Origin of the sequence: Streptomyces sp. NPDC051909 (assembly GCF_040681095.1) — a bacterium.
Lineage (GTDB): Bacteria > Actinomycetota > Actinomycetes > Streptomycetales > Streptomycetaceae > Streptomyces.
In genome coordinates, this window is record NZ_JBFAYA010000001.1 from 275,679 (window position 1) to 501,320 (window position 225,642).

At 71.6% G+C, this 225,642-nt stretch carries 218 protein-coding genes, 3 pseudogenes and 1 riboswitch (1 of these 222 cut by a window edge); of the genes and pseudogenes, 137 read left to right on the forward strand and 84 right to left on the reverse strand.

The window, feature by feature from the left end:
- The first annotated feature begins 71 nt into the window (after positions 1-71).
- The 3 genes from rplL to AB0M18_RS01450 all read left to right on the forward strand — a co-directional run bounded on the left by rplL (position 72) and on the right by AB0M18_RS01450 (position 8,515).
- Positions 72-455: a 50S ribosomal protein L7/L12 gene (rplL, locus tag AB0M18_RS01440; protein ID WP_365754543.1), complete on the forward strand. Its 384-nt coding sequence runs from the start codon at positions 72-74 to the stop codon at positions 453-455.
- Between the two features lie 569 nt (positions 456-1,024).
- Positions 1,025-4,507: a DNA-directed RNA polymerase subunit beta gene (gene rpoB / locus AB0M18_RS01445; protein ID WP_365754545.1), complete on the forward strand. Its 3,483-nt coding sequence runs from the start codon at positions 1,025-1,027 to the stop codon at positions 4,505-4,507.
- A 108-nt stretch (positions 4,508-4,615) separates the two neighbouring features.
- Positions 4,616-8,515, forward strand: a complete 3,900-nt coding sequence (locus AB0M18_RS01450) for a DNA-directed RNA polymerase subunit beta' (protein ID WP_365754547.1) — start codon at positions 4,616-4,618, stop codon at positions 8,513-8,515.
- Positions 8,516-8,571: 56 nt separating this feature from the next.
- Here AB0M18_RS01450 and AB0M18_RS01455 read toward each other — a convergent pair whose 3' ends face one another.
- From AB0M18_RS01455 to AB0M18_RS01520, 14 genes are all read right to left on the reverse strand, one after another.
- Positions 8,572-8,835 carry a hypothetical protein gene (locus AB0M18_RS01455; protein WP_265863996.1) on the reverse strand — a complete coding sequence of 88 codons (264 nt, stop codon included), beginning with the start codon at positions 8,833-8,835 and terminating at the stop codon, positions 8,572-8,574.
- The gene (locus tag AB0M18_RS01460) at positions 8,822-9,058 is read right to left on the reverse strand and encodes a hypothetical protein (RefSeq protein ID WP_365754549.1); all 237 of its coding nucleotides are present in this window, start codon (positions 9,056-9,058) and stop codon (positions 8,822-8,824) included. The genes AB0M18_RS01455 and AB0M18_RS01460 overlap by 14 nt, the downstream gene beginning before the upstream one ends.
- 30 nt (positions 9,059-9,088) lie before the next feature.
- The gene (locus AB0M18_RS01465) at positions 9,089-10,000 is read right to left on the reverse strand and encodes a peptidoglycan-binding protein (RefSeq protein ID WP_365754551.1); all 912 of its coding nucleotides are present in this window, start codon (positions 9,998-10,000) and stop codon (positions 9,089-9,091) included.
- An 89-nt stretch (positions 10,001-10,089) separates the two neighbouring features.
- Positions 10,090-10,500: an ATP-binding protein gene (locus AB0M18_RS01470; protein ID WP_365754553.1), complete on the reverse strand. Its 411-nt coding sequence runs from the start codon at positions 10,498-10,500 to the stop codon at positions 10,090-10,092.
- 44 nt (positions 10,501-10,544) lie between these two features.
- On the reverse strand, positions 10,545-11,117 hold the full coding sequence (locus AB0M18_RS01475; protein ID WP_365754554.1) for a hypothetical protein: 573 nt from the start codon (positions 11,115-11,117) through the stop codon (positions 10,545-10,547).
- Complete coding sequence (locus AB0M18_RS01480) at positions 11,117-12,262, reverse strand: hypothetical protein (RefSeq protein WP_365754556.1); 1,146 nt, start codon at positions 12,260-12,262, stop codon at positions 11,117-11,119. The genes AB0M18_RS01475 and AB0M18_RS01480 overlap by 1 nt, the downstream gene beginning before the upstream one ends.
- Before the next feature lie 10 nt (positions 12,263-12,272).
- Complete coding sequence (locus AB0M18_RS01485) at positions 12,273-13,412, reverse strand: hypothetical protein (RefSeq protein ID WP_365754558.1); 1,140 nt, start codon at positions 13,410-13,412, stop codon at positions 12,273-12,275.
- 31 nt (positions 13,413-13,443) lie between these two features.
- Entirely contained in the window at positions 13,444-14,631 is a 1,188-nt protein-coding gene (locus AB0M18_RS01490; RefSeq protein ID WP_365754560.1) for a hypothetical protein, read from the reverse strand.
- A 54-nt stretch (positions 14,632-14,685) separates the two neighbouring features.
- Positions 14,686-15,888, reverse strand: coding sequence for a hypothetical protein (locus AB0M18_RS01495; RefSeq protein WP_365754561.1), 1,203 nt, complete (start codon positions 15,886-15,888; stop codon positions 14,686-14,688).
- A gap of 47 nt (positions 15,889-15,935) precedes the next feature.
- Positions 15,936-16,862, reverse strand: coding sequence for a phage tail protein (locus AB0M18_RS01500; RefSeq protein WP_365754563.1), 927 nt, complete (start codon positions 16,860-16,862; stop codon positions 15,936-15,938).
- 39 nt (positions 16,863-16,901) lie between these two features.
- Positions 16,902-18,155 (reverse strand): tape-measure protein, encoded by a 1,254-nt coding sequence (locus tag AB0M18_RS01505; RefSeq protein ID WP_365754564.1) that lies wholly within the window; start codon positions 18,153-18,155, stop codon positions 16,902-16,904.
- Complete coding sequence (locus tag AB0M18_RS01510; protein ID WP_365754566.1) at positions 18,152-19,354, reverse strand: phage tail protein; 1,203 nt, start codon at positions 19,352-19,354, stop codon at positions 18,152-18,154. Before AB0M18_RS01510 ends, AB0M18_RS01505 begins: the two co-directional genes overlap by 4 nt.
- 29 nt (positions 19,355-19,383) lie before the next feature.
- The gene (locus tag AB0M18_RS01515; RefSeq protein ID WP_365754567.1) at positions 19,384-20,481 is read right to left on the reverse strand and encodes a hypothetical protein; all 1,098 of its coding nucleotides are present in this window, start codon (positions 20,479-20,481) and stop codon (positions 19,384-19,386) included.
- 101 nt (positions 20,482-20,582) lie between these two features.
- Positions 20,583-20,795, reverse strand: coding sequence for a hypothetical protein (locus tag AB0M18_RS01520; RefSeq protein WP_365754568.1), 213 nt, complete (start codon positions 20,793-20,795; stop codon positions 20,583-20,585).
- 305 nt (positions 20,796-21,100) lie between these two features.
- On the opposite strand from AB0M18_RS01520, the gene AB0M18_RS01525 reads away from it, so the two are divergent.
- Positions 21,101-21,886, forward strand: coding sequence for a hypothetical protein (locus AB0M18_RS01525; protein WP_365754569.1), 786 nt, complete (start codon positions 21,101-21,103; stop codon positions 21,884-21,886).
- Between the two features lie 45 nt (positions 21,887-21,931).
- On the opposite strand, the gene AB0M18_RS01530 is transcribed toward AB0M18_RS01525, so the two are convergent.
- The 4 genes from AB0M18_RS01530 to AB0M18_RS01545 all read right to left on the reverse strand — a co-directional run bounded on the left by AB0M18_RS01530 (position 21,932) and on the right by AB0M18_RS01545 (position 23,903).
- The gene (locus AB0M18_RS01530) at positions 21,932-22,231 is read right to left on the reverse strand and encodes a hypothetical protein (RefSeq protein WP_365754570.1); all 300 of its coding nucleotides are present in this window, start codon (positions 22,229-22,231) and stop codon (positions 21,932-21,934) included.
- A gap of 113 nt (positions 22,232-22,344) precedes the next feature.
- Positions 22,345-22,635, reverse strand: a complete 291-nt coding sequence (locus AB0M18_RS01535) for a hypothetical protein (RefSeq protein WP_361575176.1) — start codon at positions 22,633-22,635, stop codon at positions 22,345-22,347.
- Between the two features lie 94 nt (positions 22,636-22,729).
- Positions 22,730-23,338, reverse strand: coding sequence for a phage tail protein (locus tag AB0M18_RS01540; RefSeq protein ID WP_365754572.1), 609 nt, complete (start codon positions 23,336-23,338; stop codon positions 22,730-22,732).
- A gap of 154 nt (positions 23,339-23,492) precedes the next feature.
- Positions 23,493-23,903, reverse strand: a complete 411-nt coding sequence (locus AB0M18_RS01545; RefSeq protein WP_365754573.1) for a hypothetical protein — start codon at positions 23,901-23,903, stop codon at positions 23,493-23,495.
- Between the two features lie 328 nt (positions 23,904-24,231).
- Here AB0M18_RS01545 and AB0M18_RS01550 point away from each other — a divergent pair, with 328 nt between their 5' ends.
- Positions 24,232-25,077, forward strand: coding sequence for a hypothetical protein (locus tag AB0M18_RS01550; protein ID WP_365754575.1), 846 nt, complete (start codon positions 24,232-24,234; stop codon positions 25,075-25,077).
- A gap of 99 nt (positions 25,078-25,176) precedes the next feature.
- Here the strand turns inward: AB0M18_RS01550 and AB0M18_RS01555 are convergent, their stop codons facing one another.
- Genes AB0M18_RS01555 through AB0M18_RS01565 form a run of 3 tightly spaced genes read right to left on the reverse strand, consistent with a single transcriptional unit; the run spans position 25,177 to position 26,508 of the window.
- Positions 25,177-25,392: a hypothetical protein gene (locus tag AB0M18_RS01555; protein ID WP_265864017.1), complete on the reverse strand. Its 216-nt coding sequence runs from the start codon at positions 25,390-25,392 to the stop codon at positions 25,177-25,179.
- Positions 25,386-26,141 carry a hypothetical protein gene (locus AB0M18_RS01560; protein WP_365754576.1) on the reverse strand — a complete coding sequence of 252 codons (756 nt, stop codon included), beginning with the start codon at positions 26,139-26,141 and terminating at the stop codon, positions 25,386-25,388. Before AB0M18_RS01560 ends, AB0M18_RS01555 begins: the two co-directional genes overlap by 7 nt.
- A complete protein-coding gene (locus tag AB0M18_RS01565) occupies positions 26,134-26,508 on the reverse strand; it encodes a WhiB family transcriptional regulator (protein WP_365754578.1) in 375 nt (124 codons plus the stop codon). The genes AB0M18_RS01560 and AB0M18_RS01565 overlap by 8 nt, the downstream gene beginning before the upstream one ends.
- Before the next feature lie 244 nt (positions 26,509-26,752).
- Between AB0M18_RS01565 and AB0M18_RS01570 the strand changes: the two genes are divergently transcribed.
- The 6 genes from AB0M18_RS01570 to nshR all read left to right on the forward strand — a co-directional run bounded on the left by AB0M18_RS01570 (position 26,753) and on the right by nshR (position 32,824).
- On the forward strand, positions 26,753-27,202 hold the full coding sequence (locus AB0M18_RS01570) for a helix-turn-helix transcriptional regulator (protein ID WP_365754580.1): 450 nt from the start codon (positions 26,753-26,755) through the stop codon (positions 27,200-27,202).
- Between the two features lie 323 nt (positions 27,203-27,525).
- Complete coding sequence (gene rpsL / locus AB0M18_RS01575; protein ID WP_003948652.1) at positions 27,526-27,897, forward strand: 30S ribosomal protein S12; 372 nt, start codon at positions 27,526-27,528, stop codon at positions 27,895-27,897.
- 2 nt (positions 27,898-27,899) lie between these two features.
- Positions 27,900-28,370, forward strand: coding sequence for a 30S ribosomal protein S7 (rpsG, locus tag AB0M18_RS01580; RefSeq protein WP_128985143.1), 471 nt, complete (start codon positions 27,900-27,902; stop codon positions 28,368-28,370).
- A gap of 39 nt (positions 28,371-28,409) precedes the next feature.
- On the forward strand, positions 28,410-30,536 hold the full coding sequence (gene fusA / locus AB0M18_RS01585) for an elongation factor G (protein ID WP_365754581.1): 2,127 nt from the start codon (positions 28,410-28,412) through the stop codon (positions 30,534-30,536).
- Between the two features lie 162 nt (positions 30,537-30,698).
- A complete protein-coding gene (gene tuf / locus AB0M18_RS01590) occupies positions 30,699-31,892 on the forward strand; it encodes an elongation factor Tu (protein ID WP_365754583.1) in 1,194 nt (397 codons plus the stop codon).
- Between the two features lie 128 nt (positions 31,893-32,020).
- Positions 32,021-32,824 (forward strand): NshR/TsnR family 23S rRNA methyltransferase, encoded by an 804-nt coding sequence (nshR, locus tag AB0M18_RS01595; protein ID WP_365754585.1) that lies wholly within the window; start codon positions 32,021-32,023, stop codon positions 32,822-32,824.
- A gap of 115 nt (positions 32,825-32,939) precedes the next feature.
- On the opposite strand, the gene AB0M18_RS01600 is transcribed toward nshR, so the two are convergent.
- Both AB0M18_RS01600 and AB0M18_RS01605 read right to left on the reverse strand, forming a co-directional pair.
- A complete protein-coding gene (locus AB0M18_RS01600; RefSeq protein WP_365755022.1) occupies positions 32,940-34,922 on the reverse strand; it encodes a PIG-L family deacetylase in 1,983 nt (660 codons plus the stop codon).
- A 142-nt stretch (positions 34,923-35,064) separates the two neighbouring features.
- Positions 35,065-35,835, reverse strand: a pseudogene (locus tag AB0M18_RS01605) (RNA repair domain-containing protein); the annotation flags it as partial.
- Positions 35,836-35,965: 130 nt separating this feature from the next.
- On the opposite strand from AB0M18_RS01605, the gene AB0M18_RS01610 reads away from it, so the two are divergent.
- Both AB0M18_RS01610 and AB0M18_RS01615 read left to right on the forward strand, forming a co-directional pair.
- A complete protein-coding gene (locus AB0M18_RS01610; protein ID WP_365754587.1) occupies positions 35,966-37,153 on the forward strand; it encodes a hypothetical protein in 1,188 nt (395 codons plus the stop codon).
- Positions 37,154-37,165: 12 nt separating this feature from the next.
- Positions 37,166-38,119 (forward strand): hypothetical protein, encoded by a 954-nt coding sequence (locus tag AB0M18_RS01615; protein ID WP_365754589.1) that lies wholly within the window; start codon positions 37,166-37,168, stop codon positions 38,117-38,119.
- An 18-nt stretch (positions 38,120-38,137) separates the two neighbouring features.
- On the opposite strand, the gene AB0M18_RS01620 is transcribed toward AB0M18_RS01615, so the two are convergent.
- The 5 genes from AB0M18_RS01620 to AB0M18_RS01640 form a co-directional block, all read right to left on the reverse strand.
- On the reverse strand, positions 38,138-38,851 hold the full coding sequence (locus AB0M18_RS01620) for a toxin glutamine deamidase domain-containing protein (protein ID WP_365754591.1): 714 nt from the start codon (positions 38,849-38,851) through the stop codon (positions 38,138-38,140).
- 8 nt (positions 38,852-38,859) lie between these two features.
- A complete protein-coding gene (locus AB0M18_RS01625) occupies positions 38,860-39,930 on the reverse strand; it encodes an ADP-ribosylglycohydrolase family protein (protein WP_365755024.1) in 1,071 nt (356 codons plus the stop codon).
- 453 nt (positions 39,931-40,383) lie between these two features.
- A complete protein-coding gene (locus tag AB0M18_RS01630; RefSeq protein WP_365754592.1) occupies positions 40,384-42,567 on the reverse strand; it encodes a putative T7SS-secreted protein in 2,184 nt (727 codons plus the stop codon).
- Positions 42,567-43,262, reverse strand: a complete 696-nt coding sequence (locus tag AB0M18_RS01635; RefSeq protein WP_365754594.1) for a hypothetical protein — start codon at positions 43,260-43,262, stop codon at positions 42,567-42,569. The genes AB0M18_RS01630 and AB0M18_RS01635 overlap by 1 nt, the downstream gene beginning before the upstream one ends.
- Positions 43,259-43,795: a hypothetical protein gene (locus AB0M18_RS01640; protein ID WP_365754595.1), complete on the reverse strand. Its 537-nt coding sequence runs from the start codon at positions 43,793-43,795 to the stop codon at positions 43,259-43,261. Before AB0M18_RS01640 ends, AB0M18_RS01635 begins: the two co-directional genes overlap by 4 nt.
- 444 nt (positions 43,796-44,239) lie before the next feature.
- Between AB0M18_RS01640 and rpsJ the strand changes: the two genes are divergently transcribed.
- From rpsJ to truA, 31 genes are all read left to right on the forward strand, one after another.
- Positions 44,240-44,548, forward strand: coding sequence for a 30S ribosomal protein S10 (gene rpsJ, locus AB0M18_RS01645; protein WP_003948644.1), 309 nt, complete (start codon positions 44,240-44,242; stop codon positions 44,546-44,548).
- Positions 44,549-44,561: 13 nt separating this feature from the next.
- Positions 44,562-45,206 carry a 50S ribosomal protein L3 gene (gene rplC / locus AB0M18_RS01650; protein WP_265864042.1) on the forward strand — a complete coding sequence of 215 codons (645 nt, stop codon included), beginning with the start codon at positions 44,562-44,564 and terminating at the stop codon, positions 45,204-45,206.
- A 4-nt stretch (positions 45,207-45,210) separates the two neighbouring features.
- A complete protein-coding gene (rplD, locus tag AB0M18_RS01655) occupies positions 45,211-45,861 on the forward strand; it encodes a 50S ribosomal protein L4 (protein ID WP_365754597.1) in 651 nt (216 codons plus the stop codon).
- Positions 45,861-46,184 (forward strand): 50S ribosomal protein L23, encoded by a 324-nt coding sequence (gene rplW / locus AB0M18_RS01660; RefSeq protein WP_265864044.1) that lies wholly within the window; start codon positions 45,861-45,863, stop codon positions 46,182-46,184. The genes rplD and rplW overlap by 1 nt, the downstream gene beginning before the upstream one ends.
- Positions 46,185-46,223: 39 nt before the next feature.
- Complete coding sequence (gene rplB, locus AB0M18_RS01665) at positions 46,224-47,060, forward strand: 50S ribosomal protein L2 (protein ID WP_030494254.1); 837 nt, start codon at positions 46,224-46,226, stop codon at positions 47,058-47,060.
- Between the two features lie 12 nt (positions 47,061-47,072).
- Positions 47,073-47,354: a 30S ribosomal protein S19 gene (gene rpsS, locus AB0M18_RS01670; protein WP_265864046.1), complete on the forward strand. Its 282-nt coding sequence runs from the start codon at positions 47,073-47,075 to the stop codon at positions 47,352-47,354.
- 44 nt (positions 47,355-47,398) lie between these two features.
- Complete coding sequence (gene rplV / locus AB0M18_RS01675) at positions 47,399-47,746, forward strand: 50S ribosomal protein L22 (RefSeq protein WP_030359020.1); 348 nt, start codon at positions 47,399-47,401, stop codon at positions 47,744-47,746.
- Positions 47,746-48,579 carry a 30S ribosomal protein S3 gene (gene rpsC / locus AB0M18_RS01680; protein ID WP_362523674.1) on the forward strand — a complete coding sequence of 278 codons (834 nt, stop codon included), beginning with the start codon at positions 47,746-47,748 and terminating at the stop codon, positions 48,577-48,579. Before rplV ends, rpsC begins: the two co-directional genes overlap by 1 nt.
- Before the next feature lie 5 nt (positions 48,580-48,584).
- Positions 48,585-49,004 (forward strand): 50S ribosomal protein L16, encoded by a 420-nt coding sequence (gene rplP / locus AB0M18_RS01685; RefSeq protein WP_030494257.1) that lies wholly within the window; start codon positions 48,585-48,587, stop codon positions 49,002-49,004.
- Positions 49,004-49,228 (forward strand): 50S ribosomal protein L29, encoded by a 225-nt coding sequence (gene rpmC / locus AB0M18_RS01690; RefSeq protein WP_128985131.1) that lies wholly within the window; start codon positions 49,004-49,006, stop codon positions 49,226-49,228. Before rplP ends, rpmC begins: the two co-directional genes overlap by 1 nt.
- The gene (rpsQ, locus tag AB0M18_RS01695) at positions 49,228-49,503 is read left to right on the forward strand and encodes a 30S ribosomal protein S17 (protein ID WP_265864048.1); all 276 of its coding nucleotides are present in this window, start codon (positions 49,228-49,230) and stop codon (positions 49,501-49,503) included. Before rpmC ends, rpsQ begins: the two co-directional genes overlap by 1 nt.
- A gap of 103 nt (positions 49,504-49,606) precedes the next feature.
- On the forward strand, positions 49,607-49,975 hold the full coding sequence (rplN, locus tag AB0M18_RS01700; RefSeq protein WP_003956455.1) for a 50S ribosomal protein L14: 369 nt from the start codon (positions 49,607-49,609) through the stop codon (positions 49,973-49,975).
- A 2-nt stretch (positions 49,976-49,977) separates the two neighbouring features.
- Complete coding sequence (gene rplX, locus AB0M18_RS01705; protein WP_030494259.1) at positions 49,978-50,289, forward strand: 50S ribosomal protein L24; 312 nt, start codon at positions 49,978-49,980, stop codon at positions 50,287-50,289.
- Positions 50,286-50,843, forward strand: coding sequence for a 50S ribosomal protein L5 (gene rplE / locus AB0M18_RS01710; RefSeq protein WP_265864084.1), 558 nt, complete (start codon positions 50,286-50,288; stop codon positions 50,841-50,843). Before rplX ends, rplE begins: the two co-directional genes overlap by 4 nt.
- Before the next feature lie 5 nt (positions 50,844-50,848).
- Entirely contained in the window at positions 50,849-51,034 is a 186-nt protein-coding gene (locus AB0M18_RS01715) for a type Z 30S ribosomal protein S14 (protein ID WP_003956452.1), read from the forward strand.
- A gap of 222 nt (positions 51,035-51,256) precedes the next feature.
- Positions 51,257-51,655 carry a 30S ribosomal protein S8 gene (gene rpsH / locus AB0M18_RS01720; protein ID WP_041130779.1) on the forward strand — a complete coding sequence of 133 codons (399 nt, stop codon included), beginning with the start codon at positions 51,257-51,259 and terminating at the stop codon, positions 51,653-51,655.
- 20 nt (positions 51,656-51,675) lie between these two features.
- Positions 51,676-52,215, forward strand: a complete 540-nt coding sequence (gene rplF / locus AB0M18_RS01725) for a 50S ribosomal protein L6 (protein WP_030201556.1) — start codon at positions 51,676-51,678, stop codon at positions 52,213-52,215.
- 3 nt (positions 52,216-52,218) lie between these two features.
- A complete protein-coding gene (gene rplR, locus AB0M18_RS01730) occupies positions 52,219-52,602 on the forward strand; it encodes a 50S ribosomal protein L18 (RefSeq protein WP_365754600.1) in 384 nt (127 codons plus the stop codon).
- 45 nt (positions 52,603-52,647) lie between these two features.
- Positions 52,648-53,253, forward strand: a complete 606-nt coding sequence (rpsE, locus tag AB0M18_RS01735; RefSeq protein ID WP_005313527.1) for a 30S ribosomal protein S5 — start codon at positions 52,648-52,650, stop codon at positions 53,251-53,253.
- The gene (gene rpmD / locus AB0M18_RS01740) at positions 53,253-53,435 is read left to right on the forward strand and encodes a 50S ribosomal protein L30 (RefSeq protein ID WP_005313525.1); all 183 of its coding nucleotides are present in this window, start codon (positions 53,253-53,255) and stop codon (positions 53,433-53,435) included. The genes rpsE and rpmD overlap by 1 nt, the downstream gene beginning before the upstream one ends.
- Before the next feature lies 1 nt (position 53,436).
- The gene (gene rplO / locus AB0M18_RS01745) at positions 53,437-53,892 is read left to right on the forward strand and encodes a 50S ribosomal protein L15 (protein WP_365754602.1); all 456 of its coding nucleotides are present in this window, start codon (positions 53,437-53,439) and stop codon (positions 53,890-53,892) included.
- A 167-nt stretch (positions 53,893-54,059) separates the two neighbouring features.
- A complete protein-coding gene (gene secY / locus AB0M18_RS01750; protein ID WP_265864052.1) occupies positions 54,060-55,379 on the forward strand; it encodes a preprotein translocase subunit SecY in 1,320 nt (439 codons plus the stop codon).
- Positions 55,379-56,026, forward strand: a complete 648-nt coding sequence (locus tag AB0M18_RS01755; protein WP_365754605.1) for an adenylate kinase — start codon at positions 55,379-55,381, stop codon at positions 56,024-56,026. The genes secY and AB0M18_RS01755 overlap by 1 nt, the downstream gene beginning before the upstream one ends.
- Before the next feature lie 100 nt (positions 56,027-56,126).
- A complete protein-coding gene (gene map / locus AB0M18_RS01760) occupies positions 56,127-56,978 on the forward strand; it encodes a type I methionyl aminopeptidase (protein WP_365754606.1) in 852 nt (283 codons plus the stop codon).
- Positions 56,979-57,356: 378 nt separating this feature from the next.
- Entirely contained in the window at positions 57,357-57,578 is a 222-nt protein-coding gene (infA, locus tag AB0M18_RS01765; protein ID WP_003956442.1) for a translation initiation factor IF-1, read from the forward strand.
- 63 nt (positions 57,579-57,641) lie between these two features.
- Positions 57,642-57,755, forward strand: coding sequence for a 50S ribosomal protein L36 (gene rpmJ, locus AB0M18_RS01770; protein ID WP_003956441.1), 114 nt, complete (start codon positions 57,642-57,644; stop codon positions 57,753-57,755).
- Between the two features lie 205 nt (positions 57,756-57,960).
- Positions 57,961-58,341: a 30S ribosomal protein S13 gene (gene rpsM / locus AB0M18_RS01775; RefSeq protein WP_015035595.1), complete on the forward strand. Its 381-nt coding sequence runs from the start codon at positions 57,961-57,963 to the stop codon at positions 58,339-58,341.
- A 66-nt stretch (positions 58,342-58,407) separates the two neighbouring features.
- Positions 58,408-58,812: a 30S ribosomal protein S11 gene (gene rpsK / locus AB0M18_RS01780; protein WP_003956432.1), complete on the forward strand. Its 405-nt coding sequence runs from the start codon at positions 58,408-58,410 to the stop codon at positions 58,810-58,812.
- Positions 58,813-58,941: 129 nt separating this feature from the next.
- Positions 58,942-59,964, forward strand: coding sequence for a DNA-directed RNA polymerase subunit alpha (locus AB0M18_RS01785; RefSeq protein WP_265864056.1), 1,023 nt, complete (start codon positions 58,942-58,944; stop codon positions 59,962-59,964).
- Between the two features lie 135 nt (positions 59,965-60,099).
- A complete protein-coding gene (gene rplQ / locus AB0M18_RS01790; protein WP_265864057.1) occupies positions 60,100-60,570 on the forward strand; it encodes a 50S ribosomal protein L17 in 471 nt (156 codons plus the stop codon).
- An 80-nt stretch (positions 60,571-60,650) separates the two neighbouring features.
- Positions 60,651-61,538 (forward strand): tRNA pseudouridine(38-40) synthase TruA, encoded by an 888-nt coding sequence (gene truA / locus AB0M18_RS01795; protein WP_365754608.1) that lies wholly within the window; start codon positions 60,651-60,653, stop codon positions 61,536-61,538.
- Between the two features lie 3 nt (positions 61,539-61,541).
- On the opposite strand, the gene AB0M18_RS01800 is transcribed toward truA, so the two are convergent.
- On the reverse strand, positions 61,542-62,558 hold the full coding sequence (locus AB0M18_RS01800) for a hypothetical protein (RefSeq protein ID WP_365754610.1): 1,017 nt from the start codon (positions 62,556-62,558) through the stop codon (positions 61,542-61,544).
- A 56-nt stretch (positions 62,559-62,614) separates the two neighbouring features.
- Between AB0M18_RS01800 and AB0M18_RS01805 the strand changes: the two genes are divergently transcribed.
- The 4 genes from AB0M18_RS01805 to glmM all read left to right on the forward strand — a co-directional run bounded on the left by AB0M18_RS01805 (position 62,615) and on the right by glmM (position 67,285).
- Positions 62,615-64,237 (forward strand): ATP-binding cassette domain-containing protein, encoded by a 1,623-nt coding sequence (locus tag AB0M18_RS01805; protein ID WP_365754612.1) that lies wholly within the window; start codon positions 62,615-62,617, stop codon positions 64,235-64,237.
- A gap of 463 nt (positions 64,238-64,700) precedes the next feature.
- A complete protein-coding gene (rplM, locus tag AB0M18_RS01810) occupies positions 64,701-65,144 on the forward strand; it encodes a 50S ribosomal protein L13 (RefSeq protein WP_365337593.1) in 444 nt (147 codons plus the stop codon).
- Between the two features lie 44 nt (positions 65,145-65,188).
- Entirely contained in the window at positions 65,189-65,701 is a 513-nt protein-coding gene (gene rpsI / locus AB0M18_RS01815; RefSeq protein WP_265867485.1) for a 30S ribosomal protein S9, read from the forward strand.
- Positions 65,702-65,926: 225 nt separating this feature from the next.
- Complete coding sequence (gene glmM, locus AB0M18_RS01820; RefSeq protein ID WP_365754614.1) at positions 65,927-67,285, forward strand: phosphoglucosamine mutase; 1,359 nt, start codon at positions 65,927-65,929, stop codon at positions 67,283-67,285.
- A gap of 75 nt (positions 67,286-67,360) precedes the next feature.
- Here glmM and AB0M18_RS01825 read toward each other — a convergent pair whose 3' ends face one another.
- The 4 genes from AB0M18_RS01825 to AB0M18_RS01840 all read right to left on the reverse strand — a co-directional run bounded on the left by AB0M18_RS01825 (position 67,361) and on the right by AB0M18_RS01840 (position 76,534).
- Positions 67,361-68,326, reverse strand: coding sequence for a DUF389 domain-containing protein (locus tag AB0M18_RS01825; RefSeq protein WP_365754616.1), 966 nt, complete (start codon positions 68,324-68,326; stop codon positions 67,361-67,363).
- A gap of 18 nt (positions 68,327-68,344) precedes the next feature.
- Entirely contained in the window at positions 68,345-69,337 is a 993-nt protein-coding gene (gene coaA / locus AB0M18_RS01830; RefSeq protein WP_365755026.1) for a type I pantothenate kinase, read from the reverse strand.
- 134 nt (positions 69,338-69,471) lie between these two features.
- Positions 69,472-69,750, reverse strand: coding sequence for a hypothetical protein (locus AB0M18_RS01835; RefSeq protein WP_365754618.1), 279 nt, complete (start codon positions 69,748-69,750; stop codon positions 69,472-69,474).
- A gap of 535 nt (positions 69,751-70,285) precedes the next feature.
- Entirely contained in the window at positions 70,286-76,534 is a 6,249-nt protein-coding gene (locus AB0M18_RS01840; protein ID WP_365754619.1) for a DNRLRE domain-containing protein, read from the reverse strand.
- A gap of 208 nt (positions 76,535-76,742) precedes the next feature.
- Between AB0M18_RS01840 and AB0M18_RS01845 the strand changes: the two genes are divergently transcribed.
- Positions 76,743-77,495, forward strand: a complete 753-nt coding sequence (locus AB0M18_RS01845; RefSeq protein ID WP_365754621.1) for a hypothetical protein — start codon at positions 76,743-76,745, stop codon at positions 77,493-77,495.
- A 71-nt stretch (positions 77,496-77,566) separates the two neighbouring features.
- On the opposite strand, the gene AB0M18_RS01850 is transcribed toward AB0M18_RS01845, so the two are convergent.
- Together AB0M18_RS01850 and AB0M18_RS01855 are read right to left on the reverse strand one after the other, a co-directional pair.
- Complete coding sequence (locus AB0M18_RS01850) at positions 77,567-77,764, reverse strand: DUF397 domain-containing protein (RefSeq protein ID WP_365754623.1); 198 nt, start codon at positions 77,762-77,764, stop codon at positions 77,567-77,569.
- The gene (locus tag AB0M18_RS01855) at positions 77,694-78,494 is read right to left on the reverse strand and encodes a helix-turn-helix transcriptional regulator (RefSeq protein WP_365754624.1); all 801 of its coding nucleotides are present in this window, start codon (positions 78,492-78,494) and stop codon (positions 77,694-77,696) included. The genes AB0M18_RS01850 and AB0M18_RS01855 overlap by 71 nt, the downstream gene beginning before the upstream one ends.
- 207 nt (positions 78,495-78,701) lie before the next feature.
- Here AB0M18_RS01855 and AB0M18_RS01860 point away from each other — a divergent pair, with 207 nt between their 5' ends.
- The 8 genes from AB0M18_RS01860 to AB0M18_RS01895 all read left to right on the forward strand — a co-directional run bounded on the left by AB0M18_RS01860 (position 78,702) and on the right by AB0M18_RS01895 (position 86,264).
- Positions 78,702-79,001 carry a hypothetical protein gene (locus AB0M18_RS01860; RefSeq protein ID WP_365754626.1) on the forward strand — a complete coding sequence of 100 codons (300 nt, stop codon included), beginning with the start codon at positions 78,702-78,704 and terminating at the stop codon, positions 78,999-79,001.
- A 137-nt stretch (positions 79,002-79,138) separates the two neighbouring features.
- Positions 79,139-80,986: a glutamine--fructose-6-phosphate transaminase (isomerizing) gene (gene glmS, locus AB0M18_RS01865; protein ID WP_365754628.1), complete on the forward strand. Its 1,848-nt coding sequence runs from the start codon at positions 79,139-79,141 to the stop codon at positions 80,984-80,986.
- Positions 80,987-81,002: 16 nt separating this feature from the next.
- On the forward strand, positions 81,003-81,371 hold the full coding sequence (locus AB0M18_RS01870) for a holo-ACP synthase (protein ID WP_365754630.1): 369 nt from the start codon (positions 81,003-81,005) through the stop codon (positions 81,369-81,371).
- A gap of 4 nt (positions 81,372-81,375) precedes the next feature.
- Positions 81,376-82,833, forward strand: coding sequence for an NAD(P)H-hydrate dehydratase (locus AB0M18_RS01875; RefSeq protein WP_365754632.1), 1,458 nt, complete (start codon positions 81,376-81,378; stop codon positions 82,831-82,833).
- 91 nt (positions 82,834-82,924) lie between these two features.
- A complete protein-coding gene (alr, locus tag AB0M18_RS01880) occupies positions 82,925-84,073 on the forward strand; it encodes an alanine racemase (RefSeq protein WP_365754634.1) in 1,149 nt (382 codons plus the stop codon).
- Positions 84,074-84,086: 13 nt separating this feature from the next.
- Complete coding sequence (locus tag AB0M18_RS01885; RefSeq protein ID WP_365754636.1) at positions 84,087-85,226, forward strand: alpha/beta hydrolase; 1,140 nt, start codon at positions 84,087-84,089, stop codon at positions 85,224-85,226.
- Positions 85,227-85,438: 212 nt separating this feature from the next.
- Positions 85,439-85,975: a tRNA (adenosine(37)-N6)-threonylcarbamoyltransferase complex ATPase subunit type 1 TsaE gene (gene tsaE / locus AB0M18_RS01890; protein ID WP_365754638.1), complete on the forward strand. Its 537-nt coding sequence runs from the start codon at positions 85,439-85,441 to the stop codon at positions 85,973-85,975.
- Positions 85,976-86,099: 124 nt separating this feature from the next.
- Positions 86,100-86,264 carry a hypothetical protein gene (locus AB0M18_RS01895; protein WP_365754640.1) on the forward strand — a complete coding sequence of 55 codons (165 nt, stop codon included), beginning with the start codon at positions 86,100-86,102 and terminating at the stop codon, positions 86,262-86,264.
- 51 nt (positions 86,265-86,315) lie between these two features.
- Here the strand turns inward: AB0M18_RS01895 and AB0M18_RS01900 are convergent, their stop codons facing one another.
- A complete protein-coding gene (locus tag AB0M18_RS01900) occupies positions 86,316-86,885 on the reverse strand; it encodes a hypothetical protein (protein ID WP_365754641.1) in 570 nt (189 codons plus the stop codon).
- A 118-nt stretch (positions 86,886-87,003) separates the two neighbouring features.
- Between AB0M18_RS01900 and tsaB the strand changes: the two genes are divergently transcribed.
- The 8 genes from tsaB to AB0M18_RS01940 all read left to right on the forward strand — a co-directional run bounded on the left by tsaB (position 87,004) and on the right by AB0M18_RS01940 (position 91,365).
- Entirely contained in the window at positions 87,004-87,663 is a 660-nt protein-coding gene (tsaB, locus tag AB0M18_RS01905) for a tRNA (adenosine(37)-N6)-threonylcarbamoyltransferase complex dimerization subunit type 1 TsaB (protein WP_365754643.1), read from the forward strand.
- Between the two features lie 20 nt (positions 87,664-87,683).
- Positions 87,684-88,175 carry a ribosomal protein S18-alanine N-acetyltransferase gene (gene rimI / locus AB0M18_RS01910; protein ID WP_365755027.1) on the forward strand — a complete coding sequence of 164 codons (492 nt, stop codon included), beginning with the start codon at positions 87,684-87,686 and terminating at the stop codon, positions 88,173-88,175.
- On the forward strand, positions 88,165-89,268 hold the full coding sequence (tsaD, locus tag AB0M18_RS01915) for a tRNA (adenosine(37)-N6)-threonylcarbamoyltransferase complex transferase subunit TsaD (RefSeq protein WP_365754645.1): 1,104 nt from the start codon (positions 88,165-88,167) through the stop codon (positions 89,266-89,268). Before rimI ends, tsaD begins: the two co-directional genes overlap by 11 nt.
- Positions 89,269-89,282: 14 nt before the next feature.
- Positions 89,283-89,525, forward strand: a complete 243-nt coding sequence (locus tag AB0M18_RS01920) for a hypothetical protein (protein WP_365755028.1) — start codon at positions 89,283-89,285, stop codon at positions 89,523-89,525.
- A 46-nt stretch (positions 89,526-89,571) separates the two neighbouring features.
- On the forward strand, positions 89,572-90,426 hold the full coding sequence (locus AB0M18_RS01925) for a polysaccharide deacetylase family protein (protein WP_365754647.1): 855 nt from the start codon (positions 89,572-89,574) through the stop codon (positions 90,424-90,426).
- Positions 90,427-90,517: 91 nt separating this feature from the next.
- Positions 90,518-90,874, forward strand: coding sequence for a DUF6247 family protein (locus AB0M18_RS01930; RefSeq protein ID WP_365754649.1), 357 nt, complete (start codon positions 90,518-90,520; stop codon positions 90,872-90,874).
- Positions 90,867-91,139, forward strand: a complete 273-nt coding sequence (locus tag AB0M18_RS01935; protein ID WP_365754651.1) for a hypothetical protein — start codon at positions 90,867-90,869, stop codon at positions 91,137-91,139. The genes AB0M18_RS01930 and AB0M18_RS01935 overlap by 8 nt, the downstream gene beginning before the upstream one ends.
- Before the next feature lie 85 nt (positions 91,140-91,224).
- A complete protein-coding gene (locus AB0M18_RS01940) occupies positions 91,225-91,365 on the forward strand; it encodes a hypothetical protein (protein ID WP_365754652.1) in 141 nt (46 codons plus the stop codon).
- Here AB0M18_RS01940 and AB0M18_RS01945 read toward each other — a convergent pair.
- A complete protein-coding gene (locus AB0M18_RS01945) occupies positions 91,353-92,840 on the reverse strand; it encodes a hypothetical protein (protein WP_365754654.1) in 1,488 nt (495 codons plus the stop codon). The genes AB0M18_RS01940 and AB0M18_RS01945 overlap by 13 nt on opposite strands.
- 39 nt (positions 92,841-92,879) lie before the next feature.
- Between AB0M18_RS01945 and AB0M18_RS01950 the strand changes: the two genes are divergently transcribed.
- A complete protein-coding gene (locus AB0M18_RS01950) occupies positions 92,880-93,506 on the forward strand; it encodes a hypothetical protein (protein WP_365754656.1) in 627 nt (208 codons plus the stop codon).
- Between the two features lie 15 nt (positions 93,507-93,521).
- Here the strand turns inward: AB0M18_RS01950 and AB0M18_RS01955 are convergent, their stop codons facing one another.
- Complete coding sequence (locus AB0M18_RS01955) at positions 93,522-94,697, reverse strand: class I SAM-dependent methyltransferase (protein WP_365754658.1); 1,176 nt, start codon at positions 94,695-94,697, stop codon at positions 93,522-93,524.
- A 133-nt stretch (positions 94,698-94,830) separates the two neighbouring features.
- Between AB0M18_RS01955 and AB0M18_RS01960 the strand changes: the two genes are divergently transcribed.
- From AB0M18_RS01960 to groL, 4 genes are all read left to right on the forward strand, one after another.
- Positions 94,831-95,757, forward strand: a complete 927-nt coding sequence (locus tag AB0M18_RS01960) for a polysaccharide deacetylase family protein (protein WP_365754659.1) — start codon at positions 94,831-94,833, stop codon at positions 95,755-95,757.
- Positions 95,754-95,939: a hypothetical protein gene (locus tag AB0M18_RS01965; protein WP_365754661.1), complete on the forward strand. Its 186-nt coding sequence runs from the start codon at positions 95,754-95,756 to the stop codon at positions 95,937-95,939. The genes AB0M18_RS01960 and AB0M18_RS01965 overlap by 4 nt, the downstream gene beginning before the upstream one ends.
- A gap of 174 nt (positions 95,940-96,113) precedes the next feature.
- Positions 96,114-96,422, forward strand: coding sequence for a co-chaperone GroES (gene groES / locus AB0M18_RS01970; RefSeq protein WP_004955293.1), 309 nt, complete (start codon positions 96,114-96,116; stop codon positions 96,420-96,422).
- Between the two features lie 119 nt (positions 96,423-96,541).
- Positions 96,542-98,170: a chaperonin GroEL gene (gene groL, locus AB0M18_RS01975; RefSeq protein ID WP_265867515.1), complete on the forward strand. Its 1,629-nt coding sequence runs from the start codon at positions 96,542-96,544 to the stop codon at positions 98,168-98,170.
- A gap of 77 nt (positions 98,171-98,247) precedes the next feature.
- On the opposite strand, the gene AB0M18_RS01980 is transcribed toward groL, so the two are convergent.
- The 6 genes from AB0M18_RS01980 to AB0M18_RS02005 all read right to left on the reverse strand — a co-directional run bounded on the left by AB0M18_RS01980 (position 98,248) and on the right by AB0M18_RS02005 (position 104,308).
- Positions 98,248-98,946, reverse strand: a complete 699-nt coding sequence (locus AB0M18_RS01980; protein WP_365754663.1) for an ester cyclase — start codon at positions 98,944-98,946, stop codon at positions 98,248-98,250.
- A gap of 59 nt (positions 98,947-99,005) precedes the next feature.
- A complete protein-coding gene (locus AB0M18_RS01985; protein ID WP_365754665.1) occupies positions 99,006-100,025 on the reverse strand; it encodes a hydroxyacid dehydrogenase in 1,020 nt (339 codons plus the stop codon).
- Between the two features lie 17 nt (positions 100,026-100,042).
- A complete protein-coding gene (locus AB0M18_RS01990; RefSeq protein WP_365754666.1) occupies positions 100,043-100,894 on the reverse strand; it encodes a carbohydrate ABC transporter permease in 852 nt (283 codons plus the stop codon).
- Positions 100,891-101,778: a sugar ABC transporter permease gene (locus AB0M18_RS01995; RefSeq protein ID WP_365754668.1), complete on the reverse strand. Its 888-nt coding sequence runs from the start codon at positions 101,776-101,778 to the stop codon at positions 100,891-100,893. Before AB0M18_RS01995 ends, AB0M18_RS01990 begins: the two co-directional genes overlap by 4 nt.
- 4 nt (positions 101,779-101,782) lie before the next feature.
- A complete protein-coding gene (locus AB0M18_RS02000; protein ID WP_365754670.1) occupies positions 101,783-103,102 on the reverse strand; it encodes a sugar ABC transporter substrate-binding protein in 1,320 nt (439 codons plus the stop codon).
- A gap of 99 nt (positions 103,103-103,201) precedes the next feature.
- Entirely contained in the window at positions 103,202-104,308 is a 1,107-nt protein-coding gene (locus AB0M18_RS02005) for a substrate-binding domain-containing protein (RefSeq protein ID WP_365754672.1), read from the reverse strand.
- A 219-nt stretch (positions 104,309-104,527) separates the two neighbouring features.
- Here AB0M18_RS02005 and AB0M18_RS02010 point away from each other — a divergent pair.
- Positions 104,528-105,169: pseudogene (locus AB0M18_RS02010) on the forward strand (DUF2264 domain-containing protein); the annotation flags it as partial.
- A 251-nt stretch (positions 105,170-105,420) separates the two neighbouring features.
- Here AB0M18_RS02010 and AB0M18_RS02015 read toward each other — a convergent pair.
- Together AB0M18_RS02015 and AB0M18_RS02020 are read right to left on the reverse strand one after the other, a co-directional pair.
- The gene (locus AB0M18_RS02015) at positions 105,421-106,194 is read right to left on the reverse strand and encodes an SDR family oxidoreductase (protein ID WP_365754674.1); all 774 of its coding nucleotides are present in this window, start codon (positions 106,192-106,194) and stop codon (positions 105,421-105,423) included.
- A gap of 87 nt (positions 106,195-106,281) precedes the next feature.
- Positions 106,282-106,959: an MOSC domain-containing protein gene (locus tag AB0M18_RS02020; RefSeq protein ID WP_365754676.1), complete on the reverse strand. Its 678-nt coding sequence runs from the start codon at positions 106,957-106,959 to the stop codon at positions 106,282-106,284.
- Between the two features lie 88 nt (positions 106,960-107,047).
- On the opposite strand from AB0M18_RS02020, the gene AB0M18_RS02025 reads away from it, so the two are divergent.
- Positions 107,048-107,980 (forward strand): LysR family transcriptional regulator, encoded by a 933-nt coding sequence (locus AB0M18_RS02025; RefSeq protein ID WP_365754678.1) that lies wholly within the window; start codon positions 107,048-107,050, stop codon positions 107,978-107,980.
- A gap of 528 nt (positions 107,981-108,508) precedes the next feature.
- On the opposite strand, the gene AB0M18_RS02030 is transcribed toward AB0M18_RS02025, so the two are convergent.
- Positions 108,509-108,877 carry a WhiB family transcriptional regulator gene (locus AB0M18_RS02030; protein WP_365754680.1) on the reverse strand — a complete coding sequence of 123 codons (369 nt, stop codon included), beginning with the start codon at positions 108,875-108,877 and terminating at the stop codon, positions 108,509-108,511.
- A 471-nt stretch (positions 108,878-109,348) separates the two neighbouring features.
- Here AB0M18_RS02030 and AB0M18_RS02035 point away from each other — a divergent pair, with 471 nt between their 5' ends.
- From AB0M18_RS02035 to AB0M18_RS02050, 4 genes are all read left to right on the forward strand, one after another.
- Complete coding sequence (locus tag AB0M18_RS02035) at positions 109,349-109,960, forward strand: response regulator transcription factor (protein ID WP_003948568.1); 612 nt, start codon at positions 109,349-109,351, stop codon at positions 109,958-109,960.
- Positions 109,961-110,221: 261 nt separating this feature from the next.
- Positions 110,222-110,824, forward strand: coding sequence for a sigma-70 family RNA polymerase sigma factor (locus AB0M18_RS02040; RefSeq protein WP_365754681.1), 603 nt, complete (start codon positions 110,222-110,224; stop codon positions 110,822-110,824).
- Positions 110,825-110,963: 139 nt separating this feature from the next.
- Positions 110,964-112,463 carry an IMP dehydrogenase gene (gene guaB, locus AB0M18_RS02045; protein ID WP_365754683.1) on the forward strand — a complete coding sequence of 500 codons (1,500 nt, stop codon included), beginning with the start codon at positions 110,964-110,966 and terminating at the stop codon, positions 112,461-112,463.
- 142 nt (positions 112,464-112,605) lie between these two features.
- Positions 112,606-113,730 carry a GuaB3 family IMP dehydrogenase-related protein gene (locus AB0M18_RS02050; protein ID WP_265867533.1) on the forward strand — a complete coding sequence of 375 codons (1,125 nt, stop codon included), beginning with the start codon at positions 112,606-112,608 and terminating at the stop codon, positions 113,728-113,730.
- A 69-nt stretch (positions 113,731-113,799) separates the two neighbouring features.
- Here AB0M18_RS02050 and AB0M18_RS02055 read toward each other — a convergent pair whose 3' ends face one another.
- Positions 113,800-115,053, reverse strand: a complete 1,254-nt coding sequence (locus tag AB0M18_RS02055; protein ID WP_365754685.1) for a nucleotide sugar dehydrogenase — start codon at positions 115,051-115,053, stop codon at positions 113,800-113,802.
- Positions 115,054-115,326: 273 nt separating this feature from the next.
- On the opposite strand from AB0M18_RS02055, the gene AB0M18_RS02060 reads away from it, so the two are divergent.
- From AB0M18_RS02060 to AB0M18_RS02085, 6 genes are all read left to right on the forward strand, one after another.
- Positions 115,327-117,033, forward strand: a complete 1,707-nt coding sequence (locus AB0M18_RS02060) for a glycerol-3-phosphate dehydrogenase/oxidase (RefSeq protein WP_365754687.1) — start codon at positions 115,327-115,329, stop codon at positions 117,031-117,033.
- A 164-nt stretch (positions 117,034-117,197) separates the two neighbouring features.
- Positions 117,198-119,654, forward strand: a complete 2,457-nt coding sequence (locus tag AB0M18_RS02065; protein ID WP_365754689.1) for a protein kinase — start codon at positions 117,198-117,200, stop codon at positions 119,652-119,654.
- Positions 119,655-119,734: 80 nt separating this feature from the next.
- Entirely contained in the window at positions 119,735-122,641 is a 2,907-nt protein-coding gene (locus tag AB0M18_RS02070; RefSeq protein WP_365754690.1) for a protein kinase, read from the forward strand.
- Between the two features lie 126 nt (positions 122,642-122,767).
- Positions 122,768-124,513: a serine/threonine-protein kinase gene (locus AB0M18_RS02075; RefSeq protein WP_365754692.1), complete on the forward strand. Its 1,746-nt coding sequence runs from the start codon at positions 122,768-122,770 to the stop codon at positions 124,511-124,513.
- A gap of 156 nt (positions 124,514-124,669) precedes the next feature.
- Entirely contained in the window at positions 124,670-126,325 is a 1,656-nt protein-coding gene (locus tag AB0M18_RS02080; protein WP_365754694.1) for a succinic semialdehyde dehydrogenase, read from the forward strand.
- A gap of 41 nt (positions 126,326-126,366) precedes the next feature.
- Positions 126,367-128,178 (forward strand): GMC family oxidoreductase, encoded by a 1,812-nt coding sequence (locus tag AB0M18_RS02085; RefSeq protein WP_365754696.1) that lies wholly within the window; start codon positions 126,367-126,369, stop codon positions 128,176-128,178.
- A gap of 677 nt (positions 128,179-128,855) precedes the next feature.
- Here the strand turns inward: AB0M18_RS02085 and AB0M18_RS02090 are convergent.
- A complete protein-coding gene (locus AB0M18_RS02090; RefSeq protein ID WP_365754697.1) occupies positions 128,856-129,206 on the reverse strand; it encodes a chorismate mutase in 351 nt (116 codons plus the stop codon).
- A 366-nt stretch (positions 129,207-129,572) separates the two neighbouring features.
- Here AB0M18_RS02090 and guaA point away from each other — a divergent pair, with 366 nt between their 5' ends.
- From guaA to AB0M18_RS02110, 4 genes are all read left to right on the forward strand, one after another.
- The gene (gene guaA / locus AB0M18_RS02095; RefSeq protein WP_365754699.1) at positions 129,573-131,174 is read left to right on the forward strand and encodes a glutamine-hydrolyzing GMP synthase; all 1,602 of its coding nucleotides are present in this window, start codon (positions 129,573-129,575) and stop codon (positions 131,172-131,174) included.
- 145 nt (positions 131,175-131,319) lie between these two features.
- Positions 131,320-132,126, forward strand: coding sequence for a class II aldolase/adducin family protein (locus AB0M18_RS02100; protein WP_365754701.1), 807 nt, complete (start codon positions 131,320-131,322; stop codon positions 132,124-132,126).
- A 137-nt stretch (positions 132,127-132,263) separates the two neighbouring features.
- Positions 132,264-133,505, forward strand: coding sequence for a hypothetical protein (locus AB0M18_RS02105; RefSeq protein ID WP_365754702.1), 1,242 nt, complete (start codon positions 132,264-132,266; stop codon positions 133,503-133,505).
- 134 nt (positions 133,506-133,639) lie between these two features.
- Positions 133,640-134,194: a DoxX family protein gene (locus AB0M18_RS02110; protein ID WP_365754704.1), complete on the forward strand. Its 555-nt coding sequence runs from the start codon at positions 133,640-133,642 to the stop codon at positions 134,192-134,194.
- Between the two features lie 156 nt (positions 134,195-134,350).
- Here the strand turns inward: AB0M18_RS02110 and AB0M18_RS02115 are convergent, their stop codons facing one another.
- Positions 134,351-135,832 carry a PspC domain-containing protein gene (locus tag AB0M18_RS02115; protein WP_365755030.1) on the reverse strand — a complete coding sequence of 494 codons (1,482 nt, stop codon included), beginning with the start codon at positions 135,830-135,832 and terminating at the stop codon, positions 134,351-134,353.
- 168 nt (positions 135,833-136,000) lie between these two features.
- Between AB0M18_RS02115 and AB0M18_RS02120 the strand changes: the two genes are divergently transcribed.
- Together AB0M18_RS02120 and AB0M18_RS02125 are read left to right on the forward strand one after the other, a co-directional pair.
- Complete coding sequence (locus tag AB0M18_RS02120) at positions 136,001-137,269, forward strand: PspC domain-containing protein (RefSeq protein ID WP_365754706.1); 1,269 nt, start codon at positions 136,001-136,003, stop codon at positions 137,267-137,269.
- Positions 137,266-137,976: a response regulator transcription factor gene (locus AB0M18_RS02125; RefSeq protein WP_365754708.1), complete on the forward strand. Its 711-nt coding sequence runs from the start codon at positions 137,266-137,268 to the stop codon at positions 137,974-137,976. The genes AB0M18_RS02120 and AB0M18_RS02125 overlap by 4 nt, the downstream gene beginning before the upstream one ends.
- A gap of 25 nt (positions 137,977-138,001) precedes the next feature.
- On the opposite strand, the gene AB0M18_RS02130 is transcribed toward AB0M18_RS02125, so the two are convergent.
- Positions 138,002-139,087 carry an NlpC/P60 family protein gene (locus AB0M18_RS02130; RefSeq protein WP_365754710.1) on the reverse strand — a complete coding sequence of 362 codons (1,086 nt, stop codon included), beginning with the start codon at positions 139,085-139,087 and terminating at the stop codon, positions 138,002-138,004.
- Positions 139,088-139,429: 342 nt separating this feature from the next.
- Here AB0M18_RS02130 and AB0M18_RS02135 point away from each other — a divergent pair, with 342 nt between their 5' ends.
- Positions 139,430-139,783 (forward strand): hypothetical protein, encoded by a 354-nt coding sequence (locus AB0M18_RS02135; protein WP_365754712.1) that lies wholly within the window; start codon positions 139,430-139,432, stop codon positions 139,781-139,783.
- Between the two features lie 47 nt (positions 139,784-139,830).
- Here AB0M18_RS02135 and AB0M18_RS02140 read toward each other — a convergent pair whose 3' ends face one another.
- Positions 139,831-141,018: an NlpC/P60 family protein gene (locus AB0M18_RS02140; protein ID WP_365754714.1), complete on the reverse strand. Its 1,188-nt coding sequence runs from the start codon at positions 141,016-141,018 to the stop codon at positions 139,831-139,833.
- 305 nt (positions 141,019-141,323) lie between these two features.
- On the opposite strand from AB0M18_RS02140, the gene pcrA reads away from it, so the two are divergent.
- Entirely contained in the window at positions 141,324-143,774 is a 2,451-nt protein-coding gene (pcrA, locus tag AB0M18_RS02145; protein WP_365754715.1) for a DNA helicase PcrA, read from the forward strand.
- 80 nt (positions 143,775-143,854) lie between these two features.
- On the opposite strand, the gene AB0M18_RS02150 is transcribed toward pcrA, so the two are convergent.
- Positions 143,855-145,429 (reverse strand): M23 family metallopeptidase, encoded by a 1,575-nt coding sequence (locus AB0M18_RS02150; RefSeq protein ID WP_365754717.1) that lies wholly within the window; start codon positions 145,427-145,429, stop codon positions 143,855-143,857.
- Between the two features lie 247 nt (positions 145,430-145,676).
- Positions 145,677-146,498 (reverse strand): alpha/beta fold hydrolase, encoded by an 822-nt coding sequence (locus tag AB0M18_RS02155; RefSeq protein WP_365754718.1) that lies wholly within the window; start codon positions 146,496-146,498, stop codon positions 145,677-145,679.
- A 225-nt stretch (positions 146,499-146,723) separates the two neighbouring features.
- Between AB0M18_RS02155 and AB0M18_RS02160 the strand changes: the two genes are divergently transcribed.
- Positions 146,724-147,131, forward strand: a complete 408-nt coding sequence (locus AB0M18_RS02160) for a cobalamin B12-binding domain-containing protein (protein WP_265867557.1) — start codon at positions 146,724-146,726, stop codon at positions 147,129-147,131.
- 136 nt (positions 147,132-147,267) lie between these two features.
- Here the strand turns inward: AB0M18_RS02160 and AB0M18_RS02165 are convergent, their stop codons facing one another.
- Together AB0M18_RS02165 and AB0M18_RS02170 are read right to left on the reverse strand one after the other, a co-directional pair.
- Entirely contained in the window at positions 147,268-148,857 is a 1,590-nt protein-coding gene (locus tag AB0M18_RS02165; protein ID WP_365754720.1) for a DUF5691 domain-containing protein, read from the reverse strand.
- A gap of 51 nt (positions 148,858-148,908) precedes the next feature.
- The gene (locus tag AB0M18_RS02170; protein WP_365754722.1) at positions 148,909-150,282 is read right to left on the reverse strand and encodes an SWIM zinc finger family protein; all 1,374 of its coding nucleotides are present in this window, start codon (positions 150,280-150,282) and stop codon (positions 148,909-148,911) included.
- A 139-nt stretch (positions 150,283-150,421) separates the two neighbouring features.
- Between AB0M18_RS02170 and AB0M18_RS02175 the strand changes: the two genes are divergently transcribed.
- From AB0M18_RS02175 to sucD, 5 genes are all read left to right on the forward strand, one after another.
- Positions 150,422-151,585, forward strand: a complete 1,164-nt coding sequence (locus tag AB0M18_RS02175; RefSeq protein ID WP_365754724.1) for an AAA family ATPase — start codon at positions 150,422-150,424, stop codon at positions 151,583-151,585.
- Positions 151,582-154,137 (forward strand): DUF5682 family protein, encoded by a 2,556-nt coding sequence (locus AB0M18_RS02180; protein ID WP_365754725.1) that lies wholly within the window; start codon positions 151,582-151,584, stop codon positions 154,135-154,137. The genes AB0M18_RS02175 and AB0M18_RS02180 overlap by 4 nt, the downstream gene beginning before the upstream one ends.
- Before the next feature lie 52 nt (positions 154,138-154,189).
- Positions 154,190-155,335 (forward strand): VWA domain-containing protein, encoded by a 1,146-nt coding sequence (locus AB0M18_RS02185; protein WP_365754727.1) that lies wholly within the window; start codon positions 154,190-154,192, stop codon positions 155,333-155,335.
- 470 nt (positions 155,336-155,805) lie between these two features.
- Positions 155,806-156,984 (forward strand): ADP-forming succinate--CoA ligase subunit beta, encoded by a 1,179-nt coding sequence (sucC, locus tag AB0M18_RS02190; protein WP_365754729.1) that lies wholly within the window; start codon positions 155,806-155,808, stop codon positions 156,982-156,984.
- 19 nt (positions 156,985-157,003) lie between these two features.
- Positions 157,004-157,888, forward strand: a complete 885-nt coding sequence (sucD, locus tag AB0M18_RS02195; protein ID WP_365754731.1) for a succinate--CoA ligase subunit alpha — start codon at positions 157,004-157,006, stop codon at positions 157,886-157,888.
- Between the two features lie 113 nt (positions 157,889-158,001).
- Here the strand turns inward: sucD and AB0M18_RS02200 are convergent, their stop codons facing one another.
- On the reverse strand, positions 158,002-159,324 hold the full coding sequence (locus AB0M18_RS02200) for a helix-turn-helix domain-containing protein (RefSeq protein WP_365754732.1): 1,323 nt from the start codon (positions 159,322-159,324) through the stop codon (positions 158,002-158,004).
- Positions 159,325-159,435: 111 nt separating this feature from the next.
- Between AB0M18_RS02200 and AB0M18_RS02205 the strand changes: the two genes are divergently transcribed.
- The gene (locus tag AB0M18_RS02205; RefSeq protein WP_365754734.1) at positions 159,436-160,971 is read left to right on the forward strand and encodes a DUF6350 family protein; all 1,536 of its coding nucleotides are present in this window, start codon (positions 159,436-159,438) and stop codon (positions 160,969-160,971) included.
- Here the strand turns inward: AB0M18_RS02205 and AB0M18_RS02210 are convergent, their stop codons facing one another.
- The gene (locus AB0M18_RS02210; RefSeq protein ID WP_365754736.1) at positions 160,972-161,670 is read right to left on the reverse strand and encodes a hypothetical protein; all 699 of its coding nucleotides are present in this window, start codon (positions 161,668-161,670) and stop codon (positions 160,972-160,974) included. It lies immediately after the preceding gene.
- A gap of 241 nt (positions 161,671-161,911) precedes the next feature.
- Between AB0M18_RS02210 and purN the strand changes: the two genes are divergently transcribed.
- The 3 genes from purN to AB0M18_RS02225 all read left to right on the forward strand — a co-directional run bounded on the left by purN (position 161,912) and on the right by AB0M18_RS02225 (position 165,663).
- Positions 161,912-162,541 carry a phosphoribosylglycinamide formyltransferase gene (purN, locus tag AB0M18_RS02215; RefSeq protein ID WP_365754738.1) on the forward strand — a complete coding sequence of 210 codons (630 nt, stop codon included), beginning with the start codon at positions 161,912-161,914 and terminating at the stop codon, positions 162,539-162,541.
- Positions 162,525-164,090: a bifunctional phosphoribosylaminoimidazolecarboxamide formyltransferase/IMP cyclohydrolase gene (gene purH, locus AB0M18_RS02220; protein WP_365754740.1), complete on the forward strand. Its 1,566-nt coding sequence runs from the start codon at positions 162,525-162,527 to the stop codon at positions 164,088-164,090. Before purN ends, purH begins: the two co-directional genes overlap by 17 nt.
- Before the next feature lie 133 nt (positions 164,091-164,223).
- Positions 164,224-165,663, forward strand: coding sequence for a DUF2079 domain-containing protein (locus tag AB0M18_RS02225; protein WP_365754742.1), 1,440 nt, complete (start codon positions 164,224-164,226; stop codon positions 165,661-165,663).
- A gap of 106 nt (positions 165,664-165,769) precedes the next feature.
- Here the strand turns inward: AB0M18_RS02225 and AB0M18_RS02230 are convergent, their stop codons facing one another.
- The gene (locus AB0M18_RS02230) at positions 165,770-166,381 is read right to left on the reverse strand and encodes a hypothetical protein (protein ID WP_365754743.1); all 612 of its coding nucleotides are present in this window, start codon (positions 166,379-166,381) and stop codon (positions 165,770-165,772) included.
- 239 nt (positions 166,382-166,620) lie between these two features.
- On the opposite strand from AB0M18_RS02230, the gene AB0M18_RS02235 reads away from it, so the two are divergent.
- From AB0M18_RS02235 to AB0M18_RS02255, 5 genes are all read left to right on the forward strand, one after another.
- Complete coding sequence (locus AB0M18_RS02235) at positions 166,621-167,481, forward strand: bifunctional methylenetetrahydrofolate dehydrogenase/methenyltetrahydrofolate cyclohydrolase (protein ID WP_365754745.1); 861 nt, start codon at positions 166,621-166,623, stop codon at positions 167,479-167,481.
- The gene (locus AB0M18_RS02240) at positions 167,382-167,978 is read left to right on the forward strand and encodes a DUF3017 domain-containing protein (RefSeq protein WP_365755031.1); all 597 of its coding nucleotides are present in this window, start codon (positions 167,382-167,384) and stop codon (positions 167,976-167,978) included. Before AB0M18_RS02235 ends, AB0M18_RS02240 begins: the two co-directional genes overlap by 100 nt.
- Positions 167,979-168,306: 328 nt before the next feature.
- The gene (locus tag AB0M18_RS02245) at positions 168,307-169,296 is read left to right on the forward strand and encodes a malate dehydrogenase (protein ID WP_365754747.1); all 990 of its coding nucleotides are present in this window, start codon (positions 168,307-168,309) and stop codon (positions 169,294-169,296) included.
- A gap of 110 nt (positions 169,297-169,406) precedes the next feature.
- Positions 169,407-169,652 carry a helix-turn-helix transcriptional regulator gene (locus AB0M18_RS02250; protein ID WP_265867579.1) on the forward strand — a complete coding sequence of 82 codons (246 nt, stop codon included), beginning with the start codon at positions 169,407-169,409 and terminating at the stop codon, positions 169,650-169,652.
- Positions 169,652-170,155, forward strand: coding sequence for a hypothetical protein (locus AB0M18_RS02255; protein WP_365754748.1), 504 nt, complete (start codon positions 169,652-169,654; stop codon positions 170,153-170,155). Before AB0M18_RS02250 ends, AB0M18_RS02255 begins: the two co-directional genes overlap by 1 nt.
- Positions 170,156-170,195: 40 nt before the next feature.
- Here the strand turns inward: AB0M18_RS02255 and AB0M18_RS02260 are convergent, their stop codons facing one another.
- Positions 170,196-170,933, reverse strand: a complete 738-nt coding sequence (locus AB0M18_RS02260; RefSeq protein ID WP_365754750.1) for an isocitrate lyase/phosphoenolpyruvate mutase family protein — start codon at positions 170,931-170,933, stop codon at positions 170,196-170,198.
- On the reverse strand, positions 170,930-171,454 hold the full coding sequence (locus tag AB0M18_RS02265; protein ID WP_365754752.1) for a carboxymuconolactone decarboxylase family protein: 525 nt from the start codon (positions 171,452-171,454) through the stop codon (positions 170,930-170,932). Before AB0M18_RS02265 ends, AB0M18_RS02260 begins: the two co-directional genes overlap by 4 nt.
- Positions 171,455-171,501: 47 nt before the next feature.
- Between AB0M18_RS02265 and AB0M18_RS02270 the strand changes: the two genes are divergently transcribed.
- On the forward strand, positions 171,502-172,977 hold the full coding sequence (locus AB0M18_RS02270) for a PLP-dependent aminotransferase family protein (RefSeq protein WP_365754754.1): 1,476 nt from the start codon (positions 171,502-171,504) through the stop codon (positions 172,975-172,977).
- Positions 172,978-172,984: 7 nt separating this feature from the next.
- Here the strand turns inward: AB0M18_RS02270 and AB0M18_RS02275 are convergent, their stop codons facing one another.
- Entirely contained in the window at positions 172,985-173,791 is an 807-nt protein-coding gene (locus tag AB0M18_RS02275; RefSeq protein ID WP_365754755.1) for a dienelactone hydrolase family protein, read from the reverse strand.
- A 130-nt stretch (positions 173,792-173,921) separates the two neighbouring features.
- Here AB0M18_RS02275 and AB0M18_RS02280 point away from each other — a divergent pair, with 130 nt between their 5' ends.
- Positions 173,922-174,944 carry a helix-turn-helix domain-containing protein gene (locus tag AB0M18_RS02280; RefSeq protein ID WP_365754757.1) on the forward strand — a complete coding sequence of 341 codons (1,023 nt, stop codon included), beginning with the start codon at positions 173,922-173,924 and terminating at the stop codon, positions 174,942-174,944.
- A gap of 104 nt (positions 174,945-175,048) precedes the next feature.
- On the opposite strand, the gene AB0M18_RS02285 is transcribed toward AB0M18_RS02280, so the two are convergent.
- A complete protein-coding gene (locus AB0M18_RS02285) occupies positions 175,049-175,882 on the reverse strand; it encodes a hypothetical protein (protein WP_365755032.1) in 834 nt (277 codons plus the stop codon).
- Between the two features lie 133 nt (positions 175,883-176,015).
- Here AB0M18_RS02285 and AB0M18_RS02290 point away from each other — a divergent pair, with 133 nt between their 5' ends.
- Positions 176,016-176,321: a hypothetical protein gene (locus tag AB0M18_RS02290; protein ID WP_365754759.1), complete on the forward strand. Its 306-nt coding sequence runs from the start codon at positions 176,016-176,018 to the stop codon at positions 176,319-176,321.
- A gap of 6 nt (positions 176,322-176,327) precedes the next feature.
- Positions 176,328-177,512, forward strand: coding sequence for a glutathionylspermidine synthase family protein (locus tag AB0M18_RS02295; RefSeq protein ID WP_365754760.1), 1,185 nt, complete (start codon positions 176,328-176,330; stop codon positions 177,510-177,512).
- A 65-nt stretch (positions 177,513-177,577) separates the two neighbouring features.
- Here the strand turns inward: AB0M18_RS02295 and rocD are convergent, their stop codons facing one another.
- Positions 177,578-178,792 carry an ornithine--oxo-acid transaminase gene (gene rocD / locus AB0M18_RS02300; RefSeq protein WP_365754761.1) on the reverse strand — a complete coding sequence of 405 codons (1,215 nt, stop codon included), beginning with the start codon at positions 178,790-178,792 and terminating at the stop codon, positions 177,578-177,580.
- 108 nt (positions 178,793-178,900) lie between these two features.
- Positions 178,901-178,991: riboswitch (ZMP/ZTP riboswitch) on the forward strand.
- Between the two features lie 73 nt (positions 178,992-179,064).
- On the opposite strand from rocD, the gene glyA reads away from it, so the two are divergent.
- The 3 genes from glyA (at position 179,065) to AB0M18_RS02315 (ending at position 182,189) form a co-directional block, all read left to right on the forward strand.
- Complete coding sequence (gene glyA, locus AB0M18_RS02305) at positions 179,065-180,354, forward strand: serine hydroxymethyltransferase (RefSeq protein ID WP_365754763.1); 1,290 nt, start codon at positions 179,065-179,067, stop codon at positions 180,352-180,354.
- A 112-nt stretch (positions 180,355-180,466) separates the two neighbouring features.
- Positions 180,467-181,480 (forward strand): tryptophan--tRNA ligase, encoded by a 1,014-nt coding sequence (trpS, locus tag AB0M18_RS02310; RefSeq protein WP_365754764.1) that lies wholly within the window; start codon positions 180,467-180,469, stop codon positions 181,478-181,480.
- Positions 181,481-181,598: 118 nt separating this feature from the next.
- Positions 181,599-182,189 carry a 2'-5' RNA ligase family protein gene (locus AB0M18_RS02315; RefSeq protein ID WP_365754766.1) on the forward strand — a complete coding sequence of 197 codons (591 nt, stop codon included), beginning with the start codon at positions 181,599-181,601 and terminating at the stop codon, positions 182,187-182,189.
- A gap of 15 nt (positions 182,190-182,204) precedes the next feature.
- Here AB0M18_RS02315 and AB0M18_RS02320 read toward each other — a convergent pair whose 3' ends face one another.
- Complete coding sequence (locus AB0M18_RS02320; RefSeq protein ID WP_365755033.1) at positions 182,205-182,960, reverse strand: decaprenylphospho-beta-D-erythro-pentofuranosid-2-ulose 2-reductase; 756 nt, start codon at positions 182,958-182,960, stop codon at positions 182,205-182,207.
- Between the two features lie 96 nt (positions 182,961-183,056).
- Positions 183,057-184,445: an FAD-binding oxidoreductase gene (locus AB0M18_RS02325; protein WP_365754767.1), complete on the reverse strand. Its 1,389-nt coding sequence runs from the start codon at positions 184,443-184,445 to the stop codon at positions 183,057-183,059.
- A gap of 385 nt (positions 184,446-184,830) precedes the next feature.
- Between AB0M18_RS02325 and AB0M18_RS02330 the strand changes: the two genes are divergently transcribed.
- From AB0M18_RS02330 to AB0M18_RS02345, 4 genes are all read left to right on the forward strand, one after another.
- Positions 184,831-185,265: a phosphatase PAP2 family protein gene (locus AB0M18_RS02330; protein ID WP_365754769.1), complete on the forward strand. Its 435-nt coding sequence runs from the start codon at positions 184,831-184,833 to the stop codon at positions 185,263-185,265.
- Positions 185,266-185,440: 175 nt separating this feature from the next.
- Positions 185,441-186,478: a decaprenyl-phosphate phosphoribosyltransferase gene (locus AB0M18_RS02335; RefSeq protein WP_365755034.1), complete on the forward strand. Its 1,038-nt coding sequence runs from the start codon at positions 185,441-185,443 to the stop codon at positions 186,476-186,478.
- Between the two features lie 11 nt (positions 186,479-186,489).
- Positions 186,490-186,948 carry a GtrA family protein gene (locus AB0M18_RS02340; protein ID WP_365754771.1) on the forward strand — a complete coding sequence of 153 codons (459 nt, stop codon included), beginning with the start codon at positions 186,490-186,492 and terminating at the stop codon, positions 186,946-186,948.
- Positions 186,936-187,955 carry a YihY/virulence factor BrkB family protein gene (locus AB0M18_RS02345; protein ID WP_365754773.1) on the forward strand — a complete coding sequence of 340 codons (1,020 nt, stop codon included), beginning with the start codon at positions 186,936-186,938 and terminating at the stop codon, positions 187,953-187,955. The genes AB0M18_RS02340 and AB0M18_RS02345 overlap by 13 nt, the downstream gene beginning before the upstream one ends.
- Here AB0M18_RS02345 and AB0M18_RS02350 read toward each other — a convergent pair.
- Positions 187,918-189,138: pseudogene (locus AB0M18_RS02350) on the reverse strand (D-alanyl-D-alanine carboxypeptidase); the annotation flags it as partial. The gene AB0M18_RS02345 and the pseudogene AB0M18_RS02350 overlap by 38 nt on opposite strands.
- Before the next feature lie 297 nt (positions 189,139-189,435).
- Here AB0M18_RS02350 and AB0M18_RS02355 point away from each other — a divergent pair.
- The gene (locus tag AB0M18_RS02355; RefSeq protein ID WP_365754775.1) at positions 189,436-189,753 is read left to right on the forward strand and encodes a recombinase family protein; all 318 of its coding nucleotides are present in this window, start codon (positions 189,436-189,438) and stop codon (positions 189,751-189,753) included.
- Between the two features lie 86 nt (positions 189,754-189,839).
- On the opposite strand, the gene AB0M18_RS02360 is transcribed toward AB0M18_RS02355, so the two are convergent.
- Positions 189,840-190,310 carry an NUDIX domain-containing protein gene (locus AB0M18_RS02360; protein WP_365754777.1) on the reverse strand — a complete coding sequence of 157 codons (471 nt, stop codon included), beginning with the start codon at positions 190,308-190,310 and terminating at the stop codon, positions 189,840-189,842.
- A 4-nt stretch (positions 190,311-190,314) separates the two neighbouring features.
- A complete protein-coding gene (locus AB0M18_RS02365) occupies positions 190,315-191,055 on the reverse strand; it encodes an XRE family transcriptional regulator (protein WP_365754779.1) in 741 nt (246 codons plus the stop codon).
- 358 nt (positions 191,056-191,413) lie between these two features.
- Here AB0M18_RS02365 and AB0M18_RS02370 point away from each other — a divergent pair, with 358 nt between their 5' ends.
- Both AB0M18_RS02370 and AB0M18_RS02375 read left to right on the forward strand, forming a co-directional pair.
- Positions 191,414-191,545 carry a hypothetical protein gene (locus AB0M18_RS02370; RefSeq protein ID WP_362535615.1) on the forward strand — a complete coding sequence of 44 codons (132 nt, stop codon included), beginning with the start codon at positions 191,414-191,416 and terminating at the stop codon, positions 191,543-191,545.
- 5 nt (positions 191,546-191,550) lie between these two features.
- Positions 191,551-192,732 (forward strand): methyltransferase domain-containing protein, encoded by a 1,182-nt coding sequence (locus AB0M18_RS02375; protein WP_365754781.1) that lies wholly within the window; start codon positions 191,551-191,553, stop codon positions 192,730-192,732.
- A 52-nt stretch (positions 192,733-192,784) separates the two neighbouring features.
- Here the strand turns inward: AB0M18_RS02375 and AB0M18_RS02380 are convergent, their stop codons facing one another.
- Positions 192,785-193,024 carry a hypothetical protein gene (locus AB0M18_RS02380; RefSeq protein ID WP_365754783.1) on the reverse strand — a complete coding sequence of 80 codons (240 nt, stop codon included), beginning with the start codon at positions 193,022-193,024 and terminating at the stop codon, positions 192,785-192,787.
- A 125-nt stretch (positions 193,025-193,149) separates the two neighbouring features.
- On the opposite strand from AB0M18_RS02380, the gene AB0M18_RS02385 reads away from it, so the two are divergent.
- Together AB0M18_RS02385 and AB0M18_RS02390 are read left to right on the forward strand one after the other, a co-directional pair.
- Complete coding sequence (locus AB0M18_RS02385) at positions 193,150-194,418, forward strand: metallophosphoesterase (protein ID WP_365755035.1); 1,269 nt, start codon at positions 193,150-193,152, stop codon at positions 194,416-194,418.
- Positions 194,419-194,600: 182 nt separating this feature from the next.
- Positions 194,601-196,160, forward strand: coding sequence for an ABC transporter substrate-binding protein (locus AB0M18_RS02390; RefSeq protein WP_365754785.1), 1,560 nt, complete (start codon positions 194,601-194,603; stop codon positions 196,158-196,160).
- Positions 196,161-196,236: 76 nt separating this feature from the next.
- Here the strand turns inward: AB0M18_RS02390 and AB0M18_RS02395 are convergent, their stop codons facing one another.
- From AB0M18_RS02395 to AB0M18_RS02405, 3 genes are read right to left on the reverse strand one after another with little or no spacing between them, the layout of a single operon-like run.
- The gene (locus AB0M18_RS02395; protein ID WP_365755036.1) at positions 196,237-197,010 is read right to left on the reverse strand and encodes a TetR family transcriptional regulator; all 774 of its coding nucleotides are present in this window, start codon (positions 197,008-197,010) and stop codon (positions 196,237-196,239) included.
- A gap of 22 nt (positions 197,011-197,032) precedes the next feature.
- Positions 197,033-197,461, reverse strand: a complete 429-nt coding sequence (locus AB0M18_RS02400; RefSeq protein WP_365754787.1) for a DCC1-like thiol-disulfide oxidoreductase family protein — start codon at positions 197,459-197,461, stop codon at positions 197,033-197,035.
- Between the two features lie 28 nt (positions 197,462-197,489).
- Positions 197,490-197,945, reverse strand: coding sequence for a hypothetical protein (locus AB0M18_RS02405; RefSeq protein WP_365754789.1), 456 nt, complete (start codon positions 197,943-197,945; stop codon positions 197,490-197,492).
- Between the two features lie 145 nt (positions 197,946-198,090).
- Here AB0M18_RS02405 and AB0M18_RS02410 point away from each other — a divergent pair, with 145 nt between their 5' ends.
- Positions 198,091-198,849: an alpha/beta hydrolase gene (locus AB0M18_RS02410; RefSeq protein WP_365754791.1), complete on the forward strand. Its 759-nt coding sequence runs from the start codon at positions 198,091-198,093 to the stop codon at positions 198,847-198,849.
- Here the strand turns inward: AB0M18_RS02410 and AB0M18_RS02415 are convergent.
- Positions 198,827-200,140 carry an MFS transporter gene (locus AB0M18_RS02415; RefSeq protein WP_365754793.1) on the reverse strand — a complete coding sequence of 438 codons (1,314 nt, stop codon included), beginning with the start codon at positions 200,138-200,140 and terminating at the stop codon, positions 198,827-198,829. The two genes, AB0M18_RS02410 and AB0M18_RS02415, sit on opposite strands and share 23 nt — an antisense overlap.
- A 98-nt stretch (positions 200,141-200,238) precedes the next feature.
- Between AB0M18_RS02415 and AB0M18_RS02420 the strand changes: the two genes are divergently transcribed.
- A complete protein-coding gene (locus AB0M18_RS02420; RefSeq protein ID WP_365754795.1) occupies positions 200,239-200,808 on the forward strand; it encodes a MarR family transcriptional regulator in 570 nt (189 codons plus the stop codon).
- 93 nt (positions 200,809-200,901) lie between these two features.
- Here AB0M18_RS02420 and AB0M18_RS02425 read toward each other — a convergent pair whose 3' ends face one another.
- From AB0M18_RS02425 to AB0M18_RS02450, 6 genes are all read right to left on the reverse strand, one after another.
- Complete coding sequence (locus tag AB0M18_RS02425; protein WP_365754797.1) at positions 200,902-201,438, reverse strand: hypothetical protein; 537 nt, start codon at positions 201,436-201,438, stop codon at positions 200,902-200,904.
- Positions 201,439-201,587: 149 nt separating this feature from the next.
- Entirely contained in the window at positions 201,588-202,346 is a 759-nt protein-coding gene (locus tag AB0M18_RS02430) for a succinate dehydrogenase iron-sulfur subunit (RefSeq protein ID WP_365754799.1), read from the reverse strand.
- The gene (sdhA, locus tag AB0M18_RS02435; RefSeq protein ID WP_365754800.1) at positions 202,346-204,100 is read right to left on the reverse strand and encodes a succinate dehydrogenase flavoprotein subunit; all 1,755 of its coding nucleotides are present in this window, start codon (positions 204,098-204,100) and stop codon (positions 202,346-202,348) included. Before sdhA ends, AB0M18_RS02430 begins: the two co-directional genes overlap by 1 nt.
- Before the next feature lie 24 nt (positions 204,101-204,124).
- Complete coding sequence (locus AB0M18_RS02440; RefSeq protein ID WP_365754802.1) at positions 204,125-204,601, reverse strand: succinate dehydrogenase hydrophobic membrane anchor subunit; 477 nt, start codon at positions 204,599-204,601, stop codon at positions 204,125-204,127.
- 8 nt (positions 204,602-204,609) lie between these two features.
- Entirely contained in the window at positions 204,610-204,990 is a 381-nt protein-coding gene (gene sdhC / locus AB0M18_RS02445) for a succinate dehydrogenase, cytochrome b556 subunit (RefSeq protein ID WP_128982417.1), read from the reverse strand.
- Between the two features lie 192 nt (positions 204,991-205,182).
- Positions 205,183-205,644, reverse strand: coding sequence for a 2-oxo-4-hydroxy-4-carboxy-5-ureidoimidazoline decarboxylase (locus AB0M18_RS02450; protein WP_365755037.1), 462 nt, complete (start codon positions 205,642-205,644; stop codon positions 205,183-205,185).
- 287 nt (positions 205,645-205,931) lie between these two features.
- On the opposite strand from AB0M18_RS02450, the gene AB0M18_RS02455 reads away from it, so the two are divergent.
- From AB0M18_RS02455 to AB0M18_RS02465, 3 genes are all read left to right on the forward strand, one after another.
- On the forward strand, positions 205,932-207,551 hold the full coding sequence (locus tag AB0M18_RS02455) for a glycoside hydrolase family 20 protein (protein ID WP_365754804.1): 1,620 nt from the start codon (positions 205,932-205,934) through the stop codon (positions 207,549-207,551).
- A gap of 146 nt (positions 207,552-207,697) precedes the next feature.
- A complete protein-coding gene (locus AB0M18_RS02460) occupies positions 207,698-208,330 on the forward strand; it encodes a DUF4328 domain-containing protein (RefSeq protein WP_365754806.1) in 633 nt (210 codons plus the stop codon).
- A gap of 65 nt (positions 208,331-208,395) precedes the next feature.
- Complete coding sequence (locus AB0M18_RS02465) at positions 208,396-208,911, forward strand: hypothetical protein (protein ID WP_365754808.1); 516 nt, start codon at positions 208,396-208,398, stop codon at positions 208,909-208,911.
- 50 nt (positions 208,912-208,961) lie between these two features.
- Here the strand turns inward: AB0M18_RS02465 and AB0M18_RS02470 are convergent, their stop codons facing one another.
- Entirely contained in the window at positions 208,962-209,723 is a 762-nt protein-coding gene (locus AB0M18_RS02470) for a Clp protease N-terminal domain-containing protein (protein WP_365754810.1), read from the reverse strand.
- 434 nt (positions 209,724-210,157) lie between these two features.
- On the opposite strand from AB0M18_RS02470, the gene AB0M18_RS02475 reads away from it, so the two are divergent.
- Together AB0M18_RS02475 and AB0M18_RS02480 are read left to right on the forward strand one after the other, a co-directional pair.
- Positions 210,158-210,823: an RNA polymerase sigma factor gene (locus AB0M18_RS02475; RefSeq protein WP_365755039.1), complete on the forward strand. Its 666-nt coding sequence runs from the start codon at positions 210,158-210,160 to the stop codon at positions 210,821-210,823.
- A complete protein-coding gene (locus AB0M18_RS02480) occupies positions 210,823-211,956 on the forward strand; it encodes a hypothetical protein (RefSeq protein ID WP_365754812.1) in 1,134 nt (377 codons plus the stop codon). Before AB0M18_RS02475 ends, AB0M18_RS02480 begins: the two co-directional genes overlap by 1 nt.
- A gap of 171 nt (positions 211,957-212,127) precedes the next feature.
- On the opposite strand, the gene AB0M18_RS02485 is transcribed toward AB0M18_RS02480, so the two are convergent.
- The gene (locus AB0M18_RS02485; RefSeq protein ID WP_365754814.1) at positions 212,128-213,009 is read right to left on the reverse strand and encodes a L,D-transpeptidase family protein; all 882 of its coding nucleotides are present in this window, start codon (positions 213,007-213,009) and stop codon (positions 212,128-212,130) included.
- A gap of 191 nt (positions 213,010-213,200) precedes the next feature.
- Between AB0M18_RS02485 and AB0M18_RS02490 the strand changes: the two genes are divergently transcribed.
- The 3 genes from AB0M18_RS02490 to AB0M18_RS02500 all read left to right on the forward strand — a co-directional run bounded on the left by AB0M18_RS02490 (position 213,201) and on the right by AB0M18_RS02500 (position 216,397).
- Positions 213,201-214,781, forward strand: coding sequence for a methylmalonyl-CoA mutase family protein (locus AB0M18_RS02490; RefSeq protein ID WP_365754816.1), 1,581 nt, complete (start codon positions 213,201-213,203; stop codon positions 214,779-214,781).
- A 78-nt stretch (positions 214,782-214,859) separates the two neighbouring features.
- Positions 214,860-215,513: a leucine efflux protein LeuE gene (leuE, locus tag AB0M18_RS02495; RefSeq protein WP_365754818.1), complete on the forward strand. Its 654-nt coding sequence runs from the start codon at positions 214,860-214,862 to the stop codon at positions 215,511-215,513.
- Between the two features lie 62 nt (positions 215,514-215,575).
- On the forward strand, positions 215,576-216,397 hold the full coding sequence (locus AB0M18_RS02500; RefSeq protein ID WP_365754820.1) for a MerR family transcriptional regulator: 822 nt from the start codon (positions 215,576-215,578) through the stop codon (positions 216,395-216,397).
- Positions 216,398-216,410: 13 nt separating this feature from the next.
- On the opposite strand, the gene AB0M18_RS02505 is transcribed toward AB0M18_RS02500, so the two are convergent.
- Complete coding sequence (locus AB0M18_RS02505; protein WP_365754822.1) at positions 216,411-217,751, reverse strand: alpha-2,8-polysialyltransferase family protein; 1,341 nt, start codon at positions 217,749-217,751, stop codon at positions 216,411-216,413.
- The gene (locus AB0M18_RS02510; RefSeq protein ID WP_365754824.1) at positions 217,748-218,764 is read right to left on the reverse strand and encodes a glycosyltransferase family 2 protein; all 1,017 of its coding nucleotides are present in this window, start codon (positions 218,762-218,764) and stop codon (positions 217,748-217,750) included. The genes AB0M18_RS02505 and AB0M18_RS02510 overlap by 4 nt, the downstream gene beginning before the upstream one ends.
- Before the next feature lie 199 nt (positions 218,765-218,963).
- On the opposite strand from AB0M18_RS02510, the gene AB0M18_RS02515 reads away from it, so the two are divergent.
- The 6 genes from AB0M18_RS02515 to AB0M18_RS02540 all read left to right on the forward strand — a co-directional run.
- A complete protein-coding gene (locus AB0M18_RS02515) occupies positions 218,964-220,283 on the forward strand; it encodes a DUF6716 putative glycosyltransferase (RefSeq protein ID WP_365754825.1) in 1,320 nt (439 codons plus the stop codon).
- Positions 220,283-221,482 carry an acylneuraminate cytidylyltransferase gene (locus tag AB0M18_RS02520; RefSeq protein ID WP_365754827.1) on the forward strand — a complete coding sequence of 400 codons (1,200 nt, stop codon included), beginning with the start codon at positions 220,283-220,285 and terminating at the stop codon, positions 221,480-221,482. Before AB0M18_RS02515 ends, AB0M18_RS02520 begins: the two co-directional genes overlap by 1 nt.
- A 12-nt stretch (positions 221,483-221,494) precedes the next feature.
- Positions 221,495-222,391 (forward strand): N-acetylneuraminate synthase family protein, encoded by an 897-nt coding sequence (locus AB0M18_RS02525; protein ID WP_365754830.1) that lies wholly within the window; start codon positions 221,495-221,497, stop codon positions 222,389-222,391.
- Positions 222,388-223,563, forward strand: a complete 1,176-nt coding sequence (locus tag AB0M18_RS02530; protein WP_365754832.1) for a hypothetical protein — start codon at positions 222,388-222,390, stop codon at positions 223,561-223,563. Before AB0M18_RS02525 ends, AB0M18_RS02530 begins: the two co-directional genes overlap by 4 nt.
- Positions 223,564-223,679: 116 nt before the next feature.
- The gene (locus AB0M18_RS02535) at positions 223,680-224,912 is read left to right on the forward strand and encodes an amidohydrolase (RefSeq protein ID WP_365754834.1); all 1,233 of its coding nucleotides are present in this window, start codon (positions 223,680-223,682) and stop codon (positions 224,910-224,912) included.
- 302 nt (positions 224,913-225,214) lie between these two features.
- On the forward strand, positions 225,215-225,642 hold the 5' portion of the coding sequence (locus tag AB0M18_RS02540; protein ID WP_365754836.1) for a BMP family ABC transporter substrate-binding protein. The gene runs 628 nt beyond the window's last position; 428 of the gene's 1,056 nt are visible here — the first part of the coding sequence; the start codon lies at positions 225,215-225,217; its stop codon lies beyond the right edge, outside the window.

Consider the following 225,642-nt stretch of genomic DNA (forward strand, 5'->3'; position numbering starts at 1 on the left):
AGCGGGCCGACAGTACGCCCGCCTCACATGAACATCCGGCACCTGCCGAATTAGTGGAAGGATCGCCCATCATGGCGAAGCTCACCCAGGACGAGCTGCTTGCCCAGTTCGAGGAGATGACCCTCATCGAGCTCTCCGAGTTCGTGAAGGCCTTCGAGGAGAAGTTCGACGTCACCGCCGCCGCGGCCGTCGCCGTCGCGGGCCCGGCCGTGGGTGGCCCGGCCGCCCCGGTCGAGGAGGAGAAGGACGAGTTCGACGTCATCCTCACCGGCGCCGGCGACAAGAAGATCCAGGTCATCAAGGTCGTGCGTGAGCTGACCTCCCTGGGTCTGAAGGAGGCCAAGGACCTCGTCGACGGCACCCCGAAGCCGGTCCTCGAGAAGGTCAACAAGGAGGCCGCTGACAAGGCCGCCGAGGCCCTCAAGGGCGCCGGTGCCGCTGTCGAGGTCAAGTAACACCTCGTCGCGTCAGCGCCACGCGCCGGCAGGCGCATATGAATGCAGCTGTTGAGCGTGTAACGCTCGCAGCGTGAAGGGCGATCATCCATCTGGGTGGTCGCCCTTCGGCGTTCCCTGAGACGGCGTGGCGGCGGTCGTACGGGCCCGCGGAAGCGGAGTAAGGTGATCTTCGCCGTGCGCCGCGCAGAGGCGGGGGCCTTGACGAACAGCACGGACCGCGCAATTCTCAGGACGCGTCGTCACATCGATCCGATTCCGAGGCATGGATCGACGACCGAACGGGCAGTATCGAGGTGCGCCGCACGGCGCGAGGTATCGCGGAGTTGAGAGCAACGAGGGTCGCGAAGAACTCGCCCTGGACATCAGTGGGCCAAGTGGCTACACTGACCCTTTGCGCTGCCTGTTAGCTGCCCCCTGCCCGTCACCAGGGGCATACCCTCGCAACCGCTTCGCTGGTCGACCCACTCTGACCTGGTCTTTTGGCCAATCGGGTAATCGTCTTCCAAGGAGCTCCGCTAGGGACCGGTACGCGCGCAGTGAGTCCGAGCCCTCGGAAGGACCCCCTCTTGGCCGCCTCGCGCAACGCCTCGACCAATATGAACACCGGTGCCAGCACCGCCCCGCTGCGCATCTCCTTTGCAAAGATCAAGGAGCCCCTCGAGGTTCCGAACCTCCTCGCGCTCCAGACCGAGAGCTTCGACTGGCTGCTCGGCAACGCCGCGTGGAAGGCTCGCGTCGAGGCCGCCCTCGAGTCGGGCTACGACGTCCCCACGAAGTCCGGTCTGGAGGAGATCTTCGAGGAGATCTCCCCGATCGAGGACTTCTCCGGGTCGATGTCGCTGACCTTCCGCGACCACCGCTTCGAGCCGCCGAAGAACTCGATCGACGAGTGCAAGGACCGTGACTTCACCTACGGTGCCCCGCTCTTCGTGACCGCCGAGTTCACGAACAACGAGACCGGCGAGATCAAGTCCCAGACGGTCTTCATGGGCGACTTCCCGCTCATGACCAACAAGGGCACCTTCGTCATCAACGGCACCGAGCGTGTCGTCGTGTCGCAGCTCGTGCGTTCTCCCGGTGTCTACTTCGACTCCTCCATCGACAAGACGTCCGACAAGGACATCTTCTCCGCCAAGATCATCCCGTCCCGGGGTGCCTGGCTGGAGATGGAGATCGACAAGCGCGACATGGTCGGCGTGCGTATCGACCGCAAGCGCAAGCAGTCCGTGACCGTCCTCCTGAAGGCCCTCGGCTGGAGCACCGAGCAGATCCTGCAGGAGTTCGGCGAGTACGAGTCCATGCGCGCCACCCTGGAGAAGGACCACACCCAGGGCCAGGACGACGCGCTGCTCGACATCTACCGCAAGCTCCGTCCGGGCGAGCCGCCGACGCGCGAGGCCGCCCAGACGCTGCTCGAGAACCTGTACTTCAACCCGAAGCGCTACGACCTCGCGAAGGTCGGCCGCTACAAGGTCAACAAGAAGCTCGGCGCCGACGAGCCGCTGGACGCGGGTGTCCTCACCACCGACGACATCATCGCGACCATCAAGTACCTGGTGCAGCTGCACGCCGGCGAGACCGAGACGGTCGGCGCCAACGGCAACTCGATCGTCGTCGAGCCCGACGACATCGACCACTTCGGCAACCGGCGTCTGCGCAACGTCGGCGAGCTCATCCAGAACCAGGTCCGCACGGGTCTGGCCCGTATGGAGCGCGTCGTCCGCGAGCGCATGACCACCCAGGACGTCGAGGCGATCACGCCGCAGACCCTGATCAACATCCGGCCGGTCGTCGCCTCCATCAAGGAGTTCTTCGGCACCAGCCAGCTGTCGCAGTTCATGGACCAGAACAACCCGCTGTCCGGGCTGACGCACAAGCGTCGTCTGTCCGCGCTCGGCCCGGGTGGTCTGTCCCGTGAGCGGGCCGGCTTCGAGGTCCGAGACGTGCACCCGTCCCACTACGGACGCATGTGCCCGATCGAGACCCCCGAAGGCCCGAACATCGGTCTGATCGGTTCGCTCGCCTCGTACGGCCGGATCAACCCCTTCGGCTTCATCGAGACGCCGTACCGCAAGGTCGTCGACGGCCGGGTCACCGACGAGGTCGACTACGTCACCGCCGACGAGGAGGACCGGTTCGTCATCGCCCAGGCGAACGCGACCCTGAACGAGGAGCTCCGCTTCACCGAGCCCCGCGTCCTGGTCCGCAAGCGTGGCGGCGAGGTCGACTACGTCCAGCCGTCCGAGGTCGACTACATGGACGTCTCGCCGCGCCAGATGGTGTCGGTCGCGACCGCCATGATCCCCTTCCTCGAGCACGACGACGCCAACCGTGCCCTCATGGGCGCGAACATGATGCGTCAGGCCGTTCCGCTGATTAAGTCGGAGGCCCCGCTCGTCGGCACCGGCATGGAGTACCGCTGCGCCACCGACGCCGGCGACGTGCTCAAGGCCGAGAAGGACGGTGTCGTCCAGGAGCTGTCCGCGGACTACATCACCGTGGCCAACGACGACGGCACGTACATCACGTACCGCCTGCACAAGTTCTCCCGCTCGAACCAGGGCACCTCTGTGAACCAGAAGGTCGTCGTGGACGAGGGCGACCGCGTGATCGAGGGCCAGGTCCTCGCCGACGGCCCCGCCACCGAGAACGGTGAGATGGCGCTCGGCAAGAACCTGCTCGTGGCGTTCATGCCGTGGGAGGGTCACAACTACGAGGACGCGATCATCCTGTCGCAGCGCCTCGTGCAGGACGACGTCCTCTCCTCGATCCACATCGAGGAGCACGAGGTCGACGCCCGTGACACCAAGCTCGGCCCCGAGGAGATCACCCGGGACATCCCGAACGTCTCCGAGGAGGTCCTGGCCGACCTCGACGAGCGCGGCATCATCCGCATCGGTGCCGAGGTCACGGCCGGCGACATCCTGGTCGGCAAGGTCACCCCGAAGGGTGAGACCGAGCTGACCCCGGAGGAGCGCCTGCTCCGCGCGATCTTCGGTGAGAAGGCGCGCGAGGTCCGCGACACCTCCCTGAAGGTGCCGCACGGCGAGACCGGCAAGATCATCGGTGTCCGTGTCTTCGACCGCGAGGAGGGCGACGAGCTTCCCCCGGGCGTGAACCAGCTGGTCCGCGTCTACGTCGCCCAGAAGCGCAAGATCACCGACGGTGACAAGCTCGCCGGCCGTCACGGCAACAAGGGTGTCATCTCCAAGATCCTCCCGATCGAGGACATGCCCTTCCTCGAGGACGGCACCCCGGTCGACATCATCCTCAACCCGCTCGGCGTCCCGTCCCGAATGAACCCGGGACAGGTCCTGGAGATCCACCTCGGCTGGCTCGCCAGCCGCGGCTGGGACGTCTCCGGCCTCGCCGACGAGTGGGCGCAGCGCCTGCAGGCCATCGGCGCCGACCAGGTCGCCGCCGGCACCAACGTCGCCACCCCGGTCTTCGACGGTGCGCGTGAGGACGAGCTCGCGGGTCTGCTCCAGCACACCATCCCGAACCGCGACGGCGAGCGCATGGTGCTCCCGTCCGGCAAGGCGCGCCTGTTCGACGGCCGCTCCGGCGAGCCGTTCCCGGACCCGATCTCCGTCGGGTACATGTACATCCTCAAGCTCCACCACCTGGTCGACGACAAGCTGCACGCCCGGTCGACCGGCCCGTACTCGATGATCACCCAGCAGCCGCTGGGTGGTAAGGCCCAGTTCGGTGGTCAGCGCTTCGGTGAGATGGAGGTGTGGGCGCTGGAGGCATACGGCGCCGCGTACGCCCTCCAGGAGCTGCTGACGATCAAGTCCGACGACGTGACCGGCCGCGTGAAGGTCTACGAGGCCATCGTCAAGGGCGAGAACATCCCTGAGCCCGGCATCCCCGAGTCCTTCAAGGTGCTCATCAAGGAGATGCAGTCCCTGTGCCTCAACGTGGAGGTGCTGTCCTCGGACGGCATGTCCATCGAGATGCGCGACACCGACGAGGACGTCTTCCGCGCTGCGGAGGAGCTCGGCATCGACCTGTCCCGGCGCGAGCCGAGCAGCGTCGAAGAGGTCTGACGGGAGTCCGGTACGGGGGCTCGGTGCGAACCACTGAGCCCCCGGCCGGCCCCAGGACCCCCGAATCAGACCCACAGCCTTAACAACCCTGAGAGGGATTGACGCATAGTGCTCGACGTCAACTTCTTCGACGAGCTCCGGATCGGTCTGGCCACCGCTGACGACATCCGCCAGTGGAGCCACGGCGAGGTCAAGAAGCCGGAGACCATCAACTACCGCACCCTGAAGCCCGAGAAGGACGGACTCTTCTGCGAGAAGATCTTCGGTCCGACCCGGGACTGGGAGTGCTACTGCGGCAAGTACAAGCGTGTCCGCTTCAAGGGCATCATCTGTGAGCGGTGTGGCGTCGAGGTCACCCGCGCCAAGGTGCGCCGTGAGCGGATGGGCCACATCGAGCTGGCCGCTCCCGTCACCCACATCTGGTACTTCAAGGGCGTTCCGTCGCGCCTTGGCTACCTGCTCGACCTCGCCCCGAAGGACCTGGAGAAGGTCATCTACTTCGCGGCGTACATGATCACGTTCGTCGACGAGGAGCGCCGCACCCGCGACCTGCCCTCCCTGGAGGCGCACGTCTCCGTGGAGCGTCAGCAGATCGAGAACCGCCGCGACTCCGACCTGGAGAACCGCGCCAAGAAGCTCGAGTCCGACCTGGCCGAGCTCGAGGCCGAGGGCGCCAAGGCCGACGTGCGCCGCAAGGTGCGCGAGGGCGCCGAGCGCGAGATGAAGCAGCTCCGCGACCGCGCGCAGCGCGAGATCGACCGCCTCGACGAGGTGTGGAACCGCTTCAAGAACCTCAAGGTCCAGGACCTGGAGGGCGACGAGCTCCTCTACCGCGAGCTGCGTGACCGCTTCGGCACGTACTTCGACGGCTCGATGGGTGCCGCGGCGCTGCAGAAGCGCCTGGAGTCCTTCGACCTGGAGGAGGAGGCCGAGCGCCTCCGCGAGATCATCCGTACCGGCAAGGGCCAGAAGAAGACCCGTGCGCTCAAGCGCCTCAAGGTCGTCTCCGCGTTCCTGCAGACCAGCAACAAGCCCAACGGCATGGTGCTCGACTGCGTGCCGGTCATCCCGCCGGACCTGCGTCCGATGGTGCAGCTCGACGGTGGCCGCTTCGCGACCTCCGACCTGAACGACCTGTACCGCCGTGTGATCAACCGCAACAACCGTCTGAAGCGTCTGCTCGACCTCGGTGCCCCCGAGATCATCGTGAACAACGAGAAGCGGATGCTCCAGGAGGCGGTCGACGCCCTCTTCGACAACGGCCGTCGTGGTCGCCCGGTGACGGGCCCCGGCAACCGTCCGCTGAAGTCCCTCAGCGACATGCTGAAGGGTAAGCAGGGTCGTTTCCGTCAGAACCTGCTCGGCAAGCGTGTCGACTACTCGGCGCGTTCCGTCATCGTCGTCGGCCCGCAGCTCAAGCTGCACCAGTGCGGTCTGCCGAAGGCCATGGCGCTGGAGCTCTTCAAGCCGTTCGTGATGAAGCGCCTGGTCGACCTGAACCACGCGCAGAACATCAAGTCGGCGAAGCGGATGGTCGAGCGCGGCCGCACGGTCGTGTACGACGTCCTCGAAGAGGTCATCGCCGAGCACCCGGTTCTGCTGAACCGTGCGCCCACGCTGCACCGCCTCGGCATCCAGGCCTTCGAGCCGCAGCTGGTCGAGGGCAAGGCCATCCAGATCCACCCGCTCGTCTGCACCGCGTTCAACGCGGACTTCGACGGTGACCAGATGGCCGTCCACCTGCCGCTCTCCGCGGAGGCGCAGGCCGAGGCCCGCATCCTGATGCTGTCCTCGAACAACATCCTCAAGCCGGCCGACGGCCGCCCGGTGACGATGCCGACCCAGGACATGGTCCTCGGTCTGTTCTTCCTCACCACCGACGGCGAGCTGCGTGACACCAAGGGCGAGGGCCGCGCGTTCGGCTCCACGGCCGAGGCGATCATGGCGTTCGACGCCGGCGAGCTGGCGCTGCAGTCCCCGATCGACATCCGCTTCCCGATCGGCACCGTTCCGCCGCGCGGCTGGGTTCCCCCGGTCGCGGAGGAGGGCGAGCCGGAGTGGCAGCAGGGTGACTCGTTCCGCGTGCGGACGACCCTGGGCCGCGCGCTCTTCAACGAGCTGCTGCCCGAGGACTACCCGTTCGTCGACTACTCCGTCGGCAAGAAGCAGCTCTCCGAGATCGTCAACGACCTCGCCGAGCGCTACCCCAAGGTCATCGTGGCGGCGACGCTCGACAACCTGAAGGCGGCGGGCTTCTACTGGGCGACCCGTTCCGGTGTCACCGTGGCCATCTCCGACGTCGTCGTCCCGGCGGCGAAGAAGGAGATCGTCGCGGGCTACGAGGCGCAGGACGAGAAGGTCCAGAAGCAGTACGAGCGCGGTCTGATCACCAAGGAAGAGCGCACTCAGGAGCTCATCGCGATCTGGACCAAGGCGACCAACGAGGTTGCCGAGGCCATGAACGAGAACTTCCCCAAGACGAACCCCATCTTCATGATGGTTGACTCGGGTGCCCGAGGAAACATGATGCAGATGCGGCAGATCGCCGGTATGCGTGGTCTGGTGTCGAACGCCAAGAACGAGACGATCCCGCGTCCCATCAAGGCGTCCTTCCGTGAGGGCCTCACCGTTCTCGAGTACTTCATCTCGACCCACGGTGCCCGTAAGGGTCTCGCCGACACCGCCCTGCGTACCGCCGACTCGGGTTACCTGACCCGTCGTCTGGTGGACGTCTCGCAGGACGTCATCATCCGCGAGGAGGACTGTGGCACCGAGCGCGGTCTGAAGCTGCGGATCGCGGCCAAGGACGAGGCCGGCGTGCTGCGGAAGGCCGACGACGTCGAGACCTCCGTGTACGCGCGGATGCTCGCCGAGGACGTCGTCGTGGACGGCAAGGTCATCGCGCCGGCCAACGTCGACCTGGGTGACGTGCTCATCGACGCCCTCGTCAAGGCGGGCGTCGAGGAGGTCAAGACCCGCTCGGTCCTGACCTGTGAGTCCGCCGTCGGCACCTGTGCCTTCTGCTACGGCCGCTCGCTGGCCACCGGCAAGCTGGTCGACATCGGTGAGGCGGTCGGCATCATCGCCGCCCAGTCCATCGGTGAGCCCGGTACCCAGCTGACGATGCGTACCTTCCACACCGGTGGTGTGGCCGGTGACGACATCACCCAGGGTCTGCCGCGTGTCGTCGAGCTCTTCGAGGCGCGTCAGCCCAAGGGTGTCGCCCCGATCTCCGAGGCGGCCGGTCGCGTCCGCATCGAGGAGACCGAGAAGACCAAGAAGATCGTCGTCACCCCGGACGACGGCACCGACGAGACGGCGTTCCCGATCTCGAAGCGTGCCCGTCTGCTGGTGGGCGAGGGCGACCACGTCGAGGTGGGCCAGAAGCTCACCGTGGGTGCCACCAACCCGCACGACGTGCTGCGCATCCTCGGCCAGCGCGCCGTCCAGGTCCACCTGGTCGGCGAGGTCCAGAAGGTCTACAACTCGCAGGGCGTGTCGATCCACGACAAGCACATCGAGATCATCATCCGGCAGATGCTGCGCCGCGTGACGATCATCGAGTCCGGCGACGCGGAGCTGCTGCCGGGCGAGCTCGTCGAGCGCTCGAAGTTCGAGACCGAGAACCGTCGTGTGGTGCAGGAAGGCGGCCACCCGGCCTCCGGCCGTCCGCAGCTGATGGGTATCACCAAGGCCTCGCTGGCGACGGAGTCCTGGCTGTCGGCCGCCTCCTTCCAGGAGACGACCCGAGTCCTGACGGATGCGGCGATCAACGCCAAGTCCGACAGCCTCATCGGCCTCAAGGAGAACGTCATCATCGGTAAGCTCATCCCGGCCGGTACGGGTCTGTCCCGCTACCGCAACATCCGGGTCGAGCCGACCGAGGAGGCCAAGGCCGCGATGTACTCGGCCGTCGGCTACGACGACATCGACTACTCGCCGTTCGGCACGGGCTCCGGCCAGGCCGTTCCGCTGGAGGACTACGACTACGGTCCGTACAACCAGTAAGTAGTGCGAACCGGAGGGCGGCACCCCGATCAGGGGGTGCCGCCCTCCGGCGTTTCTCACCTGGCGGTGAGTTCCCACGCGGCGACGGCCACGGTCGCCACGGCCGCGAGGGCGCCGATGCTGGCGAGCGGCCAGCGGGACCGCTCCAGGGCGTCGAGCCGGGCCTCGTGGTCGGCGAGCTGCTTGTCGGTCTGGTCGCTGCGCTGCACAAGCAGGGCGAGCGAGCCGTCGACCCGCGCGAAGCCGGCCTCCAGGGTGCCGCGCAGCCGCTCCAGTTCCAGGGCGACGGCGACCGGGTCGTTCGGATCAGACTCGGTCATCGGCCGCCGCCTCCTGGGTGGTGCGCAGCCAGGAGGGCAGCAGGTGCTGTACGGCGGGCACGGCCATGACCCGGCTGAGCGCCCCGGCGACGGCGAGCGCCCCGGCGACCCAGGGCAGCGTCTCGGGCAGGCCGGCCGCGTCGACGATCGCCGGCAGGACGACGGCGATGCCGACCGCGGTCTGCAGCACGGTGCGGGCCGTGCGCTTGGCGGCTTCGGACATGGGTGGTTCTCCTTGCGTGGGGGTGGGGGGTTACGCGGTGTACGGGACCTTGAGCGCGTTCCAGGAGGTGGCGCCCGGCCAGCCGTCGGCGTCGGAACCGGAGAAGCCGAGCTTGCGCTGCCAGGCGGCGTAGGACTGGCGGTCGGCCTCGGACCAGCGGGGGCTGGGGCCGATCTTGTAGCGGCCGCACCCTTCGGCGACGAGCCGGCGGCCCATCGCGGTGACGACGGGGGAGCTCGGGGTGGTCTTGAAGAAGGCGGTGCCCGGGAAGGGCTGGTAGCGCGGTGCGGCCGGCTTCGCCGGGGCGGTCGGCCGGGCCGCCGGGGCCTTGCCGAGGCGTCCCTGGACCCGGTCGCGCATGCCCGGCATGCCGAAGCCGCGCGGGTCGTTCTTCCAGTCGGACCACTCGGAGTGGCCGATGACGGACTTGGCGCCCCAGCCGTGCGCGCGGCAGAGCGCCGCCGACACCCGCTCGATGGCGTCGAGCTGTGCCGCGGGCCACGGGTCGCTGCCGTTGCCGAGGTTGACGCACTCGAAGCCGTAGAAGCGGGAGTTGCCGTCGACGGCGCCCGCGCTGCCCTGGTGCTCGCGCGGCACCGGCGGGCGTGCCCCGTACGTCTCGCTGATCACGGCCTGGAGCACGGACGGGTCGCCGCCGCCGGCGTGGTTGGCGCGGCCGGAGCCGACCAGGTGCACGCTGCCGTCCTTGGCGATGACGCCGTGGCACAGCGGGCCGGGCAGGCCCGCGTAGCCGTCGTAGCAGAGGGAGACGCTGTTCGCGGTGCCGCTGGAGACGGTGTGGTGGATCATCACGCCGACCACCGGGCCCCAGGTGCCGGCCTGGTTGCGGTTGTGGTTGCGCCAGCCGTCGTGCTCGACGACGGTGACGCCTTCGGCGCGGAGCGCGGCGACGAACCGGTCCGCGGAGAGGGGGGCTGCCATCTGTGACCTCCGGGCATGGAAAAACCCCGGCCGGGTCTCTTCGGCACGGGGTGTACAGGGCGTACGGGGCGTACGGGGCGGGAGTGGACTTACGGGGCGGGGGCCGACTCCGGTGCGGGTGCCGGCTCCGGGGCGGGGGCCCAGGTGGCGCACAGCGCGGCGTACGCGAGCCGGCGGGCCTCGAAGTCGGCGAGGGCGGCGGCCACCGCCCGTTGCACGGCGGTCGCGTCGGGGACGACCGGGAGGCCGTCCCGGCCCGCCACCGTGATCAGGCCGGAGCCGCGCAGGACGACGTCGCCCGCGCCGCTCCCGCCGCTCACGGAGAACTGCGCGGAGACGTACACCGACGGGTACTGGCCGGTGACGGGGTCCCGCTCCAGGGTGCCGCCGATGGTGTTGTCGGAGACGCGGACGGCGATGGTGTGCCCGTTCTCGGTGACGGTGGCACGGCCCGCGTAGTCGATGGCCACGCCCCAGGGCTGGGTGGGGTCGATGTTCATGCTGTGTGCTCCTCGGTCAGGTCCGGGCGGTCAGGTCCGGGCGGTCAGGTCTGGGTGCCGTAGATGAGGACGGGCTGGGCGTAGACCGTGCCGCCGCTGGCGAGCGCCTCGATCTCGATCCTGATCGTGCTGCCGAACTTCGTCTTCATGTCGACCGGCAGCAGGCCGGTGTAGTCGTAGGTCGAGCCGGCGGTGACGGTCGGCCCGAACTGGACGCCTTCGACCATGACCCGGATCTGGCCGGTGGCGCCGGTGGAGAACGCCGTGTGGACGGACAGACGCAGCTTCGGCTGCCAGAGCGGGTTGTACGAGCGGGCGATGGTGGTGAAGGTGGCGCTGGTGGTGGACGGCCACTTGGCGGGGTCGGTCGGCACCGGCGGCATCAGGTGCAGCCAGGGCCGGGCGAGCCCGCCGGTCAGGATGTCGTCCGCGAAGATCTCGTGGTCGTAGCCGTCGAAGATGCGGAACAGCGGCTTGGTGACGGTGACGCCGCCGGTCGGCGCGGTGGGCTTGATCTCGCTGACGGCGGGGCGGGTGTTGACGGCCGTGGACAGGGCCTTGAGCCGGCGTTCCATGTGGTTGAGCCGGTCGATGATGTCCTCGGGCAGCTTGGGCATCAGGCCTCCTCAAGGTAGAGCTCGGCGGTGTCGGGGCGGCCGCGCTCCGGGGGAGTGACCTTGACGCCGATGATGCGGTAGCGGGAGTCGAGGCCCTGCGAGAACCACTCGTCCGTGATGCGGATGCGGGCCATGCGTCCCAGGAGCGCGGGCGGGACGATCCCGCCGAGGTGGATGCTGATCGCGGGGATCACGACCGTGCCGCGGGCCTCGTCGAGTTCCCGCGTGGCCAGCGAGTCGAGCGTGAGGGTGTCGGTGACCTCGTTGTGGTCCGAGGACAGGTCGATCAGCGGCCAGCCGTCGGCGAGCAGGTCGCTCGCGTACTGCTGGGCGGAGGAGATCGGCCGTGACTCCTCGCCGGCGTTGGAGTTGACCGAGGCGCCGCGGGCCACGGCGCTGGTGCCGCCGCGGGTGGCGTCGTACGGGAAGGAGTACGACAGGATCGAGCCGGGCCGGTCGAAGACCAGGTCGGCCGCGCCGTTGACGATCCTGGGCGCGCCGAGCCGGAGCTGCCGGACCCGCCGCCCGTCGTTCGGGTCGCGGTAGACCAGGATCTGGTGCTCGAAGCCCTTCTCCAGAGCGGCGAGCTGATCGAGTGCCTCCAGGTAGACGGTCTCGTCGCCCTTGCGCCAGGACGCGGTCCGCAAGGGGGTGTCCTTGGGGGACTGCTCGGTGCCGAAGCTGATCCCGAGGCGGCGCGGCTCCCTGCCCTCCTCCGGGGGGAGGGTGGGGTCGTCCTGGAGGTCGAGCTCGGCCCACAGCCGGCGCGCGATGTCCAGCTGGTCGGTCGGGGTGGTGAACGAGATGTCGGTACGGATGCGGCGCCGGCTCGCGTACGAGTCGAAGGTCGCGGCCTGCACGCCGAGGGTCAGCACCCCGCGGCCGCTGGACTGCAGCGTCGTGGTCCACACGATGCCGCCCCACCACAGGTCGCCGCCGCGCTCCAGATAGACCGCGGTGCGGCCCTCGCGGACCTTCTTGACCCGGTCGGCGATCTCCTTGTTGGGGATCGGGATGGTGCCGGAGAGCGAGCCGGCCTTGCCGATGTAGTCGTCGATGGAGACGTCCCGCAGGGGCAGGATGTCGAGCGTCTGGTCGGTGAGCAGATCGCAGAAGATGGCCCGGTAGGGCGTGTCGAGACTCATACGGCGGCCCTCACTGGACGTAGGTGGCGGTGATGCGGATGCTGCGCCCCGCGGTCAGGACACCGTTGGGAGACCAGGTGCGCAGGGTGACCTCGCCGCTCGTCTGGACCATGGCGCTGCCGTGGCCGTAGCCGTCGCCGGCCGAGGCCTCGAAGTTGATCGTGGGGCGCCATCCGGCGGGCAGGGTGCACAGGAGCTCGTCGTTGATGTTGCCGGCGGCGGTGGCCGTGACGTCGGCGCCCGTGCGGCCGACGTTGATGTTGAAGGTGACGATCCCGTGGGTCCGGCGGGCGGAGAAGTACCCCACGGACCAGTTGGCCATCGCCTGGACCCCGGTGGTGGTGGTCTCCACCTTCACAGGAGGCTGGTAGTCGACCCAGGCGGTGCCGTTCCAGCGCTGGAGGACCCCGGAGTTGTCCCGGTACTGGCCGGTGTAGCTGCCGGTGGAGAGGGATCCGCTGGGGGCGATGCCGCCGATGTCCTTGGGGTAGGGGATCCATTCGGCGCCGTCCCAGCGCTGGAGCTGGCGCGCGTTGTTGGCGTCCTGGTACTGGCCCGGGTACGAGCCGGGCACCGTGGCGTTGTTGTAGACCGGCAGGATGCCGCCGACGCCGACGGTCGTGGTGCGCAGGTCGGTGAGGATCTGGGCGTCCGTCCACGGGATGCCGCCGGTGCCGGCGGAGACCCCGGCGGGCACCCGGACGTGGAACAGCGTCAGCGAGGTGCCCGGCACGGTGGGCGCCACCGGCACGCCCTTCGGCTCCCCCTGGATGATCTCGACGGCGGCCTCGCTGCGGGTCTGGCCGTCGAACTCGGCGTCGTACACGCGCAGGACGACCGCGTCGATGCGCGGGTTGAACGGGTCGCCGTCGCCGAAGGTGAGCGGCAGGTCCGCGTCCAGGCTGACGGGGTACGCGCCCTGGGCGGTCGGGCCCTGGACGACGGCGCGGCCGTAGGACAGGTTCGCGGTCATCGGACCGATGGGGGTCAGGGAGTAGCCGCTCACCCGGTACGTGCCGTTCGGCGAGCCCGGCAGGATGCCGGAGCGCGAGCCGACCGGGTCGACGGGGGTGGTGGCGCCGAGGGCGGTGAGGCGGGTGGTCACCCGGGTCTGGCCGGTGGGCTGCAGCCAGCCGCTGCGCAAGGCCATGATGTCTCCTCTCAGAGGGGTGGGCGGCCGGTCAGTACTGCGGGTCGACGCGGATGAACACGTTGTCGAACCCGGCCTTGACGCCTGCGGTGTTGGCGACGATCCGGTAGTAGGCGGTGAGCGTGTAGTTCAGGCCCGGGGTCAGGCCCGACAGGCGTCGCGCGCTGGCGGTGGAGACCTGGTTGTCGCTCGCGCAGATCGCCGCGACCTCGTCGTTGGGCTCCTGGATCACGGTGGTGCCCTGGGTGAGCCTCAGCGCCAGGTACGCGTAGAGGTCGTTGCGCGACTTGATCCGGGCGCCGAAGGAGAGGAGGACCTGCTTCGACGCCGGGGCGGTGAAGGTGACGGAGAGCGGGGTCGCGGGACCCGCGGTGAGGAGGTTGACGTACGTGCTCGACGTGGTGTCGCCGTAGTCGGAGGTGTCGTTGTAGTACGGCCCGGGCAGGACGGCCGGCTTCCAGGCCGTGCCGTCCCAGCGCTGGAGCGAGCCGCCGGCCGTGTCCCGGTACTGGCCGGTGTAGCTGCCCGGCACGTTGCCGGCGCTGGTGGGGACGATGCCGCCGAGCGCCTCCGGGTAGGAGACCCACGCGCCGCCGTCCCAGCGCTGGAGCTGGTTGTTGGCGGTGTCCTGGTACTGGCCCGGGTAGCCGCCCGGCAGGACCTGGCCCTCCACGGGCAGGATGCCGCCGATCGCGACGACCGGGGTGCGCAGGTCCTTGAGGGCGCTGCCCCACGGGATGCCGCCGGTGCCGGCGCTGGCGTTCGCCGGGACGGTGACTTCGTACAGCGGGAGGCAGCGCGCCGGGACGGCCGGGCGGTCCGGGCTGCCCGGGGTGCCCTGGATGATCTCGACGTTCGCCTCGTGGCGGAGCTGGCCGTCGTACAGGCTGTCGTAGATCCTGATGACGATCAGGTCGATGCGGGGCTGGTCGGTGCCCGCGGCGAAGGTGAGCACCTCGGGGGTGGTGAGGGCCACCGGGTAGACGCCCTGGGAGATGTCGCCCTGGACGACGGCGCGGCCCTCGTGGACGGTCACCGACATGGCGGCGGTGCCCTCGGTCCAGAAGCCGGCCATGCGGTGGAGGCCTTCGTAGGCGCCGGGCAGGATGCCGGAGCGGACCTGGACGGGGTTGACGGGGGTGGTCGCGCCGATCTGGTTGAGGCGGGTGTCCTCGCGGGTCTGGCCGGTCTCGGCGACCCAGCTGCTGCGCAGGTTCACGGGGTTCTCCGTTCGGTGGTACGGGAGGGGCGGGTCAGGAGGTGGGCCGGCGGGTCAGGCCTTGATCCACTCGGCGTGCAGCGTGCAGCTGTAGCCCGAGCCGCCGAGCGTCTTCACGGCGGCGGTGTGCGACTGGTAGCCCTGGAGCTGGACGGTGGTGCCGGCGGTGAGCCGGATCAGGCCCTGGCCGCCGACGGTGATGGCGCCGTTGCCGGCCGGGCCGAGCCAGGTCAGCCGGGGCTGACCGGAGCCGCTGGTGATGATGCGGGCGCCGCGCATACCGGTCTGGGCGTCGTTCTGCCAGGTGACATGGCCGCCGAGGCGCCACCAGCCGGTGCGCGGGACGGTGTAGGTGTTGGTGCCGTTCCAGCCGGTGGCGTCGTCGATCTCGACGGTCGGCAGGGTGATCACGGTCCAGGTGTTGGGTGACACGCTCTGCTGCTGGGTGGACAGGTACTGGGTGGCGCCGAACAGGATCTTCGCCGTGCCCTCGGTGTACTGCCAGGCCGCGCCGTCCCAGCGCTGGAGGCCCGCGGAGCTGTCCCGGTACTGGCCGGCGTAGCCGCCGCCGGCCGTCCCGCTGGGGGTGATGCCGCCGAGCGCCTTCGGGTACGAGACCCAGGTGGTGCCGTCCCAGCGCTGCAACGTGCTGCCGGCGTCGCGGTACTGGCCGACGTACGCGCCCTTGAAGCCGCTGGTGGGCAGGATGCCGCCGAGCGCGACCACCGGCCAGTGCTGGGTGGTCACCTTGGTGTCGGTCCCGGTCCAGGTGATGCCGCCGGTGCCGGCGGAGGTGCCCTTCTTCACCATGACGGTGTAGAGCGGCAGGGTGCTGCCGTCGGGGCTCGTCGGCGCGACCGGAACGGCCGCGGGCACGCCCTTGACCAGGCGGATCGCGGCCTCGGTGACACCGGTCTTGTCGTACTGGTCGTCCAGGACGACCAGTTCGATCAGGTCGATCCGGTCGTACTGCGCGTTGCCGTCCTCGAAGGTCAGGGTCTCGGGCGTGACGGCGGCGACCAGATAGGCGCCCTGGTTGGTGTCCTTGCCCTGGACGATCGCGCGGCCGGTGCCGATGGTGCACTGCATCGGCCCGGCCTCGGTGAGCACGAAGCCGCCCGGCAGGATGCCCGGGCGGGAGCGCAGCGGGGTCTCCTCCGCGCTCTGGCCACTGGGCGTGAGCAGGGCGGCGAGCGTGAGACGGGTGTCCTCGCGGGTCTGGCCCGTGGACTGGAGCCAGGCGGCCCGTACGGTCATGGTTCTTGCCTCTCGGTGGGAGGGAAGGGGGAACGGGGGCTACGGCGTCACCACTCGGCGCTGCGCCAGTGGACGGTCATCACGGCCTCCGGGGCCGCCGAGTCGGGGCGGAAGGACAGCTCGCTGCGGCCGGGTTCGAGCGTGAACAGCTCCTCCGGGCTGGAGTCGGCCATCGCGGTGTGCCGGCGGGAGGCCGTGTTGTTGAGCGTCACCGTGCCGTTGGCGGTGTCCACGGTCAGCTGGTCGCCCGCGGTCAGGTCGATCGCGTACCGCAGCCGGCGCCGGCTGGTCCGGTCGGTGATGCTCGGCATCGAGCACGGGCCGCGGAAGACGATCACCGGGTGGGTGGCCGCCGAGCCGGTGTTCTCGGCGACGGCGTCACCGGTGGACGTGGCCTGCCCCCAGTCGAGCGGCCAGGCCAGCGGCCAGGTCAGCCCGCTCTCGGGCTGCGGGGCGCCGGTGGAGACGGACTGCTCGTTCACGGCGTAGCGGCGCGGGTCGGAGGCCAGCCACTGGATGGACATGCGCGAGCTGCCCTGGGTGGCGAAGCCCTGGTCGGCCGGGACGACCCGCTGGGCGATCCGGGCGCGTACGGCGAGGAGTTCGCCGTGCAGGCGGACGGTGAGCCAGCGCTCCTCGTCGAGCAGCGCGAGGGACTGGCGCAGGGCGCGCAGCGCCTCGGGCACGCCGTTGTACTCCGGCGTCAGCACGATGGTGCCGCCGACCTTGCGCGGCTTGGCGTAGCGGGAGCCCGGCCAGGCGCCGTGCGAGGTGGGCCGCTCGGCGTCGGAGGAGTCGTACTCGGGCAGGTCCTCCCAGCCCTGGAGGCCGGTGCGGTCGACGGCGAAGGGCGTACCGGGCCCGATGAGCAGCCCGGCCCACTGGATCTGCCCGTCCTGGGTGATCAGTGAGCCGGGCGCGAGGTCGGCGGTGAAGGTGTTGCTGCCCGAGTATGCGGTTGTGGTCTCGGCCATGGGGCCGTCACCTCACTTCTGAGTGGGTGTCAGGGGTTGTCAGCAGTGGGCGCCGGCGAGGAAGAGCAGGTCCTCGGCGGTGGCCCGCGGACCGGCACCCGGGGCCTCGTGGAAGTCCCGGATCCGGTGCGGCGGCCGGGGCGCCTCGGTGACCGCCGGGACCCGGCGGGCCTCCAGGACGGTGAGCGGGTCGATGCGCGGCGCGGAGTCGGCGCCGGGGAAGACGACACCGCCCTCGGCGAGCATCGGGATCTTGTCGATGTCGACGCCGAACTTCTTGTCGGTCAGCGGGACCTTGAAGCTCAGCTTGTCGAGGCCGTCGATGATCCAGTTGGCGAAGGCGATGAGCCCGTTGATCGGTCCCTTGACGACGCCGAGCACGGCGGTCAGGGCGCCCTTGACGAGGTCGCCCATGCCGCGCAGGGCCTTGGCGACGGCGTCCTTGGCATGCCGGAAGAAGCCGGGGATCTTGTCGGTGACGAAGGTCAGGATCGGCTTGACCGCGTTCTTGATCGCGCCCATGGTGCGGGAGGCGATCCCGCGCATGGCGCCGGCGGCGGAGGAGACGGCGCTGCCGATCCTCCTGATGCCGTCGATCGCGGAGCCGATGCCCTTGAGCGCGGCCTTGAACAGGGCGAGGTACGCCTTGAAGTAGGTCCCGACGGCCGTGCCGATCAGCTTGACGACCGGCTGGAGGAAGGTCCAGACGGACTGGAAGCCCTTCAGTACGGCCTGGAAGACCTGCTTCATGATCCTCTGGCCGGTCTCGGTCTGCATCGCGTACTCGATGAGCCAGGCGGCGACCGGCACGAGGATGCCGACGAGGAAGCCGATCGGGTTGGCGCGCATGGCGAGGTTGATGCCGGTCATGGCGACGGAGGCGACGGTCATCAGCGTGCCGTATGTGTCCATCAGCTTGGTGATGGTGTCGGTGATCGGGATCAGCGGCGCGAGGATCGCCAGGATCCCGCCGACCGCGGGCCCGAACCTCCCCGCCGCCGTACGGGCCTTGCCGGCGGCGGCGCCGAGCTTCCTGACACCGGCGTCGGCCTTGGACCGCTGGATCTTCCGGACGCTGCCGGCGGCGGAGGAGGCGGTGGAGCCGAGGGCGCGGACGGAGGTGCCGGCGGTACGGAGGGCGGTGGCGAGCCCGCCGATGCCGCCGGCCGCCCGCTGGACGTCGCCCTTGAGCCGCTTGAGCGTGCCGGCGGCACCGTCCGCGCCCCGCCCCAGCGAGCTCATCACCGGGGTGACACGCCCGAACGCCGGCATGCGGATCGCGGCGGCACTCATCCGCGTGCCTTCGCCAGGTACATCAGCGCGTCGGCCGTGGACTGCGGGTCGCTGTTACGGGCCGCGTGGTAGTGCTCGATGTGCAGCCCCGCGCCCGTGCCCCGGCCGCCCTGCGCCTGCGCCGACATCCGGGCCCGGCGGGCGGTGAGGGCGAGCAGCCGGTCCAGCTTGGACAGCGGCAGGACGGCCTCGGCCTCGCCGGCCTCGGCGAGGATCGCCGGGACACCGCCGGAGCGGGGCATGACGACACCACCGGTGGCGAGCATCGGGATGGTCGGGATGTTCACGCCGAAGGTCTTGCCGCCGACGATGGGCACCCAGCCGGGGACGCTGACCTTGACGCCGTTGACGGCGCTGATCATCCGGTTGATGAGGCCGATGACGGCGTTGATCGGGCCGGACACACCGGACTTGATGCCCTCGAAGGCGCGGGACGCGATGTCCTTGAGGCCGTTCCAGATGGAGGACATCTTGTCCTTGACGGCCCGGAAGGCGTTCGGGATCGCGGTCTTGATCCAGTTGACCACCGGGGTGATGACGGCCTTGATGCCGTTCCAGACGGTCCGGATCACCGTCTTGATCGCGTTCATGACCGTGGTGATGACCGTCTTCCAGATCTTCACGTAGGTCTTGATGACGGTGGCGACCGCCTTGACGACGGTGGAGACGGCCTTCTTGATGCCGTTCCACACCGTCTTGATCAGCTGGCCGGCCTTCTTCATGATCGGGCCGACGGCCTTCATGACCGAGCTGATCACGGTCTTGATGGCGTCGAAGGCTTTCTTCAGGATCTTCTGCATCGTCTTCGACTGCAGAGCCATGTCGACGATCTTCTCGATCAGCGGCATGAAGAGTTCGATGAGCCGGGCGAGGAAGTTGCCCTTCATCGACTTGTTGAGCCTGTCCTGACCCTTGGACGCCTTGCCGGCGCCGGACTCGTACCTGCCGAGCTTCTTTCCGGCGGACTCGGCGGTCCTGCCGGCCTTCGACATGGCCTTCTCGGCGTTGTCCGAGGCCGTCTTGAGGTTCTTGAGCTGGGTGTTGGAACCCTGGGCGTTGGTCTTGAGCGTCTTGAGCTGCCCGGACGCGGACTTGCCGGCGTCGCCGACCTTCTTGACCGAGGTGCCGGCGCCGGATGCCTGGGTCTTGAGGCCGCGCAGACCGTCGGACGCGTTCTTGAGGGACTTGACGAGGGACATGGGTTACCTCCTTTCGGGGTGGGGTGGGGTCAGGCGGAGCTCGGCGTGCCGAGCTCCTGGTCGAGGGACTGGACCGTGCCTCTGAGCTCCTGGAACTTCGTGCGCAGCGTGCCGGTGGCCGTGGCGAGTTCGCCCATCTTCGTGGCCAGGCCGTCGATCTTGTTCGCCTTGGGAAGGTTCTTCGGATCGAAGCCGTCCATGGCGGTGTTGAGCTTGCCGGTGGCCTTGGCGACCTTCTCGACCTCCCGGGGCTTGAGGCCGGCCATGGCGTCCTTGATCTTCTGGATGCCCTTGGCGATCGGGGCCATGTTCGTGTGATCGACGCCCGTGAGGGCCTCGGCGACCCGCTTGATGCCCTCTCCCGCCTTCTTGGCCGCGCGCTCGCTCGGCAGCTTGCGGAACGAAGAGAAGAACGAGGGCGCCCGGTTGTTGAACGTCAGCAGCTCCGCGTTCAGCTTTTCGAGCTGCTCGCGCAAGGGGCCGACCCTCGCGATGTCCGGGCTGCTCGGAAGATCGGCCAGGCTGGTGCCGCCGTTGGCAACCCGGCGCTCGCGGGCCTCGACGTCAAGGCGGTTCTGCGGCCTGACGTCGCCGTTCTCGTTGAATGCCAGGATGCGACGCTGGTCGCGGGGGAGGTGACGGTCACGGATGTTGACGAGCTGCTGGAGCGTGCGCTGGATGTCGCTGAACCTGCCCGCCAGATAGATGCCGACGACGCCGAGCACCGCGGCCGCCAGGACACCGACGAAGTTCGAGCCCCAGTACTTGAGGGCCGTCATCAGGCTCTCGCCCTCGTACAGCTTCTCGACGCCGGCGGCGATGCCGTCGAAACCGCCGGCTTCGAGGTACTCCGTCACCGGGTTCTTCACGAGCTCCTTGTGCATCTCGTTGAACCGGTTGACGAAGTCGAACGGCAGCATGGCGTCCGTGGCGATCTTCGGATGCCCGTCGATGAGGGCCTTCTTGAGCTCGGAGACCGTCGAGTCCAGCGGCTTGGGGTTCTTCTTGTCCTCCTCCTCGGCCGTGTAGTCCCCCGGGTACTGCACCTTGATGGGCAAGGTGTTGTCGAGGAGTGCTTGCCTGAGGGAGGCGATGTCGTTGGCGACATCGTCGATCGACTTTCCCATGGATTGCTCCGCTTCCGGCCGGTGACGGCCAAGCGCCGAAAAGCCCCTGCCGGGTGGGAACTTCGGCAGGGGCTCGTGCGTGGGGGCGCGCGTACGGGCGGCTAGGCGTCGTCGGCCCGGCGGGAGCCGCGGCGCGTGGTCGCGAGCGCGTCGTTCCAGCCGGCCGCGTAGGCGACGGCCTCGCGCCGGTCGACCTCCGCGCACAGCGTGCCGAGCAGCGCTCTCTTGTCGAGCGCGACGGGTCCGTTCAGGAGCTGGGCGAGGCGGTCCTGGAGCGGGATGTGCGGTCGCGATGCCTCGGCCTGCTGAGTCATGGACGCCTGCCTTCCGTTGCTTGCCCGTGCGTGCGTGGCGGCGCCGCGGAGTGAGGCGGGGGCACCACGTTTTCGAACTACTGTGCGAACAGATTGTGGAACACCTGTTCGAGGTTTGTCGAGCCGTAAACCCCTGACGGCGTGTCTTCTCGTCAGGTCGTCCCAGGGGTTGGTCCTTGATCGGGTCTGGTGTTCGACCGGGTACTCTGGAGGGCGCGCTTCCCAGACCTGACACAGTCGGGGAGCGCCGGGGCGCGAGGGGCGCGCGGGGGAACCCCAGGGGGTTTGGAAGGCAGTGCAGACGCATGGACACGGAGCCGGGCGCTAACCGGCGGGAGCGGGTCGTCGACTGGCTCGAGTCCCATCCGGACCTGCCCCATCTCTTCGCGCGGCTCGCCGAGCTCGTCCATGTCGCCGGCTACGCCCCCGAGGACCTCGTCGTGCTGCCCCGCGGCGAGGTGGACCGCCGCGAGACCGCCGCCTTCACCGCCGGCTGGGCCGAGGCCGTCTCCGACGAACTCCCGCGCATCCGGCGGGAGTACGAGAAGCGGGTGGCCGACGCGTACGCCCAGGGGCAGGGCGACGCGCGGGGCATCCGCCGGCCCCAGCGCCGTACCGACGCGCACGCGCAGGACGGGGCCGGAGCCCGGGTGATCCCGCTGCCCTTCGCCCGGCTGCTCGAACCGCCGGCCGTGGTCGTCCAGGCCGAGGAGCGGGTGCGCCGGGAGCGCGAGCTGTTCGAACAGCGGCCCGGGCCGGAGGAGCCGCGGGAGCCGGGGCCGGAGCTCGCACCCGTACCGGAGCCGGATCCGGATTCCGACACCGACCCCGAGCCAGGTCCCGGCCCCGGGCTCGACCCCGGGCCCGGGCCCGAGGCGGACCAGAGCCGCACCCGCAGGAACGCGCAGCCCGTGCGCAAGGTCGTCCGGGGCAAGGGCGGGCGTCCCATCGTGCCGCCGCTCGACAACGTGCCCGCGCAGGACGCGCGCTCGGGCGCGCGGGGGCGCCGGCTCTCCGAGCGGGCCAGGGCCCTGGAGGAGGAGCTGGCCGCCGAGCGAGCACAGGAAGCGCCCCCGGAGCCCGCTCCCTGACGGGAACGGGCTCCGGGGGCCGTGGGGGGTGGCACAGGGCCGGCGTCAGCCGAAGAAGCGGGCGAGCGCGAGCGGGGAGACCGCCTCGTCGGCACTCCCCTCCGTCGCGGAACCGCCCGGCTCCTCGGCGTCCTCGTCCTTGACGCCCGGACGCGGCACCGGCTTCGGGAACTCGGGCTGATCGTCGTCCTCGCCGATGTTGACGCACTGGAACATCCAGTTGGCGACGGCCAGATGGTCCACCGCCGCGGCGAGCAGATGGTCGGAGAGGGACCACTCCGCCGCCTCCCCGTGCAGCTCGCGCTGCACGGCGGCGTCCTGCGGAAGGTTCTTGACCAGCAGCATCAGGCGCCGGCTCGACAGCTCGCCGCGGTGCCAGTCGAGCAGATCGGTGCCGTAGTAGCGGAGCAGGTCCGCCTCAAGGGCCTCGGCGTGTTCGTCGACGAACTCGACGAGGCTCAGTCTTCCCCCAGGCCGAGCCCGGTCTCCTTGCCGTAGGCCTCGAGGATCGCGGCGACGTCCTGCATCGTGATGTCGTGCTCCTCGAAGCGGGCGTACTGCTCCGCACCCATCAGGAGTTCGAGCAGGCCGTCCACGTCGTTGTCGTCGAGCTTGCGCAGGGCCTTGGCGGTCTTGCGGGACAGCTCGGTCGGGAGCGTGTAGGACTCACCGTCCAGCTCGAAGGACCAGGTGCGGCCGTGGGCCTCCAGTCGCTGGGCGCGAGCGGCGTTGACGTCGAAACGGGCCATGGTGTGCGTACTCCTTGTTCGCGTGGTGCGCGGGGATGAAGAGGAGGAAGGGTGGGGCGGGACGGCGGTGTGCCGTCCCGCCCCGGGGGGTGGATCAGGCCGCGTAGCTGGAGTCCTTCATGTGGAAGGTGGCCAGCGGCTGGCCGGCGCCGTTCGACATGGCCGTGAAGGTGATGCCCAGGGTGGACGCCGCCTTGCGGGCCAGCTTGATGTCGTCGGTGGCGGTCACCTGGCCGCGCGGGATGATGAAGCGGTACGTGACCGCGACGTTGCCGGTGGCGCCGGCCTTGGCGTCGGTGAACTCCAGGCCGAGGGCGCGCACGTCCGCGAACGGACGCTCGGAGATCTCGTACTTGTAGGAGTCCGCCGGCGTGCCGTCCGCCTCGACCTTGCCGCCGCCCATGAAGAGCTTCAGGGTGTCCTCGTTGAACTGGAGCAGGGAGAACTTCAGCGAGAGGTCACGGGCCGAGTAGATGTAGTGCACCGGGGAGACCGACTGCCACGAGTCGATGGGCTCCAGCTTGTCCTTCTTCGAGAAGGTCACGCCGTCACCGGTCGTGAAGCCGAGGTTGGTCCAGCCGGTGCCCCAGTCGGTGTCGGACGGCTCGGCGGCGCCGAAGACCGGCGGGGTGGCGCCGACGGCGCCGATGTAGAGCTTGCCGGTGCCGGCGACGCGGATCTCGGCGGAGTTGTTTCCTGCCATGGTGGGTTTCTCCTTGGTGAGAGGGGTGGGGGCGCCGCCCCGGAGTCGGAGCCCGGGGGTTCCGGTTCCGGGTACGGCGAAGGCCCCGCCGGACGGTCCGGCGAGGCCTGGTCTGTGGGGTGCGCGCGGTGGGCGCGGGCGACCGTGGTGACCCTTACGGGTTGACGGTCAGGGAGACCTGGATGACGACCAGGTAGCGGTTGGCGCCGCGGTAGAGGTAGTCGGGCATCCAGCGCGGCCCGTCCATCTCCTCCACGTCCTGGACGAGGCTGCTGCCGAGCGGCTTGCCGATCTTGTCGAGCAGCGCCTTGCGGGCGGCGTTGGCGAGGAGGTGCGCCGCGGGCTTCGTCGCCGCGTACACCTCGAACTCGACCAGCGGCTTGTCCAGGTGCAGATCGCCGATCCAGGCGCCGCCGCGGCGGTTCACCAGGACGGCGCTCTGCGTGCCGTCGAAGCCGGCGGGGGCCTGGGCGGCGACCGTGACGCCGGCCAGCGCCGGGTCGGCCTTGAGGACGTCGACGACCAGCTTCTCGACGTCCGGGAACGCACTCGGGGGAGTGGTCATGACGGTGCTCCTCAGGAGACGGGGGCGTGGTGGCGGGTGGTGCGGGTGGTACGGGGGCCGCCCGGGGCGCTCGACGCGGGGAAGGGGCGGGGGGCGCGGAGCACGCCCGGACGGCGGACGGCGGAGCTGCGGCCCGTCTCGCGGGCACAGCTCCGCCGCTGCACCAACTGTGACAGACGAGCGTGCGCGCACGCAACTAGTTCGGTGATCGATTTCCGGGCCGGTCGGTGGAAGGTTCGGCACACCCGTCCTGACCTGGGAGAACGCTCTTCCGGGCCGGGCCGCCGCCCGATAGGTTGGGCTCCCCGAACCCGAGGAGGAGCCGCCCGTGTCCGCCGCCCCCGCCGCCCGTCCCCGTCTCCTCTACGTCACCGACCTCGCCTATCCGGCCCAGGGACGCCGCTACTGCGACGAGGACATCGCCCTCACCGCCCGGCTGCGCGAGCGCTTCGACCTCGCCCTCTGCCACCCGCGCGACGCCGCCGCCCTCATGGAGCCGTTCGACGCCGTCGTCGTCCGCAACAGCGGCCCCGTCCTGCACTACCAGGAGGCGTACGACGCCTTCCGCGCCCGGGCCCGCGCGCTCGGGACCCGCGTCTACAACCCGCTGCACGGCCGCGGCGACATGGCCGGCAAGCAGTACCTGCTCGACCTCACCGCCGCCGGATTCCCCGTCATCCCCACCGTCGACCGCCCCGCCGACCTCGACCGGCTCCCCGCGGCGGCGCGGTACGCCGTCAAGCCCAAGGCCGGCGCCGACTCCATAGGCCTGCGCTTCCTCCCGTACGAGGAACTCGCCGGTCTCGACTACGCCGAGGGCGCCGGGCTGCTCGTCCAGCCCCGGATCGACTTCCGCTACGAGGTGTCCTTCTACTTCGTCGACGACCGCTTCCAGTACGCCCTCCACGCCCCCGACCCGGAGCGGCGCTGGGTCCTGGAGCCGTACGAGCCCGCCGCCGCCGACCTCGACTTCGCGCGCCGCTTCATCGCCTGGAACACCCTCGACCACGGCATCCAGCGCGTCGACGCCTGCCGCGCCCCCGACGGCGCCCTGCTCCTGGTCGAGCTGGAGGACCTCAACCCGTACCTCTCCCTCGACCGGGTGCCGGAGGACGTCCGGGACCGCTTCGTCGACGCCATGGCCGACTCGCTCGACGCGTTCCTGAAGGCATGACCGAGGCATGACCGAGGCATGACCGAGGCAGACCGAGGCATGACGAAGGGCCCCGTGTCTCGGGTGAGACACGGGGCCCGTTTCGTAGTCGTACGGGGATCAGGCGGTACGGGGCTTCCGCCGTGCGGCGCGCTCCGCCGCGAAGACGTCCTCCAGGCGGAACAGCTGCGCACGGCCCGCCTTGCCGGCCGCCCGCAGATGGCCGAGCTGGACCCACTTGCGGATGGTCGCCGGGGCGACGCCCGCCTCCTCGGCGGCGAGCGGGCCCGGGATCAGGGCGGGCAGCGGGAGGGACAGCGCGGTCGCGCTCAGCATGAGGTCTCCTTCGTGTCGTCCATCGCCGCCCGGATCTCCTCCGGGCGCGCCCCGGACTCGTCCGCGAGCTCCGCCCACTCCGCCTCCGGCCACAGGTGCCGGTAGGCCGGGTCGTCCTGGCAGCCGCAGGCCGGGTCCGTGCACACACAGGCCGGGTTCACGCACAGCACCGCGCGCCGGTCCGGGAAGGCCCGCAGCGACACCGAGTCGCACCAGGGGCAGCGGCCCGACACCCGGACCACCGTCTCCGCCTCGCCCAGGGTGCGGGCGCAGCGGCGGGCCATCCGGCGCACCTCGTCCCGTACGTGCCGGGCGAGCACGGCGTGGCCGGCGATCTCGTCGAGCAGGCCCACGACGCGGCGCAGCCGCTCCACGACGCCGGCCCGGCGCGGGCGCGGCAGCGCGAGCCGGGCGCAGACGGCCTCCTCCAGCTCCACCACGCCGTCGGTGATGTCGCGGATCGCGTCGGAGATGTGCAGCCGGATCGGCGCGGCGCCGTGGCCGGGGACGGCCAGGCCGTGCCGCTGTTCGAGGAGCAGCGCCTCGCGCCGCTCGGTGCGGATCAGCTCGTCGCGCCCGGCGTGGGGCGCGCGCGGCGCGCTGCCGGACGGGGACCGGCGGCCGGGCGCGAGCTCCTCGGCGAGCTCGGGGAACTGGCGTACGAGTGAGGCGGCCCAGAGCACGATGTCGCGCAGCACGCGCTCGTCCGCCGCGGTCGCCGCGTTCCCCGCGGGCGACTGCTCAGCCACGGGTGCCCCCGGCGGCGGAACCGGCGAGCGCGGGGACGAGCGCGGGAGCGACTGCGGGCGCGAGGGTCGCGGCGGCCGCGTCGAGGGCGGCGGCCTCAAGGGCGGCCGGCGACTCGGCGCCGGCGCCCCGGCGGGCGCGGCGCGGCTTCACCGGGCGTCCGTTGCGCCACAGCCGGCCCGCGCAGACGCCGTCGAACCAGCTCTCGGCGGGCGCGACCGCGGCCTCGCACTCCCGGCTGACGGGGCAGACGGCGCAGGCGCGCAGGGCCGGGGCCGCCTCCTTGCCGCGCCGGGAGAAGACGACGGACGGGGAGAGGCCGGCGCACGCGGCGGCGGCCTGCCATGGGGTGGTGTCGGGCTGGTGCAAGGGTGGTCTCCACGTTCCGGGCCCCGCTGCCCCTGGGGCCTGTGGGGCCCTTGGGACTCGTGAGGCCGACGAGTGCGGCGCTCAGCAACATAGACATGTTGCGTGCGAGCTCGCAACTACCTGTGTGGAGATCCCTTTACCGTTTCGACACGGTTGCGCGCCCGAAAGCACGTAATTCCGTGCGCGCAAGCACGCTACAGTGAGGGGCCCGAAGGGTGGGGGAGTAAAAGGGAGAGCGGTACACATGAGCACTCAAGGGCTCGACGAGTTCGCGGGCTGGGTCGAGGGTCTGATGCGGGCGCGCGGCTACGACATCGACAGCCCCCGCGGCGGCGGGAAGTCCCGGATCGCGGACGAGGCGGGCGTCCACCGCGCAGCCGTGACCCGGCTGCTGCAGCGCCAGAGCATGCCCGACCTGGAGACCATGCGCAGGATCGCCCCGCTCCTCGGGGTCTCCGTCCGCGACATGCTCATCCGGTCCGGCCGCGTGACCCCGGAGGAGCTGCCGCTCGCCGCGGACCTGCTGCCGCCGGGCGACTGGCAGCCGACCATGGAGGACTTCGCGCGCTGGCTCGGCGTCCCGGACGAGCGGATGGACGTCTTCGTCAAGGTCGTCCACCAGTTCCTGGAGCCCGAGCCCGAGACCGGCGAGCCCCGCCCGGCGGGCGAACCCCGCCGCGCCGCCCAGGACTAGGGCCCGCCCGGGACCGGGACCTGCCCGCACTCCCATACCCGGCGCCGCCCGCGTCGGGCGCACCCGCGCCCGGCGGGCGGCTCCGTGCGTGGGCATTTGTTTTGACCGGAGTCCATGCGATAGGTACGCTCAAGCCTTGTGCCTGGGGTGTGCCCGGAGTCGTGTGCGTGTCCTCAACCGCACCGGATCCGAGACCGGCCACCGCAATCAGCGCCCCTTTCCGCCCCCCGGCGGAGGTCCGCGCGATTCGACACACCCGACCGCGTGGGTCGGCGACGTTCCAGGTTAGTTGTACCGAACGGCACACAGAAACCGGAGAAGTAGTGCCTACGATCCAGCAGCTGGTCCGTAAGGGCCGGCAGGACAAGGTCGAGAAGAACAAGACGCCCGCACTCGAGGGTTCCCCTCAGCGCCGCGGCGTCTGCACGCGTGTGTTCACGACCACCCCGAAGAAGCCGAACTCGGCCCTCCGTAAGGTCGCGCGTGTGCGTCTGACCAGCGGCATCGAGGTCACGGCCTACATTCCGGGTGAGGGACACAACCTGCAGGAGCACTCCATCGTGCTCGTGCGTGGTGGCCGTGTGAAGGACCTGCCGGGTGTTCGTTACAAGATCATCCGCGGCTCCCTTGACACCCAGGGTGTCAAGAACCGCAAGCAGGCTCGCAGCCGCTACGGCGCCAAGAAGGAGAAGTAAGAATGCCTCGTAAGGGCCCCGCCCCGAAGCGCCCGGTCATCATCGACCCGGTCTACAACTCTCCTCTTGTCACCTCGCTGATCAACAAGATCCTGCTGGACGGCAAGCGTTCCACCGCCGAGCGCATCGTCTACGGCGCCATGGAGGGCCTCCGCGAGAAGACCGGTGCTGACCCGGTCGTCACGCTGAAGCGCGCTCTCGAGAACGTCAAGCCGTCCCTCGAGGTCAAGTCCCGCCGTGTCGGTGGCGCCACCTACCAGGTGCCGATCGAGGTCAAGCCCGGTCGCGCGTCCACCCTGGCGCTGCGCTGGCTGGTCGGCTACTCCCGCGCCCGTCGCGAGAAGACCATGACCGAGCGCCTCATGAACGAGCTCCTCGACGCCTCGAACGGCCTCGGTGCTTCGGTCAAGAAGCGCGAGGACACGCACAAGATGGCCGAGTCCAACAAGGCCTTCGCGCACTACCGCTGGTAGTCGCAACCCACATCGAGACCGAGAGAAGACTGAAGCCTTATGGCTACCACTTCGCTTGACCTGGCCAAGGTGCGCAACATCGGCATCATGGCCCACATCGACGCGGGCAAGACGACCACCACCGAGCGGATCCTGTTCTACACCGGTGTCTCGTACAAGATCGGTGAGGTCCACGACGGCGCTGCCACGATGGACTGGATGGAGCAGGAGCAGGAGCGCGGCATCACCATCACGTCCGCCGCGACGACCTGCCACTGGCCGCTCGAGGACGTCGATCACACGATCAACATCATCGACACGCCGGGTCACGTCGACTTCACCGTCGAGGTGGAGCGTTCGCTGCGCGTGCTCGACGGTGCTGTGACGGTGTTCGACGGCGTGGCCGGCGTCGAGCCGCAGTCCGAGACCGTCTGGCGTCAGGCGGACCGCTACGGCGTTCCGCGTATCTGCTTCGTCAACAAGCTCGACCGCACCGGCGCCGAGTTCTTCCGCTGCGTCAGCATGATCGAGGAGCGCCTCGGCGCCGTCCCGATCGTGATGCAGCTCCCGATCGGTGCCGAGGCCGACTTCCAGGGCGTCGTCGACCTCGTCCGCATGAAGGCTCTTGTCTGGTCCGCCGAGGCCACCAAGGGTGAGATGTACGACGTCGTCGACATCCCCGACACCCACACCGAGCTCGCCGAGGAGTACCGCGGCAAGCTGGTCGAGGTCGTCGCGGAGAACGACGAGGAGATGATGGAGCTCTTCCTCGAGGGCACCGAGCCCACCGAGGAGCAGCTGTACGCGGCCATCCGCCGCATCACCCTCGCCTCCGGCAACCCGGACAACACCACGGTCACCCCGGTGTTCTGTGGCACCGCGTTCAAGAACAAGGGCGTCCAGCCCCTGCTCGACGCGGTCGTGCGCTACCTCCCCTCCCCGCTCGACATCGAGGCCATCGAGGGCCACGCGGTCGGCGACCCGGAGGAGGTCGTGAAGCGCAAGCCGTCCGACGACGAGCCGCTGTCGGCCCTCGCGTTCAAGATCATGAGCGACCCGCACCTGGGCAAGCTCACCTTCGTCCGCGTGTACTCCGGCCGCCTCGACTCCGGTTCCTCTGTCCTCAACTCCGTTAAGGGCAAGAAGGAGCGCATCGGCAAGATCTACCGCATGCACGCGAACAAGCGTGAGGAGATCGCGTCGGTGGGCGCCGGCGACATCATCGCCGTGATGGGTCTCAAGCAGACCACCACCGGTGAGACGCTCTGTGACGACAAGAACCCGGTCATCCTGGAGTCCATGGACTTCCCGGCCCCGGTCATCCAGGTCGCCATCGAGCCGAAGTCCAAGGGCGACCAGGAGAAGCTGGGTGTCGCCATCCAGCGTCTCGCGGAGGAGGACCCCTCCTTCCAGGTCCACTCGGACGAGGAGACCGGCCAGACCATCATCGGTGGTATGGGCGAGCTGCACCTCGAGGTGCTGGTCGACCGTATGCGCCGTGAGTTCAAGGTCGAGGCCAACGTCGGCAAGCCGCAGGTGGCCTACCGCGAGACGATCCGCAAGGCCGTCGAGCGCGTGGACTACACGCACAAGAAGCAGACCGGTGGTACGGGTCAGTTCGCCAAGGTCCAGATCGGCATCGAGCCGATCGAGGGCGGCGAGGCCTCGTACGAGTTCGTGAACAAGGTCACCGGTGGCCGTATCCCGCGCGAGTACATCCCCTCGGTGGACGCGGGTGCGCAGGAGGCCATGCAGTTCGGCATCCTCGCCGGCTACGAGATGACCGGCGTCCGTGTGATCCTGCACGACGGTGCCTACCACGAGGTCGACTCCTCCGAGCTCGCCTTCAAGATCGCCGGCTCGCAGGCCTTCAAGGAGGCCGCGCGCAAGGCTTCGCCCGTGCTCCTCGAGCCGATGATGGCCGTCGAGGTCACCACGCCCGAGGACTACATGGGTGAGGTCGTCGGCGACATCAACTCCCGCCGTGGCCAGATCCAGGCCATGGAGGAGCGTCACGGTGCCCGCATCGTGAAGGGCCTCGTGCCCCTGTCGGAGATGTTCGGCTACGTCGGCGACCTCCGCAGCAAGACCTCGGGTCGCGCAAGCTACTCGATGCAGTTCGACTCCTACGCCGAGGTTCCGCGGAACGTCGCCGAGGAGATCATCGCGAAGGCCAAGGGCGAGTAACGCACCGCGTTTAACGCAGCGCGTTCACACGCCTTAGGCTTGACACCGACCACCGGGGGTCGGACCCGACAAGGGAACGACCCCCGGCGGACGGCACCCCAGCAAAGATCACCCTGGCGCCGATGAGTAAGGCGTACAGAACCACTCCACAGGAGGACCCCAGTGGCGAAGGCGAAGTTCGAGCGGACTAAGCCGCACGTCAACATCGGCACCATCGGTCACATCGACCACGGTAAGACGACCCTCACGGCCGCCATTACCAAGGTGCTGCACGACGCGTACCCGGACCTGAACGAGGCCTCGGCCTTCGACCAGATCGACAAGGCTCCCGAGGAGCGCCAGCGCGGTATCACGATCTCGATCGCGCACGTCGAGTACCAGACCGAGTCGCGTCACTACGCCCACGTCGACTGCCCGGGTCACGCGGACTACATCAAGAACATGATCACCGGTGCCGCGCAGATGGACGGCGCCATCCTCGTGGTCGCCGCCACCGACGGCCCGATGCCGCAGACCAAGGAGCACGTGCTCCTGGCCCGCCAGGTCGGCGTTCCGTACATCGTCGTCGCCCTGAACAAGGCCGACATGGTGGACGACGAGGAGATCCTGGAGCTCGTCGAGCTCGAGGTCCGTGAGCTCCTCACCGAGTACGAGTTCCCGGGCGACGACCTGCCGGTCGTCCGCGTCTCGGCGCTCAAGGCGCTCGAGGGCGACAAGGAGTGGGGCGAGAAGCTCCTCGGCCTCATGAAGGCCGTGGACGAGTCCATCCCGCAGCCCGAGCGTGACGTCGACAAGCCGTTCCTGATGCCGATCGAGGACGTCTTCACGATCACCGGTCGTGGCACCGTCGTCACCGGTCGTATCGAGCGTGGTGTCCTCAAGGTCAACGAGACCGTCGACATCATCGGCATCAAGACCGAGAAGACCACCACCACGGTCACCGGCATCGAGATGTTCCGCAAGCTGCTCGACGAGGGCCAGGCCGGTGAGAACGTCGGTCTGCTCCTCCGTGGCATCAAGCGCGAGGACGTCGAGCGCGGCCAGGTCATCATCAAGCCCGGTTCGGTCACGCCGCACACCGAGTTCGAGGCCCAGGCCTACATCCTGTCGAAGGACGAGGGTGGCCGTCACACCCCGTTCTTCAACAACTACCGCCCGCAGTTCTACTTCCGTACCACGGACGTGACCGGCGTCGTGACCCTCCCCGAGGGCACCGAGATGGTCATGCCGGGCGACAACACCTCCATGAGCGTCGCGCTGATCCAGCCCGTCGCCATGGAGGAGGGCCTCAAGTTCGCCATCCGTGAGGGTGGCCGGACCGTCGGCGCCGGCCAGGTCGTCAAGATCACCAAGTAAGTCCACTTGGCAGATCCGGGCTGACCCGGTCGCCCTGACACAGGGCACCTAGCACGAAGCGAAGGGCCCGTACGACGTACGTCGTACGGGCCCTTCGTCGTGTCGCTCCGTCCTGTAACGTCTTCGCCGTGGCAAGTCTCGACATCATCGAAGAACGTTCCGATCCCGCGGTCCAGCGGATCATCGATGTCACCAAGCACTCGAGGTCCGTCGTCAAGACGGTGCTGATCGAGGACATCGAACCCCTTCTGCAGAGCATCCGCGCCGGAGTCGAGTTCACCGAGGTCTACGGCCTGGACACCGCGCCGCCGCCGGCCGAGCTCCTCGAAGCGTGCGAGAAGCGCGGCATCCGGGTCCGGCTGCTCGCCTCGGCGCTCGCCAACCAGGTGTTCAAGGCCGAGAAGAAGCCCAAGCTCTTCGGCATCGCCAAGGTGCCGCGGCCCAGCCGCTTCAAGGACCTGGCGGACCGGACCGGCGACGTCATCCTGCTCGACGGCGTGAAGATCGTCGGCAACATCGGCGCCATCGTCCGCACCGCCTTCGCGCTCGGCGCCGCCGGCATCGTGCTCGTCGACAGCGACCTGCCGACCATCGCCGACCGGCGCCTGATCCGGGCCAGCCGGGGATACGTGTTCTCCCTGCCGATCGTCCTCGCCTCCCGCGACGAGGCGCTGAACCACCTGCGGGAGAGCGGCCTGCGCCCGATGGTCTTCGAGGCCGACGGAGACCACTCGGTCGGCGACCTCGGTGCCATCGACGAGCGGATCGTCCTGATGTTCGGCAGCGAGAAGACGGGGCCGTCCGGGGCGCTCTCGGACCTCGCCGCCGAGTCGGTGTCGATCCCCATGAACCCCGCCGCGGAGTCGCTCAACGTCTCCGTCTCGGCCGGCATCGCGCTGCACGCGCGCGCCCGCCGCAACCTCGGCGCCTGATCGACCGCCCCGACCCCGGGCCGCGTCAGGCCGTGTCAGGCCGTGTCAGGCCGCGTCAGGCCGTGTCTTGGGCCCGCCTCCGTTCCGGGGGGCGGGCCCCAAAGCTTTCCGGGCGTCAGGGCCTGTCGTACGGCCGCCAGGCCCACGGGCGGGCGTCCGCTCCGAGGCCGACCACCGTGCCGGGGCCGTGCAGGACGGGCGCGGCGCCGGCCGGGGCGGTGCCGCGGTCCCGGACCGCGAGGCGGCCGTCGCGCAGCAGCTGGACCCGGCCGCGCGGGTCGCGGCCGAGCAGCACCGGGCCGCGCGGGCCCGGGGCGGCGGCCAGCGGCCCGTACCCCTCGAACAGCGGAGCCGGTCCGGTCGAGGAGCGCAGCCGGCCGTCGGCGGGGGCCCGGTAGAAGACCTCCACACCGGCCGGACCGGGCGCCGGGACGGCGGCGACCGGGTCGCCGGACAGCGGGAGCGGCGCGGCCGGGGAGCCGTCGACCCAGTGCCGTATGTGCTGACGGCCCGCCGCGAGCAGGTGGACCCGGCCCGCGGCGTCGACCAGCGCGGTCAGTCCGTCCTGCACCTCCTCCTGATCGGGAAGCGTTCGCCACGGGCCCCAGGCGCCGTCCGTCGCCCGCACCCGCGTCGACACGCCCTTGTCCGCGTTCCGTACGAAGAGGTGCACCCGGCCGTCGGGCGCGGCGACCGCCACCGGCGCGCCGATCCGGCGGCCCCGGTCGTCCTCCCGCTCCGGACTGCCCAGGCCCGTCCAGGCGAGGAACGGGCCGCCGGGGGAGCGCTGCTCCAGGAGCACCACCTCGCGCCGGTTCGCGCCGCCGCGGCCGGTGAGCGCGGCGAACCGCACGCCGAAGAGCAGCAGACGCCCGTCGGGGAGCGTCGCCGGGGCGAGCACCGGCGCCAGCGGGCCGCCGCCCAGGTCCTCCGGCTCCCCGAACACCCCGCTGCCGCGTTCCTGTTCGCGCCAGCGGACCGCACGGAGCCCGAGCACCCCGTACGCGGCGAGCCGCCCGCCCGGCTCCTCGGCGACGGCCGGACCGGCGGCCGGCCAGCGGTAGTGGGTGGCGCGCACCCAGCCCTTCCAGTTGGTCAGCGGGCGGTCCCCGCCGACGCCGTAGTCGCCGCAGCCGGAGGGGTTGCCGCAGTCCCAGGACGGATCGCCGCCGTACGGGACGAGGTGGCCGGCCTTCTCGGCGAGGACCCGCGGTGGCAGGTTCTTCGGCCAGTGCCGGTTGTAGTAGCCGCGGAAGGCGGTCGTGGTGAAGGCCGGCACCGGCCCGCCGTCCGCCGTGGCGTCGGCGACCCGGCGCAGCAGCGCCGCCCAGGTGAAGCAGGCCACCGCCGTGTGGTCGCCGTGGTCGGAGTAGCCCGGCTGCTCGCTGTCCCGCTGCCGGGTGGCCTCGGGGCTGTGCTGGATGTCCGGGTCCGGGTCGAGGGTGTGCACGACCGTCGGCCGGTACGTGGCGAGCAGCCCGGCGAGTACCTCGATCAGCTGCTCGTGGTCGTACGTGACGGAGTGGGTGACGGGCGAGTCGGCGGACAGATGGGTGGTGAGTTCGAGGGCCCGGTCCTGCCACAGGGCGGGCAGCGCCATGTAGCGGCGCGGGGTGTGCATCGGCAGGTTGAGGAAGACCAACTCGACCCGGCGGCCGCCGTGTTCGAGGGTGTCGACCTCCGCGTGCCGCCCGCCCGCGAGCTCGGTGGTCCCCTTCCGCCAGGGCGTGAACCGGTCCGCGCCGAGCAGCTCCGCGTACGCCTGGCGCAGGCCCTGGTGCCGGGCGGAGGAGTAGGCGGCCCGGTCCGGCGGGGTCTCGGGCATGCCCTTGATCCGGTTCTTGCCGTTGTGCTCGCCGGCCGTCACGTACACGCAGACCACCGGCACCCCGGCGTCGAGCAGCCGCTGCGTGTCCGGGTTCATGAAGTACAGGTCGTCGTCCGGGTGCGCGGCGAACTGCATCAGCAGCGCCCGCCGGCCGGCGGCGATCGGCCGGCCCGGCGCCGGATCCGCCGAGGCGGTGTGGCCGGGCGGGGCGGGTACGGAGCAGCCGGCGACGGCCGCGCCGGCGGCCACCGCCGCCGCCCCGGCGAGCATCCCGCGCCGGGTCGGTCCTCTGTTCTCGTCCACCGGTCGTGCGTCCCCCGTGTGTGACTCTCCACCGTCCTGCGTGTGCCGTGCGGCTAGACGGGTTTTCGAGCGCGGGGGTTCAGTGCGAGGCGGCCGATTCGCCGGATCCGCCGAGCGGCACCGTGGCCCGCACCTCCATCGGCCCGTCGCCGCGCCGGGACAGCAGCACGAGGTCGGTGATCCGGACGCTCATCGTCCCGAGCAGGTCCTCGCAGCTCGTGGCGAGGGCGGCGGGGTCGCGGCTGCGGCCGAGGGACAGGTGCGGGGTGTACGGGCGGGAGTCGACGCACCGCGGGAAGCGGTCCTCCAACGCCTCCCGCAGCCGAAGCCACGGCTCCGAGCCCCGCGCGGCCGGGTCGAGCCACACGGTGGCGTCCGTACGGTGCCGGAACCACCGCACCCCGTGGAGCCGCGCCCGGAACGGCGGGACGGTCCGCAGGGCCGCCGCGACCAGCGGGATCGCCCGCAGGAAGTCGGACTCGGGGACGAACCCGTACACGACGTTGACGTGCGGCGGCCAGCGCCCGATCTGCCGGTCGTGGACGCGCCGGATGCGCTGGATCGGCTCCCACAGCCCGTGCGGCGGCAGCCAGGCCACGGCCGTCCGATACGTGGGAGGCACGGCGAGCACGTCGGCGTGGACCCGGCCCGCCGCGGACGCGTCAAGCCGGTCGAGCCCGGTCGCCCGGTCCCAGACGAGTTCCCCGTCCGCCTCGAAGAACACCACCCGGTGCCACGGGATCTCCCCGCCGGGCGCGAAGTCCACGAGATCCACGCGCTTCGGGCCCGCGTCCCGCTCGGCGATCCCCATGACGAACCGCTCGGCGTCGAACCGCGGGTCCCACACCACCCGGTGGTAGACCTCGTCGCTGGTGCGCATACTCCGCCTCTGCCCGGATTCCGCCGGTCACGAACTGATCAAGACGTCTGACCTGCCTGTTCCGCCCGTACGGCGGCGTGAGAACGTCCGGATCGCATCACATATTCACAGGGGTCGCAGGGGTGGGGACATGAGCGACAAGCCGTCGGACAGACCGTCGGTCTCGGACGAGGAATGGGCCTCGTTCGTCGAGTCGGCGCGTGAGCAGGGCATCGGCACCAAGGCCGACGTGCGGGCGCTGCGCAAGGCGAAGCCGCCGAAGCGGCCCAAGGCCCCCAGGGCCTCCAGGGCGCCGAAGCGCCAGGAGCCGGCGGGCTGGCGCACCGGCCCGGCCTGGCAGGAGATGAACGGCCGGGCGGCACGGAAGCGCAAGCTCAAGGCCGTCCTCGGCATCTCCCTGGCGGCGGGCCTGGCGCTGGTCGCCGTACGCCCCCAGCTGATCACCGCCCTGCTCCCGGAGGGCGTCACCTCCGCCCTGCCGTCCTCCTGGACGGACCACCCGGAGGACACGACACCGCTGGCGGCGGAGACGGCGGCCCCGACCGCACCCCCGGAGCCCGTCGACCCGCACCGCCCGACCCTGAAGGAGCCCTTCAGGGGCTCCCCGGCGGTGCGGTGGGCGGACGGGGCCGCGGGCATCGAGCTTCCGCCGGCGAAGGCGACGGGCTGGATGTCGAAGACGCAGGTCGAGGCGGCCCTGAAGAAGTCCAAGGAGTTCCTGGTCGCGGCCAACCTGGACCCGAAGGTGCTCCGGGGCGGCAGGCCGGACGCGGCGCTGAAGCTGATCGACCCGACCCAGAAGGATGTCCGTACCCAGCTGGAGGGCTGGCTGGCCAAGCCGACCGAGGCGAACGACCCCAAGACGGTGTTCACCCGCTTCACCCCGGTGGAGGTCAAGCCGGCCGGCACCGTCGTGAAGGTCCGGGGCCGGATGAGCGTGGCGGCGGGCAAGGGCAAGAAGGCGGGCACGGTCGAGGTGAGCGCCGACTACACCTTCGTCTACCCGCTCCTAAAGGCCGGGCCGGGCGCGGACGAGGTCGCCCGTACGATCGTCCGCCGCGAGATGACCTTCGTCTTCTACGACCCCGCGCGCTACCGGGTCAGCAGCGGCAAGGTCGTCATCGGCGACTGGATGTCGGACTACGGCAACAGCTCCTGCGAGCTGGACGGCGACGGCTTCCTCCACCCGGAGTTCGAGTCCGACCTCCGGACCGGCCCCGTGCCCGGCACCACGGGCCCGGCCACCGACCCGTACGACCGCAGCAAGCCGATCGAACGCCATCGGACGGCCGGCTGCGGCACCGTCACTCGTTCCTGAGGGGGGAACACCATGGGATGGGACTACGAAGACCCCAACGGCGGCACACAGAGCTCCGCCGCCCGCATCGCCTCCGGCGCCGTCGGCATCGTCGTCGCGGCGGGCCTCGCCGTGCTGGTGCTGCGGCCCGAGCTGATGCCGTGGCGGGACGCCGGGGACACGACTCCGCTGGCCGCCGAGACCGGACGGCCGAGCGCCGCGCCCTCCGAGGAGGCGTTCCCGGACCGGCCGACGCTGCGGGAGCCGTTCAAGGGATCGCCGGCGCTGCGGTGGGCGGACGGGGCCGCCGGGATCGAGCCGCCGGCCGCCAGGGCCACCGGCTGGATGTCGAAGGCGCAGGTCGAGGACGCGCTGAAGCGGACCAAGGAGTTCCTGGTTGCGGCCAACCTGGACCCGGCGGTGATCAAGGGCGGGAAGCCGGACGCGGCGCTGAAGCTGATCGACCCGAAGCAGCCGGAGGTCCGGGCCGACCTGGAGAAGTCCCTGGCGAAGCCGACCGAGGCGAACGACCCGACCTCGCTCTTCACCCGCTTCAGCCCGAAGGAGGTCCGTCCGGCCGGGACGGTCGTGAAGACCAGGGGCCGGATGACCGTCGAGGCGGGCACCGGAAAGGACGCCGGAAACGTCGTCATCCGCACCGACTACACCTTCGTGTACCCGGTGGTGAAGGCCGCGCCGGGCTCCGACGAGGTGGCCCGCACCATCGTGCGCCGCACCCTGGTCGTGGCCCTGCCGGACCCGGAGGAGTTCGAGGTGACCAAGGGCAGGCTGTCGCTCTGGGAGTGGAACTCCGACCTCGCCAACAGCGCCTGCGACGTGTTCGACGGCTTCCTGCACCCACAGTTCGACTCGGACCTGATGGCCGACCCGGACGCGGCCCCGGTGGGCCCGGAACAGGACCCGTACGACCGGAGCAAGGACCTGGGCGCCAGCTCCCAGGAGTGCGGCACGGTCTCCCGTACCTGACCCCCTGCCGGGGACGGGTCACCGACTGCCGACGGCCGGCAGTGCGCGGCGGAGGACCAGCTCCCGTACGTGGGAGGTGTCCAGCGTGGCCAAGGCGGCCGTGACCGCGTCCAGGAAGACGGCCCGGCCGTTGTTGTTGTGGACGTAGACGAGGCCGCCGGTCACCTCCTGACCGTCGGCCTCGCGGCGTACCCACACAAGCCCGCGGGTGTCCGGCCCCGGTTCGCGAACGGCCCTGATCACGTCCTTCCAGTCACCGACGGGCACGTGCGTGAAGCCCTGGAAGTACCGGCGGTTCAGCCTGCCCCACCATCCGGGGGCCTCATGGGCGGGACGCCAGGGCAGGGCGACCGACGGGTGCCCGCCGACCACGGAGTGCAGGGCGGCCACGCAGCCGCGGGCGTTGATACGGCGCGCCTGGTTCCGTACGCGGGCCGAGGTCTCGCGTACGGGGGCGGGCTCCAGGTCTGCCAGCGGGGCGCTGGAGGCGGGGTGGAAGGGGGAGCTGCCGTCCTTCGGTACGACGAGCGAGGCCGCGAGCATCGGCGTACGCGGGTATCCGGGCTGCGGGAGGGCCCGGCAGGCCAGTAGCCAGGCCGTCTCCGTCTCGTACACGGGGCGCGGCACGGCGAGCTCGACGAGCCCGCCGTAGACGTCGTTCAGCCAGGCGGTGGCCTGGTGGACGGGGTGAGCGCGGTCCTCCGCCGGCCGGTGTTCCTCCTTGCCCTTCACCTCGGTGCTCAGTCCCAGGCCCGGCTCAGGGCGCTGAGCCGGTCGCGGTACTCCAGCACCTCGATCCACTCGGGGAACCACTGCTGCGGCCCGTTCTTCGCCCCGGCGAAGGCGCCGGCCAGGGCCGCGATGGAGTCGGAGTCTCCGGAGGAGTGGGCACCTCGCATGATCGATGCGCGCGGAGAGCCCTGGACCACCAGGAAGCAGTACAGGGCGGTGGCGAGTGCTTCCTCGGCGATCCAGCCTGCGCCGACAGCCACGCAGGGGTCCTGGTCGATGTCCGGATCACGAAGGGCTTCGGTCACCTTGTCGAGGGCGCGAAGGCATTCGTCCCATCCGAATGCGATGTACGTCGCGGGGTCGGGTGCTCCTGCCTTCTGCGCCAGGTCTCCGAGCCAGTCGGCGTGGTACGTCTGCCGGGACTGCTGCGCGTAGGAGCGCAGCTGGGGGAGGAGGTCGTCCAGGGCGCAGCCGTGGGCGAGGAGCCAGATGGCGTGGGCCGTCAGGTCGCTGGCGGCGAGCGCGGTGGGGTGGCCGTGCGTCATGGCTGCCTGCAACTGGGCGATGCCCGAGCGCTGCTCGGCCGTCAGGCCGGGTACGAGCGCGACCGGGGCCACGCGCATGTTCGCGCCGCAGCCCTTGGAGCTGATCACTGTGGCGTCCTGCCAGCGAATGCCGCGTTCCAGCGCGGCGCAGGCGTTCAGGCAGGTCTGGCCCGGGGCCCGGTTGTTGTCGGGATCACGGAGCCACTTCACGAAGTGGGCACGCAGAGCCGCTTCGACCTCGTGCGGGGTGATCGAGGGGGCCGTCTCCCACACCTCACGCGTCCCTCGTTCCCTTCGCGCGCCGCGCGTCTCTCTCGCGCGTCCCGTGACCTCCAGGAGGGCCTCTCCCACGGCCAGCGCCATCTGGGTGTCGTCGGTCACCCGCACCACGTCGCCGGCGGAGAGAGGCATCCCCATCTTCTGCCAGGGGCCGAACTTCGCGCTGATCTGCTCCATGGTCAGGAACTCGGTGGGATAGCCCATGGCATCCCCGAGAGCGAGGCCGAACAGCGTCCCGCGCGCCGAGTTCTTCACGGTCCCCTCAGGAGGCCACCCGGCGCGGGCGCGGAGCGACTCGGAGTTCGGTGCCTCGTCGAGGGAGCCGGGCACCACGTGACTGGAGCCGGTGAAAGGTGAGTCCCTGATCATCTCCGCGAGTGCTTCGGACGGTGCGATACCCCGCGTGTAGCCGTCGTACAGGCGGCGCACCCATGGGCTGCCTTCGTTGAGGGCGACGTGCCCGGCGTCCTTGCGCGCGATCCAGTTCGCCGCGCCCTCCTCGTCGCTGACCCACACGTAGCCGATCACCGTGTCCTGGGCGTTCGCCACGGAGACGTACTGCACGGGTCCGCCGGCCCGACGGCTGTAGCGCTGCGGGCCTCCCGGCTCGACGCGGAACTCCAGGTCCTCCAGGAAACGTGGGTTGGTCGTCTGCTTCACGAAGCGGGGACCGCTGTCCCCTGCGGTGTTCATTTCAACTGTCCTCTTCTAATTCCCGGGCAGGACTTCGCCGTAGATCTGCAGCTGCCCCTTTTCGTTGTAGAAAGCCCGCGTAACCCTGTAGGTGGTGCCCCGCCCCAGCAGCAGTTCCCGTTCGATCACACCGAAGTGGCTGACTTTTTCCATCCAGAGGGCGGGAGTTCCCTCGGGAACCCGAAGATGCATGATGGCGTCCATCTTCTCGAAGCTCCCCGCCGGAGTTTCGCCGAGGGATGTCGACATGTAGGCCTTGTCGGGAATCTTCTGCCCGAGAAGATCGGCAGGGTCGTCGAATTTCAGATGTCCGGTTCCCGACCCGCGCACGACCATGACGTCTTCCGGAATCCGGTGACCGGCCAATGCCTTGTCGACCTCCTCGATATTGCGGAGTACGTCTGGAGTGCCCAGCTCGGGATCTCCGCGGAGGTAGCCGTTCATCTCTCGGTAGGTTGCGTACCGCGGATCTGGATAGCTGAGCTTTTCGTCCGAATAGTCCAGGAGTGATTTTCGCGTCGACTCCGGCAAGTTCTCGGCGTAGTCGTTCCAATGGTCCCTGCCGTAGGCGATGGCCGCATCGTCGTCGCGGAGTCTGACGGCCCCAGCGCTGAGCTCGTCGGCTGCTACCTGATGCTTCTGCGCGCTGCCGAGGCCGTCGAACTCGTCTGCCGAAACATGCGGCTCATAGGTGAAGCCGCCATCGCCGTGAGTCCCGACCCCGTCATTGACCCCCTTCAGCTCCGGATACTGATCCTCCAGGAACCCCTGCCCCGCCTTGGGATCCGGCGCGTCCGCGTGGGCGGTGGCCTCGTCCACGTGATGCGTGGGCTGGGTGAGGTCGTCCCACTTGCCGGCGGCCGGGACGTCGTCCAGCAGGCTGGTCGGAGGCGCGTTGTCGATCGTCCAGCTCTTGGGCAGGCCGGAGACCGCGGTCTCGGACGGCGTGGCCGCGTCGTCCGCCCAGGTCGGCGGGGACGGCGACGGCGGGTGGGGCGCGGTGGTGGCGAGGTCGTCGCCGTACTTCACGCCCTTCGTCGCCAGGTTCGTCGCCCCGGTCTCCAGGCCCTCCCGGGCCGCGAGGCGCAGGCCGCCGCGGGCGAGGCCGGTGCCCTTCGTGCCGAACAGTTCGGGGATGAGGCGGCCGAGGAACTCCGACGGGTCCTTCTTGAAGCCCTCCACCGCGGCCGTCACGACGCGGTCGGGGTGGGCCGCCGTGGACACCAGGCCGGAGAGTGTCATCGAGACGTTCTGCGCGTACGCGGCGGGGTGCGTCAGGTTGTACGCGTCCATGGGGTTGAGGCCCCGGGCGAAGTTGAGGAGCCCCGCGGTCCCCTTGAGGGCGCCGCCCACCACATGGGTCAGCTCCACGTTGTACGCCTGGTAGCCGTCGACGAGGTCGCTGCCCAGGCGGTCGAGGGGCGGCGGTTCGGCGGGGGCGTGGGCCAGGGCCTTCTCGACCCTGGCCGCGGCCTCGGTCGCGGCGGTGTTCCGCTGTTCGCGGGCGTGCGCGAGTCTTGCCCTGGCCTCCTCGACGACCGCATCGGCGGCCCTGCCGGCCTCGTGGGCCGCGGTGACCGTGGCGTCCGTGGCACCCCTGGCCGCCGCGGCGGCCTTCGCCTCCTCCGAGACCCGCCTGCCCTCGCGGTACATCTCGACGGCCTCGCCCGCCTGGCCCTGCGCCCACCGCACGGCGTCGGCATAGGCCTCCAGCGCCGCCGCGGCCGTCTCGCAGGCGTCCGCCGCGTGCAGCCACTTCGTGGGGTGGACGCCGAACCTCTCGCGGAAGGCGTCACCGCCCAGGCCCTTCCAACGCGAGGAGTCGACCTTCCGCATGCCCTGGCCGACCTTCTCGAAGGCCGCCCGGAAGTCCTTGAGGTGCGCCGCGCTCGTGAGGATGTTCGCGGGGTTGCCGCGGACGAGCTCGTTCGCCTCCTCGGTCTGGCCGAGCTGCTTCTCGCCGGGGGTCGCACCGAGGCTCGACGCCACGCCGTCGCCCCAGTCCGTGACCACGTCGGCGGCCTTGTGCAGGCCGTACGAGTCGAGGCGCTCACCGGTCTCGTCGGTCACCCAGTCGACGGTCTCGCCCAGCTTCCTCCTGCCGGAGTCGATGCCGTCCTCGATGACGCCGAGGCCCCTGTCGATGCCGTCCTTGAAGCCGTCGCCGATGTCGCCGATGTCGTCGAGCAGTCCGCCCATCAGCCCGCTCCGCCGCTCTGCTGTGGCGGCACCTGCTGCTGGGCGGCGGCCCGCTCCTCCGCCGACGGGCCGAACGTGTCGTCGAGCATCTGCTCGTACTCGGCGTCGGAGACCCCGAGCGAGGAGTGCATGCTCTGCGGGTTCACGCCGGGCAGGCCGACCGTGCTCGACGTCATCACGTCGCGACCGGCGTCCTTCCAGCCCTGGGCGATGTTGGCGTTCGCCTGCTCGAAGGACTCGCGGCTGTAGTCGGCCCCGCCGTACGCCCCGGACCTGGCGATGTCGCCCCAGCCCTGCCGCGTGACCTCGTCCTCGGACGCGTACGGGTTCCCGATGGCCGCGTTGGTGACGATCTTGAACGTGCCTTCCACGTACTGCTCGGTCTCGTGGTACGTGCCGGCCGACAGGCCCGCCTTCACGGCGAAGCCGTTGCCCTCGCCGATCAGGGCGCGCACGCCCCACTCCCAGCGCTCGCAGAACGACGAGAACGTCGCCGTCAGCCCCTCGTGGCCCAGATCCAGGCCGGAGAGCTCGATCTCGCCGAAGCCGCGGCCCGCCCCCGCCGTGCCGACCGAGCCGAGCTCCTTCAGCTCGCTCAGGGCCAGCGTCAGTCCGTTCGCGATCTCGCCGAGACCGCTCGCGGCCAGCTCCTGGCCGCCCCCGTCCCCGCCCGTGCTCCCGCCGTCCCCGCTCACCGCACCCCTCCCGTGGTGCCCTCGTCCACCGCCGCCGTGTCCGGAACGATCCCGGCCACCGGCGGGAGGAGCACCGCGTGCTCCGCACCGTCCGCCGCGTCCAGGGCCACGCCGCACGGGACCCCGGCGCCCGGCACGGCGGCGTCGAGCAGCCGTGCGCCGAGCACCGTCTCGTACTCCCAGGCCACGCCGCCCTCGCCCCTGGCGAGCGCGTACCGGACCAGCGCCGACTCGTCGGAGAACGCGAGGATCCAGCGCACGCCGCCGAAGTCGACGGTCAGCCAGGACCCGTCCCGGCGCGGCACGAGCACGGCCGTCTCCCGGAAGAGCTCAAGGATTGCGGCGAACTCGCGCCGCCGGCCCTCCGCCTCGGCGTCGAACACTCCGCCGGGCGGGGCGGCGGGGGTGGGCGGTGGGGGAGACCATGGCGGGGTCGCCGCCGGCTCGTCCCGTGGTGTGAAGGCCGGGTCCGCGTAGTCGGCCAGCCGGGACCGCCGTACCGGCGTGTCCGAGCCGCCCCCAAGATCGATCATCGCGTCACACTGGCACAAGGGCCGCGCCCGGACCGAATCGGGCCTCGCCGCGCCCGTGTGTACCCCCACGTGACGTGGGGTACAGTCTTCGCCCCGATTGGCGGCCGCTAGGCCCCGTATGGCAGACTAGCCGGGTTGCTCGGTTGAGTACCGATGCTGCGCGCCTCCCGCCGGGAGGACCGGAAGCGAGTCCCACAGTACTCGTCGACCCCCTGCGGGTCGGACGTACGGGAATCTTCCGGGAAGCGTGGGCGGGGCCTCAGCCAGGCGCCCGGTGGTGTTCTGCACCCGCCACGCGGCACGGCCCGCACCCCCTTGGTTGGGATCTCCCTCTGGGAGATCTTCGTAGAGGGAGCGCGACACGCCCGACCGCGTGGGTCGGAGACAGAGCGCTGGACCGCCGGGTACCAGAGCGTTACTACGACAAAGGACTACTGAGTAGCCATGGCGGGACAGAAGATCCGCATCCGGCTCAAGGCCTACGACCACGAGGTCATCGACTCCTCGGCGAAGAAGATCGTCGAGACGGTGACTCGCACTGGTGCGTCGGTCGCGGGCCCGGTGCCGCTGCCCACTGAGAAGAACGTGTACTGCGTCATCAAGTCGCCGCACAAGTACAAGGACTCGCGCGAGCACTTCGAGATGCGCACGCACAAGCGCCTCATCGACATCCTCGACCCCACGCCGAAGACGGTTGACTCGCTGATGCGTCTCGACCTGCCGGCTGGCGTCGACATCGAGATCAAGCTCTGAGGTGACGCGCGAGATGGCTAAGAACATCAAGGGCATCCTGGGCGAGAAGCTCGGCATGACGCAGGTCTGGGACGAGAACAACCGGGTCGTCCCGGTGACCGTCGTCAAGGCCGGCCCGAATGTCGTGACCCAGGTGCGTACGAACGACGTCGACGGCTACGAGTCGGTCCAGATCGCCTTCGGCGAGATCGACCCGCGCAAGGTGAACAAGCCCCTCAAGGGCCACTTCGCCAAGGCCGACGTCACCCCGCGCCGTCACCTCGTCGAGATCCGTACCGCTGACGCCAGCGAGTACAGCCTCGGCCAGGAGATCACCGCCGAGGTCTTCGAGGCGGGCATCAAGGTCGACGTGACCGGCAAGAGCAAGGGCAAGGGCTTCGCCGGTGCCATGAAGCGCCACAACTTCCGTGGTGGCAAGGCGTCCCACGGTGCCCACCGTGTGCACCGCAAGCCGGGTTCGATCGGTGGCTGCGCCACCCCGGGCCGCGTCTTCAAGGGCATGCGCATGGCCGGCCGCATGGGCAACGAGCGCGTGACCACCCAGAACCTGACCGTTCACGCCGTTGACGCGGAGAAGGGCCTGCTGCTCATCAAGGGCGCGGTTCCTGGTCCGAACGGCGGCCTCGTCCTGGTCCGCACCGCGGCCAAGGGGGCCTGAGGATATGAGCACCATTGACATTCTGTCGCCCTCCGGCGACAAGACCGGGACCGTCGAGCTCCCGGCCGAGATCTTCGACGCCAAGATCAGCATCCCGCTGATCCACCAGGTCGTCGTCGCGCAGCTGGCCGCGGCCCGTCAGGGCACGCACAAGGTCAAGACGCGTGGCGAGGTCCGTGGTGGTGGCAAGAAGCCTTACCGCCAGAAGGGCACCGGCCGCGCCCGTCAGGGTTCGACCCGCGCCCCGCAGTTCGCCGGTGGTGGCGTCGTGCACGGTCCCGTGCCGCGTGACTACTCGCAGCGGACCCCGAAGAAGATGAAGGCCGCCGCCCTCCGCGGTGCCCTCTCCGACCGGGCGAACCACTCCCGTATCCACGTCGTCACCGGCGTGGTCGAGGGTGGCATCTCCACCAAGGCCGCCAAGACGCTGTTCGGCAAGATCTCGGAGCGCAAGAACCTGCTCCTGGTCGTCGAGCGTTCCGACGAGGCCGCGTGGCTGTCCGCCCGCAACCTGCCCCAGGTGCACATCCTGGAGCCGGGCCAGCTGAACACGTACGACGTGATGCGATCCGACGACGTGGTCTTCACCCAGGCCGCCCTCGAGTCCTTCGTGTCTGGCCCCAAGGCCGTTGAGACCGAAGGGAGCGAGGCCTGATGTCCGAGGCCACGATCACCAGCAAGACCTTCACGGACCCGCGCGACGTCCTCGTCAAGCCGGTTGTCTCCGAGAAGAGCTACGCGCTGCTCGACGAGAACAAGTACACGTTCATCGTCGCGCCCGGCGCCAACAAGACCCAGATCAAGCAGGCCGTCGAGGCGGTCTTCTCGGTCAAGGTCACCGGGGTCAACACGATCAACCGCCAGGGCAAGCGCAAGCGCACCCGCACCGGTTTCGGCAAGCGTGCCAACACCAAGCGCGCCATCGTGACCCTCGCTGAGGGCAACCGAATCGACATCTTCGGCGGCCCGACCGCCTGACGGCGGTCGAGTCGTCCGATATCGGACGAGGACTGAGAAATGGGTATCCGCAAGTACAAGCCGACTACGCCGGGCCGTCGTGGCTCCTCCGTAGCCGACTTCGTCGAGATCACGCGGTCCACGCCGGAGAAGTCGCTGGTCCGCCCCCTGCACAGCAAGGGCGGCCGTAACAACACCGGTCGTGTGACCGTCCGTCACCAGGGCGGTGGCCACAAGCGCGCCTACCGTGTGATCGACTTCCGTCGCCACGACAAGGACGGCGTGCCGGCCAAGGTCGCTCACATCGAGTACGACCCCAACCGCACCGCGCGCATCGCGCTGCTCCACTACGCGGACGGCGAGAAGCGCTACATCATCGCTCCCAAGGGTCTGACGCAGGGTGACCGCGTCGAGAACGGCCCGGGCGCGGACATCAAGCCCGGCAACAACCTGGCGCTCCGCAACATCCCGGTCGGTACCACGATCCACGCGATCGAGCTCCGTCCCGGTGGCGGCGCCAAGTTCGCCCGGTCCGCCGGTGCCTCCGTGCAGCTGCTTGCGAAGGAGGGCACCATGGCCCACCTCCGCATGCCGTCCGGCGAGATCCGTCTGGTCGACGCCCGCTGCCGCGCCACCATCGGTGAGGTCGGCAACGCCGAGCAGTCGAACATCAACTGGGGCAAGGCCGGCCGCAAGCGCTGGCTGGGCGTCCGCCCGACCGTTCGCGGTGTGGCGATGAACCCGGTTGACCACCCGCACGGTGGTGGTGAGGGCAAGACCTCCGGTGGTCGTCACCCGGTCTCCCCGTGGGGTCAGAAGGAGGGTCGTACTCGTTCGCCGAAGAAGGCTTCGAACAAGTACATCGTCCGCCGCCGCAAGACGAACAAGAAGCGCTAGGAGCGGGTTTAGATGCCGCGCAGTCTCAAGAAGGGACCCTTCGTCGACGGCCACCTCATCAAGAAGGTGGACGCCCAGAACGAAGCCGGTACCAAGAACGTCATCAAGACCTGGTCCCGTCGCTCGATGATCGTCCCGGCCATGCTCGGCCACACGATCGCGGTGCACAACGGCAAGACCCACGTCCCGGTGTTCGTCACCGAGTCGATGGTCGGGCACAAGCTCGGCGAGTTCTCGCCGACGCGTACCTTCCGGGGTCACGTCAAGGAAGACCGGAAGTCGAAGCGCCGCTAGTAGCGGATCGCATTCAGACACGTAAGTAACTGAGAGGGACAACCATGGAAGCCAGGGCCCAGGCGCGGTACATCCGCGTTACGCCCATGAAGGCCCGCCGCGTGGTGGACCTTATCCGTGGCATGGATGCCACGGAGGCTCAGGCTGTTCTGCGATTCGCTCCGCAGGCAGCCTCCGTGCCGGTCGGCAAGGTGCTCGACAGCGCCATCGCCAACGCCGCGCACAACTACGACCACACGGACGCCTCTTCGCTGTTCATCAGCGAGGCGTTCGTCGACGAGGGTCCGACCCTGAAGCGGTTCCGTCCGCGTGCCCAGGGCCGTGCCTACCGGATCCGCAAGCGGACCAGCCACATCACCGTGGTCGTCAGCAGCAAGGAAGGAACCCGGTAATGGGCCAGAAGGTTAACCCGCATGGGTTCCGGCTCGGCATCACCACGGACTTCAAGTCCCGCTGGTACGCCGACAAGCTGTACAAGGACTACGTCAAGGAAGACGTCGCCATCCGTCGGATGCTGACGTCCGGCATGGAGCGCGCCGGCATCTCGAAGGTTGAGATCGAGCGCACCCGTGACCGTGTCCGCGTGGACATCCACACCGCTCGCCCGGGCATTGTCATCGGTCGCCGTGGCGCCGAGGCCGACAAGATCCGCGGCCAGCTCGAGAAGCTGACCGGCAAGCAGGTCCAGCTGAACATCCTCGAGGTCAAGAACCCCGAGGTCGACGCTCAGCTGGTGGCCCAGGCCGTCGCCGAGCAGCTGTCCTCCCGCGTCTCCTTCCGTCGGGCCATGCGCAAGAGCATGCAGTCCGCCATGAAGGCCGGCGCCAAGGGCATCAAGATCCAGTGTGGTGGCCGTCTCGGCGGCGCCGAGATGTCCCGCTCGGAGTTCTACCGCGAGGGTCGTGTGCCGCTGCACACGCTGCGCGCGAACGTCGAGTACGGCTTCTTCGAGGCCAAGACCACCTTCGGCCGCATCGGCGTGAAGGTCTGGATCTACAAGGGCGACGTCAAGAACATCGCCGAGGTCCGCGCCGAGAACGCTGCTGCCCGTGCGGGCAACCGCCCGGCCCGTGGCGGCGCTGACCGTCCGGCCGGCCGCGGTGGCCGCGGTGGCGAGCGTGGCGGTCGCGGTCGCAAGCCGCAGCAGGCTCAGGCTGCCGAGGCCCCCAAGGCCGAGGCTCCCGCCGCCGCTCCGGCTGCTGAGAGCACCGGAACGGAGGCCTGACCGAAATGCTGATCCCCCGTAGGGTCAAGCACCGCAAGCAGCACCACCCGAAGCGCAACGGTATGTCCAAGGGTGGCACGCAGGTTGCGTTCGGCGAGTACGGCATTCAGGCCCTCACCCCGGCCTACGTGACCAACCGCCAGATCGAGGCCGCGCGTATCGCGATGACCCGCCACATCAAGCGTGGCGGCAAGGTCTGGATCAACATCTACCCGGACCGCCCGCTCACGAAGAAGCCTGCCGAGACCCGCATGGGTTCCGGTAAGGGTTCTCCGGAGTGGTGGATCGCGAACGTCAAGCCCGGTCGGGTGATGTTCGAGCTGTCCTACCCGAACGAGAAGATCGCGCGTGAGGCTCTGACTCGTGCGGCTCACAAGCTGCCGATGAAGTGCAAGATCGTTAAGCGCGAGGCAGGTGAGCTGTGATGTCGGCCGGTACCAAGGCGTCCGAGCTGCGCGAGCTGGGCAACGAGGAGCTTGTGGCCAAGCTCCGCGAGGCCAAGGAAGAGCTGTTCAACCTCCGCTTCCAGGCGGCGACGGGCCAGCTCGAGAACCACGGTCGGCTCAAGTCCGTCCGTAAGGACATCGCCCGGATCTACACCCTGATGCGTGAGCGTGAGCTGGGCATCGAGACGGTGGAGAACGCCTGATGAGCGAGAACAACGTGACTGAAGAGCGCAACGCCCGCAAGGTCCGTGAGGGCCTCGTCGTCAGCGACAAGATGGACAAGACCGTCGTCGTCGCTGTCGAGGACCGCGTCAAGCACGCGCTGTACGGCAAGATCATCCGCCGTACGAACAAGCTCAAGGCTCACGACGAGCAGAACCAGGCCGGCGTCGGCGACCGCGTCCTCCTCATGGAGACGCGCAAGCTGTCCGCCACGAAGCACTGGCGCGTCGTCGAGATCCTCGAGAAGGCCAAGTAATTAATCCGAGGGGCTTCCCCCTCGGGTTCGTTCCGCCAGGCTCCGCCGGGGTCCGAGTGATCGGCCCCCGGCGGGGAACCGGCAGACAAATCAGGAGATAGACGTGATCCAGCAGGAGTCGCGACTTCGCGTCGCCGACAACACTGGTGCCAAGGAGATCCTTTGCATCCGTGTTCTCGGTGGTTCGGGTCGCCGCTACGCGGGCATCGGTGACGTCATCGTCGCCACCGTCAAGGACGCGATCCCCGGTGGCAACGTGAAGAAGGGTGACGTCGTCAAGGCGGTCATCGTTCGCACCGTCAAGGAGCGCCGCCGCCAGGACGGCTCGTACATCCGCTTCGACGAGAACGCCGCTGTCATTCTGAAGAACGACGGCGACCCTCGCGGCACCCGTATCTTCGGCCCGGTCGGCCGTGAGCTGCGCGAGAAGAAGTTCATGAAGATCATCTCGCTCGCGCCGGAGGTGCTGTAAGCATGAAGATCAAGAAGGGCGACCTGGTTCAGGTCATCACCGGCAAGGACAAGGGCAAGCAGGGCAAGGTCATCGCGGCCATGCCGGCTGAGAACCGCGTTCTGGTCGAGGGTGTCAACCGGGTCAAGAAGCACACCAAGGCCGGCCCGAACCAGGCCGGCGGCATCGTGACCACCGAGGCTCCGGTCCACGTCTCCAACGTCCAGCTGGTCGTGGAGAAGGACGGCAAGAAGGTCGTCACGCGTGTCGGTTACCGCTTCGACGACGAGGGCAACAAGATCCGCGTTGCCAAGCGGACGGGTGAGGACATCTGATGGCTACCACCACTCCGCGTCTCAAGACGAAGTACCGCGAGGAGATCGCGGGCAAGCTGCGTGACGAGTTCAAGTACGAGAACGTCATGCAGATCCCCGGCCTCGTGAAGATCGTGGTCAACATGGGTGTCGGTGACGCCGCCCGTGACTCGAAGCTGATCGAGGGCGCGATCCGCGACCTCACCACGATCACCGGCCAGAAGCCGGCCGTCACCAAGGCCCGCAAGTCCATCGCGCAGTTCAAGCTGCGCGAGGGCCAGCCCATCGGTGCCCACGTCACGCTCCGTGGCGACCGCATGTGGGAGTTCCTGGACCGCACCCTGTCGCTCGCGCTGCCGCGCATCCGCGACTTCCGCGGCCTGTCCCCGAAGCAGTTCGACGGCCGTGGCAACTACACCTTCGGTCTCACGGAGCAGGTCATGTTCCACGAGATCGACCAGGACAAGATCGACCGCGTCCGGGGTATGGACATCACCGTGGTCACCACGGCGACCAACGACGACGAGGGCCGTGCCCTTCTGCGTCACCTCGGCTTCCCGTTCAAGGAGGCGTAAGCGAGATGGCGAAGAAGGCTCTCATCGCGAAGGCTGCCCGCAAGCCCAAGTTCGGTGTGCGTGCGTACACCCGCTGCCAGCGCTGCGGCCGCCCTCACTCCGTGTACCGCAAGTTCGGCCTCTGCCGCGTGTGCCTTCGTGAGATGGCTCACCGTGGCGAGCTGCCGGGCGTGACCAAGAGCTCCTGGTAATTCCCCTTCGCCCGTGGGGCGTTGGAGAACACCGGAGTCTCTCGGTAAGCATTGGGCTGGCGGAGGCCCTTCCCTTCATGCCGTAGGCTTGAAGGGTTGGGCGTCCGCCGCCCGTACGACTTACTACGCCGTAGGTCCACCGCACCGCACCCGCCCCGTCTCGGATCGGGGAGAGGGATGGTGCACCAGGAAACCCCGGCGAGAGAGGCCGAAGGCCAATTCATGACCATGACTGATCCGATCGCAGACATGCTCACGCGTCTGCGTAACGCGAACTCGGCGTACCACGACTCCGTGACGATGCCGCACAGCAAGATCAAGTCGCACATCGCGGAAATCCTCCAGCAGGAGGGCTTCATCACCGGCTGGAAGGTCGAGGACGCCGAGGTCGGCAAGAACCTCGTTCTCGACCTCAAGTTCGGTCCGAACCGTGAGCGCTCCATCGCGGGCATCAAGCGGATCTCGAAGCCGGGCCTCCGGGTTTACGCGAAGTCCACCAACCTGCCGAAGGTCCTCGGCGGCCTGGGCGTGGCGATCATCTCCACGTCCCACGGTCTCCTGACCGGCCAGCAGGCGCAGAAGAAGGGCGTGGGTGGGGAAGTCCTCGCCTACGTCTGGTAGTCGGGAACGGAGGAAAAGCTATGTCTCGCATTGGCAAGCTCCCCATCCCGGTTCCCGCCGGCGTGGACGTCACCATCGAGGGCCGCACGGTCACCGTCAAGGGCTCCAAGGGCTCGCTGACGCACACCGTCGCCGCTCCGATCGAGATCGTTAAGGGCGAGGACGGCGTTCTCAACGTCACCCGTCCGAACGACGAGCGTCAGAACAAGGCCCTGCACGGCCTGTCCCGCACGCTGGTGGCCAACATGATCACCGGTGTGACCCAGGGGTACACGAAGGCGCTCGAGATCAGCGGTGTCGGTTACCGCGTTGCCGCGAAGGGCTCCGACCTGGAGTTCCAGCTCGGCTACAGCCACCCGATCCTGGTGGAGGCCCCCGAGGGCATCTCCTTCAAGGTCGAGTCGCCGACCAAGTTCTCGGTCGAGGGCATCGACAAGCAGAAGGTCGGCGAGGTCGCCGCCAACATCCGCAAGCTGCGGAAGCCCGACCCGTACAAGGCCAAGGGTGTCAAGTACGCGGGCGAGGTCATCCGCCGCAAGGTCGGAAAGGCTGGTAAGTAAGCCATGGCATACGGTGTCAAGATCGCCAAGGGCGACGCTTACAAGCGCGCTGCGAAGGCGCGCCGTCACCTGCGCATCCGCAAGAACGTGTCGGGTACGGCGGAGCGTCCGCGCCTCGTCGTGACGCGTTCCAACCGCGGCATCACCGCGCAGGTCATCGACGACCTCAAGGGTCACACCCTGGCGTCGGCGTCCCACCTGGACGCCTCCGTCCGCGGTGGCGAGGGCGACAAGTCCGCGCAGGCCCAGCAGGTCGGCGCCCTGGTCGCCGAGCGCGCCAAGGCCGCCGGTGTCGAGGCCGTCGTGTTCGACCGTGGTGGCAACAGGTACGCCGGGCGCATTGCCGCTCTGGCTGACGCCGCCCGCGAAGCCGGGCTGAAGTTCTAAGCCCCGGTTCCGGGACTAACGGACGTAACAGAGAGAGGTATTCCAATGGCTGGACCCCAGCGCCGCGGCAGCGGTGCCGGTGGCGGCGAGCGGCGGGACCGGAAGGGCCGCGACGGTGGCGCTGCCGCCGCCGAGAAGACCGCGTACGTTGAGCGCGTAGTCGCGATCAACCGCGTCGCCAAGGTTGTCAAGGGTGGTCGTCGTTTCAGCTTCACCGCGCTGGTCGTGGTGGGCGACGGTGACGGCACCGTGGGTGTCGGTTACGGCAAGGCCAAGGAGGTGCCGGCCGCCATCGCCAAGGGTGTTGAGGAGGCCAAGAAGCACTTCTTCAAGGTCCCCCGTATCCAGGGCACCATCCCGCACCCGATCCAGGGTGAGAAGGCCGCGGGCGTCGTCCTGCTCAAGCCGGCTTCCCCCGGTACCGGTGTCATCGCCGGTGGCCCGGTGCGCGCCGTGCTCGAGTGCGCCGGCGTTCACGACATCCTGTCGAAGTCCCTCGGCTCCGACAACGCGATCAACATCGTGCACGCGACCGTGGCGGCCCTCAAGGGCCTGCAGCGTCCCGAGGAGATCGCGGCCCGCCGCGGTCTGCCCCTCGAGGACGTCGCCCCCGCGGCTCTGCTTCGTGCGCGTGCCGGGGCGGGTGCGTAATGGCTCGCCTCAAGATCACGCAGACGAAGTCGTACATCGGCAGCAAGCAGAACCACCGCGACACCCTGCGTTCGCTCGGGCTCAAGCGCCTGAACGACGTGGTCGTCAAGGAGGACCGCCCCGAGTTCCGCGGAATGGTGCACACCGTCCGCCACCTCGTGACGGTCGAGGAGGTCGACTGACATGGCGGAGACCAACCCGCTGAAGGTCCACAACCTCCGTCCCGCCCCGGGCGCCAAGACCGCCAAGACCCGTGTGGGTCGTGGTGAGGCGTCGAAGGGTAAGACGGCCGGTCGTGGTACGAAGGGCACGAAGGCCCGTTACCAGGTTCCGGAGCGCTTCGAGGGTGGCCAGATGCCCCTCCACATGCGCCTCCCGAAGCTGAAGGGCTTCAAGAACCCCTTCCGCACCGAGTTCCAGGTCGTGAACCTGGACAAGCTGGCCGCGCTCTACCCGCAGGGTGGCGAGGTCACGGTGGCCGACCTGGTCGCCAAGGGTGCGGTTCGCAAGAACCAGCTCGTCAAGGTGCTCGGCACCGGCGAGGTCTCCGTGGCGCTGCAGGTGACGGTCGACGCCGTCTCCGGCTCCGCCAAGGAGAAGATCACCGCCGCCGGCGGCACCGTCACCGAGCTCGTCTGAGACGACTCGATGGCCTGAACATCCGACCGGGGATGCCTCTCAAAAGGGGCATCCCCGGTTGGTCGTTCCTAGGGGGGCATGCTCGCCGGTAAGGTGGCCTGCAACTCTGTCCTTTACCTCAAGACCGTCACCTCTGACGCACGTGCGCGGGGGTCGCAGGAGGCACCGTGCTCACCGCGTTCGCCCGGGCGTTCAAGACGCCCGACCTGCGCAAGAAGCTGCTCTTCACGCTCGGCATCATCGTGCTGTACCGGCTCGGGGCACACATCCCCGTGCCCGGCGTCAGCTACGAGGCCGTCCAGCAGTGTGTGGATCAGGCGAGCCAGGGCAACAACAGCCTGTTCGGCCTGGTCAACATGTTCAGTGGCGGGGCGCTGCTGCAGATCACCATCTTCGCGCTCGGCATCATGCCGTACATCACGGCGAGCATCATCCTGCAGCTGCTGACCGTCGTGATCCCGCGCCTGGAAGCCCTGAAGAAGGAGGGGCAGTCGGGCACCACGAAGATCACGCAGTACACGCGTTATCTGACGGTCGCGCTCGCCATCCTCCAGGGCACCGGCCTCGTCGCCACCGCCCGTACCGGCGCGCTCTTCAGCGGCTGCACCGTCGCGAGCCAGGTCGTCCCCGACCAGTCGATCTTCACCACCGCCACCATGGTCATCACCATGACCGCGGGTACCGGTGTCGTGATGTGGCTCGGCGAGCTCATCACCGACCGTGGCATCGGCAACGGCATGTCGATCCTCATGTTCATCTCGATCGCCGCCGGCTTCCCGGGCGCCCTCTGGGCCATCAAGAAGAGCGGCGACCTCGCCGGGGGCTGGATCGAGTTCGGCACCGTCATCCTGATCGGCTTCGTGATGGTCGGCCTCGTCGTCTTCGTCGAGCAGGCCCAGCGCCGCATTCCGGTGCAGTACGCGAAGCGGATGATCGGCCGGCGGTCGTACGGCGGTACGTCCACTTACATCCCTTTGAAGGTGAACCAGGCAGGTGTGATTCCTGTCATCTTCGCCTCGTCGCTGCTCTACATTCCGGCGCTCGTCGCGCAGTTCTCGAACTCGACGGCCGGCTGGAAGACCTGGATCGAAGCCCACTTCGTCAAGGGTGACCACCCGTATTACATCGCCGCGTACTTCCTCCTGATCGTGTTCTTCGCCTTCTTCTACGTGGCGATCTCGTTCAACCCCGAGGAAGTCGCCGACAACATGAAGAAGTATGGTGGCTTCATCCCGGGTATCCGGGCTGGTCGACCTACTGCCGAGTACCTGAGCTACGTGCTCAACCGGATCACTTGGCCGGGCTCGCTGTATCTGGGTCTGATCGCTCTTGTGCCGACGATGGCGTTGGCGGGCTTCGGTGGTGCGAACGCGAACTTCCCGTTCGGTGGCACCAGCATCCTCATCATCGTGGGTGTCGGTCTCGAGACCGTGAAGCAGATCGAGAGCCAGCTCCAGCAGCGCAATTACGAAGGGTTCCTCCGCTGATGCGAATCGTCCTCGTCGGACCGCCCGGGGCCGGCAAGGGAACGCAGGCCGCGTTCCTTGCCAAGAACCTGGACATCCCGCACATCTCCACGGGCGACCTGTTCCGTGCCAACATCTCGCAGGGCACGGAGCTGGGCCTCAAGGCGAAGGCGTACATGGACGCCGGTGACCTCGTTCCGGACGAGGTGACCATCGGGATGGCCAAGGACCGCATGGAGCAGGCGGACGCCGCCAACGGCTTCCTGCTGGACGGGTTCCCGCGCAACGTGGCCCAGGCCGAGGCCCTGGATGTCGTCCTGAAGGCCGACGACATGCAGCTGGACGCGGTCCTGGACCTGGAGGTCCCCGAGGACGAGGTCGTGAAGCGGATCGCGGGCCGCCGCATCTGCCGCAACGACTCCGCGCACGTCTTCCACGTGACGTACAACGCTCCCAAGACCGAGGGCGTCTGCGACGTCTGCGGCGGCGAGCTCTTCCAGCGCGACGACGACTCCGAGGAGACCGTCCGCCGGCGCCTGGAGGTCTACCACACGCAGACCGAGCCGATCATCGACTACTACCGGGCGCAGAACCTGGTCGTGACGATCTCGGCGCTCGGCAAGGTGGACGAGGTCACGGCGAAGGCCATGGCCGCGCTGAAGAAGTAACCCACGGTTTCGTACGACACGGCCGCGGTGCCCGGTGAGGGCGCCGCGGCCGTATCGTTGTTCTGTCCCCGGTACGCGTAGAGGAAAGGCCCCGACCACGATGGTGCAGATCAAGACCCCCGAGCAGATCGCGAAGATGCGTGAGGCGGGGCTGGTCGTCGCGGCCATCCACGCGGCCACCCGCGAGGCGGCCGTGCCGGGCGCCACGACGCGGGACCTGGACGAGGTCGCGCGCAAGGTGATCGCCGACCACGGCGCGAAGTCGAACTTCCTCGGGTACGGCGGCTTCCCCGCGACCATCTGCACCTCGGCCAACGAGGTCGTGGTCCACGGCATCCCGGACGAGAAGACCGTCCTCAAGGACGGCGACATCATCTCGATCGACGCGGGCGCGATCGTCGACGGCTGGCACGGCGACGCCGCGTACACCTGCTTCGTGGGCACCGGCCACGCGCCGGAGCTGATCGAGCTCTCCCGGGTGACCGAGGAGTCGATGTGGGCCGGCATCGCCGCGATGAAGGTCGGCGCGCGCCTGGTGGACGTCTCGAAGGCGATCGAGTCCTACATCAAGCGCCAGCCGCGGCCGGCCGTGGGCGACCACAGCCTGGGCCGCTACGGCATCATCGAGGACTACGGCGGCCACGGCATCGGCACCGAGATGCACATGGACCCGCACCTGCTGAACTACGTCTCCCGCAAGCGCGGCAAGGGCCCGAAGCTGGTCCCCGGCTTCTGCCTGGCCATCGAGCCCATGGTCTCCCTCGGTACGCCGAGGACGGAGGTCCTGGCCGACGACTGGACCGTCATCACCACCGACGGCACCTGGTCCTCCCACTGGGAGCACAGCGTCGCCCTGACCGAGGAGGGCCCCCTGGTCCTCACGGCGGTCGACGGCGGCAAGGCGAAGCTGGCGGAGCTGGGCATCGTGGCGGCGCCGGACCCGCTGGCGTAGCCGCCGGCCCGCCGGCCGTCGCCGAGGGGCGGTCCTCCGGCCCAGCCCCGGCCATTGCCCGGCGGACGGAGTCCGCCGCAGCAGCCCGAAGCCTGTGAGGCGCCCCGGGCGCCGAGCCCGCGAGGGCTGCGTCGAGGAGGGCAGTCGGCGGCAAGGCGAAGCCGGCGGAGCTGGGCATCGTGGCGGCGCCGGACCCTTCCCCTCGGCCCTGAGGGCCTGGGGTTACCCCATGGCATAACGATCAACGACGTTGGGCAAACTCCCCGGATTCGTCTTTTCCAGGGGCCTGACGTAGACTGATGCGTCGGCTCTCGTGTACCCGTGTGTCCGCACCCGGAGGCGAGAGTCGATCAAGGTAGCCGATTCGAAGGGCGAAGCGTGGCCAAGAAGCAAGGTGCCATCGAAATCGAGGGCACCGTGATCGAGTCCCTGCCGAACGCCATGTTCAAGGTGGAGCTCCAGAACGGTCACAAGGTCCTCGCGCACATCTCCGGCAAGATGCGGATGCACTACATCCGAATCCTCCCGGACGACCGGGTCGTCGTGGAGCTGTCTCCGTACGACCTGACGCGTGGCCGGATCGTCTACCGGTACAAGTAGATCTTGCCTGCACCCCCGCACTCCGCGCGGGTGGTGGCACTGACCCGGAGAACCTCACATCCCATGAAGGTCAAGCCGAGCGTCAAGAAGATCTGCGACAAGTGCAAGGTGATCCGCCGCCACGGTCGGGTCATGGTCATCTGCGACAACCTGCGCCACAAGCAGCGCCAGGGCTGACGCACGCCGACCGACCTGCACTTCCGCAGATCTCGCGCGACGCATAGCAACACGTACATAAGCAGGGCCCGTCCGGCCGTGATGCACGGTTGACGACACCTCCGGCGGGGGCCGGGGACCCGGCTGTACCACTCTTCTGGAAACAGAGGGGTCGGCAGCCGGGAGCGGTTCTGCAGCAGACCCCCGAGAACACAGGAGCCATTGAATGGCACGCGTTTCCGGTGTTGACATCCCGCGCGAAAAGCGTGTGGTGGTCGCACTCACCTACGTCTTCGGTATCGGGCGTACCCGGTCCGAGGAGATCCTCGCCGCCACCGGCGTGAACCCGTCCACCCGTGTCCGCGACCTTGCCGAGGAAGACCTCGTCAAGATCCGCGAGTACGTGGACGCCAACCTCCAGACCGAGGGTGACCTCCGCCGCGAGATCGCCGCCGACATCCGCCGCAAGGTCGAGATCGGCTGCTACCAGGGTCTGCGCCACCGTCGTGGCCTGCCCGTCCGCGGCCAGCGCACCAGCACGAACGCTCGTACCCGCAAGGGCCCGCGTCGCGCCATCGCCGGTAAGAAGAAGCCGGGCAAGAAGTAGTCCTCAGCGGACGCTTGACCAAGCGGTCTTCGCTGTAGGACCGACCACCTCCCGTAGGAGTTATAGATGCCCCCCAAGGGTCGTCAGGGCGCTGCCAAGAAGGTGCGCCGCAAGGAAAAGAAGAACGTCGCTCACGGCCACGCGCACATCAAGAGCACGTTCAACAACACGATCGTCTCGATCACGGACCCGTCCGGCAACGTGATCTCCTGGGCCTCCGCCGGCCACGTCGGCTTCAAGGGCTCGCGCAAGTCCACCCCCTTCGCCGCGCAGATGGCCGCCGAGTCGGCCGCCCGCCGCGCGCAGGAGCACGGCATGCGCAAGGTCGACGTCTTCGTCAAGGGTCCCGGCTCCGGCCGTGAGACCGCGATCCGCTCCCTCCAGGCCACCGGCCTCGAGGTCGGCTCGATCCAGGACGTCACCCCCACCCCGCACAACGGCTGCCGTCCGCCGAAGCGCCGCCGCGTCTGACGCACGGTCGCTGACCTGGGCTTTCGGGCGGTGCGCCCCCCTTTCGGGGCGTACCGCCCGTACCCTTGCAGTACGCAGTACCCGTCGGACGTCAAATAGTGGGCGTCCACGACTGAAGGAATCACAGACATGCTTATCGCTCAGCGTCCTTCGCTGACCGAAGAGGTCGTCGACGAGTTCCGCTCCCGGTTCGTCATCGAGCCGCTGGAGCCGGGCTTCGGCTACACCCTCGGCAACTCGCTCCGCCGCACCCTCCTCTCGTCGATCCCCGGCGCTGCTGTCACCAGCATCCGCATCGACGGTGTCCTGCACGAGTTCACCACCGTGCCGGGCGTCAAGGAGGACGTCACCGACCTCATCCTGAACATCAAGCAGCTGGTCGTCTCCTCGGAGCACGACGAGCCGGTCGTGATGTACCTGCGCAAGCAGGGTCCGGGTGTCGTCACCGCCGCCGACATCGCGCCGCCGGCCGGTGTCGAGGTGCACAACCCCGACCTGGTCCTCGCCACGCTCAACGGCAAGGGCAAGCTGGAGATGGAGCTGACCGTCGAGCGCGGTCGCGGCTACGTCTCCGCCGTCCAGAACAAGCAGGTGGGCCAGGAGATCGGCCGTATCCCGGTCGACTCCATCTACAGCCCCGTGCTGAAGGTCACCTACAAGGTCGAGGCGACCCGAGTCGAGCAGCGCACCGACTTCGACAAGCTCATCGTCGACGTCGAGACCAAGCAGGCCATGCGCCCGCGCGACGCCATGGCGTCCGCAGGCAAGACCCTGGTCGAGCTGTTCGGTCTGGCCCGCGAGCTCAACATCGACGCCGAGGGCATCGACATGGGCCCGTCCCCGACGGACGCCGCCCTGGCCGCCGACCTGGCGCTGCCGATCGAGGAGCTGGAGCTCACCGTTCGGTCGTACAACTGCCTCAAGCGCGAGGGCATCCACTCCGTGGGTGAGCTCGTCGCCCGCTCCGAGGCCGACCTGCTCGACATCCGCAACTTCGGTGCGAAGTCGATCGACGAGGTCAAGGCGAAGCTGGCCGGCATGGGCCTGGCCCTCAAGGACAGCCCGCCCGGATTCGACCCGACCGCTGCCGCGGACGCGTTCGGCGCGGACGACGACGCGGATGCCGGGTTCGTCGAGACCGAGCAGTACTGAGAGCTCGGGCCTCACGGTCCGTACCTCCGGGACCCGCCCTTTCCGGGCGTGTCCCGGATCTCCGACAGGTAACCGCCTGCTCGGACACTGACTCCGGTACCTGACACGGCCGGGGCAGACCCAAGGAGAAACACCATGCCGCGTCCCACCAAGGGCGCCCGCCTCGGCGGCTCCGCCGCGCACGAGAAGCTGCTCCTCGCCAACCTGGCGAAGTCGCTCTTCGAGCACGGCCGCATCACGACGACCGAGGCCAAGGCCCGCCGCCTGCGTCCGGTCGCCGAGCGCCTGATCACCAAGGCGAAGAAGGGCGACATCCACAACCGTCGCCTGGTGCTGCAGACGATCACCGACAAGGGCGTCGTCCACACCCTCTTCACCGAGATCGCCCCGCGCTACTCGGAGCGTCCGGGTGGTTACACCCGTATCACCAAGATCGGCAACCGTCGTGGCGACAACGCCCCGATGGCCGTGATCGAGCTGGTCGAGGGCGAGATCGCCAAGAAGGCGACCGTTGCCGAGGCCGAGGCCGCCACCAAGCGCGCCGTCAAGGAGGCCGACGAGGCCGCCGCGGTCGAGGCGACCGAGGACGAGGCGAAGGACGCGTAAGCGTTCTGCCGACGTTTCTCGAGAGCGGGCCCGTACCCCTGGGGTGCGGGCCCGCTCCCGTGTGTCCGAGGCGTGTCCGTGTGTTTGAGAGGATTTACGGCGTGACCGACCAGCGTGATGACGTGCAGCCCGGGTTCGTACGCGTACGGCTCGACCTTTCGTACGACGGCAGGGACTTCTCCGGCTGGGCCAAGCAGGCCCGCGGGCAGCGGACCGTGCAGGGGGAGATCGAGGACGCGCTGAAGACCGTGACCCGGTCCTCGGAGACGTACGAGCTGACCGTCGCCGGCCGCACCGACGCCGGTGTGCACGCGCGCGGTCAGGTGGCGCACGTCGACCTGCCGGTCGCGCTGTGGGAGGAGCACCGCGAGAAGCTGCTCAGGCGGCTCGCCGGACGCCTCTCGCACGACGTGCGGATCTGGAGGGTCGAGGAGGCCCCCGCGGGCTTCAACGCGCGCTTCTCGGCGATCTGGCGCCGCTACGCCTACCGCGTCACCGACCACCCCGGCGGGGTCGACCCGCTGCTGCGCGGGCACGTGCTGTGGCACGACTGGACCCTCGACATGGACGCCATGAACGCCGCCGCCGAGCGGCTCGTCGGCGAGCACGACTTCGCCGCGTACTGCAAGAAGCGCGAGGGCGCGACGACCATCCGGACCCTGCAGGAGCTGCGCTGGGAGCGCCGCCCCGACGGGATCCTGGAGGCCACCGTCAAGGCCGACGCCTTCTGCCACAACATGGTGCGCTCGCTGGTCGGCGCGCTGCTCTTCGTCGGCGACGGGCACCGCCCGGTCGAGTGGCCGGGCAAGGTCCTGGCCGCCGGTGTGCGGGACTCTGCCGTGCACGTCGTACGGCCGCACGGCCTCACCCTGGAAGAGGTCGGCTACCCGGCCGACGACCAGCTCGCCGCCCGCAGCCGGGAGGCGCGCAACAAGCGGTCACTCCCGGGGAGCGCCGGCTGCTGCTGAGCGTCACTCCCCGGGCGCGCCGGCTGCTGCTGAGGCCTGGGTGCGCCCGCGGGCGTAGATCTGGTTGAAGGCGAAGGTGCCCAGGTCGTCGGAGGCCTTGAAGACGGCCTGGTCGGCCTGGGTGACCTTCTTGCCGCTGGTGAAGCCGGCGTAGGTGAAGTAGACGTATCGGCCGATGGAGTTGGTGCGGCGCAGACAGACCGTCTTGCCGTGGCAGAAGTCCTTCACGCCGGCGCCGGCCAGCGGGGCGATGTTGCCCTGGGCCTGGTTCTTGGCCTTCAGCGCGGCCGGTTCGGAGGGGAACACCGCGACGCCGACGGTGACCGCCACGCCGTCCTTGACGTAGGTGGCGCGCAGCATCCGCTGGCAGCCCTGTGCCTTCAGGACGGTGCCGAGGCCGTTCTCGGTGGGCGCCGCGCAGTTCGTGGTGGAGGACGTCGCGCCCTTGGCGTACACCCGGCCGCTCATGGTGAGCTTCTTGCCCGGGAAGAGGCCCTCGGGGGTCAGCGGGGCCGTGTCCTTCTTCGGGTCGGAGATGTAGTCCTTCGGGTTCGGCGGGGGCGGCGGGGCGACCGAGGAGAAGGTCGGGGCGGGGCTCGCGGTGTCCGTGGGGGCGGCCGAGCCGGTCGGTGTGACGCCGCCGCCGTTCTTCGCCTGCTCGTTGTCCTTGTTGGTGGACACGATCGCGGTGGCGACCACCGCGCCCACGGCGAGCGCGGCGACCGCGCCGCCGGCGACGACCAGCCAGCGCTTGCGCTTGTTGCGGGCGGCGGAGGCGTCCGCGAGGGCGCCCCAGTCGGGGGTGCCGGTGTCCTGCGCGCCGGGGAAGGGGTTCGGCTGCGCGGGCTGCTGCGGATAGCCGTAGCCCTGCCCGCCCTGGACCGGCTGCTGCGGGTATCCGTACCCAGGCTGCTGCGGGTACCCGTACCCAGGCTGCTGCGGGTACCCGTACCCGTAACCCTGCTGTCCGTGCTGCTGTCCCGGCTGCTCGCCGCCCGGCTGCGGTCCCCCAAAGCTCATGCCGCGCATCCTAAACCGGTTGGGTTCCCGGGCCGACGGCGGTGACAATGCCCCTCATGGGACACGTCGAAGCCGCGCATCTTGAGTACTACCTGCCCGACGGGAGGGTCCTCCTCGGGGACGCCTCCTTCCGGGTCGGCGAGGGCGCCGTCGTCGCCCTGGTCGGGGCCAACGGCGCCGGCAAGACGACGCTGCTCCGGCTGATCTCCGGGGAGCTCCAGCCGCACGGCGGCACGGTCACGGTCAGCGGCGGGCTCGGCGTGATGCCGCAGTTCGTGGGCTCCGTACGGGACGAGTCCACCGTCCGCGACCTGCTGGTCTCGGTGGCGCCGGCCCGGATCCGTACCGCCGCGAAGGCGGTGGACGAGGCCGAGCACCGGATCATGACGGTCGACGACGAGGCCGCGCAGATGGCGTACGCGCAGGCGCTCAGCGACTGGGCCGAGGTGCAGGGCTACGAGTTCGAGACCCTGTGGGACATCTGCACCATGGCCGCGATGGGCGTGCCGTACGACAAGGCGCAGTTCCGGCAGGTGCGCACGCTCAGCGGCGGCGAGCAGAAGCGTCTCGTCCTGGAGTACCTGCTGCGCGGCCACGACGAGGTGCTGCTGCTCGACGAGCCGGACAACTATCTGGACGTCCCGGGCAAGCGCTGGCTGGAGGAGCGGCTGCGGGAGACCCGCAAGACCGTGCTCTTCATCTCCCACGACCGCGAGCTGCTCGCCCGGGCCGCGCAGAAGATCGTGGCGGTGGAGCCCGGTCCGGCCGGTTCGGACGTATGGGTGCACGGCGGCGGCTTCGACACCTTCCACGACGCGCGGCGGGAGCGCTTCGCGCGCTTCGAGGAGCTGAAGCGGCGCTGGGAGGAGAAGCACGCGCAGCTGAAGAAGCTGGTGGTCAACCTGCGGCAGGCGGCCGCGGTCAGCCACGAGATGGCCTCGCGGTATGCGGCGGCGCAGACCCGCCTGCGGAAGTTCGAGGAGGCGGGCCCGCCGCCGGAGCCGCCGCGCGAGCAGGACATCCGGATGCGGCTGCGCGGCGGCCGCACCGGTGTGCGGGCCGTGACGGCGGAGAACCTGGAGCTGACGGGGCTGATGAAGCCCTTCTCCCTGGAGATCTTCTACGGGGAGCGGGTCGCCGTCCTCGGCTCGAACGGCTCCGGCAAGTCGCACTTCCTGCGGCTGCTCGCGGGCGACGCGTCGGTGGCCCACACGGGTCTGTGGAAGCTCGGCGCCCGGGTCGTCCCAGGCCACTTCGCCCAGACCCACGCCCACCCCGAGCTCCAGGGCCGTCCGCTCGTCGACATCCTGTGGACGGAGCACGCCAAGGACCGGGGCGCGGCGATGTCGATGCTGCGGCGGTACGAGCTGGAGCGCCAGGGCGACCAGCCCTTCGACAAGCTCTCCGGCGGCCAGCAGGCCCGCTTCCAGATCCTCCTCCTGGAGCTGGCGGGCACCACCGCCCTGCTCCTCGACGAGCCGACGGACAACCTGGACCTGGAGTCGGCGGAGGCCCTCCAGGACGGCCTGGAGTCCTACGAGGGCACGGTCCTGGCCGTCACCCACGACCGCTGGTTCGCGCGTTCCTTCGACCGGTACCTGGTCTTCGGCTCGGACGGGGTGGTGCGGGAGACGACTGAGCCGGTGTGGGACGAGCGGCGGGTCGAGCGGGCGCGGTGACCTCGGGCGGTCGGCGGGACCGGGTGGCCGGCCGGACCGGGCGGGAGCTCGCCGGCCGGCGGACGGAGTCCGGCGCAGCCCGCCGAAGCCGGGGAGGCCCCTTGGGGCCGAGCCGTGCGAGGGGGGCGTCAAGAGCGGGGCCGAGCGAGCCGGTGTGGGACGAGCAGGGGGTTCACCCAGCCCGCCAGGGCTAGGGGGAGGGTCGAGCGGGCGCGGTAGCGCGCGGGCCGGGCGCGGTGGGGGCGTCCAGCGCGTTTTGACCCGTCCGGGGTGGCGCGGGTACTGTTGCGGTTTGTTATGCGTATTGGCTTCGTCGTTCTCACGCGAGGGGCCCTTACGCAAGTTCCCTGGAGCAGTTACCAGTGGCTCGCATACGGGCGGCGTCCCGGCAGTGCAGGCCCCAGCTGCATGATCGCTTCAGGTGTGTCTGGACTCCATCCACTGAAGAAGCGAAGGCTACGAAGTGCGTACGTACAGCCCCAAGCCCGGCGATGTCACTCGCCAGTGGCACATCATCGACGCGCAGGACATCGTCCTGGGCCGTCTGGCGACCACGGCTGCGAACCTCCTGCGAGGCAAGCACAAGCCCGTCTACGCGCCCCACATGGACATGGGCGACTTCGTCATCATCATCAATGCTGACAAGGTCCACCTGTCGGGCAACAAGAAGACCCAGAAGATGGCCTACCGCCACTCCGGCTACCCGGGTGGTCTGCGCTCCGTCCGCTACGACGAGCTGCTGGACAAGAACCCCGAGAAGGCCGTCGAGAAGGCCATCAAGGGCATGATCCCCAAGAACTCCCTGGGCCGTCAGATGCTCTCGAAGCTGAAGGTCTACGCGGGCGAGAACCACCCGCACGCTGCCCAGCAGCCGGTTCCGTTCGAGATCACCCAGGTCGCGCAGTAGTTCCGGCCACACCCCCTAAGAACGAAAGAAATCTGAGGAGCATCGTGGCCGAGACCACCCCCGAGACCCCCGTCGACGAGTTCGAGGGCGTCGAGGAGTACACCACCGAGACCGAGATCGTCGAGGGTGACTACACCTCCGAGTCCCTCGCGTCCCGCTTCGGCGACCCGCAGCCGGCTGCCGGCCTGGGCCGTCGCAAGAACGCCATCGCCCGCGTCCGGATCGTCCCGGGCACCGGCAAGTGGAAGATCAACGGGCGCACGCTCGACAACTACTTCCCGAACAAGGTGCACCAGCAGGAAGTCAACGAGCCCTTCAAGGTGCTCGAGCTCGACAACCGCTACGACGTCATCGCCCGCATCTCGGGTGGCGGCGTCTCCGGTCAGGCCGGCGCCCTGCGCCTCGGCGTGGCCCGCGCCCTGAACGAGGCGGACGTCGAGAACAACCGCCCGGCGCTGAAGAAGGCCGGCTTCCTCTCCCGCGACGACCGTGCGGTCGAGCGCAAGAAGGCCGGTCTCAAGAAGGCCCGCAAGGCCCCGCAGTACAGCAAGCGCTAATCGCCTGCTCGGTCTGCTTGGCTCGGACGCCCCGGCGGCACTGCCCGTGCTGCCGGGGCGTCCGGCTTTTCCGGGCCCTGGTTTCATAATCCTTGGCACCTGCCCGGGGCACATGCCCGGGCACCACCCTGACGAAAACCGGACTGACACCGGATGGCTACCGGCCAAAAGCGGGCACCAGCCGGTCAGGGGATCGCATTTTCGGAGCACTTTCGGAGGACAGCTGTGGGACGACTCTTCGGCACGGACGGGGTACGCGGCGTGGCCAACGCCGACCTGACGGCGGAGCTGGCGCTCGGCCTGTCGGTCGCGGCCGCGCACGTGCTCGCCGAGGCGGGCACCTTTGAGGGCCACCGGCCGACCGCCGTGGTGGGGCGCGACCCGCGCGCCTCGGGAGAGTTCCTGGAGGCCGCCGTCGTGGCCGGCCTGGCGAGCGCGGGCGTCGACGTGCTGCGCGTCGGCGTGCTGCCCACCCCGGCCGTGGCGTACCTCACCGGCGTGCTCGGCGCCGACCTCGGCGTGATGCTGTCCGCCTCCCACAACGCCATGCCCGACAACGGCGTCAAGTTCTTCGCCCGCGGCGGCCACAAGCTCGCCGACGAGCTGGAGGACCGCATCGAGTCCGTCTACGAGGAGCACCGCACCGGCGCCCCCTGGACCCGTCCCACCGGTGCAGGCGTCGGCCGGATCCGCGACTACGACGAGGGCTTCGACAAGTACGTCGCCCACCTCATCGCCGTACTGCCCAACCGCCTCGACGGACTGAAGATCGTCCTCGACGAGGCGCACGGCGCCGCCGCCCGCGTCTCGCCCGAGGCCTTCTCCCGGGCCGGGGCCACCGTCGTCACCATCGGCGCCGAGCCGGACGGCCTCAACATCAACGACGGCTGCGGCTCCACCCACCTCGGCCTGCTCAAGGCCGCCGTGGTCGAACACGGCGCCGACTTCGGCATCGCCCACGACGGCGACGCCGACCGCTGCCTGGCCGTGGACCACACCGGCGCCGAGGTCGACGGCGACCAGATCCTCGCGATCCTCGCCCTCGCCATGCGCGAGGCCGGCACCCTGCGCGGCGACACCGTCGTCGGCACCGTCATGTCCAACCTCGGCTTCAAGCTGGCGATGGAGCGCGAGGGCCTGTCTCTCGTGCAGACCGCGGTCGGCGACCGCTACGTCCTGGAGTCGATGAAGGAGCACGGCTACGCCCTCGGCGGCGAGCAGTCCGGCCACGTCATCGTCCTCGACCACGCCACCACCGGCGACGGCACCCTCACCGGCCTGATGCTCGCGGCCCGCGTCGCCGCCACCGGCCGTTCGCTCGCCGACCTGGCCGGCGTCATGGAGCGCCTCCCGCAGGTCCTCGTCAACGTGCCGAACGTCGACAAGAGCCGGGTGAACACCTCCGCCGAGCTCGGCCACGCCGTCGCCGAGGCCGAGCGCGAGCTCGGCACCACCGGCCGCGTGCTGCTCCGCCCCTCCGGCACCGAGCCGCTGGTCCGGGTCATGGTCGAGGCCGCGGACATCGAGCAGGCCCGCTCGGTCGCGGGCCGGCTCGCCGACGTCGTGAAGTCCGCGCTCGGCTAGGTCAGGTGACGCACCGACGGAAGTCTCCGTAGGCGTTTCCGACGGCCCCCGCTTCGGTGGGGGCCGTCGGCGTTCTCAGCCTTTGCCGTTACGGGGGCTGCGCGGGTGACGGGTCCAGTGACCGCGCTGCGTGCGCCACAGCAGCACCTGCCCGAACAGCGTGAGCGTGCCGGCCGCGATGATGCCGGTCAGGTTGAGCAGCAACTGCTCGATGGAGCCCCACATCTGCGCGTACTGCCCATAGCTCAGCGCCACGGCGGCGTTCGCCCCGGCCGGGACCGTCGTCACCGAGATCGCGACCCCGATCAGCGCCCCCGACTTCGTCGAGGTGAGCGAGAGCGTGCCGGCCGCGCCCGCGAGCAGCGCGACGACGAACGAGAACGGGTCCGGCTTCCAGATGAAGCTGGTGTTGGCGCGCGGCGCGTCCAGCTGCTCCACGCTGAACAGGCCGAGCGCGTCCATCCCCAGACTGAAGACGGTGGTCGCGACGATCGCCGCGGCGAAGCCGACGATCAGCGCGTACGAGGAGCGGAGCACCAGCTTCGGGGCGCGCCGCACGATCCCCGTACAGATGCCGGCGAGCGGGCCGAACTCCGGGCCGACCGCCATCGCGCCCACGATCAGGATCGCGTTGTCGAGGACCACACCGCAGGCCGCGATCATCGTCGCCAGGATCATGAAGGCGCTGTAGGTGATGGTGAGCGTCGACTCCTCGTGGGTGGCGTCGGTCAACTGCTCCCAGATGACGGCGTCGGCGGCCTCGCCGGGCGCCTCCTCCTCGGCGGCGGTCGCCCGGCTCGACAGCGACAGGTCGATGTTCTCGACGGCGATGGAGCCGTCCTGATCGATGTTCAGCTCGCGCAGACCGTGCAGGAGTTCCTGCCCCGCCTCGCGGGCCACGTCGCACAGCACGAGGTCCCCGGCCGGGTCGCGGGCCGCGCCCGGCAGCACCACCAGGTGGGTGGTGCCGACGGTCCGCTCGATGAGCCCGACTGCCGAATCCGTACGGTCCGGCGGCACGATCAGTCGCAGGTGCAGCATCCCCCGAGCTTACGGAGCTCAGAGCTTGCGCAGCGAAAGGCGCTGCACCTTGTGGTCCGGGCCCTTGCGGACGACGAGGGTCGCCCGGCCGCGGGTCGGGGCCACGTTCTCCAGGAGGTTGACCTTGTTGACGGTCCGCCACATGGTGCGCGCGTACTCCAGGGCCTCCTCCTCGGAGACCTGGGTCCAGCGCCGGAAGTACGAGGACGGGTCCTGGAAGGCGGTCTCGCGCAGCTTGCGGAAGCGGTTGAGGTACCAGCCCTCGATGTCCTCGGCGCGGGCGTCCACGTACACCGAGAAGTCGAAGTAGTCGGCCAGACCCACCCGGGTCCGCCCGTCCTTGCCGGGCAGGGCCGGCTGGAGGACGTTGAGGCCCTCGACGATGAGGATGTCGGGGCGGCGCACCACGAGCTTCTCGTCCGGCACCCGGTCGTAGATGAGGTGCGAGTAGACGGGCGCGGTGACCTCCTCCTTGCCCGCCTTCACGTCGGCGACGAAGCGGGTCAGGGCACGCCGGTCGTACGACTCGGGGAAGCCCTTGCGGGACATCAGCCCGCGCGCCTTCAGCTCCTCCATCGGGTAGAGGAAGCCGTCGGTGGTGATCCGCTCCACCCGCGGGTGCTCGGGCCAGCGCGCGAGCAGTGCCTGGAGGAGCCGGGCCACGGTCGACTTCCCGACGGCCACGGAACCGGCCACCCCTATGACGAAGGGCGTGCCGCGCTGCTCGGCCTTCTCGCCGAGGAAGGTGTTGAGCGCCCCGCGCAGCCCGCTGGTGGCCTGCACGTACAGGTTGAGCAGCCGCGACAGCGGCAGATAGACGTCCCGCACCTCGTCGAGGTCGATGACGTCACCGAGCCCCTGCAGCCGCTCGACCTCGTCGGCGGTGAGCGGCAGCGGTGTCTTGTCGCGCAGTGCGCTCCACTCGGCCCGTGTGAGGTCGACGTACGGCGTCGGCTCGGCGACACGGCGCGAGCCGCTACCCGTGCCGTTGCTTCGTGGCGGCGAAGTGATCACCGTGCCATTGTCGTGGCTCGGGCACGGTCGTGGGGGACCGGGAGGCCGTGGGGTGGGTCACGTGGCGTGGCGCGGGCCGCGTGGTGGCGGGAGAAGCGTCACCCTGCACCCCGCAGACCACCTCATGACGACTATTGCCTCCAACGCCAGATGTTCGTCAGAGCCAAGCCGCATCCCATGAGCAACGCGACGAGGATGATAAGTGGTGCCCCCAGATAGACAATGCCGCCGGAGAGAGCAACATATCCCACCGGCATCAAGAATTTGAACCAGGGCTCATTGCGATGCCGAAGCGCATCCCACAGGAAGAATCCGAAGAGCGCAATAAGACCTGCAAAGACTTCAACAGGCATGCTGTTGGGTATTGCCTCTAACTCCTTCACGGGGCTCGAACAGTGGATGGCGGGCATTTGCCCACCACCCACTTTCCTCACTTCAAGCCGAAGGGTGGGGGATGGAGTCACCCGCTACCAGCCGAGAAGCCCCACGGCAATGTGACGCCCTGGCGGTTGTCGGTCCCAGCACGTCGGCGGGCAGTCTCCGCTTGCGACCCGGCGTCCACTTGTTCGCATTCAGCTCCGTCGCGAGCCTTCGGTCGGGCGGTGCGCCTTTACGGAGCCGAATCCTGAGAGCCGTCTCGTTTGCGATTCCGGCGGTCGTGAAGGTCATCCACGGTCCAGAACGTGAATGCCGCAAAGAGTACGGAATACAGCAGCGTTGGCACCACAGACGGGCCATCGTCTCCGAAAATCTGCCTCAAAAGCAGTTGGAGGACCGAGGCGGCACATCCAGCCGATAGCCCCCACGAGGGGCCCTTCCACTTCTTAGGAATATTCATTCATCCAGCTCTTCTTCTTCGACGTTTGGCGGATGTGGGGTGGGCCTCGTCATGACCCACCCCACATGATGCCGCTTAAGGGTGGCGCTTAACTACCGCCTGTCGCCCTATCTCCACCACCGCCCCTTCCTGATGGCCCTCCACTTGCCACGAGCCAAGTTCCATGCGTTCTTGGCGTGCCCCCAGCCCTCTGTGACTCCGAAGAGTCCTCCGGCTGCAGCCCAGGCGCATCCCCATTTGCTGCCGTTGCTGGCAATGCACCCCTGTCGCCGGGACCAATTCTTGGTGTGACGCCAGAGGCCTCGCACCCCTCCCCGCTTATAGAACCGCCAGGCGGCCCTGCCATAGTGCCAAGCACGCTTTCCGACGCGGTAGCCCTTATAGACTCTTCCCACTACTCCGATATACGGGCACCACGAAAGGCAGACCGATGAAACTGAGTACAGGAAACTGACCGTATTGTTCGTCTTCGTGCAGGTATCATTGAAGGGGTTCCAGCAGCGCTTTCCGTCAAGGTCGAAATTATTGACGGGGTCACCGTGAGCGTATTCGTAGGAGTTTGCACTCCCCCCGTAGACGGGGTCCGCAGAGAGGAACCGACCTGCGTCCGGTGCGTACAGGCGGACGCCCATGAGTGTGAGGCCGGTAAGGGTCTCGCTGGAGCGTTGCTTGGCGCCGAGCCAGTTGTAGCGGACGGCTGGCTGGCCCGTGCGGGGGTTGCCGTATTCATCGTTGTCCAGGACCAGGGGGGCGTCGGCGGTGTCCAGTGGGAGCTGGAGTGAGACGTCGCCATGAATATTGGTCAGTTGGAGGATGGTGTCCCCGGACGCTGTGGTGGTGGCTCCCAAATCCCCGGAGGCGGACTCGACGTTACGGGTGACCGTGCCGTCAATGGTGTCCTCGGTGATCCAGCGGGGGTTGTCGCTGTCCGCGTCGTAGTGGTTGACCTTGGCTGCGGTCTGGGCCCAGGTGCCGCTGGTGTTCTCTTCGACCGTCCAGGAGCGGCGGCGCTGGGCGGCGTCGAGCTGCCAGGTCTGACGCTGAGTGCCGCTGGTCTGCTGGTGGACCAGGTCGTTGGCGTAGTAGCCGATCTGGCTGCCGGGCAGGGCGGTGGTGCGGCCGAAGGCGTCGTAGACGTAGCCGGTGTCGATGAGCCGGTCGGCGCTGTCGTACGTGTAGCTGGTGGCGGTTCCTCCGGTGGTCGGGCAGGCCGCGCCGGCGGCGCCTTCCGCGGTGGTCAGGCTCGTGCGGTTGGTCCGCTTGTCGAACCCGTACGTTCGGCGGGTGCAGATGTCGCCGATGGTGTCGTCGACGGTGGTCAGGCGGCCGGTGGCGTCGTAGGTGTAGTCCTGGGCGGACCAGCCGGCGTGCTTGGTGACCTGGCCGTGGACGGATTCCTCGACGGTGTCGGAGTAGACGACCTGGCCGTCGCTGTCTCGGGTGTAGACCCGGGACGTGGCCGCGCCGGTGGTGTCCTCGGTGGTGGTGAGGGTGTAGCCGCCGGGGATCTTCTCGGTGGCGACGGAGCCCTCGGCGTCGTAGGTGGCGGCGAAGGTTCCGGCGACCGAGTCCGTGGTGGCGGTTGCCAGGCCACGGGGCTCGAGGGCGGTGTCGTAGGTGTAGGTGATGGTCGACGGGGCGTTGTCGGTGGTCTTGACCGGCCGGTTCAGCAGGTCGTACTCGGTCCGCGTGATGCCGCCATCGGCGTCGGTGTAGGCGACCTGACGGCCGAGCTTGTCGAACTCCTTCGTGATGGTGCCGCCGGTCGGCGAGATCGCCTTGACGGCCTGGCCGGTGGCCGGGTCGTACTCGGTGGTGGTCTCCGGGACGGCCTGGCCGAGTCCGCCGGTGAGGGCGGTCTTGGTGGGGCGGCCGGCGCCGTCGTAGGTGTTGGTGGTGGTGCGGGTGACGCCGTTCGCGGTCTCGGTGATCGTGGTCGGGTTGCCCCACCAGTCGTACTCGGTGGTCGTGGTCGGCAGCTGGGACGGGTTCGTACCGCCGCCGGTGATGGCGCCGGCCGCGGCGGTGGAGCAGACCTGGTCGGCCCACTCCGGGCGACCCTGGCAGGTTCCGGTGCCGGTCGCGGACCAGTAGGTGGTCACGCGAGTTCCGGCGTCGGTGCCGGTGGCGTCGGGCAGGAGCTGCTTGGTAACGCGGCCCTGGTCGTCGTACTCGGTGGTCTCGGTGATCGCGAGACCGGCCGGGTCCTTGATCGTCTTGACCGGCAGCCCCTTGGCCCAGTCATAAACGGTCTGGGTGACGCGCGCGTCGGTCATGGCCGTGGAACCCAGTACCTGGGCACCCGAAGTGACCTTGGTGACCTGGTTCTCGACCTTGGCGGTGCCGTCGGTCGGGCGGCCGACGTCGTACTCGTTGACCGTCCAGGAACGCGCCACCGTCGACGTGCCGCCGCCGGTCGGAGTGATCCGCCGCAGCGGGCCGAACTCCTCCAGTTCCCGGATGCCCTTGGAGTCGTACACCGACGTCGTGGACAGCAGGTCGGCGCGGTCCTGGCTGGACAGGCCGAGGATGCCGAGGTCGGTCAGCGTGGCCTGGTCGGCCGGGGTCCCGCCCAGAGCGAGGGCGCGGTTGCCGGCGGACAGCTCACGGACCGTGTTGCCGAACCGGTCGTACTCGGCGGTGGTGACGTTCCCACCAGGGTCGACCGTGTTCACCTGACGCCCGGAGGCGTCGGCGTACGTGATCGACGCACGACGGTAGTCACCCGCGTTGAGCTGGGAACCGTCGTTCGAGGCCGGGACCTGGTCGGCCGGGAACACGGCGGTCGCGTCGGTCGGGGCGTCGGTCTGGCCCCACACCTGCACGTCCGAGGTGCCCAGCTGGTACGGGGCGGCGCTCCCGGTCAGCGGCACGTCGTAGACGATGCTGGTCGACGCGGTGCCGGACGCGACGTCCTTGGTGCCCTGCTGCAGACCAGAACGGTTGGCCTTCAGGAGCATGCCGTCACCTGCGGTGGCCGCGTTTCCCGCCCTGCCGTAGACGAACGACCACGGCAGCTCTCCGGCCGGGGTCAGCTGCGTGACCCGGCCCGTGCTGTCGTACGCGTACTGCGTCTTGAGCGACGGAGTGATCAGCGGGTTCCACGTCTCGCGCAGACGGCCCGAGGCGTCGTAGGCGTAGCTCTGCATCGTCTTGGCGGTCGCGGCGGCGGCACCCGGCTCGGTGGACCAGGCACGGACCTCCTTCACCTGTCCGGCGAAGTCGCCGAAGACGGTGTCGGTGCTCGTGGTGGCGATGGCGTAGACGAACTCCAGTGCGCGGCAGCCCTTCGTGGACGGGGTCGCCGTGCACGTGGACGCCGAGGCGGCCGACGTCGGAGCAATGATCCGCTTCGGGCGGGCCAGCTTCTTGCCGTCCACCGTCACAGTCTCGGAGATCACCGTGGTCGTGGACTGCGTGAGTCCGTCCAGGGTGCTGGAGGCGACCTGCCACGAGGTGGACGCCGCATCCGGCTTCGTGAAGACCGTGACCGTGCCCTCGGTGTCCCTCAGCGTGAACGACCCGGTCAGCGAACCGGTCAGCGTCAGGTCCTCCGAGCCCGGCTCCGGCTTCCAGCCGCCGGTGTAGGTGGCGGTGAAACCGAGCTCCTCGCCCTCGGCGTCGACCAGTGCGACCGACGTGGCGGAGGTCTTCTTCAGGTAGGCCCAGTCCGACTCGGTGATCTCCGCAGTCGTGCCGGAGGTCCACTGCGGACCGAAGATCGCCGCCTGACCGTCCTGCTTCACGCCCGCGTCCGGCCGCCGCGAGGACGCCGTACGCGAGACCGACAGGCCGAACAGCGACGCGTCGGTGGCCGACAGCGTGTAGTCACCGGTGAGCAGGTTCACCGAACCCGGGCCGGCCCCCTCCGACGGAGCTGTGCCCGCGTTGCGGTCCACGGTGATCTCGTTGACCGGCGAGAACACGGATGTGCTGCCGTCGGTGAAAGTGGCGCGGACCTCGATCGAGCCGTCCTCGGCAAGGGTGTCGGTGACGTTCCACGTCAGCCCGGCCGGCTTGCCGTTCGACACCGCGACCGGCCAGCCGGAGATCGTGTCAGAGCCCTGCCGGACGTCGGCTACCGGCACGTCCTTCCACGCGTCCGTCTCGCCACGGCGGTACTGGTAGCTCACGCCGGTGTACGAGGTCAGGCCCTCGGACGACAGCGCGACGCGGCGGGCCGGGCGCTCGCCCTGGCCCGGGGTCAGCAGCGCCGCTCCGGAGCCTGCGTAGAAGACGTGGGTGCTCTCGGCAGAGGCGTTGCCCGCCGGATCCACGGTCCGCGCGGTGACCGTGTGCTTGCCCGCCGGGAACGACAGCGTCTTGCTCACCGCGGAGCCGGTGGTAGCGGCCGCCGTCCAGGTGCCGGAGTCCAGCTTGTACTCCACCGACGCCACATCGCTCGTGGGCGGGGTGAAGGTGAACGAGCCGGAGAAGTTGCCGTTCGCGTCCGGGGCGCCGGACCAGGTGTTGGCCGGGAAGTCACCTGAGGACACAGCAGTCGCGGCCGGCTTCGCGGTGTCGACGGTGAAGTAGTAGTCCGGGAGCCAGTTCGACCAGGCACTGCCGTCGCTCGCACGGCCCGAGAAGTGGTAGGTGCGGCCGTTGACCAGCTTGCCCGCAGGGGCCGTGTGGGACACGGTGCTTCCGACCGGGTTCCACGTGCCGGTGTCGTAGGCCTCCAGGTTGGTGGCGCCGTCCCACAGCTCGAACTTGTACCGAAGGAGGTTGGTCTCCTTGTCGCTGAGGGCATAGCTCAGCACCGGCGTGGTTGAGGTGACCCAGTTCTTGCCCGCTGCCGTGCGGCCCGGCGTGGCGGTCCTCGGGTCGCCGACGGTCGGGATCGTGTTGTACGACACCGACAGGTACGGCATGTTCGTGCCGGCGTTGCCGGAGTTGAACCGCTTCCACGAATACGGGTCGGTCTCGGTCGTGGCCCGGATGCCCAGGGTGTTCGTGCTGTTGCCGTTGGCCGCCCAGGCTGTCGCCAGGGACTTGATGTTCTGGCTCACCCAGCCGTCAGAACACGAGGACGAGTAGCCCTTCGTGGCCGTCGACGTCGCCCACCTGTTGTACCAGCCCGGCTGCGCGGTCCAGCGAGTGCTGGTGGTGGCCAGGCCCGTGTCCCAGACCTCCCAGCTGCTCGCCGTGCACGACCAGGAGTGGAACTCCCACAGGCTCAGCTTTGCGTCCAGGATCTGCTTGCCCGCGATCTTGGCCATCGGGAAGCTCAGGAACGAACGCGCTGTCTGGCCCGAGCCGTTGTTGCCCAGCTTCAGCTCCGTCGAGGACGACATGTCCGTCGTGTAGCCCTGCTGGACGAACGTGTCGAAGCTCGAGCCGATGGCCACCGCTGGGTCCACCGTCACCGGGAACTGCGTCTCGGCGGCGGCCAGGAACGAGGCATCCGGGGTCAGTGTGATGTCGACCTGGTCGGCGTTCTGCGTCACCTTCAGGCCGACGTCTGCACGGTGCGTGTGCTCCCCGGAGTTCGGGTCGACGTAGGCGTCCCACATCACCGGCGCCGGCAGCATGCCGACCTGCTTGCCCGACTCGGTGTCCAGGAACGTGACCGAGCGGTCGGCGTTCGCGCGGGCGCTGATGCCCTTGGCGTTCAGCGTCAGCGTCACCGACCCGTTCGCCTCGATGGCGGAACGATTCTTCAGCTCCAGGAACTGCTCGAACCCGGTACGGGTCGACTCGACGAGCAGGTCCGTGCCCGTCATGACGTCGGCGTACCGCGCGGTCGTCCCCGACAGAGCCGGCTCCGGCAGCACACCACGCCACGACAGGCCGAGTTCTCTGCCGTCGCCGGCGTCCAGCGCCACCAGCGGAACCGGCTTCGTCCCCGCCTCACCGGCTTCACCGGAAGCCTCGACCGCCGCGGCCTCGGCAGCCGGGGTCTTCCCGGCGAGCTCCAGCCCCAGGGGATGCGACTTGGCCTCGACCGTGCCGTCCACGGTCTTCGCCAGGTCGACGTCGATATCCCGCCACTTGTCCGTGGCCTCATCACGGAATCGAACCGGCCCCGCAGCCGCGTCCAGAGTCACCGTGCCGTCCGGGTTCGCCCACGTCGTGGTCGACTCCGTCCGCTCCGACAACGCCTCCACACGCTTGCCCGACAGCCGAGCTGCGACCTGTGCAGACGGCAGATCAGCAGCCTCCGTGGCATATGGCGCAGCAGTGTCGACGGCGGGAAGCTGTGACGGCAGAGCAACCGCCTGCCCCGTGGACTCCACCACGACGGCCGCCTCGACGGCCAACACACCTGCCACAGCCAAGGCGACTCGGGACAAGGTGCGGCGGCCAAGCCACCTTCCCCCCACCCGCTTTGGTGGCGATATACGGACATTCATGATCAGAAGACCCTCCCCTTTATCAGCCGCTTATGCGACTAGCGGAGGATCCTATTCACCTTGTGTTGATCTTGTGAACGTGCCCCGTGGCCCGGGCCGGGTCCTTGAGGGGTTGCGATCGAGTACCGGTTGGTAATTCGGTGATCAGCGGGCGGCTCCGGTGCATAGGCTGCTCGCAGATTCACGTCTGAGCAGAGAGTGTCGAACCATGACCGTCACCGTCCTTCGCCAAACCGCCACCGTCGCCGCGGTCGCCACCCTCGCGCTCGCCCTCACCGCCTGTGGCGGCGAGGAGAAGAAGACCGAGGACACCGGCAAGGCGGACGCCTCCGCATCCGCCGCGGCAAAGCCCGACGTGACGGCGCTGCCGGCGGCGGACCTGGAGAAGCTGCTGGTCACGCAGGCGGACCTCAAGGGCTACAAGGTGCAGCCGGCCAAGCCCGGGGAGCACGTCATGGCCGGGGACGTCAGCGCCGACAAGGCCGTGTGCGAGCCGCTGGCCGAGGCCCTCTCCTGGGCCGCGCCCGGCACGCCCGGCGCCAGCGCCACCGTCAAGACGGTCTCCGTCCCGGACCAGAAGAAGGGTTCCTTCGAGGGCGCCCTCGGCGCTCTCGCCGCGCCCGTGACCTCCGTGACCCTCGGCTCCTACGCCGGCGAGGGCGCCCGGCAGGCTCTCGCGTCCCTGAAGGCGGCGGGCACCGAGTGCGCCGGTGGCTTCACCATCCACGGCGGCGGTGTGGCCACCAAGGTCACCAAGGTGCAGCCGGACAGCGTGACCGCCGGCGACGAGGCCCTGGCCTGGACCGTCGTCCGCGACATGGAGGGCGAGCCCTTCATCACCAAGCTCGCCGTGCTCCGCAAGGGCAACAACCTCGCCGGCTTCGCCACGCTGAGCATCAGCGGCGAGGTCGAGGAGCAGCCGAAGACCGTCATCGACGCCCAGGCCGCCAAGCTGCACTGAGGCCCGTCAGCAGGAACGCCGAAGGGGCGCGCTGTCGGCTGCGCGCCCCTTCGGGTTGCTCCGTGGGACAGCTAGTTCTTCAGGTCCGTCACGAACGCCGACCAGGCCGACGCCCGGAAGACCAGGGCCGGGCCGTCAGTCGCCTTCGAGTCGCGGACCGGGACGACACCGGGGAAGTCGTCGGAGACCTCCACGCAGTCACCGTTGCTCGCTCCGCTGTACCGGGACTTCCGCCAAGCTGCGGTGTCCAACTCGTGCTTGCTGATCATGTTTCTCGTGCTCCTCCGCGGCTTTTTCCAGAAGGGCGAGCGAGGCCTCGACCGGCAGAGCTTCGCTCAGCGCAAGATCGTAGGAAGTCTGGCAGGCGTCGACCACTGCCGGATCGTCCAGGACTCGACCTGTGTGCAGGCCTTCAACGTAGGCGATCGGGGGCGCGTCGGAGAACCGCATGAGGTGAACCATGCTCTCCATCAAGGCGTGTGCGCCGTGATCGAAGGGAAGTACGTGCACACGTATCCGCCGCGACCGCCCGAGGTCCGCGATGCGGCGGAGCTGGGCCGCCATCACCGCGCCGCTTCCGACACGGCGCCGCAGGACGTTCTCGTCCAGCAGCACCCAGACTTCGGGTGACGTGGAGTCGTTGAGAACCTTCGATCGTTCGATGCGGTTACGGACCCGCCGCTCTACATCCTCGTCTGTAGGGTTCGCGGCCCCTGCGAGAAAGACCGCTCGCGCGTACTCCGGCGTCTGGAGCAGACCCGGCACGAGCGTGGACGCGAACAGCCGCAGTGACACCGCGAGCGTTTCCAGTTCGGCCGCCGCCGCGAAGTGGTCGGCGAACCGCCCCTCTTCGAGAGACGTCCGCCATCTGGTGAAGAACTCATCCGTGCCCAAGATCTCATCGATCCGGATGCAGTCCTCAACCCGCGGCCGCCGCCGCCCGGACTCGAAGTGCCCGACCATCTGTGCCGACATCACCAGCCGCTCCCCGAAGGTCACCTGGGTGAAGCCCGCGGCTTCCCTGCGCCGGGCCGGTTCCTTGCGAAGAACTCCTGAGGCGACAGTCCGCCGCCACCCTCCGCGTCAGCCATGGCCAACGCTCCTTCCTGCAACCACTATTGGAGAGTCAAGCCCTCTGGAACGGTAGCGCCGGCCGGTCGAAGGTGTAGGCGGAACGCAAGACGACCACACCTCGGAGGCAATCAAATGGCGACGCCCCCGCTCCGCTTCACCCCGGCCCTGGGATGGCGGTTCGACCGGATCCCGGGAACCCGTGGACGAATGATGTGGATCCTGGGAGAGGACGCGGACCGGCTGGCACTACCGCTGCACGGCCGCTTCGACGGGCAGCACAAGGGCGACGGCACCCTGTGGATGACCGGCGCGGACGCCGAGAAGCTGCACGCCGACCTGTGCCACGCACTGGCCGAGCGCGACGCCATCGGTTCGGGCAGCCGCCCCCTGCCGCCGCCCTGCTGTGAGCCCACCCGGCCGCGCCTCCGGTGACCGCGTACCCGCGATCGGATATCGCCGGGCGACACCGGGGACACTGCAGGGGGATGGCGCGCGCCGTAAAGTACGGTCCACCCGGTACATGCGGCTGGCTTCCTCGGGATGGCCCCTGAGCTGGGAGGATCCAAACAGTGTGCGGAATCGTGGGTTACGTCGGCGGGCAGTCGGCGCTCGAAGTGGTGATCGCAGGGCTCAAGCGGCTCGAATACCGCGGCTACGACTCGGCCGGGGTCGCCGTGCTCTCCGACGGAGGGCTGGCCGCCGCCAAGAAGGCCGGGAAGCTCGTCAACCTGGAGAAGGAGCTGGTGGACCGGCCGCTGGCGAGCGGCTCCACCGGCATCGGACACACCCGGTGGGCCACCCACGGCGGCCCCACGGACGCCAACGCGCATCCGCACCTCGACAACGCGGGGCGGGTGGCCGTCGTCCACAACGGCATCATCGAGAACTTCGCCGCCCTCCGCGCGGAGCTGGCGGAGCGGGGCCACGACCTGGCGTCCGAGACGGACACCGAGGTCGTGGCCCATCTGCTCGCCGAGGAGTTCTCCTCCGTCGGGGACCTCGCCGAGGCCATGCGGCTGGTCTGCCGGCGGCTCGACGGCGCCTTCACGCTGGTCGCCGTGCACGCCGACCAGCCCGACGTCGTCGTCGGCGCGCGCCGCAACTCCCCGCTGGTCGTCGGTGTCGGCGAGGGCGAGAACTTCCTCGCCTCCGACGTCTCCGCCTTCATCGCCCACACCCGCTCCGCCATCGAACTCGGCCAGGACCAGGTCGTGGAGCTCACCCGTGAGGGCGTCACCGTCACCGACTTCGACGGCGCCCCCGCCGACGTGCGCGCCTTCCCCGTCGACTGGGACGCGTCCGCCGCCGAGAAGGGCGGCTACGCCTCCTTCATGCTCAAGGAGATCGCCGAGCAGCCCAAGGCGGTCGCCGACACCCTCCTCGGCCGGATCGGGGCCGACGGGCGCCTCCGGCTCGACGAGGTGCGCATCCCCGACGCCGTGCTCCGCGAGGCCGACAAGATCGTCATCATCGCGTGCGGCACCGCCTTCCACGCCGGACTCATCGCCAAGTACGCGATCGAGCACTGGACCCGCATCCCCTGCGAGGTCGAGCTCGCCAGCGAGTTCCGTTACCGGGACCCGATCCTCGGGCAGCGCACCCTCGTCATCGCCATCTCCCAGTCCGGCGAGACCATGGACACCCTGATGGCGCTGCGGCACGCCCGCGAGCAGGGCGCCAAGGTGCTCGCCGTCTGCAACACCAACGGGTCGACGATCCCCCGCGAGTCGGACGCCGTGCTGTACACGCACGCCGGCCCCGAGGTCGCCGTCGCGTCCACCAAGGCCTTCCTCACCCAGCTCGTCGCCTGCTACCTCCTCGCGCTCTACCTCGGGCAGGTCCGCGGCACCAAGTGGGGCGACGAGATCCACGCCGTCGTCCGCGAGCTCGGACGGATCGCCGACGAGGTCGAGCGGGTCCTGGAGACCATGGAGCCGGTGCGCGCGCTCGCCCGCTCCCTCGCCGGCAAGGACACCGTCCTCTTCCTCGGCCGGCACGTCGGCTACCCCGTGGCCCTCGAAGGCGCGCTGAAGCTCAAGGAACTCGCGTACATGCACGCCGAGGGCTTCGCCGCCGGCGAGCTCAAGCACGGCCCGATCGCCCTCATCGAGGAGGACCTGCCGGTCGTCGTGGTCGTCCCCTCGCCACGCGGCCGGTCCGTCCTCCACGACAAGATCGTCTCCAACATCCAGGAGATCCGGGCCCGGGGCGCGCGGACGATCGTGATCGCGGAGGAGGGCGACGAGGCGGTCGTCCCGTACGCCGACCACCTCATCCGGATCCCCGCGACGCCTACGCTGCTCCAGCCGCTGGTCTCCACCGTGCCGCTCCAGGTCTTCGCCTGCGAACTGGCCACGGCGCGGGGCAACGAGGTCGACCAGCCGCGCAATCTGGCCAAGTCCGTGACCGTGGAGTGAGTGAGGTAGTGGGCACATGATCATCGGGGTGGGGATCGACGTGGCGGAGATCGACCGGTTCGCCGCGTCGCTCGACCGCACACCGGGGCTGCTCGGGCGCCTCTTCGTCGAGGGTGAGCTGCTGCTCCCCAGCGGCGAGCGGCGCGGCCCGGCCTCCCTCGCGGTGCGGTTCGCCGCGAAGGAGGCCCTGGCCAAGGCGCTCGGCGCGCCGGGGAACCTGCACTGGACGGACGCCGAGGTGTACGTCGAGGACAGCGGGCAGCCGCGCCTGCGGGTACGCGGCACCGTCGCCGCCCGGGCCGCCGAACTCGGCGTCCGGCATTGGCACGTGTCCCTCAGCCACGACGCGGGAGTGGCGTCGGCCGTGGTGATCGCGGAGGGTTGATCCCATGCGTACCGCTTACCGCGTGGAGACCGTACGGGCCGCCGAGGCCGAACTGATGGCCCGGCTGCCGGAGGGCACGCTGATGCAGCGGGCCGCGGCCGGACTCGCCGCCGCCTGCTGCTCGCTGCTCGGCAAGGGACGGGTGTACGGGGCGCGGGTCGTCCTGCTCGTCGGCAGCGGCGACAACGGGGGCGACGCCCTGTACGCGGGCGCCCGGCTCGCGCGGCGCGGCGCCGGGGTGACGGCGGTGCTGCTCGGCGCGCGGGCGCACGAGGGCGGGCTCGCGGCGCTGCGGCGGGCCGGGGGACGGGTGGTCGGCGCGCACGACGACCCTTACGACGCGCTGGCCGCCGCCGACCTGGTGATGGACGGCATCACCGGCATCGGCGGGCAGGGCGGGCTGCGGCCCGACGCCGTGCCCGTCGCCCGCGCCGCGCGCGGCTCCGACGCGGTCGTGGTGGCCGTCGACCTGCCGAGCGGTGTGGACGCCGACACGGGTGAGGTCGCGGGGGAGGCGCTGCGCGCGGACGCGACGATCACCTTCGGCACGTACAAGCCGGGGCTGCTCGTCGATCCGGCCCGGGAGTACGCGGGCGCGCTGCGGCTCGTCGACATCGGGCTCGGCGCCACCCTGCCGTCCGTGCCCGACCTGGAGGCGCTCCAGCACGAGGACGTGGCCCGGCGGCTGCCGGTGCCGGGCGCGGAGTCCGACAAGTACCGGAGGGGCGTCGTCGGCATCGTCGCCGGTTCCGCCCGCTACCCCGGCGCCGCGGTCCTCGCCGTCTCCGGCGCGCTGCGGGGCGGGGCGGGGGCCGTGCGGTACGTCGGGCCCGCGGGCGACGCGGTCATCGCGGCGCACCCCGAGACCCTGATCCACTCCGGACCGCCGGAGCAGGCGGGCCGGGTCCAGGCCTGGGTCGCCGGTCCCGGGCTCGGCGAGGGCCCCGGTGTGGCCGTCGCGCTCGCCCAGATCCTGGCCACCGACGTCCCGGTCCTGATCGACGCGGACGGCCTGCGCGCCCTGACCCCGGCGGCGGTACGGGGCCGGTCCGCGCCCACCCTCCTCACCCCGCACGCGGGCGAGGCGGCGGCGCTCCTCGGCGTCCCCCGCGAGGAGGTCGAGGCGGGCCGGTTGTCGGCGGTCCGCGAACTGGCGACCCGGTACGGTGCGACGGTGCTCCTGAAGGGCTCGACGACCCTGGTCTGCGGACCGGGCGCCACGGGCCCGGTCCGGGTCAACCCGACGGGCACCTCCTGGCTCGCCACGGCCGGCAGCGGCGACGTCCTGTCGGGCCTCGCCGGCGCCCTGCTCGCGTCGGGCCTGCCGCCCCTGGACGCGCTGTCGGTGGGGGCGTACCTCCACGGCCTGGCGGCCCGCCGGGCGTCGGGGAGCGGGTCGCCGGTCGCGGCGAGCGATGTGGCGGAGGGGCTGGCGGGGGCGTGGCGGGACGTGGTGGGCTGAGGGGCCGCCCGCACGGCGGCACCGCCCCGCGTGACCCGCGCCGCAGCGGGGCAGCGCAGCCCCGCGGCCCGCACCTGAGAGACTGGGCCCGATGACTCAGACACCGCCGCCCCGCCGAGCCCGCGCCGAGATCGACCTCGGGGCGCTGCGTGCGAACGTCCGCACGCTGCGCGCCCGTGTCGCGCCCCATGTCCAGGTGATGGGCGTGGTCAAGGCCGACGCGTACGGGCACGGGGCCGTGCGCTGCGCCCGGGCCGCGCTCGACGCGGGGGCGACGTGGCTGGGGACGGCCACGCCGCAGGAGGCGCTGGCGCTGCGGGCGGCGGGGCTGACCGAGGCGCGGATCATGTGCTGGCTGTGGACGCCGGGCGACCCGTGGGCCCAGGGCATCGAGGCCGGGCTCGACATGTCGGTCAGCGGGATGTGGGCGCTGCGCGAGGTGACGGAGGCCGCGCAGGCGGTCGGGCGCCCCGCCCGGATCCAGCTCAAGGCGGACACCGGCCTCGGGCGCAACGGCTGCCAGCCCGCCGACTGGCCCGAGCTCGTCGGCGAGGCCCTGAAGGCCCAGGCGCAGGGGCTCGTGCGGATCACCGGCCTGTGGTCGCACTTCGCCTGCGCCGACGAGCCGGGGCACCCCTCCATCCCCGCCCAGCTGGACGTCTTCCGCACGATGCTCGACCACGCCGAGAAGGCCGGAGTCGAGCCCGAGGTGCGGCACATCGCCAACTCGCCCGCCACCCTCACGCTCCCCGAGGCGCACTTCGACCTCGTCCGGCCCGGCATCGCCATGTACGGCGTGTCGCCCGACCCGGCCCTCGGCACCTCCGCCGAGCTCGGCCTGCGCCCGGTGATGTCGCTGAAGGCGAGCGTCGCCCTGGTGAAGCGGGTGCCGGGCGGGCACGGCGTCTCGTACGGGCACCACTACGTCACCCCGGACGAGACCACCCTCGGTCTGATCCCGCTGGGGTACGCGGACGGCGTCCCCCGGCACGCCTCCGGCCGCGGCCCGGTCCTGGTCGGCGACCGGGTCCGGACGGTGGCCGGGCGGGTGGCCATGGACCAGTTCGTGGTCGACCTCGGCGGCGACGCGCCCGAGCCCGGCACCGAGGCCGTGCTGTTCGGGCCCGGCGACCGGGGCGAGCCGACGGCCCAGGACTGGGCGGAGGCCGCCGACACCATCGCGTACGAGATCGTCACCCGGATCGGCGCGCGCGTCCCGCGCGTCTACATGGGGGAGTGAGAGGGGCGCGGGCATGGGTGACGAGACCTGGCGGAGGGCCGGCTGGGCCGGGGCCGCGATAGGCGTGCTCGCCGCGGGCGCGGCGGCCGGCGTCGCGGTCGAGCGGCTGACCGTGGGGCGTTCGGTACGGCAGAAGGCGCGGCTCGCGCTGGACGCCGAGGGCCCGTACGGCGCCCTGCGCGGCACGCCCGGCAAGGCGGTCGCCGACGACGGCACCGCGCTCTACTACGAGGTCGACGAGGTGGAACCCGACCCGTCCGCCCCGCGTCGGCGCCGGCTCTTCGGGCGCAAGGCCCCGACCCCCGTCACCGTCGTCTTCAGCCACGGCTACTGCCTCAACCAGGACTCCTGGCACTTCCAGCGGGCCGCCCTGCGCGGTCTGGTCCGCACCGTCCACTGGGACCAGCGCAGCCACGGGCGCTCCGGGCCCGGCCTCGCCCAGGAGGGCCCGGACGGGGTGCCGGTCTCCATCGCTCAGCTGGGCCGCGACCTGAAGGCGGTGCTCGACGCCGCCGTGCCGGAGGGCCCGCTGGTGCTCGTCGGGCACTCGATGGGCGGCATGACGGTCATGGCGCTCGCCGAGCAGTACCCGGAGCTGGTGCGCGAGCGGGTGGTCGGCGTCGGATTCGTCGGCACCTCGGCGGGGCAGCTCCACGAGGTCAGCTACGGACTGCCGCTCGCCGGCGTCAACGCGGTGCGCCGGGTGCTGCCGGGCGTGCTGCGGGCGCTCGGCTCGCAGGCCGAGCTGGTGGAGCGGGGCCGCCGTGCCACCGCCGACCTGTTCGCCGGGCTGATCAAGAAGTACTCGTTCTCCTCGAAGGACGTGGACCCGGCGGTGGCCCGGTTCGCCGAGCGGATGATCGAGTCGACGCCGATCGACGTGGTCGCCGCGTTCTACCCGGCCTTCGCCGAGCACGACGGCACCGCCGCGCTCGCCGCCTTCCGCGAGCTCCCGGCGCTCGCCCTCGCCGGCGACCGCGACCTGGTCACCCCCGGCTCGCACACCGAGGTCATCGCCGACCTGCTGCCGGACGCGGAGCTGGTGATCGTGCCCGACGCCGGGCACCTGGTGATGCTGGAGCACCCCGAGGCGGTCACCGACCGCATCGCCGACCTGCTGGTACGGGCGGGAGCCGGTCCCGTACCCGGCTAGGGCGTGTCCGGCGGATCAGGGTCGGGTCCGCGACGCCTGGCACGGCACCTCGCCGCGTTGCCGAAACGCCCCGATAGCTCCGCTGTCGAGACGCTCCGGCGCCTTGCGATGCTTCCCCTCGGCCCTGGCGGGCCTGGGGAGACCCCAAGCACCAGACGCCGCGGCCTGTCCGACCCTGATCCGCCGGCCTCGCCCTAGGTAGGTTGGGCGGCATGGACACACCGCACGACCAGGCCACCACCAACACGGCCACCACCAACACGGCCACCGCCAACCGGGCCACCGTCGAGGTCGACTCGCCCGAGCGGATGCAGGAGCTCGGCCGCCGGCTCGCGAAGCTGCTGCGTCCCGGCGACCTCGTGATGCTCACCGGCGAGCTCGGCGCCGGCAAGACCACCCTGACCCGCGGGCTCGGCGAGGGCCTGGGGGTGCGCGGCGCGGTCACCTCCCCGACCTTCGTGATCGCCCGCGTCCACCCCTCGCTCGTGGCCGGGCCGCCGCTGGTGCACGTCGACGCGTACCGGCTCGGCGGCGGTCTCGACGAGATGGAGGACCTGGACCTCGACGTCTCGCTGCCCGACTCCGTCGTCGTGGTCGAGTGGGGCGACGGCAAGGTCGAGGAGCTGACCGACGACCGGCTGCACGTGCTGATCCACCGTGTCGTGGGCGACACCGACGACGACCGGCGGACCGTCGTCCTCAACGGCATCGGCGCCCGCTGGGCCGACGAGGACCTGCGGCTGGGCTGACCGCACGCACCCGAACGTACGTAGGTTCCGACAACGTGTCGGGAAAATGTTGCGTCGGTGCGCGCGGGCGTGGTCACATGGATGCACGAGCTGGTTAGGTGTACCTAACCTACGGGAGGCAGGCATGGCGACGCCCGAGCGCGAGGGCCGCGAGGACCGCACCGCGGACACCGTCCCGGAGTCCGTCCCGATGAGAGATCTGCTGGCGTCGTGCGCCGCCGCGAACGCCGTCTCGACCCCGCCGCGCCGCCCCGAAGAACCCGAGCACGAGGACTCCCGGGCCGCCTGACCCGTACGGGAACCGCTCCGGATCCGCACGGGATCCGCTCGGGACGACGGGTCAGGCGACGACCACGACCTTCGCGCCGATGGACGCGAAGGTCCACATCGCGTCGCCGTCCGCGCGCTTCATCCGGATGCCGCCGGTCTTCTTCGTCGGGTCCGGGCTCGGCGTCGAGCCGTCCACGGCCGCGCTGAAGCCGATCGACACGTCCTGCACCGTCGCGAACCGCACCACGTGCTCGATCTGCACCCCGTCCGAGCCGCGCACCGCGCCGGACCGCGAGGTCACCGCGTACGCCCCGGGCGGCGGCGAGACCGTGCTCGGCATCACCGAGAAGGTCTGCGTCACCTGGTTCCTCGCGTCCACCAGCCACACCCGGTGGTCCTTCAGCGCGTACACCACGCGCTCGCCCTTGCCGGAGTTCGCGGGCAGCGCCAGCGGGTCCTTCGCCGGCTGCTTCGGCTGCTCGCTCGCCGCGGTCGACGGGGCCGTGCTCGGGGTGCGCGGCTTCGCCGCGAGCTCGGCCGGCGACGGCGCGGCGGCCGAGGCCTGATAGGCGAGGAAGCCGACCACGGCGACCGCCGCCGCGGTGAGCCCGGCCACGAATCCCGAGCTGCTCCGTGCCACCGTGCGCCCACCTTCTGTCGTACGTACGTATCGGTGTCTGATCGCCCCGACCGTAGCACCGCCGTCCCCCGACGAGCGGGGCACCATGTCCGGCGCTCCGGCGCCGTAGGCTGTTCGCGTGCTCTTGCTCGCCATGGATACCGCCACACCCGCCGTCACCGTCGCCCTCCACGACGGCGAGACCGTCGTCGCCCAGTCCTCCCAGGTGGACGCCCGCCGGCACGGGGAGCTGCTGCTGCCCGCCGTCGACCGGGTCCTGAAGGAGGCCGGGCTGAAGCTCGACGCGGTGACCGGACTCGTGGTCGGTGTCGGCCCCGGCCCGTACACCGGACTGCGCGTCGGCCTGGTCACCGCCGCCTCCTTCGCCTCCGCGCTCGGGGTGCCGGTGCACGGACTGTGCACGCTCGACGGACTCGCGTACGCCTCCGGCATCCAGGAGCCCTTCGCCGTCGCCACGGACGCGCGGCGCAAGGAGGTCTACTGGGCGCGGTACGAGGACTCCCGCACGCGTGTGACGGAGGCGTCCGTCGACCGCCCCGCCGACATCGCCGAGCAGCTCGCCGGGCTGCCCGTGGTCGGCGCCGGCGCCCGCCTCTACCCCGAGGCGTTCCCGGACGCTCGCGACCCCGAGCACCAGTCCGCCGCCGCGCTCGCCGCCCTCGCGGCCGAGAAGCTGGCGGCGGGGGAGCAGGACGCGTTCCTGGAGCCCCTGCCGATGTACCTGCGCCGCCCCGACGCCCAGGTGCCGAAGAACTACAAGGTGGTCACGCCCCAGTGAGCGGCGTGGAACTGCGCGAGATGCGCTGGTGGGACCTGGCGCCCGTGCTCGCGCTCGAAGCCGAGCTCTTCCCCGAGGACGCCTGGTCGGCGGGGATGTTCTGGTCGGAGCTCGCGCACGCCCGGGGGCCGCGCGCGACCCGCCACTACGTGGTCGCCGAGACGCCGGACGGACGGCTCGTCGGCTACGCGGGCCTCGCGGCGGCAGGCGGCCTCGGCGACGTCCAGACCATCGCCGTCGCCCGCGACCAGTGGGGCACCGGCCTCGGCGCCCGGCTGCTCACCGACCTCCTCCAGGCCGCCACCGCCTTCGAGTGCGAGGAGGTCCTCCTCGAAGTGCGGGTCGACAACACCCGGGCCCAGAAGCTGTACGAGCGCTTCGGCTTCGAGCCCATCGGCTTCCGCCGCGGCTACTACCAGCCCGGCAACGTGGACGCGCTCGTGATGCGCCACGTCGTCCAGGGAACAGACGTTCAAGGAACAGGAACAGAGACTGATTCTGATGGCTGCTGACGAACCGCTCGTACTCGGCATCGAGACCTCCTGCGACGAGACCGGCGTCGGCATCGTCCACGGCACCACCCTGCTCGCCGACGCCGTCGCCTCCAGCGTCGACACCCACGCCCGGTTCGGCGGTGTCGTCCCCGAGATCGCCTCCCGCGCGCACCTGGAGGCCATGGTCCCCACCATCGAGCGCGCCCTGAAGCAGGCCGGCGTCTCCCCGAAGGACCTCGACGGCATCGCCGTCACCGCCGGGCCCGGCCTCGCGGGCGCGCTGCTCGTCGGCGTCTCGGCCGCCAAGGCGTACGCGTACGCCCTCGGCAAGCCGCTCTACGGCGTCAACCACCTCGCCTCGCACATCTGCGTCGACCAGCTGGAGCACGGCCGGCTGCCCGAGCCGACCATGGCGCTGCTCGTCTCCGGCGGCCACTCGTCGCTGCTGCTGTCCTCCGACATCACCGCCGACGTGCGGCCCATGGGCGCCACCATCGACGACGCCGCCGGCGAGGCCTTCGACAAGATCGCCCGCGTGCTCGACCTCGGCTTCCCCGGCGGCCCGGTCATCGACCGGCTCGCCAAGGAGGGCGACCCGGCCGCCATCGCGTTCCCGCGCGGCCTGTCCGGCGCCAAGGACCCGGCGTACGACTTCTCCTTCTCCGGTCTGAAGACCGCCGTGGCCCGCTGGATCGAGGCCAAGCGGAACGCGGGCGAGGACGTGCCGGTACGGGACGTCGCCGCGTCCTTCCAGGAGGCGGTCGTCGACGTGCTCACCCGCAAGGCCGTCCGGGCCTGCCGGGACGAGGGCGTCGACCACCTGATGATCGGAGGCGGCGTCGCCGCCAACTCGCGCCTGCGCGCGCTCGCCGAGGAGCGCTGCGAGCGGGCCGGCATCCGGCTCCGCGTGCCGCGCCCCGGCCTGTGCACCGACAACGGCGCCATGGTGGCGGCGCTCGGCGCCGAGATGGTGGCGCGCGGCCGGGCGGCCTCCGACCTGGAGCTGTCGGCGGACTCCTCGCTGCCGGTGACGGAGTCGCACGTGCCGGGGAACCACGTGCACGACCACGACCACGTGCACGAGGTCAGCAAGGAGAACCTGTACTCGTGACGACCGTGACGCTGATGTGGGAGGCGCGGGCGGCCGAGGGGCGGGGGGACGAACTCCTCGCCTGGGCGCGGGCCCAGGAGCTCGCGGGTGAGCCGCTGCGCCGCGAGACCTTCCGCGCCCCGCAGGACCGGGTGCTCGTCCTCACCTGGTGGGAGACGGCGGCCGGGCTCGACGCCGAACTGCCCGAGCTGCCGGAGCCGGAGGCCGGTCTGATCACCCGTCCGGTGCACCGCTGGCGCTTCGAATCAGTCGGATAGTCGTATCTAGAGCAACCTTTCGCCGGAATCGGGCATCCCACAGCGCGTGAAGAAGACGATCGCGCTGTGGGCGGCGCTGACCGCCGTTGCCCTGTTCGCGGCGACCGGCTGCACCACCGCCGACGCCGACTCCCCGGCCCCGGCCGCCAGTACGCCGACCCCCTCGGCCGGAAACAAGGCCCCCGAGGCCCCGAACGCCCCTGACACCGCCGCCGCGCGGGCAGCCGCGTACCGCAAGTGGGGCCTCAAGCCGCTCGCCGAGCCGCCCGCCCCGCCCGCGAAGAAGCCGGTCACGCGCACCGCCGGCGGCCCCGTCCCCGTCGTCAGCGACATCGAGACCGACCAGAAGGTCGTCTTCATCACGATCGACGACGGGGCCGAGAAGGACCCCGAGTTCGTCGCGATGATGAAGGACCTCAAGGTGCCGGTGACGATGTTCCTCACCGACGCCGCCATCCGCGCGGACTACGACTACTTCGAGCCGCTGCTCGCCCAGGGCCACGGCCTCGCCAACCACACCCTCACCCACCCCAACCTGCGCACCCTCTCCCCGGACGCCCAGCGCCGGGAGATCTGCGGCCAGCAGGAGAGGCTGGCGAAGGAGTACGGCATCCGGCCGCGCCTCTTCCGCCCGCCGTACGGCAACTGGAACGAGGCCACCCGCGCAGCCGCCAAGGAGTGCGGGGTCGACGCGATCGTGCTGTGGCGCGAGTCGATGCAGATCCAGAACATGCAGTACCAGCGCGGTGACAGGAAGCTGCACCCCGGCGACGTCGTCCTGGCCCACTTCCGCGGCCCGTCCGAGCTCAAGGGCCGCACGATGACCCAGATGATGGCCAACCTGCTGCGCCACATCGAGGAGCAGGGCTTCACGGTCGCGCGCCTGGAGGACTACGTCTGAGACTCGCCCGTCGCCCGATCGGGCGACGGCTCCGGATTCGTGCTCGCTACGCTTGACGCACGGTTCACAATCCGGGCCATTGGGAGAACATATGACCGCGAGCGCGCCCGATCAGCCGCTGATCCCGCAGCCGCCGTCGACGGTCGCCGCACTTCGGCAGGCCGTGGCGCAGATCGCGCCGGCGGCGCTGCCCGCCTTCACGCGTGAACTGGACCAGGCCGCCGACCAGGCGCGTCTGGGGTCGGACCTCGGGCCGCTCCGGCGCTTCATCAGCCACTGGGCGGTCTACGTCCAGATCCAGCGTCAGCCGCTGGTGGCCGCGCGGTTCCGGGAACTCGAGTCCCAGGTCGCGGCCGGCGACGCGAACGAGGTCCGCGAGGCCGCGGGCCGGCTCGGCCAGATCCTCGACGAGGCGCGGGAAGCATTGTCGGGCACCGGCGGTGAGTGAGGGCTGGCGCTGGGAGTACGACCCCGACAGCGCGCACGTGGCGGGAGGCATCCCCGAGGCGGTCGTCGCCGAAGTCGAGCGGCTGACGGCCCAGCTGGTCGAGCTCGCCGAGATGGGGGTGGACGTCGGAGACCTGGGCGAGGGACCGAGGCCGGGAGGACTGCGCCGCATGGACGCGGCGGGCGGATGGTTCTATTTCCTCGCCGCGCCGAGGGCCCGTCTGATCGTCGTGGTGCGGATCATCCCGCCGTTCGACAGCCTGTGAGCGAGCCGGTACGGATCGATCGACCGGCCGTCGGCCGGGCGCGTACGACCCGGAACCCTCCGGTCCCGGCGACATCGACGACGACGTGCTGCGACTGGTCTTCACGACCTGCCATCCGGTGCTCTCCGCCGAGGCGCGCGCGGAGTTCGAGCGCGCCGCGGAGCTCACCCGGAACGAGAGCGAGCGCGCCCTCCTCCTCGACCGCGCGCGGGCTCAGGAGTCGTAGCGCAGGATCTGCCCGGCCAGGGTGCCGACGAGGACCGAGCCGTCGGGGGCCGCGTGCAGGGAGAGGTTCCCGTACGGGGGGAGCGTGCGCCGGGCGAGGACGGTGCCGTCCGTCGCGTCGAACGAGACGAGGGTGTCGTCCGCGCACAGGGCGTGCACGACGCCGTCGTGCGCGTCGAGGGCGGCGATCACGGCGTCCAGGCGACGGCGCCAGACGACCTCCCCGGCCGGGAAGCTCTGCCGGACCAGCCCGCCCCACCCGGTCAGCAGCGCGGGGCCGGCGGAGTCGGAGACGTACACCGCCCGGATCGCCGGCTCGTCCAGGGTGAAGAGCGGTGTCTCGACGGCGGAATCGGCGGGGCCGGGGCCGAGCGCGATCACGTCCCGGCGCCGCCGGCGCGTGAACAGCAGCTCGGGGCAGCGGCGGGCGTCGAGCGGGACCAGCTCGTACCGGTCCGGCTCGTGGACCGTGCCCAGCGGAGTGCCGTCGGGGGCGAAGACCAGAGTGCCGGGGACGGGATCCGCCATCCGGCAGACGTCGCGGTCGTACGTGTCGCGTGCCGCCCACACCCCGTCCGTGCGGGCCGAGAGCGCGGCCGAGAAGGGCACCGAGGGGGTGTCCAGGACCGTGCCGTCGGCGAGGTCGACGAGCGGGAAGTCGGTCCGGGTGCGCGAGTCGGGGCCCGGGACGGCGACCCGGGCCGTCCGCTCGTCGGCCGAGACCACGATGCGGGTGCCGGGGTACGTACCGGGCGCGGGGACGCTCCACAGCGGCGTCCCGTCGGGCGCCCAGCACTCCAGCGTGGTGTCGCGCCGGGTGGCGAGCACCCGCCCGTCGCTCAGCCCGGCCACGGCCCGCACCTCGCCCCGGCTGTCGTAGCCGCGTCCGGCGCGCCGGGCGAGCGCCTGGAGGACGGACGGCGCGGGTTCGCGGTCGGGGTAGGGGAGCGGGATGTCCAGGTCGATCAGTGGCGCGTCGACGGGGTGGGGCTTGAGGTCGTCGGGGGCGAGTCCGAGCCAGTCCTCGCGGACGAAGGCGGTCACGGAGCGCTCGTACGTGTCTCCGTCGTACATGGCGCAGAGGGTGAGTTCGAGGGTGTGTGCGTCCGTCCAGCGGACCAGCTCGACGCCCCAGTCGGGGTCGGGGAAGTCGACGCGGTGGCCGCTCTCGGGTTCGAGCAGGATCAGACTGCCCTCGCGCATGTACGCGTCGCCGTTGTCGAAGCCGATGGCGAGGAGCGGAAGCGTGGGGTGGAAGGCCATGGTGTCGGTCTCCATGGCGAAGTGCAGGACGTGCGCGCAGGAGAGGTCGGCGGTCCGGTAGACGACCACTTTGCTCAGGTCCGAGATGACCGAACCGACCGCGACCCACTGCCCGTCGGCGCTGACGACCGCCTCGGTCGGGTGCCCGAACAGCTCGGGGAAGGGATCGTCGTGGAACGCGGTGTACGGGGACATCCCGTCGGGCTCGGTCATCGGTGAGACCCTACGGGCCGGTCGCTTAGGCTCGCCGGTATGTCTCGCCGTACCGCACTGCCCCAACCGCCCCCGCCCCCGCCGCCCGTCGAGCTGCGGAGCTGGCCGGACCGGGAGGCGCTGCTCGCCGATCGGGCGGTGGCGCTCGGCGATCTCTCGCGGCGGCTGCTCGGCGGGGGGCGCCTCGCGCTGTTTCTGACCTGGCTGGCGCTGCTCCAGCTCGGGTGGGGGATGGTCGGTGTGCTGCTCACCTCGCTGTCCAGTGCGCTGAGCGACCCGATCTCGATGCTCGTGGGGCTGCTCGTGGCCTGTCTCGGCCTCGGGGTGCTCGTCCCGGCGGTCTGGCTGACCGTGCGCAGTGTGCGACGGGACCGGGTGGTGCGGGAGCGGCTCGTGCTGTGGGCGGCGCTCGACCGGCACGGGCCGACGGACGCCCGGCTGCGGGCCCCCGTGCTCAGCGTCTGCTGGATGCTGCTGTCCGCCGTGCTGTGCGGGTTCGGTCTGTGGCTGGGCTTCGCCGTCCCCGCCGGGACGACCCGGGAGGACGGCGGCTACGGCCTCGTCGCGTACGGCATGGGGGTCGCTCTGATCCTCTGGATCAACGGTCTCATCGGGCTGAACAAGGCCGTCGCGCACTACCGCCTGGCGGTCCGGCTCACCGCGTAGCGCCTGGCCGGCGGATCAGGGGCGGACCGGCCGTCCGATCAGCATCGTCGGCGCACCCGCGACCCGAGTGAGCAGCACCGTCGCCGAGTTGGGGCCCTTCGGCTTCACCTTCCGCCGGATCTCCTCGGGTTCGACGGCCGAGCCGCGCTTCTTCACCGTCAGGACGCCGACCTCGCGCTCGCGCAGCAGGGCCTTCAACTTCTTGAGGTTGAAGGGGAGTTCATCGGTGATCTGGTAGGCGGCGGCGTACGGGGTGGGGCGCAGCTCGTCCGCCGTGACGTACGCGATGGTCTCGTCGATCAGGCCGCCGTCCAGCTCCGCCGCCACCTCGGCGACCAGGTGCGCGCGGATGACGGCGCCGTCCGGCTCGTACAGATAGCGGCCGACCGGGCGGACCGCCGGGTCGGGGAGGCGGCCTCCGGTCAGGGTGGCGCCGCCGGGCAGCAGGGTGGCGCGGCGGGCGCCCGGTTCGGTGCCGAACCACAGCACCGCCTCCTTCACGTCGCCGCCGTCCGAGATCCACTCCGCCTCGGCCTCCTCCGGCACGGCCTCGTGCGGGACGCCGGGCGCGATCTTCAGGGCCGCGTGCGGGGCCTTGCGGGCCGCCTCGATCGCCCAGGACAGCGGCGGCGAGTACGCCTCGGGGTCGAAGATCCTGCCCCGGCCGCCGCGCCGCGCCGGGTCGACGAACACGGCGTCGTACGGGCTGGTGTCGATCTCGGTCACGTCCGCGCACCGCACCTCGATCAGCTCCGCGAGACCGAGCGCGGCGGCGTTGGCGCGGGCCGCCTCGGCGGTCAGCGGGTCGCGGTCGACGGCGAGGACACAGATCCCGGCGCGGGCGAGCGCGATCGCGTCGCCGCCGATGCCGGAGCACAGGTCGGCGACGCTGCGCACGCCGAGCGCCTTCATCCGCTCGGCCCGGTAGGTCCCGACGGTCGCCCGCGTCGACTGCTCGACGCCGTTCGGCGTGAAGTACATGCGGTACGCGTCCTCGGCGCCGAACTTCGCCACCGCGCGCTGCCGCAGCCGGGCCTGCCCGAGCGCCGCCGACACCAGTTCGGCCGGGTGGTCGCGGCGCAGGCGCGAGGCGACCGCCAGTTCCCGGGCGGGGTCGTAGTCGCGCAGGGCGGCGAGCAGGGCCTGCCCCTCGGGGGCGAGCAGGGCGGTGAAGGCGGCGAGGTCGGTCACCCTCCCATTGTCGCCGTGGGCCGGAGCCCCGAGGGCCGTGGTCCGGACGGGTGCGGGCCGCCCGGGGGACGGTGCGGGTCCGCCGGTGGTGTCGGGGCCCCGGAGGGGCGTGGCGCTGACAGGATGCGGCGCCATGCAGCTCGTACGACAAAAAGAACAGAAGCATGTATTCCGGTCCGTGCGGGCGGTCGGGGCCGCCCTCGTCATCGCCGCCCTGGGCTCCGCCTGCGCGAGCCCCGCGGCCGAGGAGAAGCCCGCCCCGGCCAAGCCGGCCGCCGGTCAGCAGCCGCGCGCCCAGGGCGCGGCCGGCGCGCTCGACGCGTATGTCGAGAGGGTCCGCAAGGCGCGGGCCGCGCGGGTCGCCGCCGCGAAGAAGTGGGGTCTCGCCCAGCCACCGATCGAGGCGCCCGAGCCGCCGAAGGTCAAGCCGAAGATCACCACCCGCAAGGGCTTCGAGACCGACGGGACGGGCCTGCCGCCGGTCTTCACCACGGTGCCGACCAAACAGAAGGTCGTGTTCCTGACGATCGACGACGGCGCCGAGAAGGACCCCGCGCTGCTGCGCATGATGAGCGAGCTGAAGATCCCGTACAGCGCCTTCCTCAGCAACTACCTGGTGAAGGACGACTACGGCTACTTCAGGAAGATGCAGGCCCAGGGCGTGACCCTGAACAACCACACGCTCACCCACCCCTATCTGCCGGGTCTCGACTACGACGACCAGAAGCGGCAGATCTGCGGGATGCAGGACATCGTCCAGAAGCAGTTCGGCAAGCGGCCCGAGCTGTTCCGGCCGCCGTACGGCAACTACAACGAGGACACCCTGCGCGCCGCCAAGTCCTGCGGCGTCAAGGCGGTCCCGCTGTGGGCGTCCGAGGCCTTCGCCGACCACATGGAGTGGCGCGAGTGGGACCGGGACCTGCACCCCGGCGACATCGTCCTCACCCACTTCCGTGGCAAGGGGGACTGGAAGGGCTCCATGCCGGACATGATCCGACTGGTGATGAAGACGATCACGGCCAAGGGGTACGCGGTGGCGAAGCTCGAGGACTACGTATGAGCCGGGCGCGCCGGCCGATCGCCGCCCTGGCCCTGGCCGGTGCGCTGCTCGCCGCCCTCCCGGCCTGTGCCCCCTCGGTCGACCCGTTCGAGCGGCTCGGCCGCAAGGCGGCGGAGCGGGTCACCCCGCACCCCCACCGGGCGGTCCGCCCGGAGAGGCCGCTTCACGCCACGGGGTCGTGAATTGGCACTCCGCTTGACCGAGTGCTAATCGCGGTCATAGTCTCGGCTCTGGCACTCCCCGCAGGAGAGTGCCAACACAGCGACGGGCAGGTCCGGCACCCGCGACGACGGATCCACCTGGTCGCCACCTCAGACAGTCAACCCCGTGAGATCACCGAAGGGGGAGGTCGGATCGTGACGACCGCCAGCTCCAAGGTTGCCATCAAGCCGCTTGAGGACCGCATCGTGGTCCAGCCGCTCGACGCCGAGCAGACCACGGCCTCTGGCCTGGTCATCCCGGACACCGCGAAGGAGAAGCCCCAGGAGGGCGCCGTCCTCGCCGTGGGCCCGGGCCGCTTCGAGAACGGCGAGCGCCTTCCGCTCGACGTGAAGGTCGGCGACGTCGTGCTCTACAGCAAGTACGGCGGCACCGAGGTGAAGTACAACGGCGACGAGTACCTCGTCCTCTCGGCTCGCGACGTGCTCGCGATCATCGAGAAGTAATTCACCAAGGCACCTGAAGCCAGATGCTTTGAGCTGCGCCCCTGACCCCCTGGTTTCCCCGTGGGCGTCCAGGGGCGCAGTTTTCGTTCAACGATTTCCGAGAGGGCTGAACCGCTCCCATGGCGAAGATCCTGAAGTTCGACGAGGACGCCCGTCGCGCCCTTGAGCGCGGCGTCAACAAGCTGGCCGACACGGTGAAGGTGACGATCGGCCCCAAGGGCCGCAACGTCGTCATCGACAAGAAGTTCGGCGCGCCCACCATCACCAACGACGGTGTCACGATCGCCCGCGAGGTCGAGATCGAGGACCCGTACGAGAACCTCGGCGCCCAGCTCGTGAAGGAGGTGGCGACCAAGACCAACGACATCGCGGGTGACGGCACCACCACCGCCACCGTGCTCGCCCAGGCCCTGGTCCGCGAGGGTCTGCGCAACGTCGCCGCCGGCGCCTCGCCGTCCGCCCTGAAGAAGGGCATCGACGCCGCCGTCAAGGCCGTCTCCGACGAGCTGCTCGCCACCGCGCGCCCGATCGAGGACAAGTCCGACATCGCCGCCGTCGCCGCGCTCTCCGCGCAGGACCAGCAGGTCGGCGAGCTCATCGCCGAGGCCATGGACAAGGTCGGCAAGGACGGTGTCATCACCGTCGAGGAGTCCAACACCTTCGGCCTGGAGCTCGACTTCACCGAGGGCATGGCCTTCGACAAGGGCTACCTCTCCCCGTACATGGTGTCCGACCAGGAGCGTATGGAGGCCGTCCTCGACGACCCGTACATCCTGATCAACCAGGGCAAGATCTCCTCCATCCAGGACCTCCTGCCGCTGCTCGAGAAGGTCATCCAGTCCGGTGGCTCCAAGCCGCTGCTGATCATCGCCGAGGACGTCGAGGGCGAGGCCCTCTCCACCCTCGTCGTCAACAAGATCCGCGGCACCTTCAACGCCGTCGCCGTCAAGGCGCCCGGCTTCGGTGACCGTCGCAAGGCGATGCTCCAGGACATGGCCACCCTCACCGGTGCCACCGTCATCTCCGAGGAGGTCGGCCTCAAGCTCGACCAGGCCGGTCTGGACGTGCTCGGCACCGCCCGCCGTGTGACCGTCACCAAGGACGACACCACGATCGTGGACGGCGCCGGCACCTCCGAGGACGTCCTCGGCCGCGTCAACCAGATCAAGGCCGAGATCGAGGCCACGGACTCCGACTGGGACCGCGAGAAGCTCCAGGAGCGCCTCGCGAAGCTGGCCGGCGGCGTGTGCGTGATCAAGGTCGGCGCCGCCACCGAGGTGGAGCTGAAGGAGAAGAAGCACCGTCTGGAGGACGCCATCTCCGCGACCCGCGCCGCGGTCGAGGAGGGCATCGTCTCCGGCGGTGGCTCCGCCCTGGTCCACGCCGTCAAGGTCCTGGAGGGCAACCTCGGCAAGGACGGCGACGAGGCCACCGGTGTCGCCGTGGTCCGCCGCGCCGCCGTCGAGCCGCTGCGCTGGATCGCCGAGAACGCCGGCCTGGAGGGTTACGTCATCACCTCCAAGGTCGCCGAGCTCGACAAGGGCCAGGGCTTCAACGCCGCCACCGGCGAGTACGGCGACCTGGTCAAGGCCGGCGTCATCGACCCGGTGAAGGTCACGCGCTCCGCCCTGGAGAACGCCGCGTCGATCGCCTCCCTGCTTCTCACCACCGAGACCCTCGTGGTGGAGAAGAAGGAGGAGGAGCCGGCGGACGCGGGTCACGGCCACGGTCACGGCCACTCCCACTGAGGTACTGACGCCTGACGCGTAAGGCCGAGGCCCGGTGCTCCCGTCGCGGGAGCACCGGGCCTCGGTGCTGTTCCGATCTAGGCCTCTACGGCGCCGAGCTGCCCCATCAGGCCGAGCAGGTCGTACTGCCACCAGCCCTCGACGATCTTCCCGTCGTCCCGGCAGCGGTGGATGACGGTGCCGGTCATGGTCACCTCCATGCCGGTCGGCTGGAGCCCCATGAAGTCCCCGGTGTGGCTGCCCCGCCAGGTCCACCGGGTGCAGACCCGGTCGCCCTCGGCGATCTGGTCGTCCACCGTGAACGCGAAGTCGAAGCCGCCCCGCCACATCTCGACCTCGCGCCGGACCGCGTCCATCCCGATGACGTCCTGCTCGTTGGTCGGATCGTGGTCGTGGTAGCCCTCGGCGAGCACCTCGTCCAGCAGCGCCAGCTCGGGCTCGTCGGCGAGCATGGCCAGGAGCCGCCGGGCGTTCGCCTTGTAGAGCGCCTCGTCGCGCACCACGTCCAGATCGGTGAAGGTCGGCATCTCGTCGCAGAGCGCCACCATCTCGCGGAAGATCCGGTCGGTCTCCGGGAGCTGCGAGTTGCGCATGGCCACGTCGTACGAGGGGAACTCGACGATCTCCACCACGTGGGACGCGTCGGAGCGGTCCTTGCCGACGATGCTGTGGGTGGCGGTGCGCTTGCCCTTGGTCTGCTCGACCCACTGGTCCATGAGCCGGTTGAGGTCGTCGACCCGGCTTGTCTTGCAGTCGATGATTTGCACGAACGTCATGACGCGCCTCCCGACCCAGGTGGACCTTTCCAGTCTAGGTCCGCCCCCTGGGGCCCGCCCTACGCCGAGCGCGTCAGGTCCGCGGCCCGCACCTCCTGCGCGAACGGCTCCCCGGCCGCGTACCGCGCCACCTCCGCCAGGGCCTGGTCGGCCATCCGGTGCAGCTCGTTGCCCAGCGAGCCGGCGACGTGCGGGGTGAGCAGCACGTTGGGCAGGGTGTAGAGCGGGGAGTCCGGGGGCGGGAGCTCGGGGTCGGTGACGTCGAGGACCGCGTGCAGCCGGCCCCGGAGGAGGTGGGGGAGCAGGGCGTCCTCGTCGACGAGGGAGCCGCGGGCGGTGTTGATCAGGGTGGCGCCGTCGGGCATCGCGGCGAGCTGGCGGGCGCCGATCATGCGGTACGTGGCGGGGAGTTGGGGCGCGTGCACGGAGACGACCGTGGCGCGGGCGCACAGTTCGTCGAGGCCGACGAGTTCGGTGCCGGGCGGGGTCTCGGTGACGTACGGGTCGTGAAGCAGCACGTCGAGGTCGAAGGGGCGCAGCAGGTCGAGGACGCGGCGGCCGATGCGGGAGGCGCCGACGATGCCGACGGTCCTGCGGTAGTTGCCCCAGGTCGCGGACTCGGCGAGCCAGGCCTGGTCGGTGCGGAGTTCGGCGTACTGCTGGGCGGAGCGCAGCACCCGCTTCCCGGCGAGGAGGATGGCGGCGAGGGTGTATTCGGCGACCGGCAGCGCGTTGGCGGCGGCGGCCGAGGTGACCTTGATGCCGCGTCGCCAGCAGGCCTCGGTGATGTGGTGCTTGACCGAGCCGGCCGCGTGGACGACCGCCTTGAGGTGCGGGGCGCGGGCAAGGACCTCGGGGGTGAGCGGGGTGGCGCCCCAGCAGGTGAGCAGGAGTTCGGCCTCGGCGAGGGCCGCCGCGACCGGGCCTTCCGGCGTCGTGAGGTCGTGGGCGACGAGGTGCGGGTCGGTGCGGGCGAGCGCGGCGAGCCGGGTCCGGTGGTCCTCGGTGAGCAGGCGGTCGGCGACGCCGGGGCCCATCGCGAGGAGGAGGGTGGGGCGGTTGTCAGTGGTCGGGTGCATCCTGGGATCTGTGCTCCTCACTTGACGCTGCCGGCGGTCAGGCCCGCCTTCCAGTGGCGCTGCAGGGAGACGAAGGCGACCACGAGGGGGACGACGGCGAGCAGGGATCCGGTGACGACGAGGGGGTAGTAGTCCGGTTCGGCGTGGGCGTTGCTGTTCCACGCGTAGAGGCCGAGGCTCAGCGGGAAGAGCTTCTGGTCCGAGAGCATCACCAGGGGGAGGAAGAAGTTGTTCCAGATCGCGGTGAACTGGAAGAGGAAGACGGTCACGAAGCCGGGCATGACCATGCGCAGCCCGATGGACCAGAAGGTGCGCAGCTCGCCGGCCCCGTCGACACGGGCGGCTTCGAGGGCCTCGTCGGGGATGTAGCCGGCGCTGAACACCCGGGCGAGATAGACGCCGAAGGGGTTCACGAGGACGGGGACGAGCACGGCCCAGTAGGTGTTGACGATGCCGACCTCGCTGGCGAGCAGGTACATGGGCAGGGCGAGCGCGGTGGTGGGGACGAGCACGCCGAGCAGGACGACGCCGAACAGCTTCTCCTTGCCGGGGAAGTCGTACTTGTCGAAGGCGTAGCCTGCGGCGACGCTGATCAGCGAGCAGGCGAGGGCGCCGACGCCCGCGTACAGCAGGCTGTTGAGGTACCAGTGGAGGTAGATGCCGTCGTTGTACGCGGCGAGCCGGCCGAGGTTGCCGCCGAGGTCGAAGCCCTCGAAGGAGAAGGCGTCTCCGGCGAGGAGGTCGCCGGTGTTCTTGGTGGCGGCGGTCAGCAGCCAGACCAGCGGGAAGAGCATGTAGCCGACGGCGAGCAGCAGGGCGCCGTTGACGGCGGTCTTCGACAGCCAGACGTTCCGGGGGCGGTGGCTCACGAGGTCTTCCCCTTTCGTCCGGTCAGGCGGGTGACGGCGAAGGAGAGCAGTGCGGCCGTCAGGGCGAGGAGCACGGAGGCGGCCGCGGCGAGCCCGTAGTCGTTGCGGTCGAACGCGGCGGTGTACGCGTACATGTTGGGCGTCCAGGTGGAGGTGACGGCGGAGCCGGTGCCCTTGTTGAGGATGAGCGGCTCGGTGAAGAGCTGGAGCGAGCCGATGAGGGTGAACAGGGCCACCATCACCAGGGACGCCCTGATCAGCGGGAGTTTGATGGCGAGGGCGGTCCGCCAGGCGCCGGCGCCGTCGACGGTGGCGGCCTCCAGGACGGAGCGGTCGACGGCCTGGAGGGCGGCGTAGAAGATCACCATGTTGTAGCCGAGCCATTCCCACAGCGCGATGTTGACGACGGAGGGGAGGGTGCCTTCGGGGGAGAAGAAGTCGAAGCCGATGCCGCCGGCCTCCATGGCCTGCACGACCGGGCTGAGTTGCGGGGTGTAGAGGTAGACCCAGATCAGCGCGGCGATGATGCCGGGGACGGCGTGCGGCAGGAACAGTGCGAGCTGGAAGAAGCGGCGGGCGCGGGCCAGCGCCGAGTCGAGCAGCAGGGCCAGGCCGAGGGCTCCGGCGAGCAGCAGCGGGATGTAGAAGAGGCAGTATCCGAGCAGCACGCCGAAGCCCTCGCGGAAGGCCCGGTCACCCAGCGCCGCGGTGTAGTTGTCGAGTCCGCTGAAGACGGTCTCGGCGCCGCCGAAGCCGAGTCCCGACTGCTTCTCGGTGAAGAGGCTGAGCCAGACCGCGTAGCCGATCGGGATCACCATCACCGCGGTGAAGAGCAGGAAGAACGGGGTCAGCAGGGTCGCCGCCGCGCGGGTGCGGGCCTTCACGGGATCAGCCCTCGACCTTCAGCCCGCGCTTGGTGAGCTCGGTGACGGTGGCCTCGTGTCCGGCCTTCACCGCGTCGGCGATGGTCGGGCCGCCCTGGGCGAGCTTGCCGAACCGGTCCTTGATGGTGGTGTTGGTGGTGCCGGTGGTCGGCCCCCAGGCCCAGTTCCCGTCGATGGAGGCGCCGGCCTCCTCGAAGAGGGCGTAGATGTCCTGGCCGCCGTAGAAGCCGGCGTCGAAGACCGACTTGGCGACCGGGCGCAGCGCGGTGGCGGCGGGGAAGGCGCTGGAGGTGCCGGAGGCGATGCGGGCCTTCACGCCCGCCTCGGTGGTGGACATCCACTCGGCGAACTCGACGGCCGCGGCCTTCTTCCCGCTGTCCTTGGTGACGGCGAAGGAGGTGCCGCCGAGCATGCCGCTGGCGGGGGTGCCCCAGTTCGGCATGGGGGCGACGGCCCACTTGCCGTTCTGCTCGGGCAGGGTGCCCTTGAGGACGCCCGCGCCCCAGGAGGCGCCGAGGTAGCCGATGGTGGTGCCGTTCTTGAGGGAGCCGGTCCACTCGGGGCTGAAGGAGGCGTCCTTGTGGACGAGGCCGGCGTCGAGCAGGCCCTGCCAGTAGTTCGCGACCTTGGTGGTGGCCGGGTCGGTGGTGTCGATCTTCCAGGTGTCGTTCTCGGCCTTGAACCACTGGGCGCCGGCCTGCCAGGCCATGGCCTCGAAGGTGGTCGGGTCGTCCGGGAAGAAGGTGGCGATCCGGGTCTTCGCGTCGGCCTTCCGGACCTTCTCGGCGGCGGCCTTGAACTCCTCCCAGGTCTTCGGCACGTCGACCTGGTACTTCGCGAACAGGTCCTTGCGGTAGTAGAAGGCCTGCGGGGCGGCGTCGAAGGGCACGGCCCAGCTCTTGCCGCCGAGGGTGGTGAGCTCCACGGCCTGCGGCAGCAGCTTGCCGCGGTCCTGCTCGGTGAACTGGTCGCCGATGTCCTGGAGGGCTCCGGAGGAGACGAACTCGGGGAGCGAGGCGTACTCGATGGAGACGAGGTCGGGGGCGTTGCCGGCCTTCACGGCGTTGGAGATCTTCGCGTAGCCGCCGGCGTTGCCGGAGGGGATCTCCTCGAACGTCACCTGGATGTTCTTGTGCGAGGCGTTGAACGCGTCGACCACGTCCTTGGAGCCCTTGGCCCAGCCCCAGAAGGTGATGCTGACGGGCCCGTCCGCGTCGGTCTCGTCGGCACCGCCTCCGCCGCAGGCCGTGAGGACGGCCAGGGCGGTGGCGGAGGCGGCTATGACACGGGCGGTTCTGTTCCGACTGCTCCAAGTACGGCTCACGGCACGGCTCCTGACACGGCGGCGTGGACGGGTTGGCCGCGATCCTGGGACCGTTCCTGAGCGAAGTCAAGAGCGAAAGATTGATTGATCGAAAAAAGATCAGATCTTCTCGGCCGGTCGCGCCCCGCACGAGGCCCGCACCCGCAGCCGCGGCAGCAGGCTCAGATGCCGCCGCACCGGCTCCTCCGCGTCGCCCGCGGCGGCGGCCACGGTCAATCGCTCCACCAGGAGTTCCGCCGCGTGCCGGCCCACCTCGCGCTTGGGCGGGGCGACCGCCGTGAGCGGGGTGTCGGCGAGCGCGGCGACCTCGTCGTCGTACGCGATCAGGGCCAGGTCCTCCGGGACCCGCACCCCGAGCTCGGCGAGCCGCTGCACGATCTGGATCGCGTCCACGTCGTTGTGCACGAGGGCCGCGCTCGCCCGGCCCGAGGTCACCGCCGTGTGCAGCGCCCGCACCGCCGCCTCGAAGCCCTCCGGGTCGGTCTCCGCCGGTACGGAGTCGATCACCGGATGCGGCGCGGCCAGGCCCAGCGTGCCGAGCGCCTCGGCGTACCCGGCCCGCACCGCGAGCGCCGTCGGGCTGTCCCCGCGGGCCACCAGGAGCGGGGTCGCGTGGCCGAGGCCGAGCAGGTGGCGCAGGGCGAGCAGGACCCCGTGGGCGTGGTCCGACGACACCCGGTCCAGGCCGTCGAGCGCGGAGCCCGGCGCGGCCCGGCGCTCCAGGAGCACGGTGGGAACCGGCAGTTCGGCCGGCCAGTCCCCGTACGCGAGGCGGTCCTCAGGACCGCGCCAGCCCGGCGCGACGAGCAGGCCCTCGGCACCGGCCGCGATCAGGCCCTCGGCGCGCGCCCGGTCCTCCTCGGGCCGGTAGTCGGAGATCCGCAGGACAAGGCGCGCCCCCGCCCGCGCGGCGGCCTCGTGCGCGCCCCGGATGACCTCGGCGAAGTAGTAGCCGGCGGACGGCGCGAGCAGCCCGAGCACCGGTCCGCCGCCCGCCGCCGGGCCGGCCGGGCCCTGCGCGCGGGGCCAGGACACCTGCCCGTGCACCCGGTCGAGCAGGCCCTTGGCGGCCAGCGCCTCGACGTCCCGGCGCGCGGTGACGGGGGAGACCCCGAGCAGCCCGGCCAGGTCGGACACCCGGGCGGTGCCGCGCTCGCGCACCAGGGCCAGCAGTCGGTCGTGTCGTTCGGCAGCACTCTCGCGCACGGTGCGGTTCCCCTCGGTTCCCCTGGCAGTGGTGGTGGTCCCCCGACCTTAGAACAGGTCGAGCCGAAATGATCGAACGGAAGGAGTTTCGATCATTCGCTCTGATTCCTCTTGACGTTCGATCGAAGCGTCTCCAGGATTCCGGGCGACGCCGACGCCACCCGCGGAAGCACGGAGTCCCAGGGAGCATCATGCCCACGCCGCCCGAGAACCGTGAGGCCGATCGTCCAGGGCTACTCGGGCCCCGGCTCCCCCTGCTGGGCGTCCAAGGGCTTCCTCGGACTCCTCGCCCCCGCCGACCACCCCCTGTGGACCGCCGCAGAGGAACCGCTGCCCGCCGAACGCGCCGACACCGTCCGGGCCTTCGGCCCCACCGGCGTGCTCGTCCAGACCACCGCCGCCGACGGCCAGGTCCGCCTCCACAACCACGGCGGCAACCACGTCGGCAGCACGGAGTGGGGCACGGACGATGAGCCCGGCTACGCCCGCTTCGCCTACGCGACCCGTACGGGACCCAGCACCGCCCCCGACCCTTCGGACAACCACTTCGCGCTGCTCCGCCGCGACGGCACCGCCACCACCCGGGGCCCCGCCGTCCCGCTCGGCGCCGGCCCCGACCGGGCCGCCTCCCTGCACACCCCGCTGCCCGGCGTCCGCGTCGTGTCCGCCACCCTCGCCCACGGCCGCGCCGAGCTCCGCGCCCATCTCGTCCTGGGCGCCCCGGAAGGGACTCCCGTACGGCAGACCGGCTGGACGGCACACGCCGACCAGCCCGAAGTACCCGTCTCCCAGCTCCACCCCGTCCACGGCTACGGCCCCGAGACCGCCGAACTCCCCACCGGCGCCACCCTCCAGGGCCCCGGCCCGACCCGTACGTCGCCCCGAACGCCCACCCCTACGGGCCCGGCGACAAGCTCCTGTTCAAGCGCGGCACCACCTGCGCCGGCACGCTCCGGCCGCAGGGCGCCGGCTCCGCCGCGTACCCCTTCACCGCCGCCGACTACGGCACGGCGGCCGGCCGCGCGGTCATCGACGGCGACGGCGGCCCCGAACATCGGCGCGTACGAGGGCCCGGGCGTGGACTGACGCCGCAAGGTCACTTCGGGCCGCGCCTACTTCGGCCCGTACTTGCGGCCCGCCTTCGACGACACCCCGCCGAGCAGCCCGCGCGGGGCCAGCTTCACCACACCCATCAGCGCCTTGTACCGGGGATCGGGGATGGACAGCGTCCGTCCCCGGGCCAGGTCGGCGAGCGCCGTGGCCACCAGCTTGTCGGCGTCCAGCCACATCCAGCCCGGGATGTTGTCCGTCCCCATCCCCGCCCGCTCGTGGAACTCCGTCCGCACGAACCCGGGGCACAGCGCCATCAGCCGCACCCCGCTTCCCGCGAGGTCGCGCGCCGCGCCCTGGGTGAACTGCACGACCCACGACTTCGACGCCCCGTAGGTGCCGCGCGGCACGAACGCGGCGACGGAGGCGACGTTGACGATCCCGCCGCGGCCCCGGGTACGCATCGAGGCCGCCGCCGCGGACGTCAGCCGCAGCACCGCCTCGCAGTGCACCTTCAGCATCGTCAGCTCGTCCGCCATGGACACTTCGAGGAAGCGGCCCTTGTTGCCGAACCCCGCGTTGTTCACGAGGAGATCGACCGGCCGCTTGGCATCCGAGAGCCGCGCCTCGACCGCGGCGATCCCGTCCTCCGTGGACAGGTCCGCCGCGAGCACCTCGGCCTCGATCCCGTGCCGGTCGTGGAGCTCGGTCGCCTGCTCGCGCAGCCGCTTCACATCGCGCGCCACGAGCACCACGTCATGTCCGTCCGCGGCAAGCCGCCGTGCGAAGGCGGCGCCGATGCCGGCGGTGGCCCCCGTGATGAGTGCAGTCGTCATACGCGGCACGTTAACCCGCCCCGGGTGAAGGACGTGTGCGGGAGATCGTCGGGTATGCCCCGGGCGCCCCGGGTGCTGGCCCGCTCCCTACTCCGCGTCGCCGCCCGCGTACTTCTCGGTGTACGTACGTGCGAGTTCGAGCAGCCCCGACTCCATCCACTCGGCCGCCGCCAGCGTCTCCGGCAGCAGCGAGCGGTCGTGGACGGCCGCGTGGTGCAGCCGGGCGACCGTGATGCCGTGCGCCGGGCGGTGCACGATCTCCATCGGGTCGCCGGCCCGGATCTCGCCGGGGACGACGACCCGGAGCAGCGCCCCGGGCCCGGCCGCCGACTCGTTGAAGCGGCGCAGCCAGCCGGACTCCTCGACGAAGCCCGCGAACGTGCGGCACGGGATGCGGCCGCCGGTCACCTCGACGACCACCGTGGCGCCGATCCGCCAGCGCTCGCCGATCAGGGCGTTGTTCACGTCCAGGCCCCGGGTGGTGAGGTTCTCGCCGAACTGGCCGGGCATGAGGCTCCGGCCGAGCTCCCGCTCCCAGGCGTCCAGGTCCTCGCGGGCGAAGGCGTAGAGGGCCCGGTCGGGACCGCCGTGGAAGCGCAGGTCGCACACGTCGTCGCCCTCGACCCCGCTGGCCCCGCCGGGACGCGGCGCCTCGACCCGTACGGGTCCGTCCACCGGACGCTTGTCGATCCCCGACGTCCCGGAGGGGGCGTTGGTGTACTCCACGGTCTTGGCCCGGCCCACGTTCACGCTCAGCAGCTCCATGGGGGAAGGGTAGCCAGCGAGTGGTCCAGACCTCAAAGGGATTTCTTTGGATTCGCGGTCGAGTCCAAGATTCGCTTATGCTCGAAGCATGATCGAGGCCCGCCACCTCCGCGTCCTGCGCGCCGTCGCCGCCACCGGCTCGTTCTCCGCCGCCGCGCGCGAACTCGGCTGCACCCAGCCCGCGGTGAGCCAGCAGATGAAAGCGCTCGAAGCCTCCGCGGGCACCCCGCTGCTCGTGCGCACCGGCCGCGAGATGCGTCTGACCCAGGCCGGCGAGGCCCTGGTGCGGCACGCCTCCGGCATCCTCGCCGGGCTGACCGCCGCCGAGGAGGAGGTCGCCGCGATCGCCGGGCTCCGGGCCGGCCGGGTGCGTCTGGTCTCCTTCCCCAGCGGCAGCTCCGCCCTGGTCCCCACCGCCCTCGCCGCGCTGCGCGCCGCCCACCCCGGCACCCGGGTCTCCCTGGTGGAGGCCGAGCCGCCGCGCTCGGTGGAGATGCTGCGCGAGGGCGACTGCGACGTGGCGCTCGCCTTCCGTTACGGGGCGGGGCCGGCGAACGGCGCCGACGTCTGGGACGACCTGGTGGTCCGCCCGCTGCTCGCCGACCGCCTTGTCGGCCTGGTCCCCGAGGCGCACCGGCTGGCCGGCGCGGGCTCGGTCGCGATCGGCGAACTCGCCGAGGACCCCTGGATCGCGGGCTGCCCGCGCTGCCGCCGCCAACTGGTCGACGTCTGCGAGACGGCCGGCTTCACCCCGCGCATCGACTTCGCCACCGACGACTACCCGGCCGTGGTGGGCCTGGTCGGCGCGGGTCTGGGCGTGGCCGTGCTCCCGGAGCTCGCCATCGACTCCGTACGGCCGAGGGGCGCCGTCTCCGTCACCGTGGAGCCCGCCGTGGAGCGGGAGATCGTGGCGCTCACCCTTCCGGACCTGGCGCAGGTCCCGGCGGTCGCCGCCACCCTCGACGAGCTCACCCGCGCCGCGGCCCGCATCGGCCGCACCCCGGAGCCCGCCGGCGCCTAGGGCCTGTCCGGGGCCGTTCGGGTGACGTGCGGGCGCGTCCGTACGGGTGGTCCCGCCCCCGTCCGTACGGGTGACCCGGCCCGCTGCACCGGCCGAGCGTGAACGGGCGTACGGGCGTGCGCCCCCGGCCCGTACGGGTGAGGCGGTGCGGGCCGTCGGAGTGAGCGGCGGGCGGCCGTCCGGGTGAGGGCCGTGGGTCCGGCCGGGGCACAGGCCGACGCCGGGCCGCCACCGTTCGAGGCGCCCGGGTCGGGCCGTCCGGGTGAGGGCTCAGGGCCTGTCCGGCGCTGATCCGCCGGACGTTCCCCGGACGCGCCCCGGACCGCCCCGGGGCGCCCCGCGCCGCACGCCCCCGGGCCGCGTGCGGTGCGGCGGACCGGACCGGACCGGGGCGCGGGCTGCGCCGACGTCGGCCCGCTGTCCGTGACGGTGCGCCACCGGGCGGCCGGGCCCGCAGCCCGGTGCGGCACCCTGTCAAGTCACTGCGCAGAAACGTTCCTTCAGGCGCGTGTCGTCGGGCTCGTTCCGTCAGGCGTGCGTCGTCAGGCCGGCGGGACCGGCCGCGGACGCCCGGGCAGCCGCCGCCGTCGCCGGCGCGGCCGCCGTGGTGACCAGGCGATTGCGCGCCCGGCCCATGAGTTCCTCGCGTTCGTCCTCGGTGAGGCCGCCCCAGACGCCGTAGGGCTCGCGTACGGCGAGCGCGTGCGCCGCGCACTCCGCGCGCACCGGGCACCGCATGCAGACCTCTTTCGCCGAGTTCTCGCGCGCACTCCGTGCCGCGCCGCGCTCTCCCTCGGGGTGGAAGAACAGGGAGCTGTCGACCCCTCGGCAGGCGGCGAGGAGCTGCCAGTCCCACAGATCGGCGTTGGGTCCGGGAAGGCGGGAGAAATCTGCCATTGCGCTTGTCCCCTTGAAACCGTTGAAACCGTTTCGAACGGATAGGTGGGCGGGTGGATGGCTGATCGATCGGGGGCCCTTCGCCCCCCGCGTGGGTCTCGGGTACCCGCTCTCGCGGGTTCGATCCGACCGTACAACTACTGACTGAGTAGATGTAAATATGACTCATTGCGAATCTAGCCACAGACACCGCAAAAAGGGAAGAAAACCCGCTAAATGGGGCATAGCTTCGGGCGAAGGACGGATGACCTGCGACGCTCTCCTCCGCGTACGGTCCCTCACGTAGAGTGCCGAAGGCGGCCGTCCGACCCGTAACTCTTTCGAGTGACCATCGTTGAGAGTGCGGAGGCGGTTGAAGGAACAAGCGCTCGGGCAGGTGTCCGAGGGCGTCAACCGCACAGGTGACCCGACGTACCAGCCCTGGAGGCTCAAGGTGACGCGCATCAGCTGCGAGAGCCGCGGAGGTCAGTCATGACATCCGTCCTCGTCTGCGACGACTCCCCGCTTGCCCGAGAGGCGCTTCGCCGCGCGGTCGCGACCGTGCCCGGCGTCGAGCGCGTGACCACCGCGGCCAACGGCGAGGAAGTCCTCCGCCGCTGGGGCGCGGACCGCTCGGACCTGATTCTGATGGACGTGCGCATGCCCGGCCTGGGCGGCGTGGAGACCGTCCGCCGGCTGCTGTCCGCGGACCCCGGCGCCCGCATCATCATGCTGACCGTCGCCGAGGACCTGGACGGTGTCGCGCTCGCCGTCGCCGCCGGTGCCCGTGGCTATCTGCACAAGGACGCCTCGCGCGCCGAGCTGCGGGCCACCGTCACCCAGGCCCTCGCCGACCCGACCTGGCGGCTCGCCCCGCGCCGGCTGCGTTCGGCCGAGATGGGCGCCGCGCCCACCCTCACCGCGCGTGAGATCCAGGTCCTGGAGGGCATGAGCCACGGCCGGTCCAACGCGGAGATCGGGCGCGAGCTCTTCCTCTCCGAGGACACGGTCAAGACCCACGCCCGGCGCCTCTTCAAGAAGCTGGGTGCCTCCGACCGGGCGCACGCCGTCGCGCTCGGATTCCGCTGGGGCCTGGTCCGCTGACCTGCGGCCACCGGCCGTGTCCCCGTCCGCATCCCCGGAGGTCGAGGGGCGGACGGGGTGGGCTTGTGTCACTTCCCCGCGGAATGCCGCATCCTTGAAGACGTGGAGTTCCCCGGGGACGAGACGAACGAGCCGGCGGAGATCGAGCGGAAGGGGAGGGCGCAGGAGATGAGTCCCGGCGTCGCACCTGCTCATAACGCTTCGGTGCACAACTACGGACGCGGTGCCGCGAACCAGCGGGCGTCGGGGCACCATGGAGCGATGCGCGACGACGAGACCGCGGGATCACCCGTGCCTGCCGGGCAGGGTGAGATCGGTGCACTGGTGCACCGTGCGGTCGACGGGGACGAGCAGGCCACGCACGATCTCCTCGCGCGCGTGCATCCGCTCGCCCTGCGCTACTGCCGCACGCGACTGAACCGACTGCCCGGTGACGCCCGTCACTTCGTGGAGGACCTCGCGCAGGAGGTCTGCGTCGCCGTCCTCATGGCGCTGCCGCGCTACAAGGACACCGGCAGGCCCTTCGAGGCCTTCGTCTTCGCCATCGCCGGACACAAGGTCGCCGACCTCCAGCGGGCCGCCATGCGGCACCCCGGATCCACGGCCGTGCCCTCCGACGAGATGCCCGAGCGGCCCGACGACTCCCTCGGCCCCGAGGAGCGCGCGCTGCTCAGCGACGACGCCGAATGGGCCAAGAAGCTGCTCGCCAACCTCCCGGAGAACCAGCGCGAGCTGCTTGTGCTGCGGGTGGCCGTCGGGCTGACCGCCGAGGAGACCGGGCAGATGCTCGGGATGTCTCCGGGCGCGGTCCGGGTCGCCCAGCACCGCGCGCTGAGCCGGCTGCGGGCGCTCGCCGAGCAGTAAGGGTCTCCGTTCGCGGGTGTCCCTCACGTACACGTAGGAATGTCCAAAGATCCTCGCTGATCTTGATCGTGGAATGAGACACGGTCCCGGCCCGTTAGCATGGACATCCGCACCGATCAAGGCCATTGGGGAAGGTGTCATGACCAACGTCGACGGAGTGCCCGAGAAATTCGCGACACTCGGGCTGACCTACGACGATGTGCTGTTGCTGCCGGGTGCATCCGAGGTGCTCCCCAACGCGGTCGACACCTCGTCCCGCATCTCCCGCAATGTCCGGGTCAACATCCCGCTGCTCTCCGCGGCGATGGACAAGGTGACCGAGTCCCGGATGGCCATCGCCATGGCCCGTCTGGGCGGCGTCGGCGTGCTGCACCGCAACCTGTCCGTCGAGGACCAGGTCAACCAGGTCGACCTCGTGAAGCGCTCCGAGTCCGGCATGGTCACCGACCCGATCACCGTGCACCCGGAGGCCACCCTCGCCGAGGCGGACGCGCTCTGCGCCAAGTTCCGCATCAGCGGTGTCCCGGTCACCGACCCGGCCGGCAAGCTGCTCGGCATCGTGACCAACCGCGACATGGCCTTCGAGAGCGACCGCAGCCGGCAGGTCCGCGAGGTCATGACCCCGATGCCGCTGGTCACCGGCAAGGTCGGCATCTCCGGCGTCGACGCCATGGAGCTGCTGCGCCGCCACAAGATCGAGAAGCTGCCGCTGGTCGACGACAAGGGCGTCCTCAAGGGCCTCATCACGGTCAAGGACTTCGTCAAGGCGGAGCAGTACCCGAACGCGGCGAAGGACTCCGAGGGCCGGCTGATCGTCGGTGCCGCCGTCGGCGCCAGCCCGGAGTCGCTGGAGCGTGCTCAGGCGCTCGCCGCCGCCGGTGTGGACTTCCTGGTCGTCGACACCTCGCACGGCCACAACAGCAACGCGCTGAGCTGGATGGCGAAGATCAAGTCCAGCGTGAACGTCGACGTGATCGGCGGCAACGTCGCCACCCGCGACGGCGCGCAGGCGATGATCGACGCCGGTGTCGACGGCATCAAGGTCGGCGTCGGCCCGGGCTCCATCTGCACCACGCGCGTGGTCGCCGGCATCGGCGTCCCGCAGATCACCGCCATCTACGAGGCCTCCCTCGCGGCGCGTGCGGCGGGCGTCCCGCTGATCGGCGACGGCGGCCTGCAGTACTCCGGCGACATCGGCAAGGCGCTGGCCGCCGGCGCCGACACCGTGATGCTCGGCAGCCTGCTCGCGGGCTGCGAGGAGTCGCCCGGCGAGCTGCTCTTCATCAACGGCAAGCAGTTCAAGTCGTACCGCGGCATGGGCTCGCTCGGCGCCATGCAGTCCCGCGGCCAGGGCCGGTCGTACTCGAAGGACCGCTACTTCCAGGCCGACGTCGCCTCCGACGACAAGCTCGTGCCCGAGGGCATCGAGGGCCAGGTGCCCTACCGCGGCCCGCTGGCCAACGTGCTGCACCAGCTCGTCGGCGGTCTGCGCCAGACCATGGGCTACGTGGGCGCGGCCACCGTCGCCGAGATGGAGTCCAAGGGCCGTTTCGTCCGGATCACCGCGGCGGGCCTCAAGGAGAGCCACCCGCACGACATCCAGATGACGGTCGAGGCGCCGAACTACAGCCGCAAGTAACACCGGAAGCAACACCGGAAGCAACACCTGAAGTAACACGGCGTGATCCATGGGGGCGGTTCCGGCATGTGACCGGAGCCGCCCCTTCGGCGTGGTTCGGGGATACTGGTAGGCGCAGACCAAGAGGGAAAGGCCACACAACGTGACTGAGATCGAGATCGGGCGCGGCAAGCGCGGCCGCAGGGCGTACGCGTTCGACGACATCGCCGTCGTACCGAGCCGGCGCACCCGGGACCCGAAGGAGGTCTCGATCGCCTGGCAGATCGACGCCTACCGCTTCGAGCTGCCCTTCCTGGCCGCCCCCATGGACTCGGTCGTCTCGCCGCAGACCGCCATCCACATCGGCGAGCTCGGCGGCCTCGGCGTGCTGAACCTCGAGGGCCTGTGGACCCGCTACGAGGATCCGCAGCCGCTGCTCGACGAGATCGCCGAGCTCGACGAGGCCACCGCGACCCGCCGTCTGCAGGAGATCTACGCCGCGCCGATCAAGGAGGAGCTGATCGGGCAGCGCATCAAGGAGGTGCGCGACTCGGGTGTGGTCACCGCCGCCGCGCTCTCCCCGCAGCGCACCGCGCAGTTCTCCAAGGCCGTGGTCGACGCCGGCGTGGACATCTTCGTCATCCGCGGCACCACCGTCTCCGCCGAGCACGTCTCCGGCGCCGCCGAGCCGCTGAACCTCAAGCAGTTCATCTACGAGCTCGACGTCCCCGTGATCGTCGGCGGCTGCGCCACCTACACCGCCGCCCTGCACCTGATGCGCACCGGCGCCGCGGGCGTCCTGGTCGGCTTCGGCGGCGGCGCCGCGCACACCACGCGCAACGTGCTCGGCATCCAGGTCCCGATGGCCACCGCCGTCGCGGACGTGGCCGCGGCCCGCCGCGACTACATGGACGAGTCCGGCGGCCGCTACGTGCACGTCATCGCCGACGGCGGCGTGGGCTGGTCCGGCGACCTCCCGAAGGCGATCGCCTGCGGCGCCGACGCGGTCATGATGGGCTCCCCGCTGGCCCGCGCCACGGACGCGCCCGGCAAGGGCCACCACTGGGGCATGGAGGCCGTCCACGAGGACGTCCCGCGCGGCAAGCTCGTCGACCTCGGCATGGTCGGCACCACCGAGGAGATCCTCGCGGGCCCGTCCCACACCCCCGACGGCTCGATGAACTTCTTCGGCGCCCTGCGCCGCGCGATGGCCACCACGGGCTACAGCGAGCTGAAGGAGTTCCAGCGCGTCGAGGTCACGGTCGCGGAGTCCGAGCACAAGCGCTGACCCCACTGTCGTAAGTACGCGAGAGGGCCCCGCACCGGGTGGTGCGGGGCCCTCGTCGTGCCCGGGGGCCTACAACCGGTGCGCCGTCCCCGCCGGGGTGGCGCCCCGCGTGTCGAGGAGGAGCTGGGCCTTCACCGCGAGGCCCTGGAGGTCGTAGGTGCGGTGGTGCTGGAGGAGGATCGTCAGGTCGGCGTGGGCGGCGGCCTCGTAGAGGGAGTCGGCGCGCGGGACCGGGAGGTCGCGGATACGCCAGTCGGGGACGTACGGGTCGTGGTAGCTGACCGCGGCGCCGAGGTCCGTCAGGCGGCGGGCGATCTCGTCGGCGGGGGAGCCCTGGCGGTCGGCGAGATCGGGTTTGTACGTGATCCCGAGCAGAAGGACCCGCGCGCCCCGCGCGGACTTGCCGTGCTCGTTGAGGAGCGTGGCGCAGCGCTGGACGACGTACTGCGGCATGCGCTCGTTGATCTGGCCGGCCAGCTCGACGAGCCGCAGCGGGCGGTGGCCGGCGAGGGTGTCGACCGGGACGCCGTGGCCGCCGACACCGGGGCCGGGCCGGAACGCCTGGAAGCCGTAGGGCTTGGTCTCGGCGCAGCGGATGACGTCCCAGAGGTCGACGCCGAGTTCGTGGCAGAGCACCGCCATCTCGTTGACGAGCGCGATGTTGACGTGCCGGAAGTTGGTCTCCAGGAGTTCGACCGTCTCCGCCTCGCGCGGCCCGCGGGCGCGCACCACCTTGTCGGTGAGGCGCCCGTAGAAGGCGGCGGCGGACTCGGTGCAGGCGGGGGTGAGCCCGCCGATCACCTTGGGCGCGGCGGCCGGGCCGCGGGCCGCGCCGTGCGTCCGGCTGCCGTGGTCGAGCCGCCCGGGGGAGTACGCGAGGTGGAAGTCGCGGCCGGCGCGCAGCCCGGAGCCGGTCTCCAGGAGTTCGCGCAGCGGGCCCTCGGTGGTGCCGGGCGGCACCGGGGACTCCAGGAGCACGGTGGTGTGCGGGCGGAGCCGCGCGGCGAGCGCGCGGGCGGCCTCGGTGACGGCGGTGAGGTCGAGCGCGCCGTCCGGGCCGGGCGGGGTGGGGGCGCAGATGACGGTGGTGCGGACCCGGCCGAGTTCGGCGGGGTCGGTGACGGGCCGGAAGCCGGCGGACAGCATCCGGCGGATCTCGGCGGCGGTGAGGGAGCCGTCCACGGGGGGACGACCGGCGGCGAGTTCGGCGACGGCGCGCGGGTCGGTGTCGAAGCCGACGGTGTCGATGCCGGCCGAGGTGGCCGCCCGGGCGAGCGGGAGTCCGTGGTGGCCGAGGCCGATGACGGCGAGATCAGCGGGCATGGAGGATGGGCCGTCCTTCCCAGTAGCCGGAGGGGACGCGGTGCGCAAGCCCTGTGGACCGAAGGGGGCGAACGCAATGTCAGACTAAGAGTAAATATGACCGATTTGCTGGATTGTGGGGCCGAAGGTCGTCGAGTGTTATCCACAGGGTGGGGCGGGGGCGGTGGCTGAAGTCGGAGGGCCGCGACAGAATCGAGTGTGTGAGCCGGGCCACAGCGACCCGGTTCGCGTGCTGGAAGTCGGGAAGTCGGGGGACGACGGGAGGCAGCCACCGTGAGGACAGCGACACTGGGACCCGCCGAGCGCGCCGAGGCGCTCGCGGCGATGGCCGAGCGCGAACTGGACGTCCTGGTCGTGGGCGCCGGAGTGGTCGGCGCCGGCACCGCCCTGGACGCCGCCACCAGAGGCCTCGCCACCGGCCTCGTCGAGGCCCGCGACTGGGCCTCCGGCACGTCCAGCCGGTCGAGCAAGCTGATCCACGGCGGCCTGCGCTATCTGGAGATGCTCGACTTCGCGCTGGTCCGCGAGGCCCTGAAGGAGCGCGGCCTGCTGCTCGAACGGCTCGCACCCCATCTCGTGAAACCCGTGCCGTTCCTCTACCCGCTCCAGCACAAGGGCTGGGAGCGGCTGTACGCGGGCTCGGGCGTCGCGTTGTACGACGCGATGTCGGTCTCCTCCGGGCATGGCCGCGGCCTCCCGGTGCACCGCCACCTCAGCCGCCGCGGCGCCCTGCGGGTCGCCCCCTGTCTGCGCAGGGACTCCCTGGTCGGCGCCCTGCAGTACTACGACGCCCAGGTGGACGATGCCCGCTTCGTCACCACCCTGGTCCGCACCGCCGCGAGTTACGGGGCCCGGGTGGCCAGCCGGGCCCGGGTCGTCGGCTTCCTGCGCGAGGGCGAGCGGGTGGTCGGCGCCCGGGTGAGAGACGTCGAGGCCGGCGAGGAGTACGAGATCAGGGCCCGTCAGATCGTCAACGCCACCGGGGTGTGGACCGACGACACCCAGGCCCTCATCGGCGAGCGCGGCCAGTTCCACGTCCGCGCCTCCAAGGGCATCCACCTCGTCGTGCCCAAGGACCGCATCCACTCCACCACCGGACTCATCCTGCGCACCGAGAAGTCCGTGCTCTTCGTCATCCCCTGGGGTCGGCACTGGATCGTCGGCACCACCGACACCGACTGGGACCTCGACAAGGCCCACCCCGCCGCCTCCAGCGCCGACATCGACTACCTGTTGGAACGCGTCAACAGCGTGCTCGCCACCCCGCTCACCCGCGACGACGTCGAGGGGGTCTACGCGGGCCTGCGGCCCCTGCTCGCCGGCGAGTCCGACGCCACCAGCAAACTCTCCCGCGAGCACACCGTCGCCCACCCGGTGCCCGGCCTCGTCGTGGTCGCCGGCGGCAAGTACACGACCTACCGGGTGATGGCCAAGGACGCCGTCGACGAGGCCGTCCACGCCCTCGACAAGAGGGTCGCCGCCTGTGTCACCGAGGACACCCCGCTGCTCGGCGCCGAGGGCTGCCGCGCCCTGTGGAACGCGCGGGCGGGCATCGCCGCCCGCGCGGGCCTCCATGTGGCCAGGGTCGAGCACCTGCTGGGCCGTTACGGCTCCCTGACGGAGGAGATCCTCGACCTGATCGCCGCCGACCCGGCCCTCGGCGCCCCGCTGCCCGCAGCCGAGGACTATCTGAAGGCCGAGATCGTCTACGCCGCCTCGCACGAGGGCGCCCGCCACCTCGACGACGTCCTCACCCGGCGCACCCGCATCTCCATCGAGACCTTCGACCGGGGCACCCGCAGCGCCCGCGTATGCGCCGAACTCATGGCCCCGGTCCTCGGTTGGGACGCCCGGCAGATCGACAAGGAGGTCGAGCACTACGAGAAGAGGGTCGAGGCCGAGCGCGAATCCCAGCGCCAGCCCGACGACCTGACGGCGGACGCGGCACGCCTCGGAGCACCGGACATCGTGCCCATCTGACCCGATAGGGGCACCTCCCGGGGGTGTCCGGCGTTCTCGGAGTGCGGACCCGGGGGAGTCACCGGTCCCGGAGTGAGGGACAATGAGCTCTCTTCCAGGGCTGGTTGCCGCATCGCGCGGGAGCGCCGGACGCGGGCGAGAAACAGGGATCGCAGAGGGGACGCATGTCGGAGGCGGAGCAGTCGCGGGACACGGGGCAGGACCCCCGGCGGGACTCCGCCGCGGGTGCCGCCACCGACGGCGACCGGGGCGCGGTGCCGGCCGCGCGCAAGGCGGAGCGGGACGAGGACGCGACGGCGCCGAAGGGCGCGGGGCAGCCCTCGGCGGGACCGACGGACGGGCCGGGCGCCGCCGAGGCGCCCGAACCGGCCGGTGGAGCCGATTCGGCCGCCGGTCGTGCCTCGGCGGATGCCGGCGTGGACGCCGGCGACGCGGCGGGCGCGGGCGGTGGGCCTGCCGGTGCGGGTGCCGACGGCACGGCGCGCGAGCCCGCCGAGCGGAAGACGGACGCGACGATCGGCCTGACCAAGGCCGGGTCGAAGTCCCAGGTCACGGCCGCGCCGAAGGACGCCGTCGCCGACGCCGCGCCGGTCGGCCTGGCCAAGGCCGCGCCCGCGTCCGGGACCTCACCCGCGGCCGGGACCGCGACCGGGACCGCGGCCGGGACGAGGCCCGAGGCCCGGGTCGGCAGCGGGTCGACCGACGGGGTCGCGCCGGTGGCCGGGTTCGGCGCCGACGCCACCGGAACCGGCGCCCGGACCGGGCGTGCTGACGCCGCGTCCGCCGAGGGGCGCCTGCTCGCCGGGCGTTACCGGCTCGGCGTGGTCCTCGGCCGCGGCGGCATGGGCACGGTGTGGCGGGCGGTCGACGAGACCCTCGGCCGGACCGTCGCCGTCAAGGAACTGCGCTTCCCCAACAGCATCGACGACGACGAGAAGCGCCGTCTCATCACCCGCACCCTGCGCGAGGCCAAGGCCATCGCCCGGATCCGCAACAACGGCGCCGTGACCGTCTACGACGTGGTCGACGAGGACGACCGTCCGTGGATCGTCATGGAGCTCATCGAGGGCAAGTCCCTCGCCGACGCCGTGCGCGAGGACGGCACGCTCACCCCGCGCCGCGCCGCCGAGGTCGGCCTCGCCATCCTCGACGTGCTGCGCTCCGCGCACCGCGAGGGCATCCTGCACCGCGACGTGAAGCCGTCCAACGTGCTGATCGCCGAGGACGGCCGGGTCGTCCTCACCGACTTCGGCATCGCACAGGTCGAGGGCGACCCCTCGATCACCTCCACCGGCATGCTCGTCGGCGCCCCGTCGTACATCTCGCCCGAGCGGGCCCGCGGCCACAAGCCCGGCCCCGCCGCCGACCTCTGGTCGCTCGGCGGGCTCCTCTACGCCTCCGTCGAGGGCACCCCGCCCTACGACAAGGGCTCCGCCATCGCCACGCTCACCGCGGTGATGACCGAGCCGGTCGACCCGCCGAAGAACGCCGGGCCGCAGCTGGAGAAGGTCATCTACGGCCTGCTCGCCAAGGACCCCGACCAGCGGCTCGACGACGCCGGCGCCCGCGCCCTGCTGCGCGCCGTCCTCGACGCGCCCGAGGCACCGCCGGAGCCCTCGCCCGAGGCGACCCGGATCGTGCCGCTGCCCCCGCTCCCGGCGAACCCGCCGGCCGCCCCCGAGGCGAAGCCCGCCGACGCGGTCGCCGATCGGATGCGCGGCGCCCTGAAGTCCGTGCGCAACGCCGCCGCGGCCCGCACCGAGCAGCCGCGCCCGGCCACCGGCCGCGGCACCCCGAACCGGCCCGCGACCGCCAAGGCCTCGCTCACCGACGTCGTCCCGCGCCGCACCCTGGTGATCATCGCCGCGGTCGTCGTCGCCGCGCTGCTCGGCACGATCCTTTACGTCGCCCTCGGCGGCGGCAAGGAAGGCGCCCAGGGTAAGGGCGGCACCGACGGCGGCACCACCGCCTCCGCCGGCAGCGACTCGGCCGGTACCGGCGGGCAGAACACGGACAAGACCCCGAGCGACCCCAGCCAGCAGGGCAGCGGCGACCCGGCCGCCACCAGCGGCGGCCAGAGCGGCACCACGCCCTCCGGACAGCCCGGCGGCGACCAGGACGGCGCCACCGGCGGCGGCAACGGCGGCGACGGGGCCAAGCTGCCGCCCGGCTACGTCATGGTCGACAACGGCCGGTTCCACTTCTCCATGGCGATGCCGTCCTCGTTCAGGATGACCGCCGTAGCGGGCGAGAACTCCGGCGGGATATTCAACGCCTCCAAGGGCTCGTTCCCGCGCGTTCAGGTCGACTTCAACGCCAGCCCGAAGGACGACGCGGCCGCCGCCTGGCGCGCCGCGATGGCCGGCGTCGCCGCCAGCAGCAACGGGTACAAGCACATCGGCATAGGGCCGGTCTCCTACAAGGGCTATCCGACCGTCGCCGACTGGGAGTTCGAGCGCACCCAGGGCGGGCAGCGGATCCACGTCCTCAACCGCGGCTTCAAGGTCGACGCCGACCACGGCTACTCGATCATGATCAGCTGTCTGGCCGACGCCTGGAACCAGGCCGAGTGCAAGACCCTGCGGGAGACCGCGTTCGCCACGTTCAGCCCCAAGGACTGAACGGCGCACGTATCGTGAGAGGCCCCGCCCGACATAGTGAGGGCGGGGCACGGGGGACAGCAGGCGCGTGGGGAGGCGTCGTGGACGACTACGCCGGAAGGGTGCTCGCGGATCGCTACCGCCTGCCCCTGCCACCGCCGGACGCGTACGAACCCGAACCGGCGGAGACGCGCGCCTTTGACACCTACAGCGGCCAGGAAGTGCGCATCCGTCAGGTGCCGCTGCCCGAGATCGTCGACGCCGAACTCCTCGACGACCAGCCGCACGCGGAGCCCGGCCGCGCCACCCGCCGCCCCGCCGACCCGACCGTCCGGCGCGCCGTCGAGGCGGCCCAGGCCGCCGCCCGGATCCCCGACCACCCGCGCCTCGACCAGGTCTTCGACGTGTTCGCCGAGGCCGGTTCGCTGTGGATAGTGAGCGAGTTCGTCGCCGCCACCCCACTCTCGGAGCTCCTCGCCGAGGGCCCGCTCAGCCCGTACCGCGCCGCCGAGATGGGCGCCGACCTGCTCACCGCCCTGCGCGCCCTGCACGCCCACGGCTGGACCCACCGCAACGTCACCGCCCGCACCGTCCTCGTCTGCGACGACGGCCGCGTCGTCCTCACCGGCCTCGCCGCCGGCGCCGCCGAGGAGGCCCTCTGCGGCTACGCGCCGGTGCCGGACGAGGCGGAGCAGGACGCCTTTCCGGTGTACCGGGAGACGCCGGAGCCGTACGGGGCCGAGGCCTTCGAGCCCGAGGCGTACGAGCCCGAGGCGTACGAGGAAGGCGAGACCGAGGCCTACGACCCGTACGAGACCGAGGCCTACGAGGAGTTCGGCGGCGGCACCGTCCTGCCCCCGCCCCGGGAGCCCGAGGAGGACCACCCGGACGAGACCTACCCCGACGAGGCCTACCTCGCCGGGACGGCTTCCGACGAGGCGTACCTCGACGTGCCCGGCCGCGCCGTGAGCGACGGCGAGGACGACGAGGACGGCGAGGACGGCGACGGTCCGGAGGCGCCCGGCACGACCGGCTACGGCCCGCACGGCGGCACCCCGTACGGCCCCGGGCGCACCGCCCGGCCCGAGCTGCCCTCGGCGTCGGTCGTGCCCGCGCCCGCCGTGCCGCCCGCGAGTGACCTGCGCCAGGCACGGGCCGGGGCCATCGCCGCGTACCGCGCGGGCGCCCGCGCCGCCGCCCGGATCGGTGAGACCGGAGCCCTCCCGGCCCAGCGCCCCGCCGAACCCGCCGAGTCCGCCGAGCCCGAGCGGTCCGATGAGCCGACCGCTCCGCCCGCGGAACCGCCGGCCGGGCCGCCCGCCCCTCCGGAGCCGCAGTGGTGGGCCCGGGTCGGCGAGGACGACGACGATGACGGGGACGACGACGAGACGGGCGGCACGTACGGGCGTACGCCGCCGCCCCGCGCGTATCTGAAGGGGAACTGGACCGACGGCCCGCACGCCTCCCGCGACGGCGGCCGTTCCCTCCCGGCCGGCGGCGGTTCCGCGCTGCCCGCGCTCCCCGCCGGATACCGGGCGGCCACACCCGAGCCGGCCGCCGTGCCCGCCGGGGCGCCGGAGTCCGGTCCCGTCGCCGACGCGTACCGCGGCCCGGTCACCCGGCTCGCCGCCGAGCGGGCCCGGCAGACCCGGATGGCCGTGGTCGGCGCCGTCACCGAGCGGTGGGCGCCCGAGCAGGCGGGCCCGGTCCACGAGCACTGGCGGCTCGCCCCGCCCATCGGCCCCGCCACCGACCTGTGGGCGCTCGGCGCGCTGCTCTACCGGGCCGTGCAGGGCCACGCTCCGTACCCCGAGGACAGCGCCGCCGAGCTGGTCCAGCTGGTCTGCGCCGAGCCGCCCGCCTTCGCCGAGGAGTGCGGCCCGCTGCGGCCGGTCGTGGAGTCGCTGCTGCGCCAGGACCCCACCGAGCGCCCCGACGTCGAGGAACTGAGCGGCTGGCTGCGCTCCCTGGTCCGTTCGGCGCCCGAGCCGGAGGCCGGCCTCGGCGTCGTACCGCTGCCCTCGCCCGACGCCACCCGGCTGCCCATCATCCGCCGCCGCGGCGAACTGGTGCGCCGCCGGCGCGGGGGAGCGGCCGGCGGCCGGCACCGCCACCGGCAGACCAAGGGGCGCGCCGGGCGCGAGGCCGCGTACCCGGCGCATGCGGCCCACCAGGAGACGGCGCACGGCTCCTCGTCATACGCCGCGTATCCCGACGAAACGGTGCACGAGGAGATCCCGCAGCGAGCCCCCCGAGCCCCCCGAGCCCCCGGGCGCTCCTCGGGCTCCCCGCGCGCCCTCGGCCGGACGCTGCTCCTCCTGATCCTGCTGCTGCTCGCCGGAGCCGTCGCGTACGCCGTGTGGTTCCTGCCCAAGTCGGGCGAGGAGACGGACGGTTCCGGTGCGCCCCCGGCGAAGTCCGGGGCCCCGGTGAGCCCCTCGGCGCCGCCCGCCGACGACGGAGGGCGCCCGACGACCGGCACCACGACCGCACCCACCCCGACGAAACCGGCCACCACCGCCCCGCCGGCCGTCGACCCCTCCGCGCCCTCCCTGCGCGCCGGTTACGAGCTGCGGAAGGACCCCGAGGGCTTCCAGGTCGGCGTGCCGCGCGGCTGGCGCCGCAGCCCGATCAACGACGCCGGACAAGTGCGCTTCACCGGCGGAGACTTCACGCTGATCGTGGTGCCCGGCCGGGACACCGTGGCCGCGAACGGCGCGGACCCGATGGCGTACCAGCGGACCAGGGAGCGCGAGCTCCAGCCCTGGCGGGACTCGTCCTGGTCCAGCGCCTCCAATCTGCGCCGGATCGACATAGGCAGCCAGTCCATGGCGGTCGGCCAGTTCACCTGGCAGGACAGCACCGGGCGCGAGGTGTTCGTGCGCAACCTCGCGCTGATCGAGGGCGGGAGCTATCACATCGTGCAGGTCATCGGCCCGGAGAACGAGCGGGACAAGGTGTCCGAGATCTACGACCAGGCGGTGAAGGCCTACCGCGCCACCCGCTGACCGGCACTCACACAGGGTGGCTTGAAACCGCCTCTGGTCACAGGTTGTTCCCAAAGCCCGCCCCGAGGTTCCGCACGCCGTCCTCCCCTCCGTAATCTTGTGTCCGAAGCGACCAAGCGGGGGCACGTGGAACATTCTGAAAGCGCCGGCACCGGGCTGTTGCTGGCCGGGCGCTACCGGCTGGCCGAGTCCATCGGACGCGGCGGCATGGGCAAGGTCTGGCGCGCCCACGACGAGGTGCTGCACCGGATCGTGGCCGTCAAGGAGTTGACGGCGGGCCGGTTCGTGGCCGAGGCCGATCGGCTGGTCCTGCACGCCCGGACGCAGAAGGAGGCCCGGGCGGCCGCCCGGATCACCCACCCGGGCGTCGTCACCGTGCACGACGTCCTGGAGCACGACGACCGTCCGTGGATCGTCATGCAGTACGTGGACGGGCCCTCGCTCGCCGACGCGACCAAGGAGTCCGGGCCGATCGTGCCGCGCGAGGCCGCCCGGATCGGTCTGCACGTCCTCGGCGCGCTGCGCGCCGCGCACGCCGCCGGCGTGCTGCACCGTGACGTGAAGCCGGGCAACGTGCTGCTCGCGCGCGACGGCCGGGTGCTCATCACCGACTTCGGGATCGCCGCCATCGAGGGCGACTCCTCGATCACGCGCACCGGCGAACTCGTCGGCTCCATCGACTACCTGGCGCCCGAACGGGTACGCGGCGGGGACCCCGGGCCGGCCTCCGACCTGTGGTCGCTCGGCGCCACGCTCTACGCGGCGGTGGAGGGCAACTCGCCGTTCCGCCGCAGCTCGCCGATCAGCACCATGCAGGCCGTGGTGACGGAGGAGGCGCCGTACCCCGAGCGCGCCGGGGCGCTCGCGCCGGTGATCGTGGCCCTGCTGCGTAAGGACCCCGCGCAGCGCCCGCAGGCCGACGAGGCCGAGCGGATGCTGCTCGACGCCATGGAGGGGCGCGCGCCGCAGGCCGCGCAGGCGTATGTGCCGACGCAGCGGATCGAGGCCGAGGAGCTGGCCGCCGCCGCGCCCGGGACGACGACCCCGCTGCCCGTACCGTACGAGGAGCAGCTCGCCGGCCCCGTCCGTGCGCCGGCACCCGCTCCCGTCCAGCCCGTCCAGCCCGTCCAGCCCGTTCCGCACCCCGTATCCGCTCCGGGCCCCGTGCCGCCGGGCGCGACCGTGCCCGGCGGAATGCCGCCCGGTGCCGGCCGGACCTCCGGCGGGGGCCGCGGGCGCTGGCGCCCCGCCCTGCTCGCCGCCGTCCTCGCGGGCCTGCTCGCGGGAGGCGCGGTGTTCGTCGCGATGACGCAGTTCGGCGACAAGGGCGACCCGACCGGTCAGCACGGCACGAAGGACCCGTCCAAGGACCCCGCGAAGGATCCGGCCGGCGACCCGGCCAAGGGCGACGTCCCGGCCGGCTGGCACCGGGTCCAGGACCCGGAGGGCTTCAGCCTCGTCGTCCCCGACGGCTGGAAGCGGCAGACCGACGGCGACCAGATCGACTACACCCCGGACAACGGCAAGCACCGCATCCGGATCAGCATCGACCCCACGCCCGACTTCGAGAACCCCTACATGCACGTGCTCGACCTGGAGAAGACGCTCAAGAAGCGGCTCGACTACCAGCGGATCCTGCTGAACCAGAACACCTACCGCGATCAGGTCAAATCGGCGCGGTGGGAGTTCAGCTGGACCGAGAAGCAGGAGTTCCCCGGCCCCCGGCACGCGATCGACCAGATCTACTACGGGGACGACGGCACCGAGTACGCGCTGTACATGGCCTCGCCGGAGAAGAGCTGGGAGACCACCCGGGAGCAGTTCGACGTCGTCGTCCAGCACTGGCGTGCCCCGGGCGAGCAGTCGGACTGACCGGATCCGCGGACCGGCGGAAATCTCACGCTCGACCAGGCACAAGCCCCTGATCAGGGCTTATGTGCCAGCGAACACTGGCACGATGTGCGCACCCGGTGAAAACGCGTTACCGACGGGTACCCAAAGCCCGGAATGCCGCCTACCCTCGCCCTCATGACGGACTCGCAGGCACCCTCCACCACGGTCACGGCCACGGCCCCGGCCGCCCCGGCCCCGGCGCCCCTCGGCACCAACCCCGTCGCCGCCGCCCCCGCCGGTGCGCGCACCGCCGCCGGTGTGGTCACGCCCGAGCTGGTCGCCCGGCTCACCCGCGGGGTCGCGGGCTCCGGCCGTACCGCCAACCACACCCCCTTCACCGGGGACAAGCTGGCGGACCTGCCCGAGGCCACCCCCGAGGACGTCGCCGAGGCCTACCGCCGTGCCCGCGCCGCCCAGGCCGCCTGGGCCGCGACCCCCGTCAAGGCCCGCGCCGGCGTGCTGCTGCGCTTCCACGACCTGGTCCTCCGGCGCCAGGCCGAGGTCCTCGACCTCATCCAGCTGGAGACCGGCAAGGCCCGCCTGCACGCCCACGAGGAGGTCCAGGCGGTCGCCGTCGCCGCGCGCCACTACGGCCGCAAGGCGCCCTCGTACCTGCGTCCCAAGCACCACACCGGCGTCGTGCCGACCCTCACCAAGGTCACCGAGCTGCGCCAGCCGCGCGGGGTCGTCGGCCAGATCGCGCCCTGGAACTACCCCCTGGAGCTGTCGGTCGGCGACGCGCTGCCCGCCTTCGTCTCCGGCAACGCCGTCGTCATGAAGCCGGACACCGAGACCGCGCTGACCGCCCTGTGGGCCCGTGACCTGCTGATCGAGGCCGGGCTTCCCGCCGAGGTCTTCCAGGTCGTGCTCGGCGAGGGCCCGGTCGTCGGACCCGAGGTCGTCCGGCACGCCGACTACGTCTCCTTCACCGGCTCCACCCGCACCGGCCGCGAGGTCGCCCAGGGCGCCGCCGCCCGCCTGGTCGGCGTCAGCCTGGAGCTCGGCGGCAAGAACGCCATGCTGGTCCTCAAGGACGCCGACGTCGAGAAGGCCGCCGCCGGCGCCGTCCGCGCCTGCTTCTCCTCCGCCGGCCAGCTGTGCATCTCCATCGAGCGGCTGTACGTGCACGAGTCGATCGCCGACGACTTCGTCGCCCGCTTCGCCGCCCGCACCAAGGCCATGCGGCTCGGCAACTCCCTCGCGTACGGCGCCGAGATGGGCTCCCTGGTCGGCGAGCGCCAGCTGGAGACCGTCACCCGGCACGTCGAGGAGGCCGTCGCCAAGGGCGCCAAGCTGGTGGCCGGCGGCGTCGCCCGGCCCGACATCGGCCCGTACTTCTTCGAGCCGACCATCCTCGACGGCGTCGAGGCCCCGATGGCCGTCTGCGCCGAGGAGACCTTCGGCCCGGTCGTCTCGATCTACCGCTTCCGGGACGAGGACGAGGTCGTCGCCCTCGCCAACGCCACCCCGTACGGCCTGAACTCCTCCGTCTGGACCACCGACTCCCGCCGCGGCCACGCGGTGGCCGCCCGGCTGCGCACCGGCACCGTCAACATCAACGAGGGGTACGCGCCCGCGTACGGCAGCGTGCAGTCCCCGATGGGCGGCATGAAGGACTCCGGCCTCGGCCGGCGCCACGGCTCCGAGGGCATCCTCAAGTACACCGAGGCCCAGACCGTGGCCCAGCAGCGGCTGCTCCCGCTCGCGCCCTCCTTCGGGATGGACGACGAGCGGTACGCCGCCTTCATGAGCACGTCCCTGAAGGTCATGAAGGCCCTGCGCCTGCGCTGACCCGCCCCGTCCCACCTGTCCTATCCCGTACGAGGAGAGTCATGACCGCGGTACCCCCTGCCCGGAATCAGGATCAGGATCCGGACGATGCGTACGACTACGACGTCGTGGTCGTCGGCTCCGGCTTCGGCGGCTCGGTCACGGCCCTCCGGCTCACCGAGAAGGGCTACCGGGTCGGCGTCCTGGAGGCCGGCCGCCGCTACACCCGCGAGAGCCTGCCGAAGAACTCCTGGGACCTGAAGAACTTCCTCTGGGCCCCCACCCTCGGCCTCTACGGCATCCAGCGCATCCATCTGCTCGGCAACGTCATGGTGCTCGCGGGCGCCGGCGTCGGCGGCGGCTCGCTCAACTACGCCAACACCCTCTACGAGCCGCTCGCGCCGTTCTTCGACGACCCGCAGTGGAAGGACATCACCGACTGGCGCGACGAGCTCGCCCCGTACTACGACCAGGCCAAGCGGATGCTCGGCGTACGCCTCAACCCGACGATGACCCCGTCCGACGTGCACCTGAAGGCCACCGCTCAGGCCATGGGCATCGGGGACACCTTCCACATGGCACCGGTCGGCGTCTTCTTCGGCGACGGCTCCGACGCGGACGGCACGGCCGAGGCGCGGCCGGGCGGCGAGGTCGCCGACCCGTACTTCGGCGGCGCGGGCCCGTCCCGCAAGGCCTGCACCGAGTGCGGCGAGTGCATGACCGGCTGCCGGCACGGCGCGAAGAACACCCTCAACGAGAACTACCTCTATCTGGCCGAGAAGGCCGGCGCGGTGGTCCACCCGATGACCACGGTGGTCGCGCTCACCGAGGACTCGCGCGGCGGCTACGCCGTCAAGACGCTGCCCACCGACAACCGCAAGAAGGGCGCCGGACGCACCTTCACCGCCCGCCGGGTGGTCGTCGCGGCCGGCACGTACGGCACGCAGACCCTGCTGCACCGGATGAAGGACACCGGGCTCCTGCCCCACATCTCCGGCCGGCTCGGCGAACTGACCCGCACCAACTCCGAGGCCCTGGTGGGCTCGCAGACCACCGACCGCCGCTACCGCAAGCGGCACGGCCAGGAGCGCGCCGACTTCACCAAGGGCGTCGCGATCACCTCGTCCATCCACCCCGACGAGAACACGCACATCGAGCCGGTCCGTTACGGCAAGGGCTCCAACTCCATGGGCGGCCTCACCGTCCTCCAGGTGCCCTACGGCGCGCACCGGGTCCGCAAGTGGCTCCTGGAGATCGTCAAGCACCCGACCCTCGCGCTGCGTTCGCTGTCCAACCGCCGCTGGTCGGAGCGCACCATCATCGGTCTGGTCATGCAGTCCCTGGACAACTCGCTGACCACCTTCCGCAAGCCCGGCGGCCTCGGGAAGGGTCTGCTCACCGCCCGCCAGGGGCACGGCGCGCCCAACCCGACCCAGATCGAGGCCGCCACCCGTGCCGCCTCGCTGATGGCCGAGGAGATCAACGGCTTCGCCGGCTCCAACATCGGCGAGCTGATGGGCACCCCGCTCACCGCCCACTTCCTGGGCGGCTGCCCGATCGGCGCCGACGCCGCGTCCGGCGTCATCGACCCGTACCACCGGCTCTACGGGCACCCGGGCATCTCGGTCGTCGACGGCGCGGCGGTCTCCGCCAACCTCGGCGTCAATCCCTCGCTGACGATCACGGCGCAGGCCGAGCGGGCCATGTCCTTCTGGCCGAACAAGGGCGAGAAGGACCCGCGGCCGGGCCAGGGCGAGGCGTACGTGCGGGTCGCGGCCGTCGAGCCAGTGTCCCCGGCCGTCCCTGCGGAGGCCTTCGGCGCGCTGAAGCTGCCGTTCCTGGGGATCCCGGCGGTCCCGCCGAAGAAGGACTGAGCGGACTCCGGGGGATCCCGGGGAGTCCCCGGGCGGACTCCGGAAAACCGAAAGGGCGCTGCACCCCCCTCCGAGTGCAGCGCCCCTCCAGTTTTCGGGTGGTGCTGCATAGATGACCGGTGACCTGGGGGATTGGTTGTAGCCCGCTCACGAGATCTTTATGTGACGCGCGTCACGTGGGGTGGGGGCGTGCAACGCAGGGGCCCCGCGTGGCGATTCCGGTCGCGGACGCGGGGCCCCTGGGAGCGGCACCGGCGTCAGGGCTGCGGCGGTGCCTGGGGAACGGCGCCGGGGGGTGGAGCGCCGTGGTGGTGTCGGGTGCGGGGAGCGAGGGTGTGGGAGCGGGGGTGTGGGGAGCGGGACGGGGATCTCGGGTCGTTCGGCCGGTTGCGGTCGGTCCCGGGCGTCCCCGGGACCGACCGCCCTTTCTGGGTGACCGGGCTGCTGTCCCCTGCCGTCCGGTCACGCGCGCTGGTGCGAGGTCCCACGACGTACCAGAGGTACGTCACACGCCCCAGCGAAGCCACGCGTGGTCTTTTTCGGGCCCGCCCCTGGCTGGCACGGACAACACGCCCAACGAAGGGGTGCCGGGCGCGGTCACGCGCCGTACGGGTGAGAGCGGCACCGAACTCGGGTGCGGGGGCGCACCCCCGTGGCACCGCCCGGGTCCCCGGGGCTCAGATGCGGCCGCGGCACAGCTCCAGCATCGTCATCGCGAGCGCCGTGCCCGGCTTGCCCAGCGCGTCGCGGTAGTGGCCGAGCACCTCCATCTCGCGGGCGAGGTTCACCCGCCGGCCGCCGGAGGAGATCCGGGCCTCCTGGATGACGGCCGAGACGGCCATCCGTTCCTGGATCAGGCCGATGATCCGGTCGTCGAGCGCGTCGATGCGCTCGCGGGAGTCACCGATCAGGGCCGCGGCCTCGTCGGTGCGGGCGCCGGTCTGCTCGGTGGCGGTCTGCTGGGGGACGGCCTGCGGGGAGACGGTCTGCGCGGTGGTGGTCTGCGCGGTGGTGGTCTGCGTGCTCATGGTGGGCTCCTCGGGGTGTCGGGTCCGGGAGCCCCGGGGCGGCATCGCCCGGGACAAGCAGAACGCCCCGGGCCTTGTCGGCCCGGGGCGCCTGGGAAGTCGCTTGTCAGTTGCTCAAGCAGCACGACCATGGCAGCCGGTGGGCCGGTTGCCATAGGTAAAGACGAACGTCGTGAGCTTGCGCATGGCGACAGTATGGACCCCTTCCGTCACCCGGGGGCAACTCGGGCCCGGATCGTGAGACGAAGGCCACCCCGTCGGCCGCCCGCTTCGGATGGTGAGACGAAATCCGGCCGCGCCGCGCCGGTAGAATCGACAAATAGCCCCCTTCGGGGGACCCGCTCCTACCGCCGGAAGGCCGCCGTAGTGTCATCAGCGCCCCCCGCTGCCGCGCCCGACGTCACCAACCCGGACGTAGTCCTCGTTGTCGACTTCGGCGCCCAGTACGCCCAGCTCATCGCCCGTCGCGTCCGAGAGGCGCGGGTCTACAGCGAGATCGTCCCGTCCACCATGCCGGTGGCCGAGATGCTGGCCAAGAACCCGAAGGCGATCATCCTCTCCGGCGGTCCCTCGTCGGTCTACGCCGAGGGCGCCCCGCGCCTCGACCGCGAGATCTTCGAGGCCGGCGTCCCCGTCTTCGGCATGTGCTACGGCTTCCAGCTGATGGCGACCACGCTCGGCGGCACCGTCGACAACACGGGTGCCCGTGAGTACGGCCGCACCCCGCTGCACGTCTCCAAGGCCGGCTCCACCCTCTTCGAGGGCACCCCGGTCGAGCAGTCGGTGTGGATGTCGCACGGCGACGCCTGCTCCGCCGCCCCCGAGGGCTTCACCGTCACCGCGTCCACCGACGTCGTGCCGGTCGCCGCCTTCGAGAACGACGAGAAGAAGCTGTACGGCGTCCAGTACCACCCCGAGGTGCTGCACTCCACGCACGGCCAGCAGATCCTGGAGCACTTCCTCTACCGCGGCGCCGGCATCGAGCCCACCTGGACGACCGGCAACGTCATCGAGGAGCAGGTCGCGGCCATCCGCGCCCAGGTCGGCACCAAGCGCGCCATCTGCGGTCTGTCCGGCGGCGTCGACTCCGCCGTGGCCGCCGCGCTCGTGCAGAAGGCCATCGGCTCGCAGCTCACCTGCGTCTACGTCGACCACGGTCTGATGCGCAAGAACGAGACCGAGCAGGTCGAGAAGGACTTCGTGGCCGCCACCGGCGTCCAGCTGAAGGTCGTCGACGCCGAGGAGCGCTTCCTCACCGCCCTCGCCGGCGTCTCCGACCCGGAGACCAAGCGCAAGATCATCGGCCGGGAGTTCATCCGCGTCTTCGAGGCCGCCCAGGCCGAGATCATCGCCGAGGGCGCGGCCGACGGCGAGGACGTCGCCTTCCTCGTGCAGGGCACGCTCTACCCGGACATCGTCGAGTCCGGCGGCGGCACCGGCACCGCCAACATCAAGTCCCACCACAACGTGGGCGGCCTCCCCGAGGACCTGGAGTTCGAGCTCGTCGAGCCGCTGCGCCAGCTCTTCAAGGACGAGGTCCGCATGGTCGGCCAGGAGCTCGGTCTGCCGGACGAGATCGTCCAGCGCCAGCCCTTCCCCGGCCCCGGCCTCGGCATCCGCATCGTCGGCGAGGTCACCAAGGAGCGCCTGGACCTGCTGCGCGAGGCCGACGCCATCGCCCGCGAGGAGCTGACCGCCGCCGGTCTCGACCGCGAGATCTGGCAGTGCCCGGTCGTGCTGCTCGCCGACGTCCGCTCCGTCGGCGTCCAGGGCGACGGCCGCACCTACGGCCACCCGATCGTGCTGCGCCCGGTGTCCTCCGAGGACGCCATGACCGCCGACTGGTCGCGCCTGCCGTACGACGTGCTCGCCCGCATCTCGACCCGCATCACCAACGAGGTCGCCGACGTCAACCGCGTCGTCCTCGACGTGACCAGCAAGCCGCCGGGCACCATCGAGTGGGAGTAGTCCCTCCCGTTCGGGAGTGAAGCCGTCGCCCCTGTTTCGCACCGGGGGCGGCGGCTTCGCCGTCTGTCCGTCTGTCCGCGCAGGCTCCGGCGTTTGTCCGTACGGACTCTGGTGAGTTGACCATCCGGGCGTTACCTTCCGGCGCATGACCGAGATACCGGCGCCCGTCCCCGCCCCGGCCCCCGTCCCCGTCGACCGGCTCCACTTCGCCTTGCCGCCCGTCCACGCGACGGCCGCCGAGGAGCGCGCGCACCGCAAGCAGCGGCTCGCCGCCGCGCTGCGGACCTTCGGGCGGTTCGGTTACGAGGAGGGTGTCTCCGGGCACATCACCGCCCGCGACCCCGAGCACCCCGACTGCTACTGGGCGAACCCCTTCGGCGCCCCCTTCGCCGACCTCACCGCGAGCGATCTGATCCTGGTCAACGGCGACGGGCAGGTCGTGTACGGCGACCACCACGTCAACCAGGCCGCCTTCACCGTGCACGCCGCGGTGCACCGCGCCCGCCCCGACGTGGTCGCCGTCGCCCACACCCACTCCCCGCACGGCCGGGCGCTCGCCGCGCTGGGCGAGCTGCTCGACCCGATCACGCAGGAGTCCTGCGCCTTCTACCAGGACCACGCCGTCTACGACGCCTACACCGGCGTCGTCGTCGACCCCGAGGAAGGACGCCGGATCGCCGTCGCCCTCGGCACCTTCAAGGGCCTCGTGCTGCGCAACCACGGGCTGCTCACGGTCGGCTCCTCGGTCGACGCGGCGGCCTGGTGGTTCATCGCGATGGAACGCTGCGCCCAGGTCCAGCTCGCCGCCCGCGCCGCAGGCAGACCGGTCCTGATCGACCACCGCGACGCCGTCGCCACCCGCGAGCAGCTGGGCAACGACCTGGTGGCCTGGATCAACTACCAGCCGCTGTGGCGGCGGATCAGCCGCGCGGAGCCCGAACTCCTGTCGTAGAACACTCCTTTCCGTCAATGTGATGACTCTTCAATCACTCCCGCGCGAGGGGTGCCGAACCCCGCGAACGGGCAGAACGTGCGGCACAATTCCCTGGAATCAACAGCCAGTTGACTGATCGGGAAGGGGGCGGCGCCGTGGCGGTGCAAGAGGCGAGACAGGACGGGGCGTGCCTCGCGGAGGGCGGCGGCTGCCCACACTGCGAACGCTCCGGCCACCGGCGGGCCGTGGCCGCCTTCCTCGCCCGGCGCGACGAGCTCGCCGCCGGACACGGAGTGCCCGCCGCCCTCGCCCACTCGCCGGTCGCCTCCCGCCAGTGGGTCTCCGACGAGCTCGCCCAGTCCGCCCGTACGGTGGCGGCACACGGTCCCGCCGCCGGCCAGGCCCGGTCGGGCCGGGTCCACCGCGCCACCGTCGCCGCCGTGTGGGGCGCCGTCCTCGCCCTGCTGCTCGGGCAGGCCCTCACCGCCCTCGGCACCGGCTGGACCGCACCGCGCAGCGCCGCCCTCGGCGCCGCGGCACTGCTCGCCGCCGCCCTCACCGGCGCGGCCCGGCTGCACCGCGACCGGGGCGGAGTCCTCGCCCCGCTGCTCGGCGAGGACAACCGGCTGTCCACCTCCCGTACCGTCGCCGCCTGCTGGCTCCTCCTCTCCGTCCTCGTCCTGCTCCAGCTCGCCCTGCTCCTCGCCCTCGGGACCCCCTCCGTGGACCTGGGCCTGCGGCGCGGCGCCGGACTGCTCGCCGTGCTCGCCCTCAGCGGCTGGACGGTGGTGACCTCCCGGCTCGTCGTGTCGCTCCGGGTGGCCGCCCGCCGGCTGCAGAAGGTCCGTGCCGACCGGCCCCGCCTCGCCGACCTGCTGTGCGACGACGACGGCCGGGCCGACCTCGCCGATGTGCAGTACGTCCTCGTCTCCACCTCCGTCCTCGCCGTCACCGTCGTCCGGCTCTGCCGCGCTCCCGACCGGCTGCCCGAACTGCCGTGGGCCCTTGTGCTCCTCGTCGCCGTGTCCGTGACCTGCTACCTCGCCGGCAAGTGCGCCCAGGGCGGCCGGCCCAAGATCTTCTCCGTGGTCCGCTCCCGCGAGGCGGGCGACCTCGACGCCCCGATCCGCACCGGCGACGACATCGAGATCCGCGGCAGCGGCTTCGTCCCGGCCGGCGCCGCCGCCCCCGAGCCGCTGACCCGCCTGGTCGTCCGGATCGGCCCGGTCCACGCCCACGTCCCGCTGGTCCCCGTCCCCGGCGGTTTCGCCAACCCGACCGACACCGTCCTCACCGTCCCCCTCCCGGCCGACGTGGAACCGGGCCGGGTCGAGGTGTCGGTGGTGACCGCCGCCGGCGTCGAGACCAACCGGGTCACCATCGACGTCCTCGACTGACCGCCGCCGGCCGTCGGACGCGCTTTCCGCCACCTTTCCCCGCCCCGTTTCCGGCCCCGGGAATGTCCCCGCGCGGCGATTGCGGGGAGAATCGTTCCCTGAACGCAGGCAGGGGCTCGGAGAGGTGGCCGGAGATGGCGGGACGCACGGACGGAACGACCGAGGGCTCGGACTCCGGCGGCCGGTCCGGCGGCTCCGCGCTCCTCACCGGCCCGAACGGCCCCGGCGACTGGAAGGCCCTCGCCACCCGCTACGCCCTCGTGCCGCTGCGGATCTTTCTCGGCATCACCTTCATCTACGCCGGACTCGACAAGCTCACCGATCCCTCCTTCCTCGCCGACACCGGCCCCGAGTCCATCGGCGAGGTCATGCGGGGCGTCCGGGACACCTCGGCCCTGCCCGCCCTCGTCGACCTGGCCCTCAAGAGCCCCGTCGGCTTCGGCTACGCCATCGCCCTCGGCGAGCTCGCCGTCGGCATCGGCACCCTCTTCGGGCTCTTCGCCCGGGTGGCCGCGCTCGGCGGGGCGCTGATCTCGCTGAGCCTGTGGCTGACCGTCAGCTGGCAGGTGAACCCGTACTACCTCGGCAACGACCTCGCCTACCTGATGTCCTGGCTGCCCCTGCTGCTCGCCGGCGCCCCGGTGCTCTCGCTGGACGCGCTCCTCGCCGACCGCCGGCGTATTCGATAGGCCGTCCAGGACGTGACGGCCGCGAGCCCGAGGCCCCCGCACAGCACCGGTATCACCACGTACCAGGCGACGGACCAGGCGCCGCTCGCGTCGCCCAGGAACAGCGCCGCGAGCGCCAGCGCCGCCAGGCCCAGGACCAGCCGCCCGGGGCGGAACTCATGAACCAGCACGGGTGACCTCCACCTGTCCGAGGGCGACCTCCAGGAAGAGGTCGATCGTGCCGCCCGGGGCGACCCCCGGCGGCGGGACGAGCGTCCGGGTCTCGTCCAGGTCCGGCGCGATGTCGATGTCGTCGCCCGACGGCCGCGTCGGCGCGGTAGGAGCGGTCGGCGCGAGCGGCGGAACCGGCGCCGGTATCGCGGTGGGCGACACCGACGACTGCCCGGGGTCCACAGGAGTCGACGGGGCGGGCGGAGCGACCGGCGGCACCGGGCGGCTCGGCTGGTCAGGCGGCAGCTGCAGATCACCCAGGCCCACCTGGGCGCGCAGCGTCACCGTCGCGTTCCGCGGCACGATCACCTCCAGCTTGCCCGCGCCGACCTCCACCCGCGTCGACACCCTCGTCCCCGGCGGGACGGCGAGCCGCGACAGGTCGAGCCTGCCCACGCCGGTGCCCAGCTCGTACTGCGGCTGCACTCCGGCGACCGCCGCGGGCTGCCAGGTCTCCCGGGCCCACACGGTCGAGATCTCCTTCGGCAGCGCCGAGGCGACCGCGAGCAGACCCGCCGTGAGCACCATCAGGCACAGCGTGCCGAACCCGGTGCGGCCGAGGAGGCTGCTGACCAGCAGCCCGACACCGATCACCCCGAGCGCCGCCGCGAGCCCGATCTGCAGACTGGTGCCCAGCGGATGCCCGTCCCACGACAGGCCCGTGCCCAGACCGCCGGCCATCAGCGCCAGCAGGAACACCAGACCGCCGATCGACAGCGGCTCGCCGCCCACCCGGGCCGACGGCGTCGGCCGCCCCGGCAGCGGGGTCCCCCACTGCCCGCCCGGCGTCGGCACCTCCCCGTTGACCTTGCCGTCCTTGTCGACGATCCCGTGCGGGCCCCAGAGATAACCGATGGCGACCTTGCCGGTCGACCCGTCCTTGACGATGGGGTCCCGCCACCAGGACGGCCACTCCACCAGCGGCGGAGCCTTGGTCTCCGGCGGCGCCTCGGCGACCGCCAGCGCCGCGGCCGGGTCTATCCGGCCACCCTCCTCGGCCGTCGCGGCGACCGACGGCCGACGCTGCGACCACACCGCCGCCCCGCTCATCGCGAGCGAGAGGATCAGCGCGAACGCCAGCGTCCCCCCGTTCCGCAACATCGACAGGAAGATCCCGCAGCCGACCAGGGCCATCAGCACCGCGGTCAGCGAGGAGCCCGACACCCGGCCGGTGAGCAGCCTGCGGCCCTCGTTCTCCTCCTCGCCCGCGAGCGGTATCACCAGCCACGCGAATCCGTAGAAGATCAGTCCGACGCCGCCCGTCACCGCGAGTACTCCGAGCACGACCCGGAAGATCACCGGGTCCAGGTCGAAGTGCCGGCCGAGACCGCCGCACACGCCGGCCACGACCTTCTGCCCGCGCGACCGCCGCAGCGGCGGGGCGGGCGGGGCGTCCGCCGGCGGCGGGGCCTCGTGGGGCGAAGGCATCGAACTCGTCATGCGTCCATGGTGACCGCCCGTGACCCTCCGCGGCACCGGGACCGACCCTGTCTTGACCCTGATCTTCCCGGCCCCCCGCACCCCGAGACGGTTCCGGGGTCGATATCCGGGCCGACCCTGATGTCCGAGGGCCGCCGAACGTGTGACGATCGGTACATGTCCGCAACCGCTCGTGTCACCGACCTCGACGAACCGCCCGTGCGCAAGCTCTACCGCAGCGCCGACGGCCGGTGGCTCGGCGGTGTCGCGCGCGGTCTCGCCGGACACCTCGGCCTGCCGGTGATCTGGGTCCGCGCGTTCTTCGTGGCCCTGATGCTCGCCGACGGCCTGGGCGCGCTGCTGTACGCGGTGTTCTGGATCGTCGTCCCGCTCGGCGTCGGCGGCCGCTCCGCGCCCCGCCCGATGTTCGAGACCACTCCCGACGGCCGCAAGCGGCTCCGCAAGCCCGACCGCGGCCAGATCTTCGCGCTGATCGCGCTGGCGCTCGGCATATCCGCCTTCGTCGGCAACCTCGACGTGGACAAGCAGGCCGGCCGCTACATCTGGCCCTCGCTGCTGATCGGTGTCGGCGTCGTCCTCGTCTGGCGGCAGGCCGACAACGCACGGCGGGCCAGCTGGACCGACCCCGACCGGCGCCGCCGGGTCTTCCAGCTCGCCCGCGGTCTCGTCGGCGTCGGCCTGGTCGGCACCGGACTCGCCGTCTTCATGGTGGTCCGCGGCTCCGCCGCCCAGCTCGGCACCGCGCTGACCGCCGCCGTCGCCGTGCTCACCGGCATAGCCCTGCTCGCCGGTCCCTGGCTGGTGCGCATGTCACAGGACCTCAGCGAGGAGCGGACGCTGCGCATCCGCGCCCAGGAGCGAGCCGAGGTCGCCGCCCACGTCCACGACTCCGTCCTGCACACCCTCACCCTGATCCAGCGCAACGCCGAGGACCCGGGCGAGGTGCGCCGGCTCGCCCGCGCCCAGGAGCGGGAGCTGCGGAACTGGCTGTACAGGCCGGAGGGCACCGGCAAGGACGAGGACGAGGAGCCCGCGACCCTGGCCGAGGCGGTCAAGCGCGCGGCGGCCGAGGTCGAGGACAAGCACGGAGTGCCGCTGGAGGTCGTGGTCGTCGGCGACTGCCCGCTCGACGAGAAACTGGGCGCGCAGATGCAGGCCGCGCGCGAGGCGATGGTCAACGCCGCCAAGTACGGTGGCGAGGGCGGGCCGGTGCAGGTCTACGCGGAGGTGGAGGGCCGGACGGTCTTCGTCTCCGTGCGCGACCGCGGCCCCGGCTTCGACCTCGACGCCGTGCCGGACGACCGGATGGGCGTAAGAGAATCGATCATCGGCCGGATGCAGCGCAACGGCGGATCGGCACGGCTGAGATCCGTGCCGGGCGGGGGCACCGAAGTGGAGCTGGAGATGGAGAGGGCGGACGGATGAGCGACGAGACCGAGGCCGTGACCGGAGACGGGGCGGCGGACGCGGGGCGCCGGGTGCGGGTCGTGCTCGTCGACGACCACCGCATGTTCCGCACCGGGGTGCAGGCCGAGATCGGCCGCACCGACGTGACGGGCGTCGAAGTGGTCGGCGAGGCCGCCGACGTGGACCAGGCGGTCACCGTGATCACCGCCACCCGCCCCGAGGTCGTCCTCCTCGACGTACACCTGCCGGGCGGCGGCGGCGTCGAGGTTCTGCGCCGCTGCACCGCCCTGATGGCGGCGCCGGAGAACCCGGTCCGCTTCCTGGCCCTGTCGGTGTCCGACGCGGCCGAGGACGTCATCGGGGTGATCCGGGGCGGCGCCCGCGGCTATGTCACCAAGACGATCACCGGCACCGACCTGGTCGACTCGATCTTCCGGGTCCAGGAGGGCGACGCGGTGTTCTCGCCGCGCCTCGCGGGCTTCGTCCTCGACGCCTTCGCGTCGACCGACGCCCCGCCGGTGGACGAGGACCTCGACCGGCTCACCCAGCGGGAGCGCGAGGTGCTGCGCCTGATCGCCCGCGGCTACGCGTACAAGGAGATCGCCAAGCAGCTCTTCATCTCGGTGAAGACGGTCGAGTCCCATGTCTCGGCGGTGCTGCGCAAGCTCCAGCTGTCCAACCGGCACGAGCTCACCCGCTGGGCCACCGCCCGCCGCCTCGTCTGACCCCGGCAGCTCCGGACCGTACCGGTCACCCCACCCGGGTCGCGCCTGCGAAGGGCATCTCGTCGATCGGGGCGACCCGTACCGGGGCACCCGGGCGCGGGGCGTGGATCATCTGGCCGCCGCCGATGTAGAGGCCGACGTGGCTGATGCCGGAGTAGAAGAACACCAGGTCGCCCGGGGCCAGTTCGGAGCGGGAGACCCGGCGGCCGGCGTTGATCTGGGTGTAGGTGGTGCGCGGCAGCGACACCCCGGCCGCCCGCCAGGCGGCCTGGGTGAGCCCCGAGCAGTCGTAGGCGGACGGCCCGGTCGCGCCCCACACGTACGGCTTGCCGAGCTGCGCCCGGGCGAAGGAGATCGCCTCCGCGGCGCGGCCGGTCGGGGCGGAGATCGGCCCGCGTACGGTGCCCGCGCGGTCGGCCCGGTCCGTGGCGGCCGAGCCGGAGGAGGCACCCGCCGCGTCGTGGTGGCCGGCGGCGACGGCCGCCTCGTAGCGGGCCCGTTCCTCGGCGGTGAGCCGGGCCAGCAGGGTCCGGGCGGCGTCCAGCTTGGTCTGCACGGCCGTCTTCTGCCGCCGCAGCTCGGCCTCGTGGGCCCTCAGTTCCTTCAGCCGGCCCTCGGACTGGGCCCGCAGCTGACGGACGGCGGTGAGCTCGCGCCGTACCGCGGTGAGGGCCGCGGCCTGGCGGTCCCCGGCCTTCTCGGCGATCGCGGCCCGCTCCAGGTACTGGTCCGGGTCGGAGGTCAGCACGAGCTGGATGGCCGGGTCGAGCCCGCCGGAGCGGTACTGCGCGGCGGCGACCGCGCCGAGCGCGTCGCGGGAGCGGTTGAGCCGCTCGGTCCGCCGGGCGGCCTCGTCGCGCAGCCGGTCGAAGCCGGCCCGCGCCGCGTCGGCCTGCTCCTTCGCCCCGTTGTACTTCTCGGTCGCGACCTCCGCCTCCTCGTAGAGCCGGTCGACCTGGGTCTTGACCTGCGCGGGGGTGGGTTGGGGCGCGGCGTGCCCGGAGCCCTCGAAGAGGGTCGCGGTGGCCGCCGAGGCGAGTGCCAGCGTGGCGGCGGTGCGGACGGTCTGGCCGCCGAGGGGGGACTGCCTGGGTTTGCGGTGTGCTGCCACGAGGGCGGGTCACATCCTTTCCCTGTGGGGGACGCTGCCCGCCGGGGCCGGCGGCGGCTCGCACAGGGGAACGCGCCGCCGCCGGTTTTCTCGGCGGGGGCGGCCGACAACCGCCGGAGTGCGGCGGTGGTGGGGAGCCGGCCACCTGGGGGAGGACGCTAAACCGGGCCCCGCCCAGCGGCCCGGCGTTGACCGCTATTGGCGGGGGATGGCGTTTCGGGACCGTTCCCGTTCGGCTGGGGCGTTGCGCGGGCGGCCCTTCCGGCAGCCCCCTGACCGATGCGCGGGACAAGGTGGACCCGCCCCGGAGCCGCTGGTATGGCCCCGGTTAGGCTCCGCCCCATGGACGTACTCATTCATGTCTTCGTCGCCCTGCACATCATCGGAATCGGCGCGCTGCTCGGCGGATTCCTCACCCAGATGAAGGCGATGGGGGCCGGTACGGCCCGCTTCACCCCGGCGATGCTGCACGGGGCCCTGCTCATGCTGATCACCGGCGTCGCCCTCGTCGGGATACACCAGGCCGAGGGCCACACCGTCAACAACATCAAGATCGGCGTGAAGCTCGCGATCCTGGTGGTCATCCTCGGCCTGGTCTACGTCAAGCGCGACGAGGAGCGGGTCGACAAGGCGCTCTTCGGCGCGGTCGGCGGCCTGACCATGGCGAACATCTTCATCGCAACCCTCTGGGTCTGAGCCCCGACCGCCGTTCCGCCCAGCCGCCCCGTGCGCCCGCCTGACGATCAGGCCGGGCGCACGCTGCCGTAGATCGGCATGTAGTAGATGGACTCCTCGCGCACGTAGGCGCCCGGCTTCGGGGCGTGGATCATCTTGCCGTTGCCGATGTAGATGCCGACGTGGCTGATGTCGTCGTAGAAGAAGACGAGGTCGCCGGGGAGCAGGTCGGCCGTGGCGACCCGGGTGCCGACCTTCACCTGGTCCCAGGTGGTGCGGGGCAGGTCGACGCCGGCGGCGCGCCAGGCGGCCTGGGTGAGGCCGGAGCAGTCGTACGACTCGGGGCCGGTCGCGCCCCACACGTACGGCTTGCCGATCTGGGCGCGTGCGAAGGCCAGCGCCTCGGCGGCCTTGGCCGCGTACGTGGAGCCGTCGCCGGTCGGCGGCGTCGTGGGCGTCGGTTCCGGCGTCGGGGTGGTGGGCGTCGGCGTGGGGGTGGCCTCCTTGCGGGCCGCCTCCTCGGCCGCCGCCTTCGCCGCCGCCTCCGCCTCGGCCTTCTCCTCCGCCTTGCGGCGCGCCTCGGCCTCCCGCTTGCGCTCCAGCTCCGCGAGCCGCGCCTTCTCCTCGGCGGTCAGCTTCGCCAGGAGCGTGCGCGCCTCGGCGAGCTTGCCCTGGACGGTCTGCTTGGTGCGCCGCAGCTTGTTCTGCGAGGCGGTGAGGGCGGCCAGGCTCCGGGTGGCCTCCTGCCGCTGCTTCGCGGCGGCGGCGCGCTGGGACTCGTACGTCCGGACCGCCTCGCGCTGCTGCTGCGACAGCCGGTCCATCAGGTGGGTCTGGTCGAAGTAGTCCTGCGGGCTGTCCGCGAAGATCAGGGTGGCCGTCGGGCCGACCGCCCCGCCCCGGTACTGGGCCGCCGCGTACGCGCCGAGCGCGCGCCGCGAGGTGTTGATCTCGTCGGTGCGGCGGGCCACGTCGTCGAGGACCTTGCCCAGCTCGCGCCGCTGCCGGTCGGTGGCCTCCTTGGCCCGGTCGTACTCCTGGGTGGCCACGCCGGCCTCCCGGTACAGCCGGTCGACCTTCTGCTGGATCTCCTCGACCGTGGGCTTCGCCACAGGCGTCGCGGGCGCCGCCGGGGCGGCCTGCGCGCTCTGCCCGGACAGCAGGGTCACCGAGGCGAGCGCGGCCGTCGTGACGCCGACGGCGGGGGACTGGGGACGGGTGGTGCGCGGCTTGCGATGGGTCGCCAAGGCCGGCATCTCCTTCCGTGGACGCCGGCACGCGACGGCCCGAGTGGCGTGGGGGTGGGCCGGGTTCGGCGTGCGTCGGCGTGGGCCGCCCGCTCGGCGTGGTTCGCCGACGGTGGGATGCGGTAGGGGACGGGCTGCTTGGGCGTGCACGCTAGCGAGCCGTGGGACGGGTGGGAAGCCCGGTGCGCCTTATGTCCGATACATTTTCGTGACCTGAAGCGGATCGTCGCCCTCCGTGAGTCGACGGTCACGTTCGCGGCCACTTCCCGGGGCGGGGACCGGCTGTCAGTCCGGCGCCCTAGACTCGTTAGGCGATGAGCAACAGCCTCTTTGACGACAGCTTCCTGGCGAGCCTCCAGCACCACGCGGAGGAGCCCCCGCCCCTGCCCGAGGACGACGAGCACGGCGCCCCGGCCGCGGAGGAGGTCCCGCACGACCTCTTCGGGGAGCACTTCGACGCGCCCCCGGCCGGTCGCGACGCCTACTACCGCGACGGAGCGCACCGCCCCGTCGCGGACCCCGCCGCACTCCTGGACGGGCTCAACGAGCAGCAGGCGGCCGCCGTCGTCCACACCGGCTCGCCCCTGCTCATCGTCGCGGGCGCGGGCTCCGGCAAGACCCGGGTGCTCACCCACCGGATCGCGTACCTCCTGGGCACCCGGCATGTGCACCCCGGCCAGATACTCGCCATCACCTTCACCAACAAGGCCGCCGGCGAGATGAAGGAGCGCGTCGAGCAGCTCGTCGGCCCGCGCGCCAACGCCATGTGGGTCTCCACCTTCCACAGCGCGTGCGTGCGCATCCTGCGCCGCGAGTCGAAGAAGCTCGGCTTCACGTCCTCCTTCTCGATCTACGACGCCGCCGACTCCAAGCGTCTGATGTCCCTGGTCTGCCGCGACCTGGACCTCGACCCGAAGAAGTTCCCGCCGAAGTCCTTCAGCGCCAAGATCTCCAACCTCAAGAACGAGCTGATCGACGAGGAGACCTTCGCCGACCAGGCGGCCGACGGCTTCGAGAAGACGCTCGCCGAGGCCTACCGGATGTACCAGGCCCGGCTGCGCGAGGCCAACGCGCTGGACTTCGACGACATCATCATGACGACGGTCCACCTGCTCCAGGCCTTCCCGGACGTCGCCGAGCACTACCGCCGCCGCTTCCGGCACGTCCTCGTCGACGAGTACCAGGACACCAACCACGCCCAGTACACGCTGGTACGGGAGCTCGTCGGCACCGGCTACGAGGACCTCGGCCCGGCCGAGCTGTGCGTCGTCGGCGACGCCGACCAGTCCATCTACGCCTTCCGCGGCGCGACCATCCGCAACATCCTCCAGTTCGAGGAGGACTACCCGGACGCGACCACGATCCTGCTGGAGCAGAACTACCGCTCCACGCAGACGATCCTGTCCGCCGCCAACGCCGTCATCGAGCGCAACGAGTCCCGCCGCCCCAAGAACCTGTGGACCAACGCGGGCGCCGGCGCGCAGATCACCGGTTACGTCGCCGACACCGAGCACGACGAGGCGCAGTTCGTCGCCGACGAGATCGACCGGCTCACGGACGCGGGCGACGCCAAGGCCGGCGACGTCGCGGTCTTCTACCGCACCAACGCCCAGTCCCGCGTCTTCGAAGAGATCTTCATCCGCGTCGGCCTGCCCTACAAGGTCGTCGGCGGCGTGCGCTTCTACGAGCGCAAGGAGGTCCGGGACGTCCTCGCCTACCTGCGCGTCCTCGCCAACCCCGAGGACACCGTGCCGCTGCGCCGCATCCTCAACGTGCCCAAGCGCGGCATCGGCGAGCGCGCCGAGGCGATGATCGACGCCCTGTCCCTGCGCGAGAAGATCACCTTCCCGCAGGCCCTCAAGCGGGTCGACGAGGCGTACGGCATGGCGGCCCGCTCCGCCAACGCCGTCAAGCGCTTCAACACCCTCATGGAGGAGCTGCGCACCATCGTCGACTCGGGCGCCGGACCCGCCGTGGTCCTGGAGGCTGTGCTCGAACGGACCGGCTATCTCGCCGAGCTGCAGGCCTCCACCGACCCGCAGGACGAGACCCGGATCGAGAACCTCCAGGAACTCGCCGCCGTGGCCCTGGAGTTCGAGCAGGAGCGCGGGGAGGAGGGCGGTTCGCTCGCCGAGTTCCTGGAGCAGGTCGCGCTCGTCGCCGACTCCGACCAGATCCCCGACGAGGACGAGGAGGGGGCCGGTGTCATCACCCTGATGACCCTGCACACCGCCAAGGGCCTCGAATTCCCGGTGGTCTTCCTCACCGGCATGGAGGACGGCGTCTTCCCGCACATGCGCGCCCTCGGCCAGACCAAGGAGCTGGAGGAGGAGCGCCGCCTGGCGTACGTGGGCATCACCCGCGCCCGCGAGCGGCTCTACCTGACGCGTTCCGCGATGCGCAGCGCCTGGGGCCAGCCCTCGTACAACCCGGCCTCGCGCTTCCTGGAGGAGATCCCGGCCACGTACCTGGAGTGGAAGCGGACCGGCCCGATGGCCAAGCCCGCCGGTCCGACCTCCGGGATCACGTCCTCGCTGTCCTCCTCGCGCTCCCGCTCCGGCCCGTCCGGCTTCGCCACCCGCCGCACCGGCGACAAGCCGGTCATCACGCTCCAGGTCGGCGACCGGGTCACCCACGACCAGTTCGGCCTCGGCACGGTCATGGCCGTGCAGGGCGTGGGCTCGGACGCGCAGGCGACGATCGACTTCGGCGACGAGAAGCCGAAGCGGCTGCTGCTGCGGTACGCGCCGGTCGAGAAGCTGTAGCGACAGCCTTCGTACGAGGAAGGGGCCCCGGCCGGTGATCGGTCGGGGCCCCTTCGCCGTGCGGTGCTACGGACGCGTGCTCAGCCGATCGGGTCGAGACCGTGCTTGAGCAGCCAGGGGAGCGGGTCGATCGCCGAGCCGCCGCCGGGCCGGACCTCGAAGTGGAGGTGCGGGCCGGTGGAGTTGCCGGAGTTGCCGGAGTACGCGATGACCTCGCCGGCCTTGACCTTGCCGGAGCGGATCTTGGTACTGCTGAGGTGGCAGTACCAGGTCTCCGTGCCGTCCGGGGACGTCACGATCGCCATGTTGCCGTAGGCGCTGTTCCACTGGGTGCGGACGGTGCCGTCGGTCGCGGCCATCACGGGCGTGCCGTACTGGACCGGGAAGTCGATGCCGGTGTGCAGCGACATCCAGTTGACGCCGGACTGGCCGTAGCGGGCGCTGAGCTGGTGCAGCTTCACCGGGAGCATGAACTTGGGGCGGAGGGCCTCCTTGCGGGCGGCCTCCTCCTCGCGCTTCTTCTTCTCCGCCTCCTGGCGCAGCCTCAGGTCGATGCGCTCCTGGGTGCGGCTGGCGCGGTCGCCGAAGTCGCGGGCGTCGGCGCTGAGCGCGGCGAGCTGGGTGTCCAGCTTGCTGTTGGCGGCGACCTGCTGCACCGAGGCCGGGTCGGCGGCGGCGAGGGAGGTCGTGTCGTCCTTCTGGTCGGCGCCGGAGTCGGTGAGTCCGCTCACGGAGGCGGCGGCGATACCGGCGACACCCATCACGCAGGCGGACGGGACGGCGACCGTGAGGAGCGCGGAGCGCTTCGCGGGCGTACGGCGTCGGCCGCGGCTGCCACCGCCGGAACGGCGCACCGGGCGGGCCGGCAGCTCGGCGCCGGGCGAGGCCTCGGCGAGAGTGCTGCTGTCGAGCTCCAGGGCGACCATGGTCTCGGCGTCGTGGAAGGCGTCCGGGCCGGAGTCCGGCTCGTCGTGCTCGCGCTCGGTCCCGGCGTCCGCGAAGTCCGCGTACGCGGAGTGCTCGGCGTACGCGGACTGTTCGGTGTACTCGGACTGTTCGGCGTGCTCGGAGTACGCGGGGTAGTCGGCGCAGGCGTAGCCGGAGTCGTACGCGGCGCCGTACTCGGCCTCGGCGGCGTACTCCGGCGTGGAGTACTCGGGCGTGGAGTACTCGGCGGCGGGAAATTCGGTGGCGGAGAACTCCGCGGTGTGATCGGGTGTGTACTGCTGGGGGACGATCGGCTCGGCCGCGACCTGGTTCCAGGCGGTGGCGTCGTAGGCGCCGGTCTCGTAGCCCGGGGCCGTCCACTGCCCGGTGGTGTCGTACGAGGCGAAGGCCGCGGCTTCGTACTGTCCGGTCTGCTGGGCCTCGGTCCAGGCGGTGGCGTCCCACTGGCCGGTGGTGGTGTACGAGCCGTAGGCGCCGGTGTCCCACTGGCCGCTCTGCTCGGGGTAGCCGGCGGCGTAGCCGTGCTGCCCGGAGTCCGCGGAGTACCCGGCGTACTCGCTGTAACCGCTCTGACCTGCGTCGTAACCGTATTCGTAGGCGTACTCGGCGCCTGTGGCGCCGGTGCCGAACAGGGGGTCGACGGCGAAGCTGCCCGTGGTCTGGGTGCCGTCCATGACGTACCCGGCGTGGGGGTGCTGGTCGTTCACCAACTTCTCTCTCGCCTCGGCAGCAGGGGGTCTAGCAAGGTCACGCAAGAGTCACGCAAGGGGTCAAGCAGTGGCGTGACTGTACCCGGCGGTACGCGCGCCGGACAATCTTCAAGGTGTTTCGAGCCGCCCGGAACCGGGCAATCGGCCGTCTTTCGGTGGGTACCGGGGACAGGTTTGGCCCTGTGTTCGAAGAACGTTCGAAGAACGGACGACTTCTGGCGGTCCGTCAGGCCGGTGGGGCGCGTCAGGCCACCGAGGACGCCCCCGTCGATCCGTCCCGTGCACCGGCCGCCGGGCCGCCCTCATCCAGGGCGCTCAGGATCCCGGTGGCGACCGTCGGGTGGACGGGCAGGGCCAGGTGACCGATGCCGCTCACCCGTACGTTCCGCACGGTCAGGTCCGGGTGCTCCAGCCGCGCCGTCTCGACCGGGACCATCACCTGGTCCAGATCGCTCCAGAAGCTCACGAAACGGGTACGGCAGCCCGGCGCCGGGCCCGCGAGCTCGCGCAGCACCTCCGAGCCCGGCCGCATCTGGCGCACCAGCGGATGCGCGTCCGCCACGGCCAGCGGCGCGAAGGCGGTTCCGGAGTGCGGGGTGCCCAGCATGGCCAGGGTGCGGACGCGGGCGTCACCGCCCAGGCGCTGTACGTAATAGCGGGCGATCAGCCCGCCGAGGCTGTGGCCCACCAGATCGACCTCGGTGTGCCCGGTGCGGTCGAGCAGCTCCGTCACCCGGCGGTCGAGCAGCTCCGCGGCGGTGCGCAGGTCGCAGGTGAGCGGGGAGTAGTTGAGCGACTCGACACAGTCACGGCCGTGCCGGGCCAGGGCGCGGCGCAGCAGGACGAAGACCGAGCGGTTGTCGACGAAGCCGTGCAGCAGCACCACCGGGCGGGCGGCCGGGCCGCGGGCGCCGTCGGTGGCGGGCGTGCCGGCGGGAGAGACGGCGGCGGCGCGGCGCTCGCCGACGAGTCCCGAGGGGTAGAGGACCAGATGTCCCGCGAGGACCGCCAGCTCCAGGGCGGCGGCCTTCATCCGGTCGGCGAACACGGTGGGCAAGAGCTCCATCGCCGACCTCCGTCCCGGTACGGCGGTGCGCCGCACCTCCGTGCCGTGCGGCTGGCGGCGCGGGTGTGCGGCGACCCCGATGCGGCTCCTCCGGGGAGCGATCCATGTCCCACGTGTGATTTCCCCCTCGCTGTCCACCGCGAAACGGGCGCGTGCGGGATGCTGGCGATAACGTTCGTTCACCTCCCCGGCAAAGACGCGCGGGGGTCGCATGTGGAGGCAGTGATGGGTGTGACCGGTCCGATCCGCGTGGTGGTCGCCAAGCCGGGTCTCGACGGCCACGATCGCGGGGCCAAGGTGATCGCGCGGGCGCTGCGCGACGCCGGTATGGAGGTCATCTACACCGGCCTCCACCAGACGCCCGAGCAGATCGTCGACACCGCCATCCAGGAGGACGCCGACGCGATCGGTCTGTCCATCCTCTCCGGCGCGCACAACACGCTCTTCGTGAAGGTCCTGGAGCTGTTGAAGGAGCGCGACGCGGAGGACATCAAGGTCTTCGGCGGCGGCATCATCCCGGACGCCGACATCGCCCCGCTCAAGGAGAAGGGCGTCGCCGAGATCTTCACCCCCGGCGCCACCACCGCCGCGATCGTGGAGTGGGTCAACGCCAACGTGCGCGTGGCGGCCTGAACGACCCGACGCGCCACCCCCGGGGTCCTTGGACCCCGGGTTCCGCGCCGCTCGGCCCGGGCCCGGTCGGCCCGGTCGCTCGACTGCGGCCCGGTCACCTCGGGCCGCTCAGCCCGGGTTGCCCAGCTCGGCCCGGTCAGCTCGGGCCGCGCAGCTCGGCGTGCATCGTCGCCCGGAGCTCCAGGGTGGACACCAGCCGCTGGAAGGCCTCCGACCAGTAGCCCGCGGCGCCCGGCGAGGCGTCCTCCGGCTCGGCGGACACGGCGGTGAGCGCCGCGAGCTGCGGCGCCGCGTCCGGTGACAGACAGCGCTCGGCCAGGCCCATCACGCCGCTGAAGCTCCACGGATAGCTGCCCGCGTCCCGGGCGATGTCCAGGGCGTCCACGACCGCCCGGCCGAGCGGCTCCGCCCACGGCACCGCGCACACCCCGAGCAGCTGGAACGCCTCCGACAGGCCGTGCGCCGCGATGAACGAGGCGACCCAGCCGGCCCGCTCCTCCGCGCCGAGCGTGGACAGCAACTGCGCCCGCTCGGCCAGCGAGGACGTGCCGGGGCCCGTGGCCTGCGGGGCGGCCGGGGAGCCGAGCAGCGCCCGTGACCAGGCCGCGTCCCGCTGCCGGACCGCCGCCCGGCACCAGGCCGCGTGGAGCTCGGACCGCCAGTCGTCCGCGACCGGCAGCGCCACGATCTCCTCCGGCCCGCGCCCGCCGAACCGCGCCGGCCAGCAGTCCAACGGCGCCGCCTCCACCAGCTGACCCAGCCACCAGGACCGCTCGCCCCGCCCGGTCGGCGGGGTCGGCACCACCCCGTCGTGCCGCATCCCCGCGTCGCACTCGTGCGGCGCCTCGACCACGATCGTCTCCGCGCCCCGCGTACGGTCCAGGGACACGCACGACGCGGCGCGCCCCGCCATCCGGCCTGCCAGAGCCGACGCGGGCAGCGCCGAGAGGAGTTCGGCGGCCGTCGCCCGGACGTTGCGACTGCGGTCGGACAGGGCCGCCTCCAGGAACTCCTCGTCCGCCGGGCCGAGCCCCGCCCGCAGCGAGTCCAGGAACATCAGCCGGTCCTCCGCCCGCTCCGCACCCCAGGTCGAGGCCAGCAACTCCCGTCCCCGCGCCGGGTCCTCGGCCCGTACGGCCGCCAGCAGCGCGACCCGCTCCGCGAACAGGCCCTCCTCCCACAGCGCGAGCACCGCCTCCGGATCGGTGGGATCGGGCAGCGGCCCCGCGCCACCGCCCGTGCCGCGCAGCGCGAACTTCCACTCCGGGTTCAGCCGGGCCAGCCACAGCCCCCGGGGCCCGGCGAGGGCCAGGGCCTGGGGCCGCAGGTCCGTCCGGGCCCGCGCCGCGTCAAGGAGCGCGGGCAGTGCGGCGGCCGGCGCGCGACAGCCCCGCTCGTTGGCGGCGGCCAGCCACTGCGGCAGCAGCTCCGCCAGATCCGGAGCCGCCCCGCGCCGCCCCCCGGACGGCGCGGGCGCGGCCCGGCCCGCGAGCAGCTGTCCCAACCGCCGCCGCGCCGCCGCCGGCAGGGCGGGCCGTGTGTCCTCGGGCGCGGCCTCCAACGCCGCCGCGGCCGGCCCGGGCCGCAGCCCCGCCCTGCGCCGTACGGTGTGCACGGCGGCGGCATCGAGCAGCGCGACCGGCGCGGCCTCCCCGCCGCTCCGCGCGAGCGGCTTCCGGTCGGTGCCGAGCAGCGCGGACGTGACGAGGTCTTCCCAGGCGTTCACGGACTCCTCCAGAGGTGGGTGGCTGACGGGGCGGGCTACCTGAAGCACGGCCTACACCAGCGGCACCGTCTCCCCGGGCGCGTCCGGCGACCAGGCGGCCAGCGGGGTGAAGCCCTGGTGTCCGATCTCGCCGAAGACGCGGACCGGGGCGCCGCCGGACAGGGCGATCAGGCGCCACAGGCCGGGCTGCTGCTGGGCCGCGCGGGTCAGCGGTATCGCCTCGCGCTCCGGGGCCGCGCCCGGGAGGGTCCCGTACGGCTCCGAGTCGGCGAGCTGCCAGCCGTACTCCGCGCGGGCCGGGACCACGTCGGCGAGGGTGACCGGCCAGGCGTCCAGCCACGGGTCCTCGCCCAGTGCGCGCCCGTAGGCGTCGAGGGCGGCGCCCACCGGGGCGCCCTGCGGCGGCGGGCCGGCGGGGGCGGGCGGGGCGAACTGCTCCACCAGCTCGGCGCGCAGCCCGCCCCCGGACGCGTAGGGGCGGAGCTCCGCGTCCAGGACGGCGCCGACGGGCAGGGCCAGTCGGGGCGCGCGGCCCGCCGCGCCGAAGGAGAGCAGCAGGGCCGTACGCCCGCTGTCGCGGCCGTGCAGCCAGATGCGACGGGTCGTCAACCGGCTGTCCGCCGCGTCGTACTGGGCGAGCACCAGCCACTGGTCCCGCAGCAGCGGACCCTCCGGCGGCGCCGAGAGGCCGACCCGGCTGCGGACGGTCGCGGCCAGCGGACCGGGCAGCCGGTCCGCCGACAGCCAGGCCCGGTCGAGGAGATGCGTCAGCGCGCACTCCTCCAGGAGCCGCACCGGCCACCCCGGGCCCGAGCCCGGTATCGCGCCCAACTCCCGCACCCGGCCCGCGAGTCCCGGCGCCTGCGCGTCGACCATGCGGGCCGCGGTCTCCTCCCCCAGGCCGTACCCCGCCTGCTCCGCCGAGGCGAGCCCGCCGCGCAGGAGATCGGCGAGCCGCTGCTCCAACTCCTGGGCCCCCGCGGTGATCCGGGCCGCCCGGCGCTCCGCCCGGCGGCGCGCGGCCTCCGGGTCGGCGGGCCCCGCCTCCGCCGGGGTCCGTGCCGCCTCCGCCCGCGCGCGCCGGCCCGCGAGCCAGGTCTCCGCCCAGTCGGGCGCCTCGCCGGCCCCCGGCACCGCCGCCCCCTCCGGGTCCCCCGCCCACAGCGACAACAGTCCCAGCGCGTGCTTGCACGGGAACTTCCGGCTCGGGCAACTGCACGAGTACGCCGGGCCCGTCGTGTCCACCACCGTCCGGTACGGCGTGCGTCCGCTGCCCCGGCACTGGCCCCAGACCGCCCGGCCGTCGGAGCCCGCGCCGGACCAAAGCCCGGACGTGCCCAGCCTGCTTCCCGCTTTGCGCGACGCGTCGTCAGGAGCCAGTGCCAGCACCTGGTCCGCCGTCCAGCGCACCCCCTGCTCAGTCATGCGAACGACCGTACGGGCCGCCACTGACAACCACCTTGCTCACGCCTCTCACCTGCGGTTTCCCCCGGCTGTGACCGATTGTCAGTGGCATGGTGCACCGTGGATCCCACAGCAGGTCGAACGATCTGGAGGGGGACCCATGACCCTGCCCGAAACCACCACGACCACCGCTCCGGCCACCGCCACGACCACGACGGCGGACAGCGGGAACGGCAGCGCGAAGGACCGCGCGCTGCGGCCGCACGCCGAGGACGCCTTCGCCCACGAACTCGCCGCGCTCGCCGCCCAGGACGACCGGACGCGGCCCGCCCGCTGGAAGCTCTCGCCCTGGGCCGTCGCCACCTACCTCCTCGGCGGCACGCTCCCCGACGGCACGGTGATCACCCCCAAGTACGTCGGCCCGCGCCGCATCGTCGAGGTCGCCGTCACCACGCTCGCCACGGACCGCGCCCTGCTCCTGCTCGGTGTCCCCGGCACCGCCAAGACCTGGGTGTCCGAGCACCTGGCCGCGGCCGTCAGCGGCGACTCCACCCTCCTCGTCCAGGGCACCGCCGGCACGCCGGAGGAAGCCATCCGCTACGGCTGGAACTACGCGCAGCTGCTCGCCCACGGCCCCAGCCGCGACGCCCTCGTGCCCAGCCCCGTCATGCGCGCCATGGACCGGGGCATGACCGCCCGCGTCGAGGAGCTCACCCGCATCCCCGCCGACGTGCAGGACACCCTCATCACCATCCTGTCCGAGAAGACCCTGCCGATCCCCGAGCTGGGCGAGGAGGTCCAGGCCGTCGGCGGCTTCAACCTCATCGCCACCGCCAACGACCGCGACCGCGGCGTCAACGAGCTGTCCAGCGCGCTGCGCCGCCGCTTCAACACCGTCGTGCTGCCGCTGCCCGCCACCCCCGACGCCGAGGTGGACATCGTGACCCGCCGGGTCGACCAGATAGGGCGCTCGCTCGACCTGCCCGCCGTGCCGGACGGCGTGGACGAGATCCGCCGGGTCGTCACCGTCTTCCGTGAGCTGCGCGACGGCGTCACCGCCGACGGGCGCACCAAGGTCAAGTCGCCCTCCGGGACGCTGTCCACGGCCGAGGCGATCTCCGTCGTCACCGGCGGCCTCGCCCTCGCCGCGCACTTCGGCGACGGCGTGCTGCGCTCCGCCGACGTCGCCGCCGGGCTCCTCGGCGCGGTGGTCCGCGACCCCGCCGCCGACCGGGTCGTCTGGCAGGAGTACCTGGAGACGGTGGTCCGTGAGAGAGACGGATGGAAGGACTTCTACCGCGCCTGCCGTGAGGTGAGCGCATGACGCCCCGCACCGGCGCCACCGCGCCGCCGACCGCGCCGCCCACCGCTTCCGCGTCCGCCGCGCCGACTGCCGACGGCCCGGAACCTGCCGGGCAGACTGCCGCACGGCCGGAAGTCGTCGTGCCGACTGTCGGCCGTTCCGGTCCCGCCGTCCCGACGCCAGGCCGCCCGGGACCCGCCGCCGGGCCCCTCGTGCTCGGGGTCCGGCACCACGGGCCGGGCTCCGCGCGGGCCGTGCTCGCCGCGCTCGACGCCGGCCGGCCCAAGGCCGTCCTCATCGAGGGCCCGCCCGAGGCCGACGGGCTCGTCGCGCTCGCCGCCGACGAGGAGATGCGGCCTCCGGTCGCGCTGCTCGCCCACGCCGTGGACGACCCCGGCCGCGCCGCGTTCTGGCCGATGGCCGAGTTCTCGCCCGAATGGGCCGCGATCCGCTGGGCCCTGGCGCACGGCGCCGAGGTCCGCTTCATCGACCTGCCCGCCGCCCACACCCTCGCCGCCTCCGACCCCACCTGGGACGACAGCGAGGAGTACGCCCCCGAGGACGCGGGGGCCGGGCTGCGCGTCGACCCCGTCGCCGAACTCGCCCGCACCGCCGGGTACGACGACGCCGAGCGCTGGTGGGAGGACGTCGTCGAACTGCGCGGCGCCACCGACCCGTTCGCCCCCTTCGAGGCCCTCGCCGACGCGATGGACGCGCTGCGCGAGGCGTACGGGCACGGGGGCCACCCCCGCGATCCGGTGCGCGAGGCGCACATGCGGATCCGGCTGCGCGCCGCGCAGAAGGAGTTCGGCGACGACGTCGCCGTCGTCTGCGGCGCCTGGCACGTCCCCGCGCTGCGCCGCCGTACGACCGTCACCGCCGACCGCGCCCTCCTCAAGGGGCTGCCCAAGGTGAAGACCGAACTGACCTGGGTGCCCTGGACCCACCGCCGGCTCGCCCGCCGCTCCGGATACGGCGCGGGCATCGAGGCCCCCGGCTGGTACGCGCACCTGTTCACCGCCCCCGACCGGCCCGTCGAGCGCTGGATGACCAGGGTCGCGGGCCTGCTCAGAGCCGAGGACCTGCCCGTCTCCTCCGCCCACGTCATCGAGGCCGTACGGCTCGCCGACACCCTTGCCGTGCTGCGCGGCCGCCCGCTCCCCGGGCTCGGCGAGACCACCGACGCGATCCGCGCCGTCATGGGCGACGGCTCCGACGTCGCCCTCGGCCTGGTCCGCGACCGGCTCGTCGTCGGCGACGTCCTCGGCACCGTCCCGCCCGGCGCGCCCGCCGTCCCGCTCCAGCGGGATCTCGAACGGCTCCAGCGCGCCCTGCGCCTCAAACCGGAGGCCCAGGAGCGCGAGCTCGACCTCGACCTGCGCAAGGACAACGACGCCGCCCGCAGCCGACTGCTGCACCGGCTCCGGCTGCTCGGCGTCGGCTGGGGCGGCCCCGTCGCCGGCCGCGGCTCCACCGGCACCTTCCGGGAGAGCTGGCGGCTGCGCTGGGAGCCCGAACTCCACGTCCAGGTCGCCGAGGCGGGCGTCTGGGGCACCACCGTCGAGGCCGCCGCCACCGCCCGGGCCAAGGCTCAGGCGGCCGCCGCCGACGAACTCGCCGCCATCACCTCGCTCGCCGAGCGCTGCCTGCTCGCCGGACTCACCGACGCCCTGCCCGCCGTCCTCCACGCGCTCGCCGACCGCGCCGCCCTCGACACCGACGTCGCCCACCTCGCCCAGGCCCTCCCGGCCCTGGCCCGCTCCCTGCGCTACGGCGACGTCCGCGCCACCGACACCACCGCCCTCCGCGAGGTCGCCGCCGGCCTCGCCGAACGGATCTGTGTCGGCCTGCCCCCCGCCTGCGCGTCCCTCGACGCGGACGCCGCAGCCGAGATGCGCGACCGCCTCGACGGCGTCCACACGGCGATCGCCCTCCTGACGGACCGGGGAGAGCTACGAGCGGGGCCCGGGCCCGCCACCACGAGCCTGCCCGGCTCCGCCGAAGACGAGCCCGCGCTCGCCGCGCCCGGCCGTGCCCCCGCCCCCACCCCCGCCTCGGGACTCGCCGACCGTTGGGCCGGGGTGCTGCGGAGGTTGGCGGGGCGGGAGCGGGTGCCCGGGGTGGTGCGGGGGCGGGCTGTGCGGTTGTTGCTCGACGAGGGGCGGTTCGGGGTCGACGAGGCCGCCCGGACGATGGGGCTCGCGCTGTCGCCCGGGACGCCGCCCGCCGAAGCGGCCGCATGGGTCGAGGGGTTCGTCGGAGGAGCCTCCGGGGGCGGGCTGCTGCTCGTGCACGACGAGCGGCTGCTCGGCCTTGTCGACGACTGGCTCGGCGGCGTGAGCCCCGACGCGTTCGGCGACGTACTGCCGCTGCTGCGGCGCACCTTCGCCGCGTACGAGCCGGGGGTCCGGCGGACTCTCGGCGAGCTGGTCGCCCGCGGCCCGGCCGGCCCCGGCGGGACCGCCGCGGCCGCGGTCACCACGCCCGGCTTCGCGCCCGCGGCCGACGAGCGCCGGGCCGACGCCGTACTGCCCCTGGTCCATCTGATCCTCGGCACGGAGGCCGCCGTATGAGCGCCCGCACCGCACCCGGCTCCGAGCCCCATCCCCGTACGGAGGTCCCCGTATGACGACCAGGCGTATGACGACCACGCGCATGGACGACGAGCGGCTGCGCCGCTGGCGGCTGGTGCTCGGCGGCGGCGAGGCGGAGGGCACCGGGCGCGCGCTGACCGGGACCGACGCCGCCATCGACGGGGCGCTGGCCGCGCTGTACGACAAGGGGGCGCGCGGTGGGCTCGGGGGGTCCGCGCCCTCGGTCGCCCGCTGGCTCGGCGACATCCGGACGTACTTCCCCGGCTCCGTCGTGCAGGTCATGCAGCGCGACGCCATCGAGCGGCTCGGGCTCGCCACCCTGCTCCTGGAGCCGGAGATGCTGGCGGCCGTCGAGCCGGACGTGCATCTCGTCGGGACCCTGCTCTCGCTCAACAAGGCGATGCCGGAGACCACCAGGGAGACCGCCCGAGCCGTGGTCCGCAAGGTCGTCGAGGACCTGGAGAAGCGGCTCGCCACCCGCACCCGGGCCACGCTCACCGGCGCGCTCGACCGTTCGGCCCGGATCAGCCGGCCCCGGCACCGGGACATCGACTGGGACCGGACCATCCGCGCCAACCTCAAGAACTACCTGCCCGAGCACGGCACGGTCGTCCCCGAACGGCTCGTCGGATACGGCCGCGCCTCCCAGGCGGTCAGGAAGGAGGTCGTGCTCTGCATCGACCAGTCCGGCTCCATGGCCGCCTCCGTCGTCTACGCCTCCGTCTTCGGCGCCGTCCTCGCCTCCATGCGCTCCCTCGCCACCCGCCTCGTCGTGTTCGACACCGCCGTCGTCGACCTCACCGAGCAGCTCGACGACCCGGTCGACGTGCTCTTCGGCACCCAGCTCGGCGGCGGCACCGACATCAACCGGGCACTCGCCTACTGCCAGTCGAGGATCACCCGCCCCGCCGACACCGTCGTCGTCCTCATCAGCGACCTCTACGAGGGCGGCATCCGTGACGAGATGCTCAAGCGGGTCGCGGCCATGAAGGCCTCCGGCGTGCAGTTCGTGACCCTGCTCGCGCTCTCCGACGAGGGCGCGCCCGCCTACGACCGGGAGCACGCCGCCGCGCTCGCCGCGCTCGGCGCCCCCGCCTTCGCGTGCACCCCCGACCTCTTCCCCGAGGTCATGGCCGCCGCCCTGGAGAAGCGCCCGCTCCCCATACCCGAGGCCTGAACACCCGAGGCCTGAACACCTGAACACCCGAGGCCTGACGGGACCTGTCCGGCCAGGACCTGACCCGCAAGGGCCGGTCCGGGTACGGAATCCGTCGCGCGCGGCCACCCGGACGGGCGCCGCCACCGGCACTGAGGTCCATATCACAGTCGCACCCCACCCGACCTCACCCCGCGCACCGGCGAGCCGTGAGCGCGTCAATCACCGCTCCCCGCCTGCCACAAGGGACCGCGGGTCCCCGGCCCCCACCGCTCCGGACCGCCCCGCCGCGCCTACGTTCTGTGACCCGTATCACCGCTCTCCTGTGATCTGCGATTTAGGGACCCACGGCCCACGGGGATAACCTGCGAGACGGACATGCCGCGTCCACGGACACCGTGTACGCCTCCCTAGTGACAGCGCAGTCACGTTGCCCTTCGCGGCACGCCCACGCAGACAACGAACCGCGATCATCTAGAAAAGGGACGCGCGTGGACCTGTTCGAGTACCAGGCGAGGGACCTCTTCGCCAAGCACGGTGTACCGGTGCTGGCCGGTGAAGTCATCGACACGCCTGAGGCGGCGCGCGAGGCCACCGAGCGGCTTGGCGGCAAGTCGGTCGTCAAGGCGCAGGTGAAGGTCGGCGGCCGCGGCAAGGCCGGCGGCGTCAAGCTGGCCGCCACCCCGGACGAGGCCGTCGCCCGCGCGACGGACATCCTGGGCATGGACATCAAGGGCCACACGGTCCACAAGGTGATGATCGCGGAGACCGCTCCGGAGATCGCCGAGGAGTACTACGTCTCGTACCTCCTCGACCGGACCAACCGCACCTTCCTCGCCATGGCCTCCGTCGCCGGTGGCATGGACATCGAGGAGGTCGCCGCGACGACCCCCGAGAAGCTCGCGAAGGTGCCGGTCGACGCCAACGCCGGTGTCGACATCGTCAAGGCCCGCGAGATCGTCGCCCAGGCGCAGTTCCCGGCCGACGTCGCCGAGCAGGTCGCCGAGATCCTCGTGACCCTGTGGAAGACCTTCGTCGCCGAGGACGCGCTCCTCGTCGAGGTCAACCCGCTGGCGAAGGTCGCCTCCGGCGACGTCCTCGCGCTGGACGGCAAGGTCTCCCTGGACGACAACGCCGACTTCCGCCACGCCGACCACGAGGCCCTCCAGGACAAGGCGGCGGCCAACCCGCTCGAGGCCGCTGCCAAGGAGAAGGGCCTCAACTACGTCAAGCTCGACGGCGAGGTCGGCATCATCGGCAACGGCGCCGGCCTGGTCATGTCGACCCTGGACGTCGTCGCGTACGCCGGTGAGAACCACGGCGGCGTGAAGCCGGCCAACTTCCTCGACATCGGCGGCGGCGCCTCCGCCGAGGTCATGGCGAACGGCCTGGAGATCATCCTCGGCGACCCGGACGTCAAGTCCGTGTTCGTCAACGTCTTCGGCGGCATCACCGCCTGTGACGAGGTCGCCAACGGCATCGTGCAGGCCCTGGAGCTGCTCGCCTCGAAGGGCGAGGAAGTCACCAAGCCGCTGGTCGTGCGCCTCGACGGCAACAACGCGGAGCTGGGTCGCAAGATCCTGTCGGACGCCAACCACCCGCTCGTGCAGCGCGTGGACACCATGGACGGCGCGGCCGACAAGGCCGCCGAGCTCGCGGCTGCGAAGTAAGGGACGAGGACACACAGCCATGGCTATCTTCCTCAACAAGGACAGCAAGGTCATCGTCCAGGGCATGACCGGTGCCACGGGCATGAAGCACACCAAGCTCATGCTGGGTGACGGCACGAACATCGTCGGCGGCGTGAACCCGCGCAAGGCCGGCACCAAGGTCGACTTCGACGGCACCGAGATCCCGGTCTTCGGCACCGTCGCCGAGGCCATGAAGGAGACCGGCGCCAACGTCTCGGTCCTCTTCGTGCCGCCGGCCTTCGCCAAGGCCGCCGTGGTCGAGGCGATCGACGCCGAGATCCCGCTCGCCGTGGTCATCACCGAGGGCATCGCGGTGCACGACTCCGCCGCGTTCTACGCGTACGCCGTGGAGAAGGGCAACAAGACCCGCCTCATCGGCCCGAACTGCCCCGGTCTCATCACCCCGGGCCAGTCGAACGCCGGCATCATCCCGGGCGACATCACCAAGCCGGGCCGCATCGGCCTGGTCTCGAAGTCCGGCACGCTGACGTACCAGATGATGTACGAGCTCCGTGACATCGGCTTCTCCTCCGCCGTCGGCATCGGTGGCGACCCGGTCATCGGCACCACGCACATCGACGCCCTCGCGGCGTTCGAGGCGGACCCCGACACCGACCTGATCGTCATGATCGGCGAGATCGGCGGCGACGCCGAGGAGCGTGCGGCCGACTTCATCAAGGCCAACGTCACCAAGCCGGTCGTCGGCTACGTCGCGGGCTTCACCGCGCCCGAGGGCAAGACCATGGGCCACGCCGGCGCCATCGTCTCCGGCTCCTCCGGCACCGCCCAGGCGAAGAAGGAGGCCCTCGAGGCCGCCGGTGTCAAGGTCGGCAAGACCCCGACCGAGACCGCCAAGCTGGCGCGCGCCATCCTCGCGGGCTGATCGCGGCAACACAGCGACGCGGCGACGCGGCAACACGGCGACGCAGCGACACCAACGCGTGGGCCCCGCCCCGACCTGTTCACGGTCGGGGCGGGGCCCACGCGTGTACGTGCCTACTCCGCGGCCGGGACCAGGCGTTCCGGGCCCGGGTTCGGGGCCGTGCGCAGCATGTCGCGCAGTTCCCTGTCCTCCGGGCGCAGCTTCTGCGGGCCGCCGCGGACCGGGACGCCCTCGACGGCCTCGCCGGGCGCGTTCACCGGGATGTAGCGGGTCGGCGCGGTCGCCGCGGTGAGGGCCGTGACGGCGATCAGCGCCGCCGTCACCCCGACCACCGACCGGGTCAGCAGCCGCAGGCGCCGCTCGCTGCCGGTCCGAACCGCCCGCGCGGCGGGCAGGGTGGCCGTCGGAGCCTCCGCGACGAGCGCGGCGAGCCGCCGCTGCAGCGCCTCGGGTTCGGCGAGCTCGGGGATCCGCTGCCCGATGACCGTACGGGCGTGCAGCAGCCGGTTCCCGGCGGCCGGGGTGCTCGCCTCGGTCTCCGCGGCGGTCTCCGGCAGGTCCAGGCCGAGGCCGTCGTACAGCAGCACGGTCCGGCGGTACGGGGCGGGCAGATCGAGCAGCGCCCCGAGCAGCGCCCGTCGGGCGGCCTCGGTCGGCGGCGAGTCCGGGTGCCGGTGGCGGCGCCGGAAGCGGTGCCAGGGCGAGAGCGCGTACTCGTACGCCGTCGCCCGCACCCAGCCCACCGGGTCGGCGTCCGTGGCCACCTCGGGCCAGTGCTGCCAGGCGTGGTGGAAGGCGTACTCGACCGACTCGCGGGAGAGCCGGCGGCGCCCCGTGAGCAGATAGGTCTGGTGGACCAGGCCGGGTGCGGCGTGGTCGTAGAGCGCGTCGAAGGCCTCCTCCGGCGTGGGTCCGGGGACGGCGGGTCCGGGGGCGGGCGCGGGCGTCACGGGCTCCGGGGCAGGAACCGGCGCCTCCGCCTCCGGCACCGCTGCCGGTTTCAGGCGCTCCTCGACGGCCTCGACGGCCTCGGACGCCTCGGCGGGCTCCTCGACGACTTCGGCCGTTCGGATGACGGGCCGGACCGCCGGCTTCGACGCGGCCGGCTTCTGGGGGGCCGGTCCCGGCGCCGCCGGGGACTTCGGCGGGCGCGCGGCGCCCTTGGCGGCCGGGCGGGGCCGGGTGGCCGCGGGGGACGGCCGGGCGGGCTTCTCCGTACGGGGCGCGGCCGGCTCCTCGTAGACGCCGAGCAGCTTCGCGTACGCCTCGCGCTTGCGGCCCCGGGGGGAACTGCGGCCGGTCTCCCAGGCGCGGACGGTGGCCCGGGTGACGCCCAGGACCTCCGCGACCTGGTCCTCGCTGAGGGAGAGCGACTCCCGCAGTCGGCGCCGCTCCTTGGGGGAGGGGAGCGAGACGGAGGGGCTCGTCGGACTCATCGGCGTCGACCTCCCACAGCGCTGCTCCGGGCGGAAAAGTACATAAACGTATCTTGAGCGACACAACGGCCATTCGCCTGTTACGGGATGAAACCGCGTGTCGCTGGCAGCATGGCCCCCGTGACGCACGTGACCGAGCAGCGCCCGCCCGCGGCGCTCGACGCCGCCGCGGTCCAGGGCCGCCGGTCCGCCGCCCTGGCCACCGCTTTCGTGCGCGGCGGCGTGGCGGCGGGCCTCGGTCTCGGTGTGGTCGCCGTGCTCGTGGTCGCCGCCTGGATCGCCTCGCCGTACCCCGACAGCGGCCCCGCCGGCGCCCTGCACACGGCCGCCGGGCTGTGGCTGCTCGCGCACGGCGCGGACCTGATCCGCACCGACACCGTCTCCGGCGTGCCCGCCCCGCTCGGCGTCACCCCGCTGCTGCTCACCGCCCTGCCGCTGTGGCTGGCCCACCGGGCGGCCCGCGACACCCTGGACCCCGGCGACCCTGATGACCCCGGCGAACCCGGCGACCCCGGCGAGGTCCGCTCCCGGCCCTCGCCGGCCGGCGCCGTCGCGGCCGTCACCGGGGGATACCTGCTGGTCGTGGCCGCGGTCGTGGTCTACACGGAGGCCGGGACGCTGCCCGCGGAGCTGGTCGCCACCGGCGCCTGGACGCCCGTCACCGTCCTCGCGGCGGCCGCCGCGGGCGCCTGGACGGCGCACGGCCGGCCGCTGCCGGACCGGGAGCCGTACGCGGTCGCCCTGCGCGCCGCGGCACCGGCCCTGGCCGTCCTCGGCGCGGGCGGGGCGCTGCTCTTCTCTGTCTCGCTGTTCTGGCACGCCGGCGACGCCCACGCGTCCTTCGACGGCCTCGCGGGGGAGTGGTCGGGCCGGGCCTCGGTCGCGCTCCTCGCGCTGGCGCTGCTGCCGAACGCCGTGCTCTGGGGCCTCGCGTACGGACTCGGCCCCGGTTTCTCGCTCGGTACGGGCGCCCTGGTCACCCCGCTCGGCTTCACCGGCACCCCTGCCGCGCCCGACTTCCCGCTGCTCGCCGCGCTCCCCGGCGAGGGCCCGGGCCGGTGGCTGCACGCGGCCGCGCTCGCGGTCCCGCTGGTGGCGGCGCTGACCGCCGGGTACCGGGTGGGCCGCGCCGCGCGTGCCTGGACGGCCAAGGACACGGCGCTGACCGCGCTCGGCGCGGCCTGCGTGTGCGGGGCGGCCGTCGCGGTCCTGACGGCCCTGGCCGGCGGCCCGCTCGGCTCGGGCCGGCTGGCCGCCTTCGGCCCGGTGTGGTGGCAGACCGGTGCGGCGGCGGTGCTGTGGTGCGGGGCGGTCGGCGTGCCCACGGCGTTCGCCGTACGGGCCTGGGGCCGGCGCGCCGCTCGGCGCGCCGCGGCCCTCGCCGCCCCGCAGGTCCCGGCGCCGGGACCCGTATCCGCACCCGTATCCGTGCCCCTACCGGAAGCGGAGCCCGTGGGGCCGCCGCCCGCGCCGGAGACCGCCGGAGCCCTGGCCCGGCTCGACGCGCTGGAGGCGCTCGACGACGACGCGGCCGACGAGGGGTACGGCTTCCTGCCCGCCGCCTGGGAGCCCTCGGCACCCCCGGCACCGCCGGCCCCGGCTCCGGCCCCTGCCCCGGCTCCGCTCCCGGATCCCGACGGGGGCTGACTACTCGCGCACGCCCAGGGTGTCCTGGAGCGGCTTCGGAAGCAGGTCGTTGCAGGCCAGCTGGCTCTGCCTGGTCAGGGCGTCGGCCCGGCACTCGTAGAAGTCGCGGTAGACGAAGTGCACGAGGAAGCCGCTGCCGACGATCATCAGGGCGAGCGCCGAGGCCACCAGACCGCTGATCGCCGCGGTCTGCTTGGTGCGGTTCGCGGTGGCCGCGGCCGCGATCTCCACGGGCGACCGCGGTCCCTCCGGGGCCTTCACGCGGGCCCGCAGGGCGCTGATCGCCCAGTAGACGCCGAGCGCGCCGAGCAGCAGCGCCAGCTCCTGGATGAAGAAGGAGAAGAAGAAGGCCCACATGCCGGAGAGCACCGCGTACCGCGCGCGCCGCTGCGCCGGGTCCGTCGGGTCCCAGCGCAGCCCCGGTCCCTGGCCGCCGTCCGGTCCGCCGTCCGGCCCGTCGCCGGGGCCGCCGCCCTGGCCGCCGCCCGAGGAGCGCTCGGGGCGGCCGCCGAAGCCGTCGGAGGAACGGCCCGGCTGACTGCTGCTCCAGCCCGGACCGCCGGACGGGCCGCCGGACGGACCGCCGGACGAGCCCTCGTCGGAGCCCTCCGGGAGTCTCGGCTGCCACGGCTGGTCCGGCTGCCCCTCCGGCGGCGGTGCGAACGGGTTGTTGTCGTTCGTGGACTGGCGATCCGGCATGTGCTGGACGTCTTCCCTCTGTCTGTGTGCGCGGGTGTGATGCGGGTGTGATGTGGCGCGCGGCCCTGGTGTGACAGGTCGTCGGACCCTGACGCTACCTCCCGGTCCCGCCCCCGTCCCGTGGGGGTTGTCCGGAGTGCCGGTATCGTTGCTGACGGTCGGGCCCTTCGTAGGGTTCCCCGTATCGAGGGATGCGATTCGTTCGTACGACCGCACAAACACCACGGAAAGAGTGACCCCAGTGGCTGCCGCCCGCCTCGTCGTCCTGGTCTCCGGTTCCGGCACGAACCTCCAGGCCCTGCTGGACGCGATCGCCGCCGACCCCGAGGGCCCCGAGGGCTACGGAGCCGAGATCGTCGCCGTCGGCGCGGACCGCGGTGACATCGCCGGTCTGGAGCGGGCCGAGCGCGCCGGGATCCCCACCTTCGTGTGCCGGGTCAAGGACCACGCGAGCCGCGAGGAGTGGGACCGGGCGCTGACCGAGGCCACCGCCGCGTACGAGCCGGACCTCGTCGTCTCGGCCGGTTTCATGAAGATCGTCGGCAAGGAGTTCCTCGCCCGCTTCGGCGGCCGGGTCGTCAACACCCACCCGGCGCTGCTCCCCAGTTTTCCCGGCGCGCACGGCGTGCGCGACGCCCTCGCCTACGGCGCGAAGGTCACCGGATGCACCGTCCACTTCGTCGACGACGGTGTCGACACCGGCCCGATCATCGCGCAGGGCGTGGTCGAGGTGCGGGACGAGGACGATGAAGCCGCGCTCCACGAGCGCATCAAGGAAGTCGAGCGATCGCTGCTCGTCGAGGTCGTGGGGCGTCTCGCCCGCAACGGCTACCGCATTGAGGGACGAAAGGTTCATGTCGGTGAGCACTGACACCGTTAAGCCCATCCGCCGCGCGCTGGTCAGCGTCTACGACAAGAGCGGGCTCGAGGAGCTGGCCCGCGGGCTGCACGAGGCCGGGGTCGAGCTGGTCTCCACCGGCTCCACCGCGTCGAAGATCGCCGCGGCCGGCGTCCCGGTCACCAGGGTCGAGGAGCTGACCGGCTTCCCCGAGTGCCTGGACGGCCGCGTCAAGACGCTGCACCCGCGCGTGCACGCCGGCATCCTCGCCGACCTGCGCCTGGAGTCGCACCGCGCACAGCTCGCCGAGCTCGGCGTGGAGCCCTTCGACCTGGTCGTCGTGAACCTCTACCCGTTCCGCGAGACCGTCGCCTCCGGCGCCTCGGCCGACGAGTGCGTCGAGCAGATCGACATCGGCGGCCCGTCCATGGTCCGCGCCGCCGCCAAGAACCACCCGTCGGTCGCGATCGTCACCAGCCCCGAGCGGTACGCCGACGTGCTCACCGCCGTCAAGGCCGGCGGCTTCGACCTGACCGCCCGCAAGCGGCTCGCCGCCGAGGCCTTCCAGCACACCGCCGCGTACGACGTGGCCGTGGCCTCCTGGTTCGCCGACGACTACGCGGCGGCGGACGACAGCGGCTTCCCGGACTTCCTGGGCCACACGTACGAGCGCTCCAACGTGCTCCGCTACGGCGAGAACCCGCACCAGGGCGCCGCGCTCTACGTCGACGGCACGGGCGGCCTCGCCGAGGCCGAGCAGCTGCACGGCAAGGAGATGTCGTACAACAACTACACGGACACCGACGCCGCGCGCCGGGCCGCGTACGACCACACCGAGCCGGCCGTCGCGATCATCAAGCACGCCAACCCGTGCGGCATCGCGATCGGCGCCGACGTCGCCGAGGCGCACCGCAAGGCGCACGCCTGCGACCCGCTGTCCGCGTTCGGCGGCGTCATCGCCGTCAACCGCCCGGTCTCCGTCGCCATGGCCGAGCAGGTCGCCGAGATCTTCACCGAGGTCATCGTGGCCCCCGGCTACGAGGACGGCGCGGTCGAGATCCTCGCCAAGAAGAAGAACATCCGCGTGCTGCGCGCCGAGGGCGCCCCGGCCAACCCGGTCGAGGTCAAGCCGATCGACGGCGGAGCGCTCCTCCAGGTCACCGACCGCCTCCAGGCCGCCGGCGACGACCCGGCGAACTGGACCCTCGCGACCGGCGAGGCCCTGTCGGCCGAGGAGCTCGCCGAGCTCGCCTTCGCCTGGAAGGCCTGCCGCGCGGTCAAGTCCAACGCGATCCTGCTCGCCAAGGACGGCGCCTCGGTCGGCGTCGGCATGGGCCAGGTCAACCGCGTCGACTCCGCGAAGCTCGCGGTCGAGCGCGCCGGCGAGGAGCGCGCCCGCGGCGCGTACGCCGCCTCGGACGCCTTCTTCCCCTTCCCGGACGGCCTGGAGATCCTGACCGCCGCCGGTGTGAAGGCGGTCGTGCAGCCGGGCGGGTCGGTGCGGGACGAGCTGGTGGTCGAGGCCGCGAAGAAGGCCGGCGTGACGATGTACTTCACCGGCACGCGCCACTTCTTCCACTGAGACGGCGTCGTGCGGGGCCTTCCTCCCCGGGAAGGCCCCGCACGGCCCCTTCGGTGGGCGGCTCAGCCGAACGGGTGGACTCTGGTCTAATGGGTTGCTCTTTTGTCGGCCGCCGTGAGTGGGGGACGTGGTGTTGGACGTACAGAACAAACCCGCTGCGGACCCTGCCGACGCGCAGAGACCGGAGGACGGCGGTCTCGCGGCCGCCCCGGTACGCCCGTACGCGATCATCGCGGCGGTCTTCGGCGCGCTGTACCTCCTCTACTCCTGGGTGCAGTACGAGCGCTTCCGCACGCCCTCCTGGGACCTCGGGATCTTCGAGCAGTCCGTCCGGGCCTACGCCGAGCTGCGCGCCCCGATCGTCGACATCAAGGGACCCGGCTTCCTCATACTCGGGGACCACTTCAGCCCCGTGACGGCGCTCCTCGCGCCGCTCTACTGGGTGTGGTCCTCCCCGCTCGCGCTGCTCTTCGCGCAGGCCGCGCTGTTCGCCGCCTCCGCCGCCGTGGTCGGCCGCACCGCCCAGCAGGTGCTCGGCAGCCGGGCCGCCGGGATCGCCCTCACCGTGGCGTACGGGCTGTCCTGGGGGCTCCAGGAGGCCGTCAAGTCCGACTTCCACGAGATCGCCTTCGCCGTCCCGCTGCTCGCCCTGACCTGCCGCGCGCTGCTCCTGGGCCGCTGGAACGCCGCCGTCGCCTGGTCCCTGCCGCTGGTCCTCGTCAAGGAGGACATGGGGCTGACGGTCGCCATGGTCGGCGCGGTGCTGTTCGTGAAGGGGCAGCGGCGGCTCGGCACCGCCCTCGCCGGCTTCGGCACGGCCTTCTTCGCGCTCACCGTGCTCGTCCTCATCCCGGCCGCCAGCCGGGTCGGCCAGTACGACTACTGGGCCAAGATCGAGAAGAGCGGCGACGGCAGCCAGGTCTCCTTCCTGGACTCGCTCCTCGGCGCCTTCCAGCACGGCGAGAAGTGGGAGATGCTCCTCTTCCTCGTCGGCGTCACCGGCTTCCTCTGCCTGCGCTCCCCGCTGATGCTGCTCGTGCTGCCCACCCTCGGCTGGCGTTTCCTCTCGCACGACCCCAACCACTGGGGCATGTTCTGGCACTACAACGCGATCCTGATGCCGGTGGTGTTCCTCGCCCTGGTCGACGCGGTCCGGGCGGTGCGCACCTCGCCGCGGCCCTGGCTCGTCGCGTACGGCCGGGTGGCCGTGCCCGTCGTCACGGCGATCGCGCTCGTGCACGCCCTCGACATGCCGCTGCGCGAGCTGACCCGCCCCGAGACGTACCGCACGGACGCCCGCACCCTCGACGCGCGGCGCGCGGTCGCGGCGGTGCCGGCGGGCACCAGCGTCGAGACGAACGTGACGCTCATGGCCCACCTCACCGGGGACCACACCGTCTACTGGGTCGGCGGCGCGCAGGGCGTCAGCCCCGACTACCTCGCCCTCGACCTCTCCTCCGGCTGGTCCCAGCCGGTCACGGACCCGGTCGGGCTGGCCTCCCAGCTGCATCCGGAGGCGCGGTACGCGGTGGTGGAGCAGGCGGGGCAGTTCGCGGTGCTGAAGCGGCAGTGAGACGAGGGCCGCTGCGCCGGTCGCGGCGGTTGCGGCGGTGCGTACGCGAAGGGGCCCCGGTTCCGGACGGAACAGGGGCCCCTTCGCGTACGCCGCGGGCCGTGGATCAGAAGCGCGGGCGGTTGAACCAGGCCGAGGCCTGCGGGCCCACCATCGAGGCGAGGATGACGCCGCCGAGGGCGAGGCTGATGATGCCGCCGGGCACGCCGGTCGCCTCGCCCGAGGCGAAGTTGCCGAGCGCGCCGAGGAGCATCAGCGAGGCGTAGATGATCGTGAGGACGCGGATCGCGGTGCCGCCGGTGGCGAACTTCACGGCGAGGAAGATGCCGAGACCGGCGATGACCAGCAGGATCACGACCAGGGCGAAGCCGAAGCCGGCCAGCATCCCGGACGCCTCCGAGGAGCGCGTCGCGCTGGACGCGGCGGCGATGCCGATGCCCGCGATGATCGCGATCAGGATCTGCAGGCCGGACAGGATGAACATGATCACGCGCGCCGCGGTCATCAGACCGGGCATCTTGGTCGGGCCATGCGGGTAGCCGCCGCCGTACGGCGAGACCGGCGGGGCCGCCGGGTAGCCGTACCCCTGCTGCGGCGGGACGCCCTGCGGGGCCTGCTGGGGGTAGCCGTAACCGGGCTGGCCCTGCGGGGGCTGACCGTATCCGGGCTGGCCCTGCGGGGGCTGGCCGTAGGGGTTGTTCGGGTCGCCGAAGCTCATCGGGGTTCCTCCGTTGGTTCCTGTGCGGGGACGGGCGTCGCGGCCCTGCGCGGAGGATGTGTCATCCGTGTCTCACGACGTATGAGCGGTGTTGCCCCCCGGCACTGCTCGCGGCACTGCGCAGATCATCGTCGTCAAAACGGCGACTGCTTGTCCAGTCGATACGCGGTGCGGTTGTGCAAGTGCAACCTCTGCTTCCGAATTGGAATCCGGCGGGGCCCATCCGGGAAGATGTGCGCATGAGCGCCCAGATTCTCGATGGCAAGGCCACCGCAGCCGCGATCAAGTCCGATCTGACCGCCCGTGTGGCGGCCCTGAAGGAGCGGGGCGTGACCCCCGGTCTCGGCACGATCCTGGTCGGCGACGACCCGGGCAGCCAGAAGTACGTCGCCGGCAAGCACCGCGACTGCGCGCAGGTCGGCATCGCCTCCATCCAGCGCGAACTCCCCGGCACCGCCACGCAGGAGGAGATCGAGGCGGTCGTGCGCGAGCTCAACGAGGACCCGGCCTGCACCGGTTACATCGTGCAGCTGCCGCTTCCCAAGGGCATCGACGAGAACCGCATCCTGGAGCTCATGGACCCGGCGAAGGACGCCGACGGCCTGCACCCGACGAACCTCGGCCGGCTCGTCCTCAACGAGCCCGCCCCGCTGCCCTGCACCCCCAACGGCGTCATCACGCTGCTGCGCCGGTACGGCGTGGAGATCAACGGCGCGGAGGTCGTGGTCGTGGGCCGGGGTGTGACCATCGGGCGCCCGATGCCGCTGCTGCTGACCCGCCGCTCCGAGAACGCCACCGTGACGCAGTGCCACACCGGCACCAAGGACCTCGCGGCGCATCTGCGGCGCGCCGACATCATCGTCGCGGCGGCCGGCGTCGGGCACCTGATCAAGCCGGAGGACGTGAAGCCGGGCGCGGCCGTGCTCGACGTCGGCGTCTCGCGCGACGCCGACGGCAGGATCGTCGGCGACGTGCACCCGGGTGTCGCCGAGGTGGCCGGCTGGATCTCCCCGAACCCGGGCGGTGTCGGCCCGATGACCCGCGCCCAGCTGCTCGTCAACGTCGTCGAGGCCGCCGAGCGCGCGGCCGGGGTCCGCTGACCATGACCTCCTCCGACGCGGACGCGCCGCGGACCTCGGAGGAGCCGGACGCCGATGCGGGCACCCCCTCGGCCTCCGCTTCGGACGAGGCCGTACGCCCCCGCCGCCACCCCCGCGCGACGCTCACGACCACGACCGCCCGTCCGGAGGGCGGCGGCCGGGCGGCGCCGGGCGACGCGTCGGCGCCCGCGCGCCAGTGGCCGCTGCTCACCGTGCTCGGCCTGGCCGCGCTCGGGCTGCTGATCGTGGGCACCGACCTGTTCCCGCAGGCCTTCCGGGTCGGCGCCCTGCTGGTCGGGGCGGCGCTCCTGACGGGTGCGGTGCTGCGCCGCGTGCTGCCCTCGGTCGGCATGCTGGCGGTGCGCTCGCGCTTCACCGACATGATCACGTACGGGGTGATGGGCGGCCTGATCGTGCTGCTCGCGCTCATGGTGCAGCCGAAGCCCTGGCTGCGGATCCCGTTCCTGGAGGACATCCTCCATCTGACGGTGAGCTGAGCCTGCGCATGTGGTGACGGCGCCCGTCCTCTCCCCCGTGGGAGGACGGGCGCCGCTGCGTTCCAGGGTCATGTACGTGCCAATGATCGATCAAGATCCGCCGGAGCCTTGTGGCACGGAGGTGACGGAGGTGACGATTCCGGTACGTGGCTCGTTATGCGTACGTGTGGGGTGAGCCGCACCACAAGGGGGTGGGGGTGCGCACCGCCCCGGGTCCGATAGCCTGACCGCTGGATATCTCTTCACGTCGAGACATCGATCGATCAAGGGGAGACATCCAGCATCAGGGGCAGGGACCCCCACCGCCAGCTGTCTTACGGAGATCGCCATGACCCGCACTCCCGTGAATGTCACCGTGACCGGCGCGGCCGGCCAGATCGGCTACGCGCTGCTCTTCCGCATCGCCTCCGGCCACCTGCTCGGCGCGGACGTGCCGGTCAAGCTGCGCCTCCTCGAGATCCCGCAGGGCGTCAAGGCCGCCGAGGGCACCGCCATGGAGCTCGACGACTGCGCGTTCCCGCTGCTCAAGGGCATCGACATCTTCGACGACCCGAACAAGGGCTTCGAGGGCGCCAACATCGGCCTGCTCGTCGGCGCGCGCCCGCGCGGTCCGGGCATGGAGCGCGGCGACCTGCTCGCCGCCAACGGCGGCATCTTCAAGCCGCAGGGCGAGGCCATCGCCGCCCACGCCGCGGACGACATCAAGATCCTGGTCGTCGGCAACCCGGCCAACACCAACGCCCTGATCGCCCAGTCGGCCGCCAAGGGCGTCCCGGCCGAGCGCTTCACCGCGATGACCCGCCTGGACCACAACCGCGCCCTGACGCAGCTGGCCCAGAAGACCGGCTCCTCGGTCACGGACATCAAGCGCCTCACCATCTGGGGCAACCACTCCGCGACCCAGTACCCGGACATCTTCAACGCGGAGATCGCCGGCAAGAACGCGGCCGAGGTCGTGGGCGACCAGGCGTGGCTGGCCGACACCTTCATCCCGACCGTCGCCAAGCGCGGCGCCGCGATCATCGACGCCCGTGGCGCGTCCTCCGCCGCCTCCGCCGCGAACGCCGCCATCGACCACGTCCACACGTGGGTCAACGGCACCGCCGAGGGCGACTGGACCTCCATGGGTGTCCCGTCCGACGGCTCCTACGGCGTCCCGGAGGGCCTCATCTCCTCCTTCCCGGTCACCTGCAAGGACGGCAAGTACGAGATCGTCCAGGGCCTGGAGATCAACGACTTCTCCCGCGAGCGCATCGACGCCTCCGTGCGCGAGCTCTCCGAGGAGCGCGACGCGGTCCGCGAGCTGGGCCTCATCTGAGCCCGACCGCCGTCTGATCGCTCTCCGCTTTCCACAACGCCCCCGGCTGGATTCTCCAGCCGGGGGCGTTTGTGTTGTGCAACCACAATGGAATGTAGTACTTCTTATACATGAGCGAGCAGGTGCACAACAGGCTCTCGGTCGTCAGGGCTGAGCGAAAGGTGTCGCGGCAGGCGCTGGCCGAGGCAGTGGGCGTCCACTACCAGACCATCGGCTACATCGAGCGCGGCCAGTACAACCCGAGTCTCGACCTGGCCCTGAAGGTGGCCCGGTACTTCGAGCTGCCGGTGGAGGCGCTGTTCTCCCTGGAGCCGTTCCAGCCGCTCACCACAGAGGTCTACGGGAGGACGAAGTGATGACGACGACCGCGACGCGCTACGACCGGCGCATGTACGCCGTGATGAACAACCGCGAGGCCGCGGCCCTGTACGCGACCGCCGGCCGCCGCAGGGTCCTGGTGGGCGTGCACCTCGCGCTGACGGCCGGCGGGCTGGGCGCGTTCTTCGGTGTGGGTGGGGTCCCGGGCGCGCTCACCATGGTGGCGCTGCTGCTGCCGTGGGTCGTGGCGACCGGCGCGATCAACGGGGCCACCCGCGGACTCCTGGAGCTGCGCGGCCGGATGCTCGACGAGCGTCAGCTGGTCGAGCGGGACCGCGTCCGCTCCCTCGCGCACCGGCTGACCGGTTGGCTGCTGATCGGCGGCACGGCCGTGGTGGTCCTCCTCGCCGCGTACACCGACGTCGACCTGTCGGGCCTGGCGGCGCCGCTGATGGTCGCGGTCCTCGCGCTGCACCTGCTGACCCCGCTCTGGGTCGCCGGACTGCGCGTCCAGGACGAGCCGTCCGGCGACGAGAACTGAACGGCCCGGGCCGGAGTCGGTGCCGGGGGCGGTGCCGGGGCTACGCGCCGCCCCGCAACTCCTCCGCCAGAGACCGGACATGGTCGAGCGTACGGAGCAACAGGCCCGGTCCGAAGGTGATCCGGGTCGCGCCGAGCCGGCCCAGTTCGGGGAACGGCGGACTGTCCTTCTGCGCGAGGAAGTTGAGGGGCAGGGCCTCGCCGACTCCGGCCCGCAGGGCCGGCAGGTCGGCGGCCGGGGCCAGGATCGGGTACACGCAGTCCGCGCCCGCCGCCGCGTACCGCAGGGAGCGCGTCACGGCCGCGGTCGCGGGTGCGGGCACGTCGCGCAGATAGACGTCGACGCGGGCGTTCACGAAGAGCGCGTTCCCGGCCTCCGCCCGTACCGCCGCCAGCCAGTCGGCGTGCTCGTGCGCGTCCCTCATGCCGCGCCGGTCGTCCGAGTCCTCCAGGTTCACGCCGGCCGCGCCGGTCCGCAGGACCCGCTCGACGAACTCCTTCGGCGCGAGCCCGTACCCGCCCTCCAGGTCCGCCGTCACCGGGACGGACACCGCGCGGACGATCCGCGCGACCTGGGCGAACATCTCGTCGGCGGGCGTGCTCCCGTCCTCGTACCCGAGCACGCGGGCGATCCCGGCGCTGGGCGTGGCGAGGGCCGGGAAGCCGGCCTCCTCGAAGGCGGCGGCGCTCGCCGCGTCCCACGGGCCGGGCAGCACCAGCGGATCGCCGGCCGCCCGGTCCCGGTGCAGCGCGCGCAGCGCGAGAGCCCGCTCGCTCACTTCTTGTACGCCCCGGGGGTGTAGTGACCCGGGACCATCCGGGTGGTGACGGCGATCCGGTTCCAGGAGTTGATCGTCACGATCGCACCGATGAGGTGCGCGAGCTCGGTCTCCTCGAAGTGGCGGGCGGCCTCCGCGTACACCTCGTCCGGCACGAATCCGTCGGTGAGGACGGTGACCGCCTCCGTCAGCGCCAGCGCCGCGGCCTCTCGCTCCGTGTAGAAGTGCCGCGACTCGCGCCAGGCCGCCAGCTGCACGATCCGCTGGACGCTCTCGCCCGCCGCCAGCGCGTCCTTGGAGTGCATGTCGAGGCAGAAGGCGCAGTTGTTGATCTGCGAGGCGCGGATCTTGACCAGCTCGTACAGCTTCGGGTCGACGTGCTTCGACGCGGCGATCTCCAGGCCGATCATGGCCTTGTAGAACTCGGGGTGCCGCTCGGCGAAGGCCTGCCGGGCCGGGTGCTCGGGGGCGTACGCCGTCGTGGCGGCCTGTGCGCTGTCCTGTGTCGTGGTGGTGGTCATGCCGACCACCGTACGGTCGGGGTGGTACCCGGGTATGGTCCATTCCCATGGCGAATGACTGGGCCACTTTCGGCGCCGACCTGCACCTCGAACCGCACGGGCACGGGCAGGGCCTGCGCGAGGGGCTGATGAACGCGCTCCGGGACGCCGTGCGCAGCGGACGCCTCGCCGCCGGGACCCGGCTGCCGTCCTCACGCTCGCTCGCCGTCGACCTGGGCGTGGCCCGCAACACCGTCGCCGACGCCTACGCCGAACTCGTCGCCGAGGGCTGGCTGACCGCCCGGCAGGGCTCCGGCACCCGCGTGGCCCAGCGCTCCGCGCCCCGCCGCCCGGGGTCCAGGGCCGCCGCATCGCGCCGCGCGGGGCCGGGCCGGGGCGGGAGGCCGGGCGGGGCCGTCGAGTCCGTCACCGCGCCGCCCGCCGGGAAGCCCACGTACAACCTGAGCCCCGGCACCCCCGACCTCGCCTCCTTCCCCCGCGCCGACTGGCTCAAGGCCTCCCGCAAGGCGCTCATGGGCGCGCCCGACGAGGCCTTCGGCTACGGCGACCCGCGCGGCAGGATCGAACTGCGCACCGTCCTCGCGGAATACCTCGCACGGGCCCGCGGTGTGTACGCGCGGCCCGAACGGATCGTGCTCTGCTCGGGGTTCGTGCACGGTCTGATGCTGATGGGGCAGGTGCTGCGGGCCCGCGGGGTGCGGGAGGTGGCCGTCGAGTCGTACGGACTCGACGTCCACTGGGACCTCCTCGGCCGCGCCGGCCTGAAGATGCCGGCCCTGCCTTTCGACGAACAGGGCACGCGCACCGAGGAGTTGGGTGCACGAGAGGTGATGGGTCCGGGCGTCGGGGCGGTCCTCCTCACGCCCGCACACCAGTTCCCGACCGGCGGCGCTCTCCAGCCCGACCGGCGCGCGGTGGCGGTCGACTGGGCGCGGGCGGCCGGCGGGCTGCTCCTGGAGGACGACTACGACGGCGAGTTCCGCTACGACCGGCAGCCCGTCGGCGCCCTCCAGGGCCTGGACCCGGACCGGGTCGTCTACCTCGGCACCGCGAGCAAGTCCCTGGCGCCGGGCCTGCGGATCGCCTGGATGGTGCTGCCCGAACAGCTCGTCGGCGAGGTCCTCGCCCAGAAGGGGACCGTCGACTGGGTGTCCAGCGCGCCCGACCAGCTCACCTTCGCGGAGTTCCTGGCCTCCGGCGCGTACGACCGGCACGTACGGGCCATGCGGCTGCGCTACCGGCGCCGCCGCGACCAGCTCGTCGCGGCGGTCGCCGCCCGCTCGCCCGGGACCCGGATCAGCGGCATCGCCGCCGGACTGCACGCCGTCCTCGAACTCCCCGAGGGCACCGAGGAGTCGGTGCTGCGCGCCGCCGCCTTCCAGGGTCTGGCCCTGCTCGGCATCAACCGCTTCCGACACCCCACCGTCCCGCGCACCCGCGACGCCCTGGTCGTCGGCTACGGCACCCCGTCGGACAGCGCCTGGTCGGGGGCGCTCGAAGCACTCTGCCGGGTGCTGCCCTAGGGGGTGTCTAGCGAGGCGGCAGCCGGGTGGCGAGGAAGGCGAGGATCTCGTCGCGGGCGCGGACGGTCGGATGCCCGGCCTCGTCGACGAGGTGGGCGGTGACGACGCTGTGCGGGGTGCCGACGAGCTCGGCGAAGAAGGGCGGCGGGGCGGGGTTGGCGGCGCTGTCGGACAGGACCCGCCCGTCGAACGCGTCGCCGAGCAGCGCCCGGTACGCGGCGAAGCGCTGCCCGGTGCACCAACGGTCGCCCTCGAAGCGGTGGGCGAGGACCGTGAGTCCGTCGCGGGTCAGCCGGTCGCGGACGGCCCGCGCGTCGGCCGGGTCGAGTTCGAGTCCGGCGGGGTCGTCGAGGGGGAGGGAGGGGTGGTTGACGACGGGAGCGATCACCGCGGGCTCCAGGGCCATGGTGAGCGCGAAGTTGCCGGTGAAGCACAGGCCGATCGCGCCGACCCCGGGCCCTCCGCACGCCGCGTGCGCCTGGCGCGCCAGGCCGCGCAGCCACAGCGTGACGGGGCTGGTGCCGCCGCCGGCGAAGGCCCGGAACTCCGCGCTGACGCAGGCGCGGCGCATGACCTCCCTGCCGCCCTCGACCGTGGGGAAGGCGCCGTCGGTGCCGAACAGGGACGGCACGTACACGGTCAGGCCCGCGTCCCGCACCCAGCGGGCGAGCCGCAGCACGTCGGGGCTGATGCCCGGCATCTCGGGCAGCACGACGACCGCGGGCCCGGTCCCGGCCACGTACACGGTCTTGGTCACGCCGTCGACGGTCATGGGCCGGCGGTCGAAGTCGTCGATCGGATCGTCCTCGCTCATGGGGCAAGGATCACGGGCGTTCCGGCGCCCCGTTGAGGGGCGGGATCGCCAAGGAGGCGGGTAATCTCGCCAGCCGGAGCGAAGCGGGTGCGGGGGTACCGGGTACGAGAGGGGCGGAGGTGCGGCGCGGATGGCGGAGGAGCCGGGCGTGCCGGGGGAACTGCGGGTCGGGGTCCTGGCCTATCCGGGCTGCTTCGCGTCCGAAGTCTTCGGCGTCCCCGACCTGTTGACGATGGCCGCGCATGTCGCCGGGCCGGAGGCGCCCGGCTACCGGGTCGCGATCGTCTCGCCGCGGCGGCGGGTCGTCGCCTCCGGGGGCGCGCGGCTCGACGTACGCCCGCTGCGCGAGGTGGACGTCCTCGTCGTGCCCGGCTTCGAACTGCGCCCGGGTGCGGCCGACTTGGGTGCACGGCTCGCCGGTCTCGCGCCCGAGGCCGCGGCGATCCGCGCGCAGGCCGCCGCGGGCACGGCCGTCGTGTCGCTGTGCGTGGGCGCGTTCCTGCTGGCCGAGGCGGGACTTCTGGACCGGCGCCGGGCCACGACGTCATGGCTGCACGCGGGCGAACTCGCCCGGCGCTGCCCGGAGGCCGACGTGCGGCCCGAGCATCTGGTCGTCACGGACCGGGGCGTGACGACCGCGGCCGCGTTCAGCGCCATGTACGACTTCGCCCTCGACCTGGTCCGCCGCCACAGCGGCGCGCGGGTCGCCCGTACGACGGCGCGGGTGGCCCTCGTCGACGACGCCCGCACCTCCCAGGCCCCGTACGTCGACCCCCGCCTGCTGCCACGGTCCGGCAGCGACTTCTCCCAGCGGGTCATGCGCCACCTCGACCAGAACCTCGCCGCCCGCTACGACCTGTCGGCTCTCGCCGCCGCCTTCGGCGTCAGCACCCGCACCCTCCTCCGCCGCTTCTCCGCCGAGACCGGCCACACCCCCCTGGCCCACCTCCAGACCTCCCGCGTCCGACGCGCCCGCCATCTCCTGGAGACCACCGACCGCACCGTCGCCGCCATCGCCTCCTCCGTCGGCTACCACGACCCCGGCACCTTCGCCGCCCTCTTCGCCCGCCACACGGGCCGGCGACCGAGCGCGTACCGCGCTGCCTTCCGCCGCAAGCCCGAGGCCCCGGCGCCCCAGAAGCCCGACGCCTGATGCCCGCTCGGGCCAAAGCCCCGGCCCCCGGCCCCCGCCGTCCGCCCGCCTCCCTGCTTCCCGGCCCGGCCTGCGCCGACGGCGCCGCCCGCCCGCCCCCAGCCTCAACGCCCGACTTCCGCCCCCGCTTCCACCGCCGGCGCCTCCCCGAACCGCGCCAGGGTCAGCGAGCCCGCCACCGCCACCGCGAAGCCGAGCAGGGCCAGCCAGCCCAGGCCGGGGCGGGTGGTGTCGCCGAGCCAGGTGACGCCGACGACGGCGGGGCCGATGGTCTCGCCGAGGACGAGGCCGGCGGTGGCGGTGGTGACGGCGCCGCGGTTGAGGGCGGAGGTGTAGAGGAGGAAGGCGCTGCCGCCGCCGACGAGGAGGGCGTAGAAGGCCGGGTCGGTCAGGTCGAAGGAGTCGAGGAGGCGGACCGCGATCTCGACCACGCCGAAGCCGAGGCCGCCCGCGAGGCCGAGGGCGAGGGCGCGGGGGCGGTCCGGGAGGCGGCCGGCGGCGGCGCCCGCCGCCAGGACGCCGAAGGAGGCCGCGAGCAGGCCCCAGGAGAGCGCGGCGTCGGCGCCCTCGTGGCCCTCCCGGCCGGACGCGAGCGCCAGCATCGCCAGGCCCAGGCAGACCACCGCGACGGCCGCCCACTCCGTACGGCTGAGCCGCACCTTCAGCATCCGGGAGGCGATCACCGCCGTCACCGCGAGGCTCGCCGCGAGCGACGCGCCGACCGCGTAGATCGGCAGGGTCCGCAGCGCCACGATCTGCAGGACGAAGCCGAGTCCGTCCATGCCGAGCCCGGCCACGTACCGCCACTGGCGCAGCGCCCGCCACAGGAGTGCCACGTCGACCCCGCCGCCCGTGCCGGGTTCGGCGGCCCGCGCGCCGAGCGCCTGGAAGACGGAGGCGGCGCCGAAGCAGACGGCCGAACCGAGCGCGCAGATCATCCCAAGAAGCACGAAAGGGACTCTAGTGCGACGGGGATCGGACGCGCGTTCACGCCGGGCCTACACTGTGCCGTCGCAACCGGGCGCGGGCAGCCGCCACCAGCCCGGCCCACAGGGGAGGACGGGGACGGACATGCGCAGAGTGAGGTCGACCACGGTGGTCCTGGGCGGAGTGGGCCTGCTCGCCGCGACGCTGACGGCCTGCTCCTCCGAGCCCGACCGGCGCTGCATCGACCCGGTGACGTACAAGGAGCTCCCGAACTACGAGTGCGACTGCGGGGGCGGGGACGGCCACGGCGGCAGCTCCAGCCACAGTCACAGCGGCCGCTACTACTACGGCGGCTCCTCCAGCAACGGCAAGGTCAGCGGCGGCAGCTTCGACAAGTCCGCGGTCTCCAGCGGCGGCTTCGGCGGCCACGGTTCCTCCTCCGGCGGCTGATCCCCCGTGCGGCGCCACACCATCGAACCGCGCCCCGGCTGGCAGCGGACCGTCGAGGAACAGGGCCTGATCTATCCCCTGACCCGCTACCCCGACGACTCCCTACGCCCCTACTGGGACGAGAGCGCGTACTACTCCTTCAGCCTGCCCGAGGTGGAGGCCCTGGAGGAGGTCGTCGAGGAGCTGCACGCCATGTGCCTCGCCGCGGCGGCGCACATCGTCGAGAAGAACCGGTTCGCCGAGCTCGGCATCACCGACCGCCGGCTCGCCTCCCGGGTCGCCGAGTCCTGGCGCCGCCGCGCCGAACTCCCCACCATCTACGCCCGGTTCGACCTCCGTTACGACGGCACCGGCCCGGCGAAGATGCTGGAGTACAACGCCGACACCCCCACCTCCCTCGTGGAGGCCGCCAGCCCCCAGTGGTTCTGGATGGAGGAGCGCTTCCCCGGCGCCGACCAGTGGAACTCCCTCCACGAGCGGCTCGTCGACGCCTGGAAGCGGCAGGCGCACCTGCTGCCGCCCGGCAGCCCCGTGCACTTCGTCCACTCCGACGTCGACGAGCTCGGCGAGGACCTGATGACGGTCGCGTACCTCCGCGAGACCGCCCAGCAGGCCGGCCTCGCGACCGAGGCGCTTTCGGTCGAGCGGATCGGCTGGGACCACATCTCCGGGCGCTTCGTCGACGACCGGCTGCGCTTCATCCGCGCCTGCTTCAAGCTCTACCCGTGGGAGTGGCTGACCACGGACAGCTTCGGCCCGTACGTCCTCGACACCCTCGACAACGGCGGCGGCAGCGGCACCACCTGCTGGATCGAGCCCGCCTGGAAGATGCTGCTCTCCAACAAGGCGCTCCTGGCGATCCTCTGGGAGCTCTACCCGGGCCACCCCAACCTGCTGCCCGCCTACCTCGACGGGCCGCGCGAACTCGCCACGACCACCGGCTGGGTCGCCAAGCCGCTGCTCGGCCGCGAGGGCGCGGGCGTCACCCTGCACGAGCCGGGCACGCCCGTGGTCCTCGGCGACGAGCCGGTCTGCTACCAGGAGCTCGCCCCGCTGCCCGACTTCGACGGCAACCGCGTCGTGCTCGGCGCGTGGACCGTCGGCGACGAGTCGGCGGGGCTCGGCATCCGCGAGTCGGCGGGCCCGGTCACGGACGAGTACGCGCGCTTCATCCCGCACGTGATCCTCTAGCCGGACACCCCCCTAGGGCCTGTCCGACCCTGATCCGCCGGACAGGCCCTGGGCGAGGGCGGCCGTCACTCCGAAAGCACCGCCCGCAGCTGCTCCAACCCCCAGTCCAGGTCCTCCTTCGAGATCACCAGCGGCGGCGCGATCCGGATCGTCGAGCCGTGCGTGTCCTTCACCAGCACACCCCGCTCCATCAGCCGCTCCGAGATCTGCCGGCCCGTGCCCTTCGCGGGTGCGATGTCCACACCGGCCCACAGGCCCCGGCCGCGCACCGCCTCCACCGCGCCGCCGCCCACCAGGAGGCCCAGCTCCGCGTGCAGGTGCTCGCCGAGTTCGGCGGCCCGCTCCTGGTACTCGCCGGTGCGCAGCATCGCGATCACCTCCAGGGCGACCGCGCAGGCCAGCGGGTTGCCGCCGAAGGTCGAGCCGTGCTCGCCCGGCTTGAACACGCCGAGCACGTCCCGGTCGGCGACCACCGCCGACACCGGCACCACGCCGCCGCCGAGCGCCTTGCCGAGGATGTAGACGTCGGGCACCACACCCTCGTGTTCGCACGCGAAGGTCCTGCCCGTGCGGCCCAGCCCCGACTGGATCTCGTCGGCCATGAACAGCACGTTCCGCCGGGCCGTCAGCTCCCGCACCCCGCGCAGATAGCCCGGCGGCGGGACCAGGACGCCCGCCTCGCCCTGGATGGGTTCGAGCAGCACCGCCACCGTGTTCTCGGTGACCGCCGCCTCCAGGGCGGTCAGATCGCCGTACGGCACGATCTCGAAGCCCGGCGTGTACGGGCCGAAGTGGTCGCGCGCCTCGTGGTCCGTGGAGAAGCTGACGATCGTCGTCGTCCGGCCGTGGAAGTTGTTCGCCGCGACCACGATCTTCGCGTGCCCGTCCGGCACGCCCTTCACCTCGTACCCCCACTTCCGGGCGGTCTTCACCGCCGTCTCCACGGCCTCCGCCCCCGTGTTCATCGGCAGTACCGCCTCCTTGCCGCACAGCTCGGCCAGGCGCTCGCAGAACGCGCCGAACCGGTCGTGGTGGAAGGCCCGCGAGGTCAGCGTCACCCGGTCCAGCTGCGCCTTGGCGGCGTCGATCAGGCGGCGGTTGCCATGGCCGAAATTGAGCGCCGAGTACCCGGCGAGCATGTCGAGGAAGCGGCGCCCCTCGACATCGGTCATCCACGCGCCCTCGGCGGAGGCGACGACCACGGGCAGCGGGTGGTAGTTGTGGGCGCTGTGCGCGTCCGCGGCAGCGATCTCGTCTTGCGTCCTCGGCGTACTCGACACGGGATCTCCGTTCGTCCTGCGGCAGGGGAGGGTGTGGCTCCCTTTTCTTATCGTCGCTCGCATGCCGGACGGGGAAACCTCCGGCGACGACGCGCCCGCTACTGTGGAAACACGCACGGCGACTGGCGTACGGGGAACCAACCCCGGGGGAGCCGTGCGCGGCAGACCACACGAGGTGCCGCCCGCCTGGGCATCCCGGAACCGAACAGGTCCCGCGTGGTGCCGCGCAGCGCGTAGCGCACCGGGACCTCCTGCCCGGAGGAACGCACGCCATGAACCTTCCCGCCCACCACCCGGACCTTCCCGCCCACCACCCGGCGCTCTCCGCCGCCGACCCCGAGCTCGCCGCGCTCGTCGGCGCCGAGGAGCGGCTGCAGGCCGAGACCCTGCGGCTCATCCCCAGCGAGAACTACGTCTCCGCCGCCGTCCTCGAAGCCTCCGGCACCGTGCTGCAGAACAAGTACAGCGAGGGCTACCCCGGGCGCCGCTACTACGAGGGCCAGCAGAACATCGACCAGGTCGAGACCCTCGCCATCGAGCGCGCCAAGGCCCTCTTCGGCGTCGACCACGCCAACGTCCAGCCGTACTCCGGCTCCCCGGCCAACCTCGCCGTCTACCTCGCCTTCGCGCAGCCCGGCGACACCGTGATGGGCATGGCCCTGCCCATGGGCGGCCACCTCACCCACGGCTGGGGCGTCTCCGCCACCGGCACCTGGTTCCGGGGCGTCCAGTACGGCGTACGGCAGGACAACGGGCTCATCGACTTCGACCAGGTCCGCGAGCTCGCCCTCGCCGAGCGCCCCAAGGTGATCTTCTGCGGCGGCACCGCGCTGCCCCGCACGATCGACTTCGCCGCCTTCGGGGAGATCGCCCGCGAGGCCGGCGCCGTGCTCGTCGCCGACGTCGCCCACATCGCCGGCCTCATCGCCGGCGGCGCCCACCCGTCCCCGGTCGGTCACGTGGACGTGATCTCCACGACCACCCACAAGACCCTGCGCGGCCCGCGCGGCGCCATGCTGATGTCCCGCGCCGAGCACGCCAAGGCCATCGACAAGGCCGTCTTCCCCGGCCTCCAGGGCGGCCCGCACAACCAGACCACCGCCGCCATCGCCGTCGCCCTCCACGAGGCGGCCCGGCCCGCCTTCCGCGACTACGCCCACGCCGTCGTCGCCAACGCCAAGGCCCTCGCCGACGAGCTGCTCGCCCGCGGCTTCGACCTGGTCTCCGGCGGCACCGACAACCACCTGATCCTCATGGACCTCACCCCCAAGGAGGTCCCCGGCAAGATCGCCGCCAAGGCCCTCGACCGGGCCGGGATCGTCGTGAACTACAACACCGTCCCCTACGACCCCCGCAAGCCCTTCGACCCCTCCGGCGTCCGCATCGGCACCCCGTCCCTCACCTCCCGCGGCCTCACCACGGACCACATGCCGCAGGTCGCCGACTGGATCGACCGCGGTGTCGCCGCCGCCGGCAAGGGCGACGAGGACGCGCTCGCCGTGATCCGCGCCGAGGTCGCCGAGCTCATGGGCGCCTTCCCGGCCCCGGGCCTGCCCGTCTGAACCCGCTCGACGCCCGCTCGACCGGGTGAGACGCGGGTGTGTTCCGCGTCTCACCGGCCCGCGGTGGGCGGGCAGTCCGGGAACGCTCCGCACACCTGAGAGAATGATGAGCATGGCCTCTGATCGACCTCGTGTGCTCTCCGGAATCCAGCCCACCGCAGGCTCGTTCCACCTCGGCAACTACCTCGGCGCCGTCCGGCAGTGGGTCGCGCTGCAGGAGTCCCACGACGCCTTCTACATGGTCGTGGACCTGCACGCGATCACGGTCCCGCAGGACCCCGCCGAGCTGCGCGCCAACACCCGGCTCGCCGCCGCCCAGCTGCTCGCCGCCGGCCTCGACCCGGAGCGCTGCACCCTCTTCGTCCAGAGCCACGTCCCCGAGCACGCCCAGCTCGGCTGGGTCATGAACTGCCTCACCGGCTTCGGCGAGGCCTCCCGCATGACCCAGTTCAAGGACAAGTCCGCGAAGCAGGGCGCCGACCGCGCGACCGTCGGCCTCTTCACGTACCCGATCCTCCAGGTCGCCGACATCCTGCTCTACCAGGCCCACCAGGTCCCGGTCGGCGAGGACCAGCGCCAGCACATCGAGCTGACCCGCGACCTCGCGGAGCGCTTCAACGGGCGCTTCGGCGAGACGTTCACGATCCCGGCGCCGTACATCCTCAAGGAGACGGCGAAGATCTACGACCTGCAGGACCCGGCGATCAAGATGAGCAAGTCGGCGTCCACGCCGAAGGGCCTCATCAACCTGCTCGACGACCCGAAGACGACGGCCAAGAAGGTCAAGAGCGCGGTCACCGACACCGACACGGTGATCCGCTTCGACCCGGAGAACAAGGCCGGCGTCTCCAACCTGCTCACCATCCTGTCCGTGCTCACCGACACGTCGATCGCCGACCTGGAGAAGAGCTACGAGGGCAAGATGTACGGCGCCCTGAAGACCGACCTCGCCGAGGTCATGGTGGACTTCGTCACTCCCTTCCGGACCCGCACCCAGGAGTACCTGGACGACCCCGAGACGTTGGACTCGGTGCTGGCCAAGGGCGCGGAGAAGGCCCGGGCGGTCGCCGCCGAGACGCTGGCGCAGACCTACGACAAGATCGGCTTCCTGCCCGCCAAGCACTGAGCGGGGGCGCGAGCCGGGGCGCGGGTCGAAGGACTCTGGCCGAAAGGGTGGTGCAAGCCGCACACTGGCGGCTGCACCACCACACACCTGGACGACGGAGACGACGGAGGAGAACGACGTGGGGACCGTAACGCTCGGCGTTTCGATCGCGGTCCCGGAGCCCTACGGCAGCCTGCTCCAGGAGCGGCGCGCGGGCTTCGGGGATCCCGCCGCGCACGGCATTCCGACCCACGTCACGCTGCTGCCGCCGACCGAGGTCGACGCGGAGCGGCTGCCGGAGATCGAGGCGCACCTCGCCTCGATCGCGGCGCTCAGCCGGCCCTTCGCGATGCGTCTGGAGGGCACCGGCACCTTCCGGCCGCTGTCCCCGGTGGTCTTCGTCCAGCTCGTCGAGGGCGAGACCGACTGCGACCAGCTGCAGCAGCGGGTCCGCGACGAGGCGGGCCCGGTCCCGCGCGAGCTGCAGTTCCCGTACCACCCGCACGTCACCGTCGCGCACGGCATCGCCGAGGAGGCGATGGACCGCGCCTTCGAGGAGCTGTCCGGTTACGCGGCGGAGTGGACCTGCCGTTCCTTCGCGCTGTACGAGCAGGGCGCGGACGCGGTGTGGCGGAAGCTGTGCGACTACGAGTTCGGCAGCGGCCGTACGATCTCGGCCGTCCCGGCGCAGGGCTGCAGCCCCGTCGACGCGCCCGCCGTCTCTCCGTAACCGCGTCCGGCCGGGTCAGACCGGCAGGCGGCGGAACAGCGAACGCGGCACGTGCCGCAGCGCCGACATCACCACCCGCAGCGCGCCCGGCACCCACACGGTCTCCGAGCGGCGCCGCAGCCCCAGCTCGATCGCCGTCGCGACCGCCTCCGGGCTGGTCGCGAGCGGCGCCTCCGCCAGGCCCGCGGTCATCCGGGTGCGGACGAAGCCGGGCCGTACCACCATCACGTGCACACCGGTGCCGTGCATCGCGTCGCCGAGGCCCTGGGCGAAGGCGTCGAGCCCGGCCTTCGACGAGCCGTAGATGAAGTTCGCCCGCCGGGCCCGCTCGCCCGCCACCGACGAGAGCACGACGAGCGAGCCGTGCCCCTGCGCCTGGAGCGCCTGGGCGCAGACCAGGCCGGCCGAGACGGCGCCGGTGTAGTTGGTCTGGGCGACCCGGACCGCCGAGAGCGGGTCGGACTCGTCGCGCACCTGGTCGCCGAGGACGCCGAAGGCGAGCAGGACGAGGTCGATGTCGCCCTCGGTGAAGATCTTCCCGAGCCGTTCCTCGTGGGACTCGGTGTCCAGGGCGTCGAAGGGCACGGTGTGCACGGTGGCGCCCAGCGCGCGCAGCGAGTCCGCGGCGGCGGCGAGCGCCGGGGAGGGGCGGCCGGCCAGCCACACCGTACGGGTGCGGCGGGCGATCAGCCGGCGGGCGGTGGCGAGACCGATCTCGGAGGTGCCGCCGAGGAGGAGGAGGGACTGGGGTGCGCCGAAGGCGTCCTTCATGGCGTTCACGCTCCGGAGGGGTGGCGGGGGCAGGGACTGGACGGCAGGGGACGGGTTCAGGAGTTCAGGGGTTCAGGGGTTCAGGGGTTCAGGGGTTCAGAGGGCGAGCCGGCGGGCCAGGTCGGAGACGAAGACCGAGCGCGGGTCGAGAGCGGCGCGCAGCTCGCGGAAGTCGCCGAGCCGCGGGTACATCGCGGCGAGCAGCTCGGGCCGGAGCCGTGAGTCCTTGGCCAGGTAGACCCGGCCGCCGGCCGCCACGACCTCCTCGTCCAGCTCGTCGAGGAAGGCCCCGAGGCCGCTGAGCGAGGCCGGGATGTCGAGCGCCAGGGTCCAGCCGGGCATCGGGAACGACAGCCAGCCGGGGTCCGCCTCGCCGAAGCGCTTCAGGACGGCCAGGAAGGACGGGCAGCCGCGGGTGGCGATCCGGCGCACGACCCGGCGCAGGGTCTCCTCCCGGCCGTGGCCGACGACGAACTGGTACTGCACGAAGCCGCCGCGCCCGTAGATCCGGTTCCAGTGCGGCACGCCGTCCAGCGGGTGGAAGAAGGAGCCGAGGGACTGGAGCCGGCCGGTGGAGTGCCGCGGGGCCTTGCGGTACCAGAGCTCGTTGAACAGGCCGACGGTGGTGCGGCCGAGCAGCCCCTCGGGGACGTACGCGGGGGCCGCGGGCAGCCGTCCCGGCCGGAAGGCGAGGGGCGCGCGCCGGGCCCGCCTGGCCCGTACCGGCAGGGTGTCGTACGGGGCGTGGTCGCCGCGGGTGAGGACGGCGCGGCCGGTCGACGCGCCGCGCGCGAGCAGGTCGATCCAGGCGACGGAGTAGCGGTAGCGGTGGTCGGTGGCGGTCAGCCGGGCCATCAGGTCGTCGAGGTCGGTGGCGCGTTCGGTGTCGACGGACATGAGGGAGGTCTCGACGGGCAGCAGGCGCAGGGTGACGGACAGGATCACCCCGGTCAGTCCCATGCCGCCGGCGGTGGCGTCGAAGAGCGGGGTCCCGGGGGAGACCGTGCGCACCTGGCCGTCGGCGGTGAGCAGGTCGAGCGAGACGACGTGCCGGGAGAAGGAGCCGGAGACGTGGTGGTTCTTGCCGTGGATGTCGGCGCCGACCGCGCCGCCGACGGTCACGTAACGGGTGCCGGGGCTCACCGGCACGAACCAGCCGAGCGGCAGCAGCACCTCCATCAGGTGGTGCAGGCTCACCCCGGCGTCACAGACCACGAGCCCGGCCTCGGCGTCGACGGCCCGGATCCGGCCGAGCCCGGTCATGTCGAGCACGGACCCCCCGGCGTTCTGCGCCGCGTCCCCGTACGCCCGCCCGAGCCCCCGCGCGATCGACCCCCGCGCCCCGCACGCGCGCACGGCCGCGGCGGCCTCCTCGTACGTCCGGGGGCGGATCACCCGCGCGTGGGTGGGGGCGGTGCGGCCCCAGCCGGTGAGGGTGTCGATGCCCGCGTCCGGGTCCGTGGCGGTGGGGGTGTCGGCTGCCATGGGGTGACCGTATAGCCGGGAGTGTCGCTTATGCCGGGATTGATGGCCGGTTCGGCGAAATGGGTGATTAAACGAGTGTCAGGAAAGCGTCCCGTCCCCCAGGACGTCCTGGCGCGTCAGAGTCGCCGATGTCCGACGCAGACGCGCTGACACGGGGAGCCGAACCACGATGACGGGTACTGGGGACCGGACCATGCGGGTGCTGGGCGCGGGGCCGGACGGCGGTGGGCCGGACGGCCGGGGCGCGACCCCGAGGGGGACCGCTTCCGGGCCCGCACCCGAGGGGCCCCGCCCCCCTGCCCCCCTTCCCGGCCTCGACCGGCGGCTGCTCCGTGCGCTGCGCGAGGTCGGGGGACGGGCCGGGGTCGGGGGAGTGGCGTGCGGCGTGTCGTTCGCCGGGGAGCACGGCGCGGTATGGCTGGCCGCCGGGCTGCTCGCCGCCGTCGTCGACCGGCCACGGCGGGCCGGCTGGCTGCGGGGCGCCGCGCTGGTCGGCGGCGCGCACCTGGCCAGCATGGGGGTGAAGCGGGTGGTACGGCGGGCCCGGCCGCCCGTCGGGGAGTTCGCACCGCTGGTGCGGACCGCCGGGCGCCACTCCTTCCCCAGCTCGCACGCGAGCTCGGCCGCGGCCGCGGCCGTCGCCTTCGCGACGCTGCACCCACCCGTGCGCCACGTGATCGTGCCGGCCGCCGCCGCGATGTGCGTGTCACGACTCCTCGTCGGCGTCCACTACCCGAGCGACGTCGCCGCCGGCGCCCTGCTGGGCGCGGCCACCTCCGCGGCGGGCCGCCGCTGGCTGACCGGAGGCCGCCGTGCCTGACCGGACCACGACGGCCTCCGCGGGCACGGCGCCGGGCGCGGGTGTCGCCACCGGCTCCCGCCCCGGCCTCGGTACGGCCACCGGCGCCGGCGTGGCCGACGGCGCCGTGCCGGGCCATGCCGCCGGTTCTGGTTCCGCCGGTGCGAGGAACACGGGCGTCGCCACCGCGACCGGCATCGCGCCGGGCCCCGGTCCCGGCACCGCACGGGGTACCGGCACGGCATCCGCCTCCGCATCCGCCTCCGCCACTGTCGTCGGCGCAGGGACGAGCCCCGGCAGCGCCGCCGCGCCCGCCCCCACCCCCCTCCGCCCGCACCGCCCCCGCACCCCGCTCGCCCTCGCCCGCGGCCTCCTCCGCACCTCCCGCCCCCGCCAGTGGGTCAAGAACGTGCTCGTCGTCGCCGCGCCCGTCGCCGCCGGGCAGCTCTGGTCGTGGCACAGCGCCGCCCGACTGGGCGTCGTGTTCGGGCTGTTCACGGCGGCCGCGGCGGCCGTGTATCTGGTCAACGACGCGCGCGACGCCGCGGCCGACCGGGCGCACCCGGTCAAACGGCACCGGCCGGTGGCCGCCGGGCTCGTGCCCGTACCCCTGGCGTACGGCACCGGCGCCGCGCTCGGGCTCGGTGCGGCGGGGGCGGCGGCCGTCTGGTGCAACGGGATGACGGCGCTCGTCCTCGCCGCGTACCTCGGCATGCAACTCGCCTACTGCGTACGCCTCAAGCACGTCCTCGTCGTCGATCTCGCCGTCGTCGCCGCCGGGTTCCTGCTCCGCGCCATGACCGGCGGGATCGCGCTCGGCATCCCCCTCTCGCGCTGGTTCCTCATCACCACCGGCTTCGGCGCGCTGTTCATGGTCGCGGCCAAACGCTACTCGGAGGCCGTACAGCTCGCCGACGCCCAGGGCGCGACCCGCGCGCTGCTCACCCAGTACACGCCCGGGTACCTGCGCTTCGTCTGGCAGTCGGCGGCGGTCGTCGCCGTCCTCGGCTACTGCCTGTGGGCGCTGGAGAGCGGCGGCGTCGCGCACGGCGCGCTGCTGCCGTGGCGGCAGCTCTCCGTCGTCGCCTTCGTCCTCGCGGTGCTGCGCTACGCCGTCTTCGCCGACCGGGGCACCGCGGGCGAGCCCGAGGACGTGGTCCTGCGGGACCGGCCGCTCGCCGTCATCGGCCTGGTGTGGGCGGCGATGTACGGGATGGCGGTCGCCGACCTGTGAGTCGCGGACCTGTGACCCGGCGCCTGTGCGGCGGGCCGCCCGGCGTCGCGCCCCGCGAGCTGCTCGGCTTCGCGGCCGCCGGCCTCGCCGCGTACACCGCCGACCTCGCCGTCTTCCTCTGGCTGCGCGGACCGCTCGGCCAGGACCCGGTCACCGCCAAGACCCTCTCCTTCCTGGCGGGTTGCGCGGTCGCCTACCTCGGCAACGCCCTCGGCACCTACCGCCGCCGCGTGGTCGCCCTCCGCGAGTACGCCGTCTTCTTCGCCGTGAACCTGGCGGGCGCCGCCGTGCAGTTGCTCTGCCTCGCCGTCTCCCACCACGGCCTCGGCCTCACCTCCGCCCGCGCCGACACGGTGTCAGGACTCGGCGTGGGCATGGTTCTCGCGACCTGTCTGCGATTCTGGGGGACCCGGACCCTGGTGTTCCGGAACCCTGCGACCCAGGAGGCCCGCCCGCCGTGGACCGGCTGACCAAGCTCCCCGTCGTCGGCCCCTGGGCCGCGCGGCTGACGCGGACCCACGCCTATCACGCGTACGAGCGGCTCGACGAGGTGCGCTGGGCCCGGCTGGCCGCCGCCATCACCTTCCTCAGCTTCCTCGCCCTCTTCCCGCTGATCACCGTCGCCGCCGCGATCGGCGCCGCGCTGCTCTCCACCGAGCAGCTCGACAAGATCGAGGCGAAGATCGCCGACCAGGTGCCCGGCATCTCCGACCAGCTCGACATCGCCGGGCTCGTCGAGAACGCCGGCACCATCGGTCTGGTCGCCGGCGCCGTGCTCCTCTTCATGGGCATCGGCTGGGTCGGCTCGATGCGGGAGTGCCTGCGCGCGGTCTGGGGCCTCGACGCCGCCGACCAGGGCAACCCGATCGTCCGCAAGGGCAAGGACGCGGGCGTGCTGCTCGGCCTCGGCGGGGTCATGATCTGCTCGCTCGCCGCGTCCTGGCTCGGCTCCACGGCCGTCGGCTGGAGCGCCGAACGGCTCGGCATCGAGCACCGGGGCGCCGGCGGGATGCTGATCGAGGCCGCGGCGATCCTGGTCGCGATCGTCGCGGACTTCCTGATCCTGTCGTACGTGCTGACGCTGCTGCCCGGCGTCGAGCCGAGGCGCCGCGACCTGGTGATCGCCGCGCTGCTCGGCGCGGTCGGCTTCGAACTGCTCAAGCTGCTGCTGGGCGGCTACATGAAGGGCGTCGCGGCGAAGTCGATGTACGGGGCGTTCGGCGTGCCGGTCGCCCTGCTGCTGTGGATCAACTTCACCGCGAAGCTGTTGCTGTTCTGCGCGGCGTGGACCGCCGTCGGGGTCAGGGAGTCGCCGGGGTCTCGTCGACCGGAGGACTCTCCTGAGAGCCCTGGTCCTGGGAGCCCTGGTCCTGGGACTTCTGGTCCTGGGAGCTCTGGTCCTGGGAGCCCTGGTCCTGGGACTTCTGGTCCTGGGGACGGCGCCGCGCCGCCCCCGCCAGCGGCCAGCGCCGGTTGACCAGGAACACACCGGCCGCGAGCAGCACGAGCACCCCGCCCGCCACGGCGAGCGCGATGCCGATCCCGCCGGACGGCTTCGACGCGGCGACCGAAGTGTGCCCGGTACCCTTCGCGGCGTCCTTGCCCGGCGCCTCCTTGCCGGGGGCGGGCCCGGCCCCCGCCGTGCTGCCGGCCGTCGCCGGCGGCACCAGTTCGCCGACCGGCGTCACCTTGCCGGTCGCGGCGAAGCCCCAGTCGAGCAGCCGCGCGGCCTCCTTGTAGACGGCGTGCTGCTCCTTCGAGGAGGGGTTCATGACGGTGACGAGCAGCACCTTGCCGTTCCGCTCGGCGACACCGGTGAAGGTGGCCCCGGCGTGCGTGGTGTTGCCGTTCTTGACCCCGGCGATGCCCTGGTACGGGGCGACCCCGAGGTCACCGGTCAGCAGCCGGTTGGTGTTCTGGATCTCGAAGGTCTCGCGCGGCTTGCCGGGCTTCGCCTCGCCCGGGAACTTCGCCCGCGACGTGGCCGCGTACTCCCGGAAGTCGGCGTTCTGCATGCCGCTGCGGGCGATGAGGGTGAGGTCGTACGCGGAGGAGAGCTGGCCCGGCTCGTCGTAGCCGTCCGGCGTCTTGACCTGTGTGTCCAGGGCCTGGAGCGCGATGGCGTGCGCCTGCATGTCCTTGACGGTCTGGTCCACGCCGTTGTTCATCGCGGCGAGCACGTGCACGGCGTCGTTGCCGGAGCGCAGGAAGACGCCCAGCCACAGGTCGTGGACGCTGTAGGTCTGCTTCTCCTTGATGCCGACCAGGCTGGAGCCGGCACCGAGGCCCTGGAGGTCGGCCGGGGTGACCGTGTGGTTCTGCGTCTTGGGGAACTTCGGCAGCAGGGTGTCCGCGAAGAGCATCTTCAGGGTGGAGGCGGGGGCCAGCGGCCAGTGCGCGTTGTGCGCGGCGAGCACCTGCCCGTTCTCCGCGTCCGCCACGATCCACGACCGCGCGCTCAGCTCCTTCGGCAGCACCGGCGCCCCCAGCCCCAGCTGCACCTGCGTACCGGGCTTGGAGAGCAGCGTGCCGCCCACGCTCGACATCGTGGCCGGCGGCTGGGGCTGCGGCGCCTTGCCGTCCGCGTGTGCGGGGGCGGCGGCGAGGAGGGGCAGCAGAGTGGCGGCGGCGGTGGCCGCCAAAGCGGCCTTCGCGGTCATCTTCGAAGCGGACACGATCGAGAACGTACATCCCCGGAACCGCGTTCCGAACCCCGCGGGGCGGTTCGTCCCCGCTCGTCCACCCGTCCGCAGGGGCCGTGGGGCGGACGGCGGTACGGGTATCCCGGTGTCTATTTGGGTCAGATCAGGGCATTCACTCGAATTCGACCCATGGCGCTGGTTCATCTGGATAGGTTTTCCTCAGTAGCTGACCGGCAGTGGACATTCACACAGAAGAGCAGGTGAGAGGCCTCGTCCCCGTTCGTCTCCGCTGTTCCGGCCGAGCAGCTGGACACGGTGCGAGTCGCCGTCTGCGCGCGACAGTCCAAGGAGCGTCCCGATTCGTCCGAGGCGTCCCCGGACGGGCAGGTGGCGGCGGGTGCGTCGCTGGCGGCGAGCAGAGGGTGGAAGGTCGTTCACGCGTTCAGAGACGTCGGTCGGTCCGGTTGGGATCCCAACGCGGTCCGCGCGGCGTTCGAAGACCTCATGTCCGCCGTGCGCGCGGGAGAGGTCGACGTGGTGGTGGTCAGCGAGCTGTCCCGGCTGACGCGCAAGGGCGCGCACGATGCGCTGGAGATCGACAAGGACGACGAAGAGACACCGGCTGTCCTCTGACGCCTGAGCCAAGCCCCGGTAGCCGATTGCGGACCGCCGGGGCTATCGCGTCTCGGCCGTCGCCCACGTCGTGTGAGGAGACGACCTCAGCCGAGGTACGGCTGGTCGCGATTCTCCAGGTAATGCGTCAGTCGTAGACGCTGGGTGTGATGCATGGGCAGCGTGTCCAGTTCCTCGGGGCCGACGAAGCGGAGCTCCGTCGACTCGTCGGAGATGCCGAGTCCTCCGCCGATGATCCGCGCCCGGAAACATACGTTGAACTGTCGCCTCACTTCACCGTCGCTGTACGCGATGATGTGGCGCGGGTCCGTGTAAGTACCCACAAGGCCCGTTACTTCCACGTCCAGCCCTGTCTCTTCCTTGACTTCCCGCACGGCCGTTCCGGGCAACGAATCGGCCATGTCCATTCCGCCACCAGGCAGTGCCCAAAGATCATTGTCCCTGCGGCGCTGTAGCAGGATGCGGCCCATGTCGTCGGTCACAACGGCCGAGGCCGCTACCACCATGCTGTTGGGCTCGGGGGCGTCCGGATCGTCGTAGTACTCGGTTCGCGCCATGAGCTCAGCCTTCCACGGGTCGGGCGGTCTCCCACACGGCCGTGAAGCTCTCCGCGTAGGTGTCGAACATCCCCGCATTGCCGTGCCGTCGAAGGTGCCAGACTGGCGCGCCATAAGCGTTCACGCCCCACACGTGAGCGTTGACCAACATCTGATCGTCAGCGCGATAGAGGCTGTTATAGAGAGTGGTTCCGTGCGTCCGGACCTCCACCCCCGGAACGTCCAACAATGGTCGACAGTGCATCAGGGCGAGGCGGCAGCGTGACTCGATGCCGTGCCCGAACCTCTCTTCCTCTCCCCGCTGTTGGACGTTCTCACTGTCGGCGTCTCCCAGCGCGATTCTGACTCTGCACCCTTCGGCAGCCCGTTCCCGCAGCAGGTCGTTGAGGCGGGGATACGCCTCATGCAGGAAGACGGCGGCGTACACAAGCACGTCGATTTGCTCGCCGGCGTGACTGAACAGGTCAATGAATGTGGAGACGGGCAGGTCTGACCGCTGGTCGTACAGGGCGATCAACTCAGGGCTGACTGCGCGTGCGGCACGCGCCTGTCTGAGCGCTGGCCAGAGTGCGTGCACGTCCTCCCCCAGGGCCTCGGCAGCCTTGAGTGCCGTCACGCGCCGCGGCGTCCGTCCCAGATTCGCCCAACGTTCAACACTCTTGGGATCAACGTCCACTACCTCGGAAAGAGTTGCGTATGTCCATCCGCCGGATTCCATAACGGCCCGTAACCGCTCATTCGGCATGTTCGCTGCCCTTCCTGCGCTCCGTGCTCCCTAGGGACGTTCTACCTCATGCGGGACGTCCCAAAGTGGGAGACGTACGTAGTTCCAACGTCCCTGCACGCGGAGTGACGATCAGTGCAAGGCGACCTGAGGGGACGACGCAGGATGACCAGCAAGACGCAGCATCAGGGCACGGACGCGAGGCAATGGGAGTACACGACATACGCGCCGAAGGGCGAGACGTGCCCGGCGTGTATGAAGCCGATCGCGTCCCTTGAGCGCGTCTACCGGGGGACGCTGGAAAGGCAGCTCCGATCCCCGCTCGTCGTGTATCGGCACATTGGGAAGTGCCCCTAGTGGCTACCGAGGAGGAGCACGCATGGGATGGGGAACGGGTAAGGGCGGAGGCGGCGGCAACGGGCAGCATTCCGGAGGCAAGGACCCGGGCACGTCCAAGCCGTCTTCCGACACCGCCAAGCCGAAGGACCCGCCGAAGCACAAGAAGGACTAGCGCACGTGACGACATTGGATCTCGCGGCGTCCGAGCGGATTGCCCTCCGCGATCTGCTCGGCGCGGTGAACAATGAGCTGGACGCCCCCGTGGCGCCCGAGTGGGAGCGCGCGGCATGGATTGTTCCCCGGTCCGCGTTCGTGCCTGAGCGCATCTATCTGGGTGACGAGCTGGAGCCGTGCGACCGCGCGAACGCTCCGGAAACATGGCTGCAGGCGGTCTACGCGAACGACTCCGTAGTGACGCAGATCAACGACGGTGAAGACCCCGAGGGCGGGGAGCGGTGGGCGTCATCGTCCGCGAGCGCCCCGAGCATCGTGTTCCGCATGCTGCACATGCTCGACGTGCACGACGGGCACAGGGTCCTGGAGATTGGCACCGGAACCGGGTGGAACGCTGGTCTCCTGGCCCACGTTGCCGGGCCGGGGAACGTGACGACCGTTGAGGTCGACGCTGCGTTGGCTTCCGAAGCGGGTGAACGGCTTCGTAAGGAGGCTGCGCCCGTGGACGTGATCGCCGGCGACGGAGCCGAGGGCTATCCAGCCGACGCGCCGTATGACCGGCTCGTGGCGACGTGCTCCGTACGATCCGTCCCGCGTCCGTGGGTCGACCAGGTGAAGCCGGGGGGTCTCATCCTCACCCCGTGGGACAGCCCATGGGTCTGCTACGGGTTGCTCCGCATGACCGTGGACGACTGGGGAAGCGCATCGGGCCCGTTCTCGCCGCACTCCGCGTTCATGCTCATGAGGAACCAGCGCACAGACCTTCGGATCTTCCGTGACGTCGTGCGCGACGACCACCAACCCGACGAGTCGACCACCACCCTTCCTCCGTGGCGGGTGGCCGGTGACGATCTCGCCGCGCAGTTCGCCATGGGGCTACAGCTCCGTGACGTGTGGTGGTCGTGGCACGACAACCCCGACGTGGAAGGTGTGGCGTCCCGACTGTGGGTCGCGACGACCGACACCAGGTCGTGGGCAGCCGTGGACTGGGACGGGATCTCGGACGACCGGTTCACGGTGTGGCAGTACGGCCCGCGTCGGCTCTGGAACGAAGTGGAAGCCGCACACGCCTGGTGGCTGCTGCACGACCGTCCCGGCCCCGAGCGGTTCGGGCTGACCGTGACCGCCACGTCGGAGTCCGCCTGGCTGGACAACCCCGATCAGTCCGTTCCTCTCACCGGCTGACCCGCGAGACCCCCGCCCGTGCGCCGTACCCCGTGGCGCCTGGGCGGGGCCTTTACTTGCCCGCGTTCGTGCGAATGCCCCGAAGGCCGATGACGCCGATGGCCGTGCCGAGGATGAAGGACGTGACAGCGAGTGCGAGGTGGACCCAGAAGTACGCCGTCGGGTTTCCCGCGTCGTCGAAGGCGAGACCGCTCCCGTCCTTCCAGAGGTTCTTCGCGAAGGTCACCCAGATCACCCAGGACCAGATGCCGAACGCGAGCAGGAACCAGGAGACGCGGCGGCTGAGCTTCATGGGGGTGTCCTTCGCAGTGGGGTGGCCGTGCCCTCCCAGTATCGAACCGGCCGCGCGGGACTCTGCCAGTGGGGGCAGTAGCGTGGGGGCTCGGCGGAGGAAGAAGAGGCGGGGCGGGCGTGGGTGTGGTTCTCGTGGTGCTGGTACTGGTCGCTGTCCTGGGGCTGCTCGGCACCGTGCACTGGTACGTGTGGCGGCGGCTCGTGCGCGATCTGACCGCGCCGGGCGGGGCGGCGCGGCGGGTCGGGACCGCCGTCGCGGTCGCGCTGCCGCTGCTGTCGGTCGGGGCGCTGGTCTCCGGGCGGGCCGGTGCGCCCTTCGTCGTGGAGCAGGTGCTCGCCTGGCCGGGGTTCCTGTGGCTCGCGGTGCTGCTGTACGTGACGCTCGCGCTGGTGGTCACGGAGCCGCTGCGGCCGCTGCTGCGGCGCCTGCTCGCCCGGCGGGCCGAGGCACCGGCCGAGGTGCCGGTGCCGGTGGCGACGGTCGCGGCGCCCGACCCGGCGCCCGACCTGGCGCCCGAGTCGGCGGCCGCCGAGGCCCCGGCCCTGGCTCCGGCCGTCCCCGACCTCTCCCGCCGTCTGTTCGTCAACCGGATCGTCTCCGGGTCCGCCGCGGCCGTCGCCCTCGGCACGGTCGGCTACGGCACGTACGGCGTGCTCCGCGGCCCGCGCGTGAAGCGGGTCACCGTCCCGCTCGCCAAGCTGCCGCGCGGGGCGCACGGTTACCGCATCGCGGTGGTCTCCGACATCCACCTCGGGCCGATCCTGGGCCGGGCCCACACCCAGCGGATCGTCGACACCATCAACGCCACCCAGCCCGACCTCGTCGCCGTCGTCGGCGACCTGGTCGACGGCTCCGTGGCGAACCTCGGCCCGGCCGCCGAGCCGCTCGCGCGGCTGAAGGCCCGCGACGGAGCCTTCTTCGTGACCGGCAACCACGAGTACTTCTCCGGCGCCGACGCCTGGGTCGACCACGTCCGCGAGCTCGGGCTGCACCCGCTGCGCAACGCCCGGGTCGAGATCGGCGCCGGCTTCGACCTCGCCGGCGTCGACGACGTGGCCGGCGAGCGCGAGGGCCGGGGGCCCGACTTCGGCAAGGCGCTCGGGGACCGCGACCGGTCCCGTACCGCCGTGCTCCTCGCGCACCAGCCGGTCGTCATCGACGACGCCGTCCGGCACGGCGTGGACCTCCAGCTCTCCGGCCACACCCACGGCGGTCAGCTCTGGCCCGGCAACCTCGTCGCCGAACTGGCCAATCCCACCGTCGCGGGCCTGGAGCGCTACGGCGACACCCAGCTGTACGTCTCGCGCGGCGCGGGCGCCTGGGGACCCCCGGTCCGGGTCGGCGCGCCCTCCGACATCACCGTCGTGGAGCTCGCGTCCAGGCAGGCGTAACAGAGCGCTTGGTGACCGATACGTACGGCTCGGTCCCCTGAAATCCCCTATCCCGGGACATATGCGTGCGGTGTGAAGGTTTACTCTTCCACCAGTGAAATTCGTGTGATGGGATGGCGCCATCGCGGCCGGCCGAATTCCGCCGCGACAGGGGTGGGTACGCAAAAAAGGATGCAGTTCTCATGCGGTCGACGGTCCGTCTGCGCATTTTGATCATTTGTGGGGTTTTGGTAGCAGCCGCGATCGGAGGCTGGCAACTGCTGCCCTCGGACGAGGTGCGCACCGACCCGATCTCCGTCGGTACGACGGACGAGGTGACCTCGCTCGACCCGGCCGGGGCGTACGACGCCGGTTCCTGGGCGATCTATAGCAACATCTACCAGTCGCTGCTGACCTTCAAGCCCGGCTTCACGACGCCGGTCCCGGACGCGGCGCGCGACTGCCGGTTCGTCGGCACGAAGCTCACCACGTACGAGTGCACGCTCCGCGACGACCTCACGTTCTCCAACGGTCACAAGATCACCGGCGAGGACGTGCGCTACTCCTTCGAGCGGATGCTCGCGATCAAGGCGGACGTCGGTCCCGCGCCGCTCTTCCCGACCCTGAAGCGGGTCCAGGCCGCAGGCCAGAAGGTGACCTTCCAGCTCAGCGGCCGGGACGCCACCTTCCCGCTCAAGCTGGCCACCGGCGCCGGCTCGATCGTCGACCACACCGCCTATCCGGCGAAGGGGCTGCGCGAGGGCAACGCGGTGGACGGCTCGGGGCCGTACGTCCTCAAGGCGTACGAGCCGGGCGTCAGCGCCCGTCTGGAGCCCAACCCGCGCTACAAGGGCGCCGTCACCAAGACCGGCCGCACGATCGTCGTCAAGTACTTCAAGGAGTCCGAGGAGCTCGCGAACGCCTGGAAGGCGAAGCAGGTGGACGTGACCCACCGGCAGATGCCGCCGGCCTTCCTCAACGCGCTCGGCGACGAGTCGAAGGACGGCACCCGGGTCACCGAGGCGGCCAGCGCGGAGATCCGCAACCTCAACTTCAACACCCGCCCCGGCTCGGTGATGTCGAAGCTCGCGGTCCGCCAGGCGGTCGCGGCGCTCATCGACCGCCCGGCCATCGTCACCGGCCCCTACCAGGGCACCGTCGAGCCGCTCTACTCCCTCATCCCGCAGGGCTTCGTCGGCCACAGCACCGCCTTCTACGACGTCTATCCGGAGCCCAGCGCCGCCAAGGCGAAGCAGCTGCTGCGCAAGGCGGGCGTCGACACCCCGGTGGAGTTCACCCTCGGCCACCGCAAGGACGCCACGTACGCCGCCGAGGCCGCCGAGATCAAGAAGCAGCTGGAGGAGACCGGCCTGTTCAAGGTCACGGTCAAGTCGGCGGACTGGCAGAACTTCCAGAAGGAGTACGCGGCGGGCAAGTTCGACGCCTACCCCATCGGCTGGTTCCCGGACTTCGCCGACTCCGACAACTTCACCGCCCCGCTCGTCGGCACGGGCAACGCGCTGCACAACGGGTACTCCAGCAAGAAGGTCGACTCGCTGGTCGCCGCCACCCAGCAGTACAGCGACCGCGGCCGCGCGGCCGCCGACTTCAAGTCCATCCAGGACGAGGTCGCCCAGGACGTGCCGCTGGTGCCGCTGTGGCAGAAGAAGGACTACGTCCTGTCGACGGAGGCCGTCGCCGGCTCCCAGTACCTGTCGGACGGTACGGGCATCTGGCGCCTCTGGGAACTGAGCTGGATCTAGGGCCTGTCCCGGCCCGCACACGCATGAGGGAGGGGCCCCGGACCGCGAACGGTCCGGGGCCCCTCCCGCGTCGCGCTCAGGACTTCCGGGAGGCGGTGCCCCGCTTCGGCTTGCCCGAGGCCGCCATGCCCGCCGCCGTCGGCATGAAGTCGGACAGGACGTCGTGGACGTCCGTGACCAGCGGGCGCAGGATGCGGAAGCGGGACAGCGAGATGGCCCGGGCGGTGACCGGGGAGAGCCGCTCCACCAGGCGGCGGCTGTTGGCGGCGCCCTCGGAGCGGTCGTACACCCAGAACAGCACCAGGCCCATCTGCTGGAGCCACAGCAGCCGCGGCAGCGGCTCGGCCAGCTCCGGGTCGACCTTCACCCTGGCCCCGGAGATCACCCGGCGGTGCACCTCGATCGCCGCCTCGCGCGGGCCCTCCGACTCGGGTGAGAAGGGGCTGAGCGGGCTGTCCGGGTCGGCCGCGTTCTTGAAGAACTGGGCCGCGAACTCGTGGTACGGCTCCGCGATGTCGAGCCAGGCCAGGAGCACCCCGCGGATCCGGGCGGTCAGGTCCGTCTCGCCGCTCTCCAGGATGGGCTGGACGGCCCGCTGGTGCTCCTGGGCGATCCGGTCGTAGAAGCCCTGGACGAGGTGCTCCTTGGAGGAGAAGTAGTAGTAGGCGTTGCCGACGGAGACGCCCGCCTCCTGCGCGATGGCCCGCATGGTCGTCTTGTCGTAGCCGCGGTCCTTGAACAGCCGGAGCGCGGTCTCCAGGATGAGCGCGCGGGTCTGCTCGCTCTTGGGCGCCTTGGCGGGCTTGTCGGCCTCGGCGCTCGGGGCCGGCTCGGCGGGCTTCTCTTCCATCGCGTCCTTCACGGAGCCGAGCCTAGTCGGCCACGGGCGGTGCCTCGCACCGTCCTTCGGCGCAGTCCCCCCGGCCCTCCCGCGGCCGGGACTTCAGGGCCTCGCGCCACTTCGCGGCGGCGAGGACGGTGGCCCGGGCGAAGGGCCGGCCGGCGGGGGTGGCCAGCCAGTGGGCCCGGGGCCGGTGTGCGACCAGGGCCCAGAGGCAGACGATCCAGGCGTCGGTCTCGCGGTAGACCTGGCCGCCGTCGCCGACGACGGTGATCTCCCGCAGGGTGTCCCGGTGGTCGAGCTCCGGGAAGCGCCGCAGCGCCTCGGGGGAGCCGGCCGGGACGAGGTCCAGGGGCACCGACTGGGCCTGTCCGAGCAGCCAGTGGCGCAGGTGGACACAGAGCGGGCAGTCGGCGTCGTAGAGGACGGTCAGACGGCGCACGGGCGTGTTCGGATCCATGGGGTGCTCCCGGTCCGGGCGGAGGGCGTCAGACGCCGGTGGCAGGGGTCGCCCACGGCCCCTGGGGTCCCTGCGGGCCGCCCTGGCCGGCCGGCGGGGTCCAGCCCTGCGGCGGCACCGGCGGGACCTGGCCGCGCTCCAGGACGCCCCGGCGGCGGATCTTGTTGAGCACGTAGACGTTGCCGAGGTGCATCACGCCGAGCACCAGCAGGACGACACCGAGCTTGACCGACAGTGCCTCCAGGAGCTGCCGGGCGTCGGCGACGGCGCCGTCGCCGCTCAGATAGAGGGCGACGAAGCCGAGGTTGACGAGGTAGAAGCCGACGACGAGCAGGTGGTTCACGGCGTCCGCGAGCTTCTCGTTCCCGTGCAGGACGTCGGCGAGGAAGATCCGCCCGTTGCGGCTGAGGGTGCGGGCGACCCAGATGGTGAGCCCGATGCTGACGAGCAGGTAGGCGACGTACGCGACGACAGTGAGGTCCATGCCCTCACGCTCCCTTGAACGCGTTCAAAGCTGACGTCGATGACTGTAGCCCCCTCCTTGAACGTGTTCAAGTCGTCGGGGGCGTCTCGTGGACCGGATGGGGAAACGCCTGGTGGGAGGGCACCTGGAGATCTAGGGTCGGCGCATGACACTTGCTCACGACGTGGCCGGCGACGGCCCCGACACCGTTCTGCTGCTCCACTCCGGCGTCTGCGACCGCCGTATGTGGGACGGGCAGTTCCACGCCCTGGCCGAAGCCGGCCACCGTGTGGTGCGGTGCGACCTGCGCGGCTTCGGCGACACCCCGATCGACGCCCCGCACGTCCACGCGGACGACGTCCGCGACCTGCTCGACCACCTCGGCGTCGAGCGCGCCGCGCTCGTCGGCTCCTCCTTCGGCGGCGAGGTGGCCCTGGAGTTCACCGTCCGCCACCCCGGCCGCACCACCGCGCTCGCGCTGCTCTGCGCCGCCGCCCCCGGCCACGAGGCGGGCCCCGAACTGCGCGCCTTCTTCGGCCGCGAGCGCGAACTGCTCGTGGCCGGCGACATCGCGGGCGCCGCCGCGCTCAACGTCGACCTCTGGCTCGGCCCGGACGCCGACGCCGCCGCCCGCGACCTGGTCCTGCGCATGCAGACCCGGGCCTTCGAGCTCCAGCTGCCCGCCCCCGACGAGTTCGCCCCCGGCGAGGTCGAGGTCACCGACAAGGACCTCGCCGCGATCGAGGTCCCCGTCCTCGTCGCCACCGGCGCCCACGACGTCCCCGACTTCGGCGTCATCGGCGACCGCCTCGCCGGCCTCTTCCCGGACGTCCGCCGCGTCACCCTCGACTGGGCCGGTCACCTGCCGGCGGTCGAGCGCCCGGCGGAGACCACCCGGCTGATCAGCGAGTTCCTGGCCGGCTGACCTTCGCCCCCGCCCCGGCCTCAACCCCGGCCCCGGACCTGGGCTCGGATTCGGCCGGGGCGGCCCCTCCGGTGAAGCCGCGTACCCCCGGCAGCAGGGCCGAGCCCAGGCAGCAGCCCGCCACCGCCAGCGCCGCGACCGTCAGCGGCACGCCCGGGCCCCAGGCCGAGGCGGCGAGCGGCGCGAGGCCGTACCCCAGCGGCATCGCCGCGAAGGACAGCAGCCAGTCGTACGAGGTGACGCGCGCGAGCGCGTGTTCCGGGACGGCGCGCTGCACCGCGGTCTCCCAGACCGGGGTGAGGAAGCCGAGACCGGCCTGGGCGATGCCGTACGCGCCGATGACGAGCACGGCCGGCGCCCCGGCCGCGAGCAGCAGCAGCGGCAGCGCGTACGTGGCGAGGCCGATGTTCGCGGTCAGGACCGGGCGGCGCGGGCTGACCCGGTCGGCCACCAGCGAGCCGACGAGCAGGCCGATCGCGCCCACCTGGAGCAGCGCCACCCAGGCCGCCCCGCCGCCCAGGCGGTGCACGGCGATGCCCGGGCCGAGGGTCATCAGGACGGCGGCGGCCCCGTTCCACGCGCTGTGGCCGATCAGGCTGGACCAGTACCAGTCGCGGGTGCGCACCTCCTGCCAGCCCTCGCGCAGATCGACGAGGACGGAGCGGCGCGCGCCCGCGGCCGGCCGCTCGACGCGCTCGATCCGTACGGCGCACAGCAGCGCCGCGCTGACCGCGAAGCTCGCCGCGTCCAGGACGAAGGCCCAGCCGGGGCCCACCGTGAAGATCAGGGCGCCGGCGAGGGCCGGGCCGCCGACCCGGCTCGCGCTGTACGCCACCGCCATCGCCGCGTTCGCCCGCTGCAGGCCCTCCGCCGGGACCGTGCCCCGGACGAGCGGAGCGGAGGTGGGCGTGGCGAACGCGCCGGCGGCGCCGCCGATCACCTCGACGCCCGCGATCAGCGCGAGCGACGGCGTACCGCCGAGCAGCTGCACGCCCACGACGAGTTGGGTGACGCAGCGGACGAGGTCCATGGCGAGCGCGATGGTCCGGGCGTCGAAGCGGTCGCCCGCGACGCCGCCCAGCGGCAGCAGGAGCAGCTTGGGGACCATCGAGCAGGCGAGCACCAGGGCCAGCGCCGCGGTGGAGCCGGTGGCCTCCTGGACGGCGAGCGCCAGGGCCGCCGGGATGGCGGCGTCGCCGAGCAGGGACAGGGTGCGCCCGGCGAAGAGCAGGCGGAACGGGCGGGTGCGCAGTGGATGGGGGACGGCGGGAGACGTCGCGGAGGCGGACATGCCGAGGAGAGTATTTCGGTGCCGAATAATTCGTCAACGAAATACTTCTGCCGGGAGCGTTCCCGGAACGGGCCCGGCCGCCGACGTACGATCACCTCATGGCCCCGACCGAGGAACCGCGCAAGCCTGCTCAGGGGAGCCCGCCCGGGCCCGAGGCGCCGCGCGACTGGACCGACGATCACGTCGCCCGCTGGCACCCGGTGCTGCCCTCGCTCGACCCGGTCGTCGAGGGCGCCGTCACCCGGATGAAGAAGCTCTCCGTCTACTTCCGCCGGGTCCGCGAGCAGTGCCTCGTCGACTTCGACCTGGAACGCCACGAGTTCGACACCCTGCACAAGCTCGCCGGCCGCGGCGGCAGCGCCGCGCCCTCCGAACTCGCCCAGGACCTCGACCTCGCCCCGGCCTCCGTCACCGGCCGCCTCGAAGCCCTGGAGAAGCGCGGCTTCGTCCGGCGCACCCAGTCCACCACCGACCGCCGCCGGGTGGTCGTCGAACTCACCGACTCCGGCCGTCAGACCTGGCTCGGCGCGATGGACGTCCTCGGCCACGAGGAGCACCGGCTGCTCGGCGTGCTCAGCCCCGAGGAGCGCACCGTCCTCAACGACCTGCTGCGCCGCATCATGCTGGCGGCCGAGGAGGACGCCTCCGTACCGCACTGGCACGGCTGAGGGCACGACTGAGGAGACGGCTGAGGGGGAGCACGGCTGAGGGGGGCGTCCCCCGGGACGCCCCCCTCACGCCGTTGCGTGTCTGTCGCGCCGTCAGACGCTCAGCGAGCGCGCGTAGTTGAGCTGGCCCATCACCCACTGGAAGCTGTCCGGGCCGGTCGCCGGGATCATCGTCGAGTGGTGCCGGCCGCCGCTGGTGACGGTGACCTGGATGAAGCCGGTGGTCTTCTTCTCCTTCATCAGGAGGAAGAGCAGACCGAGCAGGCAGAACAGGAAGAAGATGACCGCGAGCACGACGGCGACGGTCGGCATCTTCTCCTCGGTCCGCGACATGTCCGTCGCGTTCCACACCGCGCCGCGCAGCGGCATGTTCCCGGCCGGCGTGATGATCTGGTCGCCCACCACGGTGATGTCCCCGAGGCTCACCAGCGGCGCCCCGCCCCCGGCCGGCGGCATGCCGGGCATCGGCGGCTGCTGCGCCGGCACCGGGACCCCGCCCGCGAGGGTCGGCTGGTAGGCGGGCGGCGGCGGGGTCTGCGGGTAGCCGTACCCCGGCGTCCCCGCCTGCTGGCCGGGCCCCCATTCGTAGTTCCCCGAGTCACCCGACATGTAAGGGTTCGGATCGCTCATCGGTGGTCCCCGTTCTTCCTGGGCGTCAACTCTGCCCCAGATCCTGGCACATACGCGTCGCCCGGAGGGCCCCGCCTGCGCCCCGGGCACGCGGAGGACCCCGCCTCCCCAGGGGGAGACGGGGCCCAGCCACGTACGCGTCGAGAAGGCTAGAAGCGGCGGGTGATCAGCGCGCGCTTGACCTCCTGGATCGCCTTCGTGATCTCGATGCCACGCGGGCAGGCGTCCGTGCAGTTGAACGTCGTGCGGCAACGCCACACGCCGTCCTTGTCGTTGAGGATCTCCAGACGCTGCTCGCCCGCCTCGTCACGCGAGTCGAAGATGAAGCGGTGCGCGTTCACGATGGCGGCCGGACCGAAGTACTGGCCGTCGTTCCAGAAGACCGGGCAGGACGACGTGCACGCGGCGCACAGGATGCACTTGGTGGTGTCGTCGAAGCGCTCGCGGTCCTCGGCGGACTGCAGGCGCTCGCGGGTCGGCTCGTTGCCCTTGGTGACCAGGAACGGCATGACGTCCCGGTACGCCTGGAAGAAGGGCTCCATGTCGACCACGAGGTCCTTCAGCACCGTGAGGCCCTTGATGGCCTCGACGGTGATCGGCTTCTCGGGGTTGATGTCCTTGATCAGCGTCTTGCAGGCGAGCCTGTTCTTGCCGTTGATCCGCATCGCGTCCGAGCCGCAGATGCCGTGCGCGCACGAGCGACGGAAGGTCAGCGTGCCGTCCAGGTCCCACTTGATCTTGTGGAGACCGTCGAGCACACGCTCCTTCGGGTCGATCTCGACCTGGAAGTCCTCCCAGACCGCGGCGTCCGACACCTCGGGGTTGAAGCGGCGGATCCGGAAGGTGACCGTGATGTACGGGGACGCGGCGGAGTCCTTCTCCACCTTGTCCAGAACGGGGGTAGCCATCAGTACTTACGCTCCATCGGCTGGTAGCGGGTCTGGACGACCGGCTTGTAGTCGAGACGGACGGTCTCGGAGCCGTCCTCGCCGACCTCGCGGTACGCCATGGTGTGGCGCATGAAGTTGACGTCGTCGCGGTTCGGGTAGTCCTCGCGGTAGTGACCGCCGCGGGACTCCTTGCGCGCCAGGGCCGAGATGGCCATGACCTCGGCCAGGTCGAGCAGGTTGCCCAGCTCGATGGCCTCCAGGAGGTCGGTGTTGAAGCGCTTGCCCTTGTCCTGGATGGACACGTTCAGGTAGCGCTCGCGCAGCTCGGCGATCTTCTCGACGGCCGTCTTGATGGTCTGCTCCGTACGGAACACCATCACGTTGGCGTCCATGGTCTCCTGGAGCTCGCGACGCAGCTCGGCGACCCGCTCGGTGCCCGTGGAGTTGCGCAGCTTCTCGATCTGCTCGACGACCTTGGCCTCCGGGTTCTCCGGCAGCTCGACGTAGTCGTGCGTGTGGGAGTACTCGGCGGCGGCGATGCCCGCGCGGCGCCCGAAGACGTTGATGTCGAGCAGCGAGTTGGTGCCGAGGCGGTTGGCGCCGTGCACGGAGACACAGGCGACCTCGCCGGCCGCGTACAGACCCGGGACGACGGTGGTGTTGTCCGAGAGGACCTCACCCTCGACGTTGGTCGGGATGCCGCCCATGGCGTAGTGCGCGGTGGGCTGGATCGGGATCGGGTCCGTGTAGGGCTCGATGCCGAGGTACGTGCGCGCGAACTCGGTGATGTCCGGGAGCTTGGCGTCCAGCTGCTCCGGCGGGAGGTGCGTCAGGTCCAGGTAGACGTGGTCGCCCTCGGGACCGCAGCCGCGGCCCTCGCGGATCTCCGTGTAGATGGAGCGGGAGACGACGTCACGGGACGCGAGGTCCTTCATGACCGGCGCGTACTTCTCCATGAAGCGCTCGCCGTCCTTGTTGCGGAGGATGCCGCCCTCACCGCGGGCGCCCTCCGTCAGCAGGATGCCCATGCGCCAGATGCCCGTCGGGTGGAACTGGAAGAACTCCATGTCCTCCAGGGGCAGACCGCGGCGGAAGCACGCGGCCTGGCCGTCACCGGTCAGGGTGTGGGCGTTGGAGGTCACCTTGAAGAACTTGCCGGTGCCGCCGGAGGCGTAGATGACCGACTTCGCCTGGAAGACGTGGATCTCGCCGGTCGCCAGCTCGTAGGCCACCACGCCGGCGGACTTCTTGACGCCGTCGACCTCGGTGATCAGCTGGTCCAGGACGTAGAACTCGTTGAAGAACTCCACGCCCTCCTTGACGCAGTTCTGGAACAGCGTCTGGAGGATCATGTGGCCGGTGCGGTCCGCGGCGTAGCACGCGCGGCGGACCGGGGCCTCGCCGTGGTTGCGGGAGTGACCGCCGAAGCGGCGCTGGTCGATCTCGCCCTTCGGGGTGCGGTTGAAGGGGAGACCCATCTTCTCCAGGTCGAGGACGGCGTCGATGGCCTCCTTCGCCAGGATCTCGGCGGCGTCCTGGTCGACCAGGTAGTCACCGCCCTTGATCGTGTCGAAGGTGTGCCACTCCCAGTTGTCCTCCTCCACGTTGGCCAGCGCGGCGGCCATGCCGCCCTGCGCGGCGCCCGTGTGGGAGCGGGTGGGGTAGAGCTTCGTCAGCACGGCGGTGCGGCTGCGCTTCGTCGCCTCGATGGCGGCGCGCATGCCGGCGCCACCGGCGCCGACGATGACGGTGTCGTACTTGTGGAACTTCATGACGTGGTTACCTCAGCCCCGTGCCTAGCGGATGTTCGGGTCGAAGGTGAAGATCACCAGCGTGCCCAGAAGGATGGTGAACACCGTGGCGGTGTACAGCAGGCCCTTGAGCCACAGGCGCGTGTTGGCCCGCTCCGCGTAGTCGTTGATGACCGTGCGGAGGCCGTTGGCGCCGTGCAGCATCGCGAGCCACAGCATCAGCAGGTCCCAGACCTGCCAGAACGGGGACGCCCAGCGGCCGGCCACGAAGGCGAAGCCGATCTTGGAGACGCCGCCGTCCAGGAAGAGCTGGATCAGCAGGTGGCCGAGGACCAGGACGACGAGGACGACGCCCGAGAGGCGCATGAAGAGCCATGCGGCCATCTCGAAGTTGCCTCGGGTCGCCCGCGGGGTCTTGCCGGTGCGCTTGCGGGGGGCCTCGATGTACGGGGCGGGGTTGTCCACGCCGTAGGCGGCAGCGCCCTCGACGGGGCCGATGGCCGAAGTGGTGTCAGCGGACATGAGTGGCGTCAGCTCCCGAACAGTTCACGTGCGGCGTGGCCGAGGACGGGGTACAGCGAGCCCGCCATCAGGACGACCCAGATGCCCACGACGGTCCAGAGCATCTGCTTCTGGTAGCGCGGGCCCTTGGCCCAGAAGTCCACGGCGATGACACGGAGACCGTTCAGCGCGTGGAAGAGGATGGCGGCGACGAGGCCGTACTCCAGCAGAGCGACGATCGGCGTCTTGTACGTCGCGACCACTTCGTCGTAGGCCTCGGGGGAGACGCGGACGAGAGCGGTGTCCAGCACGTGTACGAACAGGAAGAAGAAGATGAGGACGCCGGTGACTCGGTGAGCCACCCAGGACCACATTCCTTCCCGGCCGCGGTACAGCGTTCCAGCCGGCACGGAAAAACCCTCCGGGAGCGGGGATCGGGGCCGGCCGGCTTCTCTGTCGGTCTGGCCCGGCCGGGTACGGTCCACCGGCCCCGGTCATCGTAGCCACCACTCGTGGGTTCGCTCGCGCGGGGTCCATAGGTGTGATCAAACAGGCACGGACGGACTATCGTTCAACCCTGAATCGCCGCATTCCGGGCGAAATCACAAGCCTGCGACCGAACGGGTGAGGCGGCTCCGGGCGAGTCTGCGCAGCTCCTCGGCGGCGACCACCCGTTCCTCCTCCCTTTCGTTGCCGAGCCGTGACCGGATGCCCGCGAGCACCTGGTTCAGACGTTCGCCCGCCGGAATCCCGTCCAGGCTGATGACGAAGGCGTGTCCGAAGCTCGCCTCGTACGCGGCGAGGGCGGCGCCGAGCGCGGTGCGGGCGGCCGGCGGCGCGTCCGGGTGCGGCAGGGCGGCGGTCTCGCGGGCCAGCGCCTCGTCGAGGTCCGCCTTGGACAGGTCGTAACCCGCCTCGTCGGCGGCGGCGAGCAGCGCGTCGAGGGTCGGGTACGGCCGGTGCGCCGCCACTCGTTCGGCCCAGCGGCGGCTGCCGCAGCAGTCGAGCAGCCACCGCTCGGCGAGGCCCTGCGGGGCCGCGTTGAAGCGCACCAGACCGGTCAGATGCCGGCCGGTGGCCTGCTGGGCGGGTATGGCGGGAGGGTTCGGGGTCCGGCAGGGTGCGGCGTGGGTGTCGCTGGTCAGCGGGGACTCCGGGAGCGAGACGTGAAGGTGTCGGGGGAGATGAGTGGGGTGAGTGTGACGCCACGCTATCGGCGGGAAGGGGGAAGTGTCCGACGGGTGCGCGAATTTCACCTGGACGAGTGGGTTTCGTCATGGGGATGGACAAGAGGCGCTGGACAACAGGCCCGGGATGCCGGGGTTCGTGCGATGAGGGAGGATTCCGGGTGATGCGCTACTCCATACGGGGGCCCCGGCGGGGCCCCGGACTCCTGGCGGCCGCGGTGGCACTGGCCACCATGGCGGCCTGCTCGAACGGATCCTCCTCCGAGCCGCCCGCCGGAACGGGCACCGGCTCGGCCGCCCCGACCGCGGTCCCCAGCTCCGCGCCGCCCCCGAGCCCGACGCCCACCAAGACCTACCCGCTGTCCGCGGCCCCCCAAGTGGTGCCCGCCGTCCGCGCCCACCAGGCGGCCCGCGGCCCCGGCTGGAAGCCCGGCCCGGACAGCGGCGTCGTGGTCGCCGCGAAGGACGAGGCCGCGCTCGGCGACGAGGCGAAGCTGATCGCCGGCGAGCTGCGCGTCCCCTACCGCGGCACCGCCGCCGCCCGCCCCGGCGACGTCACCCTCGCGCTCGGCGGCGGGGGCGCCGCCGAGTCGTACACCCTCGTCGTCCGCGACGGCGGCGTCCGCATCACCGGACCCGACCAGGCCGGCGTCTTCTACGGCACCCGCACCCTCAAACAGTCCGTCAGGTCCACCGGCGCGATGCCCGAGGGTACCGTCACCGACGCCCCCGCCAAGCCGCAGCGCGGCCTCATGGTCGACATCGCCCGCAAGTACTTCACCGCCGGCTGGATCGAGGACCGGCTGCGCGAGATGGCCGACCTCAAGCTCAACCAGCTCGGCCTGCACTTCTCCGACGACCAGGGCTTCCGGATCGCCTCCGACACCCACCCCGAGATCGTCTCCGAACGGCACCTCAGCAAGGCCGAGGTGCGCCGGATCGTGGCCCTCGCGCAGAGCCTGCACATCCAGGTCGTCCCCGAGATCGACTCCCCCGGACACCTCGGCGCGGTGATCGCCGCCCACCCCGACCTCCAGCTCGTCAGCGCGACCGGCCGGGCCCCGCGCGGCGCCGTCGACATCTCCGACCCGGCCTCCGCGAGGCTCGTCGACGAGCTGCTGCGCGAGTACACCGGCCTGTTCCCCGGCGCGTACTGGCATCTCGGCGGCGACGAGTACGTGGCCCTGATGGCGAAGAACCCCGAGGCGACCTATCCGCAGCTGGCCCGCGCGGCCATCGCGAAGTACGGCCCCTCCGGCCGGGTCCAGGACCTGGCCACCGGCTGGCTCAACGACCGCGCCGCCGTCGTCCGGCCCACCGGCAAGGCGCTGCGCGCCTGGAACGACGGCTTCTTCACCGGCGGCGTCACCGGCCCGGCCCAGGACCTCCAGGTCGCCTACTGGACCGGCCGGGAGATCGGGGCCCGCACCCCGACCTCGTACCTGAGCGCCGGCCGCAAGATGATCAACTACAACGACGAGTACCTCTACTACGTGCTCGGCCAGCCCAACAAGTTCTTCTACCCCACCGGCCGGCGCATCTACGAGCAGTGGACCCCGCTGGTGCTGCGCGGCACCACCCCCGTCCCCGCCCGTTACGACCCCCAGATCCTCGGCGGCAGCTTCGCCGTCTGGTGCGACCTGGCGAACTCCCAGACCCAGGCGCAGGTCGCCGCCGGCATCCGGATGCCGCTCACGGCGACGGCCCAGAAGCTGTGGGACGCCCGGAAGCCCGCGCTGAGCTGGGCGGACTTCCAGGCGCTGGCGGCGAAGGTGCGCGGCTGACCGACCTGGCCTTTGCCGACTGACCTGGCCCTTTTACGTGGACACGGCGAGGCGCGTGCCGTACGGTCCCGGACTCGGCGGCCGTGCGGCCGCCCGGCGTGCTCGGGGAGGGGGACGCCGCGCACCCGTGGGGGGTCCGTCTCAGCATGCTCAGACTCAGAAATCCCGTCGGCCTGGCGTACGCCGTCGTCGCCCTGCTGGCCGGCAACATCGTCTTCGATGTCGTGCTCGGCGTGATCGACCTCGGCATTCTGATGTCCGAGGACTCCGAGACGCCCGTGCTCGGGTCCGTGAACGTGAACGTGGCCTTCAGCATGGCGTTCACGCTGTTCGTGGCGACCGGGATCGTCTTCATCGTCTGGTTCCACCGACTGCGGAAGAACGCCGAAGTGTGGGCGGGCGACCAGCAGGAGCGGGGTGTCGGCTGGGCGATCGGCGGCTGGTTCATCCCGATCGGCAACCTGTGGATCCCCCGCAACATCGCCGCCGACATCTGGCGCGCCAGCCGCATGGCTCCGTACGCGGCGGACGGTCCCGGCGAGCTGGCGCTGCTCAACGGCTGGTGGGCCGCCTGGGTCGTGAGCATGCTGGCGGACCGCGTCGCCGCGCTGATGTTCCGGCGGGCGGAGACCGTCGACGCCCTGATCTCCGCGACCTGGTGGGATCTCGCCTCCTATGTCCTCGACGCCGTGGCGGCGGTGGCCGCGATCCTCTTCGTCCGCAAGCTGACCTCTATGCAGCACCTCAAGGCCACTGGCATGATTTCGGCCGCGCAGTGACGAAAAAGCGTCGGTTGGCGCAGTAGGGGAAGTACTGCGTCCGCATCGCTGGCGAGGAGGCGTCCATGACGTCCGTGACGAGCACGAGCCTGCAGGAACTGATCGACCGCGCCGACGCGCGCGCCCTCGCGGCCGCCGGACTCGCGTGTCTCGACCGGTGTCTGCCGCTGCTCGCACCGGACGGTGCGGACGTCCTGCGGCCCGTGTGGGCCGCGGTGGCCCGCGGTGACGGCGACGCCTGGGGCGAGGCCGTCGCGAAGGCCCGCGTGGAGCTGGCGGACGCCGGGGCGGGCGAGGGCGCCGCGCCGGTGCGCGCGATGCTCGTCGGGGCGCCCGACGACTGGACCGAGGCCGCGCTGCGCGACTGGACCCGGAGCTGCTCCGAGGCGGCGCTCGCCCTGCACGCCGGCCTCGACGCCAACGGGGCGGGCCCGCTGCACGCGGGCGAACTCCAGCGTCAGCAGGCCGTCCTGGAGGCGGCCGCCCACGGCCCGACCGGACTGCGCCGGGCCCGGGACCTGTCGACCGAGGGCGGGCGCGTCCTGCGCGCGGTCGTCTCGCGCAGGGCGCGCACCGCCTAGGCCGCACGCGCTGTACGGGCAGTACCGGCAGTACGGGCCGTGCCGGCCTTTCAGGCCTCCTGGTCCGGCCCGGGCGCCGCGATCGACAGGGAGGCGATGGCCTCCGAGATCTCCCGTTCCGCCTTCGCCTTGTCGAGGCCGAGGCCCGCGAGCGTGCCCTTGCCGTCCTCGAACTCCAGGAGCGCGAGCAGGATGTGCTCGGTGCCCACGTAGTTGTGCCCGAGGCGCAGCGCCTCCCGGAAGGTGAGCTCCAGGACCTTCTTGGCGTCCGCGTCGTACGGGATGAGCGCGGGCACCTCCTCGGCGGCCGGCGGCAGGGTCGCCGCGACGGCCTCCCGCAGCTGCTCCGGGGTGACGCCCTGGCCGGTGATCCAGTGGCCCGCGAGTCCGTCGGGCTCGGCCAGCAGACCGAGCGTCAGGTGGGCCGGGACCGTCTTGTCGTTGCGGGCGGCGGAGGCCTCGTTCTGCGCGGCCATCACGACGTTGCGGGCCCGGGGCGTGAACCGGCTGAAGCCGGCGTTCGGGTCCATCTTCGCCGCGTCCGCCTCGTTGTCGTCCTTGGGGACGAAACGCTTCTGGGCGGCCTGCCGGGTGACGCCCATGCTCTTGCCGATGTCGGTCCAGGAGGCGCCGGTCCGCCGGGCCTGGTCCACGAAGTGGCCGATGAGGTGGTCGGCGACGTCCCCGAGGTGGTCCGCCGCGATGACCGCGTCGGACAGCTGGTCGAGGGCGTCGTCCGGGTGGGTCTTCTTGATCGCCTCGATCAGATCGTCGAGCCGCACGGGGTTGTTCATGCCGAGTGGATTCGTCATGAGTGCAACCCTAGGTTGACAGTCCCGAGGTGTCAACCATCGGTTGACAATGAGGGTGGGGCTGTCCGGAAACGGACCGGGGCGCGGGCTGGGAGGCGGACCGGGAGGCGGACCGCGAGGTGGGCCGGAAAATGAAAAAGCGCCTGGTCACAGGCGCTTGAAAAGAAGACGACCGGGGCCGCCACCCCCCACAGGAGAGGCCCCGGTCGTCGTCCGCGGAGCCGCAGCACGGCCCCGTACTCCATACAGCGCCGTGCATGCGTTTTCTGTCACACCCCCGTTTCCCCCCGCCCCGGGGGGAAGTTGCGAGATGCACAAAGAATCGGACCCGCGTGGACGCGGCGCCCGAAAAGGACGTAGCGTTCTGCTGCGCCCAAGGCGGCGTGGCGGTGACGACCAGCCGCGATGAGCGCGACGACGAACAGGTGTGGGGAGTGCTGGGGGACGAGGCGGAGCTGACGGCCGCAGTGCTCGCCGCGCAGGACGGTGACGAGAACGCCTTCCGCACCGTGTACCGCGCGGTGCATCCGCGGCTCCTCGGCTACATACGCACCCTGGTCGGCGAGGCCGACGCGGAGGACGTGGCGTCCGAGAGCTGGCTCCAGATAGCCCGCGACCTCGACCGGTTCAGCGGCGACGCGGACCGCTTCCGCGGCTGGGCCGCGCGGATCGCCCGCAACCGCGCCCTCGACCACATCCGGATGCGCGGCCGGCGGCCCGCCGTCGGCGGCGACGAGACCGAGCTCACCGACAAGCCCGCCGACTCCGACACCGCGGGCGAGGCCCTGGAGGCCCTGGCCACCGGCCGCACCATGCACCTCATCGCCCAGCTGCCGCAGGACCAGGCCGAGGCCGTCGTCCTGCGGGTCGTGGTCGGCCTGGACGCCAAGAGCGCCGCCGACACGCTCGGCAAGCGGCCGGGCGCGGTCCGTACCGCCGCCCACCGGGGCCTCAAGAAACTCGCCGAACTCCTCGGTACGGCCGGGGACGATCCGGCCGGCTCGCTGGACGGCGTTCCTCCGCAACGCGGGCGCCGGCCCGGCCCCGCCCGCCCCGGCGGTGTGACGCAATCGCGCGCGCGGACGCAGAAGGACATGTGATGGCCGACGAGTACCAGTGGCTCGACCAGGAGGCCGCGGAGCGGCTGCTGCGCGGTGAGCCGGTCGACCCCGTCGGCACCTCGGCGCGGGCCGAGGCGGAGTTCCTCGCGCGCGCCCTCGACACCGCCCGTAACCCCGCCGTCGGTCCGCCCGCCGGCACCGGCGGCGAACTCCCCGGCGAGGCCGACGCCCTCGCCGCCTTCCGCAAGGCCGTCGCCGAACGCGCCGTCGTCCCCGGACACGCGGGACAGCGGGCCGCCGCCGACCTCGGCGCCGTCCGGCTCGCCCGGGTCCGGGCCGGCCGCGGCTGGGGACGCTCACTGCGGTACGGGCTGGCCGCCGCGGTCGCCGCCGTCACGGTCGGCGGTGTCGCCGTCGCCGCGGGCACCGGCGTCCTGCCGCTGACCGCCGACCCCGAGCCCGGCAGCTCGGTCGTGGCCGTCGACCCCTCGTCCCCCGGCTGGTCCGGCACGCCCACGGGCGGCACCGGCACCGAGGCGTCCGGCGGACCCGACGGCCGCGGAGAGCCCGGCACGCCCGGCGCCACCGACGGCACGGCCACCGCCACCGCGGGCCCCGACGCCACCGCCGGACCCGACGACCCGTCCATCGGCCCGGGCGGGAGCACCGGCGGCACGGTCGGCGGCACGCAGGAGCAGGAGCGCGCCAAGACCATCCAGGCCTGCAAGGACTTCCGCGCGGGCACCCTCGGCTCCGGCGGCCGGCAGCGCCTCACCGACGCCCTGCGCAGCGGCGAGACCGTGAAGCGCTACTGCGACCGGATCCTCTCCGGCACGCCCTCCGGCGCCACCCCGACCACCGCGGGCCGCACGTCCTCCGGCAGCACCGGCAAGGGCGGCAGCACGGGCGAGGGCGGCACGGCCACCGGCGGTTCCGAGAGCGGCGGCTCCGACAGCGACGACACCGGCGGGGACCGAGGCGACGACCGGGACCGCGACTCCCACCGGGGCCAGGCTCCGGCGAAGGGCGGTCAGGCCAAGCGCGGCTCCCACGGCCCCGGCTCCACCGCCGGCTCCGGCTCCACCACCGGTTCCGGCTTCGGCGGCTCGGCTTCCGGCACCGGAAAGCACGCCTCCGACCGCTCGCGTTCACAGCCCCGACCCGGGGTGTGACACTTTTCGACCCCACGGCGCAGTACTGAGTGAGCCGACTGGTCATCGGCGAGCGCATCGAGCCGGGGTTCCCCCCGTACCTTCGGCTCAGCGCACCGGCGCGGGTGGGGCACGTTCCCCCGGTCCCACCCGCGCCCCCTTCTTCCCCGGCCGCTCAGGGTCTCCCGGACCTCACCAGTGCACGACGACCTTGTCGCCGACCTTCACCTGGTCGAAGAGCACCGCGAGCTTGGCCTTGTCCCGGACGTTGACGCAGCCGTGCGAGGCCCCGTTGTAGCCGCGGGCCGCGAAGTCCGCCGAGTAGTGCACCGCCTGGCCGCGGCTGAAGAACATCGCATACGGCATCGGCGTGTGGTAGATCGTGGAGGTCCAGTCGCGGGCCTTCCACTCCACCTTGAACTCGCCCTCGCGGGTCGGGGTGTTCTCCGAACCGAAGCGCACGTCGAACGACGAGACGACCTTGCCGTCGATCATCCAGGCGAGCGTCCGGCTCTCCTTGCTGATGCACATCACCCGCCCGGTCATGCAGCGCGGGTCCGGCGTGTCCAGCTTGTTGGTGGTCGCCGGGCGCAGCTCGGCGGCCGTCGGCTTCCGCGTCATCCCGAGCAGCCGTTGCCAGGTCGTCTCGTCGACCGAGCCGGTCTGCGGCAGCTCCCGCTTCTTCTGGAAGCCCTTCACCGCGCCCGCGGTCATCGTCCCGTAGAAGCCGGTGGGCGCCCGGTCGAAGTAGCCGATCTGCCGCAGCCGCGCCTGGAGCTCGCGCACCTGCGCGTTCTCGTCGCCGTCCTTCATGAGGATCCTGCCCGTGGGCGCCTCGGTGGTGGCCGAGGCCGAAGGCGTGCCGGTGGACGCGGTGGCGGAGGCCGACGGGGTGGCGGGGGAGGACGGCTTGTCGTCGCCCGTGCCACCGGACGTGGGCGCCGGAGCGGCCGTCGTGGGCGCCGGGCTGACGGTGCCCTTCCCGGTGTCATCGCCCCAGGGCGTACAGCCGGCGGCCAGCACCACGGCCGTGGCCGCCAGAACGACTCTGCGTATGACGGACGAACGCTTCATTTCAGCCCCCCGAAAACGACGTGTGTACACAAGGGATGCTTCCCACGCCCGGGTGGTTGCGCACGTGACCGAAAAGAGACGTGCATGCTGTGAGGGAGAGCGAAGGCGAAAGCCGACAGGTGAAGAAGAGCCGACAGGCGAACGAGAGCCGACAGGCGAAGACTGACCGTCCGATCGGGAGGCACACGCACATGGCGCGCGAGTCGGAGTCCGGACTGCCCATCGAGCCGGTCTACGGACCGGACGCGCTGCGGGACTGGGATCCCGCCGAGAAGCTGGGCGAGCCCGGCGCGTACCCCTTCACCCGCGGGGTCTATCCGTCGATGTACACCGGCCGGCCGTGGACGATGCGCCAGTACGCGGGCTTCGGCACCGCCGTGGAGTCCAACGCCCGCTACAAGCAGCTGATCGCGAACGGCACCATGGGCCTCTCGGTCGCCTTCGACCTGCCCACCCAGATGGGCCACGACTCGGACGCCCCGATCGCGCACGGCGAGGTCGGCAAGGTCGGCGTCGCCATCGACTCGATCGACGACATGCGGGTGCTGTTCGACGGCATCCCGCTGGACAAGGTCTCCACGTCGATGACGATCAACGCGCCCGCCGCCCTCCTGCTGCTGCTCTACCAGCTGGTCGGCGAGGAGCAGGGCGTGACGGCGGACCGGCTGACGGGCACGATCCAGAACGACGTGCTGAAGGAGTACATCGCCCGCGGCACGTACATCTTCCCGCCGCAGCCCTCGCTGCGGCTGATCGCGGACATCTTCAAGTACTGCCGGGCCGAGATCCCCAAGTGGAACACCATCTCGATCTCCGGCTACCACATGGCGGAGGCCGGGGCCTCGCCCGCGCAGGAGATCGCCTTCACCCTCGCCGACGGCATCGAGTACGTCCGCACGGCCGTCGCCGCCGGCATGGACGTGGACGACTTCGCCCCGCGCCTCTCCTTCTTCTTCGTGGCGCGGACCACGATCCTGGAGGAGGTCGCCAAGTTCCGGGCGGCCCGCCGGATCTGGGCGCGGGTGATGCGGGAGGAGTTCGGCGCGCGGAACCCCAAGTCGCTGATGCTGCGCTTCCACACCCAGACCGCCGGCGTGCAGCTCACCGCCCAGCAGCCCGAGGTCAACCTGGTGCGGGTCGCCGTCCAGGGCCTCGCGGCGGTGCTCGGCGGCACCCAGTCCCTGCACACCAACTCCTTCGACGAGGCCATCGCGCTCCCCACGGACAAGTCGGCCCGCCTCGCGCTCCGTACCCAGCAGGTCCTCGCGTACGAGACGGACGTGACGGCCACCGTCGACCCCTTCGCCGGCTCCTACGTGGTGGAGAGGATGACCGACGAGGTCGAGGCCGCCGCCCTGGAGCTGATGCGGAAGGTCGAGGACCTGGGCGGCGCGGTCCACGCGATCGAGCGCGGCTTCCAGAAGAACGAGATCGAGCGCTCCGCCTACCGGATCGCCCAGGAGACCGACTCCGGCGAGCGGGTCGTCGTCGGCGTCAACCGCTTCACCGTGGACGTCGAGGAGCCCTACGAGCCGCTGCGCGTCGACCCGGCGATCGAGGCCCAGCAGGCCGAGCGCCTGGCCCGGCTGCGCGCCGAACGCGACCGGGCGGCGGTGGACGCGGCGCTCGCGGAGCTGAAGAAGGCGGCGGAGGGCACGGACAACGTCCTCTACCCGATGAAGGCGGCGCTCAAGGCGCGGGCCACGGTGGGCGAGGTCTGCGACGCGCTGCGCCAGGTCTGGGGCACGTACGTCCCGACCGACGCGTTCTGACCATCTCGGCGGAAGGCGCCCATTCCACCTGTCGAAACTCAAAGCGGAGGGTCGTACCGGTGTGCGACACTCCGCTTCATGCTGGGTGTCACCGATCTGCCGACCTACCTCGCCGGGCTCGTCCTCATCATCCTCCTGCCGGGGCCGAACTCGCTGTACGTGCTGTCCGTCGCCGCCCGCAAGGGCACCCGGACCGGATACCAGGCCGCCGCCGGGGTGTTCACCGGCGACGCCGTCCTGATGACACTCGCCGCCCTCGGCGCCGCCTCGCTGCTCCAGACCACCCCGCTGCTCTTCATGATCGTGAAGTACGCGGGCGCGGGATACCTGGCCTGGATGGCGTACGGGATGCTGCGCGCCGCCCGCGAGATGTGGCGCACCCGGCACGAGACGCCGGCCGACGAGCCCGTCGCGCAGGAGACCGGCCCGTCCGAGCACCCGTACCGCCGCGCGCTGATCATCAGCCTCTTCAACCCGAAGGCGATCCTCTTCCTGATCTCCTTCTTCGTGCAGTTCGTGGACCCGTCCTACGCCTACCCGGCGCTGTCCTTCCTGGTCCTCGGCACCCTGCTCCAGCTCGGCAGCTTCCTCTACCTCACCACCCTCATCTTCAGCGGCACCCGCCTCGCCGCCGCCTTCCGCCGCCGCAGGCGCCTCTCGGCCGGCGCCACCACGGCCGCGGGCGCCCTCTTCCTCGGCTTCGCCGCCAAGCTCTCGCTCGCCGGCGCCTGACCCGGCCGGGGCTCGACCCGCTTGACCCTCACACCATGTGAGGCCGTTGCGTAGGGGGCGTCATGTTCACTATCGGAGACTTCGCCCGGCACGGGCGGGTGTCGGTCCGGATGCTGCGTCATTACGACGCCGTCGGACTGCTTCGCCCGGCCCGTGTCGACCCGCACAGCGGCTACCGCCACTACGAGGCGGCGCAGCTCGCGCGGCTCAACCGTGTCATCGCGCTCAAGGAGCTCGGCTTCACCCTGGAACAGGTGCGGGCGATCCTCGACGAGCGGGTGGGGGTGGAGGAGCTGCGGGGGATGCTGCGGCTGCGGCAGGCCGAGCTGGAGACCGCCGCCGCGGAGGCGGCGGCGCGGCTCGCGCGGGTCGGGGCGCGGCTCCGAGCCATCGAGAGCGAGGGACGCATGTCCACACAGGACGTCGTCGTGAAGAGCATTCCGGCCGTGCGGATCGCCGAGCTGAGCGCGGTCGCCGCGAGCTTCGGCCCGCACGACATCAGCCCCGTCATCGGACCGCTGTACGACGAGCTGTGCGGCCGCCTGGAGGCCGCCGGGGTCAGGGAGTTCGGGCCCGGGATCGCGTACTACGAGGACGCGGGCCGCGGTGACGGCTCGGTCCTGGTGCACGCCGGGACGACCGTCCCGGAGGGGACGGTCGTGGAGGGCGTCGAGGTCCACGTCCTGCCCGGGATCGAGGAGGCGGCGACCGTCGTCCACCGCGGCTCGATGGACCAGATCCTGCCGACCGCCCAGACCCTGGCCCGCTGGATCGAGGCCAACGGGTACGTGGCGCAGCACTATGCCCGGGAGTTGTACCTGGAGTGCCCGGAGGACCGCTCGCAGTGGGTCACGGAGATCCAGGAGGCGATCACCCGCGCGTAGCGCCCCGGTCCGGTCACCGCCCGCCCAGCGCCCGCCGCTTCAGCTTCAGCGCGCGGCGGGCCAGGCGGCGCAGGCGCGGGTGGCGGGGGACCGGGAGGCCGCCGGGCAGGCCCAGCGAGGTGAGCCGGCGGCGGGTGAAGTGGTGCCGGGTGCCGGCCGCGAGCGGGCCGGAGAGGTGGCGTACGGCCGCCTCCCGCAGGTCCGGGCGGACCTTCGGCTGCATCGCGAAGCCCACCGCCGCGACCAGGCTCTGGAGCTCCGGTACGGCCAGGGCCTCGCGGGCCGGCTCCTCCAGGTCGGGGACCAGCGAGTCCACCAGGGCCACCGGCACCCGGTTGCTGTTCTGGTACGGCGTGAGCCGGGCGAGCAGCGGCCGGGTGCCGACCTTCGCGGTCTCGATCCCGTAGAACGCGCTCGCCGTGAACAGCGCCGTCGAGAAGCAGCCCACCACGAGCGCGGGCCGCAGCTCCCGGTAGAGCATCTCGGCGAGCACCGGCCGGTCCTCGACGGTCAGTTCGGCGCCGAGTGCCGCCGCCTCCCGCACCAGCGCCCGCGACCAGGCGTCGGGGGCCGTCGGGTGCGGCTTGAAGACGAGCCGGCGGTGGCCGCGGGCGACCGCGCCGCGCACCATCTTCAGGTGCAGTGCGCCCTCCTCCTCGGGGGTGAGGAGGGAGAGCGCCGCCAGGTACTGGCCGAGGAGAAGGGCCGGGCCCTCCGCGTCGGCGGGCCCGGTCGCGAGGGGGCCGGACAGCTCCTCGACGACCTTGGTGAAGGCCTCGGTCGGCACGGTCTCGGCGACCGCTCCGAACTCGGCGAGGAGCAGCGGTTCGAGTCCCGGCACCAGGTCCAGGTGGAGCAGTCGGCGCACCCGTTCGCCGACCAGCGGGTCGATCTTGTTGCGGGTGGGGCCGTAGCTCATCAGCCCGTCCGCGTACACGTCGATCGACGCGTCCGGGAGCAGCTGGGCGATCGTCAGCGCGGGCGCGACCTGCAGGGACTCGACGACGAGTTCGATCCGGTCGGTGCCGAGGCCCCACAGGCGCCGCAGGTGCCGCTGGAGCATCGGCAGGTCGTCGGCGCGCGGGGTCCAGCCGCCGGGGTGCAGCGGCTCGATCGTCGCGTTCCAGTCGAGGACCTCGTCGAAGCGGCCGCGCAGCTTCTCGAAGCCGGGCATGCGGTCGAGCGGTGTGGTGGTCTCGGGGACGGCGGCGTTGGTGGAGACGAGCAGCACCCGCCGGTCGGCCGGGCCGAAGCAGCCGCTGTCGAGGGCGGCGGCCAGGGTGGCGGCGCCGTACAGGGTGGAGGCGTAGAAGATCTGGGTGGTCTTGCGCGTCTTCCGGGCGGTGCGGTTCATGCGGCGTTCGTCTCCAGGGCGGCCGGGCGCGGGGCCGGTGCGGCCGGGGCGGGGGCGGGGCGGCGGCGCTTGAGCCGACGCAGCGGGCCCGCGCGGTCCTCGCCCATCGCCGTCAGGGCCTCGGCGAGCACGTCCTGCGGCAGCCGGCGCAGCGCGCCCGAACTCATCGCCCGCAATTGCCGTCCGACCTCCGGTTCGAATTTGGCCATGTTCCCGATGTGGTGGGAAATCACCGCGCAATAGGTGCGGACGGCTTTCGGCAGCAACTGTTCCGCGTCCGGATCATTCTTCGTCTCGTCGATCACCTGATCGAAAGCGCGGATGAAATCGAGCTGTCGGACATCGCCGATCTGCGTGAGCGAGGTGGCCACTCCGCGCCGGTAGAAGATTCCGAGCTCGCCGCTGACCGCGAAGGATTCCGCCTCGCGGTGCAGCCGCCAGATCCACGGCCGGTCCTCGGCCGTCCGGAGGCCGTGCGGGAAGTGCAGCAGACCCCGGTCGAGCAGCCGCCGGTGGTACAGCCCGGCCCAGGCGTACGGATAGTCCACCGAGGTCGTGCGGTCGGCGGGCAGGATCGCGTCACGCGGCCGCAGCACCTCCCCGCGCCGGCCCACCGGCACCTGCCGCACCGACCGGCCGCGCCCGGTCACCCGGACGTAGTCGGTGCGCAGGAAGTCGCAGTCCAGCTCGTCCATGGTGGCGACCAGGCGCCCGTAGAAGCCGGGGGAGAGCCAGTCGTCGCCGTCCAGGAAGGCCAGGTAGGCCCCGCGGGCCGCGTCCAGGCCGGTGTTCCGGGCGGTCGCCAGGCCCTCGTTGCGCGCGTGCCGCAGCACCCGCGCCCCCGGGATCTCGCGCTCCGCGCGTTCCAGGAGCTCCGGGGTCCCGTCCGTCGAACAGTCGTCGACGAGAAGGAACTCGAAGTCCTCGCGGGCGTTCGCGCGCAGGCTTCTGAGGGTGTCGGGGGCATATGTCTGCACGTTGTAGAACGGCACGACGACGGAGAGCTTGACCACGAAGCCGACGCTAGGCGCCGTCCCGGCATTCGTCCTGACCGGTAAGGGGATGCCCGGTGAACACAAAGCGGCGAGCCCCTTAACCACCCCGGATGAACTCCCCTTCCTGTCCGTTTCCCGCCCTGCGTCATGGTGCTGTTAACCATTTGTTGTGGCCCAGTTGGGCTGCGAATCCCCGAGCCCTCCTAGCGTCCTGGACGTGCCATCACGTACCGATCGAACGGTGCGCGTCGCCGTTCTCGCCGACTCCGACACCCGGTGGAAATGGGGCGTGCTCACCGCACGCAGAATCAGCCCCGCAAGCGGCGCCGAAAGCGCCCCCGCTCCCGCGGGATTCGTGCTGCGCGGCCGCGCCACCCCCACCACCCGCCAGCTCGCCGAGACCGCGGTGTCCGACACCGCGCCCCGCGAGGTGACCGGCGCGGAGTTCCTGCGTGAGGTGCGCGACGCCGCCGAACGCGGCGAGGGCTACGACGTCGTCGTGCTCGCCCTCGTCGGCGGCACCGTGCGCGCCGTGCTCCAGGGCATCGCCGACCTCGGACTCGACCGCCGCCCGGTGCTCGTCACCGGCTACGTCGGCGTCGTCTACGAGAAGCTCGCCGACGGCCTGCTGCTCCGCCACGGCGCGGACGTCGTGCTCGCCAACTCCCGCCACGACGCGGAGCGTTTCCGCGCCGTGTACGAGGGCGTCGGCGCCGACCCCGGCTCGGTCGTCGAGGCCGCCCTGCCGTTCCTCGGCGGCGCCCCGCACAAGCTCGAACCCGGCCGCGACACCCTGGTCTTCGCCGCGCAGCCCTCGGTGCCCGTCACCAAGGCCGAACGCGCCTACGTGCTGCGCCGCCTGGTCGGGCACGCCCGGCTCCACCCGGACCGCGAAGTGCTCCTGAAACTGCGCTCCCGGCCCGGTGAACACACCACGCACCTGGAGGAGTTCCCGTACCAGAAGCTGGTCCGCGACCTGCCCACCCCGCCCAACTTCCGTCTCGTGTACGGACACATGGGCGAGGTCCTCGACCGCACCGACCTCCTGGTCACCGTCTCCTCCACGGCCGCCCTCGAAGCCCTGCACCGGCGCATCCCCACCGCGATCCTCACCGACCTCGGGGTGCGCGAGGCGCTCGGCAACCACCACTTCATCGGCTCCGGACTGCTCGCCTCCTTCGACGCCCTCGACCAGGGCGCCGTCCCCGAGCCCGACGAGGAGTGGCTCGCCCGCCAGGGCGTCGGCGCCGAGGGACTGCCCGGCGGCATCCCGTACGAGAAGGCCTTCGACGCCGCCCGCGAGCGGGTCGCCGAACTCCTCGCCGGCCCGCCGCCGCCGCCGGTCGCCCCGTACTACACGGCCGAGACCGCCGGCGGCTACCTGCCCGGCATCCTCGCCCGCCACCGACTCGACCTCACCGCGCCCGAACCCCGCGAGAGCGGGGTGCGCCGGATCGTCCGCGAGGCGGCCCGCGGCGCCTACCGCCACGGCGTCCAGCGCGTGGCCCCCGTCATCCGCCGACTGGGAGAACTCTGATGCCCACCCCCACCGTGCTCGCCGTCATCCCCGCACGGGGCGGCTCCAAGGGCGTCCCCGCCAAGAACCTCGCCCCCGTCGCCGGGATCCCGCTGGTCGGCCGGGCCGTCCGGGCCTGCCTCGGCGCACCGGCCGTCACCCACGTCGTCGTCTCCACCGACGACCCGGCCATCGCGGACACCGCCCGCGCCTACGGCGCCGAGGCCGTCCGCCGCCCCGCCGAGATCTCCGGCGACACCGCGACCAGCGAGTCCGCCGTGCTGCACGCCATGGACGCCTTCGAGGCCACCCACGGCCGCGCCGCCGACGTCGTCCTGCTCGTCCAGTGCACCAGCCCCTTCCTGACCGCCGTCGAGGTCGACGAGACCGCCCGCCGGATCACCGAGGGCGCCGCCGACACCGCCTTCACCGCCGCCCCCAGCCACGGCTTCCTCTGGCGGGAGAACGACGGCGGCGCCCTCGGCGTCAACCACGACAAGGCCCACCGGCCGCGCCGCCAGGACCGCGAGCCCGAGTACCTGGAGACCGGCTCGGTCTACGCGATGGCCGCGGACGGCTTCCGTACCCACCGGCACCGCTTCTTCGGCCGCACCGAACTCGTCGTCACCGACCCGGCCCGCGTCCTGGAGATCGACGACCCGCACGACCTGGCCCGCTCCCGGGCCCTCGCGCCGCTGCTCGACGAGCCGGTCACCCCGGCCCTCGCCGACGTCGACGCCGTCGTCCTCGACTTCGACGGCACCCAGACCGACGACCGCGTCCACATCGACGCCGACGGCCGCGAGTTCGTCTCCGTGCACCGCGGCGACGGCCTCGGCATCGCCGCCCTGCGCAGGGCCGGCGTCCCGCTGCTCATCCTCTCCACCGAGCAGAACCCCGTCGTCGCCGCCCGCGCCCGCAAGCTCCGCATCCCCGTGCTGCACGGCGTGGACCGCAAGGACCTCGCCCTCAAGCAGTGGTGCGACGAACAGGGCGTCGACCCGCAGCGCGTGCTCTACGCCGGCAACGACGTCAACGACCTGCCCTGCTTCCACCTCGTCGGCTGGCCCGTCGCGGTGGGCAGCGCCCACGACTCCGTACGGGCCGCCGCCCGCGCGGTCACCGACACCCCCGGCGGCTCCGGAGCGATCCGCGAGATCGCCGCCTGGCTCCTCGGACCCGAGCTCCACATCCCCGAGCCCCACACCCCCGACGCGTAAGGAACCACCATCATGAGCAGCAACCGTCTCCGCACCCTCGGCGCCAAGACCGCCGGCCCGGGCCGGTCCGTGTACATCACGGGTGAGATCGGCATCAACCACAACGGCGACCTGGACAACGCCTTCGCGCTCATCGACGTGGCCGCCGAGGCGGGCTGTGACGCCGTCAAGTTCCAGAAGCGCACCCCGGAGATCTGCACCCCGCGCGACCAGTGGGACATCGAGCGCGACACCCCGTGGGGCCGCATGACCTACATCGACTACCGCCACCGCGTGGAGTTCGGCGAGGACGAGTACCGCGCCATCGACGAGCACTGCAAGAAGCGCGGCATCGAGTGGTTCGCCTCCCCGTGGGACACCGAGGCCGTCGCCTTCCTGGAGAAGTTCGACGTCCCCGCCCACAAGGTGGCCTCCGCCTCCCTCACGGACGACGAGCTCCTTCGCGAGCTGCGCGCCACCGGCCGCACGGTGATCCTCTCCACCGGCATGTCGACCACGAAGCAGATCCGCCACGCGGTCGAGGTCCTGGGCAGCGACAACATCCTGCTCTGCCACGCCACCTCCACCTACCCGGCCAAGGCCGAGGAGCTCAACCTGCGCGTCATCCAGACGCTCCAGGAGGAGTACCCGAACGTCCCGATCGGCTACTCCGGCCACGAGACCGGCCTCCAGACCACCCTCGCCGCGGTCGCCCTCGGCGCCGCCTTCGTCGAGCGCCACATCACCCTCGACCGCGCCATGTGGGGCTCCGACCAGGCCGCCTCCGTCGAGCCGCAGGGCCTGCAGCGCCTGGTCCGCGACATCCGCACCATCGAGACCGCGCTCGGCGACGGCGTCAAGAAGGTCTACGAGTCGGAGCTCGGCCCGATGAAGAAGCTCCGCCGCGTCCAGGGGCTCGTCTCCGCATGACCGGCCAGCTGGCGTTCGTCGAGAGCCCGGTCCAGCTGCTGAACGTCCTGGAATGGGCCCACGCGTCCACCCTCCGGCCCGTCCCCCCGACCGCCCGGCTGGACGGTGTCCCGCGCCAGCCGGCCCGACGGGGGCGGGGCCCCCGGACGGAACCGGGGGCCCCGGCGGCCCCCGGCCAGGACGGGACCGACGGCTCCGCCGTCACCGCGCCCTCGCTCGCGCACGCCGGCCTCACCGTGGTCGTCCTGTCGCCCACCGACCCCATGTCCCGCGGGCAGCTGCGCCGCATGGCGCAGCTCGCCCGGGACGAGGGGGTCACCGTGAAGTGGCAGGAGGCCCGGCAGGGGAGGGGGGCCCTGGTCACCACGCTTCGCGAGCTCGCCGGGCCGCTGCGGGCCGCGGAGCGGGTGATCGTCGGGGACCCCTTCTCGCGCTACGTCCAGCTGCTGCTCGGCCTGTACGGGCCCCGCCGGGTCACCGTCGTCGACGACGGCACCGCCACCATGGAGTTCGCCGCCCAACTCGCGCGCGGCGAGCGCCTGGTGCGCTGGCACCGGAGGGGCGGCAGCCGCGGGCCGCGCGAGCTGGTGCTCGCGCCGGTCACCTCGCTGGCCCGCCGCAAGCTCGCGCCGGGCCCGCGCCGCACCGTGGAGATCTTCACCTCGCTGCCGGTCGAACCGCCCGAGGGCACCACGGTCACCCCCAACGACTTCGCCTGGACCCGGTCCCGCTTCGGCCCGCCCCGGCTCACCCGCGGCGCCGACCTGGTCGGCACCTCGCTCGTGGAGACCGGCGTCGTCGACCCCGACGAGTACCTGCGGGCCGTCACCGTCCTCGCCCGCACCCACGGCGCCACCCGCTACTTCGCCCACCGCCGCGAGAGCACCGAGAAGCTCCACCGGATCGCCGTGGAGACCGGCCTCGAAGTGGTCCGCCCCGATCTGCCGCTGGAGCTGATCGCCCGCCGCGGCCCCGTCGGCCGCACCATCGTCAGCTTTCCGTCCACGGTCGTGCACACCCTGCCACTGGCCCTGGCCGGCACCGGCGTGAAGGTCGCCGTCTGCGAGATCGCCCCGGAGTGGCTCCGGGAGAACGCCTCCCCGCGCGCCCAGGGCTTCCTGGCCGGCGTCGCCGGCACCGCGACCGGCACCGAAAGGCTCGAATTCGGTTAAGCGTACCCACAGAGGGTGACCGTCATGCCCAGGGAATGAGATTTCTTTCCCCTAAGGGGCTGAACTTTTCGTGATCATCGGGCAGTTGACCTGTCTGGGGGCCTACCCTTCAAAAGGTGAACCAGTTGAAGTCCCGTGAGCCCGGCCCCGGGGCGGCGCCCGCAGCGCTGCCCGGAACGCTGTCCGAACCCCTGCGTGCCGAACTGATCGCGTTCCGCAGGGACTTGCACATGCATCCCGAGCTCGGCAACCAGGAGTTCCGTACCACCGCCGCCGTCAAGGCCCGGCTGGAGGCCGCGGGGCTCCGCCCGCGTGTCCTGCCCGGCGGCACGGGGCTCGTCTGCGACATCGGGACCTGGGACCGACGGCGGCCCATGCTGGCGATCCGCGCCGATCTGGACGCGCTGCCCATCCCGGACGTGAAGACCGTCCCGTACCGCTCCACCGAGCAGAACCGCGCCCACGCCTGCGGCCACGACGTCCACACCACCACCGTCCTGGGCGCCGGGCTCGTGCTCGCGGAGCTCGACCGCCAGGGCCGCCTTCCCGCGGCCGTACGGCTGCTCTTCCAGCCCGCCGAGGAGGTGCTGCCCGGCGGGGCCGCCGACGCCGTCGAGGCGGGCGTCCTGGACGGGGTCGGCCGGATCATCGCCGTGCACTGCGACCCCAAGGTCGACGCGGGGAGGATCGGGCTGCGCACCGGGCCCATCACCTCCGCCTGCGACCGCCTGGAGGTGACCCTCGACGGCCCCGGCGGGCACACCGCCCGCCCGCACCTCACCACCGACCTGGTCACCGCCGCCGCCCGGATCGCGGTCGACGTGCCCGCCGTGCTCGCCCGCCGGGCGGACGCCCGCTCCGGCCTCTCGGTCACCTGGGGCCGGATCGAGTCCGGGCACGCCCCCAACGTCATCCCGCAGCACGCCGAGCTCTCCGGCACCGTCCGCTGCCTCGACCTGCCCACCTGGCGCGAGGCCCCCGACCTGGTGCACGCGGCCATCGACGAGATCGCCACGCTGCACCGCGCCAAGTCGACCGTCGACTACGTCCGCGGCGTCCCCCCGGTGGTGAACGACCCGGTCGTCACCGAGCTCGTCCGCGACGCCATGACCGCCCGGCGCGGCCTGGACTCGGTCGAGGACACCGAGCAGTCCCTCGGCGGCGAGGACTTCTCCTGGTACCTGGAGCACGTCCCCGGCGCCATGGCCCGGCTCGGCGTGCGCACCCCCGGCGACACCCGGGTCCGCGACCTGCACGCGGGCGACTTCGACGTGGACGAGCGGGCCATCGAGGTCGGCGTCGAGCTCTTCACGGCGGCGGCCCTCCTCGACGGCACTCCCGGACGCTGAGAGCACCCCTCGGCCAGGCGCCGAAAACCGGACTTTAAGTACGACTTAATGGGTGGCCGGACCCTGTTCATCCGTCCGGCCCAGTCCCCGGCGTGTCGGATCCGGGCCCGGCCCGAACGCCCGTACCAGCGTGTATGACGGGCGGTATCGGGCCGGACGCCGCGGGTCGCCCCCTGGCCGGTTCGCGTCGATCCGATAACGACTCATGAACGGGTCTTTAACTGACATCTACGCGCGTTACGATCGCCGCGAAACCAGCGCCGGAAGAGGCGCTTTCGGTCAGTCTTGAAGGGACCCTCCTCTTGCGCCGGATCACCAGGATCACCACCGTGGGCATCGCCGCCGCGGCGCTCGCGCTGTCCGCCACCGCGTGTGGCAAGTCGTCGACGGACTCCGGTTCGACCCCCAGCGCCAGCGCCGCCGGCAAGGCCGCCATCGCCTACGACATCGGCGGCCGCGGCGACCAGTCCTTCAACGACGCCGCCTACGAGGGCCTCAAGAAGGCCGAGGACGAGCTCAAGGTCAAGGGCGCCGAGGCCGAGCCGGGCCAGGGCGAGAGCGACGCCGACAAGGTCGCGCGCCTCACCACGCTGGCCCGCGCCGGCAACAACCCGGTCATCGGCGTCGGCTTCGCCTACGCCCCGGCCATCGAGAAGGTCGCCAAGCAGTTCCCGAAGACCACCTTCGGCCTCATCGACGACACCTCGAAGACCGGCCCGAACATCGCCAA

Coding starts and splice junctions, on each gene's coding strand:
- rplL (WP_365754543.1), top strand. CDS start 72: ATGGCGAAGCTCACCCAGGACGAGCTGCTTGCCCAGTTCGAGGAGATG.
- AB0M18_RS01455 (WP_265863996.1), bottom strand. CDS start 8,835: ATGACCGAGTCTGATCCGAACGACCCGGTCGCCGTCGCCCTGGAACTG.
- AB0M18_RS01460 (WP_365754549.1), bottom strand. CDS start 9,058: ATGTCCGAAGCCGCCAAGCGCACGGCCCGCACCGTGCTGCAGACCGCG.
- AB0M18_RS01465 (WP_365754551.1), bottom strand. CDS start 10,000: ATGGCAGCCCCCCTCTCCGCGGACCGGTTCGTCGCCGCGCTCCGCGCC.
- AB0M18_RS01470 (WP_365754553.1), bottom strand. CDS start 10,500: ATGAACATCGACCCCACCCAGCCCTGGGGCGTGGCCATCGACTACGCG.
- AB0M18_RS01475 (WP_365754554.1), bottom strand. CDS start 11,117: ATGCCCAAGCTGCCCGAGGACATCATCGACCGGCTCAACCACATGGAA.
- AB0M18_RS01480 (WP_365754556.1), bottom strand. CDS start 12,262: ATGAGTCTCGACACGCCCTACCGGGCCATCTTCTGCGATCTGCTCACC.
- AB0M18_RS01485 (WP_365754558.1), bottom strand. CDS start 13,412: ATGGCCTTGCGCAGCGGCTGGCTGCAGCCCACCGGCCAGACCCGGGTG.
- AB0M18_RS01495 (WP_365754561.1), bottom strand. CDS start 15,888: ATGACCGTACGGGCCGCCTGGCTCCAGTCCACGGGCCAGACCCGCGAG.
- AB0M18_RS01500 (WP_365754563.1), bottom strand. CDS start 16,862: ATGGCCGAGACCACAACCGCATACTCGGGCAGCAACACCTTCACCGCC.
- AB0M18_RS01505 (WP_365754564.1), bottom strand. CDS start 18,155: ATGAGTGCCGCCGCGATCCGCATGCCGGCGTTCGGGCGTGTCACCCCG.
- AB0M18_RS01510 (WP_365754566.1), bottom strand. CDS start 19,354: ATGTCCCTCGTCAAGTCCCTCAAGAACGCGTCCGACGGTCTGCGCGGC.
- AB0M18_RS01515 (WP_365754567.1), bottom strand. CDS start 20,481: ATGGGAAAGTCGATCGACGATGTCGCCAACGACATCGCCTCCCTCAGG.
- AB0M18_RS01520 (WP_365754568.1), bottom strand. CDS start 20,795: ATGACTCAGCAGGCCGAGGCATCGCGACCGCACATCCCGCTCCAGGAC.
- AB0M18_RS01525 (WP_365754569.1), top strand. CDS start 21,101: ATGGACACGGAGCCGGGCGCTAACCGGCGGGAGCGGGTCGTCGACTGG.
- AB0M18_RS01530 (WP_365754570.1), bottom strand. CDS start 22,231: ATGCTGCTGGTCAAGAACCTTCCGCAGGACGCCGCCGTGCAGCGCGAG.
- AB0M18_RS01535 (WP_361575176.1), bottom strand. CDS start 22,635: ATGGCCCGTTTCGACGTCAACGCCGCTCGCGCCCAGCGACTGGAGGCC.
- AB0M18_RS01540 (WP_365754572.1), bottom strand. CDS start 23,338: ATGGCAGGAAACAACTCCGCCGAGATCCGCGTCGCCGGCACCGGCAAG.
- AB0M18_RS01545 (WP_365754573.1), bottom strand. CDS start 23,903: ATGACCACTCCCCCGAGTGCGTTCCCGGACGTCGAGAAGCTGGTCGTC.
- AB0M18_RS01555 (WP_265864017.1), bottom strand. CDS start 25,392: ATGCTGAGCGCGACCGCGCTGTCCCTCCCGCTGCCCGCCCTGATCCCG.
- AB0M18_RS01570 (WP_365754580.1), top strand. CDS start 26,753: ATGAGCACTCAAGGGCTCGACGAGTTCGCGGGCTGGGTCGAGGGTCTG.
- rpsG (WP_128985143.1), top strand. CDS start 27,900: ATGCCTCGTAAGGGCCCCGCCCCGAAGCGCCCGGTCATCATCGACCCG.
- fusA (WP_365754581.1), top strand. CDS start 28,410: ATGGCTACCACTTCGCTTGACCTGGCCAAGGTGCGCAACATCGGCATC.
- AB0M18_RS01600 (WP_365755022.1), bottom strand. CDS start 34,922: ATGCTCGCCGGGGCGGCGGCGGTGGCCGCCGGCGCGGCCGTCGCCGGC.
- AB0M18_RS01610 (WP_365754587.1), top strand. CDS start 35,966: ATGAGCGACAAGCCGTCGGACAGACCGTCGGTCTCGGACGAGGAATGG.
- AB0M18_RS01615 (WP_365754589.1), top strand. CDS start 37,166: ATGGGATGGGACTACGAAGACCCCAACGGCGGCACACAGAGCTCCGCC.
- AB0M18_RS01630 (WP_365754592.1), bottom strand. CDS start 42,567: ATGGGCGGACTGCTCGACGACATCGGCGACATCGGCGACGGCTTCAAG.
- AB0M18_RS01640 (WP_365754595.1), bottom strand. CDS start 43,795: ATGATCGATCTTGGGGGCGGCTCGGACACGCCGGTACGGCGGTCCCGG.
- rpsJ (WP_003948644.1), top strand. CDS start 44,240: ATGGCGGGACAGAAGATCCGCATCCGGCTCAAGGCCTACGACCACGAG.
- rplC (WP_265864042.1), top strand. CDS start 44,562: ATGGCTAAGAACATCAAGGGCATCCTGGGCGAGAAGCTCGGCATGACG.
- rplD (WP_365754597.1), top strand. CDS start 45,211: ATGAGCACCATTGACATTCTGTCGCCCTCCGGCGACAAGACCGGGACC.
- rplW (WP_265864044.1), top strand. CDS start 45,861: ATGTCCGAGGCCACGATCACCAGCAAGACCTTCACGGACCCGCGCGAC.
- rplB (WP_030494254.1), top strand. CDS start 46,224: ATGGGTATCCGCAAGTACAAGCCGACTACGCCGGGCCGTCGTGGCTCC.
- rpsS (WP_265864046.1), top strand. CDS start 47,073: ATGCCGCGCAGTCTCAAGAAGGGACCCTTCGTCGACGGCCACCTCATC.
- rplV (WP_030359020.1), top strand. CDS start 47,399: ATGGAAGCCAGGGCCCAGGCGCGGTACATCCGCGTTACGCCCATGAAG.
- rpsC (WP_362523674.1), top strand. CDS start 47,746: ATGGGCCAGAAGGTTAACCCGCATGGGTTCCGGCTCGGCATCACCACG.
- rplP (WP_030494257.1), top strand. CDS start 48,585: ATGCTGATCCCCCGTAGGGTCAAGCACCGCAAGCAGCACCACCCGAAG.
- rpmC (WP_128985131.1), top strand. CDS start 49,004: ATGTCGGCCGGTACCAAGGCGTCCGAGCTGCGCGAGCTGGGCAACGAG.
- rpsQ (WP_265864048.1), top strand. CDS start 49,228: ATGAGCGAGAACAACGTGACTGAAGAGCGCAACGCCCGCAAGGTCCGT.
- rplX (WP_030494259.1), top strand. CDS start 49,978: ATGAAGATCAAGAAGGGCGACCTGGTTCAGGTCATCACCGGCAAGGAC.
- AB0M18_RS01715 (WP_003956452.1), top strand. CDS start 50,849: ATGGCGAAGAAGGCTCTCATCGCGAAGGCTGCCCGCAAGCCCAAGTTC.
- rpsH (WP_041130779.1), top strand. CDS start 51,257: ATGACCATGACTGATCCGATCGCAGACATGCTCACGCGTCTGCGTAAC.
- rplF (WP_030201556.1), top strand. CDS start 51,676: ATGTCTCGCATTGGCAAGCTCCCCATCCCGGTTCCCGCCGGCGTGGAC.
- rplR (WP_365754600.1), top strand. CDS start 52,219: ATGGCATACGGTGTCAAGATCGCCAAGGGCGACGCTTACAAGCGCGCT.
- rpsE (WP_005313527.1), top strand. CDS start 52,648: ATGGCTGGACCCCAGCGCCGCGGCAGCGGTGCCGGTGGCGGCGAGCGG.
- rpmD (WP_005313525.1), top strand. CDS start 53,253: ATGGCTCGCCTCAAGATCACGCAGACGAAGTCGTACATCGGCAGCAAG.
- rplO (WP_365754602.1), top strand. CDS start 53,437: ATGGCGGAGACCAACCCGCTGAAGGTCCACAACCTCCGTCCCGCCCCG.
- AB0M18_RS01755 (WP_365754605.1), top strand. CDS start 55,379: ATGCGAATCGTCCTCGTCGGACCGCCCGGGGCCGGCAAGGGAACGCAG.
- map (WP_365754606.1), top strand. CDS start 56,127: ATGGTGCAGATCAAGACCCCCGAGCAGATCGCGAAGATGCGTGAGGCG.
- rpmJ (WP_003956441.1), top strand. CDS start 57,642: ATGAAGGTCAAGCCGAGCGTCAAGAAGATCTGCGACAAGTGCAAGGTG.
- rpsM (WP_015035595.1), top strand. CDS start 57,961: ATGGCACGCGTTTCCGGTGTTGACATCCCGCGCGAAAAGCGTGTGGTG.
- rpsK (WP_003956432.1), top strand. CDS start 58,408: ATGCCCCCCAAGGGTCGTCAGGGCGCTGCCAAGAAGGTGCGCCGCAAG.
- AB0M18_RS01785 (WP_265864056.1), top strand. CDS start 58,942: ATGCTTATCGCTCAGCGTCCTTCGCTGACCGAAGAGGTCGTCGACGAG.
- rplQ (WP_265864057.1), top strand. CDS start 60,100: ATGCCGCGTCCCACCAAGGGCGCCCGCCTCGGCGGCTCCGCCGCGCAC.
- AB0M18_RS01800 (WP_365754610.1), bottom strand. CDS start 62,558: ATGAGCTTTGGGGGACCGCAGCCGGGCGGCGAGCAGCCGGGACAGCAG.
- AB0M18_RS01805 (WP_365754612.1), top strand. CDS start 62,615: ATGGGACACGTCGAAGCCGCGCATCTTGAGTACTACCTGCCCGACGGG.
- AB0M18_RS01825 (WP_365754616.1), bottom strand. CDS start 68,326: ATGCTGCACCTGCGACTGATCGTGCCGCCGGACCGTACGGATTCGGCA.
- AB0M18_RS01835 (WP_365754618.1), bottom strand. CDS start 69,750: ATGCCCGCCATCCACTGTTCGAGCCCCGTGAAGGAGTTAGAGGCAATA.
- AB0M18_RS01840 (WP_365754619.1), bottom strand. CDS start 76,534: ATGAATGTCCGTATATCGCCACCAAAGCGGGTGGGGGGAAGGTGGCTT.
- AB0M18_RS01845 (WP_365754621.1), top strand. CDS start 76,743: ATGACCGTCACCGTCCTTCGCCAAACCGCCACCGTCGCCGCGGTCGCC.
- AB0M18_RS01850 (WP_365754623.1), bottom strand. CDS start 77,764: ATGATCAGCAAGCACGAGTTGGACACCGCAGCTTGGCGGAAGTCCCGG.
- AB0M18_RS01860 (WP_365754626.1), top strand. CDS start 78,702: ATGGCGACGCCCCCGCTCCGCTTCACCCCGGCCCTGGGATGGCGGTTC.
- AB0M18_RS01870 (WP_365754630.1), top strand. CDS start 81,003: ATGATCATCGGGGTGGGGATCGACGTGGCGGAGATCGACCGGTTCGCC.
- AB0M18_RS01875 (WP_365754632.1), top strand. CDS start 81,376: ATGCGTACCGCTTACCGCGTGGAGACCGTACGGGCCGCCGAGGCCGAA.
- alr (WP_365754634.1), top strand. CDS start 82,925: ATGACTCAGACACCGCCGCCCCGCCGAGCCCGCGCCGAGATCGACCTC.
- AB0M18_RS01885 (WP_365754636.1), top strand. CDS start 84,087: ATGGGTGACGAGACCTGGCGGAGGGCCGGCTGGGCCGGGGCCGCGATA.
- tsaE (WP_365754638.1), top strand. CDS start 85,439: ATGGACACACCGCACGACCAGGCCACCACCAACACGGCCACCACCAAC.
- AB0M18_RS01895 (WP_365754640.1), top strand. CDS start 86,100: ATGGCGACGCCCGAGCGCGAGGGCCGCGAGGACCGCACCGCGGACACC.
- rimI (WP_365755027.1), top strand. CDS start 87,684: ATGCGCTGGTGGGACCTGGCGCCCGTGCTCGCGCTCGAAGCCGAGCTC.
- tsaD (WP_365754645.1), top strand. CDS start 88,165: ATGGCTGCTGACGAACCGCTCGTACTCGGCATCGAGACCTCCTGCGAC.
- AB0M18_RS01920 (WP_365755028.1), top strand. CDS start 89,283: ATGTGGGAGGCGCGGGCGGCCGAGGGGCGGGGGGACGAACTCCTCGCC.
- AB0M18_RS01930 (WP_365754649.1), top strand. CDS start 90,518: ATGACCGCGAGCGCGCCCGATCAGCCGCTGATCCCGCAGCCGCCGTCG.
- AB0M18_RS01945 (WP_365754654.1), bottom strand. CDS start 92,840: ATGACCGAGCCCGACGGGATGTCCCCGTACACCGCGTTCCACGACGAT.
- AB0M18_RS01950 (WP_365754656.1), top strand. CDS start 92,880: ATGTCTCGCCGTACCGCACTGCCCCAACCGCCCCCGCCCCCGCCGCCC.
- AB0M18_RS01960 (WP_365754659.1), top strand. CDS start 94,831: ATGCAGCTCGTACGACAAAAAGAACAGAAGCATGTATTCCGGTCCGTG.
- AB0M18_RS01965 (WP_365754661.1), top strand. CDS start 95,754: ATGAGCCGGGCGCGCCGGCCGATCGCCGCCCTGGCCCTGGCCGGTGCG.
- groL (WP_265867515.1), top strand. CDS start 96,542: ATGGCGAAGATCCTGAAGTTCGACGAGGACGCCCGTCGCGCCCTTGAG.
- AB0M18_RS01980 (WP_365754663.1), bottom strand. CDS start 98,946: ATGACGTTCGTGCAAATCATCGACTGCAAGACAAGCCGGGTCGACGAC.
- AB0M18_RS01985 (WP_365754665.1), bottom strand. CDS start 100,025: ATGCACCCGACCACTGACAACCGCCCCACCCTCCTCCTCGCGATGGGC.
- AB0M18_RS02015 (WP_365754674.1), bottom strand. CDS start 106,194: ATGACGACTGCACTCATCACGGGGGCCACCGCCGGCATCGGCGCCGCC.
- AB0M18_RS02020 (WP_365754676.1), bottom strand. CDS start 106,959: ATGGAGCTGCTGAGCGTGAACGTGGGCCGGGCCAAGACCGTGGAGTAC.
- AB0M18_RS02025 (WP_365754678.1), top strand. CDS start 107,048: ATGATCGAGGCCCGCCACCTCCGCGTCCTGCGCGCCGTCGCCGCCACC.
- AB0M18_RS02030 (WP_365754680.1), bottom strand. CDS start 108,877: ATGGCAGATTTCTCCCGCCTTCCCGGACCCAACGCCGATCTGTGGGAC.
- AB0M18_RS02035 (WP_003948568.1), top strand. CDS start 109,349: ATGACATCCGTCCTCGTCTGCGACGACTCCCCGCTTGCCCGAGAGGCG.
- AB0M18_RS02040 (WP_365754681.1), top strand. CDS start 110,222: ATGCGCGACGACGAGACCGCGGGATCACCCGTGCCTGCCGGGCAGGGT.
- guaB (WP_365754683.1), top strand. CDS start 110,964: ATGACCAACGTCGACGGAGTGCCCGAGAAATTCGCGACACTCGGGCTG.
- AB0M18_RS02055 (WP_365754685.1), bottom strand. CDS start 115,053: ATGCCCGCTGATCTCGCCGTCATCGGCCTCGGCCACCACGGACTCCCG.
- AB0M18_RS02065 (WP_365754689.1), top strand. CDS start 117,198: ATGTCGGAGGCGGAGCAGTCGCGGGACACGGGGCAGGACCCCCGGCGG.
- AB0M18_RS02080 (WP_365754694.1), top strand. CDS start 124,670: ATGACGGACTCGCAGGCACCCTCCACCACGGTCACGGCCACGGCCCCG.
- AB0M18_RS02085 (WP_365754696.1), top strand. CDS start 126,367: ATGACCGCGGTACCCCCTGCCCGGAATCAGGATCAGGATCCGGACGAT.
- AB0M18_RS02090 (WP_365754697.1), bottom strand. CDS start 129,206: ATGAGCACGCAGACCACCACCGCGCAGACCACCACCGCGCAGACCGTC.
- AB0M18_RS02100 (WP_365754701.1), top strand. CDS start 131,320: ATGACCGAGATACCGGCGCCCGTCCCCGCCCCGGCCCCCGTCCCCGTC.
- AB0M18_RS02110 (WP_365754704.1), top strand. CDS start 133,640: ATGGCGGGACGCACGGACGGAACGACCGAGGGCTCGGACTCCGGCGGC.
- AB0M18_RS02115 (WP_365755030.1), bottom strand. CDS start 135,832: ATGCCTTCGCCCCACGAGGCCCCGCCGCCGGCGGACGCCCCGCCCGCC.
- AB0M18_RS02120 (WP_365754706.1), top strand. CDS start 136,001: ATGTCCGCAACCGCTCGTGTCACCGACCTCGACGAACCGCCCGTGCGC.
- AB0M18_RS02125 (WP_365754708.1), top strand. CDS start 137,266: ATGAGCGACGAGACCGAGGCCGTGACCGGAGACGGGGCGGCGGACGCG.
- AB0M18_RS02135 (WP_365754712.1), top strand. CDS start 139,430: ATGGACGTACTCATTCATGTCTTCGTCGCCCTGCACATCATCGGAATC.
- AB0M18_RS02140 (WP_365754714.1), bottom strand. CDS start 141,018: ATGCCGGCCTTGGCGACCCATCGCAAGCCGCGCACCACCCGTCCCCAG.
- pcrA (WP_365754715.1), top strand. CDS start 141,324: ATGAGCAACAGCCTCTTTGACGACAGCTTCCTGGCGAGCCTCCAGCAC.
- AB0M18_RS02155 (WP_365754718.1), bottom strand. CDS start 146,498: ATGGAGCTCTTGCCCACCGTGTTCGCCGACCGGATGAAGGCCGCCGCC.
- AB0M18_RS02160 (WP_265867557.1), top strand. CDS start 146,724: ATGGGTGTGACCGGTCCGATCCGCGTGGTGGTCGCCAAGCCGGGTCTC.
- AB0M18_RS02170 (WP_365754722.1), bottom strand. CDS start 150,282: ATGACTGAGCAGGGGGTGCGCTGGACGGCGGACCAGGTGCTGGCACTG.
- AB0M18_RS02175 (WP_365754724.1), top strand. CDS start 150,422: ATGACCCTGCCCGAAACCACCACGACCACCGCTCCGGCCACCGCCACG.
- AB0M18_RS02180 (WP_365754725.1), top strand. CDS start 151,582: ATGACGCCCCGCACCGGCGCCACCGCGCCGCCGACCGCGCCGCCCACC.
- AB0M18_RS02185 (WP_365754727.1), top strand. CDS start 154,190: ATGACGACCAGGCGTATGACGACCACGCGCATGGACGACGAGCGGCTG.
- sucD (WP_365754731.1), top strand. CDS start 157,004: ATGGCTATCTTCCTCAACAAGGACAGCAAGGTCATCGTCCAGGGCATG.
- AB0M18_RS02200 (WP_365754732.1), bottom strand. CDS start 159,324: ATGAGTCCGACGAGCCCCTCCGTCTCGCTCCCCTCCCCCAAGGAGCGG.
- AB0M18_RS02205 (WP_365754734.1), top strand. CDS start 159,436: ATGGCCCCCGTGACGCACGTGACCGAGCAGCGCCCGCCCGCGGCGCTC.
- AB0M18_RS02210 (WP_365754736.1), bottom strand. CDS start 161,670: ATGCCGGATCGCCAGTCCACGAACGACAACAACCCGTTCGCACCGCCG.
- purH (WP_365754740.1), top strand. CDS start 162,525: ATGTCGGTGAGCACTGACACCGTTAAGCCCATCCGCCGCGCGCTGGTC.
- AB0M18_RS02230 (WP_365754743.1), bottom strand. CDS start 166,381: ATGAGCTTCGGCGACCCGAACAACCCCTACGGCCAGCCCCCGCAGGGC.
- AB0M18_RS02235 (WP_365754745.1), top strand. CDS start 166,621: ATGAGCGCCCAGATTCTCGATGGCAAGGCCACCGCAGCCGCGATCAAG.
- AB0M18_RS02245 (WP_365754747.1), top strand. CDS start 168,307: ATGACCCGCACTCCCGTGAATGTCACCGTGACCGGCGCGGCCGGCCAG.
- AB0M18_RS02250 (WP_265867579.1), top strand. CDS start 169,407: ATGAGCGAGCAGGTGCACAACAGGCTCTCGGTCGTCAGGGCTGAGCGA.
- AB0M18_RS02255 (WP_365754748.1), top strand. CDS start 169,652: ATGACGACGACCGCGACGCGCTACGACCGGCGCATGTACGCCGTGATG.
- AB0M18_RS02265 (WP_365754752.1), bottom strand. CDS start 171,454: ATGACCACCACCACGACACAGGACAGCGCACAGGCCGCCACGACGGCG.
- AB0M18_RS02270 (WP_365754754.1), top strand. CDS start 171,502: ATGGCGAATGACTGGGCCACTTTCGGCGCCGACCTGCACCTCGAACCG.
- AB0M18_RS02275 (WP_365754755.1), bottom strand. CDS start 173,791: ATGAGCGAGGACGATCCGATCGACGACTTCGACCGCCGGCCCATGACC.
- AB0M18_RS02280 (WP_365754757.1), top strand. CDS start 173,922: ATGGCGGAGGAGCCGGGCGTGCCGGGGGAACTGCGGGTCGGGGTCCTG.
- AB0M18_RS02285 (WP_365755032.1), bottom strand. CDS start 175,882: ATGATCTGCGCGCTCGGTTCGGCCGTCTGCTTCGGCGCCGCCTCCGTC.
- AB0M18_RS02290 (WP_365754759.1), top strand. CDS start 176,016: ATGCGCAGAGTGAGGTCGACCACGGTGGTCCTGGGCGGAGTGGGCCTG.
- glyA (WP_365754763.1), top strand. CDS start 179,065: ATGAACCTTCCCGCCCACCACCCGGACCTTCCCGCCCACCACCCGGCG.
- trpS (WP_365754764.1), top strand. CDS start 180,467: ATGGCCTCTGATCGACCTCGTGTGCTCTCCGGAATCCAGCCCACCGCA.
- AB0M18_RS02320 (WP_365755033.1), bottom strand. CDS start 182,960: ATGAAGGACGCCTTCGGCGCACCCCAGTCCCTCCTCCTCCTCGGCGGC.
- AB0M18_RS02325 (WP_365754767.1), bottom strand. CDS start 184,445: ATGGCAGCCGACACCCCCACCGCCACGGACCCGGACGCGGGCATCGAC.
- AB0M18_RS02360 (WP_365754777.1), bottom strand. CDS start 190,310: ATGGCGCGAACCGAGTACTACGACGATCCGGACGCCCCCGAGCCCAAC.
- AB0M18_RS02365 (WP_365754779.1), bottom strand. CDS start 191,055: ATGCCGAATGAGCGGTTACGGGCCGTTATGGAATCCGGCGGATGGACA.
- AB0M18_RS02370 (WP_362535615.1), top strand. CDS start 191,414: ATGGGATGGGGAACGGGTAAGGGCGGAGGCGGCGGCAACGGGCAGCAT.
- AB0M18_RS02380 (WP_365754783.1), bottom strand. CDS start 193,024: ATGAAGCTCAGCCGCCGCGTCTCCTGGTTCCTGCTCGCGTTCGGCATC.
- AB0M18_RS02390 (WP_365754785.1), top strand. CDS start 194,601: ATGCGGTCGACGGTCCGTCTGCGCATTTTGATCATTTGTGGGGTTTTG.
- AB0M18_RS02395 (WP_365755036.1), bottom strand. CDS start 197,010: ATGGAAGAGAAGCCCGCCGAGCCGGCCCCGAGCGCCGAGGCCGACAAG.
- AB0M18_RS02400 (WP_365754787.1), bottom strand. CDS start 197,461: ATGGATCCGAACACGCCCGTGCGCCGTCTGACCGTCCTCTACGACGCC.
- AB0M18_RS02405 (WP_365754789.1), bottom strand. CDS start 197,945: ATGGACCTCACTGTCGTCGCGTACGTCGCCTACCTGCTCGTCAGCATC.
- AB0M18_RS02410 (WP_365754791.1), top strand. CDS start 198,091: ATGACACTTGCTCACGACGTGGCCGGCGACGGCCCCGACACCGTTCTG.
- AB0M18_RS02415 (WP_365754793.1), bottom strand. CDS start 200,140: ATGTCCGCCTCCGCGACGTCTCCCGCCGTCCCCCATCCACTGCGCACC.
- AB0M18_RS02420 (WP_365754795.1), top strand. CDS start 200,239: ATGGCCCCGACCGAGGAACCGCGCAAGCCTGCTCAGGGGAGCCCGCCC.
- AB0M18_RS02425 (WP_365754797.1), bottom strand. CDS start 201,438: ATGAGCGATCCGAACCCTTACATGTCGGGTGACTCGGGGAACTACGAA.
- AB0M18_RS02430 (WP_365754799.1), bottom strand. CDS start 202,346: ATGGCTACCCCCGTTCTGGACAAGGTGGAGAAGGACTCCGCCGCGTCC.
- sdhA (WP_365754800.1), bottom strand. CDS start 204,100: ATGAAGTTCCACAAGTACGACACCGTCATCGTCGGCGCCGGTGGCGCC.
- AB0M18_RS02440 (WP_365754802.1), bottom strand. CDS start 204,601: ATGTCCGCTGACACCACTTCGGCCATCGGCCCCGTCGAGGGCGCTGCC.
- AB0M18_RS02455 (WP_365754804.1), top strand. CDS start 205,932: ATGCGCTACTCCATACGGGGGCCCCGGCGGGGCCCCGGACTCCTGGCG.
- AB0M18_RS02460 (WP_365754806.1), top strand. CDS start 207,698: ATGCTCAGACTCAGAAATCCCGTCGGCCTGGCGTACGCCGTCGTCGCC.
- AB0M18_RS02465 (WP_365754808.1), top strand. CDS start 208,396: ATGACGTCCGTGACGAGCACGAGCCTGCAGGAACTGATCGACCGCGCC.
- AB0M18_RS02470 (WP_365754810.1), bottom strand. CDS start 209,723: ATGACGAATCCACTCGGCATGAACAACCCCGTGCGGCTCGACGATCTG.
- AB0M18_RS02480 (WP_365754812.1), top strand. CDS start 210,823: ATGGCCGACGAGTACCAGTGGCTCGACCAGGAGGCCGCGGAGCGGCTG.
- AB0M18_RS02485 (WP_365754814.1), bottom strand. CDS start 213,009: ATGAAGCGTTCGTCCGTCATACGCAGAGTCGTTCTGGCGGCCACGGCC.
- AB0M18_RS02490 (WP_365754816.1), top strand. CDS start 213,201: ATGGCGCGCGAGTCGGAGTCCGGACTGCCCATCGAGCCGGTCTACGGA.
- leuE (WP_365754818.1), top strand. CDS start 214,860: ATGCTGGGTGTCACCGATCTGCCGACCTACCTCGCCGGGCTCGTCCTC.
- AB0M18_RS02500 (WP_365754820.1), top strand. CDS start 215,576: ATGTTCACTATCGGAGACTTCGCCCGGCACGGGCGGGTGTCGGTCCGG.
- AB0M18_RS02505 (WP_365754822.1), bottom strand. CDS start 217,751: ATGAACCGCACCGCCCGGAAGACGCGCAAGACCACCCAGATCTTCTAC.
- AB0M18_RS02520 (WP_365754827.1), top strand. CDS start 220,283: ATGCCCACCCCCACCGTGCTCGCCGTCATCCCCGCACGGGGCGGCTCC.
- AB0M18_RS02525 (WP_365754830.1), top strand. CDS start 221,495: ATGAGCAGCAACCGTCTCCGCACCCTCGGCGCCAAGACCGCCGGCCCG.
- AB0M18_RS02530 (WP_365754832.1), top strand. CDS start 222,388: ATGACCGGCCAGCTGGCGTTCGTCGAGAGCCCGGTCCAGCTGCTGAAC.